At 51.2% G+C, this 230,686-nt stretch carries 211 protein-coding genes, 1 tRNA gene and 7 pseudogenes (2 of these 219 running past the window's edge); 121 read left to right on the top strand and 98 right to left on the bottom strand.

The features are described from left to right. Window positions 1-371, bottom strand: partial view of an efflux RND transporter periplasmic adaptor subunit gene (locus tag EP25_RS0113170; protein ID WP_031434319.1) — the beginning only. Its footprint begins 772 nt before the window's first position; the window shows 371 of its 1,143 coding nt (coding positions 1-371); its start codon is at window positions 369-371; its stop codon lies off the left edge, out of view. Window positions 372-510: 139 nt separating this feature from the next. Between EP25_RS0113170 and hemW the strand changes: the two genes are divergently transcribed. The 3 genes from hemW to EP25_RS0113155 all read left to right on the top strand — a co-directional run bounded on the left by hemW (window position 511) and on the right by EP25_RS0113155 (window position 4,491). Further along, complete coding sequence (hemW, locus tag EP25_RS0113165) at window positions 511-1,665, top strand: radical SAM family heme chaperone HemW (protein ID WP_031434318.1); 1,155 nt, start codon at window positions 511-513, stop codon at window positions 1,663-1,665. A gap of 100 nt (window positions 1,666-1,765) precedes the next feature. Further along, on the top strand, window positions 1,766-2,404 hold the full coding sequence (gene pyrE, locus EP25_RS0113160) for an orotate phosphoribosyltransferase (RefSeq protein WP_031434317.1): 639 nt from the start codon (window positions 1,766-1,768) through the stop codon (window positions 2,402-2,404). A gap of 122 nt (window positions 2,405-2,526) precedes the next feature. Beyond that, window positions 2,527-4,491, top strand: a complete 1,965-nt coding sequence (locus EP25_RS0113155) for a dynamin family protein (protein WP_051906672.1) — start codon at window positions 2,527-2,529, stop codon at window positions 4,489-4,491. Window positions 4,492-4,638: 147 nt separating this feature from the next. On the opposite strand, the gene trmB is transcribed toward EP25_RS0113155, so the two are convergent. The 3 genes from trmB to aroG are packed head-to-tail and all read right to left on the bottom strand — an operon-like array spanning window position 4,639 to window position 7,446. Then, entirely contained in the window at window positions 4,639-5,328 is a 690-nt protein-coding gene (trmB, locus tag EP25_RS0113150; protein ID WP_031434315.1) for a tRNA (guanosine(46)-N7)-methyltransferase TrmB, read from the bottom strand. 56 nt (window positions 5,329-5,384) lie between these two features. Continuing rightward, window positions 5,385-6,362 carry a sulfur carrier protein ThiS gene (gene thiS, locus EP25_RS0113145; RefSeq protein WP_031434314.1) on the bottom strand — a complete coding sequence of 326 codons (978 nt, stop codon included), beginning with the start codon at window positions 6,360-6,362 and terminating at the stop codon, window positions 5,385-5,387. Window positions 6,363-6,375: 13 nt separating this feature from the next. After that, window positions 6,376-7,446: a 3-deoxy-7-phosphoheptulonate synthase AroG gene (gene aroG / locus EP25_RS0113140; protein ID WP_031434313.1), complete on the bottom strand. Its 1,071-nt coding sequence runs from the start codon at window positions 7,444-7,446 to the stop codon at window positions 6,376-6,378. A 209-nt stretch (window positions 7,447-7,655) separates the two neighbouring features. Between aroG and EP25_RS0113135 the strand changes: the two genes are divergently transcribed. The 6 genes from EP25_RS0113135 to EP25_RS0113110 are packed head-to-tail and all read left to right on the top strand — an operon-like array spanning window position 7,656 to window position 12,526. Further along, the gene (locus EP25_RS0113135) at window positions 7,656-8,429 is read left to right on the top strand and encodes a DUF3450 domain-containing protein (RefSeq protein WP_051906670.1); all 774 of its coding nucleotides are present in this window, start codon (window positions 7,656-7,658) and stop codon (window positions 8,427-8,429) included. After that, complete coding sequence (locus tag EP25_RS0113130; protein ID WP_031434311.1) at window positions 8,426-9,751, top strand: MotA/TolQ/ExbB proton channel family protein; 1,326 nt, start codon at window positions 8,426-8,428, stop codon at window positions 9,749-9,751. The genes EP25_RS0113135 and EP25_RS0113130 overlap by 4 nt, the downstream gene beginning before the upstream one ends. Continuing rightward, window positions 9,751-10,275 carry a MotA/TolQ/ExbB proton channel family protein gene (locus EP25_RS0113125; protein WP_031434310.1) on the top strand — a complete coding sequence of 175 codons (525 nt, stop codon included), beginning with the start codon at window positions 9,751-9,753 and terminating at the stop codon, window positions 10,273-10,275. The genes EP25_RS0113130 and EP25_RS0113125 overlap by 1 nt, the downstream gene beginning before the upstream one ends. Before the next feature lie 12 nt (window positions 10,276-10,287). After that, on the top strand, window positions 10,288-10,701 hold the full coding sequence (locus EP25_RS0113120; protein WP_031434309.1) for an ExbD/TolR family protein: 414 nt from the start codon (window positions 10,288-10,290) through the stop codon (window positions 10,699-10,701). After that, window positions 10,701-11,330 (top strand): energy transducer TonB, encoded by a 630-nt coding sequence (locus EP25_RS0113115; protein ID WP_031434308.1) that lies wholly within the window; start codon window positions 10,701-10,703, stop codon window positions 11,328-11,330. Before EP25_RS0113120 ends, EP25_RS0113115 begins: the two co-directional genes overlap by 1 nt. Continuing rightward, window positions 11,327-12,526 (top strand): tetratricopeptide repeat protein, encoded by a 1,200-nt coding sequence (locus EP25_RS0113110; RefSeq protein ID WP_031434307.1) that lies wholly within the window; start codon window positions 11,327-11,329, stop codon window positions 12,524-12,526. The genes EP25_RS0113115 and EP25_RS0113110 overlap by 4 nt, the downstream gene beginning before the upstream one ends. A 125-nt stretch (window positions 12,527-12,651) precedes the next feature. Here EP25_RS0113110 and EP25_RS0113105 read toward each other — a convergent pair whose 3' ends face one another. Then, window positions 12,652-13,164: a hypothetical protein gene (locus EP25_RS0113105; RefSeq protein WP_031434306.1), complete on the bottom strand. Its 513-nt coding sequence runs from the start codon at window positions 13,162-13,164 to the stop codon at window positions 12,652-12,654. Between the two features lie 256 nt (window positions 13,165-13,420). On the opposite strand from EP25_RS0113105, the gene EP25_RS0113100 reads away from it, so the two are divergent. Then, window positions 13,421-14,026: a peroxiredoxin gene (locus tag EP25_RS0113100; protein WP_031434305.1), complete on the top strand. Its 606-nt coding sequence runs from the start codon at window positions 13,421-13,423 to the stop codon at window positions 14,024-14,026. A 75-nt stretch (window positions 14,027-14,101) separates the two neighbouring features. On the opposite strand, the gene EP25_RS0113095 is transcribed toward EP25_RS0113100, so the two are convergent. Beyond that, window positions 14,102-14,413, bottom strand: coding sequence for a hypothetical protein (locus EP25_RS0113095; RefSeq protein ID WP_031434304.1), 312 nt, complete (start codon window positions 14,411-14,413; stop codon window positions 14,102-14,104). Window positions 14,414-14,561: 148 nt separating this feature from the next. On the opposite strand from EP25_RS0113095, the gene EP25_RS0113090 reads away from it, so the two are divergent. Genes EP25_RS0113090 through EP25_RS0113080 form a run of 3 tightly spaced genes read left to right on the top strand, consistent with a single transcriptional unit; the run spans window position 14,562 to window position 18,078 of the window. Then, the gene (locus EP25_RS0113090; protein ID WP_031434303.1) at window positions 14,562-16,697 is read left to right on the top strand and encodes an AsmA family protein; all 2,136 of its coding nucleotides are present in this window, start codon (window positions 14,562-14,564) and stop codon (window positions 16,695-16,697) included. Between the two features lie 57 nt (window positions 16,698-16,754). Beyond that, on the top strand, window positions 16,755-17,822 hold the full coding sequence (gene mutY, locus EP25_RS0113085; protein WP_031434302.1) for an A/G-specific adenine glycosylase: 1,068 nt from the start codon (window positions 16,755-16,757) through the stop codon (window positions 17,820-17,822). Beyond that, window positions 17,806-18,078 (top strand): oxidative damage protection protein, encoded by a 273-nt coding sequence (locus EP25_RS0113080; protein ID WP_031434301.1) that lies wholly within the window; start codon window positions 17,806-17,808, stop codon window positions 18,076-18,078. Before mutY ends, EP25_RS0113080 begins: the two co-directional genes overlap by 17 nt. Window positions 18,079-18,139: 61 nt before the next feature. On the opposite strand, the gene rho is transcribed toward EP25_RS0113080, so the two are convergent. Together rho and trxA are read right to left on the bottom strand one after the other, a co-directional pair. After that, window positions 18,140-19,396 (bottom strand): transcription termination factor Rho, encoded by a 1,257-nt coding sequence (rho, locus tag EP25_RS0113075; RefSeq protein ID WP_031434300.1) that lies wholly within the window; start codon window positions 19,394-19,396, stop codon window positions 18,140-18,142. Window positions 19,397-19,576: 180 nt separating this feature from the next. After that, the gene (gene trxA / locus EP25_RS0113070) at window positions 19,577-19,903 is read right to left on the bottom strand and encodes a thioredoxin TrxA (protein WP_031434299.1); all 327 of its coding nucleotides are present in this window, start codon (window positions 19,901-19,903) and stop codon (window positions 19,577-19,579) included. Between the two features lie 99 nt (window positions 19,904-20,002). On the opposite strand from trxA, the gene rhlB reads away from it, so the two are divergent. Then, window positions 20,003-21,319, top strand: a complete 1,317-nt coding sequence (gene rhlB, locus EP25_RS0113065; RefSeq protein WP_031434298.1) for an ATP-dependent RNA helicase RhlB — start codon at window positions 20,003-20,005, stop codon at window positions 21,317-21,319. Here rhlB and yrfG read toward each other — a convergent pair. Next, window positions 21,267-21,923, bottom strand: a complete 657-nt coding sequence (yrfG, locus tag EP25_RS0113060; RefSeq protein WP_031434297.1) for a GMP/IMP nucleotidase — start codon at window positions 21,921-21,923, stop codon at window positions 21,267-21,269. The genes rhlB and yrfG overlap by 53 nt on opposite strands. A 95-nt stretch (window positions 21,924-22,018) precedes the next feature. Between yrfG and nudE the strand changes: the two genes are divergently transcribed. Together nudE and EP25_RS22550 are read left to right on the top strand one after the other, a co-directional pair. Next, entirely contained in the window at window positions 22,019-22,567 is a 549-nt protein-coding gene (nudE, locus tag EP25_RS0113055; RefSeq protein ID WP_031434296.1) for an ADP compounds hydrolase NudE, read from the top strand. After that, window positions 22,564-23,544, top strand: coding sequence for a hypothetical protein (locus EP25_RS22550; protein ID WP_160172732.1), 981 nt, complete (start codon window positions 22,564-22,566; stop codon window positions 23,542-23,544). Before nudE ends, EP25_RS22550 begins: the two co-directional genes overlap by 4 nt. 5 nt (window positions 23,545-23,549) lie before the next feature. Here the strand turns inward: EP25_RS22550 and bamE are convergent, their stop codons facing one another. Further along, window positions 23,550-23,891 (bottom strand): outer membrane protein assembly factor BamE domain-containing protein, encoded by a 342-nt coding sequence (bamE, locus tag EP25_RS0113045; RefSeq protein ID WP_031434294.1) that lies wholly within the window; start codon window positions 23,889-23,891, stop codon window positions 23,550-23,552. A 234-nt stretch (window positions 23,892-24,125) separates the two neighbouring features. Between bamE and hisB the strand changes: the two genes are divergently transcribed. The 6 genes from hisB to EP25_RS0113015 all read left to right on the top strand — a co-directional run bounded on the left by hisB (window position 24,126) and on the right by EP25_RS0113015 (window position 27,414). Continuing rightward, the gene (gene hisB, locus EP25_RS0113040; protein ID WP_031434293.1) at window positions 24,126-24,719 is read left to right on the top strand and encodes an imidazoleglycerol-phosphate dehydratase HisB; all 594 of its coding nucleotides are present in this window, start codon (window positions 24,126-24,128) and stop codon (window positions 24,717-24,719) included. Between the two features lie 26 nt (window positions 24,720-24,745). Next, window positions 24,746-25,387 carry an imidazole glycerol phosphate synthase subunit HisH gene (gene hisH / locus EP25_RS0113035; RefSeq protein ID WP_031434292.1) on the top strand — a complete coding sequence of 214 codons (642 nt, stop codon included), beginning with the start codon at window positions 24,746-24,748 and terminating at the stop codon, window positions 25,385-25,387. Between the two features lie 54 nt (window positions 25,388-25,441). Further along, window positions 25,442-26,176 (top strand): 1-(5-phosphoribosyl)-5-[(5-phosphoribosylamino)methylideneamino]imidazole-4-carboxamide isomerase, encoded by a 735-nt coding sequence (gene hisA, locus EP25_RS0113030; RefSeq protein ID WP_031434291.1) that lies wholly within the window; start codon window positions 25,442-25,444, stop codon window positions 26,174-26,176. Window positions 26,177-26,178: 2 nt separating this feature from the next. Then, window positions 26,179-26,952 (top strand): imidazole glycerol phosphate synthase subunit HisF, encoded by a 774-nt coding sequence (gene hisF, locus EP25_RS0113025; protein WP_031434290.1) that lies wholly within the window; start codon window positions 26,179-26,181, stop codon window positions 26,950-26,952. After that, window positions 26,949-27,338, top strand: coding sequence for a phosphoribosyl-AMP cyclohydrolase (hisI, locus tag EP25_RS0113020; protein WP_031434289.1), 390 nt, complete (start codon window positions 26,949-26,951; stop codon window positions 27,336-27,338). The genes hisF and hisI overlap by 4 nt, the downstream gene beginning before the upstream one ends. Continuing rightward, window positions 27,339-27,414 (top strand) — tRNA-Thr (locus EP25_RS0113015). A gap of 25 nt (window positions 27,415-27,439) precedes the next feature. On the opposite strand, the gene EP25_RS23485 is transcribed toward EP25_RS0113015, so the two are convergent. From EP25_RS23485 to EP25_RS0112980, 5 genes and pseudogenes are all read right to left on the bottom strand, one after another. Next, a complete protein-coding gene (locus tag EP25_RS23485; RefSeq protein ID WP_235185901.1) occupies window positions 27,440-27,607 on the bottom strand; it encodes a hypothetical protein in 168 nt (55 codons plus the stop codon). Then, window positions 27,582-28,625, bottom strand: coding sequence for a type IV toxin-antitoxin system AbiEi family antitoxin (locus tag EP25_RS21995; RefSeq protein ID WP_051906666.1), 1,044 nt, complete (start codon window positions 28,623-28,625; stop codon window positions 27,582-27,584). The genes EP25_RS23485 and EP25_RS21995 overlap by 26 nt, the downstream gene beginning before the upstream one ends. A gap of 172 nt (window positions 28,626-28,797) precedes the next feature. Further along, window positions 28,798-29,274 (bottom strand): annotated as a pseudogene (locus EP25_RS0113000) (transposase); the annotation flags it as partial. A 442-nt stretch (window positions 29,275-29,716) separates the two neighbouring features. Then, entirely contained in the window at window positions 29,717-30,814 is a 1,098-nt protein-coding gene (locus EP25_RS0112990; protein ID WP_036300033.1) for an IS91 family transposase, read from the bottom strand. Beyond that, window positions 30,811-31,718 (bottom strand): annotated as a pseudogene (locus tag EP25_RS0112980) (tyrosine-type recombinase/integrase). Before EP25_RS0112980 ends, EP25_RS0112990 begins: the two are co-directional and overlap by 4 nt. Window positions 31,719-32,058: 340 nt before the next feature. Here EP25_RS0112980 and EP25_RS0112975 point away from each other — a divergent pair. Both EP25_RS0112975 and EP25_RS0112970 read left to right on the top strand, forming a co-directional pair. After that, window positions 32,059-33,375 carry an ATP-grasp domain-containing protein gene (locus EP25_RS0112975; protein WP_031434286.1) on the top strand — a complete coding sequence of 439 codons (1,317 nt, stop codon included), beginning with the start codon at window positions 32,059-32,061 and terminating at the stop codon, window positions 33,373-33,375. Between the two features lie 2 nt (window positions 33,376-33,377). After that, a complete protein-coding gene (locus tag EP25_RS0112970; protein WP_031434285.1) occupies window positions 33,378-35,411 on the top strand; it encodes a CocE/NonD family hydrolase in 2,034 nt (677 codons plus the stop codon). A gap of 720 nt (window positions 35,412-36,131) precedes the next feature. Here EP25_RS0112970 and EP25_RS0112965 read toward each other — a convergent pair. Together EP25_RS0112965 and EP25_RS0112960 are read right to left on the bottom strand one after the other, a co-directional pair. Continuing rightward, window positions 36,132-37,298 (bottom strand): (R)-mandelonitrile lyase, encoded by a 1,167-nt coding sequence (locus EP25_RS0112965; RefSeq protein ID WP_084191036.1) that lies wholly within the window; start codon window positions 37,296-37,298, stop codon window positions 36,132-36,134. Window positions 37,299-37,357: 59 nt separating this feature from the next. Next, window positions 37,358-38,590: an iron-containing alcohol dehydrogenase gene (locus tag EP25_RS0112960; RefSeq protein WP_200875031.1), complete on the bottom strand. Its 1,233-nt coding sequence runs from the start codon at window positions 38,588-38,590 to the stop codon at window positions 37,358-37,360. 154 nt (window positions 38,591-38,744) lie between these two features. Between EP25_RS0112960 and EP25_RS0112955 the strand changes: the two genes are divergently transcribed. Then, window positions 38,745-39,683, top strand: a complete 939-nt coding sequence (locus EP25_RS0112955; RefSeq protein ID WP_036300562.1) for an AraC family transcriptional regulator — start codon at window positions 38,745-38,747, stop codon at window positions 39,681-39,683. A gap of 633 nt (window positions 39,684-40,316) precedes the next feature. On the opposite strand, the gene EP25_RS0112940 is transcribed toward EP25_RS0112955, so the two are convergent. Further along, window positions 40,317-41,375 (bottom strand): AI-2E family transporter, encoded by a 1,059-nt coding sequence (locus EP25_RS0112940; protein ID WP_031434281.1) that lies wholly within the window; start codon window positions 41,373-41,375, stop codon window positions 40,317-40,319. A 543-nt stretch (window positions 41,376-41,918) separates the two neighbouring features. Then, window positions 41,919-42,395 carry a hypothetical protein gene (locus EP25_RS0112935; RefSeq protein WP_031434280.1) on the bottom strand — a complete coding sequence of 159 codons (477 nt, stop codon included), beginning with the start codon at window positions 42,393-42,395 and terminating at the stop codon, window positions 41,919-41,921. A 171-nt stretch (window positions 42,396-42,566) separates the two neighbouring features. Between EP25_RS0112935 and EP25_RS0112930 the strand changes: the two genes are divergently transcribed. Beyond that, window positions 42,567-43,235: a glycine-rich domain-containing protein gene (locus tag EP25_RS0112930; protein ID WP_031434279.1), complete on the top strand. Its 669-nt coding sequence runs from the start codon at window positions 42,567-42,569 to the stop codon at window positions 43,233-43,235. Between the two features lie 1,013 nt (window positions 43,236-44,248). Here the strand turns inward: EP25_RS0112930 and EP25_RS0112925 are convergent. From EP25_RS0112925 to EP25_RS22545, 4 genes are read right to left on the bottom strand one after another with little or no spacing between them, the layout of a single operon-like run. Continuing rightward, window positions 44,249-46,618 carry a PilV family protein gene (locus EP25_RS0112925; RefSeq protein ID WP_031434278.1) on the bottom strand — a complete coding sequence of 790 codons (2,370 nt, stop codon included), beginning with the start codon at window positions 46,616-46,618 and terminating at the stop codon, window positions 44,249-44,251. A 24-nt stretch (window positions 46,619-46,642) separates the two neighbouring features. Continuing rightward, window positions 46,643-47,881 (bottom strand): hypothetical protein, encoded by a 1,239-nt coding sequence (locus EP25_RS21990; RefSeq protein WP_036300561.1) that lies wholly within the window; start codon window positions 47,879-47,881, stop codon window positions 46,643-46,645. A gap of 15 nt (window positions 47,882-47,896) precedes the next feature. After that, on the bottom strand, window positions 47,897-48,661 hold the full coding sequence (locus EP25_RS0112915; RefSeq protein WP_031434277.1) for a PilW family protein: 765 nt from the start codon (window positions 48,659-48,661) through the stop codon (window positions 47,897-47,899). A 19-nt stretch (window positions 48,662-48,680) separates the two neighbouring features. After that, on the bottom strand, window positions 48,681-49,202 hold the full coding sequence (locus tag EP25_RS22545) for a GspH/FimT family pseudopilin (protein ID WP_051906665.1): 522 nt from the start codon (window positions 49,200-49,202) through the stop codon (window positions 48,681-48,683). Between the two features lie 316 nt (window positions 49,203-49,518). Here EP25_RS22545 and EP25_RS0112905 point away from each other — a divergent pair, with 316 nt between their 5' ends. Continuing rightward, window positions 49,519-49,989, top strand: coding sequence for a type IV pilin protein (locus EP25_RS0112905; protein WP_036301256.1), 471 nt, complete (start codon window positions 49,519-49,521; stop codon window positions 49,987-49,989). 65 nt (window positions 49,990-50,054) lie between these two features. Here EP25_RS0112905 and EP25_RS0112900 read toward each other — a convergent pair whose 3' ends face one another. Together EP25_RS0112900 and folA are read right to left on the bottom strand one after the other, a co-directional pair. Then, window positions 50,055-51,749: a multicopper oxidase family protein gene (locus tag EP25_RS0112900; protein ID WP_031434274.1), complete on the bottom strand. Its 1,695-nt coding sequence runs from the start codon at window positions 51,747-51,749 to the stop codon at window positions 50,055-50,057. Window positions 51,750-51,879: 130 nt separating this feature from the next. Continuing rightward, window positions 51,880-52,404 (bottom strand): type 3 dihydrofolate reductase, encoded by a 525-nt coding sequence (gene folA, locus EP25_RS0112895; RefSeq protein ID WP_031434273.1) that lies wholly within the window; start codon window positions 52,402-52,404, stop codon window positions 51,880-51,882. Between the two features lie 49 nt (window positions 52,405-52,453). Here folA and EP25_RS21985 point away from each other — a divergent pair, with 49 nt between their 5' ends. Then, window positions 52,454-53,344 (top strand): asparaginase, encoded by an 891-nt coding sequence (locus tag EP25_RS21985; RefSeq protein ID WP_327036931.1) that lies wholly within the window; start codon window positions 52,454-52,456, stop codon window positions 53,342-53,344. 160 nt (window positions 53,345-53,504) lie between these two features. Here the strand turns inward: EP25_RS21985 and EP25_RS0112885 are convergent, their stop codons facing one another. The 3 genes from EP25_RS0112885 to EP25_RS0112875 all read right to left on the bottom strand — a co-directional run bounded on the left by EP25_RS0112885 (window position 53,505) and on the right by EP25_RS0112875 (window position 55,415). Next, complete coding sequence (locus EP25_RS0112885) at window positions 53,505-54,098, bottom strand: CDP-alcohol phosphatidyltransferase family protein (RefSeq protein ID WP_031434272.1); 594 nt, start codon at window positions 54,096-54,098, stop codon at window positions 53,505-53,507. Beyond that, the gene (locus EP25_RS0112880) at window positions 54,095-54,847 is read right to left on the bottom strand and encodes an endonuclease/exonuclease/phosphatase family protein (protein ID WP_031434271.1); all 753 of its coding nucleotides are present in this window, start codon (window positions 54,845-54,847) and stop codon (window positions 54,095-54,097) included. The genes EP25_RS0112885 and EP25_RS0112880 overlap by 4 nt, the downstream gene beginning before the upstream one ends. Window positions 54,848-54,911: 64 nt before the next feature. Then, window positions 54,912-55,415, bottom strand: coding sequence for a CDP-archaeol synthase (locus EP25_RS0112875; RefSeq protein WP_031434270.1), 504 nt, complete (start codon window positions 55,413-55,415; stop codon window positions 54,912-54,914). A gap of 201 nt (window positions 55,416-55,616) precedes the next feature. Between EP25_RS0112875 and EP25_RS0112870 the strand changes: the two genes are divergently transcribed. Next, window positions 55,617-56,048: a hypothetical protein gene (locus EP25_RS0112870; RefSeq protein ID WP_152555644.1), complete on the top strand. Its 432-nt coding sequence runs from the start codon at window positions 55,617-55,619 to the stop codon at window positions 56,046-56,048. Between the two features lie 116 nt (window positions 56,049-56,164). On the opposite strand, the gene EP25_RS0112865 is transcribed toward EP25_RS0112870, so the two are convergent. The 6 genes from EP25_RS0112865 to EP25_RS0112840 all read right to left on the bottom strand — a co-directional run bounded on the left by EP25_RS0112865 (window position 56,165) and on the right by EP25_RS0112840 (window position 63,159). Beyond that, the gene (locus EP25_RS0112865; protein WP_235185899.1) at window positions 56,165-57,910 is read right to left on the bottom strand and encodes a BatD family protein; all 1,746 of its coding nucleotides are present in this window, start codon (window positions 57,908-57,910) and stop codon (window positions 56,165-56,167) included. After that, complete coding sequence (locus EP25_RS0112860; RefSeq protein WP_031434267.1) at window positions 57,904-59,694, bottom strand: VWA domain-containing protein; 1,791 nt, start codon at window positions 59,692-59,694, stop codon at window positions 57,904-57,906. Before EP25_RS0112860 ends, EP25_RS0112865 begins: the two co-directional genes overlap by 7 nt. After that, a complete protein-coding gene (locus EP25_RS0112855; protein WP_031434266.1) occupies window positions 59,691-60,677 on the bottom strand; it encodes a vWA domain-containing protein in 987 nt (328 codons plus the stop codon). Before EP25_RS0112855 ends, EP25_RS0112860 begins: the two co-directional genes overlap by 4 nt. After that, the gene (locus EP25_RS0112850) at window positions 60,674-61,138 is read right to left on the bottom strand and encodes a DUF4381 domain-containing protein (RefSeq protein ID WP_031434265.1); all 465 of its coding nucleotides are present in this window, start codon (window positions 61,136-61,138) and stop codon (window positions 60,674-60,676) included. Before EP25_RS0112850 ends, EP25_RS0112855 begins: the two co-directional genes overlap by 4 nt. After that, window positions 61,138-62,052, bottom strand: a complete 915-nt coding sequence (locus EP25_RS0112845; RefSeq protein ID WP_152555731.1) for a DUF58 domain-containing protein — start codon at window positions 62,050-62,052, stop codon at window positions 61,138-61,140. Before EP25_RS0112845 ends, EP25_RS0112850 begins: the two co-directional genes overlap by 1 nt. Before the next feature lie 120 nt (window positions 62,053-62,172). Continuing rightward, window positions 62,173-63,159, bottom strand: coding sequence for an AAA family ATPase (locus EP25_RS0112840; RefSeq protein ID WP_031434263.1), 987 nt, complete (start codon window positions 63,157-63,159; stop codon window positions 62,173-62,175). Between the two features lie 520 nt (window positions 63,160-63,679). On the opposite strand from EP25_RS0112840, the gene ftsH reads away from it, so the two are divergent. From ftsH to tnpA (EP25_RS0112800), 8 genes and pseudogenes are all read left to right on the top strand, one after another. Continuing rightward, window positions 63,680-65,584, top strand: a complete 1,905-nt coding sequence (ftsH, locus tag EP25_RS0112835) for an ATP-dependent zinc metalloprotease FtsH (protein WP_031434262.1) — start codon at window positions 63,680-63,682, stop codon at window positions 65,582-65,584. A gap of 83 nt (window positions 65,585-65,667) precedes the next feature. Further along, window positions 65,668-68,883 (top strand): glycoside hydrolase family 15 protein, encoded by a 3,216-nt coding sequence (locus tag EP25_RS0112830; protein ID WP_031434261.1) that lies wholly within the window; start codon window positions 65,668-65,670, stop codon window positions 68,881-68,883. A gap of 162 nt (window positions 68,884-69,045) precedes the next feature. Further along, a complete protein-coding gene (locus EP25_RS0112825; protein ID WP_031434260.1) occupies window positions 69,046-70,482 on the top strand; it encodes a hypothetical protein in 1,437 nt (478 codons plus the stop codon). A gap of 6 nt (window positions 70,483-70,488) precedes the next feature. Further along, the gene (locus EP25_RS0112820) at window positions 70,489-71,304 is read left to right on the top strand and encodes a hypothetical protein (protein WP_031434259.1); all 816 of its coding nucleotides are present in this window, start codon (window positions 70,489-70,491) and stop codon (window positions 71,302-71,304) included. Between the two features lie 4 nt (window positions 71,305-71,308). Next, a complete protein-coding gene (locus tag EP25_RS0112815; protein ID WP_031434258.1) occupies window positions 71,309-72,781 on the top strand; it encodes a coiled-coil domain-containing protein in 1,473 nt (490 codons plus the stop codon). A 2-nt stretch (window positions 72,782-72,783) separates the two neighbouring features. Then, window positions 72,784-73,638: a hypothetical protein gene (locus EP25_RS0112810; RefSeq protein WP_031434257.1), complete on the top strand. Its 855-nt coding sequence runs from the start codon at window positions 72,784-72,786 to the stop codon at window positions 73,636-73,638. Window positions 73,639-73,641: 3 nt separating this feature from the next. Next, entirely contained in the window at window positions 73,642-73,854 is a 213-nt protein-coding gene (locus EP25_RS0112805) for a hypothetical protein (protein WP_031434256.1), read from the top strand. A gap of 205 nt (window positions 73,855-74,059) precedes the next feature. Next, window positions 74,060-74,491: pseudogene (gene tnpA / locus EP25_RS0112800) on the top strand (IS200/IS605 family transposase). A 216-nt stretch (window positions 74,492-74,707) separates the two neighbouring features. Here tnpA (EP25_RS0112800) and EP25_RS0112790 read toward each other — a convergent pair. Both EP25_RS0112790 and ribA read right to left on the bottom strand, forming a co-directional pair. Then, on the bottom strand, window positions 74,708-77,098 hold the full coding sequence (locus tag EP25_RS0112790; protein ID WP_031434255.1) for a Lon protease family protein: 2,391 nt from the start codon (window positions 77,096-77,098) through the stop codon (window positions 74,708-74,710). Beyond that, window positions 77,091-77,708, bottom strand: a complete 618-nt coding sequence (gene ribA / locus EP25_RS0112785; protein ID WP_084191035.1) for a GTP cyclohydrolase II — start codon at window positions 77,706-77,708, stop codon at window positions 77,091-77,093. Before ribA ends, EP25_RS0112790 begins: the two co-directional genes overlap by 8 nt. Window positions 77,709-77,863: 155 nt before the next feature. Here ribA and EP25_RS0112780 point away from each other — a divergent pair, with 155 nt between their 5' ends. The 3 genes from EP25_RS0112780 to EP25_RS0112770 all read left to right on the top strand — a co-directional run bounded on the left by EP25_RS0112780 (window position 77,864) and on the right by EP25_RS0112770 (window position 80,474). Continuing rightward, window positions 77,864-79,000: an HD-GYP domain-containing protein gene (locus EP25_RS0112780; RefSeq protein ID WP_031434253.1), complete on the top strand. Its 1,137-nt coding sequence runs from the start codon at window positions 77,864-77,866 to the stop codon at window positions 78,998-79,000. Window positions 79,001-79,146: 146 nt separating this feature from the next. Beyond that, window positions 79,147-79,977 (top strand): carboxylating nicotinate-nucleotide diphosphorylase, encoded by an 831-nt coding sequence (nadC, locus tag EP25_RS0112775; RefSeq protein ID WP_031434252.1) that lies wholly within the window; start codon window positions 79,147-79,149, stop codon window positions 79,975-79,977. A 2-nt stretch (window positions 79,978-79,979) separates the two neighbouring features. Further along, on the top strand, window positions 79,980-80,474 hold the full coding sequence (locus tag EP25_RS0112770; RefSeq protein WP_031434251.1) for a flavin reductase family protein: 495 nt from the start codon (window positions 79,980-79,982) through the stop codon (window positions 80,472-80,474). A gap of 310 nt (window positions 80,475-80,784) precedes the next feature. On the opposite strand, the gene EP25_RS0112765 is transcribed toward EP25_RS0112770, so the two are convergent. The 5 genes from EP25_RS0112765 to EP25_RS0112745 all read right to left on the bottom strand — a co-directional run bounded on the left by EP25_RS0112765 (window position 80,785) and on the right by EP25_RS0112745 (window position 84,304). Then, window positions 80,785-81,168, bottom strand: coding sequence for a hypothetical protein (locus tag EP25_RS0112765; protein WP_031434250.1), 384 nt, complete (start codon window positions 81,166-81,168; stop codon window positions 80,785-80,787). 158 nt (window positions 81,169-81,326) lie between these two features. Next, entirely contained in the window at window positions 81,327-81,518 is a 192-nt protein-coding gene (locus tag EP25_RS0112760; protein WP_031434249.1) for a CPXCG motif-containing cysteine-rich protein, read from the bottom strand. Beyond that, window positions 81,519-82,349 carry an SDR family oxidoreductase gene (locus EP25_RS0112755; protein ID WP_031434248.1) on the bottom strand — a complete coding sequence of 277 codons (831 nt, stop codon included), beginning with the start codon at window positions 82,347-82,349 and terminating at the stop codon, window positions 81,519-81,521. Beyond that, the gene (locus EP25_RS0112750; protein WP_031434247.1) at window positions 82,349-82,927 is read right to left on the bottom strand and encodes a DUF4124 domain-containing protein; all 579 of its coding nucleotides are present in this window, start codon (window positions 82,925-82,927) and stop codon (window positions 82,349-82,351) included. The genes EP25_RS0112755 and EP25_RS0112750 overlap by 1 nt, the downstream gene beginning before the upstream one ends. Window positions 82,928-82,957: 30 nt before the next feature. Then, window positions 82,958-84,304 (bottom strand): POT family MFS transporter, encoded by a 1,347-nt coding sequence (locus EP25_RS0112745; protein WP_031434246.1) that lies wholly within the window; start codon window positions 84,302-84,304, stop codon window positions 82,958-82,960. Window positions 84,305-84,581: 277 nt separating this feature from the next. On the opposite strand from EP25_RS0112745, the gene EP25_RS0112740 reads away from it, so the two are divergent. From EP25_RS0112740 to EP25_RS0112670, 15 genes and pseudogenes are all read left to right on the top strand, one after another. Beyond that, entirely contained in the window at window positions 84,582-84,953 is a 372-nt protein-coding gene (locus tag EP25_RS0112740; RefSeq protein ID WP_031434245.1) for an ATP synthase subunit I, read from the top strand. An 11-nt stretch (window positions 84,954-84,964) separates the two neighbouring features. Beyond that, complete coding sequence (gene atpB / locus EP25_RS0112735; RefSeq protein WP_031434244.1) at window positions 84,965-85,729, top strand: F0F1 ATP synthase subunit A; 765 nt, start codon at window positions 84,965-84,967, stop codon at window positions 85,727-85,729. A gap of 44 nt (window positions 85,730-85,773) precedes the next feature. Further along, window positions 85,774-86,058: a F0F1 ATP synthase subunit C gene (gene atpE / locus EP25_RS0112730; protein ID WP_031434243.1), complete on the top strand. Its 285-nt coding sequence runs from the start codon at window positions 85,774-85,776 to the stop codon at window positions 86,056-86,058. Between the two features lie 41 nt (window positions 86,059-86,099). Continuing rightward, window positions 86,100-86,573 carry a F0F1 ATP synthase subunit B gene (locus tag EP25_RS0112725; RefSeq protein WP_031434242.1) on the top strand — a complete coding sequence of 158 codons (474 nt, stop codon included), beginning with the start codon at window positions 86,100-86,102 and terminating at the stop codon, window positions 86,571-86,573. 3 nt (window positions 86,574-86,576) lie between these two features. Beyond that, window positions 86,577-87,107: a F0F1 ATP synthase subunit delta gene (locus EP25_RS0112720; RefSeq protein WP_031434241.1), complete on the top strand. Its 531-nt coding sequence runs from the start codon at window positions 86,577-86,579 to the stop codon at window positions 87,105-87,107. A 21-nt stretch (window positions 87,108-87,128) separates the two neighbouring features. Continuing rightward, a complete protein-coding gene (atpA, locus tag EP25_RS0112715) occupies window positions 87,129-88,670 on the top strand; it encodes a F0F1 ATP synthase subunit alpha (RefSeq protein ID WP_031434240.1) in 1,542 nt (513 codons plus the stop codon). Between the two features lie 11 nt (window positions 88,671-88,681). Then, on the top strand, window positions 88,682-89,545 hold the full coding sequence (gene atpG, locus EP25_RS0112710; protein ID WP_031434239.1) for a F0F1 ATP synthase subunit gamma: 864 nt from the start codon (window positions 88,682-88,684) through the stop codon (window positions 89,543-89,545). Window positions 89,546-89,586: 41 nt separating this feature from the next. Next, entirely contained in the window at window positions 89,587-90,969 is a 1,383-nt protein-coding gene (gene atpD, locus EP25_RS0112705; protein ID WP_031434238.1) for a F0F1 ATP synthase subunit beta, read from the top strand. A 19-nt stretch (window positions 90,970-90,988) separates the two neighbouring features. Further along, window positions 90,989-91,411, top strand: coding sequence for a F0F1 ATP synthase subunit epsilon (locus EP25_RS0112700; RefSeq protein ID WP_031434237.1), 423 nt, complete (start codon window positions 90,989-90,991; stop codon window positions 91,409-91,411). A gap of 188 nt (window positions 91,412-91,599) precedes the next feature. After that, complete coding sequence (gene glmU, locus EP25_RS0112695) at window positions 91,600-92,970, top strand: bifunctional UDP-N-acetylglucosamine diphosphorylase/glucosamine-1-phosphate N-acetyltransferase GlmU (protein ID WP_031434236.1); 1,371 nt, start codon at window positions 91,600-91,602, stop codon at window positions 92,968-92,970. Between the two features lies 1 nt (window position 92,971). Continuing rightward, a complete protein-coding gene (glmS, locus tag EP25_RS0112690; protein WP_031434235.1) occupies window positions 92,972-94,801 on the top strand; it encodes a glutamine--fructose-6-phosphate transaminase (isomerizing) in 1,830 nt (609 codons plus the stop codon). A 20-nt stretch (window positions 94,802-94,821) separates the two neighbouring features. Next, window positions 94,822-94,998 (top strand): hypothetical protein, encoded by a 177-nt coding sequence (locus tag EP25_RS23480; RefSeq protein WP_160172730.1) that lies wholly within the window; start codon window positions 94,822-94,824, stop codon window positions 94,996-94,998. 90 nt (window positions 94,999-95,088) lie between these two features. Next, entirely contained in the window at window positions 95,089-96,183 is a 1,095-nt protein-coding gene (locus EP25_RS0112680) for a DUF262 domain-containing protein (RefSeq protein WP_031434234.1), read from the top strand. Further along, a complete protein-coding gene (locus EP25_RS0112675) occupies window positions 96,180-96,863 on the top strand; it encodes an MAE_28990/MAE_18760 family HEPN-like nuclease (RefSeq protein ID WP_036300546.1) in 684 nt (227 codons plus the stop codon). The genes EP25_RS0112680 and EP25_RS0112675 overlap by 4 nt, the downstream gene beginning before the upstream one ends. A gap of 9 nt (window positions 96,864-96,872) precedes the next feature. Next, window positions 96,873-97,046 (top strand): annotated as a pseudogene (locus EP25_RS0112670) (REP-associated tyrosine transposase); the annotation flags it as partial. A gap of 102 nt (window positions 97,047-97,148) precedes the next feature. Here the strand turns inward: EP25_RS0112670 and pgi are convergent. Further along, window positions 97,149-98,783, bottom strand: a complete 1,635-nt coding sequence (gene pgi / locus EP25_RS0112665) for a glucose-6-phosphate isomerase (RefSeq protein ID WP_031434231.1) — start codon at window positions 98,781-98,783, stop codon at window positions 97,149-97,151. 544 nt (window positions 98,784-99,327) lie between these two features. Between pgi and EP25_RS0112660 the strand changes: the two genes are divergently transcribed. Together EP25_RS0112660 and EP25_RS0112655 are read left to right on the top strand one after the other, a co-directional pair. After that, window positions 99,328-100,485 (top strand): DUF2235 domain-containing protein, encoded by a 1,158-nt coding sequence (locus EP25_RS0112660; RefSeq protein ID WP_031434230.1) that lies wholly within the window; start codon window positions 99,328-99,330, stop codon window positions 100,483-100,485. Between the two features lie 445 nt (window positions 100,486-100,930). After that, window positions 100,931-101,443 (top strand): hypothetical protein, encoded by a 513-nt coding sequence (locus EP25_RS0112655; RefSeq protein WP_031434229.1) that lies wholly within the window; start codon window positions 100,931-100,933, stop codon window positions 101,441-101,443. A 142-nt stretch (window positions 101,444-101,585) separates the two neighbouring features. On the opposite strand, the gene EP25_RS0112650 is transcribed toward EP25_RS0112655, so the two are convergent. After that, window positions 101,586-102,515: a glycoside hydrolase domain-containing protein gene (locus tag EP25_RS0112650; protein ID WP_031434228.1), complete on the bottom strand. Its 930-nt coding sequence runs from the start codon at window positions 102,513-102,515 to the stop codon at window positions 101,586-101,588. A gap of 52 nt (window positions 102,516-102,567) precedes the next feature. On the opposite strand from EP25_RS0112650, the gene EP25_RS0112645 reads away from it, so the two are divergent. The 4 genes from EP25_RS0112645 to EP25_RS0112630 all read left to right on the top strand — a co-directional run bounded on the left by EP25_RS0112645 (window position 102,568) and on the right by EP25_RS0112630 (window position 106,581). Beyond that, window positions 102,568-103,077 carry a glycine zipper domain-containing protein gene (locus EP25_RS0112645; RefSeq protein ID WP_051906657.1) on the top strand — a complete coding sequence of 170 codons (510 nt, stop codon included), beginning with the start codon at window positions 102,568-102,570 and terminating at the stop codon, window positions 103,075-103,077. Window positions 103,078-103,287: 210 nt separating this feature from the next. After that, complete coding sequence (locus EP25_RS0112640; RefSeq protein ID WP_031434226.1) at window positions 103,288-103,479, top strand: hypothetical protein; 192 nt, start codon at window positions 103,288-103,290, stop codon at window positions 103,477-103,479. A gap of 483 nt (window positions 103,480-103,962) precedes the next feature. Beyond that, the gene (locus EP25_RS22540; RefSeq protein ID WP_084191034.1) at window positions 103,963-105,642 is read left to right on the top strand and encodes a serine/threonine protein kinase; all 1,680 of its coding nucleotides are present in this window, start codon (window positions 103,963-103,965) and stop codon (window positions 105,640-105,642) included. 30 nt (window positions 105,643-105,672) lie between these two features. Next, the gene (locus tag EP25_RS0112630) at window positions 105,673-106,581 is read left to right on the top strand and encodes a GGDEF domain-containing protein (RefSeq protein WP_031434224.1); all 909 of its coding nucleotides are present in this window, start codon (window positions 105,673-105,675) and stop codon (window positions 106,579-106,581) included. A gap of 46 nt (window positions 106,582-106,627) precedes the next feature. Here the strand turns inward: EP25_RS0112630 and EP25_RS0112625 are convergent, their stop codons facing one another. The 5 genes from EP25_RS0112625 to EP25_RS23620 all read right to left on the bottom strand — a co-directional run bounded on the left by EP25_RS0112625 (window position 106,628) and on the right by EP25_RS23620 (window position 111,366). Continuing rightward, window positions 106,628-107,827, bottom strand: a complete 1,200-nt coding sequence (locus EP25_RS0112625; RefSeq protein ID WP_051906654.1) for a hypothetical protein — start codon at window positions 107,825-107,827, stop codon at window positions 106,628-106,630. Next, the gene (locus tag EP25_RS0112620; RefSeq protein ID WP_031434222.1) at window positions 107,824-108,921 is read right to left on the bottom strand and encodes an SPFH domain-containing protein; all 1,098 of its coding nucleotides are present in this window, start codon (window positions 108,919-108,921) and stop codon (window positions 107,824-107,826) included. The genes EP25_RS0112625 and EP25_RS0112620 overlap by 4 nt, the downstream gene beginning before the upstream one ends. A 261-nt stretch (window positions 108,922-109,182) precedes the next feature. Next, window positions 109,183-110,346, bottom strand: coding sequence for a toxic anion resistance protein (locus EP25_RS0112615; RefSeq protein WP_031434221.1), 1,164 nt, complete (start codon window positions 110,344-110,346; stop codon window positions 109,183-109,185). A gap of 19 nt (window positions 110,347-110,365) precedes the next feature. Beyond that, on the bottom strand, window positions 110,366-111,223 hold the full coding sequence (locus EP25_RS0112610; RefSeq protein WP_031434220.1) for a 5-bromo-4-chloroindolyl phosphate hydrolysis family protein: 858 nt from the start codon (window positions 111,221-111,223) through the stop codon (window positions 110,366-110,368). Then, window positions 111,220-111,366: a hypothetical protein gene (locus EP25_RS23620; RefSeq protein WP_200875030.1), complete on the bottom strand. Its 147-nt coding sequence runs from the start codon at window positions 111,364-111,366 to the stop codon at window positions 111,220-111,222. The genes EP25_RS0112610 and EP25_RS23620 overlap by 4 nt, the downstream gene beginning before the upstream one ends. 289 nt (window positions 111,367-111,655) lie before the next feature. Between EP25_RS23620 and recC the strand changes: the two genes are divergently transcribed. The 3 genes from recC to recD are packed head-to-tail and all read left to right on the top strand — an operon-like array spanning window position 111,656 to window position 120,959. Further along, window positions 111,656-115,192 (top strand): exodeoxyribonuclease V subunit gamma, encoded by a 3,537-nt coding sequence (gene recC, locus EP25_RS0112600; RefSeq protein WP_031434219.1) that lies wholly within the window; start codon window positions 111,656-111,658, stop codon window positions 115,190-115,192. Continuing rightward, window positions 115,189-118,899: an exodeoxyribonuclease V subunit beta gene (recB, locus tag EP25_RS0112595; protein WP_031434218.1), complete on the top strand. Its 3,711-nt coding sequence runs from the start codon at window positions 115,189-115,191 to the stop codon at window positions 118,897-118,899. Before recC ends, recB begins: the two co-directional genes overlap by 4 nt. Further along, on the top strand, window positions 118,896-120,959 hold the full coding sequence (gene recD / locus EP25_RS0112590; protein WP_051906652.1) for an exodeoxyribonuclease V subunit alpha: 2,064 nt from the start codon (window positions 118,896-118,898) through the stop codon (window positions 120,957-120,959). The genes recB and recD overlap by 4 nt, the downstream gene beginning before the upstream one ends. 69 nt (window positions 120,960-121,028) lie before the next feature. Here the strand turns inward: recD and EP25_RS0112585 are convergent, their stop codons facing one another. From EP25_RS0112585 to EP25_RS0112575, 3 genes are all read right to left on the bottom strand, one after another. Further along, on the bottom strand, window positions 121,029-122,192 hold the full coding sequence (locus EP25_RS0112585) for an HDOD domain-containing protein (protein WP_235185897.1): 1,164 nt from the start codon (window positions 122,190-122,192) through the stop codon (window positions 121,029-121,031). Between the two features lie 212 nt (window positions 122,193-122,404). Then, on the bottom strand, window positions 122,405-123,184 hold the full coding sequence (gene speD / locus EP25_RS0112580; protein WP_031434215.1) for an adenosylmethionine decarboxylase: 780 nt from the start codon (window positions 123,182-123,184) through the stop codon (window positions 122,405-122,407). A gap of 5 nt (window positions 123,185-123,189) precedes the next feature. Further along, window positions 123,190-123,606, bottom strand: coding sequence for an OsmC family protein (locus tag EP25_RS0112575; RefSeq protein WP_031434214.1), 417 nt, complete (start codon window positions 123,604-123,606; stop codon window positions 123,190-123,192). 131 nt (window positions 123,607-123,737) lie between these two features. Between EP25_RS0112575 and crp the strand changes: the two genes are divergently transcribed. Next, window positions 123,738-124,391, top strand: a complete 654-nt coding sequence (gene crp, locus EP25_RS0112570) for a cAMP-activated global transcriptional regulator CRP (RefSeq protein WP_031434213.1) — start codon at window positions 123,738-123,740, stop codon at window positions 124,389-124,391. Between the two features lie 16 nt (window positions 124,392-124,407). Here crp and EP25_RS0112565 read toward each other — a convergent pair whose 3' ends face one another. Further along, window positions 124,408-125,340, bottom strand: coding sequence for a peptidoglycan DD-metalloendopeptidase family protein (locus EP25_RS0112565; RefSeq protein WP_031434212.1), 933 nt, complete (start codon window positions 125,338-125,340; stop codon window positions 124,408-124,410). Between the two features lie 117 nt (window positions 125,341-125,457). Between EP25_RS0112565 and EP25_RS0112560 the strand changes: the two genes are divergently transcribed. Next, window positions 125,458-125,946 (top strand): YchJ family protein, encoded by a 489-nt coding sequence (locus tag EP25_RS0112560; protein WP_031434211.1) that lies wholly within the window; start codon window positions 125,458-125,460, stop codon window positions 125,944-125,946. A 431-nt stretch (window positions 125,947-126,377) separates the two neighbouring features. On the opposite strand, the gene hemG is transcribed toward EP25_RS0112560, so the two are convergent. Continuing rightward, window positions 126,378-126,902 carry a menaquinone-dependent protoporphyrinogen IX dehydrogenase gene (gene hemG / locus EP25_RS0112555; RefSeq protein ID WP_031434210.1) on the bottom strand — a complete coding sequence of 175 codons (525 nt, stop codon included), beginning with the start codon at window positions 126,900-126,902 and terminating at the stop codon, window positions 126,378-126,380. A 299-nt stretch (window positions 126,903-127,201) separates the two neighbouring features. On the opposite strand from hemG, the gene EP25_RS24250 reads away from it, so the two are divergent. After that, entirely contained in the window at window positions 127,202-127,441 is a 240-nt protein-coding gene (locus tag EP25_RS24250; RefSeq protein ID WP_084191163.1) for an FHA domain-containing protein, read from the top strand. Window positions 127,442-127,564: 123 nt separating this feature from the next. On the opposite strand, the gene EP25_RS0112540 is transcribed toward EP25_RS24250, so the two are convergent. After that, on the bottom strand, window positions 127,565-127,786 hold the full coding sequence (locus EP25_RS0112540; RefSeq protein ID WP_031434208.1) for a hypothetical protein: 222 nt from the start codon (window positions 127,784-127,786) through the stop codon (window positions 127,565-127,567). Window positions 127,787-127,944: 158 nt separating this feature from the next. Between EP25_RS0112540 and EP25_RS0112535 the strand changes: the two genes are divergently transcribed. Continuing rightward, window positions 127,945-128,703 (top strand): PP2C family protein-serine/threonine phosphatase, encoded by a 759-nt coding sequence (locus EP25_RS0112535; protein WP_031434207.1) that lies wholly within the window; start codon window positions 127,945-127,947, stop codon window positions 128,701-128,703. A 103-nt stretch (window positions 128,704-128,806) separates the two neighbouring features. On the opposite strand, the gene EP25_RS0112530 is transcribed toward EP25_RS0112535, so the two are convergent. From EP25_RS0112530 to EP25_RS0112500, 7 genes are all read right to left on the bottom strand, one after another. Then, window positions 128,807-129,541: a DUF5765 domain-containing protein gene (locus EP25_RS0112530; RefSeq protein ID WP_031434206.1), complete on the bottom strand. Its 735-nt coding sequence runs from the start codon at window positions 129,539-129,541 to the stop codon at window positions 128,807-128,809. A gap of 48 nt (window positions 129,542-129,589) precedes the next feature. Next, entirely contained in the window at window positions 129,590-130,399 is an 810-nt protein-coding gene (locus EP25_RS0112525; RefSeq protein ID WP_031434205.1) for a class I SAM-dependent methyltransferase, read from the bottom strand. Further along, a complete protein-coding gene (locus tag EP25_RS0112520) occupies window positions 130,392-130,922 on the bottom strand; it encodes a disulfide bond formation protein B (protein ID WP_031434204.1) in 531 nt (176 codons plus the stop codon). The genes EP25_RS0112525 and EP25_RS0112520 overlap by 8 nt, the downstream gene beginning before the upstream one ends. Beyond that, complete coding sequence (locus EP25_RS0112515; RefSeq protein WP_031434203.1) at window positions 130,906-131,607, bottom strand: potassium channel family protein; 702 nt, start codon at window positions 131,605-131,607, stop codon at window positions 130,906-130,908. The genes EP25_RS0112520 and EP25_RS0112515 overlap by 17 nt, the downstream gene beginning before the upstream one ends. Further along, entirely contained in the window at window positions 131,604-133,208 is a 1,605-nt protein-coding gene (locus tag EP25_RS0112510) for a potassium channel protein (RefSeq protein WP_031434202.1), read from the bottom strand. Before EP25_RS0112510 ends, EP25_RS0112515 begins: the two co-directional genes overlap by 4 nt. Before the next feature lie 75 nt (window positions 133,209-133,283). Beyond that, on the bottom strand, window positions 133,284-134,024 hold the full coding sequence (locus EP25_RS0112505; protein WP_031434201.1) for an SDR family oxidoreductase: 741 nt from the start codon (window positions 134,022-134,024) through the stop codon (window positions 133,284-133,286). After that, window positions 134,012-135,004 (bottom strand): SPL family radical SAM protein, encoded by a 993-nt coding sequence (locus EP25_RS0112500; RefSeq protein ID WP_031434200.1) that lies wholly within the window; start codon window positions 135,002-135,004, stop codon window positions 134,012-134,014. The genes EP25_RS0112505 and EP25_RS0112500 overlap by 13 nt, the downstream gene beginning before the upstream one ends. Window positions 135,005-135,586: 582 nt before the next feature. On the opposite strand from EP25_RS0112500, the gene nhaD reads away from it, so the two are divergent. From nhaD to EP25_RS0112460, 8 genes are all read left to right on the top strand, one after another. After that, window positions 135,587-136,996 carry a sodium:proton antiporter NhaD gene (gene nhaD / locus EP25_RS0112495; protein WP_031434199.1) on the top strand — a complete coding sequence of 470 codons (1,410 nt, stop codon included), beginning with the start codon at window positions 135,587-135,589 and terminating at the stop codon, window positions 136,994-136,996. 675 nt (window positions 136,997-137,671) lie between these two features. Continuing rightward, window positions 137,672-137,947 carry a hypothetical protein gene (locus EP25_RS0112485; protein ID WP_031434198.1) on the top strand — a complete coding sequence of 92 codons (276 nt, stop codon included), beginning with the start codon at window positions 137,672-137,674 and terminating at the stop codon, window positions 137,945-137,947. A gap of 45 nt (window positions 137,948-137,992) precedes the next feature. Further along, window positions 137,993-138,865, top strand: coding sequence for a two-component system response regulator CreB (gene creB, locus EP25_RS0112480; protein ID WP_235185896.1), 873 nt, complete (start codon window positions 137,993-137,995; stop codon window positions 138,863-138,865). Beyond that, the gene (gene creC, locus EP25_RS0112475; protein WP_031434196.1) at window positions 138,862-140,295 is read left to right on the top strand and encodes a two-component system sensor histidine kinase CreC; all 1,434 of its coding nucleotides are present in this window, start codon (window positions 138,862-138,864) and stop codon (window positions 140,293-140,295) included. The genes creB and creC overlap by 4 nt, the downstream gene beginning before the upstream one ends. 111 nt (window positions 140,296-140,406) lie before the next feature. Then, window positions 140,407-141,852, top strand: a complete 1,446-nt coding sequence (locus EP25_RS21980; protein WP_051906648.1) for a VIT domain-containing protein — start codon at window positions 140,407-140,409, stop codon at window positions 141,850-141,852. After that, the gene (locus EP25_RS23615) at window positions 141,846-142,424 is read left to right on the top strand and encodes a hypothetical protein (protein ID WP_051906646.1); all 579 of its coding nucleotides are present in this window, start codon (window positions 141,846-141,848) and stop codon (window positions 142,422-142,424) included. The genes EP25_RS21980 and EP25_RS23615 overlap by 7 nt, the downstream gene beginning before the upstream one ends. Beyond that, window positions 142,421-143,209 carry an archaeosortase/exosortase family protein gene (locus tag EP25_RS0112465; protein ID WP_051906644.1) on the top strand — a complete coding sequence of 263 codons (789 nt, stop codon included), beginning with the start codon at window positions 142,421-142,423 and terminating at the stop codon, window positions 143,207-143,209. The genes EP25_RS23615 and EP25_RS0112465 overlap by 4 nt, the downstream gene beginning before the upstream one ends. Further along, entirely contained in the window at window positions 143,197-143,703 is a 507-nt protein-coding gene (locus EP25_RS0112460; protein ID WP_051906641.1) for a hypothetical protein, read from the top strand. The genes EP25_RS0112465 and EP25_RS0112460 overlap by 13 nt, the downstream gene beginning before the upstream one ends. Before the next feature lie 106 nt (window positions 143,704-143,809). Here the strand turns inward: EP25_RS0112460 and EP25_RS0112455 are convergent, their stop codons facing one another. Next, window positions 143,810-144,322: a MotA/TolQ/ExbB proton channel family protein gene (locus EP25_RS0112455; RefSeq protein WP_031434193.1), complete on the bottom strand. Its 513-nt coding sequence runs from the start codon at window positions 144,320-144,322 to the stop codon at window positions 143,810-143,812. Window positions 144,323-144,860: 538 nt separating this feature from the next. Between EP25_RS0112455 and EP25_RS0112450 the strand changes: the two genes are divergently transcribed. From EP25_RS0112450 to EP25_RS0112415, 8 genes are all read left to right on the top strand, one after another. Beyond that, window positions 144,861-146,987, top strand: coding sequence for a TonB-dependent receptor plug domain-containing protein (locus tag EP25_RS0112450; protein ID WP_051906639.1), 2,127 nt, complete (start codon window positions 144,861-144,863; stop codon window positions 146,985-146,987). 210 nt (window positions 146,988-147,197) lie between these two features. Then, window positions 147,198-147,980 carry a DUF3450 domain-containing protein gene (locus EP25_RS0112445; RefSeq protein ID WP_235185895.1) on the top strand — a complete coding sequence of 261 codons (783 nt, stop codon included), beginning with the start codon at window positions 147,198-147,200 and terminating at the stop codon, window positions 147,978-147,980. After that, a complete protein-coding gene (locus EP25_RS0112440; RefSeq protein ID WP_031434190.1) occupies window positions 147,977-149,326 on the top strand; it encodes a MotA/TolQ/ExbB proton channel family protein in 1,350 nt (449 codons plus the stop codon). Before EP25_RS0112445 ends, EP25_RS0112440 begins: the two co-directional genes overlap by 4 nt. Beyond that, a complete protein-coding gene (locus tag EP25_RS0112435) occupies window positions 149,326-149,829 on the top strand; it encodes a MotA/TolQ/ExbB proton channel family protein (protein ID WP_031434189.1) in 504 nt (167 codons plus the stop codon). The genes EP25_RS0112440 and EP25_RS0112435 overlap by 1 nt, the downstream gene beginning before the upstream one ends. Before the next feature lie 10 nt (window positions 149,830-149,839). Next, window positions 149,840-150,247: an ExbD/TolR family protein gene (locus EP25_RS0112430; protein WP_031434188.1), complete on the top strand. Its 408-nt coding sequence runs from the start codon at window positions 149,840-149,842 to the stop codon at window positions 150,245-150,247. Further along, on the top strand, window positions 150,244-150,960 hold the full coding sequence (locus EP25_RS0112425) for an energy transducer TonB (RefSeq protein ID WP_031434187.1): 717 nt from the start codon (window positions 150,244-150,246) through the stop codon (window positions 150,958-150,960). The genes EP25_RS0112430 and EP25_RS0112425 overlap by 4 nt, the downstream gene beginning before the upstream one ends. Continuing rightward, the gene (locus tag EP25_RS0112420) at window positions 150,960-152,201 is read left to right on the top strand and encodes a tetratricopeptide repeat protein (RefSeq protein ID WP_051906637.1); all 1,242 of its coding nucleotides are present in this window, start codon (window positions 150,960-150,962) and stop codon (window positions 152,199-152,201) included. The genes EP25_RS0112425 and EP25_RS0112420 overlap by 1 nt, the downstream gene beginning before the upstream one ends. 21 nt (window positions 152,202-152,222) lie before the next feature. Beyond that, window positions 152,223-152,741, top strand: coding sequence for an aspartate carbamoyltransferase (locus EP25_RS0112415; RefSeq protein WP_235185894.1), 519 nt, complete (start codon window positions 152,223-152,225; stop codon window positions 152,739-152,741). A gap of 12 nt (window positions 152,742-152,753) precedes the next feature. On the opposite strand, the gene EP25_RS0112410 is transcribed toward EP25_RS0112415, so the two are convergent. The 3 genes from EP25_RS0112410 to EP25_RS0112400 form a co-directional block, all read right to left on the bottom strand. Next, window positions 152,754-153,806 carry an urease accessory protein UreH domain-containing protein gene (locus EP25_RS0112410; protein WP_036300544.1) on the bottom strand — a complete coding sequence of 351 codons (1,053 nt, stop codon included), beginning with the start codon at window positions 153,804-153,806 and terminating at the stop codon, window positions 152,754-152,756. A gap of 16 nt (window positions 153,807-153,822) precedes the next feature. Next, a complete protein-coding gene (locus EP25_RS22980; protein WP_268745441.1) occupies window positions 153,823-154,218 on the bottom strand; it encodes a DUF2202 domain-containing protein in 396 nt (131 codons plus the stop codon). A gap of 194 nt (window positions 154,219-154,412) precedes the next feature. Beyond that, window positions 154,413-154,595 (bottom strand): hypothetical protein, encoded by a 183-nt coding sequence (locus tag EP25_RS0112400; protein WP_031434182.1) that lies wholly within the window; start codon window positions 154,593-154,595, stop codon window positions 154,413-154,415. A 158-nt stretch (window positions 154,596-154,753) separates the two neighbouring features. Between EP25_RS0112400 and EP25_RS0112395 the strand changes: the two genes are divergently transcribed. Then, entirely contained in the window at window positions 154,754-155,086 is a 333-nt protein-coding gene (locus EP25_RS0112395; RefSeq protein ID WP_031434181.1) for a sensor histidine kinase, read from the top strand. A gap of 103 nt (window positions 155,087-155,189) precedes the next feature. Next, entirely contained in the window at window positions 155,190-156,845 is a 1,656-nt protein-coding gene (locus tag EP25_RS0112390) for a multicopper oxidase family protein (RefSeq protein ID WP_031434180.1), read from the top strand. Window positions 156,846-157,247: 402 nt separating this feature from the next. Here EP25_RS0112390 and EP25_RS0112385 read toward each other — a convergent pair whose 3' ends face one another. The 4 genes and pseudogenes from EP25_RS0112385 to EP25_RS0112365 form a co-directional block, all read right to left on the bottom strand. Beyond that, the gene (locus EP25_RS0112385; RefSeq protein WP_031434179.1) at window positions 157,248-157,928 is read right to left on the bottom strand and encodes a Crp/Fnr family transcriptional regulator; all 681 of its coding nucleotides are present in this window, start codon (window positions 157,926-157,928) and stop codon (window positions 157,248-157,250) included. Between the two features lie 428 nt (window positions 157,929-158,356). Next, window positions 158,357-159,670 (bottom strand): IS1380 family transposase, encoded by a 1,314-nt coding sequence (locus EP25_RS0112380; protein WP_031432630.1) that lies wholly within the window; start codon window positions 159,668-159,670, stop codon window positions 158,357-158,359. A 227-nt stretch (window positions 159,671-159,897) separates the two neighbouring features. Then, window positions 159,898-160,329: pseudogene (tnpA, locus tag EP25_RS0112370) on the bottom strand (IS200/IS605 family transposase). Window positions 160,330-160,594: 265 nt separating this feature from the next. Then, window positions 160,595-161,929 (bottom strand): IS1380 family transposase, encoded by a 1,335-nt coding sequence (locus tag EP25_RS0112365; protein ID WP_031432119.1) that lies wholly within the window; start codon window positions 161,927-161,929, stop codon window positions 160,595-160,597. Between the two features lie 311 nt (window positions 161,930-162,240). On the opposite strand from EP25_RS0112365, the gene EP25_RS0112360 reads away from it, so the two are divergent. The 3 genes from EP25_RS0112360 to EP25_RS0112345 all read left to right on the top strand — a co-directional run bounded on the left by EP25_RS0112360 (window position 162,241) and on the right by EP25_RS0112345 (window position 165,951). Continuing rightward, on the top strand, window positions 162,241-163,272 hold the full coding sequence (locus EP25_RS0112360) for a GGDEF domain-containing protein (RefSeq protein ID WP_031434178.1): 1,032 nt from the start codon (window positions 162,241-162,243) through the stop codon (window positions 163,270-163,272). Between the two features lie 420 nt (window positions 163,273-163,692). Continuing rightward, window positions 163,693-164,592 (top strand): methyl-accepting chemotaxis protein, encoded by a 900-nt coding sequence (locus EP25_RS0112350; RefSeq protein WP_051906632.1) that lies wholly within the window; start codon window positions 163,693-163,695, stop codon window positions 164,590-164,592. Between the two features lie 909 nt (window positions 164,593-165,501). Next, window positions 165,502-165,951: an HMA2 domain-containing protein gene (locus EP25_RS0112345; RefSeq protein WP_031434176.1), complete on the top strand. Its 450-nt coding sequence runs from the start codon at window positions 165,502-165,504 to the stop codon at window positions 165,949-165,951. 116 nt (window positions 165,952-166,067) lie between these two features. On the opposite strand, the gene EP25_RS0112340 is transcribed toward EP25_RS0112345, so the two are convergent. The 3 genes from EP25_RS0112340 to EP25_RS0112330 form a co-directional block, all read right to left on the bottom strand. Beyond that, a complete protein-coding gene (locus EP25_RS0112340) occupies window positions 166,068-167,222 on the bottom strand; it encodes a serine aminopeptidase domain-containing protein (RefSeq protein ID WP_235185893.1) in 1,155 nt (384 codons plus the stop codon). Window positions 167,223-167,268: 46 nt separating this feature from the next. Next, window positions 167,269-167,988 (bottom strand): DUF434 domain-containing protein, encoded by a 720-nt coding sequence (locus tag EP25_RS0112335; protein WP_031434174.1) that lies wholly within the window; start codon window positions 167,986-167,988, stop codon window positions 167,269-167,271. 592 nt (window positions 167,989-168,580) lie between these two features. Continuing rightward, entirely contained in the window at window positions 168,581-169,780 is a 1,200-nt protein-coding gene (locus tag EP25_RS0112330) for an ABC transporter permease (RefSeq protein ID WP_031434173.1), read from the bottom strand. Between the two features lie 229 nt (window positions 169,781-170,009). Between EP25_RS0112330 and EP25_RS21975 the strand changes: the two are divergent. Then, window positions 170,010-171,295: pseudogene (locus EP25_RS21975) on the top strand (diguanylate cyclase). Between the two features lie 27 nt (window positions 171,296-171,322). Here EP25_RS21975 and EP25_RS0112320 read toward each other — a convergent pair. From EP25_RS0112320 to EP25_RS21970, 6 genes are all read right to left on the bottom strand, one after another. Continuing rightward, window positions 171,323-171,754, bottom strand: coding sequence for an RNA recognition motif domain-containing protein (locus tag EP25_RS0112320; protein WP_051906626.1), 432 nt, complete (start codon window positions 171,752-171,754; stop codon window positions 171,323-171,325). A gap of 75 nt (window positions 171,755-171,829) precedes the next feature. Continuing rightward, on the bottom strand, window positions 171,830-172,135 hold the full coding sequence (locus EP25_RS0112315; protein ID WP_031434171.1) for a DUF3240 family protein: 306 nt from the start codon (window positions 172,133-172,135) through the stop codon (window positions 171,830-171,832). Next, complete coding sequence (locus EP25_RS0112310) at window positions 172,132-175,200, bottom strand: efflux RND transporter permease subunit (protein WP_031434170.1); 3,069 nt, start codon at window positions 175,198-175,200, stop codon at window positions 172,132-172,134. Before EP25_RS0112310 ends, EP25_RS0112315 begins: the two co-directional genes overlap by 4 nt. Beyond that, window positions 175,200-176,291 (bottom strand): efflux RND transporter periplasmic adaptor subunit, encoded by a 1,092-nt coding sequence (locus EP25_RS0112305; RefSeq protein WP_031434169.1) that lies wholly within the window; start codon window positions 176,289-176,291, stop codon window positions 175,200-175,202. The genes EP25_RS0112310 and EP25_RS0112305 overlap by 1 nt, the downstream gene beginning before the upstream one ends. Further along, a complete protein-coding gene (locus EP25_RS0112300) occupies window positions 176,288-177,544 on the bottom strand; it encodes a TolC family protein (protein WP_031434168.1) in 1,257 nt (418 codons plus the stop codon). Before EP25_RS0112300 ends, EP25_RS0112305 begins: the two co-directional genes overlap by 4 nt. Window positions 177,545-177,791: 247 nt before the next feature. After that, on the bottom strand, window positions 177,792-178,202 hold the full coding sequence (locus tag EP25_RS21970) for a hypothetical protein (RefSeq protein WP_036300539.1): 411 nt from the start codon (window positions 178,200-178,202) through the stop codon (window positions 177,792-177,794). 115 nt (window positions 178,203-178,317) lie between these two features. Here EP25_RS21970 and EP25_RS0112290 point away from each other — a divergent pair, with 115 nt between their 5' ends. The 3 genes from EP25_RS0112290 (at window position 178,318) to EP25_RS0112275 (ending at window position 183,005) form a co-directional block, all read left to right on the top strand. Beyond that, window positions 178,318-179,283 (top strand): Tim44 domain-containing protein, encoded by a 966-nt coding sequence (locus tag EP25_RS0112290; RefSeq protein WP_031434166.1) that lies wholly within the window; start codon window positions 178,318-178,320, stop codon window positions 179,281-179,283. 251 nt (window positions 179,284-179,534) lie between these two features. Then, entirely contained in the window at window positions 179,535-180,152 is a 618-nt protein-coding gene (locus tag EP25_RS0112285; protein WP_031434165.1) for a class I SAM-dependent methyltransferase, read from the top strand. A 618-nt stretch (window positions 180,153-180,770) separates the two neighbouring features. Beyond that, window positions 180,771-183,005 carry a TonB-dependent receptor plug domain-containing protein gene (locus tag EP25_RS0112275; protein ID WP_036300532.1) on the top strand — a complete coding sequence of 745 codons (2,235 nt, stop codon included), beginning with the start codon at window positions 180,771-180,773 and terminating at the stop codon, window positions 183,003-183,005. 147 nt (window positions 183,006-183,152) lie between these two features. Here EP25_RS0112275 and EP25_RS0112270 read toward each other — a convergent pair whose 3' ends face one another. Genes EP25_RS0112270 through EP25_RS0112260 form a run of 3 tightly spaced genes read right to left on the bottom strand, consistent with a single transcriptional unit; the run spans window position 183,153 to window position 187,348 of the window. Continuing rightward, window positions 183,153-186,044 (bottom strand): cation-transporting P-type ATPase, encoded by a 2,892-nt coding sequence (locus EP25_RS0112270; RefSeq protein ID WP_084191030.1) that lies wholly within the window; start codon window positions 186,042-186,044, stop codon window positions 183,153-183,155. A gap of 38 nt (window positions 186,045-186,082) precedes the next feature. Beyond that, window positions 186,083-186,403 (bottom strand): chaperone modulator CbpM, encoded by a 321-nt coding sequence (locus EP25_RS0112265; RefSeq protein ID WP_031434162.1) that lies wholly within the window; start codon window positions 186,401-186,403, stop codon window positions 186,083-186,085. Continuing rightward, window positions 186,404-187,348: a DnaJ C-terminal domain-containing protein gene (locus EP25_RS0112260; RefSeq protein ID WP_031434161.1), complete on the bottom strand. Its 945-nt coding sequence runs from the start codon at window positions 187,346-187,348 to the stop codon at window positions 186,404-186,406. 531 nt (window positions 187,349-187,879) lie between these two features. On the opposite strand from EP25_RS0112260, the gene EP25_RS0112255 reads away from it, so the two are divergent. The 5 genes from EP25_RS0112255 to EP25_RS0112235 all read left to right on the top strand — a co-directional run bounded on the left by EP25_RS0112255 (window position 187,880) and on the right by EP25_RS0112235 (window position 192,497). After that, on the top strand, window positions 187,880-189,232 hold the full coding sequence (locus EP25_RS0112255) for a DegQ family serine endoprotease (protein WP_031434160.1): 1,353 nt from the start codon (window positions 187,880-187,882) through the stop codon (window positions 189,230-189,232). A gap of 74 nt (window positions 189,233-189,306) precedes the next feature. After that, the gene (locus tag EP25_RS0112250; protein WP_031434159.1) at window positions 189,307-190,275 is read left to right on the top strand and encodes a zinc metalloprotease HtpX; all 969 of its coding nucleotides are present in this window, start codon (window positions 189,307-189,309) and stop codon (window positions 190,273-190,275) included. 633 nt (window positions 190,276-190,908) lie between these two features. Continuing rightward, on the top strand, window positions 190,909-191,544 hold the full coding sequence (locus tag EP25_RS0112245; RefSeq protein ID WP_031434158.1) for a hypothetical protein: 636 nt from the start codon (window positions 190,909-190,911) through the stop codon (window positions 191,542-191,544). Between the two features lie 555 nt (window positions 191,545-192,099). Then, on the top strand, window positions 192,100-192,279 hold the full coding sequence (locus tag EP25_RS0112240; protein WP_031434157.1) for a heavy metal translocating P-type ATPase metal-binding domain-containing protein: 180 nt from the start codon (window positions 192,100-192,102) through the stop codon (window positions 192,277-192,279). 14 nt (window positions 192,280-192,293) lie between these two features. Further along, the gene (locus EP25_RS0112235; RefSeq protein WP_031434156.1) at window positions 192,294-192,497 is read left to right on the top strand and encodes a hypothetical protein; all 204 of its coding nucleotides are present in this window, start codon (window positions 192,294-192,296) and stop codon (window positions 192,495-192,497) included. A 37-nt stretch (window positions 192,498-192,534) separates the two neighbouring features. On the opposite strand, the gene EP25_RS0112230 is transcribed toward EP25_RS0112235, so the two are convergent. Then, window positions 192,535-193,104 carry a hypothetical protein gene (locus EP25_RS0112230; RefSeq protein ID WP_031434155.1) on the bottom strand — a complete coding sequence of 190 codons (570 nt, stop codon included), beginning with the start codon at window positions 193,102-193,104 and terminating at the stop codon, window positions 192,535-192,537. A 192-nt stretch (window positions 193,105-193,296) separates the two neighbouring features. On the opposite strand from EP25_RS0112230, the gene EP25_RS23265 reads away from it, so the two are divergent. The 3 genes from EP25_RS23265 to EP25_RS0112215 all read left to right on the top strand — a co-directional run bounded on the left by EP25_RS23265 (window position 193,297) and on the right by EP25_RS0112215 (window position 195,416). Further along, window positions 193,297-193,533 (top strand): hypothetical protein, encoded by a 237-nt coding sequence (locus EP25_RS23265; protein ID WP_152555641.1) that lies wholly within the window; start codon window positions 193,297-193,299, stop codon window positions 193,531-193,533. Window positions 193,534-193,596: 63 nt separating this feature from the next. Then, window positions 193,597-194,967, top strand: coding sequence for a nucleotide 5'-monophosphate nucleosidase PpnN (ppnN, locus tag EP25_RS0112220; RefSeq protein WP_031434154.1), 1,371 nt, complete (start codon window positions 193,597-193,599; stop codon window positions 194,965-194,967). Between the two features lie 17 nt (window positions 194,968-194,984). Continuing rightward, window positions 194,985-195,416: a DUF2784 domain-containing protein gene (locus EP25_RS0112215; protein WP_084191028.1), complete on the top strand. Its 432-nt coding sequence runs from the start codon at window positions 194,985-194,987 to the stop codon at window positions 195,414-195,416. Here the strand turns inward: EP25_RS0112215 and EP25_RS0112210 are convergent. The 3 genes from EP25_RS0112210 to EP25_RS0112200 form a co-directional block, all read right to left on the bottom strand. Then, window positions 195,357-195,572 (bottom strand): DUF2905 domain-containing protein, encoded by a 216-nt coding sequence (locus tag EP25_RS0112210; protein ID WP_031434152.1) that lies wholly within the window; start codon window positions 195,570-195,572, stop codon window positions 195,357-195,359. The genes EP25_RS0112215 and EP25_RS0112210 overlap by 60 nt on opposite strands. Window positions 195,573-195,620: 48 nt before the next feature. Then, window positions 195,621-196,250 (bottom strand): hypothetical protein, encoded by a 630-nt coding sequence (locus EP25_RS0112205; RefSeq protein WP_031434151.1) that lies wholly within the window; start codon window positions 196,248-196,250, stop codon window positions 195,621-195,623. A 658-nt stretch (window positions 196,251-196,908) separates the two neighbouring features. Further along, the gene (locus tag EP25_RS0112200) at window positions 196,909-198,237 is read right to left on the bottom strand and encodes a cytochrome-c peroxidase (RefSeq protein WP_051906624.1); all 1,329 of its coding nucleotides are present in this window, start codon (window positions 198,235-198,237) and stop codon (window positions 196,909-196,911) included. A gap of 181 nt (window positions 198,238-198,418) precedes the next feature. Between EP25_RS0112200 and EP25_RS0112190 the strand changes: the two genes are divergently transcribed. The 3 genes from EP25_RS0112190 to EP25_RS0112180 are packed head-to-tail and all read left to right on the top strand — an operon-like array spanning window position 198,419 to window position 201,086. Further along, the gene (locus EP25_RS0112190) at window positions 198,419-200,128 is read left to right on the top strand and encodes an FAD-dependent oxidoreductase (RefSeq protein ID WP_051906622.1); all 1,710 of its coding nucleotides are present in this window, start codon (window positions 198,419-198,421) and stop codon (window positions 200,126-200,128) included. Further along, window positions 200,128-200,481: a hypothetical protein gene (locus EP25_RS0112185; RefSeq protein ID WP_036300530.1), complete on the top strand. Its 354-nt coding sequence runs from the start codon at window positions 200,128-200,130 to the stop codon at window positions 200,479-200,481. Before EP25_RS0112190 ends, EP25_RS0112185 begins: the two co-directional genes overlap by 1 nt. Before the next feature lie 2 nt (window positions 200,482-200,483). Then, window positions 200,484-201,086 carry a cation diffusion facilitator family transporter gene (locus tag EP25_RS0112180; RefSeq protein ID WP_031434147.1) on the top strand — a complete coding sequence of 201 codons (603 nt, stop codon included), beginning with the start codon at window positions 200,484-200,486 and terminating at the stop codon, window positions 201,084-201,086. Here EP25_RS0112180 and EP25_RS0112175 read toward each other — a convergent pair. Then, on the bottom strand, window positions 201,073-201,261 hold the full coding sequence (locus tag EP25_RS0112175) for a hypothetical protein (RefSeq protein ID WP_031434146.1): 189 nt from the start codon (window positions 201,259-201,261) through the stop codon (window positions 201,073-201,075). The genes EP25_RS0112180 and EP25_RS0112175 overlap by 14 nt on opposite strands. 43 nt (window positions 201,262-201,304) lie before the next feature. Between EP25_RS0112175 and EP25_RS0112170 the strand changes: the two genes are divergently transcribed. Both EP25_RS0112170 and EP25_RS0112165 read left to right on the top strand, forming a co-directional pair. Further along, window positions 201,305-202,999, top strand: coding sequence for an ExeA family protein (locus EP25_RS0112170; RefSeq protein WP_031434145.1), 1,695 nt, complete (start codon window positions 201,305-201,307; stop codon window positions 202,997-202,999). Window position 203,000: 1 nt separating this feature from the next. Then, window positions 203,001-203,858 (top strand): general secretion pathway protein GspB, encoded by an 858-nt coding sequence (locus tag EP25_RS0112165; protein ID WP_031434144.1) that lies wholly within the window; start codon window positions 203,001-203,003, stop codon window positions 203,856-203,858. Window positions 203,859-203,996: 138 nt separating this feature from the next. Here the strand turns inward: EP25_RS0112165 and EP25_RS23475 are convergent, their stop codons facing one another. Further along, on the bottom strand, window positions 203,997-204,155 hold the full coding sequence (locus EP25_RS23475) for a hypothetical protein (protein WP_160172728.1): 159 nt from the start codon (window positions 204,153-204,155) through the stop codon (window positions 203,997-203,999). A gap of 150 nt (window positions 204,156-204,305) precedes the next feature. After that, window positions 204,306-205,391, bottom strand: coding sequence for an AmmeMemoRadiSam system radical SAM enzyme (gene amrS, locus EP25_RS0112150; RefSeq protein WP_031434143.1), 1,086 nt, complete (start codon window positions 205,389-205,391; stop codon window positions 204,306-204,308). A 76-nt stretch (window positions 205,392-205,467) separates the two neighbouring features. Here amrS and amrB point away from each other — a divergent pair, with 76 nt between their 5' ends. Then, window positions 205,468-206,247 carry an AmmeMemoRadiSam system protein B gene (gene amrB / locus EP25_RS0112145; protein ID WP_031434142.1) on the top strand — a complete coding sequence of 260 codons (780 nt, stop codon included), beginning with the start codon at window positions 205,468-205,470 and terminating at the stop codon, window positions 206,245-206,247. Then, window positions 206,234-206,791: an AmmeMemoRadiSam system protein A gene (amrA, locus tag EP25_RS0112140; RefSeq protein ID WP_031434141.1), complete on the top strand. Its 558-nt coding sequence runs from the start codon at window positions 206,234-206,236 to the stop codon at window positions 206,789-206,791. Before amrB ends, amrA begins: the two co-directional genes overlap by 14 nt. Window positions 206,792-206,826: 35 nt before the next feature. On the opposite strand, the gene EP25_RS0112135 is transcribed toward amrA, so the two are convergent. Then, a complete protein-coding gene (locus EP25_RS0112135; RefSeq protein WP_031434140.1) occupies window positions 206,827-207,456 on the bottom strand; it encodes a hypothetical protein in 630 nt (209 codons plus the stop codon). Between the two features lie 158 nt (window positions 207,457-207,614). Between EP25_RS0112135 and EP25_RS0112130 the strand changes: the two genes are divergently transcribed. From EP25_RS0112130 to EP25_RS23610, 8 genes are all read left to right on the top strand, one after another. Beyond that, entirely contained in the window at window positions 207,615-208,130 is a 516-nt protein-coding gene (locus EP25_RS0112130; protein ID WP_031434139.1) for a lipocalin family protein, read from the top strand. Then, window positions 208,127-208,591 carry an SRPBCC family protein gene (locus EP25_RS0112125; RefSeq protein WP_031434138.1) on the top strand — a complete coding sequence of 155 codons (465 nt, stop codon included), beginning with the start codon at window positions 208,127-208,129 and terminating at the stop codon, window positions 208,589-208,591. The genes EP25_RS0112130 and EP25_RS0112125 overlap by 4 nt, the downstream gene beginning before the upstream one ends. Next, window positions 208,584-209,048 carry a DUF1499 domain-containing protein gene (locus EP25_RS21965; protein ID WP_036300523.1) on the top strand — a complete coding sequence of 155 codons (465 nt, stop codon included), beginning with the start codon at window positions 208,584-208,586 and terminating at the stop codon, window positions 209,046-209,048. Before EP25_RS0112125 ends, EP25_RS21965 begins: the two co-directional genes overlap by 8 nt. 5 nt (window positions 209,049-209,053) lie before the next feature. Continuing rightward, window positions 209,054-210,001: a YbgA family protein gene (locus tag EP25_RS0112115; protein WP_031434136.1), complete on the top strand. Its 948-nt coding sequence runs from the start codon at window positions 209,054-209,056 to the stop codon at window positions 209,999-210,001. 117 nt (window positions 210,002-210,118) lie between these two features. Beyond that, on the top strand, window positions 210,119-210,577 hold the full coding sequence (locus EP25_RS0112110; RefSeq protein ID WP_235185892.1) for an ATP-dependent zinc protease family protein: 459 nt from the start codon (window positions 210,119-210,121) through the stop codon (window positions 210,575-210,577). 103 nt (window positions 210,578-210,680) lie between these two features. Next, window positions 210,681-211,610, top strand: coding sequence for a 30S ribosomal protein S6--L-glutamate ligase (rimK, locus tag EP25_RS0112105; RefSeq protein WP_031434134.1), 930 nt, complete (start codon window positions 210,681-210,683; stop codon window positions 211,608-211,610). A 4-nt stretch (window positions 211,611-211,614) separates the two neighbouring features. Further along, window positions 211,615-212,658 (top strand): succinylglutamate desuccinylase/aspartoacylase family protein, encoded by a 1,044-nt coding sequence (locus EP25_RS0112100; protein ID WP_031434133.1) that lies wholly within the window; start codon window positions 211,615-211,617, stop codon window positions 212,656-212,658. A 159-nt stretch (window positions 212,659-212,817) separates the two neighbouring features. Then, window positions 212,818-212,991: a hypothetical protein gene (locus tag EP25_RS23610; protein WP_200875027.1), complete on the top strand. Its 174-nt coding sequence runs from the start codon at window positions 212,818-212,820 to the stop codon at window positions 212,989-212,991. 92 nt (window positions 212,992-213,083) lie between these two features. Here EP25_RS23610 and EP25_RS0112090 read toward each other — a convergent pair whose 3' ends face one another. From EP25_RS0112090 to EP25_RS0112080, 3 genes are all read right to left on the bottom strand, one after another. Beyond that, window positions 213,084-213,428, bottom strand: coding sequence for a hypothetical protein (locus EP25_RS0112090; RefSeq protein ID WP_031434132.1), 345 nt, complete (start codon window positions 213,426-213,428; stop codon window positions 213,084-213,086). A gap of 111 nt (window positions 213,429-213,539) precedes the next feature. Further along, the gene (locus EP25_RS0112085; protein WP_036300512.1) at window positions 213,540-214,205 is read right to left on the bottom strand and encodes a Crp/Fnr family transcriptional regulator; all 666 of its coding nucleotides are present in this window, start codon (window positions 214,203-214,205) and stop codon (window positions 213,540-213,542) included. Between the two features lie 298 nt (window positions 214,206-214,503). Continuing rightward, window positions 214,504-214,944, bottom strand: a complete 441-nt coding sequence (locus EP25_RS0112080) for a nucleoside deaminase (protein WP_031434130.1) — start codon at window positions 214,942-214,944, stop codon at window positions 214,504-214,506. A gap of 241 nt (window positions 214,945-215,185) precedes the next feature. On the opposite strand from EP25_RS0112080, the gene EP25_RS0112070 reads away from it, so the two are divergent. Next, window positions 215,186-215,653 carry a (2Fe-2S)-binding protein gene (locus tag EP25_RS0112070; RefSeq protein ID WP_031434128.1) on the top strand — a complete coding sequence of 156 codons (468 nt, stop codon included), beginning with the start codon at window positions 215,186-215,188 and terminating at the stop codon, window positions 215,651-215,653. Beyond that, entirely contained in the window at window positions 215,650-218,007 is a 2,358-nt protein-coding gene (locus EP25_RS0112065) for a xanthine dehydrogenase family protein molybdopterin-binding subunit (protein WP_031434127.1), read from the top strand. The genes EP25_RS0112070 and EP25_RS0112065 overlap by 4 nt, the downstream gene beginning before the upstream one ends. A gap of 495 nt (window positions 218,008-218,502) precedes the next feature. Here the strand turns inward: EP25_RS0112065 and EP25_RS0112055 are convergent, their stop codons facing one another. Both EP25_RS0112055 and EP25_RS22520 read right to left on the bottom strand, forming a co-directional pair. Beyond that, a complete protein-coding gene (locus tag EP25_RS0112055; protein ID WP_031434125.1) occupies window positions 218,503-219,066 on the bottom strand; it encodes a YqaA family protein in 564 nt (187 codons plus the stop codon). Between the two features lie 181 nt (window positions 219,067-219,247). Next, window positions 219,248-221,752 carry an ATP-binding protein gene (locus EP25_RS22520; protein WP_051906620.1) on the bottom strand — a complete coding sequence of 835 codons (2,505 nt, stop codon included), beginning with the start codon at window positions 221,750-221,752 and terminating at the stop codon, window positions 219,248-219,250. Between the two features lie 225 nt (window positions 221,753-221,977). Here EP25_RS22520 and EP25_RS0112040 point away from each other — a divergent pair, with 225 nt between their 5' ends. Together EP25_RS0112040 and EP25_RS0112035 are read left to right on the top strand one after the other, a co-directional pair. Then, window positions 221,978-222,763 (top strand): class I SAM-dependent methyltransferase, encoded by a 786-nt coding sequence (locus EP25_RS0112040; RefSeq protein WP_031434123.1) that lies wholly within the window; start codon window positions 221,978-221,980, stop codon window positions 222,761-222,763. A gap of 55 nt (window positions 222,764-222,818) precedes the next feature. Next, window positions 222,819-224,096: pseudogene (locus tag EP25_RS0112035) on the top strand (glutamate-5-semialdehyde dehydrogenase); the annotation flags it as partial. A 61-nt stretch (window positions 224,097-224,157) separates the two neighbouring features. On the opposite strand, the gene EP25_RS0112030 reads toward EP25_RS0112035, so the two are convergent. Further along, window positions 224,158-225,342 carry an anthrax toxin-like adenylyl cyclase domain-containing protein gene (locus EP25_RS0112030; protein WP_160172726.1) on the bottom strand — a complete coding sequence of 395 codons (1,185 nt, stop codon included), beginning with the start codon at window positions 225,340-225,342 and terminating at the stop codon, window positions 224,158-224,160. A gap of 833 nt (window positions 225,343-226,175) precedes the next feature. Here EP25_RS0112030 and EP25_RS0112025 point away from each other — a divergent pair. Further along, window positions 226,176-226,799 carry a hypothetical protein gene (locus EP25_RS0112025; protein ID WP_031434120.1) on the top strand — a complete coding sequence of 208 codons (624 nt, stop codon included), beginning with the start codon at window positions 226,176-226,178 and terminating at the stop codon, window positions 226,797-226,799. 135 nt (window positions 226,800-226,934) lie between these two features. Here the strand turns inward: EP25_RS0112025 and EP25_RS0112020 are convergent, their stop codons facing one another. The 3 genes in view from EP25_RS0112020 to EP25_RS0112010 are tightly spaced (at most 5 nt apart) and all read right to left on the bottom strand, a layout consistent with a single transcriptional unit that may run on beyond the window. Beyond that, window positions 226,935-228,035, bottom strand: coding sequence for an ABC transporter permease (locus tag EP25_RS0112020; protein WP_031434119.1), 1,101 nt, complete (start codon window positions 228,033-228,035; stop codon window positions 226,935-226,937). A gap of 5 nt (window positions 228,036-228,040) precedes the next feature. Further along, on the bottom strand, window positions 228,041-229,162 hold the full coding sequence (locus EP25_RS0112015) for an ABC transporter permease (RefSeq protein ID WP_031434118.1): 1,122 nt from the start codon (window positions 229,160-229,162) through the stop codon (window positions 228,041-228,043). Then, window positions 229,159-230,686 carry the 3' portion of an ATP-binding cassette domain-containing protein gene (locus tag EP25_RS0112010; RefSeq protein WP_235185891.1) on the bottom strand. It continues 227 nt past the right edge of the window, so only the last 1,528 of its 1,755 coding nucleotides appear in the window; its start codon lies off the right edge, out of view; its stop codon occupies window positions 229,159-229,161. Before EP25_RS0112010 ends, EP25_RS0112015 begins: the two co-directional genes overlap by 4 nt.

Here is a 230,686-nt window from a genome sequence, read left to right as displayed (position 1 = left end):
TTTGCGCCGGCGGCCAACACACAGGCCTGGTTGGCATTGGCGCGAGCGCTTTTGATCTGCGCTTGTTGCAAATCAACCTGAGCCTTCAAATCCTGGTTCCAGACTTCCAGTAATAATTGATTCGGTTTGACCTTATCGCCTTCCCGGACGTGCAGTTTCGCAACCTGGCCGCCCGTTGCCGGGGCCAGATAAGTGCGGCGGCAGGCCTTGACGGTACCGACCCGAGTGTTGGCCACGGTTTCTTTTACCTCACCCGGCGCGACGCGATAGATCTTGACGGCCACCGCTTTGGGCTTATGCCAAAAGGCATAAGCTAGCAAGATCAGTAGCGCGGTAAATAACAGTAGCCAGAAACGTTTTCCGGATATCATTAACTTCTCGGTTTGTTCCCAAGCAAATGGGCGATACGTCCTGGATTTCGGTATTGAAATCCAGGACAACTCAGTTTTTATTCTGGCACTGTTTTCACAAACCGCCAAACAAAAGCAGGCTGATGATAGACTTTATATAATGAACAGATTATTAACCCAACCTTTGCCAACTCTGGGCTTATATATTCACATTCCCTGGTGTATCCAAAAATGCCCCTATTGTGATTTTAATTCCCATGCCATGAAAGAGCCGCTGCCGGAAACTGTTTATATAGACACCCTTTTAAACGATTTGCAGCGCGACATCGAAGAATGGGAGATAAATCGGCCGATCGAAACGATATTTATCGGCGGAGGGACGCCCAGTTTGTTTTCTGCCCAAGCCATGGAGCGATTGCTGAACGGCATACAAAAACAGGCGTTATTGGCGGAAAATTTGGAGATTACGCTGGAGGCGAATCCCGGTACCTTCGAAAGCGACAAATTTGCCGATTTTCGCCGGATCGGTATTAACCGCTTATCCATCGGTATACAGAGTTTCAATGACCGTCATTTGAAAACGCTGGGCCGGGTGCATAATTCTGCCGAGGCGATGCGCGCGGTCGAGATGGCTTTTCGATCCGGTTTCGACAATATCAATCTGGATTTAATGTTCGGTCTTCCTGGCCAGTCCTTGCACGAGGCGATCGAAGATGTTGAAACGGCCGTTAAGCTGTCGCCAGCACACATTTCCTATTATCAATTGACGCTGGAGCCGAACACCTGGTTTCATAAATTTCCGCCTAGCTTGCCGCAAGATGAAGATATTTATCGTTTCCAGCAAGCAGGTCAGCGATTATTGTCCGAACAGGGTTATCGACAATATGAAATATCGGCCTATGCGCAACAAGGAAAAATATGCCGGCACAATCAGAATTATTGGCGCTTCGGCGATTATTTGGGAATCGGTGCCGGTGCCCACGGTAAAATCAGCCTTGCCTTGCCGGATAACATTATTCGGACGATGAAAAGTAAAAGACCTGAACACTATCTGCAACAACAGGATTCGAAAAGCAGTGTCAAGATCGATATCGCACAATTGCCGTTGGAATTCGTCATGAATCACTTGCGTCTGAAAAGCGGATTTACCGCGAAACATTATCGGGCGGTCACCGGCTTGGGCATGGAGACATTGGAACCGGCGTTATCGGAATGTGTTAACGCCGGGTTGCTGATTTACGATAACGAAATTTACCGTTGCAGCGAACGTGGCTGGAATTTTCTCGATAGTATTCTGGAAAAATTCATCGCCTGAGTATAATTATTCCGCGTCTTTGCATCGCGGCTATTTATTAAACGATGCCAGCGATTGCCCAGGCACTCTTATATTAATTATCTACTGATTTGTTAATAACATGCTTGATTACCAGAAAGAATTCATTCAATACGCATTGGATTGCGGCGTCCTGAAATTCGGTCAGTTTCAACTGAAATCCGGCCGTACCAGTCCTTACTTTTTTAATACCGGCTTGTTCAATACGGGCGCTCAGTTGGATAAATTGGGTCAATTTTATTCCCAGGCCTTGGTGGAGTCGGGTCTGCCGGTCGACGTGCTCTATGGGCCCGCCTACAAAGGGATTCCATTGGTCAGTGCCACCGCTATCGCCTATTCAAGGATCAGGCAGGATATTCCATTTGCGTTCAACCGCAAGGAAGCCAAAGACCACGGCGAGGGAGGAGTCATTGTCGGATCGCCGCTGCAAGGGAAGGTTTTGATTCTGGATGACGTGATCACTGCTGGAACCTCGGTGCGCGAGTCGGTTGACATCATAAGGCGGAATGGGGCGGAACCGGCCGGCGTGTTGATTGCGCTGGATCGGCAGGAAAAAGGCCAAAATGAAAAATCGGCGGTTCAAGAAGTGAGCGATAATTATAATATACCGGTCCTGGCTATCATATCGTTGGCGGATATTATCGAATTTCTTGAACTGGACGACAATTCGGACCTGCAGTTGAAAATAATTCGTGAATATCGTCAACACTATGGCATATAAAAATCCACGCAACACTAACAGTTCTGGATATTTAGTCTACAATTATTGGACATAAAAACAGGCAATTTTGCTAACAAACCGAATAAATTTTACCCAGTACAGTCATCAGAAAAAGGCTTGCCATGAGGAATCTGGAATTTAAAGATCAACTGCATGAATATTCGCAATGGCGCGATCAATTGGTTCAAGCCATCGAAATGTACACAGAATGGCGCAGTCGCTATAAATACAGTGATCCTCATAGCACCGATACTCTGCTGAAAATAGTCAATGGCTTGCAATCCGATCGTGTGACATTAGCATTCGCGGCAGAATTCTCGCGCGGCAAGACCGAACTGATCAATTCGCTGTTCTTTGCCGAAACCGGTGTTAGATTACTGCCGTCCTCTCCCGGCAGGACGACGATGTCGCCTACCGAATTATTCTGGGACGAAGAAGGCGGCAGCTATATCCGTTTGCTCAATATCGAAAGTCGTTTAGAGGATCTTTCCTTAGTCGAATACAAACGCAATCCGGAACGCTGGACGCAGATCGATCTTAATTGCGATTCTCCCAGCCAAATGCAGGAAGCCTTCAAGGAATTGGTCGCGACCAAGAAAGTACCCAGGGAAACGGCCGACAAATTGGGGTTATGGAATGAACGGGAGGCAGCCGAGCAAGGAATCATTAATCCGGAGACTGTCGAGATTCCCTGTTGGCGACATGCCCTGATCAGCTTTCCTCATGATTTATTGAAACAAGGTTTGTGTATTCTCGATACACCGGGGCTAAATGCATTGGGAACCGAGCCCGAGTTGACCTTGAGCATGTTGCCGAGCGCCCAAGCCATTATTTTTGTCTTGGCTGCCGATACCGGCGTGACCAAAAGCGATCTTGAGATGTGGAAAAATCACGTTTGCGGTTCCAGAGGACATAGCAAGCAAGGTCTTGCCGTCGTGATGAATAAAATCGATTCGATGTGGGACGATCTCGCCGGTGAACAAGGATATGAAGAAGCGATCAAGAAACAGATCGAAACATCCGCCTCCATATTAGGCTTGGATAAAGAGGTTATTTTTCCGGTATCGGCCAAGCAAGCGTTATTGGCTAAGGTCAAATCCGACGAGGAACTGTTGACAAAAAGCCGTCTCGATAAATTGGAAAGTTATTTATCCGACGACATTCTTCAGCAACGGCGCCAATTGTTGATGGATGCCGTGGTCAAGGACATCGGTTTTCTGGTGAGCGAATCCTCTAATTTGATCAATACCAAGATCAGAAATGCCACCAAGCAATTGGAGGAATTCAAGCAAATCGATTTCGAAAACGAGGAAATGACCGGCAAGCTGATGGCCGAGACGCGTGATCGGCAAAATGCCTACATGGCCAATGTAGAAAACTTCCAGGCCAGTCGCAAGGTTTTTACGGTACAGGCGAAAATGTTGATCGATTCATTCGCCAAGGAAAGAATCGATGAAATCATCAAGGCCACCCGTCATGACATGAGTAAAAGCCTCACCACTTATGGCATGAAGCAGAACATTCGCAAGTTATTCGATGAGTTGCGCGACTTGTTGCAGGATTCGGTCGATATCACGAATGAAACCCGTCGTCTGGTCAAGGCCATCCATAAAAAATTCCAGGACGAATACGGATTCAAGGAAATAGAACCGCAATTGTTTTCCATCAAACAATACCAGTTCGAATTGGAGCAAATTTTCGAGGAGGGGGAATCCTTCCGCACCAGTGCTAAAACAACGATGACTGAACAAAGCATTGTCATCAATAAGCTTTACAGTACATTGATAGCCAAAGCCCGTTCGATTATGCAACAGGCGCATAAGGATGCCACCACCTGGAGTAATAGCGTGCTGACGCCATTAATGCATCAGATCAAGGATCATAAAAAACAGATTGAAAGCCGGTTGCAAATGCTGCGCAAGATCAGCGATTCAAAAGGCAGCGTGGCGGAAAATATCAGCCACCTCGAGGGTGAATTGGAACAGCTTCGTATGCAACGCAAGGAATTGATGACGATTATCAAAGCAATGCATTTCGAAGCATACAATACTCAGCTGGAAGAAGAGCCGTTGGAAGCCGTTTCCTGAAAAATTACCCCAAATATTAAATTAGCATTCAGTGTTTAACAATATTTCGTGCTGAATGCTTTTTATTTGTAAACGTTAACAACGAATTCGTCATACTTGGCTGTTACCGAAACGTAAAGGATATGCTTTTCAAGGCATGCCAGCCAATCAGATTTTCTTGAATATCAAATCCCAAACACCGTGCCCTAAACGCAATCCTCGGTGTTCAAACTTAGTTAACGGCCGGTAATCCGGGCGTGGACAAAAATCACCAGTCGGACTGGTATTCTTCAGGCCGTTATCGGTATTAAGAATGGACAGCATGTCTTTGGCGTAATCTTGCCAATCCGTCGCCGCGTGAAAATAGCCGCCCGGTTGTAGTTTTTTGTTTAATAACTCGACAAAGGCAGGGCGTACGATCCTGCGTTTATGATGTTTTCTTTTATGCCAAGGGTCTGGAAAAAATAAATGGACCCCAGCCAAATAGTGATCGGGGATTTTATGTTCCAGGATTTCGATCGCATCGTGATGATAAATTTTGACATTGCTTAATTGTTTTTGCTCGAGCAGCAACATCAAATGGCCGACGCCAGGACGATGTACTTCGATTCCCAAATAGTTAAAGTCGGGATTGTTTTCCGCCATCGCCGCCAAGCTTTCACCATTGCCGAAACCAATCTCGACGATTAACGGCGCTCGACGGGTGAAAACCTGGGAGAAATCATGATTCAAGGCTGGGTCCAGACAATATTTATCCCAATAATTGTCCAATGCCATTTGCTGGCCGACGGTGGTACGACCTTGACGACGAATATAACTACGGATGCGGGCGGGGTCGATTCGCTGCGGATTGATCATGTCAAGAAACTGGCTGAGAAGGCGGGTTGCCGAACGGCAACCCGGCCGATATTTACTTAAAGAAACAATCCATCGATAGGGGATGAAGCCGAAGCAAAGCGTTTTCTCGGCATGCGACCGGCCAAATAAGCTTCTCTGCCCGCTTCGATACCTTTTTTCATCGCCGATGCCATCAGTACCGGATTTTTTGCCGCGGCGATGGCGGTATTCATCAGGACGCCATCGCAGCCTAGTTCCATCGCGATCGCCGCATCGGAAGCGGTGCCGACGCCGGCATCGACCAGAATGGGCACATTGGCGTTTTCGACGATGGTCAATATATTATAGGGGTTGCGAATCCCCAATCCCGATCCGATTGGCGCCGCCAACGGCATGACGGCGACACAGCCGATTTCTTCCAGTCTTTTCGCGGCGATGGGATCGTCATTCGTGTAAACCATTACATCGAAACCCTCCTTGACCAACAACTCGGCGGCGACATAGGTTTCGGCGACATCGGGAAACAGGGTTTGTTGATCGGCCAGCACTTCCAGCTTGACCAATTTATGCCCGCCCAGCAGTTCCCGAGCCAATCGACAAGTCCTAACGGCATCTTCGGCGGTAAAACAACCGGCGGTATTGGGCAGGATGGTATATTTATCCGGAGAAACCACATCCAGCAGATTCGGCTCATCGGGATTTTGGCCGATATTGGTGCGGCGAATCGCTACAGTGACGATTTCGGCGCCACTGGCTTCGATCGCCAAACGGGTTTCTTCCAGGTCTTTGTATTTACCGGTACCGACCAATAATCTCGATTTATAACGATGGCCGGCAATGGTAAATGAATCATCCTGGCCCCCGCCGATCGCCTGGACGATTTCCAAACGGTCGTTGTCTTGCAAGGATTTGGCATTGTATTGATCGAAAGGTAGGATTTCCTTGTTCAACTCCACGGCGATACGTTTGCCGGTCAAACCCAGATCAGCCACGACATCGGCGACTGATGTTGATTCGGCGTATTCTTTGGTCTCCCCATTTACGGATATTTTCATAACTTAACTCTAACTATTTTTCTACAGTACGCCGCTGTTGCACGGCTTCGGCGAGATTGGTCAATAATTTCTCGGTATCGTTCCAGCCCAGGCAGCCGTCGGTAATACTTTGCCCGTAAACCAGTGGCTTGCCTTCGACGACATCCTGGCGGCCGGCCTTGAGATGGCTTTCGACCATCGCGCCGATAATGCGGCTGTCGCCTTGAGCGATTTGTTGACCGACGTCTTCGGCTACCACCAATTGCCGCTGAAATTGTTTCAGGCTGTTGGCATGGCTGAAATCGATCATGATATTGGGCCGTAAGCCGGCTTCTTGCAAACCTTCCGCGACTTGTTCGACGTGGATGGCATCGTAATTGGGGGCATTATTGCCTCCTCGTAAGATGATATGAGCATCTTCGTTACCTTTGGTCGAAAAAATCGCCGAACGCCCTTCCTTGGTGACCGATAGGAAGTGATGCGGGCTCATGGCCGCGCGGATCGCATCGATGGCAATTTTAAATGAGCCATCGGTGGCATTCTTAAAACCCACCGGGCAAGATAAACCGGATGACAGTTCGCGGTGAACCTGGCTTTCCGTGGTCCGGGCTCCGATAGCACCCCAGGCGATCAGATCGGAAACATATTGCGGTGTAATCAAATCCAGGTATTCAGTCGCCGCCGGCATGCCTATATTGTTGACATCCAACAACAATTGTCTGGCGATGCGCAAACCTTTATTGATATTGAAACTGGAATTTAGTTCCGGGTCGTTTATCAGGCCTTTCCAGCCGACAGTGGTGCGCGGTTTTTCAAAATAAACCCGCATGACAATCAGCAGATCGTCTTGTAGACGATCTTTGATTACTTTCAGACGTTGCGCGTATTCCAAGGCTGCCTTGGTGTCGTGAATCGAGCAGGGACCGATCACAACCAGCAAACGATCATCATCGCCAGTCAAGATGTTATGTATGGCCTGACGTGCTTCCAGCGTAGTTTGGGCCGCCTCGTCGGTCATCGGTATTTCATCGTGGACTTGTACCGGCGGAACGACTTCCTTTGTCTCGCTAATTCTTAAATCATCGGTTGTGTATTTACTTAACATGTTTTATTAGGTAAGCGAAATGGTTTGCTGAATCTATTCTAAACCGTTTATTTTAACTGTTTTAGTCGAGTTATGTTACTCAAATAAGCGCTTAAATTATTAAGCGGATATTAGCTGTGATAAAGTTCGCCTGATTTGTCAAAAACCATACCCCCGTTTAAGATTATGGGTTCGATTCGGATTTAATTTGCGTACATTTGGAATCATTTATGACTTTTTCAAACATGAAGTCTCTGTTGATCATGTCGGTGATCAGTGTGTTTGCTTCTTCTCCATTGCATTCAGAACCTCTTAGCCAGGCCATTAAAGTGGAGGCCGCCACAAATGAAGCGGCTATTCGGTCGCAAAAAAAAATCGATGCATTGAGCGAGAAGACTCGCCAGATGTTGGAGCAATACCGTTCAGCGATCCACCAGACCAAGAGTCTTCAAACCTATAACAAGCATTTAAAGGATTTGTTGAATTCACAGCAACAAGAAAAAGAATCCTTGCAGCAGCAATTGCAAGACATCGAAACGACACAGCGTGATATTGTTCCGTTGCTGCTCCGTATGCTTGATAGTTTGGATAAATTCATTCAATTGGATGTCCCTTTTTTAGCGGAAGAAAGACAACAACGGCTGGCTAATTTAAAAGCCATGGTGGTAAGGGCGGATGTGACCAATGCCGAAAAGTTTCGCCGCATTTTGGAAGCCTATCAAATCGAAAACGATTACGGTAAAACGATCGAGGCTTACCGCGGCGACCTGGAATTAAATGGCGTAAAAAGTTCGGTGGATTTTCTCCGCCTCGGTCGTATCGCATTGTATTACCAGCGTCTGGACGGTAGCGAGACCGGGTATTGGAATAAGGAAACGAAACAATGGCAAGTGTTGCCATCGGATTATCGCAACGCCATCCGTAATGGCTTGCGTATCGCCAGAAAAGAAGCGGCGCCGGATTTATTAACCCTTCCTATTCCTGCAGTGGAGGCGGGCCAATGAAAAAGTTTATTCTGATTTCTCTTTGTTTTATTGTTCAAACCGCGTTAGCCGAACATCTGGATTTGGACCAATTGTTGCGCGAAGTCAAAAAAAGCCAGGGTGTGGAAGCTAAAATCAACCGGGCCAGGGAGGCTGAATTTTTGGCGGAAAAAGTCAAGCAACAGCAATTATTGCAGGATGCTCAGTCGGCTTTGAGTAGACAACAGCAATTGAGTAAACAATTGAAAGCGAAGCTTGAGGCGAACGAACAACAATTGCTCGAATTGGAGGGCGAGCTGAAGAACCGTAGCGGTGAGCTGGGCGAACTGTTCGGCGTTGCCCGTCAGGCGGCCGGTGATTTAAAGGCGGATTTGACTAATTCGATCATATCCGCCCAATTTCCGGGACGCTTGCAACAACTCGATGAAATCGCTAACAGCAAGGCGTTGCCGACCATCGAGCAATTGGAAACTTTATGGTTTACTCTGCAGCAGGAAATGACCGAATCGGCCAAGGTGGTCAGTTTCGATAGTCAGATCCAGACCGCGTCGGGCGAACCGCGTGAAGCCAAGGTAATCCGTATCGGCACTTTCAATGCCTTGGCCGACGGCCATTATCTACGCTATTTATCGGAAACCGGCAAACTGTCCGAATTGGCGAGGCAGCCGGAAGATAAATATTTAAAGTTGGCGGAAAATTTGACGAACTCCAAGAAAGGGCCTGTCGCCGTCGGTATCGACCCGACTCGGGGCGTGATATTGAGTATGCTGATTCAAACGCCGAATACCGTGGAACGGATCGATCAAGGCGGTGTCATCGGTTATATCATTTTATTGTTGGGTGCTTTCGGCCTGGTTTATGCATTGGCCAGGTTGATTTATTTGACCGTGGTTGGACGTAAAATGCAGCAACAAATCAATTCCGATAAGGTCGCGACCGACAATCCATTGGGCCGGGTTATTGCGGCCGGCGAGAAATCGAGCAATGAAGATACCGAAACCTTGGAATTGTTGCTGGATGAAGCGATTACCCGAGAGGTGCCGGCTCTGGAAAAAGGGGTGTCGATGATCAAGTTACTGGCGGCTGTCGCGCCACTGTTGGGACTGCTGGGTACGGTGACCGGCATGATCGCAACCTTTCAATCGATCAGTTTGTTCGGAACGGGAGATCCGAAATTGATGGCCAGCGGCATATCTCAGGCTCTGGTCACCACCATGCTGGGGTTGTGCGTGGCTATCCCTTTATTGTTTCTGCACAGCCTGGTCGCCTCGCGCAGCCGCATGCTGGTACAGATTTTGGACGAACAAAGTGCGGGTATCGTCAGTCGACGCGCCGGAAAATAATGGAGTTTCTCAGCACGCAAATCAATGCTGTCGAGCAATTCCTGGCCGCGGGAGGTCCGGTCTTATCCTTTATATTGTTGGTTTCGATTTGCCTGTGGTGTTTGATCATCGAACGCCTGCTGTTTTTCCGCCTTTCTTATCCGGCGTTGCGTCGGGCCTGGTTGGAACAATGGCAACAGCGTGCCGACAAATGCTCCCTGCACGCTCGCCACATTCGTAGCGGTATTATTTCCGAAGCCAAAATCACGATGAACAAAACCGTGCCGATTATCAAAATGTTGGTCAATATCTGCCCATTGCTGGGTTTGCTCGGAACCGTCAACGGCATGATCCATGTGTTCGATGTGATGGCGGTGACCGGCAGCGGCAATGCAAGAGCCATGGCCGACGGAGTGTCCCAGGCCACCATACCGACGATGGCCGGCATGGTAATCGCCATCGCCGGTTTGTATTTCAGCAAACTCATCGAAGAACGCGTCAGTGATGAAACCCATCATTTGACCGACTTATTGCAAAATCATTAATTCAAGCTGCTTATGCGTCGTAGATCCAATCGCTCAAATACGGAACAAGGCTCCGATATCGATATGACACCGATGTTGGATATCGTGTTTATCATGTTGATATTTTTTATCGTAACCACTTCCTTTGTCAAAGAATCCGGTATCGACGTCAATCGGCCCACCGCTCAGACAGCGACACGCAAGGAACAAGGCAATATTATCGTGGGCATCAAGTCCAATGGCGAAATCTGGATCGATAAACGGGAAGTCGACATACGCGCGGTACGGGCCAATGTAGCCAGATTGCATGCCGAACAGCCGCTAGGTTCGGTAGTCATCGCCGCCGATCGCGACACCAAGGTGAAGGTACTGACCCAGGTGATGGACCAGATCCGTTTGGCCGGTATTACCAATGCCTCCATCGCTACCGTGAGTGATACGCAGTGATGCGCTTAGGTCTCGCGCTGTTAAGCGGTCTGTTGGTATCGCTGGCGTTATTCTGGTTGATGCAATTCATGATCAGCAATAATCAACAGAGTTTCAAAAAAAACGAAACTCTGCAGATGACCGAATTCGTCCGCTTGAAAAGAGAAACCAAGTTGAAAACGAGGGAACGAAAAATACCGGAAGAACCTAAGCCGGAGAAACAACCGCCCCCTCCCCCTAAGATGCAAATGGAACGGACGCAAACAATCCAGGAAGCATTGCCGGACATGGCTGTCCCGAATCTGGATATTCCCTTGCAGAGCAGCCGTTTTGCAGGTTCCGCGATCAGTGGTGTGCAAATGGGCAGAGGAAAAATCAGCACCAATGTCATTCCGTTGGTGCGCATTCCGCCGCGCTATCCGATGCGTGCGGCACGGCGCAGAATCGAAGGTTGGGTGAAAGTCGAATTTACTATTACCGAGGAAGGTACGGTCAAAGATGCCGTTGTCGTCGAAGCGCAACCGGCGGATGTTTTCGATCAAGCGGCATTACGTGCAATCGCTAAATGGAAATTCAAGCCCAAGGTGATCGATGGCGAAACTTTCGAGCAACGAGCCGTTCAGATATTGCAATTCAAATTGTCGAAATGAAGCGTTTTTTATCTCTCATAGTATTTTGTTGCATCGTCCAGATTGGTTATGCGGCAGATAACGATAAACCGGCTACCGTTTCTCCTTGGTTATATAAAAAACTGACCAAGACGGAAAAACTGATTGCCGAAAAGTCGTATCAAGCGGCCGAGAAAAATTTGTATTCCCTGCTCAAGAAAGTCGACCAGGGTGGCTACGAGCATGCCACGGTATTACGTTCGCTATCCTCGGTCCAGGCCTTGCAAGGCCATTACCGAAAAGCGGCAGAATTGCTGGAACAATGTCTGGCGCTAAAGGTATTGCCGGAACAACAGCAGCAACAAAGTATTTTGAACCTTGGCCAGCTCTATATGGCGACCGAACAATATCGGCGCGCCGTTGAGACACTGCAACCCTGGCTGGCTAAAAATCCGAAGCTGGATGCGGAACTGAGCGCCTTGTTGGCTAATGCTTATGCCCAGCTGAAAAAATATCGCCAGGCTTTACCGCATATCAAAAGGGCTATCGCGACGAGTAAAAAACCGGTAGAGTCTTGGTACCAGTTGGAACTGGCTCTGCATTATGAATTAAATGAGTATGCCGCGGCGGCAAAATTATTAAGACAGTTGATACAGCAATATCCCAATAAAAAAGAATATTGGGAGCAGTTGTCTTCCGTCTACCAACAACTAAAACAATTCAAAAAAGCCGTCACTATTCAGCACTTGGCTTATAAAAAAGGCTTGTTGAACAGTGAAAAGGAAATTTTGGCTTTGACCAATCTTTTTTTGTACACCGGTTCTCCCTATAGGGGAGCGAAGTTATTAAGCGATGCATTGGCCAATCGGCAGGTACGTGGTAATTCCCGCAATTGGGAAACCCTGGCCAATGCCTGGCAACAAGCTAGGGAGCTGGATAAGGCGATCGATGCGTTGGAAAAGGCGTCAAGTTTAAACGACAAGGGCGTTCTGTATCAGCAATTGGGACAGATCTATGTCGAACAGGAACACTGGGACAAAGCCGTGCAGGCCTTCAACAAGGCTATCGCCAAAGGTGGATTGAAGCATGCCGGCTCGGTTTACCTTTTGCTGGGGATGAGCCACTATGAGTTACATAATGTCAAACAGGCACGCTCAGCCTTCAACACGGCCAAAAAATACGGCAAGCAGAAAAAGGCCGCCTTGCAATGGCTGGACTATCTCGATAACGCCAGTTAAGAGTTGCTGCGTGATTTTTTTCGTTACTACACAGGTGTAGCGCTCTGCTAATTCAATGATTAACCTAGCTGTAGTTTCCAGATAAAAGGACTACACCCGTGTCGGTGTTTGTCGGATATTGGTAATCAAATCGCTGCATTCAAATCCGGGTCTTCATACAGCCGCTTTTTCTTCCATCCCGCAAATTTGCTGTCGTCGAAATAAATGTCGTTGTCGATGGCATGTTCGTAACAGCTGCGAAATAATCGGGCGGTTCTGAAAGCATGTAATTCGTCATCGGCGGTGACGGTTTCGACATTGCCAACCTGGAAGGTCTTATTGCGGGATTTACCGTCTTTGACCCAGAAAACCGTGTAGCACAGATAACTTTTGTCTTTCCGGTGATCGTATTTGATCGTTCTGGAAACGCCGGTCACGCCGGTTGTAGTCTTATTCTTAGGCGGTTTAAGAAAACGCGTCTTACTGCCTTTCAGCACCACCAACATCTGATCGCGCCAGGTGATGGCCGCTTGTAACGACTTGTTTCTGTTGCCCCACAGCTTATGGGAAAAATATCGGCTAGTTTCTTTGCCGCGTCGTACGATGCGCACTTGATATCCGAAGGCATCGGGTTCGGTGATATGTTTTACTTTTGCCATAATCTCTATAAACCTGCATCTAGTGACTACCGCAACGGATAGTATTGAAACACGAATGGAAACTTACTTTCCTTGTTATTTTTGTAGTTCTATGATTACAAATTATCTATAAAGAATCAAATAAAGCAAGAAGAAATGTTAGAATTAGTCCACTATTCCCCAGTAAATTGGTGTAGAATAGCTCGGATGCACAACTAGGTTGCATAAATTGTTTGTATAACCTTTTGTTTTGTAATTATTTTTTTGGAGAAAAACGATGAGCGTATTAGTAGGTAAACAAGCACCTGATTTTACTGTTCCTGCGGTCTTAGGTGACGGTCAAATTGTTGATTCTTTCAACTTTTCTGAGGCCACCCGAGGAAAATATGCGGTGGTTTTTTTCTATCCGTTGGACTTCACTTTCGTCTGCCCAAGTGAATTGATCGCGTTGGATCACCGCATCGATGAATTCAAAAGCCGTGGTGTAGAGGTGGTCGCGGTTTCCGTCGATTCGCACTTCACGCATAATGCATGGCGTAACACGCCGGTTAATGAAGGCGGTATTGGTCCGGTCCGTTATACGATGGCTGCCGACATCGCCCATTCCATCTGCAAAGATTACGATGTCGAGGCTGAAGGCCCTGCTGTAGCTTATCGCGGTGCTTTCCTGATCGATCAAAGCGGCATGGTTCGTCACCAAATCGTCAATGATCTGCCGCTAGGACGTAATATCGATGAATTGGTACGCATGGTGGATGCGCTGCAGTTCCATGAAGAGCATGGCGAGGTTTGTCCGGCTGGCTGGAACAAAGGTGATGCCGGTATGGATGCTAGCCCTGCAGGCGTTGCAAAATATCTGGGTGAAAATGCCGACAAATTGTAAGAATTTTACTGGCTCGGCTTGTTAAGCAAAAAGGCGCATTGTGCAAACGATGCGCCTTTTTTATTTTTTCAAAAATCAGTTTTCGCTATTTTCAGAGGACAGTTTCGCCGTTTCGCTAACGCCGCTAAGCAGCTTTTTTCTGATAAAAAAAACGGCGGTTACGGCGATCACTACCGGTATCTGGGTAACCAGAAATACGGTGACCGAACTCTTGGCGAACATTCCGGTTAATGATGCCAAAATCAATTTGTTAGCCAACCACCAGGAAATCCAGTAACCTACCAAGCCGATAATCGCCCATTTGACCGCTGGTTCCCCCACTTTTTTTCCGCTCAGATAAAACCAAACCAACACCAGAATTCCGGCAGCTTTAGCAAGAAGTAACATGCATATACCCTCGTTATGATTGAAAAAGCCCACATTGATTGATTTAGATTCCAATAAGGTTAGAATCTGTAGCAATATTCTGTGATAGACGAACAATCATATTCGATATCCTGACTCATTACATCTTTTTATCAATACGGAGATTGCCATGGGCAAACTGCTGAAAGTCCTGTTCACAGTCATTGCATCATTCATTTTGCTTATTATCGTGGCGGCCGTCGTTTTGCCGTTAGTCATCGATCCGAACGATTTCAAACCGCAAATTCAAACGGTCGTTAAAGACAATACCGGCCGTGAATTGAACATCGAGGGTAATTTGGACTTGTCCGTTTTTCCCTGGATCGGGGTATCGACCGGAAAACTATCGTTAAGTAATGCGCCGGGATTCGACGGCAAACCATTTGCGTTAATTGAAGCGAGTGATATCAAGGTCAAGTTATTACCTTTGTTGTCTAAGAAAGTGGAAGTCAGCCGTATCGTGTTAAAAGGTCTGGCTCTCAATTTGGCCAAAAACAAACAAGGCGTCAGCAACTGGGACGATTTGGTGTCGGCAAAAGACGGGAAAAGCGAAAAGGCTGAGCAGCCAGCCAAGGAAAAAGAAGCCGAAGCCGCGCCGAGCGATGCCTTGGCCGCGTTGGCGATCGGAGGACTATCGGTCGAAAACGCCAGCATTGTTTGGGATGATCAACAGGCCGCGAAGCATGTCGAAATCAAGGATTTCAATCTGGAAACCGACGAACTGGCTTTCGACGAGCCGATGACAATAGATCTGTCTTTGACGTTGATTAACAAAGAACCGCAATTGACCGAGAACATCGCTTTCATTACCGATCTCGTCATCAATGAAAAACTGAATAATATTAAACTCAATAACCTGAAGTTGGACAGTGAATCTAGCGGTAAAAGCATTCCTGGCGGCACATTGCAAGCCAATCTGCGCTCCGATGTGGCATTGGATCTGGCTGCACAGACTCTGGACGTGATGCAATTGAGACTGAGAAGTGGGGCTTTAACTGTCAATGCCGATATCAAAGGGACCAATATCAAAGACAAACCGGTTTTTTCCGGACCTGTCAGTATCAGCGAATTAAATTTGGCGGAATTTTTGCGGAAAATGGATATTGCGCTTCCCGCCATGCAGGATAGTAATGCCTTAAGTAGATTGAAAGTGGATTTCAATCTGCAGGCCACGAAAAATTCGGCAGCGATCCGTGAGTTGTTGGTCAAACTGGATGATAGCACCCTAAAAGGTTTCGTCGACATCAATAATTTTGCTTCATCGGCGCTCGCCTTCAATCTGAATCTGGATGCCATCGATGCCGACCGTTATCTGCCCTCGAAACAAGAGAAGCAAGCGGATAAATCCGCTAAGCCGGCGTCGACTCCGGCAGCAGCAGCGGCGGCAGGAGCCGCGTTATTACCGGTTGAAACCTTACGTGGCTTGAATGCCAACGGCGAACTGACAATTGGCCGTCTGAAAATCAACAATCTGAAAATGCAGGATATCAAGCTGAAATTGAATGCGGCGAACGGCTTACTCAAAACGCAACAGTCGATCAGTCAGTTTTATCAAGGGGGTTATTCGGGCCAAACCACCATCAATGTAAAGGGTAAACAACCTGCCATCGACTTGAACGAGAAGCTCAATAATGTTCAGGTCGAGCCATTGTTGCAGGATTTACAGCAAGGCGGAGACGTTAGAATGACCGGCGTGGTTAACGCTAATGCCAAGCTGCAGGCTTATGGCAACAGTACCGCGGCAATCAAGTCAACGTTGAATGGAAATATCGATTTTAAATTCAGTGATGGCGTCGTCAGAGGGTTTAACCTGCAGAAAATGATCGATAACACCAAGGCGCTGATCGAAGGCTCGCCGTTGCCGTCGGAAAACAAAAATGATCAAACGGTTTTTTCCGAGATCAGCGGTTCGGCGAACATCAACAATGGCTTGGTGAGAAACGACGATCTGCAAGCGCTTTCTTCTCGTTTGCGGGTTGACGGTAATGGCAGCGCCAATTTGGTCACCGAGCAATTGGATTATAAAATCAATGCCAAGCTGATCAAAAAAGCTACGCAGGATCAGCCGGAGAAAGTAAAAGCCATTCCGTTGATTCTGAAAATTGGCGGTAATTTCAGCAAGCCTTCATACACTCTTGATATTCCGGCCATGTTATTGGAAAAAAACAAGGACAAAATCGAAAAGAAAAAAGAGGAAGTGCTGCAAAAACTGGACGAGAAACTGGGTCCCGGTGTCGGCGACATGCTGAAGGGCTTTTTCAAATAAAACGCGGTTATTTTATGCGATTATTTGCCGGGGTTTTACCGACCCCGGCCTGATGCCATGACGCCGGAAATTTTTCAACAGCACATACTCGACTGGTTCGATCAACACGGACGCAAAGACCTGCCCTGGCAGCGAGATATCAATCCTTATCGGGTCTGGATATCGGAGATCATGCTGCAACAAACCCAGGTTGCCACGGTGATTCCTTATTTCAACCGCTTCATGGCACGTTTTCCGAATGTGGCGAGCCTGGCCGATGCGCCGATAGACGAGGTTTTGCAGTATTGGTCCGGGCTCGGATACTATGCCCGTGCCAGAAACCTGCATCGCGCCGCGCGGACGATAATCGAAAACGGCGGAAAGTTTCCGACAACCATCGAAACAGTGCAAGCCTTGCCCGGAATTGGTCGGTCCACCGCCGGTGCGATATTGAGCATCGCCTGCCGGCAAAGCCATCCGATCTTGGACGGTAACGTCAAGCGCGTCCTGGCGCGCTTTCATGGCGTTCATGGGTGGAGCGGCGACAGTAAAATCAACAAACGGCTTTGGGAGATCAGTGCCCGTTTAACGCCACTACAGCGCACGGCCGACTATACCCAGGCCATGATGGATATGGGGGCGACGCTATGTACCAGGACGAAACCCAAATGCGAGTGCTGTCCGCTGAATTCCGCCTGTTATGCTTGGCGCGAAGATAAGGTCGCTGAACTACCGTCGCCTAAACCCCGCAAAATAATACCGGTCAAGCAAAGTTTTTGGTTGTTGCTGCGAAACGAGAATAATCAAATCTTGCTGGAAAAAAGGCCGCCAGCGGGAATATGGGGTGGGCTGTGGAGCTTGCCGGAATTTGAAAATCTTGACGAACTACGGCGATGGTGTCAAGAACGCGGCTTTGCGACAGGGTCTATGCGTAAGTTGCCCGGCCAACGCCACACGTTTTCCCACTATCATCTCGACTATACCGCAGTGATCGCGAACTGTGAAAACCGCAATAATTGTGTGATGGAAGCAAGCGCCACAGTCTGGTATAAAACCAGTCAAATTGAATCATTAGGTTTACCTGCGCCGATTAAACGTTTATTGCAGGAACAATATATAGAGGAAAACGATGACGAGAATGGTTAAATGCGTGAAACTAGGAATCGAAGCGGAAGGACTGGAGCAACCGCCTTTTCCCGGTCCGAAAGGACAATATATTTTCGACCATGTGTCGAAGCAGGCCTGGAAGGAATGGCTGAGCATGCAGACGATGATCATTAACGAAAGGCGTCTGGCCAGTTTCGACCCAGCCTCAAAGAAAATTCTGGAAGAGGAGCGGGAAAAGTTTTTGTTTTCCGGTGGCTTTGAAATGCCTGAGGGCTACGTGCCGCAAAAAGACTGATAAATAAACGATGACTGAGGTTCAAGGGACATATTTTGACCCTTGAACCTTTGATCCAAATTTATCGTTTCATCGACTCGAAAAATTCTTCGTTGGTTTTAAAGTCTTTCAGTTTACCCAACAAAAATTCGGATGCCGCCATTTCGTCCATGGGTTGAAGAATCTTGCGCAGAATCCAGGTTTTTTGCAATTCGTCCGGATCGACCAGATATTCTTCGCGGCGCGTACCGGAACGGTTGATGTTGATGGCCGGATAGACGCGTTTTTCCGCGATCTTGCGTTCCAAATGCAATTCCATGTTACCGGTGCCTTTGAATTCCTCGTAAATAACTTCGTCCATGCGCGAACCGGTATCGACCAGCGCCGTCGCGATAATGGTCAAGCTGCCGCCCTCCTCGATATTTCTCGCCGCGCCGAAGAAACGTTTCGGTTTTTCCAGGGCATTGGCGTCGACACCACCCGATAAAAGTTTACCCGAGGATGGCACGACCATATTGTAGGCACGGGCCAAGCGGGTGATCGAGTCTAGCAGGATGACTACATCGTGTTTGTGTTCGACCAGGCGACGGGCTTTTTCGATGACCATTTCGGCGACTTGCACATGCCGGGTAGCCGGTTCGTCGAACGTACTGGAAACGACTTCGCCGCGAACACAGCGTTCCATTTCCGTGACCTCTTCCGGGCGTTCGTCGATCAACAGCACGATCAGGTAACATTCGGGATTGTTCTCCGCAATCGCATGAGCGATGTTCTGCATGATCATGGTTTTACCGGCCTTCGGCGGTGAAACGATCAGACCGCGTTGCCCCTTGCCGATAGGCGCGACTAAGTCGATGATGCGCCCGGTCAGGTCTTCGCTGGTACCGTTACCCTGTTCGAGTCGGAAGCGTTGATTGGGAAATAAAGGAGTCAGGTTGGAGAAAAGAATTTTGTGCTTGGCGTGTTCCGGAGCCTCGAAGTTGATGCTTTCGACCTTTAGCATCGCGAAGTAACGTTCGTTGTCCTTCGGTGGCCTTATTTTGCCGCTGATGGTGTCGCCGGTACGTAACCCGAATCGCCGGATCTGGCTGGGGGAAACATAAATATCGTCGGGACCGGCTAGATAAGAGCTTCCCGGCGTTCTCAAGAAACCGAAACCATCCTGCAGTATTTCCAGTACGCCGTCGCCAAAAATATCTTCGCCGCTTTTTGCCTGGCTTTTAAGAATGGCAAAAATTAATTCCTGCTTTCGGGCTCTGGCGATATTTTCTAGACCTAGGTCTTCGGCAATGGAAATGATTTCATTAATTGGTTTAAGTTTTAACTCGGTAAGATTCATATTGTAATGAGTGTTAAAGAAATGAATTACGGCAGAAAGCCGTAACCGTACAGAATGGTTAATTAATGAGAAAAATAAGGCGAATTTTGGGCGCGCCGATTAAGCACCCGAAGAGTATAACGCAATAGAGCGGGCCCGTCCAAAATAATTTGTCGGGCCCCAAAAAATTAACCTAGTCGATCAAATATTGCCGTCGATAAAATCGGTTAATTGCGATTTGGTCAATGCGCCAACTTTAGTAGCTTCCACTTCGCCATCCTTGAAAATCATCAAAGTCGGAATGCCGCGTACGCCATAATGCTGAGGTGCTTCCGGATTTTCGTCGATATTCAATTTTGCTACTGTCAGTTTACCCTCGTATTCAGCAGCAACCTCATCCAGTACAGGCGCAATCATTTTACAGGGCCCACACCATTCGGCCCAGTAGTCAACAAGCACTGGGACGCTTGACTTTAACACCTTTTCATTAAATTCCGCATCTGATACATGAAGGACTAAGTCACTCACGCTATTCTCCAATATTTTTCAAATTTAAGACTATAGGGGGGGCAATGATAATTTGTCAATCAATTTCAGAGAAATTAATTTTTACGTTATTCTATTGCCATGAAACAATCACATTTGACCGAAACACGCTTCAGTAATTTGGAGCTTTCCGACTCCATCATAAAAGGCTTAAAGGAAGCAAGCTTTATCAATTGTACGCCGATTCAGGACAGAGCTTTGCCTTTGCTGCTTAGGGATAAGGATATAGCCGGCCAGGCCCAGACCGGTACCGGTAAAACCGCTACTTTTCTACTGGCCACCTTTCAACGATTGATCAATGATGAAAGCGAGCAAATAAAAAACCCCCGTGCGTTGATTTTGGCTCCGACCCGTGAATTGGCGATCCAGATTCATAAAGACGCGATTCAATTGAGCTCTTATCTAAATCTGAAGTTCGCTTTAATATATGGGGGCACCGATTACAAAAAACAACTCGATAGGATAAAATCCAACGTCGATGTCATCATCGGCACGCCGGGCCGCATCATCGACTTTTATAAACAAAACGCCTTCACTCTGAACAACATACAGGTTATGGTGCTGGATGAGGCTGATCGTATGTTCGACCTGGGGTTCATCAAGGATATCCGTTATCTCTTAAGACGCATGCCGCCACCGGAAAAACGCCTGAATATGTTGTTTTCGGCGACCATGTCGTACAAGGTCACCGAGTTGGCTTACGAGCACATGAACAATCCGGTGGTGGTCAAGATAGAAACGGAAGAGGTGACCTCCAAGGCCATCAATCAAGTTGCATACTGTCCGGCCAATGAACAAAAAATTCCGTTGTTGCTGGGCCTGCTAAAGAAACATCATCCGCAACGCAGCATCGTCTTCGTCAACACCAAGCGGAGCGCCGAGGAGTTGAACAGTTATCTGCAAGCCAACGGCTATAAAACCGCTTTGTTGAGTGGCGACGTGCCTCAGGAAAAACGGCAACGTCTGCTTGCCGATTTTCAGGAAAGCAAGGTCACACTGATGATCGCGACCGATGTCGCCGCCCGCGGCCTGCATATCCCCGATGTTTCCCATGTCTTCAATTACGACCTGCCCCAGGATGTCGAGGATTATGTTCATCGGATCGGCAGAACCGCGCGTTTCGGAGCCAGCGGCGAAGCGATCAATTTTATTTGCGAGGAATACGCCTATTCGATGCCGGATATCGAGGACTACATCGGCGAAAAAATTCCGGTGCAAGCGATTTCCGACGAATTGCTGGCAGACGATATCAAGCAACCGGAAAGAAAGCCGCGACGCAAACCCTCGCCAGACAAGCGTAGCGCAAAACCCCGCCGCTATGAGCATGGCAAGGCGAAAAAATCCGCTAGCGAATCGGCATCAACTCCCGAAAATCCTCGATCGCCGGAAACTGCGTAATCGTTCGTTTTTCGGCTCGACTATCCGGTTTGCTGATCGAGATCAGATGGCCGATGCCGAATTCCTTGGCGGCATTCAATACCGCCAGACTATCGTCGACCAGCAAGGTGCGTTGTTTCTCGAACACATGCCGTTCCTGTAAAGTCCGCCAGAAGCCTTGTTGTTCCTTGGCCATGCCGAAATCATGCGAGCAGATGATTTGGTCGAAAAACACGTTCAGGCTGGTTTTATCCATTTTCAGCCGCAGGCTGTCGCGGTGGGCATTGGTCACCAATAAGAGTTGACGGGGCGAACTTTTCACCGCGTCGAGGAATTCCGTCACGTGAGGCAGAACGCTGATCAGGCCGGCGATTTCCAGCTTCAGACCGGCAATGTCGAGATCCAGCGTCTGGCTCCAATAATCCAGGCAATACCATTCCAATTTGCCTTCCAGGGCCTTGAAACGGGGCGCCAGCAGTTGTTTGGCTTCGGCTACGCTCAGACCGTTGTTTTCCGCGTATTTTTGCGGCACGAATTCATTCCAGAAATGGTTATCGAAATTCAAATCCAATAACGTGCCGTCCATGTCCAGCAGAACAGTATCGATTTTTTTCCAATTCAACATAAGAGTGAGTTATATTTTGGTTAACGGCGCGATCATAAACGATCGCCTGATATTTTATTTCATCCGCAGTAGTGGATTTGAATTCCAGTCTAAAGATGCAGCAAAAACCGAAAATAATTACCAAGGAGACGGTCGCCAAAAGTCGGCTGTTCCATATTGAAACACTGGAGCTTGAATTCAGCAATGGCGTTCAGCGCAACTACGAACGCCTGATTCGGGGACCCGGCTGCGGCGCGGTTTTGATTGTGCCGATGCTGGACAACGACACCGTGTTGCTGGTCAGGGAATACGCCGCCGGTCTTGATCGTTATGAATTAGGTTTGCCGAAAGGCAAAATTGATCCCGGCGAAGACCGCTTTGCCGCCGCTAATCGTGAATTGAAGGAAGAAGTGGGTTATGGCGCCAACCGTTTGCAGCACTTGATGAAGCTATCGTTGGCGCCTTCCTACATGGAGCACAGTATCGATGTGATTATCGCGATGGATTTATACCAGGAAAAACTGCCCGGCGACGAACCGGAGGAATTGCAGGTGGTGCCGTGGAACATTGCCGATATTCCCGGTTTGCTGGCTAGCGGCGAATGCAGCGAGGCCCGCTCTATCGCGGCACTATATTTGACGCGTGATTATCTTGGGAAACAATGATGAAGTCGATGGTTCGATGTTGGTGGGACAAATTCAGCAAATGGTTTTATGCCTCCAGTCTGGATCAAATCAATCAGCAAAGTTATATTCGCTTGTCGACCAGCTTTCAAAATATCGAAAAGAAGGGTCCGACCATACCTTATATCGAAGAACAGCTGGAAAAACTAAGAAACGATCCGGACTGGAATACCGTCAAATCGATCGAATTGTTGTTGATCCCGTTGCTTGGCGAATGCGATCTGGATATCGAATTACATTATCAATTACACAAAGCGAGCACCTTGCTAAACAGTCAGGAATATGATTTTTTTCGCCAGGAATTCGAAAGCATCAAGCAGGATGGTTCGGTTCACGAAAGAAAGCGCGCCTTATTGAGTAAATTGACCGCCAGTCTGCACAAATATTACGAGGACAGGCAGTTGCGCAGTTTATACGCCAATAAGGCGCGTCTGAAGATCGGTGTTTTTTTCAGTTTGGCGATCGTGTTCAGCGTATTTTTGTTGGCGATCGGTATCTTGCACCCGGATGGCATATACCAATACTTAGCCCGTTTTTTTTCCGCGACGCCTGCTACAGCCGATTCAGTACCGACGCAGTACGTCGACAAAATACACTTGCATTATGCCGTGACTGCGCTGATGGCTGGCTGTATGGGCGCCTGTTTCAGTATGTTGATCTCGTTGAAAAACCGGGTCGAGACAATTACCCTGCAGGAACTGGAAAACCAACACAGCTTGCATTTTATCTTAACCCGTATCATTACTGGCGTCGGCGCGGCCTTGGTTTGTTATTATTTTTTTAGGGCGGAATTGTTGAGTGGTTCCTTGTTCCCGGATTTCGGCAATGAACAGGAAATCAATCTAAACTCTGCAACCTTTTTTACCTTGATTATCTGGTGCTTCATCGCCGGTTTCTCGGAAAAATTGGTGCCGAGTATTTTGTCCAAGACAGAAGCGCAGATCGACAAGAAAAGATAACGGTTTTATTTTTCCACGACCGGAGCGCCTTCCTGATGCTTGGTGGTGTTGAAGACATAGGAGGCAACCACGCCATTGTTATCGAATCTCACGACCAGATCCTCGGTGCTGCCCTGGCTGAACAAACTGTATTGATAGTGGCCGTAAGTCCAGGTGCGTTGACCGTTTTCGATGCCGACTCGCCATGGGGCGCCGAACAGCGAACGTATTTGCTGTTGGGTGGTTTGGCCGATGTGGATCAGCGGCACTTGGGCGCTGGGAAATTCCCTACCGATCGAGGCGCATCCGGCCGATAGCATCAGCGATAGGCTCAGGGCAATGGCCAGCGGGGAAAGAGTAAACTTCATTGTAATTCTCCATAAAAAGCGCAATCGTGCGGTTAAATCTCATTTAAGTCAACTGCCTGCATTAAACTAAAAAGCCTTGCAATCTTATGGATGGTAGGTGGTAAGCGCTTGTTTGAATATACGATCCTTCGATAAAGCCGGACAATGGTTTAAACATCGATTAAAGTATGATTTCCCGTTTGTTTGTTATTAGGCATGTAGTAGAATTGCTGATTTGTATCCTAGAATTCAGGCATGAATCAACGTACGGCCCAAATCGAGCGTAATACGCTGGAGACTCAGATTAAAATCGAAATTAATTTGGACGGTGACGGTAGCGCTTCCTTCGCGACCGGCGTTCCTTTTTTGGATCACATGCTTGATCAAGTCGCTCGCCATGGCCTAATCGATATCAATATCGAAGCCAAGGGCGATTTGGAGATCGACGCCCACCATACCGTCGAGGATATCGGTATAACCCTGGGCCAGGCGTTTGCCAGAGCCTTGGGCGATAAGAAAGGGATTTTTCGTTATGGACATGCCTACGTGCCGCTGGACGAATCGCTTTCGCGGGTCGTGATCGATTTTTCCGGCCGTCCCGGTTTGTTTTATGATGTTAGCTATCCACGGGCGATGATCGGTTCCTTCGATGTGGATTTGTTCCGCGAATTTTTCCAGGGCTTCGTCAACCATGCCGGCGTGTCGCTGCATATCGACAACCTGAAGGGGGGGAATGCGCATCATATCGCCGAAACCATCTTTAAGGCTCTAGGCAGAGCGATAAGAATGGCGATCGCACCGGATCCAAGAATGGCCGGCATCATGCCGTCGACCAAGGGTACCTTATAATCTTAACCAACAATTAACACATCGATATGTCATCAGTTGCCGTTATTGATTACGGAATGGGTAATCTGCATTCGATTGCCAAGGCCTTGCAGCATGCCGACACATCAGTCAATGTACAAATAGTCTCCGATGCCGAGGCGATCCGCCGGGCAGACCGGGTCGTTTTTCCCGGCGTGGGTGCTATCCGCGATTGCATGCATGCCTTGAATAGCAGGGGGTTGTCCGAGGTCATTAAGGACGTTGCGAACAGCAAGCCGTTTCTAGGCATTTGTCTCGGCATGCAAGCATTGTTGACCGATAGCGAGGAAAACGGATTGACGGCATGTTTGGATATTTTTCCCGGCCATGTCGTGCATTTTGCCGAAGGCTTAACCGACAACGATGGTTCGTTGCTGAAAATTCCACACATGGGGTGGAATAAGGTGACACAAAAACCACATCCATTATGGAATAATATTCCCCAAGACAGCCGCTTTTACTTCGTTCACAGTTATTATGCCGTACCGGATAATGACCAAGACACCATCGCAACTAGCCAATATCCCGATGAATTCACCTGCGGGCTGGCAAAGGACAATATCTTCGCGGTGCAGTTTCATCCGGAAAAAAGCCAGACGGTCGGATTACTATTATTGAAAAATTTTTTAACCTGGGATGGTGCGTGTTAGCACTATTCCTTTGACCTGCCTTAATGTAAGTGTGTTAATTGTTGAGAAGTTGTTATGTTGCTAATACCTGCAATTGATTTGAAAGAGGGGAAATGTGTCCGTTTGCGTCAGGGCCGCATGGAGGATAATACTGTATTTTCTGATGACCCGGTGGCGGTTGCCGGCAAATGGGTAGAGGCAGGCGCGAAAAGAATCCATTTGGTCGATCTGGACGGCGCTTTTGCCGGCAAACCGAAAAACGCCGATGTAATCCATGCCATCGTTGAGGCGTTTCCGGATGTGCCGGTGCAAATCGGCGGCGGAATTCGTGATGAAGACACGATTCAAGGGTATCTCGATGCCGGCGTGGAATATGTCATCATCGGAACCAAGGCGGTCAGCGAACCGCATTTCGTCAGGGATGTGGCGTTGGAATTTCCTGGACATATCATCGTCGGCTTGGATGCCAAGGACGGTAAGGTGGCGATCGACGGCTGGTCGAAATTGTCCCGTCACGACGTTATCGATCTGGCGCAGAAATTCGAGGATTACGGCGTCGAAGCCATTATTTATACCGATATTTCCCGAGACGGCATGATGACTGGCGTCAATGTCGAAGCGACGGCCAAATTGGCCCGTGCCATCCGCATTCCGGTCATTGCCTCCGGCGGTATCACCAACATGGATGACATTCGCGCCTTGGGCGCGGTAGCCGACGACGGCATCATGGGGGCGATCACCGGCCGCGCCATTTATGAAGGCACGCTGGACTTCGCCGAAGCCGAAAAATTGGCCGAATCATACACATAATCATGAGCTTAGCTAAACGTATCATTCCTTGTCTGGATGTCGATAACGGCCGTGTCGTTAAAGGTGTTAAGTTTGTCGATATCCGCGACGCCGGCGACCCGGTCGAGGTCGCTCGGCGCTATGACCGGGAAGGCGCCGATGAAATTACTTTTCTCGATATCACTGCGACTCATGACGACCGGGACACCATAGAACATGTTGTCGAACAAGTCGCCAGCGAAGTCTTCATTCCATTGACCGTAGGCGGCGGCATCAGAACGCTGGATGATATCCGGCGCATGCTCAATGCCGGTGCCGACAAGGTCGGCATCAACAGTGCGGCGGTGCGCAATCCGGAATTCGTCAAAGAGGCGGCGCAAAAATTCGGTTCGCAGTGCATCGTCGTTGCGATCGACGCCAAAAAAGTCAGCGCCGAAGGCGAGCCGGACCATTGGGAAATCTTTACCCATGGTGGTCGCAAGCCGACCGGTATCGATGCGGTCGAATGGGCGAAAAAAATGGTCGATTACGGCGCCGGCGAAATCCTGCTGACCAGCATGGACCGCGACGGTACCCGTGAAGGTTTCGATCTGGCATTGACCAGAGCAATCAGCGAAGCGGTATCGGTGCCGGTAATCGCTTCCGGAGGTGTCGGCAATTTGGACCATCTGGCCGACGGTATCATCGAAGGCAAGGCCGATGCGGTGCTGGCCGCCAGCATCTTCCACTTCGCCGAATACAGTATCGAACAAGCTAAGAAACACATGCGCTCCAGAGGCATCGAGGTGAGATTATGAGCGGTTCCTGGCTGGATGAGGTCCGCTGGACCGGTGACGGCCTGGTACCGGTCATCGCCCAGCAGGCCGATAGCGGCCGGGTCATGATGTTCGCCTGGATGAATAGAGAATCCCTAAAGTTGACCGCTGAGGAAGGCTACGCTGTTTATTGGTCGCGTTCACGACACAAATTATGGCGCAAAGGCGAAGAATCCGGTCACCGGCAAAAAGTGCTGGACATACAATTAGACTGCGACGAAGACGTCATCCTGTTGAAAATTGAACAAGAAGGCGGCATCGCTTGTCATACCGGTCGGGAAAGCTGTTTCTATCGCAGTTTGATAGATGGGCAATGGCAACCGGTAGAACCGGTGCTGAAAGACCCGAAAGCGATCTACCACAAATAAGCCGATGTAGCTCAGTCGGTAGAGCAACTGATTCGTAATCAGTAGGTCGCGGGTTCGACTCCCGCCATTGGCTCCAGATTACAAGGTTTGCAGCGGTTTTGTCACAAGCCTTTTTTATTGGCCGTAGCTAAATCGTAGCCAATCGACTCATCGTCAACGGCCCGAATCGCGGAAAGACGGTCGACATAGTTATTTTGTTCAGCTATGTCGGCGATCAGCGCGTAAATTGAAACGATCGCTTCGCTAATTTTCCCGGAAATGTTCTGCAAGTTCTCGCTCATAAATGATTTGTGCTGTTTCGATGTTTCTCGGGTCGCCGGTCGCCATCAAGTCCGCATAGATAAGTATCGGATTGACGATATCCGTTCGATCAGATTCATGTTCGACATCCCAAAACGCTTTGAGGATTTCGATATCGCCGTTTTGGTCTCTGCGTAGTTTGTACCATCTTATTAGATCACGCGTTAGGTCACGGACCCGCTTTTCCCAGGCATAGATAGTAACCGTTTGCGGTTTTAAATAATTAGTCAGTCTATCTGCGGCCACTTCGCCGCCCCAATAGGCATACAGATTATGTAAAACCACTGTTTGCCACCAGTCCGGATCAGGTGCTCGGTATCGTCCTACTACAAGCTTGGGTCTGAGTTGTTCTGGGTAGGCAACCAGCCAACGTTCCAATAGTTTTTTCCGATTTTTCAAGCGGCGCCCGAGAGTCTTCATCTCAATAATATGTCCCAATCGGATTAAATCCCTGAATACCCAGCCGACTGTTCCCAGTGCAACACCCGCCGTTTGCGCAATATCTCGATAGGGCGCTTTGACTAGATCCGGGTGGCATAGAAGAGCAAAAACTACCTTCAAACCCATCGGGCTGAATGCACGATTCATTTTTGGACTAGTCGTTTGTTCTTCGACTGACTTATTGCCTTTGATATAGATATAAACAGGCAAGGCATTGATATAAGCATTGCCGACAGTGTCAAGAAACCAAATATCCATCGCCTTGAGTCGCTCAGCCATGACCGGGTTTATATAGTCGGCTATCAATATCCCTTTTTCAGTTGCCTCGATTAAGTGAACAAACTGATTGCGTATATTCGCTAAGATCGGAATAGTAACTCTTTTTTTACATTCGATAGCCAAAGGTATTTCTCTAGCGCCGGTATTCAAATTACCTGTTGCGTCCATGGTGTTATGGAAATAACGATCAACCTCAATGGTAAAGCCTGTCTGCTCCCTGAGGCTCTCCACTGCTTTGTCTATTAGTCCGACATCATTCGTTTTCACTCTAATATCTCTATTGCTATAATTAGTACTTGTTCATTATTTTAGCTTGTTCATTAAAAATGTACATAGGTAAAAAATGAACGAGATGTATTTTCGTAACTAGTAGTTAGGAGTACGATAAAAAAACTTACTTTGAAAACGTGAAATCGCCGTATCCCTTGATAGACGGGGGATACAGCGGATCGTCGGTGGCGTCTAAGTCCAGGATCAGGGATCGCGGAGCCGTCTCATACGAGGCGATGAATTGCGCCACCAGTTCCTCATGAACCCGCCACATCAACCCTCGATCCGCCCGCTGTTCGAACCGGCACAAAGTTGATGGACTACTTAATGTCCGGTCTTGCTCTACCGCCGTCTGTAAGGCCAGATCGTTTCTCAGCGTGCCGTGATCATTCAAATCCTCATAACCACAGGCCAACCCATAAACTCTTTGCCGTAGCAAGTCGACAGAGGGATGTTGGATTTTGGCCGGATCGCGAGAATCCGGAATGTGTTGGGCAATCCGTTCCGTTAATCGTAACCGTTGATCCACCGTTCTTAACAATAGCACGCCGCCATCGCTGGTGATTGCCCCACCGCTGAATTGAGCCGCTATTTTACGGCGTTTTAGGGGAGGAAATTCTATTTGAGCTGGAGTACAATTTGTCATGGGCTACTTGTTGGTTAAATTCAATCTAACCAACTGAATTTTATCAAATATCAACAAGCATGCCCGCCTCTCTCATGAAATATTCGGGTTAGGGGGAGTTTCCCTATCCGGCTCTGGTTAGAAAATGCCACAACGAATAAGGTTAGATTGTAATCGCGGAGCGAGCCACAATCTGAACCGTTTGTTGGACAAGCCCGGTATTCGGAGGGAGCGTTATATAAGAAAATAGCTTTTCGAAGGATTGGGGGATGTGTTGGCCCATTTCAAGCGTTGACGTCGATAAACGGGCTGAAATGGGCGTGATGCTGATCATCACACCCGGAATTTCGGATTTTAGCGGCATTTTGCCCTGAATTCAGACCGAACGAAAGCCTCGGTGCTAAAATGCCCGATGATCGGTTTGGGTCAGTGAGAAATGCCGCTTACATAACCGGTTTTGCCTCTACGCTTTGGTCGAATTCAATGCCATGACAGCCGAAGAACCGAGAATGCGCGTTTTGATAATCTGCAGGGTTCCACCACAACATGGGCATTGGAGTTTCGGGCGGGGCCTGAGCCAAGCGATAGCACGATTGGGATTGACGCCGAGCAAGACTTGCAGCAGACGAATCAGCCGTTTGCTGTTGGGGTGCAAAAAGCCGAAGTTGCGAGTCCGCCTAAAGCCTTTGGGCAGAACATGGCGGAGCATCAGCCACAGAAACTTCACGCCGGGTAGTGTTCGAGTCTGCCACTTTTTGGTTTTGCTGTCCTGGTAACGGAAGGTTACTTGGCCATCTCGGCAGGCAATAATGTCCTTTTCCTGGATAACGCCCTTATAGAGATAACGTCCCAGATAAACCAAGGCTTTATCGCCGCGTCCGACCGACTTGACGTCAACGACCCATTGTTGCGGATAGTAGTCAGGCAATGTCAAACCGGCCTGCGAGATCGCTTCAAGCAATTTGGCCCGAAACACTTTGGCCACTGCCTTGTGATTGAACAAATAGCCTTTCCGGCCCTTTTTACCCTGTTTGGTGCGCCACAGTCGTTTATCAGGATCGATGGCGGCCGCCGGCATCACCAAGTGTACATGCGGATGGTAATCCAATCGGCGGGAATGGGTATGCAACACAGCAATAGCACCGGCATTGCCCTGAAGCTGTTGATCGTTGCGGGTGAAGGTGTTGACGGTATCCCAACTACAGCGGATCAGCAGATCATACAACGTACGTTGCTGTTGCCAGGCCAACGGCCTGAGTTCTTTGGGCAAAGTAAACGTCAGCAAAAAATATTCGGCCGGCACCTGCTTCTGCAACTGCCTTTCCAGCCATTGTTGCGATTCGTGCGACTGGCAATGCGGGCAGCTGCGATGGCCGCAGGAATGCGGCACCAAGCGTTGCCGATCGCAATCATCGCATTGCGCCAACATCACAGGGCCTTGCGACGTGCGGCAGTGTTTCATCGCGGCCAGCGCCTGACGCTGACTGGGTGACAAGCGACCCTGGTAAGCGACCAGAAACTCGGCTTCGAAGGTTTGGATGATGGCGGAAAGCAAGATCATTTGACCGCCCCCCAGTCGATGTCGAAGCCATTCATTAAGGCATTAATCAACTGGCCGGTATTTTGATTCGTGCCGTCGGTCAGGTGAGTATAGCGGGCAGTGGTGAGGATACTGTGGTGACCGAGGATTTTCTGCACTTCCAGTAGATCGACGCCCGCTTCAATCAAATGTGTGGCATAGCTATGCCGCAGACAGTGCGGGGTAATCTTTTTTTTAAACCGCAGTCTTGCGCGACTTGGCGCAGAGCCTTTTGCACGCCACCGCGATCCAAAGGGCTCTGCGCGCGCTGCGCGCCCTTCAAACCGCCATGGCGATTGGGAAACAACATGACCGGATGCCGGTGAACTTGCCAGAAGCGGCGTAGCAAATCCAGGGTGGCAGCCGGCAACGGCACCAGTCTATCCTTATTGCCCTTGGCATCTCGGATATGCACGCGTTGGCGACCGGCATCGATATCCCCAACCTCAAGACGCAATCCCTCGCCGAGGCGCAAACCTAGACTGTAGAGCGTGAAAAAGAACACCCGGTAACTGAGAATACGCGTGGACTGGAAGATACACCGCGCCTCGTCGACAGTGACGATATCCGGCAAACGTTGCGCCTTCGGCGGCTTGACCAACTGCGGCGCGACCCAAGGCTTGCGCAGTACATGGGTGTAATAAAACTTGAGACCGTACAGGTCCAACTTGACCGCACTCCAAGAATGCGACTCCAGCAAATCGGTGAAATAATCGGTCAGTTGCTGTTCGGTCAACGCATTGATGTCTTCGTTGAAATACTGGCCGATACGTCGAATCGCACGGGCATAGGCCTCGATCGTCTTGGGCTGCAACCCTTTAAGTTTGAGGTGTTTCAGATGGCTTTGATAGTTTTGCTTGAAATGGGATTCGAATGATGTTGTCATTGTCGCGTAACCTCATGATTCGTCATGGAATAATCCCTCTTAAAAGAGGGCGTGAGATTACATTTTATAAATTACCGGCTACTGCCGCTTTTCTCCGCGTTAGCGGCTTCGTCCAACATACGAATTAGTCAGTCATTAACTTGGTGAAGTTGAAAACCATCGTAACTAAGCATATGAGACATATAATGTCTAACACGTCATGGCATAGGGTGGTTTGGACGAGCAGGTTACCCCTGGCGGGTATCATCAATATCAATAGTATCAGGAAGACAAATTGGCGCCAGAGTGGTTCCCGGTAAATAGAGGAGTTCTTTGAAGACTCCTGCGAGGTCAGTTGGTGATGGAAAAATTGCAAAAAAGAAATATCTTTGTGCTAGGTTACGACGAGCGACACGCCCCGGATCTATTACAGATATCCGATGCAGACCGGTTTGACTTCCACCCTCTGTTGCGATCTGACGAGGTCGTATATCAACACAATTACGTGATTGACAAAAAATTGGACAAGGCCAGGCGGATTTTGCGTTCGTTCAGCGGGTCTGTGGACGCCATTGTCTGTCACTGGGATTTTCCGGCCACCTCCATGACGGCGGTACTTTGCGAGGAATGGGGGCTTCCCTCTCCCTCCCTCCATGCTGTTCTCAAGTGCTCCCACAAATACTGGAGCCGAATTGAGCAACAAAAAATTGTGCCGGAAAACACACCGGCTTTTTGTGCCCTAAACCCGTTTGATGAAAGCGCGGTGGCCAGCGTCACGCTGGATTACCCTTTCTGGATAAAGCCGATCAAGGGCTACGGCTCGATGCTGGGCTTCCGTATTAACGGGCCCCGTGATCTGGAGCGGGCGTTAAAGATTGTTCGCCAAAAGATTCGGCGTATCGGCGATCCGTTCAATACCCTCCTCATGAGGGTCGATCTTCCTCCCGAAGTGGCAGGGATCGATGGTAACTGTATGATCGCCGAAGAATTGATCCACGGTCTCGAAATTGCGCCTGAAGGCAGCGTTCAGCGAGGACGGTTTCACGCACACGGCATGGTAGATATGGTGCGCGACCACAATCACAAGAGTTTCCTGCGCTATGAATACCCCTCGCAGGCTCCCCACGCTATTCAACAAAGGGCGCTCGAAGTGGCTGAGAAAGTGTTGCTGCAGATAGGTTTTGACAATGGCTGTTTCAACATGGAGTTTTTCTGGGATAAGGCAACCGATAAGTTGTGGATCATCGAAATCAATCCACGGATCTCCCAATCCCACTGCTATCAATTCGAAAAAGTTGATGGAATGTCGAACCACGAGATTGCCGTTCACGTAGCCCTTGGCGATCAGCCTCATTTTCAGCACGGAAAAGGTCCCTATAAGCACGCGGCAAAATTCCTGCGGCGGTATTACAGCCAGGAGGATGGCGTCGTGATCCGGGTGCCGCTCGATGAGGAACTGGACCAGTTGAAAACATTGCAGCCGGACACCGATGTACGGGTAAAAGTAAATAAGGGGCAGTATCTCTCTTCTCTGGTAGACCAAGACGCCTACAGCTACGTGCTGGCGGAAATTGAGGTGGCTGGACAAACCGACCATGAGATGTTGACAAAATACCACCAGGCGGAGGGGTTACTGTCCTTTGAGATTCGCGCGGTGGAAGGAAGCAGGAAAGAATAGCTATGCGACAGTGCGAACCTTCCGATCTACCCTATCGGGTTGATATTATCGAGAACCTTTGGATACCCTTGGCGGATGGTGGACGGCTGGCAGCCCGGCTATGGCTTCCGTCTGAAGCCGAGCAGAGCCCCGTGCCCGCCATCTTCGAATATATTCCCTATCGAAAACGAGATATGACCCGGGCCCGGGATGCCGTTAACCATCAATACCTGGCCGGCCACGGCTACGCCTGCATTCGTGTCGATCTGCGGGGCAGCGGCGATTCCGACGGTGTCATGCTGGACCAGTATCGGGAGCAGGAGCTTAGCGACGGTGTCGCGGTCATCGAATGGCTGGCCCGGCAACCCTGGTGTGACGGTAACGTTGGGATGATGGGTATCTCATGGGGTGGATTCAATGCACTGCAGATAGCCTCGCGTCGGCCCGAAGAGCTCAAAGCAATTGTGACGGCCTGCTCCACCGACGATCTCTATGCCGACAATATGCACTACATGGGCGGCTGTCTACTGACGGACAACCTCTCCGAATCCACTACCATGTTTTCCGTCAACAGTTGTCCTCCGGATCCGGAGATTGTCGGCGAGCGGTGGCGAGACATGTGGCTGGAACGGTTGGATGGCAGCGGCCTGTGGCTGGAGACCTGGCTTCGGCATCAGTCCAGGGATGGGTACTGGCGGCACGGCTCCGTGTGTGAGAATTACGGTGCCATCCGCTGCCCAGTGATGGCTGTGGGAGGTTGGGCGGATGGATATACCAACGCAATATTCCGCCTGCTGGAACACCTGGAGGTGCCGCGACAGGGACTGATCGGTCCTTGGGGTCACAAATATCCCCACCAGGGAATTCCCGGTCCGGCCATCGGTTTTTTGCAGGAGAGCCTGCGCTGGTTTGACCATTGGCTGAAAGGATGTGATAACGGCATCATGGCGGAGCCGATTCTGCGGGCCTGGATGCAGGATAGTGTACCGCCGACCTGCTATTATCACGAGCGGCCCGGACGTTGGGTCGGGGAGCAGGAGTGGCCTTCAGCACGCATAGAAACCCGCGAATTTCGGTTGGCTCCCTGGCGATTACTGCGGGAAGATGAGAGCCGACCGGCAGATGCCGGTGGAGAATTGTCAATTCAGTCACCCTTGAGCGTCGGTCTCTTTGCCGGCAAATGGTGTTCCTACACCGCCGCGCCGGACCTGCCCCACGATCAGCGGGAGGAAGACGGCGGTGCGTTGGTTTTTGAAAGCGGGACACTCACCGAGGATCTTGAGATTCTTGGCGCGCCGGAATTGGAACTACGGGTGTCCAGCAACAGGGCCGTTGCGATGGTGGCGGTGCGGCTTTGTGACGTCGCACCCGACGACAAGATCACCAGGGTCACCTATGGTCTGTTCAACCTCAACCACCACTGCGGAAGTGATCGGCCGCAGGCTCTGACCCCCGGCGAATTTATTCCGGTAACCGTACCGCTGAATCACATTGCCCAGGTTTTCCCCAAGGGGCACCGCCTCCGGGTGAGCGTTTCCACCTCCTATTGGGCCCTGGCATGGCCTTCACCGGAACCCGTGCGATTGACCATCAAGCCGGCGGATTCTGCTCTTCGACTGCCGGTTAGGCCGTGCAGCGAGATTGACGAGACAATTGCATTTGAGCAGCCGGAAGGGGGACGACCACTAGAAATGACCCACCTGGAGCCGCCAAATCATAACTGGTTGGTGCATCGCGACCTGGCCGACGATCGTTCGATACTCGAAGTCATTCAGGATCAGGGACGTATTTTCATCAGTGAAATCGATCTCGAGATCATCAATTCAACGCGTAATTGGTATACCTATCAGGACGATGACTTCACTTCACCGAAAGGCGAGACGAAAACAAAACGCGTTTTCCGTCGCGGCGACTGGCAGGTAGAGACAACTACCCATACGATATTGACCGCAGACGCCGACAATTTTTACATCTGGGCGGAGCTGGATGCCTGGGAGGGAGAAAAACGGGTTTTTTCCCGGAACTGGGACATCACAATTCCACGGTATTACCTGTGAGCCTTGCGCAACTGGCATTCAGAACGATGGATAGAAAAGCAAAAAGAGGCGATTGTTGGTAACAATGGAAAGTAAATCTCACTGGGACTGATCTCGTATTGCGTGTAATAACCTATTCCTGAAGATCGACGAATATTCGAAGTCAAATAGCATATATTTTTTGTGAAAACGCTACCACGTCTTACAATCAAGCATCTATAGCGGTAACTAATAGGCAACTCACGAATCAACTGCTGTCACTAGTGTTTACCAACGTGGCAGTCCCCAACTGGCAGAATTTGATCTGTCAAAATTGAAAGTGTAACCCCTATTTGATATTCGAAGATTTGCGTTCAATGTCGGCAGTGGTTCGATGAGCCGCCATTCAACACCTAGATTCAATGGCGAGTGAACCAACTAGTGCGGTGCGCTGGCATGGCAGATAGGTGATGAAAGTTCAGCCAATGCACTGTGAGAAGCTAAGATGTATACAAAGGCAAGGGTGTCCCTCCCAAGAAACTTGGTACTGCTTCCAAGGGGGTTGACGATAATGCCGAGCCAATGCGGGGTCTGAAGGAAACCGTAGCCAAATCGGCCACCTAAACGCAGTTGAACCTTTGATTAGGTGAAAACAAGAGGACGAGGCTCGCTCGCCCGTCGAAGTCCGTATTCTCACCGCAATCAGTTTATTCTTATGGAGTAAATTTTTCTGCTTGAATAGTGATAGCGTTATATATTGCATTATGGATTTTTACTTCGGTTGGATAGAACTGCCATGAGCGCCTGTTCGGCTCGACCTCCTTCCTGTTTCCCCACCGTCTCTTTCAGCACTGTCACCAGCGCCGTTAGCTCGTTCTGCGTGAGCCCAACGTTGGATGCGATTCCGACGTGTGCCTTGAGCTGAGAATCAACGCCATCGATGCTTGCCAGTGCAGAGAGCGTGGCAATTTCCCGGCTCTGATCATCCAGAATGCCGCGGGTGAACAGATCGCCAAATAGATGGCTTTGCAGAAGCCGATTGATGTCGGGCGCAAAATCGAATAGCGGTCCGGAAACCGGCCTGCCGACCAGCCGGGTTTGTACTTCCTTGCCCAATTCGGTGCTGCTCTTATCCGTGAGCAACGAACTTGCCGATTTGCCGGCCTCATCCTGAATGCCCTCGGCTTTTCGCTCGTCGAGGACTGTCATCAGCGTGGCAAGACCGTTCAACGCGCGAGGAAATCCGGCGTAAGCGTAGAGATGAATTTGAATTTCCTTGATTTCATTAACGCTCAGGCCGGCATTCAGTCCGGCTTTTATTGCCTTATTCAATCGCTCCAAGTCTCCGCTTGCGGTAAAGGCTGCAATCGGTACGATGCTCTGCTGCTTTGCAGTCAAAGCATCAACATTGATCGAGGACTTCTCCTTCGTTTGGCGACTCGCGTAATATTGCGCATCGCTAACCTTTTCCTTCCAGACCACATTTTGATCATCCAGGCTACCTGTGATCACCAGATGGGTCATCTGCTCGTCCGGCGTCGCACCGTGCCAGTGATCGATATTCGGCGGACACCAAACGGCATCGCCTACGTTGAATTCGATGACTTTGCCGTCTCGGGTTCCCGTAAGTGCGACGCCGGAGGTAACGACCATATGCTGCCCGGCCGGATGAAGATGCCATGCCGTTCTGGCGCCGGGCTGAAAGGTAACATAAGCGCCGGAATAGTGGGCTGTTTCATTGCCGGGAAATATTATGTCGACCCGAACCTCGCCGGTAAAATAGGCTTCCGGTCCTTTGAAAGACTTTTGCGAGCCGGCTTGATATAAGGTTTGGCCAGCAGGCTTCGCTTTGGCCGCCAATCCGAACTTGGTCACACAACCTGTCAAGGCAAGCATCATCGTGCTAAAAAAACGCTTTTTCGTTGGCATATCAAAAGCTCCTATCGATTACCGTTTAATCAGAACAGGGTTTTTCCCAAGGTAGTTCACTACGCCGCGGCACGCAACACCGAGACGATATCGGCTTCGGTCATTGGCGGAAGGGCCGGCAGTCGGCCGTTCTCATCATGAATAATCCGCAAGGTTTCCTTGGCATAGGTCTCGATCAACTGTGCATCGATGCCCATTTCGGATAGATGCGTCGGACAACCGATGGATTTTAGAAACGACTCGAAACGGTCTATTCCGGCGAGAGCGCACTCTATATCGTCCGGGCTGTTTGCAGAAAAGCCAAAAATGCGTTCGGCAAACTGAACAAACTTAGACGGGTTGATTTGCGCGGCAAATCGCATCCACGCCGGGTTGATGATTGCCAGGCCTGCGCCATGGGTAATGTCGTGATAGGCCGAGACGGTGTGTTCGATCATGTGAACCGGATACCCCGCACCGCCGCTACCGGAATTAATCCAGCCGTTCAATGCGACGGTCGCTGCCCATTGGATCTGCGCACGCGCATTCAGATCGTTGCCGTTAGCGATAGCTTTAGGGCCATATTCCATTGCGGTCAAAATGACGCCTTCCGCAAAACGGTCCTGAATTGGCGTATCGCCGACCCCATTGAAGTAGCTCTCGGTGATATGCGTCATCAGGTCGCAAACACCGTAGGCGGTTTGGTCTTTGGGAACACTCACCGTTAATTCGGGGTCGAGCAGCGCCACCTTCGGATAAAGGCAATTTGCCGAGACAAAGGATTTCTCCTTCGTCTCCTCATTGGAAATCACTGCGCTGCAGTTCATCTCGGAACCGGTGGCTGCCAGGGTCGGAACCGCGATCATCGGGAGCGCTTGGGTTGGAATATGCGGGGCCGCTTGACCGTGGAAAATCATATCCCATGGATCGCCGTCATATAACACGGCTGCCGCAATGACCTTGGCGGCGTCCATGGTGCTGCCACCGCCCAGCGCAACGACCAGGTCGCATTCGTTTGCGCGTGCGATTGCCGCGCCGCGTTTCACCGATGAGATTCTGGGATTCGGCTCCACGCCCTCACACTCAAATACCGAGATACCGGCATCTTTCAAGCTCTTGAGTGCCCTGTCGAACGTACCGATGCGTTTAACGCTGCCACCACCGGTCACCAGCAATGCGCGCTTGCCATATTGCCCAGCCATTTCGCCCAAGCGGGGCAGAGAGCCGGCACCAAAAACGAGACGGGTCGGATTTTGATATTCAAATTGCATGATTGGTTCTCCGCTTTCAATTAAATAGGATTCGCCATCCATTTAAGCAGTGAAACAAAAAACACGGTATCGCGTTTCTATTCTTTTCTTGCCTGATTCTATTTGCCTTGAGATATCGGCGTTGTCGAATCAAACATGGCGGTGCTAGACTCGTTAGCAGGCATCAATAGCGATAATGCAAAGACTAGGAAGTTCAATGGCTAGCGATAGTTCAAATACACAGAACGAAAAGACCAGTGGAATCAACAGTGGAGCGGCAAGAATGGCGGAAAGGATTGCGCGATGGACCGAAGGAAAAAACAGCCTCGATACCCCGATTCGTGGGCTCAGCCTGCATCGTTGGGATGCACCGACCGAGCCCACGAGTTACATGCTCGCTCCAAGCATTTGCCTGATTGGGCAAGGACGAAAACGTCTGTTTCTTGGCGAGGACGTCTATATCTACGATGCTCACAGGTTTCTCATTACCTCCGTCGACCTTCCGGTGGTCGCGCAAATTCTAGAGGCCAGTGGCGAAAAGCCTTACTTGGGATTAACGATGGAACTGGACCTTCGCATGATCGGCCAACTGATGCTGGACAATGACATGTCATCGCAGGCCCCAACAAAAGACCGTCTTGGAATAGCGATCAGTGAAGTCTCCGTCCCTCTGATTGATGCCTTTAATCGGCTGCTCGACCTTATCGAACAGCCGGACGACATCCCTGCTCTGGCACCACTCATTCAACAGGAAATCTTTTATCGCCTGCTAACGGGTGAGCAGGGGCCACGCTTGCGACAAATTTCCACCATTGGAAATCATGGCTATCAAATCGCCCGGGTAATCGATTGGCTTAAGGATAACTTCAGCAAGCCAGTAAAAGTCGAAGAGTTGGCAGGCAAAGCAGGATTGAGTGTTTCAGCCTTTCACAAACATTTTCGTTCCATGACAGCCATGAGTCCGCTTCAATTCCAAAAAAGAATGCGGTTGAATGAAGCGCGGCGGTTGATGTTGACGAGCCATCTCGAAGCTTCGCAAGCCGCATTCGAGGTTGGCTATGAGAGTCCCTCCCAGTTCAGTCGGGAGTACAATCGTTTATTCGGCGCTCCTCCGATACGAGACATAAAAACCTTGATTCAGGATTCAACTAAGTAAAGGTTCAACCAGGAATCTCCCGGCATTAGAGCAAGTACTAAAAGCCTGACCTGAAATCTAACGTATAGGAATAGGTCTATTTTGTATTCTACGCATTCAACATGGGTCAAAAAATGGGGGGATATATGGTCCGCCCAACTTTACCAACAGGTTCCAAAGAGATATTCGCACTATACAGAAATTGCTGGGCCACAACTAAAGGAAGCTAAAACCCTTTGATTTTGACCCAAGTAAAATCATTGGCGGCAATGAGCCAGTTTGCAGCCATTTATAAAGGTCTGTTCTGTGTCAGCAATTGGCCGAACTTGCTCAGTCAAAATTGAAGGAGTAAAACCGACACTAACAGGACGTTCACAAAATTTGTATGTATAACTATCAGAGAAGTCGCCCCGCCCATGAACAAGGCTCCCGCGACCGATTCTCCCGCTTCGGTTCTGTCCGCGAGTTGTTCGATCATATAGTGGTCCAGGTATTCGTCACCGCAATCACGAAGATGTATCCGGCAAAGACGACAAAACTCCGCATTAGAGACCAATGATCAGAATTAAAAATAGGTTTCGATTCTCTTGCTTACAAATCATCAGTGGATTTGCAATGACGACTTTGAGAATTAACGCCGTCATCGCTCTGTCATCACTGGCTTGAATAAAATTTATGGTACAAATCGACCATCGTCAAAAAAAGAATCGCAATGATCGGGCCATAGAAAATCCCGCCTAAGCCAAAAACCGTCATCCCACCGATAATGGTGAACAACACAAACAGCGAATTGATCTGAATTCTATTGCCAATAAAGATGGGTTTGAACCAGTTTTCCGTGACAAACGCCACCACAGAACAATAGATAAACAGCATGATGCTGGAAACAATCTGACCTTTACTGGCCAGATAGATACAGGCCGGAATATAGACTATCGAGATTCCCAACAACGGAATGAACGCCAATATAATCATGATAGTCGTCCATAACACCACTAGATTGATTCCGGCCAACCAAAAACCGATTCCTGCCAAAATACCTTGTATCAATCCGCCGACTCCATTACAAACGAGAGTTACGAAATTCATTTGATTGAATTTCTCGATAATCAATTCTTCCTGATCATCTGGCAGCGGAGAAAGCTTTAACATAAATTTTTTCAGCGGAATGCCCTCGGTCAATAATGCATAAATGACCAGGATCATGATCATGAAGTTGAATAAGAAATTGATGATATTTTCAACGATATTGTTTATCGTCACGATCACCAGAGCGGAAATATTTCTAACCTGGCTAACGATCTCATTAATTAAATTATCGAAATGTACCTCGACTTCGAGCATCGTGTTCAATTTTTGCAATGCTCTGGCAACATGGCCGTTGCCCATGAAAAAATCTTTTATCGACTCGCTGCTGAGAGGCAGAACCAAATCTTCATATAAGGTCACGGCTTCCTTAGAAAGCACGAAGGAAAGATAGATGGTCGGAAAAAAAACGACAACGATGATCAAAAAACAAATGACGATGGCGGCAAGCTGTCGCGTTAATTTTGTTTTATCTAGCAGTATCTTATAGAACGGATAGACACTACCCGTAATGATTGAAGCAAAGATGATGGCCGCTAAAAATGGCTGTATCATCATCCATAACAGATAAAGCAAAAACAGCAATACGACGGCGAAATATAAGCCTGATACATTGAACGCTCGCACAACTTTCCATCCTAATCATTCTAAGGATAATAGCTAAGGACTTTATATTATCAAGAGTGCGCGGAGAAATTGCACTGTTTAGATCACGGCAAAGGCCGAATTCAGAAACAAATCTGTATTGGTGGAATCGAATCAAATCTTTAAGGCAATAAAATTCGTTAAATATAATTTCCAATAATATCAGCAATCGTCAGGAAAGCACTGACAACTCCTATTATCGCGGTAATCCATGCTGGCCGTTTCCAGGCTGATTCTTTCATCTTTATCACTCAACTACTGCTGAGAGCATCGCATTAATAATTGAGTATAGAGAATGTTAACTGCTTCCTACTTTGATAATAAGAAACCTGTCACATCATTAGTGTATTCAATTGGAACCTTTCGAATACCAAACTTAGGTGTTTTAAAACTAATTAGAACACCACCCCAATCTCTTCCCGCCGTGATATTCCCTGGCAAGCCCATTGCTGATCAAACTCGCTGCCAGGCTTTCGCCATCGATAAACACATCCGCCAAGATGTGGAATACTTCCCAAAACGTTGTTAGACATTCTGATTCTCGTCAATTGTGCTAGATCGAATCAGGCCGTAAAGCGTGAGCAGTAGTGCTGTCACGATGGCCACGCTACAGAGTATAAGAAAACCTGTCACAATCGTGTTATCGGTGCCATTAGGAGGAGGGAATTTTTCGTTGATTGTCGGCATGAGCGGTGTCGAAGCACCAATAAAGGCGCCGATCAGTCCTGCCATTCCATTTGTCCAAGTGCCGATTTGTAAAGCCGTAAACCACCCCTTAAGCGAAATATGGTTTAGATGCAGCTCATTGAGCAAAAAACCGAATACGATCATCAGAATTCCATTGATGGTAAATTCGATATGCGCCATTACAATTCCGCGAAACCATAACACGGCATCAGGAGGAATGAACCCAATCAAGCAACCGACAGTGATTTGGCTAACTCCTAAAATTAAGGTCCAACGTCTGATGACTGACTTCAATCTGTTAAAATCGGTTGCCATAATGATGTTCCTCGTTTTTAGTGAGCCGGACTTTTTATTATCTTGGTCTGCTTTCCTTATACATTAAAGCAGCAAATCACTCTACTTTTGAATTGAGCTCTGTCGCCCGATGATTAATGGCTTATTCATTTGATCTATAGTTATAACCCATGTTTTCAATCGGAAAAGTTCATGAGCATCGTTGTTATAGGAGTGGTTGTCACATTATTGATATTTTTGGTGGTCGTCGTGCACCGGCGACGGATGCGGTACAGGGTCGACTTTATTCGCACCTATACTTTCCCGCCAGGTTTATATGACAAGTTGCAAAAGCGCCGGCCGGAATTGTCGCCGAAGGACTGTCAATTGGTTGGCCGAGCGTTACGGCAATTTTTCCTGGCCTATTTGAAGGGCGGTTGCCGATTTGTATCGATGCCCTCGCAAGTTGTCGACGACCTTTGGCATGAGCTAATTCTGTATACTCGCCACTATGATGCATTCTGCAAGAGAGCGTTCGGACGGTTTCTACACCACACGCCAGCCATAGTGCTAGGCAAAAACAGGCAAAACAACACCGGTTTGCGGCGTGTCTGGTGGCAAACTTGCCGAGAGGAAAATATAGACCCGCGCAAACCCAGCAGATTGCCGTTGTTATTCGACATCGACAAAAGACTCAATATCGCGGATGGTTTTGTTTACGTCCCGGATTGCCGGGCTGTCCGAAACGACAGCCAAGGTGCCACTCCCTATTGCGGTGGTGATTTTTCTAGTGGAGATTTCGGCGGTTCTCCCGACGGCTTTGGCGATTGGTCCGATGGTGATAGCGGTGGAGGCTGTGATGGAGGATGCGGTGGAGATTAATGGACTCTACCTCATACTCGTCTGATTTCCTTTAATTATTACAGTTTAATTTGTGATTATTTAATTGGTTAGTTGGTTCTATTTGTAATAATTTCAATGGCTTGAGAAATTCATTCGACTCTGCCATTGGCTCCATAAAATTCAATGGGTTACGATAAATCAAAGGTATTTATTTTCTGGGTTGCGCCAGGGTAATACAAGAAAGACTTTTGACCGAATAAAGTTTAGAAAGAATACCGTCCTGAAACCTTGTTGTTATCTTTTATGCGAACCGGATATGAAAGTTTTACGATCCTCACCTTCGGTTTGCTGATTAAATACGAATTTGAGCTTGCCTGAAGCCTTGGCCGAGGATCACAAGACGCGATACCGTACCTTACTGAAACAAGCCGAATTGGAATGCTCGGCACCGAAAGAAGAAACCCCTAGGCCCGGTCAAAAAAGTCCGGCGCAAGCGCACACAGCAAAGCGCATTACTTATCGGACGCCTGCATCTTTATGAACGGGGCGTATTGCGTTTCATGATTACCAATATTGTGCCTTATACCCATAACCAGGGGAAACGCTCTTAGCATGACTAAAGCTTATCAGAAGATATCCGGCTGCTTTCGGTCTCAAGACGGCGCAGATATCTTCTGTCGTCAGCATAGTTATTTGTCAACCTGCCGAAAAACAACGGGCCTTTATTACTCAGCTCCTTTCTTGCTGTTTGCGGTAAGCTACCGAGCTTAATACTGTAAAGCATTTCAGATTTTTTAGATTAACCTAAATTACACTGAATAGTAATGTTCTTTTTACGATGAAAGTCGCGAAGTGTACCTTAATCTCCTCGCCCTCTGGGAGAGGGCTGGGGAGAGGGAACGATCAGGCGTTTGACACTTTCATTGGCTGGGGTGGCGCCCAAGCGCCATGATCGTTAGGATTACCGTTTTGAAGCACCTTCCGTTCTATTTTCGAGTGAGTAGAACGAAAGGAGTCCCATTTATCGAGTTTGAAATGCATATTTAATATGTCTAATTACAATTTAAGTTAGAACGGGTAACAGATCCATCGATAACTAAGTCGCTACTAATGGTTCCAAGATTAATAGTCAACACGCCATCACCAGTAGAGCTAAATTGTCCGGAAGGAGTATTCGCGTAAATCGTGTATTGTTTGTTACTACATACCGGATATATGGTGATCTCAATGGTGACATTAGTGGCATCTGGAACAGTGCAGCTGTAACTTCCTGTGCTGTTGGATAATTTAGATAACGAGCCACCGCATACGCTGCCATTGAGATTTACGCTGATCGATTCCAAATTGTCCACCTGATTCGATATCGAAATGCTTCCGCTAATCGTCCGATTGACGACTGTATCGGTACATTCAGGCATCGTGATACTGGTTGTGACGGCATCCGCAGCGATCGTTGCGCTAGTAGCGCTAACCGATGTTGGAGTACCGCTACAGGTCGCCGTAGCCGTCAATGTTCCAGTCCAGTCGTTGGCCACCGTACATTCGGTTCCGACACAGGTGGCATCGGTACCGCTAACAGTAATGTTGGATAAAGTGCCGTTGCCAGTTTTTATGATCGCTGCTGTTATGGTTCTTTGGCCCTCGATTTGAGTGAATTTGAGTTCACATGCTGGTGAGTCCGGTGGAGTCATAAAACAACTGCTTGTTCCATTGCTGTCTGTGCCGGTGATTGTGACCGCATTGGCAGTTGTGCTGATCGTACAAGAATAACTGGAAATGGTGGCCGTACAATTAGCGCTGTTGGAACCATCATTGATAGTGATAACCGGAACACTGGCGGCATTGGTGACAGTTCCCGCAATCGTGTATTCGGTAGGTGTATCATTCGTGCAAAAGGTAATATCCGGCGTTAAGATAACGCTGTTTATCGTAGATCCAGTCAAATTGCGCTGAATATTTTTTGATGCCAAAGCCAAACCAACGATGCTTGCTGATTCCTGAATACATTCGTCATGGACCTGAACGGTAGTAGATTGGCCATTGATAATGACCATGTCATGACAGTTATAAGGTCGGTTGATACCTTCGTTGCTTTCGACCCCGTTGTTGACTCTGCGGGTGAAATAGTTCCTGGCTGTATCTAACGTATGTTGGTCGGCTTGCTGTTGCTGAATCTCGATTAATTCTTCTGCAAAGCATACATTCTTACTACTTTCCGGAATACCTAACAATCCCACTTTGCCACGCCAACCGCCAGGCCCAACTTCCTGATAGACTCCAGTTGGATAAGGCGGTGTTGGAGATGGGTTGGCAACCGGCGCCGGACATTGAGTCACTACTGTATTATCGCCGACACCTGCGTTGGAAAAGTTGATTCCATCCGTAGTTGCCGTGGTTCCTACAGGTCCATTGACGCAGTTTCCGCCCACATAGCAAATATAGGGAGCACTAGTGCTACTTTCTTCGGGGTTAAACACGCAATAACTGCCGCTTTCCGTCGCATTAAAGGTGAAAAGCTGCGTATTGGAGGCGTCCCTCAATTCCAGCAAAGTAACGTTAGCTCCATTTCCCGTGGTCGCCCTAGAATACACGACTCCCTTGATCGGTAAAATAATGCCGCCGTTAAAACGAATGCGGCGGGTGCAACTGCCGAAAGCATCTTCATTATCTTCGAATAATTCGATCGCTTCCTTGAAATCGGTGGTTGCCGGTTTATAGTGTACCCGACGGGTATACAACCCGTTTTCAAAGGGAATTAAGCTACTACATAAATAAACTATTGTTCCAGTTCCATCACCGTTGTCCTTGACGTATTGGCCCTCTTCGAGTCCGGGAAGGCTGTAAAGGCCATTGTCGCCGGCTACCGCATCCTCGGGAATGGGAACATCCGTTGCATCAATGATTTCATCGGAAGAGTTGGCGTTCGTGCTTGGGTCGTTGATATTTAATCCGCCCAGCCCGGAGGTAATAGCGGCTAGTGCGGCGGCGCCCAAATCTTCGTAGCTGATAACGCTTTGCACTACGACTCGTTCATTCGCACCGCCGGCGCCCCAGCTACAAGTAACGCTGATGCGCTTGCGCTCGGGGCCAACCTGATCGGCAGGATCGGTTGCTCCGGCGTCCGGTAAATCATCGACGGACCAGCTGCGGGTAAATACCTCATTGGTACCGGTGATTGTTTCATCTGCGGTCGAGCTGGCTATGGCATTATACCCCGCCTCACTTAACGCATCCCGGAGTTGCTCTATCCTGTTATCGCATAAAGTTTTTGCTTCCGAACGCGTCTTATTCAGACCGCTTTCGCTGGTTAAGCCGCTTTGTAAGGAAGCGACCGCCAATAAGCCGACCGCGATCACGACAGTAGTGATCAGCACTTCAATGAGGCCGATACCCCTATGACTTCTGTTACTCAATTTGTGCATCGCAAACACCTTTTATTTTATAAATCACCAATCCGTCCAGGAGCCGCTCACAACCGCCCCCGTTCCTTTAATAAAAGCAGGGTTGGGATCGCCCTCTTCGCCATAAGGTACGTAAACCAAGTTCAATGTTCCTGTTCCACTACTGTTACCGCTCTCACTAATCAAGGAACCCTTCATAATTGGGTTACCTGTAACAGTTAGCTCCCCCATCACATAGATGACGCCATGGACGGTACCCCCGGTCATTTTTAAGTCCCCATTAATGATCAATATCACCGGCTTATCGGGTGAACCAATGACATCGCCGGTACTAATGGTGGTATCTGTCGTGGATGGCGTGGCACTGTTATCGCCCACCCAGACGACCCCTGAGACGGCTGGAGTGACAGCATCAAGATCTACACCGACAGCGAATTTTTGGTCAACGCTATCAGCCAGATTCATGATTTTGGTCTTGGTGGTTGTAAAGAACATATCGAACAATTGATCGGGCGTTTTATTACCCAGCGTGGGATCATTGGTAATCACGTCGATGCCAACGCCAGAGTCTCTGTCCGATACCCGTTGGGTGTTGACTGTTTCGTCCTCATCGTCAAGCTCAGCCTTGGTATAATCAGTGCGTAGAGTATTGGATGGTCGTAAATAAGTACCGAATGAAGCACCGAGTATGCCGATACTGCCGCCCGACCAAACACTACTGTTAGTGTAGCGGTTGATAATTCTGGCATTACCGGCAACGCCGACCGATTGGCGGCTCACAAAGGGTTGCTTAGGGCCTTCGCCTCCGTCAAAAATATCGAAGGTTGTTAAGCACTGCGATATTGTCCTGGTGGCGACTCCATCATCGCTCCATCCCCGTGCAATGATCATCGCTTCGGTCATGTTCGTTGTAGCCATGCAACCGGGTGGTGGGCAATCGCATGCGTTTCCCGGATTATTGTCGTAATAAAATTGGGCTGTGGTTTGTTGTCCACCGGAATTGAGGGTGAGATTAAACCGCGAGCCAATAGTGAAATCGACGGCGTCATCGCCATCATGATCCAATCCATCCTCCATGAAATAGGCGATTCCATGGTTCATGGCCGCACTCGCCGCAGATGCAGCCTGACTGGTTCGGTAATTGTCGGATGTGATCTGGGTTTCCACCAAAACAGTTTTAGCCGTAAGCAGAATAACAAGGGTGATACAGATCAATAGCACCACTGAAGTTAATAAAGCAGCCGCACCATGTTGTTTGTTTAATCTTTTTTTGATTGACTTCATCGATATTCCTCTCTCTTACGGCTGGGTAAATATTCGTTCATTGCGAACTTGCACTGTACCGGTAAGAGTTTTTGTCACGGCCGCATCATTGTCCAGAGTGCCTGTTACACTAATATTGACAATCCGCTTTTCAACGACAGTATCTCCGGAGTTAATATTTCCGGCGGTGTTATCAGCAACGTCACAGGTCGTATTAAATGAGGTCGAGGGATCGGGAGAAAAGTTCATACACCGGGTCGTGGCATTCAGAGCGCCGAGCGGCAACATACTGAACTGAAGATTGGTTATATTCAATTCATCTCCTACGACAATCTCTTCCCAATCATCATTGCCAGCATCATTGCAATTGTCGTTTGTGACTCCTGATTTGCGAATGTCAATACTGTTGTTGCTTAGTCTGAAACCGTAATGCTCGTTATTATCAACCACTCCGTCGTCGTTTGCGTCATAACTGTAGAGTATGCAGTTTCCCGGGTCGGCAACTGTAGTAGGAGCTGCCAGGTTACGGATTTGAATGTCGGTTGTTGGATTGACAGTGAAGGGATTATTCCTGCTGTCTGCATTAATCACTGCATTTCCCCAATATCCGGCCCGTTTAATATCGTTCATCATTAGACTCAACACGGAATCCAGGTCATGATTCAGACGAGTGGATTGTAGGGTGTCATTACTGCTTTTGACGGTCATGATATAAAGGGTAATCGTCGTACCAATCACTAACAAACCCAACACTAGAGCGATCAAAATTTCAATTAGGGTTAAACCGGAGTTTTTGTTCATATAGAATCCTCGCCCTAAATTAACAACCTGGATAAGTAGGTAAGCCGGTAGTTCCGGCGGGTGTACATATTCTTACTCTGCCCACAGAGCTGAAAACCACCCTGGCCGTGTAGTTATCCGTGCTGAAGCTGACGCCATTCGCCCCAATTGTTCCGCGCCGGAAATCAAAACTGCTATTACCCGAAGCTGAAATCAGGTTGGTGGAATCGAAATCGTTACCAGAAACGCGTTTTATTTCACAAAAATCAGCCGCGCTCGCGTTCGTCTGCGTGCAATCACAAGCTGCTTTCGCCGTTAGGCCGTAGCACCATGCGCCAGCATTACCTGCTGTGCGAGTAATCAAAATATTCTGGCTGCGTTTGATTGCTTTGGTGCGAGCCAGTTGTAAATCCGATTTAAACGATTCCACCGCCTGTTTTAATCTGTTACGTTCGACAGTATTTTGATATGCCGGAATTGCGAACACGGCAACAATACTGATGATTGCAACTACAATGATTGCTTCCAGTAGCGTGAACCCAGCATTTTTTTGCTTATTCATAACAAATCATGATTTTCTCCAATGTTCCATTCATTATAGGCTATCGATTTTTATTTTTTGCTACGCTGTTGTCATTTTTTGATTGACGTAAAACTTTCATAATATCAATAGGTTTTATACTATGCTGATAGTAGTTAAACCATAAACCCCTGGCATAAAGTAAAAATGGTTTCGATAATTTATCTTAGATAAATGCCGACGATAAGGGATATGTCTATCGACCAGGGCATGTTGTAATTAAAGCGAATATGTCGATAACATCGGCTGATTTAGAAATGTTGTTAGTAATTAATAGTTAATGGCTCAAGGAATAACTATGCAGAAAAAAAATCAAGGTTTTACGTTGATTGAACTGATGATAGTCGTTGTTGTTCTGACTATTTTGGCCACGATAGCCTATCCTGCCTACCAGGACTATGTCATGAGGGCGAGACGGGCGGATGCCAAGGCAGGCTTATTGGCTTTGCAGCAAGCGCAAGAAAAATTCAGGGCAAATTGTATTGAATACGCGGATAATATTGTCGCCGACGATAATGATGGCGTTAATGATTCGGTGTGTGATACAGCGACCCCAACTTACACAGTGGAGCATAGCACTGCTTCTCCAGATAATAATTACGATTTGAGTATTTCTGGAGCTGACGGGGCTAACTATACTTTAACTGCCACCTATAAAGGCGTCCAGACGGGAGACACTAATTGTAAGACCCTGTCTATAGACCAGAATGGCAGCAAGACATCGACCGATAGCGATGATAATGCTTCAACAGGGTGCTGGGAGCGTTAACGTTTATTGCCTGGATACATACGGTCTATAATCACGTATCCAGGCCATTCTAATCTTGAATATAACTAACCGATATAAAACTGCCTCATCATCCCCAAATCCTCATGTTCCAGGTTATGGCAATGGAACAGGAACAAGCCTTTGTAGTCCTGAAACGGTTTGATGATTTCGATTTCCTCGCCGGGCATGATTAGCACGGTATCCTTCCAGCCGGAGTCGATGAAGCCGTCCTTGACGGTGGCGTATTCTTCCTTGCGCATGCCTTCCATTTTTCTCGAGATAATCTGATATTGCTGGCCGTGCAAGTGGATGGGATGGGCCATCGACCACATCATGCCCATGCCCCCGCCTTTCTTCATTTTTCCCTCCATAGCCATTGCTTCATGTTCGCCTTCGTTCATGCCATGGTCGTGAAAAATGCGGATTTTCTTGATCGAGTTCAGCGGTACTTTTTCAAAATCCATCACTTGATCCAAGGAAAAGGATTTGCCGTTCAGTTGCGGCGCCATCGGTTTCATCGAGATGGCGATCGGAATCGGTTTATCGGCATTATCGACATCCTTTTCGGTCAGGCGCTGAAAGGCGACCAATCTTTCCGGCAGTTTCGGCGAATCGCTGACTTTCTCGCTGATCTTAAAGGTGGCAATGGGAAATTTCTCGCCTTGGGCAAGCCGGCTAACCATCATGCCCATGCCTCCGCCCATCATGCCGCCTCTTTTACCGCCCATTCTACCCATACCCATAGAATTGTTGCTCTGGCCTTTGCGCATTCTTTCGGCCATCGGCGGCATCGCGCCGGAAAAAGGCAGGCTGTATAGCACCAGTTTGGAACCAACTTCACGACCACTGAAATCCAGCCATAAATCGACGCGTTCACCCGAACCCAGCATGATATACGGCCGGGTTTCAGGTTTTTCCAGTAGGCCGGCATCGGTGCCGATGACCGTTAAGGGCGTGCCGTCGTCCCAGCCCAATTTATAAATGCGCGAATTGGAACCATTTAGGGCCCGAAATCGATAAGCGCGCGATTTGACCGAAAATTCGACATCGGGTTTTCCGTTGACCAGGATGGTATCGCCCAAAAAACCCATCATGCGGCCATGCATGCCATGGACATAACGAAGTTGGTTTCTGGCATTAAATGTCCGATCTTGTATGACCAGCGGTAAATCGTATTCACCCGAAGGCAGGTCTAGTTTTTGTTCTTCTCCGTCGGTTACTGTGATCAATCCGGCCAAGCCCTTATAGACTTGTTCGGCAGTAAGTTCATGGGTATGGGAATGGTAAAAACTGGTGCCGGCCCGGTTCAAAACTTCATATTCATAGACGAAGCCCTCGCCGGAAGGAATCGAATACATCGGATGGCCGTCGCTTTTTTGCGGCACGTGCAAGCCGTGCCAATGGATGATGGAAGGTTCGGGGAGACGGTTATGAAAATAAACCCGAACTTTTTGTCCTTGTTGTAAATTTAAGATCGGGCCCAGGTAATTGCCTGGAAGTTGTTGCAGGGTATGTTTGGGGCCCTTGAGCAATCTGGCGTAATATTTTTGTACCCGAGTGGTCGGGCCGGTTTTTAGTATTTGTATATGGGCAAGACGGGAGGTAAATTCAATCTCCACATCCGGATTAAATCCGGGTGTCGGTGACGTTTTGATATATCCAGCCTGCGCCCATAATAGGTTGGGAAAAACAGAAGCCGCGACACCTAATACTGAGTGTTGCAGAAATTGGCGTCGGTTATAGTTATTGTAGTTAGCCATAATCCTTCCTCTATTATTAGAATTATCACTTTATTTTTATTATCAGCTTCTCGACGATACTCCTTTTTACTCGATCAAACAATAACATCGCGACCGCATAAAGTTGCAATGTTTTGCAAGTTGCCAACCTTCAACAGCCAACGTCTTTATAGGCATATTCCTCGCCAACATCGATTTTTTCCAGTTTGATGAAGCTGTAGGAAAAATCCACCGTCGGATCATCGGCGATATCTTCTCTGTCAATTTCACGCCAATCTTGTCTATCGAACTCGGGGAACAGTGTGTCGCCGGCAAATTCCTGGTTGATTTCGGTCAAATACAAATAGTCCGCGCGCGGTAACAAGGTTTTGTAAAGTTTGGCACCACCGATGACAAATATTTCTTCGGCATCGCCGCAACTGCTAAGAGCTTGGTTCAGATCGTTGAAAACCTCGCAGCCTTCCTGGCGATAAGCGGGATTGCGGCTGATGATGACATTGCGCCGGCCGGGCAATGGACGGCCGATCGATTCGAAGGTCTTTCTGCCCATTAAAATGGGAGACCCCATGGTGATTCGTTTGAATTTTTTTAAATCGGCCGATAGATGCCAGGGCATTTTATTGTCCACGCCGATGACTCGGTTGCTGGCCATCGCGACGATGAGTGATATTTTCATATTTTCGTTTATGATGCTTATATTTCGATTGCACATCATACCTAAAATAATGAAGAAGATTCTGCTTGTTTTTACCGGGGGAACCATCGGCTCCAGCAGCGACCAGGGTACGATTGACACATCAAATCAAGCGCGTTTCAAGCTTATTGAATCATTCGAACGGAGTTACATCGGAGTAGACACAGTCAGTTTCAAAATTTCGCAGCCGCTGCAGCTGTTGAGCGAAAATTTGCACCCTTCTGTATGGAACAGATTGATCGGTGCTATCGAGGCGGAAAACCCGGATCAGTACGACGGTGTCATTGTAACCCACGGAACCGATACATTGGCCTTCACGGCCGCGGCCTTGGGATTGTATTTCAATAGTCTGGAAATTCCGCTGCTGCTGGTTTCCAGCAATCATCCTTTAGGTCATCCCGATGCTAACGGATTGGACAATTTTATCTGTGCGGTGGAGTATATCGTCCAGCAACAGCCGAGGGGCGTGTGGGTTCCTTATAAAAATCCGGGACAGCACATGTGGGTTCACATTGCTACCAGATTGGCCTCTTCCTTACAGTTAAGCGGCGATTTCGTCAGTGTGCAATCGCGCCCTTTCATGCAATTCGAGCACGGCCGATTTACCCAATTACATGAAATAGAGCGAAGTAATTGCGTCAAAATAACATTGAATGCGAAGTTCTCCAGTTCGATAATATTGTTGCGCCCCTACCCTGGGTTGGATTATTCTCATATTAACCTAAACGGAGTCGCTGCGGTGCTGCACGATCTTTATCATTCCGGTACGGCCTGCTCATCCCGAGATTTCGGCAATCGATATAGTTTGCCGGAGTTTATCGACAAATGTCGCCAGCAGGGAAAAGCCGTTTATCTCGCGCCGGCGTTGGAGCATCCCGAGCTTTATCGGAGTACGCAAGAATTGTTGGCGCGGGGGCGATAATGCTCTGGAACATGTCTTTGGAATCGGTTTATGCGAAGTTATTGTTGGCTTATGGTAATTTCAGCGATTCCCATGCAATCGAAGATTTTTTACAAAGAGATATCGCCTTGGAGCATGTTTAGCATGTCCATTGTCGAGCAGTAAAACACAGAATGCGTCGTTAGTTTTTTGAGGTATATGCCAGTTGTCGTTTGACATGCCAAAAAGACTTAACGTTGGAACGTAAATCCGGCAGTATGCAACTGATGGCGATTTCCTCGCCGGCGGCCAATACACACAATACCGCCGCCAGGCGGAACGCCCAGGAGATATCGAACAATACCAGCAAGAAAAACGAACAACCCATGCACGCCACCGCCACTTTAACCAACCACGTATGGTAACTGGGAAAGGCGTGGAATTTGGCAATACCGACTATGGATGGCAACAAATAACTGATAATGACCATACTGGCGAACAGCAATTCGCGTTGCATCAATTCAGGCCATAATTGCCACGAACTCAACGCGATCGTGGTATAAATCAGCAAATCTCCCCAAGTATCGAGTAAGGCACCCAATTCGCTTTCCTGGTCAAGCATTCTGGCCGCCATTCCATCGAGCACATCGGTCAGAAAAGTGATCATCAAAAGCAATAAAAAACCCTGTTCATAACCATGCCATGCCAAACCCAGTAATATGGGCGCGCTGACGAAACGAAAGCTGGTCAATAAATTGGGTAGTGTTAGTAATTGTTTGAAGGCATAGGTTTTCATAGCGCAAAACCGGCCAGCAAGGGAATATGATCGGACAAGCGATTCCACGGTTCCTGAGTTAGACGATCACAGAATTGTAACTGCAAGCCGCGGAAATAAATTCTATCCATCTGCAACAGCGGCAGCCAGGTGGGGAACGTTCTGGCATAACGTTTATGCTGGGAACGATAGGCTTCTTTCAGTCCCAGATGCTGATAAAACCTTTTTTCAGCCTGACCGGTCCAGTCATTGAAATCGCCCGCAACGATCAGGGGTGCCTCATGCGGTACATGTTCATCGATGCGCTGACATAACAAACCGAATTGGCGCCTGCGCTCCATGCCAATCAGCCCCAAGTGAATGCATATCACGTGTAATTCTTGTGCAAGCTGAGGCAATTCAATAACTCCATGTAGCAAACTGCGGCTGGCCCAGGTGAATGGAGAAACATTGATATTTTCCCAGCTTGTTAAGGGATATTTACTGAGTATGGCGTTGCCGTGATGGCCAACGCTATAGACGGCATTCTTGGCGTAAGCGAAATGCGGCCAAACTTCTTCGGCAAGAAATTCCGAATGGGAGCATTCCGGCCAGTTACGATGTTTTTCTTCATGTTCTTTATGCTCTCCCTGCATTTCCTGAAAAAATAGAATATCCGCATCCGTTTGCACCAAGGCTTCCCGCATCTGGTGCAAGATAAAATGGCGATTACTGCAACTGAAGCCCTTGTGGATGTTATAGGTTAAAACACGTAATTGATTGTCCTGCATTTATTTTTCATAAACTGAGTAGTGATTCATTAAATGTAGCAGATTGCTACTTGGTGCGCCGCCCTTAATAGGGGCGGTTACGGATATGTAAGCGATAAAGCAGCGGTGAGAGAATGACCTCCAAAGTGAAAAAAAGTATGACGATTAGAATGATTTCCGTGATCGTCACTCCCAATTGTTCCCGTAAAAAAAACATGGGGAAAAGCGACTCAGGAATCGTATCAAGTAAACGAAAACGGCTACTTGCCTCATACCCAAGGCGGCGTTTGATAAAACTCGATAGCAAATCGCCCGACATGGCTAATATCCCGAATAGAGCTCCAAGTGAAATCGGCAATCCGAGTGAAGGCGCCAAGAGAGACGTTAACAAGATTGACGAAAAAAGACCGCGCCAGGTTTTGCTATGGCCTAATAATGGGCGTTTATCGATGAAACTGTGGCCTAAATCAATCGGCCAGGCAAACCGTGGACCGAATACATTCCGGAAAAATACCGGTGCACCATTAGCAATCGCAAGCAAAATTAAATGCCTGCCGATACTCTGCCAAAATGATGAAAAGAACTCCATGACTGATTATCTCGGCAATGTGGACGAATTATTACATGTTCAAAATTAGAATCTAAGAAAACTATATTTCCTAATTAACCAAATCTTTAAACCTAGGAGTCAGGTTTACTCATTAAATTAAACGATGTTCAGTAATGATTCAGCATGCTTCCGTTAATCTGTAGCCGACTTTGAAAATGCTGGTAACAGCAGGAGACAGAAATGAAAAGAATGCTTGTAATCATCAGTTTAATAGTTTTTCCATATGCAGCTCATGCCGATTGGGGATGGCAGCATGATAGAACTTTCCGAGTAAATCATTTTTGGAATAAAGTGGCAAAACGTTTGGATCGCCAATATTTTAGAATAGAAAAAGGAATTCAGATGGGTGATTTGACGCGGTGGGAGGCGAAAAAATTAAAACGCGAACATCGCCGCATCGACAAACGGATCGCCCGCCTGCGACAACAACGCTGGCTGAGTCATGGCGAAAGAAGAAAAATTATGGCGCACTTGGACAAAGCCAGCGGCCATATTCAAAAACTGAAAAATAATGATAGATATGCTCGGCATTTTCGTGGAGAACACGACCACTTTCGAAGAGACAAAGGACCTGTCGCCTGGTCTTCCAGACAAAGTTGGCCAAGATTTTAACCTCGAGACTTAAAGAAATGGGTGACGATCACGGCAAAACGATTATCGTCACCCATCATTTCCTATATGACGCTATGATGTTGACACGCTGACGTTGGTACCAAAGTGGCGTTGTGCTAAACCCGAAACAACGGTTCCAGTTCGTCCTCAACCGGTTGCTTAATCTGCTTACGCGCATTGTGCTCGGCGAAGGTCTGAAAGAGTCTTTTGCCATCCCATGCGCTGTTTTCCGCCGCATATAAATACTGGTTCAGACGCAGAATTTCGTCACGCAGGCGGGCTTCGCAAAACGGTGCGATGGCGCCCAGGCTGTTGGCGCTGAACTGGATTTTTCCCCATTGCAACAAAGCCTGTTTGGCGGCTTGCGGATCGTTTTTCCGGCAAGCCTCTTTAAGCGCTTTATTAATGTCTTTCAACAGGATTTGTTTGCGGTCGACAGGCGCTTCTTTCTCGGGAGTTTTGCGCAGATGCCGATACAACAAGAAAAGCAGCGTCAGCAGCCAGCCGCTGCCGAAAAAGATGGCCAGCCACATCCACAAGTCGTTGGCGGACGCCGATTGCGGAGAAAGTGCGACAGGTTGCGGCAGCGCGGCTTGCGGTGGCGCTGCCTGCGGGGGGGACGCAACGGCTGCGGTGCTCGCGATCGCGGTCAAAGTGACGGAAGGAATCCGGGCCGTTTCCATTTTTTGCGTCTTCGTGTTGAACCAGGGAATGTCGATGGCCGGTAATTGGTAAGTGCCGGGCCGGGAGGGAATAAAGGCGATTTTTTCCTCGCGGAAAGCAATCACCCCTTCGCTGGATTTCTTCTCCTTCAACGTAGGTTGATCGGGATAGCTTTTGACTTGGTCGATGTCCTTACCGCTCCACAGTTCCGGCAATTGCCCGACGGTCGAGCCTTTGGCCAGCAGCGTCAGTGTGCGGGTCAACGGTTCGCCGACCTTGACTTGCAAGTTATCGTTGGACCATTGCTGTTCCACATGGACCTGCTCGGCCGGCAGCCATATCCCCTTGGCGCTGATTGGCGCCGGCAGCACATTGAGGCTAACCGGCCTTGAGGTAATGCGCTTGGTTTTGGTAACTTGGGAACTGAAAAAACCGTTAAAGCGGGAGCTGGCATCGCTGACCACTTGCGCGGTCAATACCAAGGGCGGTATGGTCAATTGACCGCTTTGCTGCGGAAAGATGGCGTATTTACGCTCGGTCACGGCATAGGCGACGCCGTTGATGCGGGTGTTGTAATTGCTGTCTTCGGTCAGTTTTTCCACGACGGCATTATCCGCCTCCGGGTCGTTGAGGCTGGCCTGGGTGATTTGCACCCGGCGGTAAAAGCGCAAGGTGTAAATGACTTGTGCTTGCACATAAGGTTGTTCCGGCGTCGCTTCCACTTCGAGAAATAATTCGTCATTGCTGTTGTGGGCGGTATCGGCCTCGGTGACCGTAAGCGTCAGCGGTCGCGTGCTGTCGCTGCCGAAACGGATAACCGGCACCAATAGCCTGCCGGTGTGTTTAGCCATCACCGTCAAAGTCCATTGAACCGTTTTGCTGAAGCTGCCGTTGATCCAGGAAGATTGCGAGCTTTGCTGTTGATTAATGATGTCGAAGTCGTGTTCCAACGGCGAGAAATCGGGGTCGTCGTCGGGCGTCTCGCTGGCGGTGAAGGTCAATTGAAACGAATCATTGATGCTGACCGGGTTGCGGTCGACGGAAACGTCTATCTCGGCGGCTTGCGCTAGGGAGCCGCACAGCAGGGTCAATATGACGGCCGCGATAAACCTTAAGGCGCTTGTAACGCCAGTCTTTTTGTTAACAGGGAGTGCTTGACGAGTCATAAACGGCAGTGCCAACTCAGTGATGTTTACCATGACTGATCCTGTGATGATTGTTTGCGGCCGCGCTGGCCGTATTGATATCTGAATTTGCGTTTCAGCAGCCCGGAGGGATCGTCGGGAATGCGCTTCAGCCATTGTTCGCTGGCTTGTTCGCTTTCGTCCATCGGCGTTTGCGGCGCGGGCTGTTGTTGCTGTGCTTCCGCTTCGTCGGGTTGTTCGGCTTGCTGGTCCATTTGTTCCGCGCTTTGTGCTTCGGGGTTGGTATCCTGTTCATTTTGTTCGGACGATTCGGACGGTTGTCGCTCGGCGTTTGCGGAATCGCTTTGCTGTTCTTGCCCTTGATCTTGTTTTTGCTCGTCTTGTTGTTCGGAAGACTCACCTTGTTGGTCTTGTCGGTTTTGTTGCCGATCGGATTGCCGGCTGTCTTCGCCCGATTGCGGCTGGTTTTGCTGTTGCTGTTGTTGCAGCGCCTGTTCGACCAATTCCTTGTTGTATTTGGCGTCTTCGTTGTCAGGGTCGAGCTTTAAGGCCTGCCGATAGGCCTCCAGCGCCTGTTGCAGTTGGCCGGCCTTGGCCAGCGCGTTACCGCGGTTGTAATGGCCCTCGGCGGTGTCGACGGTTTGCAGGGTTTTCGCCGCTTGTTGGTATTGGCCGGCCTTGTATTGCGCGGCGGCCTTCCATTGCGGTGATTGAAACTGTTCGGCGGCCTGTTCGAATTTCTGCTGGTGGAAGGCCTGTTGCGCCTGTTGGTTTTGGGTTTGCCACAGATCGCGCCATTCCAGGGCATGACTGGGTTGCGAATAGGGCAACAGCAGGATCAAAACGATGCCCAGCAAGCCCTTGCGGAAACAAAGAGCCGCCAGCGGCAGCACCAACAGCAATAGCCAAGGGCCTTTTTCGTCCCATTGTTCCAGTTTCAGCGCGTTATCTTCCTTGTCCGACTCGGTAGTTGGACGATCGACGGCGGCGAGCAAGGCTTTCAGGTCGCTATCGTCATTACTGATGTTGCGATAGCTGCCGCCGCCCGCGGCGGCCAATTTTGCCAGGCGGCTGGCTTGTAATTTAGGCACGACGATATTGCCTTCGGCGTCCTTGACAAAGCCGCCCGTAGCGGCCTTGATCGGAGCGCCTTCCGCCGTGCCCACCCCCAACACCGATAACCGATAAGGGCCCAACAGCTCGGAGGCTTGCTCGATCGTGTTCTCGTCGACGCCATCGGTGATTAATAATATCTCCCCTTGGCGCAGACCGCCCTGCTTGAGCAGGTTTACCCCCAGGCGCAAGGCGGCCATCGTGTTGCTGCCACGGCTCGGCATGATATCGCTTCTTAGCGCATTCAACTGGTTGGCAATGGTCGCGTTATCCTCGGTCAGCGGCGTGACGGTGAAGGCGTCGCCGGCATAGACCAGTAACGCGGTTTGCCCGTCTTTACGTTGCTTCAGAATATCGGCGATTTTATAACGGGCCCGGATTAAACGGCTGGGACGGATGTCGGCGGCATTCATCGAGCGCGACAGGTCCAGAGCGATCACCAGTCCCGCGTCGTTGCGGAAGACCGGCGACGGCAGGCGCTCCCAGGTCGGGCCGGCCAAGGCGAAGATGCTTAACAGCGCGGCCGCAGCGGCGGCCGTCAACGGCCAGCGGCTTTGCCGCACCGCCTTGTCCTGCAAAATATAAGGCAGCAGGGCCTCATCGCAGACTTCGCCCCAGTTGCCGCGCTTGAGCCGGTTTCTCATTTCCAATGCGATCAGCGCAATGGCTGGCAGCAGGGCCAACAACCAATAGGGCCGGATAAAATGGAATTCCGCTAAATTCATGTCCACCTCGAACGACTGGCGGCAAGTATGGCTGCCAGCAACAAGGCCAATGCCAGGGGCCAGGGATACAATTCGCTGCGCGGCCGAAAATATTGTTTGTCTTTTTCCACCGGTTCCAACTCATCGAGCAAGTGATAGATTTTGTCCAATTCCTCGGTATTGCGAGCGCGAAAGTAACGGCCGCCGGTTTTTTGCGCGATGGCCTTCAGCGTGCGTTCGTCGAGATCGCGGGACGGGTTGATCCGGCGGGAACCGAAAAAACTGCGGACGATCATTTCGTCGGCGCCGATGCCGATCGTATAGATTTTCAGATGGTTTTCCGCCGCGAGCTCGGCCGCCTGCAGCGGCGAAACCTGGCCGGCGGTATTGGCCCCGTCGGTCAACAAGATCAGCACCCGGCTGTCGGCTTCCTTGTCTTGCAAATGTTTGACCGCCAAGCCGATGGCGTCGCCGATCGACGTGGCGGGCTCGTCGTCGGTGATGCCGATGAAGGCTTCGTTCAACAAGGTGGCGACGGTCTTGCGGTCGAAGGTCAGCGGGGTTTGCAAATAGGGGGTCGTGCCGAACAGAATCAGGCCGACCCGGTCGCCCGCGCGGCGTTTGATGAACTCGCCGGCGATTTGCTTGGTCGCGCTCAGGCGGTCGACCATGCGCTTGTCGATGACGAAGTCCTGCTCCTCCATGCTGCCGGACACGTCCACGGCCAGCATCAGGTCGCGGCCGCTGACGGCCTGCTCGATCGGTTCGCCCAGCCATTGCGGCCGGCTTGCCGCCAACACCAGCAAGCCCCAGGCGATCGCGGCCAACAGCAAGGGCCAGCGTCGTGCCGGCATAACGGTTCTGGTCTCGGCGTCGGCGAAATCTTCCAGAAAAGGCACTTTCAAGGCGGCCTGTTCCGCCGGAGCATGCGTCGGCAACAGCCAGCGGATCAACAACGGTAATGGTAAGGACAGCAACAGCCAGGGCCATTCGAAATGTATCATGGCTTTTGTCCTTTCAACCATTGTTCGCACAAACCGATCAAGGCCGGCATATCGATCGTTTCGGGCGCGGTTTGCCGAAAATGGGCATCGGCCAAGCAGCGTCCGGCGCCTTCGCTGAACGGCGAGCCCTTGACCGATCGGTCGAGGTAGCGCAGCCAAGCTGCTCCGGTCAGGCTGGCGCATTGATCTCTCGGTTCCAGGCTGATCGCCACCCGGCGTAGCAAGGTGGACAGTTGTTGCAGCTTTTCCAGATCGGTCGATTGTTTGTCCTGTTTGATAGCGATCAATAATTTTTTCGCGCTTTTTACGGCGGTGCGGCGGATGATTCGTTTATAAAGCCGCCATAACAAAAATAGCAGCAACGGTATGAGTAGCAATAACAGCCACCAGCCGATTGCCGGCGGCCACCAACTGACGGCTTCGGGGAGGTGGATGTCTCTGATCGGCAGGGATTGTTCCATTACCTGAATACCTCCAGCGGATCGTCGGCAGTACTGCAATTGAGCAAGGTCAGGCCCGGTTTTTGGCAGAGATGTTGTAAATGTTCTAATCGTTGCTGAAAACGTTGTTGATAACCGAGGATGCGCTGCTTGTCGCCGGTATCGATGACGATATCGCGCCGTTCGTCGGTAAAACGATAGCACCCCTTGGCCGGCAGATGGCTTTCCAGCGGGTCGTAGACGTGGATCAACGCGACCTCGCAATGTCGGGCCAGTTTCAGCAGATGGGTTTCGGACTTTTCGTCGAGTCCGCGAAAATCGCTGATGATGTAGACCAGACTGCCGGGGCGGGCATGCTGTAACAAGCGTGACAAGACCCGTTCCAACGTCATGTTGTCGCTGTTGACGGTAAAATTAGGGCTGACTAAGGCATTGAACAGCCTTAGCACGGCGTGTTTGCCGTTTTGCGGTTTCAGTTCCAGACATGAATGGTCGCCGAAAATCTGCCCGCCGATGCGGTCGCCGTGTTGCTGCGCGGCCCAGGCCAACAGGGCCGCCAGTTTGGCCGCCTGCACCGATTTGAACACGCCGCGGGTGGCGAAGGCCATGGCTCGCCGGTAATCCACCGAGATGAACACCGGCCGTTCCCGTTCCTCGCGGAATATTTTGGTATGCGGCATGTCGGTGCGGGCCGTGACCTTCCAGTCGATGCTGCGGATATCGTCGCCCGGCTGATACAAACGGGACTCGTCGAATTCCATGCCGCGGCCTTTGAAACGAGACAGATAACCGCCGCTTTGGCCGGAACGGATCTGGTCGTGGCGCAGATTTAGCGCGCTCGCTTTCTGCGCCAGAGCGACCAAGGTCTTCAGTTTGACCGAGACCAGCTCGCTGTTCGTTAGTTGATTATCTGTGGCTGCCTTCATGTGCTCCATTTGGTTGTTGTCGTCCACGCTTTGCTTAGTACGACCTACGCCGTATTAAGCTAAGCGCGGTTACAACTTATGATCTGTAGGTTGGACTAAGCGCTAGCGTGTCCCCAACATTAAATGTCTTTACGGTACGGCGACGCGGCCGATCAATTCCTGAATAAAGCGGTCCGTGGTGACGCCCTCCGCCTCGGCTTCGTAGGACAAGATCAAACGGTGCCGCAATATGTCGTAGGCCATGTCTTGGATGTCCTCCGGTCCGACGAAGTCGCGTTGTTGCAGCCAGGCCTTGGCGCGGGCGCAACGGTCCAGCGCAATGCTGGCGCGCGGGCTGGCGCCGTATTGCAGCCAGGACGCCAGGTCCTCCCCATAAGCTCCCGGATTGCGCGTGGCCAGTACCAGTTGCAGCAGATACTGTTCCAGGCTGTCGGCCATGTAAATGTCCAGGACTTCGCGGCGCGCGTTGAAAAGCGTTTGTTGGCTGACTTTATGGAATTCGTCCTGCTGCTTGACCAATTCCCCCCTGGCTTCCGTCCGCGCCAGGCGCAAGATGTCTTGTTCATGGTCGGCATGCGGGTAATCGATTTTGACATGCAATAAAAAGCGGTCCAATTGCGCTTCCGGCAACGGATAGGTGCCTTCCTGCTCGATCGGGTTCTGCGTCGCCATGACCATGAATAAATCCGGCAATGGATAGGTCGCGCCGCCGACGGTAATTTGTCGTTCCGCCATCGCTTCCAGCAGCGCGGCCTGGACCTTGGCCGGGGAACGGTTGATTTCGTCGGCCAGAATCAGATTATGAAATAATGGTCCTTTCTGGAATTCGAAGCTGCCTTGTTGGGGACGATAGATTTCTGTGCCGGTTAAGTCGGCGGGCAAGAGGTCGGGGGTGAACTGGACGCGGTGGAAATTTGCTTCGATGCCCTTACTTAAAACATTGATGGCGCGGGTTTTGGCCAGTCCCGGCGCGCCTTCCACCAGTATATGGCCGTCCGCCAGCAACGCGATCAGCATGCGTTCGACCAGAATCTCCTGACCGATGATCTGCCTGCCGATCATCGCCTTAAGTTGTTGCAGAGCGAGTTGGGTATTGCTTGGGTTGGTTTCAGCCATGATGCTCGGTTTCCTTTAAGTTTTGCACGGTTTTGTCGTCATACCGATGATTTTCCGTTTTTTAATCAGCCGGGAAACGGCTGGTATGACGAAAGGAAGGCTTTAAAGTTCCGTATTTTAAGCAATTGCCATGCAAATTTCATGGAAGATTTCAGATTCGGCAAGCGTTTGGTTTGCCATAAAACTATCTGGCCAAACGAGGAGGGTAGATATAAGCGCTAAATTAGTTCGTTTTTGGCGCCAAAACAGTGCGTTTTTGCCCTAATTGTATCGTATCTTTAAACATATGCTTATATTGCTGAAATTTCCCTTTTTATAATCAAGTTCTTACAAGTGCTTCTGCTTGTGGCATCAAAAATGCTGACAATAACTTGCCGCTGAAGGAATAGCGGCTTTATGAATCGAGTTATGCCTTGTCGGAACCGACTCGCGCAGATTTCTTGCATAAATTCCCTGCTTCAGCGCGCCAGGCATTGTGTCTGAATGGCGGACTGGAGCGGCTCCCAATTGGAGATCTGTCATGAAGAAAGCAGTATTGACGACCTTATTCTTCGGGTTATTGCTAGGTGCCGCGGTCGTGTTGTACGACCGGATCAGTTTTACGCCGGAATACGATGGCGAAATGGCCTATTCCTCATTCATCAAGAGGGTCAAGGCCGGTCAAATCGAGCGGGTGGAGATTACCGGCAGGCTTATCGAATTCCGTACCTCCGAGGGCGAGGAATTCGCCACTTATAACCCTGGCGATTCCCATTTAATCGATGATCTACTGGCGACCGGTGTGCAAATCAGAACCAAGGCGCCGGAAGAACATTCTTTGCTGATGGAGATTTTCATATCCTGGTTTCCGCTCTTGTTATTGGTCGTCATGTGGCTGATCTTCATGTTCAGAATGCAGAATAATGGCGGCGGTTCCGGCCTGAAAAAAAGCAAGGCCAGAATGTTCGCCGAAGACCAGGTCAAGGTAACGTTTGCCGACGTGGCCGGATGCGAAGAAGCCAAGGCAGATGTCGTCGAGTTGGTCGATTTCTTGAAGGCGCCGCAGAAATTTCAAAAAGTGGGCGGCAAGATTCCGCGTGGTGTGTTAATGGTGGGACCGCCCGGCACCGGCAAGACATTGCTGGCCCGCGCCATCGCCGGCGAGGCCAAGGTCAAATTCTTTTCCATTTCCGGCTCCGATTTCGTCGAAATGTTCGTCGGCGTGGGGGCTTCCAGGGTCAGGGACTTGTTCGCCCAGGCCAAACAACACGCGCCCTGTATCATTTTCATCGATGAAATCGACGCGGTCGGCCGGAAAAGAGGCAATGCCGGCATGGGCGGCGGCAACGAGGAACGCGAACAAACCTTGAACCAGCTGCTGGTGGAGATGGATGGGTTCGAGGACAACGAAGGGATTATCGTCATTGCCGCGACCAACCGCGCCGATGTGCTCGACGACGCCTTGCTGCGGCCCGGCCGTTTCGACCGTCAAGTCAATGTCGGCCTACCCGATGTGCGCGGCCGGGAACAAATTCTGACCGTTCATCTGCAAAAAGTGCCTACCGCCGACGATGTGAAAATCGGTTTAATCGCTCGCGGGACGCCGGGATTTTCCGGGGCGGAGCTGGCCAATTTGGTCAACGAGGCCGCCTTGCTGGCCGCGCGCGCCGATATGCAGGTGGTAACGATGACGCATCTGGAAAAAGCCAAGGACAAGATCCTGATGGGCGCGGAAAAGCATACGATGGTCATGTCCGAGGAGGACAAACGCCTGACCGCTTATCACGAGGCCGGCCATTGCATCGTCGGAAGGCTGATGCCCGACCACGATCCGGTGTATAAGGTCAGCATCATGCCCCGTGGCAGGGCCTTGGGCATCACGATGTTTTTGCCGGAAAACGATCAGTACAGCGCCAGCAAACGCAAGCTGGAAGGCCAGATCGCCAGCTTATTCGGTGGGCGCCTGGCCGAATTGTTGATCTTCGGCGACGACCGGGTCACGACCGGCGCTTCCAACGATATCGAGCGCGCGACCGAACTGGCCAGAAAAATGGTGACGCGCTGGGGACTTTCGGACAAGCTCGGTCCGCTGAGTTACGGCGAGGAAAGCGGACAGCCGTTATTCGGCTACCCCGGCGCGCAAGGCAGCACCGTCTCCAGTAACGTCGCCCAGATGATCGACGAAGAGATCCGTTCGATAATCGACCGCAATTATCAAAGGGCGGAGAAAATTCTCAAGGAGAATATCGCCATTTTACATCGCATGGCCGACGCCTTGATGAAATGGGAAACCATCGACCGCGAACAAATCGATGATTTGATGGCGGGGGGAAATGCGCGACCGCCCGCCGACTTCGAGGACGCTACGGACCGATTGGAGCCGCCGGCTCAAAGTCATGGCGACCGTATCGCCGGCCCGTTGCAACCGGATCGAAGTTATGCCTAACGGCTTTATTTCTTCCGCAAAGCGTATGCGGACATGGCCGGGACTACCGGGCGTGTTCGCGGCGCCGATAAATCAACACGATCATGATCCGCAAGCAACAACTGGATAGTTATTACCGGCAGGTGCGCGATATCATTCTGGACCGGCAGGACCCCGTCAGCGGTTTGCTGCCGGCCAGCACCGCGGTCAATGTCCACGGCAATTATACCGACGCCTGGGTCCGCGATAACGTTTACAGTATCCTGGCCGCCTGGGGATTGGCTTTGGCCTACCGGCGCATCGACGAAACCGATGGCCGAACCTATCAACTGGAGCAAAGCGTCGTTAAATTGATGCGCGGATTGCTGGTCGCGATGATGCGGCAAAAGGATAAGGTCGAACGCTTCAAATACAGCCAGAATCCGGCCGATGCCTTGCATGCCAAGTACGATACACAGACCGGCAATGTCGTGGTCGGCGATCATGAGTGGGGCCATCTCCAGCTCGACGCCACTTCGCTGTTTTTGCTAATGCTGGCGCAGATGACCGCATCCGGCTTGCGTATCATTTTTACGCTGGACGAAGTCAATTTCGTGCAGAATCTGGTGCACTACATCGCCCGCGCCTACCGCACGCCCGATTACGGCATTTGGGAACGCGGCAACAAGAGCAATCATGGCATCGCCGAATTGAACGCCAGTTCGGTCGGCATGGCCAAGGCCGCCTTGGAGGCGATGTCCGGTTTCAACCTGTTCGGGCCGAACGGCGGCCAGGCCTCGGTGATTCACGTGCTCAGCGATGAAATCGCCCGTTCCCGCATTACCCTGGAGTCGTTGTTGCCGCGCGAATCGATGTCGAAGGAAGTCGATGCGGCTGTGCTCGGTATTATCGGTTATCCGGCCTTCGCCGTCGAAAACAGCGAGTTATTACTGCAAACCGAGCGACAAGTCTGTGAAAAACTGCAGGGAAACTACGGTTGCAAACGCTTTTTGCGCGACGGCCACCAAACAGTCATCGAAGACATTCATCGGCTGTATTATGAAGCCCACGAATTAAAGCAATTCAAGCATATCGAATGCGAATGGCCGCTGTTCTTTTGTTATCTGTTGTTGAACAAGTTATTCAGGGGCGAAGCCGAACAGGCGTCGGCTTATCGGCACAAACTGGATAGCTTGCTGGTGGAACAAAACGGTCAACGCCTGCTGCCGGAACTGTACAGAGTGCCGCTCGAGAACATCGAGGCGGAACGCACCCAGCCCGGTAGCCAACCCCGCGTCGCCAACGAAAACGTGCCGTTGGTCTGGGCGCAAAGCCTTTATATGCTGGGCGCGCTGATACAGGACGGGTTATTGGAGATCGGCGATATTGATCCGTTGGGACGGCGGCAATGTATCGGCCGCAATCGCAGCCGTAAGATTCAGTTCACGTTATTGGCCCAGGATGCCTCGGTGCAGAACAAGTTGGATGAATTCGGCATCGTCGCGCAGACTTTCGATCAGATCAGCCCCATCCAGATCAGGGCATCGGGCGAATTGGCCGCCGCCTATACCCAAGTCGGCCGCAATCAACGACTTGGCCTGAGCGGACGGCCCAACAAGCAAATCCGCGCATTGGGCACGGCCTTGCTGTATAAGCTGGCCGACGAGCGGATCGTATTCCTGCCTCAATTCATGAACCAGCGCGGTTTTTATCTGGCGTTGGACAATCGCTTGCTGGTCGAACGCCTACGCCACGAATTGGCCTACATTTATCGGCATTGGGACCGGCCCGGTAGGCCGCTGGTGGTGATGGTGGTCAAGCGCAATATGCTGGATGACGATGGTTGCCAGGTCATGCTTGAATTCATGGCCGAATTGAAACAAAGCTCTGTCCTCGGCGTGCCGGTGCAATTGGGACGGCTGGCGGAATTCATTCCCACCGCCAGCCTTGAGCGGATCGATTATCTGCATGATTTCCGTTTTGCCGAAAACGATTGGCAGGACGGGGAAATAGGCGAATCGAACAGGCTGCCCTTCGATCCCCTGAAGACTAAACCGGTCGACCGGCAAACCCTGGCGCATTGGGAGAACCGTGAGGATTCGGAGCTGTCGGAACTGTTGCTACACGAATCCAATCTTTACGCTCACCTCGAAATTTTGACTCTTTTGCTGAGCCGGCATGGTTCAGATTATGCGATAAAGTCGGAGGAACAAGGGTCGGATATCGCATTGCGCGATTTACTGGAAGAAGTTTACGCTCGGGCCGGCAATATGCACTGCTGGGATGTGGTTCGCCGCAGCGCCGGCTTATTGGGTAAACACGATGTCGACCTGGAGCAGTCCGCCGCCGAAATTATTGTGCGGCAAAAACGCCTCAGCGTAGGCCGCGAATACAGCAACCGGGCGACCTTTTCCCGCCCGCCTAATACCGGCGAAATCCTGGATACTATCCGTAGCTGTAACGGCAACGATGCCGCCGTCCATATCATCATCCAGGAACTGATCGTCTATCTCGGCATCCTGATCAAGTCGCATCCCGAATTGTTCACCGATATGCATACGGTGCGCGTCGGGCACATCATGCAACTGATCACCGCCCGCCAACGGCGCAAATTGAGAGCTTCCACGGAAAAAGCCTTCGCGATACTGCTTACGCTGGCGCCGCATCAGTTGGCCAGACAGGTCAAGGAGACCCTGGCCGACTTTCAAAATTCGGAAACCGAATTGAAAGCGAGCGAATTACTGCGTTACGAAGGCCAATACAAACATCTCGGCTGCGCCCGTTTTTCCGAACAACTTAACCCGAAGGATAAAGGGTCGGCCGAGGATTGGCGCGAATGGCGCGAACAACGCGGCAGCGTCGGACGGGAACCGGCCGCATTTTTTGCCGCGGTTTGGGAAATTCTGCAGCATTGCAAGGGATTGATCATCGGCGACGGTTTGAACGGCAAGGGGCTGTTGCCTAGCGAAGATATCTTGGCGCAAATGACCGCCGGCGAGCAAAGTTTCGAGCTGCTGGTCAATCACCGCCTGAATAAAATTCAATCGCCGGATTACCGGCAAATGACGGTCGAAACCTTGCAGGCTCTCGCGCTAATTTTTCAGGACCATCCCGAGCTTTATATCGACGATATACTGATAACGGAGACGCTGATCAGCCACGCTATGCGCATTTGCTGGTCGCAACAACATTCCGAGCGTAGCGATCACTATCAACAAGACGATGCGTTATCTTGTCAGGCCTTCTATCAATTGCCCCCTCACGAAGTAGCGAACGGCATTATCGATGCGCTGAACTATTTGCTGAATAACGTTGAGCAAAAAGTGCCTAGCACTGACTAATTCCATCTTTTTTTTCGCGCCAATTTTCCAGCTGATTCCTTCTTCGGCTATATTTTAATCATTGACGTGCTCCGCTTGGCTCGAAGTCGGCAATAATTTCCTGACATTTCACATGTCAGTTTGTCTTCGAACTTATCGGTAACATGGCCCATCGCACTGAATATGGATAATTGGTTCTTGAGAATTTCACGCTTGCTTTCATCGCCCGGTTTGTCGTCGAATAATCTGACCAGCGCCTGCGTGGTCGCGCCTGACCGGCTGTACGATGAACTGGAGTTGGAGCATAAAGCCATGCAGGCCGGAAGCAAGGAATTGCCGGCGACGCAAGCGATCACGCCGGACGGCAACGAACGCGCAATCATGAATTATTTCGAGCAGCGCATGGCGGTGATCAATAAAATCGCCAACGATGGCTTGAGCCGCCGCAATACCTCGATCGCCGATACCCATTTGGAAGACGAACGCGCGGAGATCACCAACCAAACCAACCACATCAAGTTGGAAATAGAGAGCCTGATGAGCCGAGAGTTTCGCGAGTTGCAGACCTTGAGGCGGGAACGCGACGAGCTGGAAGACGAATTCCGCCAATTTCGCCGCGCCAACAAGCTGGACAGAATTCCTCATTATCCCGATTCGCAGTTATTGAATTTCGCCATCATCCTGCTTTTCTGGCTGGTCGAATCGGCCGGCAACGGTTATTTTTTCGCCGAGGGCTCGGAATTGGGCCTGCTCGGCGGCGTCGCCCAAGCCGTCATTATCGCCGCGATCAATATCGCCACGGCATTCTTCATCATTGGCACGATAGTTCGCTACAAGAATCATGTGTCCTGGTGGAAACGCCTGTGTACCTACATCGGTTTGTTGATTTACGGTGGGGCCGCCGTTGCCTTCAATCTGTTGGTGGCGCATTACCGCGACTTGTTCGCGGTCAATCCCGCCAGCGCCGGAAACCAGGCTTTACAACAATTCAAGGAAAATCCGCTGACGTTGGCCGATTTCAATTCCTGGATGCTGTTTTGCATGGGCCTGTTGTTTTCCGTGTTCGCGTTGATCGACGGTTATAAACGGGACGACCCTTATCCCGGATATGGCAAGTTGCACCGGCGGCTGCGGGAGTTATTCGATAACTACGAGGAACAGCGCGACGACGTGATCGAGCAAATCGAAACCATTCGCCGCGATTTTCTGGGCAGGTTGGAGCGCATGAAACAGGCCGTTGCGATGAAACATACCCGCCTGGTCCATTTGGTCGAGGAAAAGCAGGCCTTCATCGCCGAATACCAGCACGGCATCGCCAATTTCATCACCTGCGCCAATGCCTTGATCCACCGTTACCGGGATATCAATCGGGCCCACCGGCGGACCCCGCCGCCCGACTATTTTCAAAGCGATTGGGAGCCGAAGCGGACTTTCATCTTGCGTGGCGCCCACGACGACATCGAGTTGGTGAACGCGCAACAGGAGTTGTTCAGGAATTTCCCCGCTTATTGCCAGCATCGGGCCAACGAAATCGAGCAGCTTTATGTGCTCTTTTTTGACAAATTACGGCAAATGGATCCGAATTTCCGTCATACTCGAACTAAGCAGGCAGAAGAGTAAGTTATCATGGCACGGTATCGCAGTCGGCAACAACGGACACAACTGAAGAACCTGCTCGGCTGTTCGCTGATTATCGCGGTGCTGGCCGTGGTCGCGGCCCTGGGTTATTTTTGGTACGACCGCCAGAGCCGGCAGCAGGGTTTCGATGCCGCCACGCTATGTCCGATGCAGGGTAGCCCGGCCTATGTCGCGGTGGTATTCGACAAAACCGATGCCTATAATCTGGTGCAACAGCGCTTTCTCAAGCGTTATTTCGCCCACTTCAAGGCGCAGTTGCAGGCGGGTACCCATATCGCGCTCTATGTCATCGACGACCGCGAACGTGAGGTTATCGCCCCGGATTTCGAGGTCTGCGCGCCGCGTAGCAGCGAAGACGCCAACGCCTGGTACGAAAATCCGAAATTGATCCGCCAGCGTTGGCTGGAGCGCTTCGAACAGCCGCTGGATAGGGTCATTGCCGGCTTCATGCAACCCGGCAATGCCGACTATTCGCCGATCATGGAAATTTTACAGGTAGTGTCGCTCAGCGCCTTTCCTCCCGCTGCGAAATCGGCCAAGAAAAAAATCGTCATCGTTTCCGATATGTTGCAGCATACTCCCGAATGGTCGCATTATCGCGGCCAGATGGATTTCGCCAAACTCAGGGATACGCCCTATTTCCAGCGTATCAGAACCGACTTGCAAGGGGCCGAAGTGGAAATTCTGTATGTCCGCCGCGACGGTGCGGAAAAGCTGCAAAGCAAACGCCATGCTTATTTCTGGGCCGATTTTATCGATGCGATCGGCGGCAAAGTCACGTTGATCGAGAAAATCGACGGTTGAGACGATGTTAGGAAAACCGCCTTCAGCCGATCATCATGCCGGTTACGTGCTCGATATCCGCAAGATATTTCTCGCGGCGCTGGTACTCGGCGTCGTCGGCATCGTATTGCCGCAAAGCTTCGGCTATCACCAGCTGTCGGTCGCGATACCGCTCTTGTTGATGGCGCTTTACGCCGCTATCGGTTACCGGCGCGGCAAGGACAGCCCCTTTCTCGAACAATTCGCCGACAGCGTCTATTATCTCGGCTTTTTGTTCACGCTGATCGCACTGGTGGTCTCGCTCTACCATTACCGCGGCGACAGTCTGGGGTTGGATGCGATCATCGCCAACTTCAGCCTGGCCCTGACCACGACCATATTCGGCCTGGCGGTGCGCATTTATATCAATAATTTCCAGGTCGACCTACGCAGCGCCGAACGGCAAATGCTCGAAGGGGTCGAGCTGGCCGCCAACGATTTCGTACGCAAGGCGAAGACGTTGTCGATGCAGCTCGAACTGTCCCACGACGAAACCCAGCGCGCTATCCGTCGCGCGCTAGAGGATGCCGGGCAGAGTATGAGCCAGACTGCAGCGATGATTCGAGAACAGGCGGAACAAAGCGCCGAGGCTTTCCGGAAACAAAGCGAAACAGCCAATCGGTCGATGGAAGAGACGATCAAGGCGCTGCAGCAGAAACTGGAAAGCCTGGAATTGCCCGAGGATATTTTCGCCCGCCGCTTGGAGGCGCCGCTGACCGCGTTAAACGAGAAACTCGTCGAAACCCGCACGGTTGTAAGCGACCTGGCTCAGGAGCAAACGGTAATTAAGGCGGATTACCGGCAAATGACGTTGGAATTGGGCCATTTCAACAGCGCCTTGACCGCTTCGGGGCGTTCGCTGGAAGCTTTCAACGATAACATTGCCGCGCATAATTTAAGCAGCGAGGAGTTCGTGCAGCTGGTCGAGCGCTTCAAGCAGCTGGCGCAAGCGAGCGATGCCATCACCGCGGCTATCGGCGAGCAGGCCGAGCGTTCGTCCGCCGCCGCCGAGCGTTTCGAAACGTTATTGGCTTCGTTCGGACAACTGCCGGATGAAACCGAACGCATCGCGGCCAGGCTGAATCAGGCCAGCGACGAGGTGGTCGGGCTGTTCGCCCGCATCAGCGGTCAGACGGAGAACAGCGCCCGCATCAGCAGCGATCTGCAAACCATCGCCGAAGCGTTGAGCAAGACCCAGCTGACGATCAAGCAAATTTCCGATTTCGGCGTGCATGTCACGTCGGCATTCAAACGTCTGGAATCCTTTAATCAGGCCATCGAACAACACACGCGCAATCTCCAGGCGATGGGAAATTTGGCCGACACCGACATCGCATTGATCAAGACCCATCAGCAGGAAATGGCGGCCATTCTGGAACATTCGCGCACCGCCATGGCGATGATGAACCGGCATTTCGTCGACAGTATCGACTATTTGTCCAAGCGTCTGGAGGATTGACGATGTCATACGAAGGCAGGCGTTCCTTCCTGTTCGGCATGACCTTGAACGAATTGGCGTTCATGATGTTCTTCTTGTTGATGCTGCTCAGTACCGCCGCCTTGCATGACAAAAGCGTCGAATTGGAGCAGCAAAAGTCGAAAAGCAACGAACTCGAACGGCAAATCGAAAGAACCAGGCAAGACCTGGACGCTTCGTTCAAGCGTTTGCGTCTGCTAGAAGACATGGTCGGCCGCATAACGGGGTTGGGTCGCGATGCCAGTCGGGAACTGTTGGAACAGGCCTTTGCCAAATTGCAGGCGGCCGGCGACCTGGACCGGCTTGCGGCGGACAACACCCGCTTGCGGCAGGAATTGCAAGAACTGACGCAACTTAGGCGACAATTACAAGAGTTGCAACCGGACACGGCGCCCGAACAGACCTTGCAGGAACTGATCGAACAAAGCCGCAACGCCCAACGCGAACAGCAGGACCTGCGCGGCCAACTGCATTTTCTTCAGCAACAGTTAAAAGGCAACGGCCTGGATCACCCGCCCTGCTGGGCTGACCCCGACAATGGAGCGATCCAGTATCTTTACCGCATTACCATCCACGAACAAACCGTCACTGTAGAGGCGGCCTGGCCGGACAGCCGCGCCGCCGATGCCTCCAGATTGCCGGGCGCCGCTGAATTGGCCGGGCAGACTTTGTCCTTAGGGGCCTTTCAGGCAAAGGCCGCGCCTATTTTCCAATGGAGCAAAAGCCATGAATGCCGGCACTTCGTTCGTATCCACGACGATCCAAATACCAGCAAAAAAGCCTTCAAGACCACCCTACTGACGATCGAGTCGGTGTTCTACAAATACCTGGAGCATTAACCGATGTCCGCCAGTTCCCTGCAACGAGCGCTGCTGAGAAACAAATACCTGCTGGTCAAACGCGCTTTGCGGCTGACGGGACATCGAGTCAAGGAAATCGACTATGAGGGGCTTCAAGAATCCGTGACATTGGAAGCGATCGAGGCAAAATTGAAAGCGCCCACTGCAAATGGTGCTAATAGAAAAAGTTGGTTGAAACATTGGTTCAAGCGCTGAACTCTTTGAACCCGATGGCTTCTGCCTGATTGCAAAAAAATGCGGCCGCAGGGCCGCACTTAGAGAAGGATATATGAATTTGATCGCATGTGGCTGATCAGTGAATATAATCCTAGCTCTAGTCTTTAATTATCCATCATAAGGTTTAAACCACCGGCTTTAGCCGGTCAGCTTTAGCTGCGATAATTTGCCCAAGGAGGTGGCGATGGACTATAGATACGGCAGCCATACGGTTTACCAAATTGAGTATCATTTTGTTTGGGTTACGAAGTATCGTTATAAAGTGCTGAAGGATGAAATAGCCGAACGAGTGAGAGACTTGGTGCGGCAGACATGCGAAGCCTTTGAGATACGGATTATCAAAGGTGTCGTGAGCAAAGATCATGTGCACATTTTGGTGAGTGCGCCGCCGACTATGGCCCCAAGCGAAATCATGAGGCGAATCAAGGGACGAACTTCGAGCTATCTGTTCGAAGAGTTCCCGCACTTGAAAAAGCGATATTGGGGTCGACATTTTTGAGCCCGCGGTTATTTTTGCGCCACAGTGGGGCAAATGACTGATGAGATGATAAAGCAATATTTGGAGCATCACTTTGAACCTAATCCAAACGATAATTTCAAGATGGAGCCCGACTAAGACGCGTCGTTTAGTCGACGCGTATCCGGACTTTCAGTCCGTTATTGGAACCCACCCGCTTGAGCGGGTGGTTGTTTAGTTGTGGTATGCGACTAATTGTCGCGCGACCATTTGTCGCATTTTTTACAGATTGCAAGGTTTACAAGCATAAGAACACGCCGACACTGCAGATTGAACAGCGGCTAGCCTTCTCTATTGTCGCCTGTGATGGACTGGCTATCCCTCTTCATGCTCCTTGTCGGCTTCGTTAGCCATTTCCGAGATTTCCTTCAAGCGGGCGACCACTTTGGCGTTGATGCTTCCCTCGGGATAATTACCGTCCTGGTCCATTTTTCCGGCCGGCTGTTCCATCAGCAATTCCAGGGCCTGGTTGACAGTGGAAACGGCATAAATGTCGAATTTCCCTTCATTTACCGCATGGATGACTTCCTGTTTCAACATCAGGTTGCGTTGATTCGAGGCTGGAATGATGACGCCATGTTGACCGTCTAGGCCACGCGCCTGGCACAGACTGAAGAAGCCTTCGATCTTTTCGTTGACGCCGCCAATGGCCTGTACTTCGCCGTATTGGTTGATCGAACCGGTCAGGGCGAAGCTTTGTTTGACCGGAATCCGGGTCAACGCGGAAATCAGGCAGCAGAATTCGGCCAACGCGGCGCTATCGCCGTCAATGTAGCCGTAGGATTGCTCCAGCGCGATGCTGGCGGAGATTCCCAGGGGAAACTGTTGCGCGTAACTATGGCCGAGATAACCGGTCAGAATCAACACGCCCTTGGAATGGATCGATTGGCCCAGTTCGGCTTCGCGTTCTATATCGACGATACCGCGCGAGCCCGGATAGACGGTGGCGCTGATGCGCGCTGGCGCGCCGAAGCTGCTGCCGCCCACTTCCAGCACGGTCAGGCCGTTGACCTTGCCCATCGCTTCGCCTTCGGTGTCGATCAGTATCGTACCATCGAGAATTTCCTCGAGGATCTCCTCGGCAATGCGGCCGTTTCGGGCTTCCCTGGCGGCCAATGCCAATTCGATATGTTCCTTGTCGATTTGCTCGGTGCCGCTGCCGGCGCTGAGCAGATTGGCTTCGCCGATGATTTCCAGCGAATCGTTGATTCTGGCCGACAAGCGATTCTGGTTTTCGGCCAGGCGGCAACTGTGTTCTATGAGACGGACGATGGCGTCTTTGGTCAAGGGCTTGGCGCCCGAATCCCGGGCCTGCCGGCTCATTAGCACGGCGAATTGGGTGATGCTGTCGGGAGTGCGTTTGATGTGGTTATCGAAATCCGCCAACACTCTGAACATCTCGTTGAATTCGCTGTCGAGTTCTTCCAGCAAATAGTAAATATGGCGCGAGCCGACCAGAACCACCTTGACATTGAGCGGGATGACCTCCGGTTTCAAGGTCATCGTATTGATACCCAGTTCGGCGAAAGGCGATTCGATTTCGATCTTGCCGGCCTTCAAGGCCCGTTTCAATCCTTCCCAGACGAACGGATAGGTCAGCACCTTTTCGGCGTCGAGGATCAGGTAGCCGCCGTTGGCCCGGTGTAACGAGCCCGGGCAGATGCGGCGATAATTTGTGACCAACGTGCCCTGTTCGTTGACATATTCGATGCGGCCGAACAGATTCTGATAAATGGGGTGCGGTTCGTAAATGACCGGCGCCCCGCTTTCTTGCTTGCAATCGACCAGGATGTTGGGCAGGTATTGTTCGCTGAGAATCAGCCGCCTGGCGCTGTTATCGGGATGCTCCTGGGTGCGGGACGGCATCAGGAAATCGCTGATGGTGCCGCTCAGGTCTTTTTTCAATTCGGCTAAATAGGTGATGACATCATCGATGTTCTGGTATTTTTTAGTCAAATCGGCGAACAGCGGTTCGATTGCCAGGCTGATGGTATCCTTATCCAGCTGCCTGAGCTCCTCGACCATTTTACGGCGCCACTGCGGCAGTTCCAACAGTACATCGCCCAGATATTCCTCCAGTTCCTCGCTGTGCTTGTGGAATTGTTCCCGTTCGGCTTGCGGCAATAATGTGAATTGGTCTTCGTCCACCGCCTTGTTGTCGCGAATCGGCAGAAAGGTAATGGTTTCGCTGTCGCGGTACAGCGCCACGTTCATATCGCGGGCTTTTTCATCGACCAGATCGACCGCGCTGTTGTAGCGTTGGGTGAAGCGGCGCTCGATGGCGGTTTTTTTCTGTTGATAGGAGGGACTTTCGAAGGCCGCCGGGAAAGTGGCCAGCAGGTTACCGATCAGTTTTTCGATGTCCTTGCTGAAAGTATGGCCTTGTCCGGCGGGAAGCTCGATTGCCACCGGTTCACGGCCGTTTTCGAAATTTTCCACATAGGCGTAGGAGGATGGCGCTTCCTGGCGTTCGGCATGGCTGTGAAGATAATCGGTGATCAGCGACAGGCGGCCGGTACCGGGTTCGCCCATGACGTAGACATTGTAACCGGGAGATTCCATCGCCACGCCGAAACTGAGGGCGGATTTGGCCCGCGTCTGTCCCAGAATGGTGTGATCGCGGCGCGGAACTTCCGGGATTTGCAGGGAGTTTGAATCGATATCGAGTTTTAGGGCTGAGGCGGGTAGTTTTAGATCGTTATCCATCTTTATCTTTTTTATGCATGGAAAGCATGTGGCGCATTTTTTCAACCTTGGTTTTCAAATAACTGAGGTTGTCTTCGTGAACGCTGGTTTCAATCGGAATACGCTTGCTGACGGTGATGCCCAAGCGGGTCAATTCATCGATCTTCTGAGGGTTATTGGTAATCAGCGCAACCGATTTTACCTGTAGATGCTCCAGAATTAATGCGGCAATATCGTATTGCCGCTCATCGGCCAGATGACCCAAATGAATATTGGCGTCGACGGTGTCCAGCCCCTGATCCTGCAGGTTATAAGCCTGCAATTTTTTTAACAGTCCGATGCCGCGTCCTTCCTGACGCAGATAAATCAAAATACCGTAACCGGCCTGCTCGATCAGCTGCAAGGCCATTTCCAGTTGTTCACCGCAATCGCAGCGACGGGAACCCAGCACATCGCCGGTAAAACATTCGGAGTGTATTCTAACGGGGACATCTTCCTTACCGGCGACCTCGCTCTTAACGAAGGCGACATGTTCCTTGTCGTCGATACTGTTGCTGAAATAATGCAGGATGAATTCACCGTGCGCGGTAGGGATGCGGGTTTGCACCATATCTTCTATTGTTGCTTTCACTGCTGTAACTTAAAACTATAATTAACGCTATTTTACTATTGTTGATTGAAAATGTTCGATATTTATCCGATAACTCATGATCGATCGGCAGATGATGTAAACTAAACGCTTGTTCCAGGAAAAGTCGTCCTAAGAGGCAAATAGACGGTCTCGCTATGAAAAAAATTCAGTTGCAGGATAGTGATTTAAGTGTCGGCCAGCCTTTGCCTTGGCCGGTCTATGCCGAGGACGGCGAGCTTTTGTTGGAAAAAGGGCGAGCGATTACCGGCGAACGGCAGAAACGTATTTTATTGACGCGCGGTTTGTACCGCGAGGCCAGTCCCGAGGAAGCTCGCGAACTGGAAAAGCAGGAAAAATTTTCCCTGGCTTCGCCGTTCAATGTCCTGGATGCGATCAGGCAGAATGTCAATCGTATTCTCGACGACATGAATGCAGCCATCGACAGCGATTACCACCAACGCGTCATCAAGGTCGCCACGGTAATCCAAAAGCTGTGCCAGGAAAATGCCGATGCCGCCTTAGGTGCCATCATTTTCGATCAACTAGCGCTCTATTCGCATATACATCCGGTAATGTGCGCGCTACTGACCGAACTATTATTGCGACGGCAAAAAATCCCCAGCCAGGACCGCTTGCTCTATATTGCTGCGGCTTTGACCCAAAATATCGGCATGTTGGATTTACAGGACTTGTTGAACAAGCAATCCGCGCCGCTGACCAAACAACAACAAATTGCCATCCGCAAGCACCCCATCATCGGCCACGACATTCTGCAATGCTTGGGGATTACCGATAAGGAATGGTTGGATACGGTGCTGAGGCATCATGAACGCCCGGATGGGTCGGGTTATCCCTATAACCTTAAAGGGGAGGAAATCAGCCTCTTTGCGCGTACCTTGTCCTTAAGCGATATCTACAGCGCGATGGTGTTGCCGCGCGAATACCGCGACGGCTATTTTGTCAAAAAGGCATTACGCGATATTTTCATGCAGCGCGGCAGCGCCGTCGACACCGAGTTGGCCCAATTACTGATCAAGGAGATCGGCATTTATCCGCCTGGATCTTTTGTGCGATTGGCCAACGGCGATACTGCAATCGTCATAACCCGCGGCAGCAAACAAGCGAATGCGCCGATGGTGTTAAGCATTCTCTCGCCGCAGGGGGCGCCCTATAAGAATCCTCGGCGCATCGATACCTTGCAACAGGATTTGTACGGCATCGTCAAAGTGATTCCTCGCCCCGATAGGGTGCACCTGGATAGAAATCAGATTTGGGGATTGGGGAAGAAATAGCCTGACCATGTTATTTTCCTCCCCCGTCTCTTTGCATTTTCAAATTGATCATTGTCATCAATGGTATTGGCATTCACAAACAAACAGCAGGATTGTGCTTATAATGGCCATTTCAACAACTCAAATTCAGAATATTTTGTTTTCTTATGTCAGCTAACCCCACAGTCGAAGAAATAACCGCCTATCTGGCTGAAGACCTGGGCAGTGGCGATGTCACCGCCGCGTTGATTCCGGCTGCGACCCGTGCCAGCGCCACCGTGGTCACCCGCGAAGCCGCCGTGTTGTGTGGCAAAGCCTGGTTCGATGCGATATTTCACCGGCTCGCTGCCGATATCGTGATCGAATGGCAAGTCGACGAGGGCGACTACGTGGAAAAGGACAGTGTTTTGTGCCGGCTCCATGGTCCCGCCCGCGCCCTGTTAAGCGGCGAGCGGACCGCGTTGAATTTGCTGCAGACTTTATCGGCAACAGCGACGGTCGCCAAACGCTATGCCGATGCCGTGGCCGGTACCGGCTGTAAGGTGCTGGATACGCGAAAAACCCTGCCGGGTTTGCGAATGGCGCAAAAATACGCAGTTAGTTGCGGCGGTTGTCATAATCACCGTATCGGGTTGTATGACGCCGTGTTGATCAAGGAAAATCATATTATCGCCGCCGGCTCGATCGAACTTGCGATCAAGAATGCCAGGGCGATGACCGATTTGATGGTCGAAGTGGAAGTGGAAAACCAGGACGAATTCGAGCAGGCGCTTAGAGCGAGTCCCGACCGCATCATGCTGGATAATTTTTCTCTGCAGGATATGCGCGCCGCGGTCGCGACCAACGCCGGGAAGCTTGAGCTGGAGGCCTCCGGCAATATCGGACTCGATAACATACGGGAAATAGCGGAAACCGGCGTCGATTATATTTCCATCGGCGCGTTGACCAAAAATATCAAGGCGATCGATTTGTCGATGCGTATCAGCCTGGAGCGATGATCATGATTGAAAATGCCGAACAATTAGTCAAACAGATCACTCACGGCGTTTATGTTATCGGCGTCAGCGACGGCGAACGACAAAATGCCTTTACCGCCGCCTGGGTCATGCAGGTTTCATTCGACCCCTTATTGCTTTGCTTCAGTATCAATCCCGAGCATTATTCCTGGCAATTGTTGCAGCAAGGCGGTATCTGCAGCATCAATGTCTTGGGCAAACGGCAATATGCCGTCGCCGAGCATTTCGGCACATCCGGCTTGAAGGACAAAATGACCGGTTATTGTTGGCAAAAAGCGGTGAGCGGAGCGCCGATTCTGGCGGATAGCCTCGCTTATTTCGACTGCAAGGTCAGCCATTATGCCGAAGCCGGCGATCATCGGTTGGCGGTTTGCCAAGTGCTCGATGCAGGCTTGTTAAATCGGGGGAAACCGATGCTGTACAACGAGACCGGCGACATGGATGACAGCAGCGAGCTGTATGCCGAGGCGTCGGATTGAGTCTTTAAGGTTGGCGTTGCTTTTAGCTGTTTTACCCCGTTCTCTCGTTTGAGATGGGGGCTTGCATTCATGCCCGAATAGGTTATTAAGCAACAGGGGCTGGGCAATTAAGTTTGTGTTTCAGTAATCAAAAAGACGCCGAATAAGACATTTGCATGTCAAGCGATGGCCTTGTTATCACAGGCCGGTCGCGGATAGCTTGTAAAAAAAGGGATCGAGACAGGGGATAATAATGAAAGAAGGATGGAACAATGAAAGGGGGGATGGAAATAACAGGGCGTCTCTCCGACGCCCTGTGCAAGGCAGATATTTACAGCATGCCTCTCAAAGCTTCCAGACCTTTGATACCTTTGTCCAGATGAGCTGAAGCAGCTTCTAAATCGCCTTTTTTAGCAGCTCTACGTGCTTTTTTCAAATGACTGTTGGCGCGTTGACGGTTTCTGTCGACGACGTCATTGGCATTGATTTCTTTAGTCGCATCACTGGCTTTTTTGATCAGATCAGCTACTTCTTGTGCATCAGCGCCCGCACCGATAGCGGCTTTAGCAGCCTGGGCTTTTTCCACAGACATGTTGATCGCATTAAGAGGTGTGTAGCTGAGACGGCCTTCTTCGTATGCTACTGCAGAAGTCGAGAAAGCACCCATTGAAACAGCTAAAGAGAAAGCAACGATTGCGCTTTTTAAGATTTTCATGAAATTAGAACCTCATTGTTGTTTTTTGTAATAAGCACATAACTATCAACTTCATGCTCATTAGCTACATGCCAAAGCCGATTCTAACACAATTATTATGGAATGCCAGGTTCTTGTCTTGCCTCAATGATCTGTAGATCGCTGAATTCAAGCTGAATTTACTCGTCTTCCCGCCTGACAATCAGGCTGAAATTCTCGTCATGATTAATCACTAAATCGAAAAGAATCGGCGCGCAACAAACCTGACAATCTTCGTAATATTGTTGTTCTCCACTCGAGCTATCGATCAAAACCGTAATAAATTCACCGCAATAAGGACAACAAATTAGACGCTCCTGTAATTGCGGCATTTATTGTACCGAGCGTAACAGAAAATCTAGCCAGGATACCGGCAGCAGACGTTTTAAATAGCCGAACAAATACGTTGGAAAGGTCACATAGTAACGAATTTTCGGTTTCTTTGACTCCAGGGCATGAATAACCTTGTCGGCAACCGCTGCCGCCGGCAGGGTGAAGGGCGCCGCGGGTCCTTGCTTTTGCAGGCGGGCTTCCATCGCTTTATAGGTGTCTTTGTGAAAGCTGTTGTCCGGGTCGATATTCTTTTTATACATAGCAAAAGCGTTTTGCCGGAATTTACTTTCGATCGGGCCGGGTTCAATTAAGACGATATGAATGTTGCTGCCGTGCAACTCGATACGCAGGGTATCGGCTAGCCCTTCCAAGGCAAATTTGCTGGCATTGTAGGCGCCGCGATAGCGCATCGCAACGAAACCGAGTATCGAGCTGTTGTAGATGATGCGGCCGTGTCCTTGTTGGCGAAACAGCGGAATCAGCAGGTTGGTCAGCTCGTGAGTACCGAAAAAATTGGTTTCGAATTGTTCGCGCAATACCGCTCGGCTCAAGTCTTCGACTGCGCCGGGCTGGCCATAGGCGCCGTTATGAAACAACGCGTCGAGCTTGCCGCCGGATAGCTTGAGCAGTTCGTTTACGCCTTGGCGAATGCTGTCGGAGTCGGCCAGGTCCAATCGCAAGGTTTCAAAGCCTTCGTTGCGCAGGCGTTCCACATCGGTTTGTTTGCGGGCGGAACAGATAACTCGGTGGCCGCGTTGCTTGATGATTTGTGCCGTGACATAGCCAATACCGCTGGAGCAGCCGGTGATGAATAGGGTTTTGGGCGTCATTACTGTCTGGTTAGATCCGTTTCGTTATAAAAAAAACTTTTGCCGCTGCTGCATTCGATTTGGAAGACAAAATGTTCCATTGTGCTCTTGATATTCAACTCGTCTCCTTCCACCCGCGAGCATTGTCCGCTTGCCAAAGCTTTCTGCGCGGCCAGGCGGCGAAATTTTTCTATCTCGGGAAGGCGTTCTTCGAATTTTTTTACCAGCTCAGGCAACTTGTCGGGGTCATAGGGGGGGATTGCGAAGGCGGAATACTGGCGCGGGTTGTTCTTGATCAGTTTCTGGGTGAGTTCGCTTTCGGCAAGAGCGGCTTTCTTGCGTTGTTTAATTTGTTGTAGGCGTTGTTGCTCTTGCTGTTGCAAACGTAGCTTTTCCTCCTCGGCCAGTTCTTGTTGTTTGCGTTGTTGGTTCAAATCCACGGCGGAACCGGTTTTGACATTCATTTCGAACGCCTCATTCAAGTCTTCGCAGGGGCTTGATTGATAAGTGGTATTGCCGGATACATCGGTGCATTTATAGACGCCGGCAACACTGACGCTGGAAAAGAGCGCGGCAAGGATTAGTAGGGTTTTGTTCATTGCATTTCCCGCTATCGTATGTGAAGGCTGTTACTGTTGATCGGCCAATTCATCGTGTAAATACGTTCTTTCAGTGTAGTAGCGAATAACCCATAAGAAAAGGCAGGCTGTCAGCAACATCAGTATGGTAAAAAACCAAAAATAATCCGCGCCGGCCAGTTTGCTGCTGCCGTCAGCGTTTTGAATAAAAAAATTGACGGCGCTGGTAAACAGGTTGCCGACGGCAACGGATAGAAAATAAAAAGCCATAATGAAGGATTTCATCGTTCTCGGTGCCTGGGTATAGGAGAATTCCAGGCAAGTGATCGAGACCATGACTTCGGCTGCGGTAAGCAATAGGTAGGCCAGTAATTGCCAGCTAATATGCACCGAATAACCTTGGTCCAACCGGGTTTGTATCAGTGCCGCAATCGCAAAGGCGAGAACGGTGATGAATAAACCGATCGCCATTTTTTTCAATTCGGTCAGATTGATGATTTTGTTCAACAACGGGTAGAGCCAGTAGGAAAACAACGGCACCAGGAGCATGATTAACAATGGGTTGGCGGCCTGAATCTGTGACGGCAACAATTCCAGACCGAACATCATACGGTCCATTTTTTGTGCCTGTAAAACCCAGGATGAGCCGATTTGTTCGAACAAGGCCCAGAACATAGCGATGAAGAGATAAATCGAAGCCAATTTGCCTAGCGTTTGCAGGCCGGTTTTACTCAGGCTCTCTTGGACAAAGCTCATGCCGGCGGGCGGGATGTGGGCAAAGCGATAGCGTCCGCTCCAGAACACAATCGTCGCAAACAACATTAATATACCGGGCACTGCAAATGCGACAGAGGAGCCGTAATGTTCCAGCAGCCACGGTATCGTTAACATGGCGGCGAAAGCGCCTAGGTTGATCGAAAAATAAAACCAGCCGAAGACCTTGCTCAGCAAGTGGCTGTTGGATTGGCCGAATTGGTCGCCCAAATGCGAAGAAACGCAAGGTTTGATGCCGCCAGCGCCCAGTGCGATTAAACTTTGGCCTATCAGTAAGCCCAGGCGGGTGTCGTCGAGTGCTAATGTAAAATGGCCGACACAATAAAACAACGACAAATACAAGATTGTCCGGTATTTGCCAAGAAGCCCGTCGGCCAGTAATGCACCCAATAACGGCATGAAATAGACGGCCGAGACGAATAAGTGGAAATACCCTTGGGCTTCATTTTCCGTCATCAGGTCGGGATTGCCATCGGCGTCCATCAGATAGTGGGTCATGAAGATGACCAGAATTGCGCGCATGCCATAATAGCTGAAGCGCTCGGCGGCTTCGTTGACGACGATGAACGGCGTTCCGGTTGGCAATTCGCGGCTGGCAAGAGGCGCGGTTCTATAGCGAGGCATTAAGTGAGTGTTGTCTAAAACTGTGAAATGCAAATTTTATCATGGTTGAATTAAGTTCCTATGCCAATCGATTTTGGTATCGCAACGCGGCGGTTATTGACGGGAAGAGTTGGGTCGAGACTGTGGCGGTGTAAAAGTTTATGAAGAGCAAGAACGAAGAAAAATCCGTAATTATTTCGTGTATTCAATTGGTTTGTTTGCTTTTTATGATTGATTTCATTCTTGCTTTAAAATAGCTGGCTGGATATAATCGTTCCACTAATGTATGGGGTTTTGGATGACGGGTAGAAGTGCGTTTTCTACAGTCAAAAATATAATCTTGTTGCAAGTCCTGATTGCTATTTCGGTAGCGTCGGGATTTTTCGTGCTCGGCGGATGGAAAAATGCGTTGTCGCCATTTTTGGGGAGTGTCGTGGCACTGTTGCCGAATTGTTATGCCGCGTATCGCTTGTACTTGAGCAGGAATTGGAACGCGCAAAAAATCGTTCGATCCTTCTATGCTGGCGAGACGAGAAAAATCGTTTTAACGGCGGCATTGTTTGCACTCGTTTTTCAAATCCCTGAAGTGAATTTATTGACACTGTTGGTCGGTTATCTGGCGGTGTTGTCTGTCTTTTGGTTTGCCCTGATATTGTGGCGTGATTATTAATGTGAGGAAAAATGGCTAGCGAAGGTGGAGCAACCGGTTATATTGTTCATCACTTGACCCCGTTGACGGTGGGTGAAGGGTTCTGGACTCTGCATCTGGATACCTTGTTTTTTTCCGCGCTATTGGGCGGCCTGTTTATTTGGTTTTTTAAGTCGCAGGCTGACAAAGCTACGGCCGGGGTGCCGAATTTGACGCAGAATGTCGCCGAAATGCTGGTCGAATTCGTCGACGGTCAGGTTAAGGATACCTTTCACGGACGCAGTGAGTTGATCGCACCGCTAGGTTTGACGATTTTTTGCTGGGTGTTCTTGTGGAATTTCATGGATTTGATTCCGGTGGACTTGCTGCCATTGATCGCCAGTTTGATGGGGATGGAATATCTGCGTGTAGTGCCAAGTACCGACCTGAACGGCACCTTTGCGTTGTCGCTCAGCGTATTCTTCCTGATTATTTTCTATAGTTTCAAAGTAAAAGGTGTCTTCGGTTTTGCCAAGGAGTTGACGTGCACTCCTTTTGGGCCGTGGATGATGCCTTTCAACCTGTTATTAAAAGTGGTCGAAGAAATCGCCAAGCCCATTTCACTGGGGCTACGGCTTTTCGGTAACCTGTACGCGGGTGAATTGATCTTCATCCTGATCGCATTGCTGCCACCTTTAATACAACCATTGCTCAGTTTCCCGTGGGCAGTATTTCACATCCTGATCATCACGCTGCAGGCTTTTATATTCATGGTGCTGACCATCGTCTATATGAGCATGGCGCACGAAGATCACTAATTTCGAATTTTTCTTTTACTTTATTAATATAACTAGGAGATTTTATGGAAATCGCATCTTTAATCGCTGATGTTCAAGGCTTAACAGCTGTCGCTGTCGGTATTATTTTAGGCTTGGGTGCCGTCGGTACCGCGATCGGTTTCGGTCTGTTGGGCGGTAAATTTCTGGAAGGTGCGGCGCGTCAACCGGAATTGGTTCCCATGCTGCAGGTTAAAATGTTCATCGTTGCGGGTCTGTTGGACGCGGTAACCATGATCGGTGTTGGTATGGCATTGTTCTTCACTTTCGCGAATCCGTTCCTTGCTGCTGTACAGTCTGCCGCAGGCTGAGGTCTATACCCTATTAACAACAGCAACACGAGGAAAGCATCATGAGTATCAATGCTACTCTGATCGGGCAGATGATAACCTTTACGCTTCTGGTCTGGTTTACCATGAAGTATGTCTGGCCGCCAATCATGCAGGCACTGGAGGAGCGTAAAAACAAAATCGCCGAAGGACTTGCTGCTGCGGAGAAAGGTCAGGAAGAAATCAAGCTGGCCGAAAAGAAAGCTAAAAAAGTTCTGAAGGAAGCCAAAGATCAAGCAGCGGAAATCGTCAATCTGGCACAGAAACGCGCCAATGAATTGGTCGAGGAATCTAAAGCCAATGCGCAGAAAGAAGGCGAGCGCATGATTCAAGCCGCGAACGCGCAGATTGAGCAGGAAATGCAGCAAGCCAAAGAAAGCTTGCGCAAGGAAGTTTCCGCTTTAGCCTTGCGTGCGGCTGAACAGATTCTGCAACAAGAAGTCGACAAGGCCAAGCACAAAGACATTATCAATAAAGCCTCTGAACAATTAGGTTAAGCAATGAGTGAACTATCAACATTAGCAAGGCCATATGCGGAGGCGGCTTTTAAGCGAGCCAAGGAAGTCGGCGCTGCCGGCATTTGGTCCGATTCGTTGGCCTTTTTATCCGTAGCGATACAGGATAAAGAACTGGCTGCCATCATCGACAACCCAAGAGTCAGCAAGGATCAATTGACTCAGTTAATGGTGGATATCTGCGAAGGTCAAATCCACGACGAAGCCGTTAATTTTCTGAAAATTCTGATAGAAAACGACCGGTTGAAATTACTGCCTCAGATTGCCGAGCTCTATGAGCAATATAAAGCCGACGACGAGGGTTACGTCAATGTTGAAGTTTACAGCGCCTATTCCTTGACCAAAGAAGAGGAAAAAAAATACGTCGCGATGCTGGAAAAGCTGCTCAACAAGAAGGTGCATGCCACGGTAACGGTCGATAAATCACTGGTCGGCGGCATCCGTGCTAAAGCGGGCGACAAGGTGATCGACGGTTCAATCAGCGGCCAGCTTCAACAATTAGCGAAAAGGCTCTAAAAGCCAGAGTGGGAAAACAAAATGCAATTAAATCCATCTGAAATTAGTGATCTGATTAAAAAGAAGATCGAGTCGTTCGACGTAGAAGTCGAAGCTCGTACAGAAGGTACCGTAGTCAGCGTCACTGACGGTATCGTTAGGGTTCATGGTCTGTCTGAAGCAATGCAAGGTGAGATGCTGGAGTTTCCCGGCGGCTCCTACGGTATGGCGCTGAACCTGGAAAGAGATTCCGTCGGTGTGGTCATGCTGGGTGCTTATCAGCACATCACCGAAGGCGACACCGTTAAATGTACCGGTAAAATTTTGGAAGTGCCGGTTGGCGAAGCGCTGCTGGGTCGCGTCGTCGATGCGTTGGGTAACGCGATCGACGGTAAAGGCGCCATCGACAGCAACGAATCTTCACCGGTCGAAAAAATTGCGCCGGGCGTTATCGCCAGACAATCGGTTGATCAGCCGGTGCAAATCGGTCTGAAATCCATCGACTCGATGATTCCGGTCGGCCGCGGCCAGCGTGAGTTGATCATCGGCGACCGTCAAACCGGTAAAACCGCGATCGCCGTCGATGCGATCATCAATCAAAAAGGCACCGGCATTAAATGTATCTATGTCGCAATCGGCCAAAAACGTTCGTCGATCGCCAACGTAGTACGTAAACTGGAAGAACACGGCGCGATGGAACACACCATCGTCGTTTCGGCGTCCGCATCCGAATCCGCCGCATTGCAATTCATCGCCCCTTACACCGGTTGCGCGATGGGCGAATTCTTCCGCGACCGCGGTGAAGATGCGCTGATCATTTACGACGACTTGACCAAGCAAGCCTGGGCTTATCGTCAAATCTCCTTGTTGCTGCGCCGTCCGCCAGGTCGTGAAGCGTATCCGGGCGACGTTTTCTACATCCACTCGCGTTTGTTGGAACGCGCCGCGCGTATCAATGCCGAAGAAGTCGAAAAGCTGACCGACGGCAAAGTGAAAGGTAAAACCGGTTCATTGACCGCGTTGCCTATCATCGAAACGCAAGGCGGGGACGTATCGGCTTTCGTACCGACCAACGTTATTTCGATCACCGACGGTCAGATCTTCTTGGAAACCGATTTGTTCAACTCCGGTATCCGTCCTGCGGTCAACGCGGGTCTGTCGGTATCCCGGGTTGGCGGTGCTGCGCAGACCAAGATCATCAAGAAACTGGGCGGCGGTATTCGTCTGGACTTGGCTCAGTATCGTGAATTGGCGGCTTTCGCCCAGTTCGCGTCCGACTTGGATGAGAGCACGCGTAAACAAATCGAGCGCGGTCAACGCGTTACCGAGTTGATGAAGCAAAACCAATACAGCCCGATGTCGGTCGCTCAAATGGCCGTTTCCCTGTTTGCCGCCAACGAAGGTTTCCTCGACGATGTCGAAGTCGAAAAAGTGCGCGATTTCGAGGATGCGCTGCAATCATACATGAAAGCGCATGAAGCCGAATTGATGGCGAAAATCAACGAAAAAGGCGATTACAATGATGAAATTGCTCAAGGCTTGCGTTCGGCAATAGAGAATTTCATTAAAACAAGTAGCTGGTAAGGGTCTGAATAATGGCTGTCGGTAAAGAAATACGCACCCAGATTGCGAGTATCAAGAATACGCAAAAAATCACCCGCGCCATGGAAATGGTGGCGGCGAGCAAGATGCGTAAAACCAGAGATAAAATGGAGGCGACGCGCCCCTACTCGCAAAAAATCAGCCGGATCATCAAGCATTTGGCGCATGCGAACCCCGAATACAAGCATCCGTTTTTGATTCCGCGCGATGTCAAGCGGGTCGGTATCATCGTGATTACGTCAGACCGCGGTCTGTGCGGCGGCTTGAACTCGAATCTGTTTCGACGCGTGTTGAGCCAATTCAAGGATTGGGAAAGCGGTAATGTTGAAGTCGATGTCGCTGCGATCGGTAACAAAGGTGCCAGCTTTTTCAGCGGCATCAACGCCAATATCGTCGGGCAGATTACCAAACTGAGCGATACCCCGCATGTCAATGACGTCATCGGCGTGATCAAATTGATGCTGGATGCTTTTTACGAAGGCCGTATCGATGAGCTGCATGTTGCCTACAACGAGTTCGTCAACACCATGACGCAAAGACCGGGCATCGAGCAGTTGTTGCCGGTGTTGGAAAATGAATTGGAAGAAGACCTGTCCGGCCATTGGGATTATCTGTATGAGCCCGATGCCAAGGATGTGTTGGATAACCTGCTGTCGCGTTATATCGAATCCATTGTCTATCAAGGCGTCGTCGAGAACAATGCCTGCGAACAGGCGGCCCGGATGGTGGCGATGAAAAGCGCTTCCGATAACGCCGGCAATATCATCGACGAACTGCAACTGGTTTACAACAAAGCCAGACAGGCCGCGATTACGCAGGAAATTTCCGAAATCGTCGGTGGTGCCGCAGCCGTTTAGAACCGAAAGCGAATTTAAAAGAGTATTAAGAGGACGACATAATGAGTTTGGGTAAAATCGTTCAGATTATTGGCGCGGTTGTCGACGTGGAATTTCCACGCGAACAATTGCCGAAAGTCTATGACGCGTTAAAAGTGGAAAGCAGTGGCCTGGTTTTAGAGGTTCAACAACAATTGGGTGACGGCGTGGTACGTTCCATTGCGATGGGCTCCACCGACGGCTTGGCGCGTGGCGCCGAAGTCAGCAACTCCGGCGAAGCGATCAAGATTCCAGTGGGCCAGGAAACCCTGGGCCGCATCATGAACGTGCTGGGCGAAGCGATCGACGAGAAAGGTCCGATCGGCGAAAAAGAAAAATGGGTGATTCACCGCGAAGCGCCGTCTTATGACGAACAAGCGCCGGCCAACGAATTGCTGGAAACCGGCATCAAGGTTATCGACCTGGTTTGCCCGTTCGCGAAAGGCGGTAAAATCGGCCTGTTCGGCGGCGCCGGTGTCGGTAAGACCGTAAACATGATGGAGCTGATCCGTAACATCGCGATCGAGCACAGCGGTTATTCGGTATTCGCCGGCGTCGGCGAGCGTACGCGTGAGGGTAACGACTTCTACCATGAGATGACCGAATCGAACGTAATCGACAAGGTATCGCTGGTTTACGGGCAGATGAACGAGCCGCCCGGCAACAGACTGCGCGTTGCCTTGACCGGTCTGACCATGGCCGAATTCTTCCGTGAGGAAGGCCGCGACGTACTGTTCTTCGTCGACAACATCTATCGTTATACATTGGCGGGTACCGAAGTATCGGCATTGTTAGGCCGTATGCCTTCTGCGGTAGGTTATCAGCCTACATTGGCTGAAGAAATGGGTGTATTGCAGGAACGTATTACATCGACCAAAACCGGTTCGATCACATCGATCCAGGCCGTCTACGTACCTGCGGACGACTTGACCGACCCGTCTCCGGCGACAACTTTCGCTCACTTGGACGCGACCGTGGTATTGTCACGTCAAATCGCCGAGCTGGGTATTTACCCTGCGATCGACCCGCTGGATTCCACCAGCCGTCAGCTGGACCCGTTGGTGATCGGCCAGGAACACTACGACGTGGCTCGCCGCGTACAAGGTATCCTGCAACGTTATAAAGAACTGCGCGACATCATCGCGATTCTGGGTATGGACGAACTGTCCGAAGAAGACAAACTGACCGTTGCCCGGGCGCGTAAGATCCAACGTTTCTTGTCACAACCGTTCTTCGTGGCCGAGGTCTTCACCGGCGCGCCTGGCAAATACGTTTCCTTGAAAGACACCATCGCCGGCTTCAAAGGCATTATCAATGGCGATTATGATGATCTGCCGGAACAAGCGTTCTACATGGTGGGCACGATCGACGAAGCGATCGAAAAAGCCAAGGGAATGAAGAAGTAATTCATCATAGGTGACAGACATGACAATGACAGTACATGTAGATATCGTCAGTGCAGAAGCGGAGATCTATTCCGGATTGGCGGAAATGGTGTTTGCTCCGGCTGAACTCGGCGAAGTCGGTATTGCGCCGCGTCATGCTCCATTAATCTCTAAACTTAACCCTGGCGAAGTCAGGGTTAAGATCAACGACAAGGAAAGTCAGTCGTTCTATGTATCGGGCGGGCTCCTTGAGGTTCAGCCGCACGTGGTAACCGTTTTGGCGGATACCGCGATCAGAGCGAAAGATATTGATGAGGCAGCCGCTTTGGAAGCGAAAGCAAGAGCGGAAGAAGCGCTGAGCGATAAGTCCGGCAAGATCGATTACGCCAAGGCACAGGCCCAACTGGCCGAGGCGATCATGCAATTACGGACACTGGACAGACTCAGAAAAAGAGGATCATAGTACTTTCTTTTTATCGCCAGGAAAAGCCCGATAACGGTTACGTTGTCGGGCTTTTTTGTATATAAAGCCTGGCCGGCTATAATTGGAAAATAAGCAAGGCGCTCAACGCAAAGTTGCGCTTAAGTTGCTCTCCAAGCCGAATTTCTATACAAAACCAATCCAACATAGTTACTGATCAAGGACTTCAGATGACCATAAAAACCATAATCTTGGCCGCCGGTCAGGGAACCCGGATGCGTTCTTCCTTACCCAAGGTCTTACATGAAATAGCCGATAGACCGTTATTGCGACATGTTTACGACACCAGCCGGACGATAGCGAATAATTCGGTCTACATCATTTACGGGCACGGCGGCGAGAAAGTAAAGTCGACTCTGAGTGACTTGGATGCTACCTGGATCGAGCAAAAGGAACAGCTCGGCACCGGCCACGCCGTGCAGCAGGCCGTGCGATATATCGATGACGACGACACCGTACTGATTCTATACGGCGATGTGCCGTTGTTGAAAAGCCATACCATCGAAAACATCCTGAATAAAGTGACCGCTCAGACGATTTCGTTGCTGACCGTCATGCTGGACGATCCGACCGGCTATGGCCGCATCGTCAGGGACCAACACCATGCCGTGGTCAAAATCGTCGAACAAAAAGACGCCAGCGAATCCGAATTACTGATCGACGAGGGCAATACCGGTATTTTGGCGGCCAAGGGCGACAAACTAAAAAACTGGCTGTCGCGCTTGCAAAACAACAATGCCCAGAACGAATTTTATTTGACCGACATCATCGAAATGGCGGTGGCCGACGGTTTGACCATCCAAACCACTCATCCGGCCAGCCAAGACGAGGTATTGGGCGTCAATAACAAAGTCCAACTCGCGCACCTGGAAAGAGCCTATCAAGCGGAGCAAAGCCGGTTGTTGATGGAGCACGGTGTCACCTTGCGCGATCCCGCCAGAATCGACGTCCGAGGCGAATTCAAACAGCTGGGCCGGGATGTCGTCGTCGATGTCAACGTCGTATTCGAAGGCGACAACGAAATCGGCTCCAATGTCAGCATCGGCCCGAACTGTATCATCAAAAATGCGGTGATCAAGGACGACGTGGAAATACTGGCTAACAGCCTGATCGAGGATGCCGTGGTGGGTCAAGGCAGTCGCGTCGGTCCCTATGCTCGGCTTCGCCCGGAGGCCAAGTTGGCCGATCACGTTCATGTCGGCAACTTCGTCGAGATCAAGAAATCCACCGTCGCCAGCGGTAGCAAGATCAATCATTTAAGCTATATTGGGGATAGCGAGATCGGCAGCAAGGTCAATATCGGCGCCGGCACCATCACCTGTAATTACGATGGCGTCAATAAATTTAAGACCATCATCGGCGACGGCGCCTTCATAGGCTCTGACACGCAGTTGGTCGCGCCCGTTACCGTCGGCGCCAATGCGACCATCGGCGCCGGCTCGACCATCACGCGGGATGCGCCGGACGAACAATTGACCTTGAGCCGCGTCAAACAAATCAGTGTAAACGGTTGGAAAAGACCTGTGAAACAGGAGAAATAATATGTGCGGGATAGTCGGTGGAATCGCGCAACGGAATGTTGTGCCGATTTTGATGGAAGGATTACGCAGACTGGAATATCGTGGCTATGACTCGGCCGGCTTGGCGGTGGTCAACGGCGAGCAGGTTTTCAGAAAAAGGGCCCTGGGTAAAGTCAGCGTCCTACAGGAAATGATCGATCAGGACCCGGTCGGCGGTACGCTCGGCATAGCTCATACCCGTTGGGCCACCCACGGCAAACCCAGCACGGACAATGCACATCCGCATATTTCCAGGGACAGCGTGGCCGTCGTCCACAACGGCATCATCGAAAATCACGATCTGTTGAGAACTTCGCTGAAGGAAAACGGCTACCATTTCACATCGGAAACCGATACCGAAGTGATCGTGCACAAGATCCACGATCAGTTGCAAGAGTCCCCCGACTTGCTGACGGCGGTCAAGAAGACCGTTAAAACGCTGGAAGGCGCCTATGCCCTGGGTGTCGTCAGCAAGGATCAGCCCGATACGCTGGTCACCTGCCGCAAGGGCAGCCCCTTGGTCATCGGCGTCGGCATCGGCGAATATTTCATCGCCTCCGATGTCGCCGCCCTGCTTCCGGTCACCCAACGCTTCATCTTTCTGGAAGAAGGAGACATCGCCGAGCTCAAGGTCGACAGCCTGGTCATCTACGATAAAACCGACCACATCGTCGAACGGCCGATCAAGGAAAGCCAATTGACGGCGGATGCGGTCGAAAAAGGCCCCTATCGCCACTACATGTTGAAGGAAATCTACGAACAGCCCTGGGCCATCACGCAAACCTTGGAAGGCCGCTTCGTCGACAATCGTTTTCAGGACAACGCCTTCGGCCATAAAGCGGCCGAAGTATTCGACAGCATAAAATCCGTGCAGATTTTGGCCTGCGGCACCAGCTATCATGCCGGACTGGTGGCGAAATACTGGTTCGAAAAATTCGCCAGGGTGCCTTGCAATATCGATGTCGCCAGCGAATTCCGTTACCGTAATCCGGTCATTCAGCCCGATACGCTGGTCGTGACCATCTCCCAATCCGGCGAAACGGCCGATACCTTGGCCGCGCTGCTGGAAGCGAAAAAACTGGGCGTCAAATATGCGCTGACCATTTGTAACGCCCCGGAAAGCTCGCTGGTGAGGGAGTCCGACCTGGTGCTGATGACCCGCGCCGGCCCGGAAATCGGCGTCGCCTCGACCAAGGCCTTCACCACCCAGCTGGTTTCGTTGCTGATGCTGGTGATCGCGGTCGGTCGCCGTTTCCAGTTGACCGAGGAAATCGAGCAACATATCTCCTCGGAACTGTTCGCCCTGCCCGGCAACCTGGAAAAGGTACTGCAACTCGACCAGCAAATACAAAACCTGTCGGAACAGTTCGCCGAAAAACAAAATGCCTTGTTCCTCGGGCGCGGCACGCAATACCCGATCGCGATGGAAGGGGCGTTGAAACTGAAGGAAATTTCCTATATCCACGCCGAGGCCTATCCGGCCGGCGAACTGAAACACGGACCGTTGGCCTTGATCGACGCGGAAATGCCGGTCATCACCGTCGCGCCGAACAACAGCCTGCTGGAGAAACTCAAGTCCAACATGCAGGAAGTCAGCGCCCGAGGCGGCCAGCTGATCGTGTTCATGGACGAGTCGCTGGAAACCGAGCCAGCCGAAAACGTGCAAATCATCAAAGTACCCAAGGTCGCGAACGTCGTTTCCCCGATCATCTACACGATCCCGCTGCAATTGCTGAGCTACCATGTCGCGGTGCTGAAGGGGACGGATGTCGACCAGCCTCGGAATTTGGCCAAGTCGGTGACGGTGGAATAATTTTTGGAGATTGAACAGGGATGTTTATTATTTGCACCATTGCAAGACCTGACCATGTTTCCCCCTCGGATCACTTAATCGCCAATGGTGCGGAAGAAAAATTCGATCATGAGAAGAACAGCCTGCACATGAAATGTTTGGCTGAGGGCATAGAAGTGCTCAAGCAGCAGATCCAGGAAAAATGTGGGAGCGCTTAACAAGGTGCTCCAGTCAACGTCGAACTAGCTGCACGGCCTCGATGCGACTGAGCGCAACGTTAAGCCTATTATAAAATTTAGAGAAATATAATGAGTTTAGAGTCTGAAATAACAAAAGCTTCTCAAGATATCGTTAAAGATGGATACGAGATGTCAATCGGAGAGCTAATGAACTTGTATCGGGATGAGGAGCTGATTATTGATCCTGAGTTCCAGAGATACTTTCGGTGGGATTTGACTAGAAAATCTAGATTCATTGAGTCGCTTCTTTTGGGTATTCCTATACCGCCAATATTTGTATTTCAGAATGAAAGTGGTGTATGGGAGCTCATAGATGGCCTACAAAGGCTTTCTACTATATTCGAGTTTGTTGGAATACTAAAAGGCCCGGATGGCGATATTGTAACTCCCGAACCTCTTGAGGCTACAAAAATGCTCCCTTCATTAGTGGGTGTTAAATGGGTTTCAGGTGAGAATGGTCTTAGTAAGCCTCTGCAACTTCAAATCCGCCGATCACGTATTAGGGTTGAGATTTTAACCAAGGAAAGTGACTCACAAAGCAAGTATGAGTTATTTCAGCGGTTGAATACAGGTGGTGCATCATTGAATGCCCAAGAGGTGAGGAACTGCGTTATTGTTAAGGTTAATTCATCATTCTATAAATGGCTCAAAGAGACGGCTGAGATTAAACCTTTTCTCGACACCCTTTCAATTACTACAAATGCGGAACAACAACAAAAGAATATAGAGCTAGCGCTTAGATTCTTTGTTGTACGAAATATACCATACGAGGGACGACTGGATATAAATGAGTATCTAGATGAAGGTGCAATTTCCTTAGCTACTTCGAGAGAAATTGATTTAGAAAGGGAGCTAGATGTCTTCTTTAGGACTTTTTCCCTTATCGATACTTCACTAGGAGAGGATGCTTTCAGAAAATTTAATGGGAGAAAGTTTTCTGGCGGATTCCTGATTTCTGGGTTTGAAGCTCTTTCTCATGGAATTTCAATTAATCTAAAAGATATAGAAGGGCTTGGGAACGATAGATCAAGAGAATTCATTTTTGAAAGAACGAAAGAGTTGTGGAGTGATGAAACATTTAAGGAGTTTACAAAAGCAGGGGTTAGGGGTACTACTAGGCTTCAGAATCTTATCCCATTCTCTAAAGACTTTTTTAAGCCGTGAGTAAAATTAGGTCGGTATATCAGCTCCAAGAGCGATTGGATACGGATTTTAGTTGGAGAGTGGTAGAAGTATCATTTTTGAATAGCCTTCTGAGATCAGCTCCTGAAAGGAAGAAAAACTCAGTTATCCGCGCAAATATTCCAGTTTTGTACGCTCATTGGGAAGGCTTTGTTAAAATTGCGGCTAAATGCTACTTAGAGTTTGTATCCTGCCAGAACTTAAAATACGAAGAATTGCATGATTCCTTCGTAGCAATCGGGCTGTACAAAGAATTATCTCAATATGGCGTCAAAGTAGGAAAATTAGGAAATATCATGTCTGTCGACTTTATGAGAAATAAAATGAGTCAGACCGCCGTTTTTCCAAAAGAAGGTGTTATTAATACAAAATCCAATTTGAACTCAGAAGTATTGAAGGAAATATTGAGCTTGATAGGTATTAGCGAAACCCCTTACCTAACAAAGAGTAACTTTATTGATGAAAGTCTACTAGCTAGAAGAAACTCTATTGCACATGGAGAATATATTGACGTTACTCAAGATAGCTATAAAGAAATAAGTGATGAAGTGATAGGATTGATGAGAAGTTTCAAAAATGACATTGAAAATCACGCTTCCCTCGAGTTATTTAAGAGGACCGTAGGGCGGATAAGCGGAGCGCCATCCGCCAAATTGGCATAAACTTACGCTATGCCAAACTATCGACGCAATCGTGTTCCTGGCGGAACTTACTTCTTTACGGTCAATTTGCTCGAACGCAAACCCCGATTGCTGATTGATCATATCGACAAGTTACGACAAGCCGTGCGCGTTGGCCGGGAGAAACAACCTTTTCACATTGATGGCTGGGTGGTGCTGCCGGAATCAAAAGGAATCAAAAGGGTCGGTATCGATTGAAGTGTCATGGTAGCCACACAGGTCTGGCTAGGCGAAGCCGCTTGTGCCCTGTGGCTATAAGCCGACACATCAACGAATTTCCTTCAAATAATTGATCAGGCCGTTAGTCGAGCTGTCGTAGCTATGCACAGGCTGGTCGTTCTGCAATTCCGGAAAAATGGCGCCGGAGAGTTTTTTGCCCAGTTCGACGCCCATCTGATCGAATGAATTGATGTTCCAGATAGCGCCTTGCACGAAGACTTTGTGTTCATACAAGGCGATTAACGAGCCCAGCGTTTTCGGCGACAAGACCTTGAATAAGAACGAGTTGGTCGGGATGTTGCCGGGGAAGACCTTGGCATTTACCAGCGCCTCGTCGTATTCGTTGCCGGCCAGTTCCAGTTCTTCGCGCACTTGATCGGCGGTTTTGCCCTGCATCAGGGCTTGGGTTTGGCCCAAAAAGTTGGAGACCAGGATATTGCGGTGATCCGGCAGGAAATGGCAGCTGGTACCGGGGATCAGAAAGTCGCACGGTACCAGTTTGGTGCCTTGATGGATTAACTGATAGAAGGCATGCTGCCCGTTGGTGCCTGCTTGTCCCCAGACGATCGGCCCGGTTTGATAATCGACCGGATTGCCGTCGATATCGATGCTTTTGCCGTTGCTTTCCATGTCCATTTGTTGCATGAAGGCCGGAAAATACCTTAGATAATAGCCGTAAGGCAGAATGGCATGGGTTTCCGCATTGAAAAAGTTGTTATACCAGATGCCCAGCAGGGCCATGATCACGGGGATGTTTTGCTCGAAAGGCGTGTTTTTGAAGTATTCGTCCGCTTCGTGGGCGCCGATCAACAGTTGCTCGAAATTATCCATGCCGATATTAAGCGGAATGGATAAACCGATTGCCGACCACAGCGAATAACGGCCCCCGACCCAGTCCCAAAACTCGAAAATATTGTCCGGATTAATGCCGAATTCGACCGCCTTCTCGCAATTGGTGGAGATGGCGACAAAGTGTTTATCGACCGCTTGCGGCGCTTTCAGGGCGTCCACTAACCATGCACGGGCCGAAAACGCATTGGTCATGGTTTCCAGCGTCGTGAAGGTTTTCGAGGCGATCAAGAACAGTGTCGTTTCCGGGTTCAATTTGTTCAGGGTATTGATCAGCTCGGCCTGAGCGACATTGGATACGAAGTGCGATTGGATAGTGCCCTTGGCGTAAGGCTGCAAGGCCCTGACCGCCATTTTGGGCCCCAGGTCCGAGCCGCCGATACCGATGTTGACGACGTCGGTGATGACTTTACCGGTGTGGCCTCGCCACTCTCCCGAATGCACAGCATCGGAAAAAACGCGCATTTTGTTCAGCACGCGATGGATATCGGCATGAATATCCCGGCCATCCAACATAAAGGGCTGTTGGCCGGGGTTGCGCAACGCGGTATGTAAAACGGAGCGATTCTCGGTGCGGTTGATTTTGTCCCCGCTGAACATGGCGGCGATTTTGTCCGCCAGGTCTCTTTCTCTGGCCAACTTGAGCAACAAGGGCAGGGTTTTTTCGGTGATTCTGTTCTTGGAAAAATCGAACAGGATATCTTGGAATTTTAAGGAGAACTTATCGAAACGCTGCGGGTCTTGCGCAAACATGTCCCGCATGTGTAATACGGCAATTTCCCGATGATGTTCATGGAGTTCTTGCCAGGTTGCTGAATCGGTCAGGGAAGACAATGGAAAACTCCGTATTTTCTTGTAAGTAGGAAGTCTAAAGAAAAAAAGGCCGAAAAACAAATGGTAAAAGGGTCAAAAGATTGAGTTCGGGAAATTAATAAATGAAGAGGCTTGGTCGGGTCGGGGGTAACAAAAGCAAAAGGGTCGGTACCGATTGAAATGTCTTGGTACATTCGATCGAATTACCCTTCGTTCCATCCATCGCTACTTTTGAAACGAAAAATAACGGGTGCCTTACCATTGCCAGCCAAATAAATAAGCAATCAGGATAATATTCTCCACATTTCATCGAACCCAGTATATCCGCCACCGCGCCTTTGATGACCAACACCACAAGCAATTGAAAAGTTTGGAACTGCTTTATTACTCTCCCACAGGCTTTTTATGTGTGTGATTGCAAAGCACGATCCTCTTGCGAGCTCCTCAACCTGATTTTCCTCTATATGTTTTACAATTTACGACGTTCCTTTAATGGTATGAGAACCCAGTATGAAGTATGATTCAACACGGTATTTAATTTGTTAACTTCGGGAGCATACGGTTTATGCCCAAAAATATCGTCATCTGTTGCGATGGCACCGGTAATGAAATCAAAGACAATATTTCCAATGTGCTGAAGTTGTTTCGGATTGCCAAGAAGGATGCTGACCAGTGCGTCTTTTACGATCCGGGTGTCGGTACACTGAGTCGGAGCGATGCGTGGGAGCAGTTCCGCAATAAATTCAAAGGGGTGTTAGGGCTCGCTTCCGGCTATGGTTTGGATGACAACATTCTGGAGGCCTATAACTATCTGATCGATCATTACCAGGCAAACGACCGGATTTTCTTATTCGGCTTTAGCCGCGGCGCTTATACGGTTAGGGCGTTGGCCGGGATGTTGACGCTTATAGGCCTACTGCAGCCAAATCAAAGGAACCTGTGCGGCTATGCCCTGACGGCTTATAAGCAATCCAGCGAGCAGAACGACCTTTCAATCAGTTGGCGCTTTCAAAAAATCACGTCGGCCCGCCATGTGACGATTAGGTTTATGGGTGTTTGGGATACCGTTGCATCGGTATTGGTGCCGCGGCCGGACCGTTTTTTCATTCCGACTTTGCAAACCTTGCCTTACACGCGGAAGAATCCCAGCGTCGAGGTATTTAGACAGGCGATCGCGATAGACGAGCGTCGGCGCATGTTTCGTTTAAGTCCATGGCAGGAACCGCAAACCTTCGTCAAAGAACCGTTTAAGAAAGTTGACAACCCTCAGCAGGATATCAAACAAGTCTGGTTCGCGGGCGTGCATTCCGATATCGGTGGCGGCTATAAAGAAACGGAAAGCGGATTGTCCAAGTTTCCTTTGCGTTGGATAATAGACGAAGCGACCAATATCGATAACGGCTTGGAAATAAACAAAACTATGTATAACCACATCGTCAATGGCCGCAAAATAAGTGGTGGCGAATACGCTTATGTGAGTGCGGATGCGGCGGCGAAAATGCACGATTCGATGACGGCGGGATGGAAGCCTTTGGAATGGATTCCGAAATTGGCCAAATATAAAGAATGGCCGGCTCGGCCAGTTTATTTCGGATGCTATATGCCGAAATCGGAGCCTAGATTGATTCCGGAAAATGCCTTGATTCATGCGTCCGTGATCGAAAGGATGCAAAAAACTGGTTACCACCCCGTCAATTTGCCCGAAAATTATCAGGTGGTTTAGGGTAAATTCAGTGCGGCTTCGTGTAAAACGTCCGATTTGTGTTTGACCTTGCGACACGCCACCATAATCTTTTTTGCAAGGTTTGCGGATCAAATAGGCCGCATTCCCGCTATAATAGATGATCTTTTCGGTCTGCGAGTCATGGCGGTCGAGCGAGGCGTAGCCGCTTTATAATCCGGTAATTTCCGGCGCCGTTTGTCAGGTGCATACCCGCAGGGCGCAAACGCCATAGTAGCCAGATTTACTCGTTTCCCTCTATACAAATTCGATCGTCCTCTGCAAGCCTGTCAATCCGTTACGGCCAACTAAGTTGAACTGAATTGTTTTCGCGCTGAAAAAAAACGCGAAACGGCACAAATTCAGAGCCTAAATCGGCCGGCCCATTCTATAATAATCGGTTTTAACTACGCCTAGCCCCGCGCTTTTTATACGTGAAAGCCTGATCATGAAACTATTACTCGCCTACCTTTCCACTTGCTGGTTTAGAAAGAATCCCGCAGAATTGACGCCGCCTGTTTCCTTCATGTGGAAAAATGTGGCTTTTTATTTAATATCCGGCTTCATCGTGGAAGGCCTGATCGCCGATCCGGTCGAAGGACCCTTGGAAGTAATGGGACGTATCACCATGGCTTTTAGTTCGATAGCCGCGCTATTATTGTATGAAAAAAAATGGCCTTACTTCAGTCGTTTATACACATCCATTTTCGTCTGCGAAAACTTCATTATGACGTTGGCGGTTTGCGTCGAAGCGCTGTATTTTTGGATGGTGATGAATCACCATCCTTATTACGAGGAAATCTCCACAGGCCTGGGGATATTCTTAGTCGTTTGGTATGTGACCATCGTGGCCTATATCTTCCGCCGCTTTTTCAATCAATCGATTAGTGTCAGCCTGATCTTCGCTTTCAGCTACTTCGTCTTGACTTACGGTATGCCGATGATGCTAATGGACATGTGAAGACCTAAGAAAACATAATTCAAACCAAAAGCAAATCAAAGGGGACAGTTTCGAACCTATTCTCCTTTGGTCCTTCCATCGGCACTTTTAAACGTAGAATAATTGGGGCCGCCTTGTCCATATCTGATAGATACAATTTTGACTATACTCTCCACATTTCATCGAAGCCCTCCTGGGTGGCCAAATCCATGTCGACAAGCCGGCTCAAGTTTGAACAAGCCATTCCGTACTGCCAGAGAACGGTGTTCGAGAAACTTCCTTGAAAGGAATAGCCTTCAAAACTATCGGGAATTTCGTTACAACCAGAGCGATAACGCGGCATATTCGACCAAATATGAATCGGCGGGCGAGTCGGCGGAGCAGGCGCGGCTGTCGACTCCAATGAAGGCTGCCTAGAAGTATCCGAACGATGCCCTTCGCCTAACGTGAGGAAGCCCCTAGAGAGGAGGCGGTCTCTGCGCTCTTGCTCGCTTATAGTCTGCTCAATGGAAACATTCCAGGGATCTCGTCTAAAATGCCGTCTGGCAGTGGCTAAATCCGCACCAACCAAAATTCTGCCATAGATTCCCGGCGTATATTGGCGTCCCAGGCGACGCGATTTGTCGGGAACTTCGGTGCACCAGGCATCGATCCAGTCTGCATCGACAAACCAACCTTCGAGGTCAGCGTAAATTCTCGTTCCGTTAGGCGCATCCAAAGATGCCGCCAATTGGCATGCGTTTTCGGCGGACTGAGTACCGTTGTCGTAGCCCGTTAGCGCGTATCGGATCGTTCGCTCGCCGACTTTCCTCTTGCAGTCTATATCATGATGCTGGTCCCAGCAGGTGTCATTGTAAATAAGAACGATCCGGCATCCGTGACTATGGAGAAAGTTCTTTTCGTCCTGCGAAAGCATGTAGGTTGGACGTGACTGGGTGAGATATCGTCCCCAGAATTGCGGTGCTTCTTTTGCGTTGAATCTCTGCCGATTCCTGCTGAGAAATCTGCAGACGTACTCGTACAGGGATGCACCTCTTGTACCGTTTGCTGGAAGGTGCGCCGGGCTGGAACTATCTACTCCCCAAATTGGCATAATAGCTCTCCTCTTTAGTGGGAAACGCCCTATTAATGATCAATCGATTTTTTTGCAGCATAACATCACGCCAAAGCAAGCCAAACAATTTCATGCAGCGTCGAACATCCCAAATCCATTGATGGGATATTTGATAAGAATGACACACTTTTGTTTTATCTTTGCTGTTAATTTTAGGACGATTGTAAAGACAAAGGAGATTCTCCCTATGAATTTGTTGAAAATGACTTTTCTGCTTTTGATAACAGTTTTTACGGCGTCCACGTCGGCCGATAACCGGTCGGGCGACGCTGCCGTAGGCGGTGGTCTTGGCGGTGCGCTAGGAGGTTATATAGGTTCGGAAACCGGCGGCCAAGCGGGGGCCATCATTGGCAGCGCGGCTGGCGCAGCAATTGGTAGCGCGATTTCGACCAATACCGATACGCGTTTCCTGAATGGAGCTACGAGGTATAACGATAGAAGAGATTATAGCTATCGTGACGACCGCCATGATGACTATCGTCCTCGCTACAAACATCATAAAAAGTGCCCTCCTGGATTGGCCATGCAAAACAGATGTTGACGCAAATGTCATTTTGCCGCCCGGCTCAACCAAGAGTCAGTTAGGTTTTGCGATAAAGCATATTCCTAATCGGGCGACTTGATTTCAAGATCTATGTGTTTTGGTTTCCTGGATAATTCTGTTTTTTTTTGCCAGCCATAAATCAGTCTCGGCTCCTGCAGGCTTTTTAATCTTCGGGACAAAGCAAGCGACTGGACATTCCGATTTATCATGGATAAGCTACGCATTTTTGTGAATATACAGGAGCGACTTATGGATGCTTGTTATCGCAGCATGCCGAAATTTATCGGAGCGTTTTTCGATACGTTGTATCAACATCCAACTATTTTGTTCATTTCTATGGCCGGCGTGATGGCTTTGGCTGGGTCATGGTGGTACAAAGCGAATAAGAAAACAGAATAAGCACTCGCTACGAACTTTTGCCTATTTAATTTCTCCGATTACGTTGCTCTAGCTACAACTAGGGTCGTAAGGCGCAATAACCAACAGGGCATTGCGCCGTATCTCTTATACCGGTCTCCTTTTTCCGCCACATTTCACGGATTACGATATTTTAAGTGATCCAACACGTGGTCTTTGCTAAAAATCACAATCGACTGCCGGAGCGATTTACCGCACCTACCCCCCCCCCCACTCCTTGCACTTTCATAGTCCGGGGCGATGAAAACTTCTTCATGATCGTCCGATGTAAGCGGCAATCCCTCCCGTTATTGAATCGATCAACGACATTTCTTGAATAGACTACACTCAATTGACATACATGAAACGGATTAGCATTTTTAAGTTGTTTAAAACGTAAAGGAATAATAAGTGACTAGCGGACCGATAATCTATTTCGTAAACAAAGTTTAACTATTAATGAGTGCGTCGAAATTCCTTTGAATCATGTTAACTCTCGAATCTCTCTGTCCGAATTGTATGACGTCCTTTGAGGGCTCAGTGTCTTGTAAAACTTGTAGCGATCAAGTCTTTCCGTCATATGCATCGATCGCATTACCGGCGAAAACGGTTTTGAAAGATCGTTTTTGGGTCGGACGCGTGTTGGGTAGGCCCGGTGGGTTCGGAGTGACGTACTTGGTTTGGGATTCCCTTCTGGAAACTACGGCGGCAATCAAGGAATATCTACCACTTCATGCGGCTAGCCGTTCAAGCGGAGATAATACCGTACTATCCAATTCGGAGCAGGATAGTGAATTTTTTCAGCAAGGTTTACGCATTTTTTTGCAGGAAGCGAAGACATTGGCTCAGTTCTTCCATCCTAACATTGTTCGGATCAGAGATTATTTTACCGCGAACAATACGGCCTATTTGGTCATGGACTATCACCAAGGTATTCCGATTGATCAGTATGTCAAAAATAAAGGTGGTAAGCTGAGCGAAGATCACGCTCTGGAACTCATGCTACCGATATTGAACGGTCTGGAATGCGTTCATGGGAAAAATTTTTTACACAGGGATATCAAACCGCAGAATATTTATTTAACCGATGAAGGCGTCCCGATACTGCTCGACTTCGGCGCGGCACGCTACGCCATGGTGGAAAAATCGAGTACGTTGACTGTCATGTTGACGGCCGGATTTGCGCCTTTCGAGCAATATCATCAAAAGGGTAAACAAGGGCCATGGAGTGATATTTATGCTTGCGGCGCAACGCTCTACTATCTGGTGACAGGAAAGGTTCCTCCCGATGCGCTGGAACGGCAACATAGCGATATGCTTGTTCCGCCGATCGAACTCAATCCGGCGATCAGCGAATCTTTTAACATGGCCATAGTGAAGGCCATGTCGGTCGATTATATGGCGCGTCCCCGGAGTATAGGCGGCTTTAAACGTCTTTTGCTCGGCAATTCATTTCATCGTCTTTGTGCGACCGAGATTAACGAAAGTGTGAAAAACAAGGATTTCGAAAAGGTTTTGGCGTTCCCATCGAACAATGAGAAAAAAACAGCGAAGGAAAAGTCGACTCCCTCGGTGATTATTCGCTACGAAACGGAAAAAAAGGGCGGTGCGATCGGCCGCTTTGCTTTTTTGGCCCTGCTCTCGGTGACATTGTATCTTTATTGGAGCGGTCGAAAATTGCCTTACCAGGAGGGTGGCGCTATGATGGCGCAAACTAATGTATCTTCTGCTCTTCAGACGGAGGAAAGTACGATGAAGGAAGCGTTTGCTTCTGTGGGTGAATTGCCTAACGAAGCTCAACGAGAAGTCATCGACACAATTTCGCAGCCTGCAGCGGAGCCAAACATTGTCAACAATCGGCAAGCGCAAGTAATTAATCGTCAGCCAATAGTAAGGAGTGCCGATGCGTTCAGGCCCGCCGTTTTGCCTAAGCCGTCTGAACCGGCTTACGACGCCTGTCGACACCAATCGTTAAATGCCGGCTGTCAATTTAGTACGCCTTTCGGTATCGAGCGAGGGTCGTGTAGGTCGTTGGAATCTCGTCGGCTTGTTTGTGCGCCGCAAGGCGCGCCTCCTCCGCCAAATCGGCCGGACAGGCAAGCCATGCGCGGTTATCCAGAGCCCGTGCACCCGAGTTTCAGATTTCCGCACAAAGATTATCGTTAAGCAAAGAATCATATACTTAAAACCTTGCTTATGAATGACCAGGATCAAGATCCTCCTACGATTCCATCCACCACCCTGGAAACCTTTTCTTCCTTTAGTTGCCGCAAAGGGGGAATGCCGGAACCGTATTTGGAGATTCTCAATGGTGGCGACCAAGGCAAACGATTCAAGCTTACCAGACAGTGTACGATATTCGGACGAAGTCCCGAAGCGGATATCGTATTGTCCGATCCCAAAGTATCCCGTATTCACGGCGCTTTGATTATCCAGGCGGACGGAATTTTCCTAGAAGACTACAACTCGACCAATGGAACCTTCATCAATGACGACCGTGTCGAAAAATGTCGCCTGGATGCGATGTCGCGTATTTGGGTCGGCAATACCCAGATGAAGGTCGATTTCAAAAGAGACGAAGAAGCAATCCATGAAGAGACGCTCTATGCGGCCGCCCATACCGACTGTTTAACGCAGTTGGCGAACCGGCGGTCCTTCTTGCTCAGGGCCGAACAAGAACTGTCGTTATGCAAAAGAACGAACGCTCCTATCACCATTATCATGTCCGACGTCGATCATTTTAAACATAAAAACGACACTTACGGGCACCCTGCCGGCGACCATGTTCTGAAAGAGATCGCCAACATTTTAAGGGAAAACGTACGGCAAGAGGACATTGCCGCGCGTTATGGCGGTGAGGAATTTATCATTCTGTTACGCGGAACCGTCCCGGAACTTGCTTGCTCATGGGCGGAACGCCTGCGTAACACGGTCGAGTATCACCATTTCCGCTATAACGATTTTTTAATACCGACGACGGTATCCATGGGTGTGTGTTCTCGCCAGGGAAGGAACATAGAGGAGTTGCAGTTATTGATAAAATTGGCGGACGACGCGCTTTACGACGCTAAAAAAAATGGACGGAACCGGATAGAGGTGGCTTAGAGAAACGTCTTTTTGAATAAATCATTTAGCGATGATGATTGGGATGTCACCGTAAATAGTAAGGCGGAACCTCATCGTATGGGGCCTGGTATTGATATTGCGGTTGTCCGTTTTGCAAAGCGCCCGTTTTTTCCAGGTAATAGAAAATGCTTGCAGCCAGCAGCAGCGCCGCGAAGACGGCGCAGGCGATTTTCCAGACGCTGTAGGGACGCTCGCCCTGGACTTCGCCGGTGCGGCCGTTGACGACGTAACGGTAGGTTTTATTGCGGTAGCGAAAGGCGGCGGACCAAACCGGCAACAGGCAATGCTTGTAAGTCGTGTCGCTATGGCGGGTTTGGACCTGATGAATGCGTTGATGATCCCCGCCGATGTCGAAGGCGATATCGCGATAGATCACGCCATCCATGACCTGCCGGGCAACATCGAAGCCTTCGTCAAGGTCGACCTGATAAAACTCGCTGCGAAAGCCGCTCAAGTAATCCGGGTCATAAGGCACCAGGTTCTCCAGATCCCAGGGCTGCAACGCGTCCACAACCTTGCGCGGCAACGAATGGCTGGCGCCGACCAATACGTCGTCGAAAAAACGGCTGACATGGCCTCTCACCGGCGTCCAATGGATTCTAGGCACTCGTCTGATCTCGGTGACGACCCGGTTGTTGCGCACGACCTGAACCGGCTGGTCGACATAATAAATATCGCCGCGTTCGCCGCTGTAATTCGTTTCGGTTTGACTGTCGAAAGTCCAATATGGCAGATAGACGCCGGTCAATTTCGATTCGCCGCGCGCGTATTTCTTGACCGCGTTCGGGGCGAACCATAAACCGTTCAACCAATGCTGAAATTGCCGCCTGGCCTCGTTTTCATCGATACGGAATGGCAGCAGCGACTTCGGTTGAATGGGCTTGATTTGTGCCGTGGCCGAGACGATCGGCGTGCCGCAAAACGGACATTCGCCGGCGTGCTGGTTACTTTCGAACTGGAAAGCGGCGCCGCATTCGTCGCAATGAATCTGGGGTTTGGCGGCTTCGGCGCGCGGCTGAGCCAGTTCCTTCAACGCCTGTTGCAGATCGTATTCCTCGATCGTGCCGCCGCGTTCGGCGATGGGGTTGTCGAATCCGCAATACTCGCACAGCAGATGGGTGGTGCCGGGTTCGTATTTCAGCACCGCTCCGCATTGTCGGCATGGAAACCGGGCCAGGTTGTTTTCCGCCGATTTTTTGCTTTTGTTCAGCGATAGCCGGCTCATTGCTTAGGCAGCGGCGGAGGCGTCATCGCGAAGACTTCGCTCAACTCGGAGACTGCTCCGGCTGGGGTCCATTCCGTCAGCCCGGCATGCCACACCAGCGTGGCGCGGCCCACTTCGCCGCTTTTGATTTTTTGCGCCATGACGTCTTGTTGGAAAGGCCCCTGTCGTTGACCGTTGATCGCGACGTAATAGGCAATCGCATCAGGCAGCGGCGGCGGGCTATGCTGCTTCGTCTTGTCCGAAGTAAACGCTTGGCCCATTTGATTGGCCATGGCGAAACCCATGCCCATGCCGATGCCTTCGCCGGCCGTGCCCGAGGGATTGTCGGCCGCCTTTTCCATCGCTTCGGCCGCTTGGTATTGGGCGTAACGGCCCAAATCGCCGATAATCCCCATGCTGGTGCGCTTGTCCAGGGCCGCTTCGACTTGCGGCGGCAGCGAAATATTCTCGACCAGCAATTGCATCACTTCGAGGCCGTAGGCGGCAAATTCGGGAGCGATCTGCTGGGTGATGAAGTCGCCTAGCTCATCGTAATTGGCGGCCAGATCCAGAATCGGGATGCCCGATTCGCCGATAATGCTGGCGAAGCGCGAGACGATCAGATTGCGCAGTTGCTGGCTGATCTCGCCGGTTTGAAAGTGGCCGTCGGTGCCGACGATTTCCTTGATGAAGGTGACGGGGTCTTTAATCCGGATCGAATAGGTGCCGAAGGCCCTCAGGCGTAAGGGGCCGAATTCCCGGTCGCGCAGCATGACCGGGTTCTTGGTGCCCCACTTCAGGTCGGTGAAGCGGCGCATGTTGAAGAAATACACTTCCGCTTTGAACGGACTGGAAAACCCGTGCGGCCAGCTTTCCAGCGTGGTCAGCACCGGCATGTTGCGGGTTTCCAGTTGATACAAGCCGGGCTCGTAAAAGTCGGCCACGCGGCCTTCGCTGACCAACACCGCCGTTTGCGATTCGCGCACGGTCAGCATCGCGCCGTACTTGATTTCGTTGCCGTAGCGCTCGAAGCGATAGACCATCGTGTCGCTGGTATCGTCGGTCCATTCGATGACGTCGATGAATTCGCCGAATAATTTATCCCAAATGCCCACTGTCTGGTTCCCCCGTTCGTGACGCTAGTAAAGTAAATCTTAAATTTCCCATATTGAAATTAGATGGTCGCGATTATTTGCAAATGTAGGTCAGGGTGCGCGATAGCGTTCCCTGACAATAGCCTCCTCGTCTCCTCGATGTGTCACGTAGCCGCTAAAGCGGCAACATGACCTACAATTTGAGGTAGACATCCGTGCCAGTCACAACCGACGCCATCTTTGACCTAAACTGGTCATCGCCGCATTGACGATGTATTTATTCTAACCGCTGGCCTTGGCGTGCGCCGAGGCCAGCGTTTTGCGCAGTTCGGTTTCGCATTCCTGCAGTTGAACTATCGCTTCGCTGCGCATTTTTTTGCCCTGGTCGGCGATCTGCAAGCTTTCCTCTATTGTCGCGATCAGGGTCTCATTGGCCTTTTTGACCGTTTCGATATCGAACACGCCGCGTTCCAGTTGCTTGCGGGTTTCGGCATTGGCCTGCTTCAGGTTTTCCGCGTTGGCGGCCAAAAGTTCGTTGGTCAGGTCGGACGCGGCTTTGACCGTTTCCGCCGCCTGCGAGGAACGGTAGATGGTAACCGCCGTCGCCAGTTGCTGGCGCCACAACGGCACCGTATTGACAATGGTCGAATTGATTTTGTTGACCAGGCCCTTATCGTTTTCCTGCACCAGGCGAATGCCGGGCAGACTCTGCATCGAGACTTGCCGGGTCAAGCGCAGGTCATGAATGCGGCGTTCCAGGTCGTCGCGGGCGGCGCGCAGATCGCGCAAGTTTTGCGCTTCGAGCACGTCGGCACTGTTTTCGGCTTTTTGCGCCAGTTCAGGAATGACGGTGCCGTCCAGCTCGCGCAATTTCTTCTCGCCGGCGGCGATGTAATCCTCGAGCGTATGAAAATAATCCAAATTGGCCTGGTAGAGACGGTCCAGCGAGGTGATGTCTGTCAGCAGATTGGTCTTATGGCGCTCCAGCTTGTCGATGATCGCGTCGATTTGCTTGCGCACTTCCTCGTAGCGCTGCAGGAACTTGACGACCGGTTTGGCCTTGCCCAACACGCGGTCTAAAAACCCCTGCTTCTTGTTGGGGTCCAGTTCGTCGACGTCGAAACCGCGTATCGTCGCCACCATCTCGTTGAGGTCTTCGCCGGCGGGGCCGACATCCTTATTTTTGACGCCGTCCAGCATCCGGTCGGAGATCGTCGTCAATTGCTCCTGCGCCTTGCTGCCGAAGAAAATGATCGAATGGGTATCATGGATGTCGATTTCATCAAGCAGTTGTTTGATAATCAGTTGACGGTCTTGCGGCGCGGCGTCATAGGGAACGACTTCTGCCTTGACTCCCGGCACGACTTCGTTAAAAACCTCGCTGCCCGGCAAGTTCTCGGTTTCGGTGACCGCTGGCGTCGCCGTGGTGGACTGTTGTTCGCTCATGCTTGATTTCTCCTGCGCATCAACGGATGCCTTCACGTTTAAGTTGCGTATTCAACACTTCGATTTGTACGTCCAGATCGAACACATCGTCTTCCAGTAGTTTTTGTTGTTGTTCCATAAATACCGACTCGATCGTCACCAGTACGTTGCGAAAATTTTGTTCCAGTTCGCCGGCTTGATTGTGGCGATGGGTCCGCGCATATCCTTCGGTCACCTGTCTGGCGCCGTCGAGATAGACAGTGAGAAATTTACGGGCCCGGCGGATATCGCGGGGATCTGCGGCGATGTCGGCCAGAATGCCGTCGGCGATCGCACAAATGCGTTCGATGCGCTGGTTGAGTTCGGCGTTGCGAATTTGATCGTTGGCCTGTTCGATGCTGCGGATGATTCCGGCCGATTCTTCCAGGGTTTGCATGATTTCATCGCCGGAATAGCCATGGGCGCCGACGATCTGTTGTTTCCGCTTGGGATCGAAGCCGTAGCTCAGATACATGCCCAGCAGCGCGCCGCCGGCGAAAATGGCCGCCATCAGAGGAGTTTGGCCGACACCGAGCCAGGCGATCAGGGCGGTAGTCAACGCGGTAATGAGGGCCGCGATCAGCTTCAAGGGCGAACGCGGCGGCCGGGCGATCAGGCTGTTCTCGTAGTTTGCTTCTGCCTTGAGTCCTTGCCGCAAACACCAGGCGGCCAGCATGTAGCCGGCAAAGCCGCCGGCATTGATGACGACGGCCGTAACCTCTCCCTTAACCAAGCCGATGATCGTCGCCGGAATCAATGCCATCGGCAAAAAATACAACAACAAACCGCGCGGCGAATAGCGCTGCAAAGTCTCCTGGACGAAACGTTTGGGTTTCCGGTATCCGTATGATGGATTCATTGCCCTACTGTGTTGTCGTCGAAATTGGCGATTGCACGGGCTGTTGCTTCCGGTTCGGCTTTCACCATCGATTGACAGGTCGTCAGCCCCACCGTGGCAAGCAATAAAATGAACCCTAGCAATCTTCTAAATATCGTCGGCATCGTTACGTCCCTAGCGCATCGTTAACTTGGCTGCTTCGTGGCATTATCCGCCACGGCTGCAAAAACTGCAAAACCGATAAGACAAGCCTTTAAGGCCAAAATTCCCTTTGTGGATAATTGCGTTATGCCCGCGGGACTGCGGATTCTGGTACCTCGATTTCTTCTTCGGATAACGCCAATGCCGCCGCTTCCAGGTGATATGCAAAGACAGCCAACAATTCTTCTCGGTAGTGCTATAAAATGTACCGAATGATGCGTGCCGCCTACGATGTATGAAATTAAGGACTCTATGACTGACAATCCACTGCAACCAGGGTTCATGGTTATCCATAGCAACCGGCCCGAGTCGCTGCGCCAACTCGTGGTCGCCTGGATGAAGGCGCATCCCTTACGGCCGCTCGAGGATGAAATCATCCTGGTGCAAAGCAACGGGGTGGCGCAATGGCTCAAACAAGCGCTGGCGAGCGATGTAGCGGATAACGATTTCGAAGGGGGCTGCGGCATCGCGGCCGCGCTGAATATCACGCTGCCGTCCCGCTTCGTCTGGCAGACCTATCGGACCGTGCTCGGCAAGGAGCGGATACCGGAGTCCTCGCCCTTTGATAAAGGACAGCTGATATGGCGCTTGATGCGGCTGTTGCCGCGATTGACCGAAGCAGCGGGCTATGAACCCTTGCAACGCTTCTTGCGGCGGGACGACGATCTCAGAAAACGCTACCAATTGGCCGAACGGCTGGCCGACCTGTTCGACCAGTACCAGGTTTACCGGGCCGATTGGCTGGCGGCCTGGGCCCGGGGGCAAAATGTCATGCTCGATTATCATGGCAGCGCGGTCCCGTTGGCGCAAGAGCAAGCCTGGCAACCCATGCTATGGCGCGCCCTGCAGGAGGACGTGGGGACGGCCAGCGCCACCAGCCGCGCGCTGGTGCATCGGCGTTTTCTCGAGACGGCCGCCGAACTCGCCGTGGGCCCGGAAAAATTGCCCAGGCGTGTCATCGTCTTCGGCCTGTCTTCATTGCCCAGGCAATGGTTGGAAGTACTGCAGGCAATCGCCCGCTGGACCCAGGTGATCTTGTGCGTGAATAATCCCTGCGAATATTATTGGGCCAATATTATGACCGAGAAGGATTATTTTCGGGGCAGAGGGCGGCATCGGCTCAAACCGGACATGCCCGAACATCCGCGCGAGGAAGAACTGCATTTGCATGCCCATCCGCTGCTGGCAGGCTGGGGCAAGCAGGGCCGCGATTATATCGCCCTGCTGGACGAAATGGACGATCCGGGCCGGTACCGACAACTGTTCGACGACAACCGCCAGCGCATCGACCTGTTCGAAAGCCACGGCGACGCTTGTTTGCTCAACCAGCTGCAGGACGATATACGCGAACTACGCTCCGCTTCCGAGAGCCGCTCGCTATGGCAAGCAATCGATCCGGCCCATGACCAGTCCATTCGCTTTCATCGCTGCCATAGCCCGCAACGCGAAGTCGAGGTATTGCACGACCGGTTGCTGGCGGCATTCGATGCCGACCCGACCTTGAAGCCGCGCGAGATTATCGTGATGGTGCCGGAAATCAACCAATACGCGCCGCATATTCAGGCCGTCTTCGGCCAGATCGATCCGGCGGACGCGCGTTACATCCCCTACTCGATCGCCGACCTCGGCCAGCGCCAGCAGGCGCCGCTGGCATTCGCGCTGGAATGCCTGCTCGGCATCGGCGAGTCGCGGCTGGCGGTCAGCGAGGTATTGGATTTGTTGAACGTGCCGGCGCTGCGCCGACGCTTCGGTCTCGAAGAATCCGATTTGCCGTTGTTGCAACAATGGATCGTTCAAGCCAATATCCGCTGGGGACTGAACGCCGAACACCGGCGCAGCCTCGGTATCGATTTTGCCGGAGAAAACGAGCAAAACACCTGGCTGTTCGGCTTGAAGCGCATGTTGCTGGGATATGCGGTCGGCAGCGACCCGTCCGGCCGCGAGGCAAACGACTGGCACGACATCGAGCCTTACGGCGACGTCGCCGGCCTCGACGCCGCGCTGGTCGGACCGCTGGCGCAATTGTTGAACCGACTGGAAGCCTTGCTGCAAACCCACTCCAAACCGGCAACGCCGACCGAATGGACGGAACGGCTGCAACAACTGCTGCTGGATTTTTTCGAGGCCGGCGACAACGACGACAGCTATCTGCTGCTGCAATTGCAAACGTCGCTGGAACAATGGCTGGAGGCCTGTCGCGACGCCGAACTGACAGAGGCCTTGCCGTTATCCATAGTCCGCGATTTCTGGCTGTCCCAGATCGACCAGGGCGGGTTGTCGCAGCGCTTTTTCGCCGGCAGCTTGACTTTCGCCACCTTGATGCCGATGCGGGCGATTCCGTTCCGGCGCATTTACTTGCTGGGCATGAACGACGGCGACTACCCGCGCATACTTCCTTCGATGGACTTCGATTTGATGGCCAAGGACTACCGCCCCGGCGACCGCTCGCGCCGGGAAGACGATCGCTATTTATTCCTGGAAGCGCTGCTGTCGGCCCGCGAACACCTGCATATCAGCTGGGTCGGCCGCAGCATACACGACAACAGCGAACGCCCGCCGTCCGTGCTGGTCGGCCAATTGCGCGACCACATCGCCGCCTGCTGGTCGCTGACGGAAAGCGCGGCTGAAAAGTCCTTGCTTGCGGCGTTAACCGTCGAACATCCATTGCAACCGTTCAGCCAGGCCTATTTCGATCATTCGTCGCCGTTATTTACCTATGCCCGCGAATGGCGGTCGGCGGCCAGAGCGGAAATCGCCCCGATAGCGGAAACGAAGTTGCCACCTTCTATATTCGATGCGCCGGTTCAGTTGCCGCAATTGCTCGCTTTTATGAAAGACCCGGTCAGAACTTTCCTGCGGGAACGCCTGGGCGTGTTCTATGAATGCGACGATCTTGCCGCCGAAGACCAGGAGCCCTTTGCCATCGATGCGTTGAGCCAATGGTTGATGCAAGACGAATTAATCCGGGTCCGCCTGGACGCCAAGCAACGGAACGAGCCCGAAACCGCCGCAGTGCAACGGCAACTGGATCGACTGCGCCGTCAGGGCGTGCTGCCTATCGGGGGACAAAGTCAATTATGGCAAACCCAACTGGCTGAGCCTTTGGATCAACTGTTCGAACTGTACGACGAGACCTGCCGGACCTGGCCCGAGGCATCCGAAGACGAAGATATCCTTTTTACCCACGAGATCGAGGGGCAAGGCATCGAGCTGGAAGGGCGACTGACCCATATGTTTGCGAACGGGCAACGGCAACGCTGCCGCATCGAGATCAACAGCAGCAATTTGATCGACGAGCAAAAATATCGTCACGACAAATTGATTCCGGCCTGGGTGCAACACCTCGCCGGCCATTTGCATGGTCAGCCATTGACCACTTGCCTGATCGGCAAGAACGGCCGTGTCATTCTCAATCCATTGGAGCCGGCTCTGGCCAAACAACACTTTGTCGACTTGTTGCATGCCTATGTCGACGGTTTACGCTATCCGTTGCCGATAACGATAAAAACGGGATTCGGCTGGCTGGCGCAAAACGGCGAGCGTTTCAGCGGACCGCTCGATCAATGTCAAGCCGATAAGGCCGTCGCCGCCGCCCGGAACACTTACGAAGGCGGCTACTCGCCCGGCGAATTGGCTCGCAATCCTTATCTGCAACGCTGTTATCCGAGCTTCGAAGCGCTTTGGGCGCACGGCGAGTTTACGCTTTGGAGCGAGCGCCTGCTCAAACCGCTGTGGGACAACGTCGGGCAAAAAACCGGCAATTCGAAAGGCAAGGGAGTCAAGCCATGAGTTCAACCATTACTCCGTTACGGCCGCTCAGCTTCCCGCTGACCGGCAGCCATTTGATCGAAGCCAGCGCCGGCACCGGCAAGACCTTCACCATTGCGGCATTGTATGTGCGCCTGATCCTCGGCCATGGCGGCGGCAACGCATTCCGGCGGGGCCAGCCGTTGACACCGCCGGACGTTTTGGTCGTGACCTTCACCGATGCCGCCACCCAGGAACTGCGCGACCGGATACGCGCCCGCCTCACCGAAGCGGCCGCGTATTTTCTCGCCGATCCGGCTTCGGTCGAAGCGCAGGAACCCGGCCGGGATTTGCTGCACGATCTGCGGGCCGACTACGAGCCCGAGCAATGGCCGGCTTGCGCCCGAAAACTGCAGCTGGCCTCGGAATGGATGGACGAGGCGGCCGTATCGACGATTCATGGCTGGTGCAACCGGATGTTGCGGGAACACGCTTTCGACAGCCAGAGCCTGTTCACGCAAAACTTGGAAACCGACCAGTCCGAACTGTTTGCCGAAGTCGTGCGCGATTATTGGCGCAATCATTTCTATACGCTCGATGTCGAAGACCTGGTCGAGGTATTGAAATTCTGGGGGCATCCCGGCGCATTGGCAGCCGCCGTCAAGCCGTTGGCGGAACATGTCGACTTGCTGCCGTCCGGCGCGGAACCCAAAGAACACCTGCAAGCAAGCCGGGAAGATAAAGAAAACCAGTTAGCGGAGTTGAAGCAACCTTGGCCGCAGTGGACGCAGGAAATCAAAGCGCTATTGGACGATGCCAAAAAGGGCAAGCTGATCGACGGCCGCAAATTGCGTTCGGATTGGTATGAGTCGTGGCTGGATAGTATTCGTGACTGGGCGACGGATCAGGCTTCTGAAACCTTAACCCTGTCCGATTCGGCCTGGAAACGGTTGAGTCCGGAAGGGATCGCCGAGGCATGGAAAGGCGCCCCGCCGCCCGACCATCCGGCCTTTCATGCCATGGCTATCCTGCGGCAGGCCCTGGCCGAACTGCCCAGTCCCGAACAAGGCATTTTGTGCCATGCGGTACACTGGATTGCCAACGCCTTCGCCGCGGCGCAAAAACGGCGCGCGCAAATGGGCTTCGACGATTTGCTGACCGGATTGGACGACGCGTTGCATGGTGAATACGGCGACAAATTGGCGCAGACCCTACGCCGGCAATTTCCGGTGGCGCTGATCGACGAATTCCAGGATACCGATCCCGTGCAATACCGTATTTTCCAGCGCGTCTATCGGATCGCCGACAATCGCGACGATTGCGCGCTGATTCTGATCGGCGATCCGAAACAAGCCATCTACGCCTTCCGCGGCGCCGATATCCATACCTACCTGAAGGCGCGCGAGGCCGTGCAAGAGCGTTTGTACACGTTGAACACCAATTTTCGCTCGACCCAGGCCATGGTCGATGCCGCCAACCATTGCTTTCAATACAGCGAACGGCGCAGCGACGGCGCGTTTCTATTTCGCGACGGCGAACGCAATCCGGTGCCGTTTCTGCCCGTGCTGGCCAACGGTCGTCAGGACGATTTCGTAATGAACGAAGAAACGGTTCCGGCGCTGACGGCTGCGGTATTGAACGGAGACAAGCCCTTGAGTAAATCGGCCTATCTCGCGCAGATGGCGGAAATTTGCGCCAGCCGAATCGTCGCTTGGCTGAACCAGGGGCAACGGCACCGGGCCGGCTTTATGGAGAATAACGGCAATCTGACGCCGCTCAAACCGAACGACATCGCTATCTTGGTCAATAACGGCAACGAAGCCTCCCATATTCGGCACGCGCTGTCCCGGCGCGGCGTACGTTCGGTTTATCTGTCGGATCGGGAATCGGTCTATGCCGGCGCGCAGGCCATGGAGATATACCGTTGGCTGGCCGCCTGCGCCGAGCCCGACAACGACCCGTTGCTGCGGGCGGCCTTGTCGACCGCGTCGCTGGGGCTGTCGTTTGCCGAATTGGACGAACTGAATCACGACGAGGAAGCCTGGGAGAACCGGGTCGTTCAGTTCAAGCAGTACCGGGAAATCTGGCGGAGGCAGGGCGTGCTGCCGATGTTGCGTAATATCCTGTTCGATTTCGACTGTATCGACCGCCTGCTGCAACAGCCCGCCGATCATAACGGCATCAGCGGCGAACGCGTCCTGACCGATTTGCTGCACCTGGCCGAATTGCTGCAGCAAGCCAGCTACACGCTGGAAGGCGAACATGCCTTGATCCGCTTCCTGGCCGAACAACAAGCCGCGCCGGTCAGCGACAACGATGCGCAGAAAGTCAGATTGGAAAGCGATGCCGACCTGGTCAAGGTCGTGACCATCCATAAATCCAAGGGCTTGGAATACCCCATCGTGTTCCTTCCTTTCATCTGCGCCACCCGCAAGACCGATAAGAAAGACAGGCCTCTGAAATGGCACGGCGAAGACGGCGAGTTACAAATCGCTTTGCAAGACTCCGACGAAGTGCTGCGCTTGGCCGACAAAGACCGCCTCGGCGAAGACGTCCGCAAAGTCTATGTCGCGTTGACCCGCGCCCGCTACGCGACCTGGCTCGGCTTGGCCGCCCTCAACGAAACCGACGACAGCGCGATCGGGCATTTATTGGGCCTGGCCGGCATGCCGGCTTCGCAATGGTTGGATGCGGTCAAGGTTTTCGCCGGGCAACAGGCCTGCATCGCCGTCGAGTTCGACCCGAGCGCCGATGACGACAACTTTACACCGATCGCCGAACAAACCGTGGCCAGCGAAGCGCGTATGCCCAAACGGGCGGCCAGGGAAAATTGGCGCATCGGCAGTTATTCCGGTTTGCGCACCGAGACCCAAACTGCCGCCGGCACGCCGCTCGCCGCCATTGACGACACGCCGCAAGCGGCCAATCTGCAAGAAGCGCTGCAGGAAGTCCTGCCAACTCCATCCCCGTCGGCGGCCCCAGCGGGCCCCATGCACCGCTTCCCCAAAGGCGCCGAAGCCGGCACCTTTCTGCATGATTTAATGGAATGGGCTGCCGATCAGGGCTTTCGTGATATCTTGGAAGCCCCGGCCATCTTGGAGGATACGGTTCTACGCCGCAGCCGGAACCGCCAATGGGAGATTTGGGCATCTCCGTTAAGCCATTGGCTTCGGACCCTGCTGCAGGCCCCCTTGCCTCTGACGGCCGACAGCGATGACGCTTTCGGTCTTCCGCAGACCATCACGCTAAAGGATTTACCGAATTACCAGGCGGAAATGGAATTCTGGTTCGAAACCCGCGACGTCGATCTGGAACGATTGGACGCGGCGGTAACGTCGCTGACGTTGAACGGCCGTCCGCGCCCGAAACTGGCCGCCGACACGCTGAACGGCCTGTTGAAGGGTTTCATGGACCTGGTCTTCGAATACCAGGGCAAATATTATGTCGCCGACTATAAATCCAATTGGCTGGGCCACGATGATGCCAGTTACAGCCGGGAAAACATGGACGAAGCGATTCGCGGCCATCGCTACGACCTGCAATACGCCATCTATCTGTTCGCCCTGCATCGCCTGCTGCAATCCCGCCTGCCGGATTACGACTACGACCGGCATGTCGGCGGCGCCGTCTATTTGTTCCTGCGCGGCATCGAGTCCGACAGCCACGGCGTCCATTTCGAGCGCCCGCCCAAGGTTTTGGTGGAAAAACTGGAGCAACTTTTCCAAGGACGCGACGGGAGAATCGCATGAACAGCGCTATACTGAAAAAACACAACCATAATAGCTCAGCGATGATCGAGCTCTTAGAAAGCTGGGTCAGACGCGAGTGGCTGCGTCCCGTCGATCTGGCATTGACGCGGTTTCTGTGGGAAGAAAACCGCGATGCCGCCCCGGAGTTATTGCTGGCGACCGCCTTGATCAGCCACCAGCTCGGACGCGGCCATGTCTGCCTGGATCTAAGGGCGACCCTCGACGATCCGTATATGGCGCTATCTTTGCCGCCCGATTTATATCTCGAAGACGCGGAGGACGTCGGACTGCCATCCGATTTATTGTCCGGTCTGTCGTTGTCCGCCTGGGCCGAGAAGATCGGACATGATGACCTGGTCGGCGAGGGTCATGGCAACACGCCGTTGGTGTTCGACGGCGAACGCCTCTATCTGCGCCGTTATTGGCAGTACGAACGCGGCGTCGAATCGGCCATCGAACAGCGGCTGAAATCGAGCGCTCGAATCCGCGAAGAACTGAGTGAAGAAAAATTACGGCTTTATTTGTCCGAGTTGTTTCCCGCCGCAAATTCGGTCGAAACCGACTGGCAAAAGGTGGCTTGCGTCTTGGCAGCGACCAGCGCGTTCAGCGTCATTACCGGCGGTCCCGGCACCGGTAAAACCACCACCGTGGTCAAACTGCTGGTCTTGCTGCAGCGTATCGCATTGAACCGCGACCGTGCACGGCCCTTGCGCATTCGCCTGGCCGCCCCGACCGGCAAGGCGGCGGCTCGTTTAAAGGAATCGATTGCCGGCGCAATCGACCGATTGCCTGTTCCGCTGCTGGAAAAAAACGGCCTGCGCGATTCCATTCCCACCGAGGTCATCACGCTGCATCGCTTGCTCGGCAGCTATCCCAATAGCCGTAGATTCCGCCACGATGCGAGAAATCCGCTGGCGCTGGACGTGTTGGTGGTGGACGAGGCGTCGATGGTCGATCTGGAAATGATGGCGGCGCTGCTGTCGGCCCTGCCGGATCGGGCGCATTTGTTGCTGCTGGGAGACAAGGATCAACTGGCTTCCGTCGAAGCAGGCTCGGTCTTGGGCCAACTCTGCCGCCGGGCGAAGGATGGGCATTTCACGGAAAACACTGTCGGTTGGATAAAGAACGTCAGCGGCGAAACGGTCGCCCCCCATTTTATAGACGAGCAGGGGCTGCCCCTGGATCAACATATCGTCATGTTACGGAAAAGTTACCGTTTCACCTCGCACAGCGGCATCGGACAACTGGCCGCCGCGGTCAATGCCGGCGACGGTTCGCGAATCGACACGGTATGGGGACAGGGTTACGAGGACCTGGCCAAAAATGACCTCAGCACCATCGATGATCCCATTTTCGAACAAATCGTGCTTGGCAACTTGGTTGCCGATAGCGCCGAAGACTCTTCTAAAGGCTATGGCCACTATCTATCCAAAATCCAGCAACAAAAACCGGCTATAGACGCGTCCAAAGCGGAATTCGATGCCTGGGCCGGCAGCGTGCTCGCCGGTTACAGTCGGTTCCAGCTGTTGTGCGCCCTGAGAAAGGGGCCTTTTGGCGTCGAAGGGTTGAACCAGCGGGTCGTCGAGATTTTAAAAAACAAGGGATTGATTCGACCGTCCGCGCTTTGGTATGAAGGTCGGCCGGTCCTGGTCAGCAGAAACGATTACCGCCTCGGCCTGATGAATGGCGACATCGGCATAACGCTCGGTTATCCGCAGCGGGATAAGAAGACCGGCAAGGTCAATTGGGTATTGCGGGTGGCTTTCCCGCAAGGCGACGGTAACGACGGCATTCGCTGGATTCTGCCCAGCCGCCTGTTGTCGGTCGAAACCGTATTTGCGCTGACGGTGCACAAATCGCAAGGTTCCGAATTCGAACATTGCGCGTTGCTGCTCCCGCCGAAACGCAATCCGGTATTGACCCGTGAACTGGTCTATACCGGCATCACCCGGGCGAAAAAATGGTTTTCCCTGATCAGCGTGGGCAACGCCAAAAGCATCAAGGACGCCTCGGCCAGAATCGTATTACGGTCGGGCGGGTTGTTTAAAAATGGGTTCTGAACGAAGTTCAACGCTCTATTGAACCGTCAAGATACGATTTAATGACTGTCTGTACCTGCCGCCCCTAGTTCAAGGGCCAAAAAAACGCATCGCCTCGGCGACCTGCTGTTTGGCGTCTTGCAGTATCTTCAGCGATTTGTCGGGCGACAATTCGGCGTTTTTGAGATAGGCAAAACTGGGTAACGAGGTAATCGGCGGCAGTTTGCTACGGCCATTGCCCAATTGCGCATGATATTTCGCCAACAGCACGATATCGCTCAATTCCGCTTCTGTTTTGTCCTGTTCGACCATGAACCAAGTCTGGGTTTCTAACGGTATGTTTTTCATGTTGGCGGGGAAATCCCACTTGTTTAGGATCAACGCGCTCAATGCTCCAGTGACGAAAGGCAACGCCGCCTTGACTTCCGCGATCTCGTATTGGTCGTCCGGCTGATTGTCGGCAAATTTCAAAAAAGGAATGACGCCAATATTGGAAATCAAACCGGCCAACAAGGCTTCTTCCGGATCGCACGTTTTGGTCAGCTTAGCTAAGGTATAGCTGAGCGCGGAAATGCGGATGCTTAGTTTCCAATAATTCTGCGCCAATACATTCAGTTCGTTGCGTTGGTTTCTATAGAGGCTGCGCAAGCTGATGCTGGTGACGATGTTTTTCGTGCTGTGCAGGCCGATTCTATTGACCGCGTTTAGGCAGGTAGTGATAGGGTTGACGGTCCGGTAGATCGGGCTGTTGGCCACCTGCATTAATTTTGCCGAAATGGCTGCATCCAGCGTGACGATCTTGACGACATCGGCCACGCCTATATCTTTTTGCATCGCCTGCCTCAATTTCATCGCTACATCGGGCAAGGCCGGCATGACGATATTATCGGACGCGATGAATTTATTCAGCAGCCTGTTGTTCCGGTATTGTTCCGGCAAGTCCAATAAGCGTTGCGGAATGAGATTGTATTGTTGCCGGTATAAATCCATTGCCACCTTGGGCACCGCGATGACCACAGCATCTTTTTTACAAAACGCCGTGGCATTCCGGTATTCACCGCATGAAAGGGGGTGCATTGCTTCGAAAGTGCCGGCTTCGATGGTCAAGTTTTGTTTGCCGGCGGTCTCCAAATAAACCGCCCCCGATAATAAATAGAGAATCGACTCCGCCGCTTCGCCACGATTGAAAATGATTGACCCTGGACTATAGTCGAGAGACGAGATATTCAGCTCCAGCAATTGTTTTTCTTCCAACGCTCCTATCGGAACCAATTGTTTCAGATTTTCGACTGGCCCTCGATAGCGGTTTTTCGTAGGACTATCCTGCGGGTTTAATTGACCTTTCTCAAGGTGTTTGACAGGCTGGCGAAGGCTTAATTGGTTAATTAGCGATGCGAGGAAATTCATAAAATGCAGGCGCTCGGTTGTTTGCACGTCCTTGTGCAAGGTTTTGATTTATTATTTTTTTAACTGATACTTCTACCATAGAAAATCTCAGCCATTTCGGTCTGTAACTGTTCTTGAATTTTCAGTTTTTCATCGTCACTCAAGTTGCTTTCCTTTTCGAACAAATAATTTTCCAATTCGGTTTCCTTCAGCATCATCTTGGTGTGAAAGATATTCTCCTGATACACATTAACGTCGATCATCTGGTACAGTTCCTTGGTATCTTCGGCAATGTAGTTCTGGATCGAATTGATATCGTGGTCGATAAAATGCTTGTAGCCGGCCACATCGCGGGTAAACCCCCGTACGCGATAATCCATGATGACGATGTCCGATTCGAAGCTATGAATCAGATAATTCAAGGCTTTCAACGGTGAAATCTGTCCACAGGTGGATACGTCTATATCGGCGCGAAAAGTGCTGATACCGTTATCGGGATGGCTCTCCGGATACGTGTGCACGGTGATGTGGCTCTTGTCCAAATGGGCCAGCACCGTTTCGGGCAAAGGACCGGGCGACTCCGAATGCATTCCGGAAGGAATGACTTCATTTTCTGCGATCAGCATCGTAACGCTGGCGCCCTGAGGGTCGTAATCCTGATGAGCGATATTCAGTATATGAGCACCGATGATTTCCGCCACATCTTTCAATATTTGTGTCAGGCGCTTGGCATTGTAAGCTTCATCGATATACTTGATATAGGCTTGCTGCTGTTGTTCCGGCGCATAACAGACATCGTAAATATTGAAACTCAAAGATTTAGTCAGGTTATTGAAACCCAACAATTTTAATTTTTTCAAAACCTTCAGTCCTCAAACACTTCAAAACTATGGGTAATATCGACCGCTTTGCCAAGCATGATGGAAGCGGAACAATATTTTTCCGCGGATAATTTCACTGCCCGCTCCACGGCCGATTCCTTCAAATTTTTCCCGGTTACCTTGAAGTGCAAATGAATTTTACTGAATACGCTTGGGATCGTATCGACTCTTTCCGCCGATACTTCGGCGATACAATTGGTGATCTCGTGGCGGCCTTTTTGCAAAATTTCCACGACATCGAATGACGAGCAGCCGCCCACTCCCAGCAATAGCATTTCCATCGGACGAATGCCGATATTTCGGCCGCCGTGATCGGGCGGACCATCCAACACCACCGCATGTCCGCTACCCGTCTCACCGACGAACATGCGGCCATCGACCCATTTAATTTTTGTTTCCATCTAACATCTCTCTTACAAAATGAGAATTTTACACTGAGTTCACAGATTTTATTGATTTTTTCAAAAAAATCCTGCAATGTAATGACCGCTAACATAAAAAGAAATTCATCTAGGGACAAATAATAATTACAATGCCACTCATTACAGACAAAATGATTAATCGGGAAGCGCTCGAGCAATTCCTGCGGCTTTGTCATACGCGAACGTATCCAGCTAAAGTCACCATCATCCGTCCCGGCGATGTCGGTGATAAATTGCTTTTCATCGTGGATGGCTCGGTCAGCGTCAGTGTCGAAGATGAAGACGGACGGGAACTAATTCTGGCGTATCTCAACAAAAACGAATTCATTGGCGAGATCGGTGTGTTCAAAGGACCCGAAATCAGAACCGTCACGGTGAGAACGCGTACTCGTTGTCAATTGGCGGAAATTTCCTATGAACGTTTCAACCAAAGTCTGAAAAGAGAGTTACGTGATTATGCGCCCGAAATTCTCAGTATGTTGGGCGAACAGATTTCCTCGCGCCTGTTGATCACCAGCCGTAAATATCGCGATCTGGCGTTCATGGATGTCGAAGGCCGCATTGCCCGAACTTTGCTCGACCTGGCAAGAGAACCCGATGCGATCACCCATCCGGACGGCATGCAGATTCATATTACCCGGCAGGAAATTGGCCGCATCGTCGGTTGTTCGAGAGAAATGGCCGGACGGGTTTTGAAAGAGTTGGAGGACAAAGGCCTTATCACGGCCCACGGTAAAACCATCGTCGTATTCGGGACCCGGTAACGGGTCTCGAAAATGCTTAACGACTGAGCTCGGTTGTTAACCCTGATAGCCACATCCCCGCTCGCGGTTCGGAGGGCGCGCCATTATCGTTGGCAAACTTAAACGGCACCGAGCTCAGTTGCATCCCCCGATTGACCTGAACCGCAAAATGCAGATGCGGACCGGTGGAAAATCCGGTATTGCCGGAATAACCGATCAATTGCCCCGCTTCGACCCGCATGCCCGGATAAACCTGGGCTTTTTCCAGGGCCAAATGGGCATAGACCGCCATCGACCCATCCACATGAAGTATACGAATACTGTTGGCCCGGCTTTTATAGGCCCTTTCCGTCCCGTTCTTGAAATAATCGTTTTCAACATCCATGACCACGCCGGCGCGAGCGGCATGAACCGGCGTATCGATAGGCATATCGATATCCACCGCATAATGGTTCTGCTCGTCATGGTGGCTGAAATCCCCGCCAAAGGCCTGCGTGATCCGGAAACGTTTACCGGGTTCAACCGGCGGTAAATAGACCGTATCGGCGCGATGTTTGGCGGCAGGATCGCCAAGGGTATAACGATATTGCAAGGTAAAGCGCCAGGATTCGAACCGACTGGCGCCGGTAACGCTGAACAACGTGTCCGAGGCGCCAGGTTCGACGACGAAACGGTGGGGCAGCTCAGGTTCGGCCCTGGCATTCTGGCGTTCGGTAAAACTGATTTCGACTTCGATTGGGCCATAATAGGTATTGCGAATCGTAAACTCCGGCTTGTCCCTCGTCCCGCTTTTCTCCAGCCAGACATGCCGTTTCGGTTCCGATTTCAACTGTCTGCTTTCGTATTCCTGGCCCTCTCCCGGCTTTTGGTCGGTGTAATGCCAATGGCCATTTTCGTCCTGATATTTATAAAGTTTCTTGGCCGATACAGGCATTGTCAACGACAACAAAATAAAGAATATGTATTTCATCTCGAACTACCTGAGGGATATATCCTAATGGAGCCACTTTCCTAACTGTAGCAGATAGCAAACCGTTAAGGTAAACTTGCTGGCCCTGGATTATTTCGACGAATCAATTAGAGAAAGATGCCTGATAGTAGTTTATGTCTTTGCGGATCACTGCTCGAAAGCGACCGCTGTTGCGCGCTGTTCCATTCCGGAGCCAAATCGGCGGCGACCGCCGAACAGCTGATGCGTTCCCGCTTTACTGCCTATGCTCAACATAACGAAGCGTATTTGCTGGCGACCTGGGACAGTAACAAACGGCCGGACACTATTGATTTTTCCAAGGAGGATAACGTCGAATGGACACGCCTGGAAATCGTCGGCAAGAAAAAAGGCGGTGAAAAAGACAGCAAGGGAATCGTCGAATTCAAAGCCTACTATCTGATGGACGGCGAAGAATACGCGATGCACGAAATCAGCCGCTTCGTCAAAAAAGAGGGGAAATGGCTCTATCTGGACGGCATGGTCAAATCGGTCGGCAAAGTCAGTCAACAAGTCAATCAAGGCAAAAACGCCCCCTGTCCTTGCGGCAGCGGCAAAAAATTCAAACGCTGCTGCGGCAAAGCATAGCGCTCTAAGGACTCGGTTGCTGATAAATCCCCTATACTGGCTCCCACGCTCCAGCGTGGGAGCACGCTGGAGCCGCTCTGCGGTACGGGACGCAGAGCGGCCTTCAGATGCGTATCCACGTCGGAGTATGGATACGATTACATTGGCTCCGGGAAGTTATTTTTACCAACCCTGATCGGTCGATTGCGGATGGATGCCATAGCCGCACGGGCCGGCTTCGTAACAAAACGATAAGGCCACGCTACCCTCGGCTTACGCGTCTTTATGAACATCCAGTCCGATGTATTTGCTAAACTTCTTCATGGCCTACCCCTCAATGTCGGCTCTGGGCAGATGGGGTTATGAAAACCCCAAGCTTAACCGCGATGCTTGAGGTGCGCTAGGTCAATACATGATGTCTAAGAGCGAAAATATTGGCGAAAGAGCTCCCGTTACATCTCGCTTATCACTTTTGCGAACGTCTCGACCCGCTTCCAATCGGTGAATTCGACCGCCGCGTTGGGATCCGTGGGCCCCTTGGTCAGCCACATAATCAATCGTATCACCAGCCGGTCCAGCGGCCGATAGCGGGGATAATCGATCTTGCCGGCAAATACCGCTAAATTTCTAGGCTGCCAGGCGATCTGCTTGAGGAATTTACGCAGATAGGGGTTCGTTTCCGGTTGGTTCTTGGCCGCTTTGCGCGCCACGGCATTGACCGAGAAAAAAGCGTTCGGCTTGTCATCCAACAGTTTGCGATTTTTTTCGATGAAGCGATAAACCTGCTTGGCATGCTTGCCATAACGAATACTCGCGCCGAGCACTATTTTGTCGAACTGGGCGAGATTTGCAGGCGTGCTGTCGATGGCATGCAAACTCACCCGATGTCCGTTGCCTTCGATCACTTGTTTGAGCCGCCGGCAGATTTCCCGGGTATGTCCGTCGGTCGTCGAGTATAGGATCAATATATTTGCCATCGTTTTTCCTTTTGTCGTTATTGTTAGCCATTCAATTCGGTACTGGCGTCACATTCATGGGGCGTCAAGCCGGATTCCAAGTAGACCGGGATAGCCGCTATTTTTAGATACGGTGAATAACATCAAAAAAATCTATTTTATTTTAACGTAATCTAAATTCCGTTTTGATTCGAATCTTCTTACTAGAGATTGCATCCTATGAGTTTCCTAAATGTTTATTTCAATGACGAACTCAGATCCAAACATGAACTGACTCCGCTCATTACCCGCATCGGCCGCAATAATGACAACGATATTGTATCGATAACGTAGGCGTATCAGGGAATCATGCCGAAATTATCAAAAACGGGGACAACTACACCATTTACGATTTAAATAGCACGAATAGCGTTTATGTAAATGTCGAACGGGTTTCGGACAAGGCACTCAAACTCGGGGATGAAATCGGGATTTTCAAACATAAATTGAAATTCATTGACGCCGATTTACCCGCTTCATTCGAAAAAGCGGCCACTAAATCCCGGATTGAAATTTGGTAATGCTTCGAAATCGGCTACCGTTGAAGTCGACATATCGAAACTGGATGATTTGTTAAAAGAAAACAAGGAAAAAACGCTTTTCTTGAAGTGGCAAACGGCTCTTTGGCCGGTCGCAGGATTAGTTTAACCGAATTTCGTTTCAGTTTCGTAAAATTGCCAGATTGCGATTTCCAAATCAGGGGTTGGTTTGCGCCGAAAACCGCCGCCAGAATCGTCCGGCAAAGCGACGGCAATTATCTCGTTCCCGAAAAACGAGGCAAAACCAAGCTTAACTGCAAAGCGATTAAATTTAGAAGCAAAATCACGGAAGGCAGTTTCATTGAAATCCGCGGTACAACCTTTCATTTTAGTCACCGTGCATAACTAAAAGGAAATGATTCGCCATTCCCTAGATTATTAGCGCTGAAATAACAAACCAATGCTCCCAAGCGTTTGTTTGGGAAAGTCAAATCGATCTTTAATTAGGGATTCTGTCAACACATAACAATAAAGAGAAGTCATCGATGCCCTGGAAATTTGGACAAGCACTGAATATAGGAAAAAGGAATGAGCAACAGGACCGTATAGGTATCTTCCATAATGGCAACAATAAACATTTACTGGTTGTTGCCGACGGCATGGGCGGAATACCGGATGGTGATAAGGCCGCGCAAATCGTCGTCGATACTGCTGAAATAAGCTTCAAACAAAACAAATCAAACGACCCGGAATCTTTGCTTGAAGAGATATGCCTGCAATCCCATGAAGAAATTAATCGACTGAAAACCAATGGCGATGTGACGCCCGGAACAACCTGCGTGTTGCTCTATATAAAGGGGCGACAAGCGTATTGGGCGCATGTCGGAGATTCGCGCTTGTATCATTACCGACAAGACCGTTTGATCAATCAAACATTGGACCATTCATTATTACAAATCATGATCGCTCAAGGCTTGATTGAAGGGAATAGCAAGGAGGCTAATTTTATTCAAAATAAACTCGTTAAGCGCCTCGGAGGCCTCAAGGAGCCGGAACCCGACCTTCATGCGTGCACGTTGGAAAAAGGGGATCTATTTTTGCTATGCAGCGATGGCTTTTGGCAATCCGTCGAAACCGATAGCGTACCGGAGATACTTCGACAGCATCCTCTCGATCAGGACGGTCCCGAATGGCTCGTCGACATCGCGTTACGGAATGGCGGCCAGAATTGCGACAATATTGGCGTTACCTTGGCGCAATGGGAACAGGATAAATCGATTCTTTCCCAGTTCTGGCCTTTTTAATTCGGCAGGAGAGCGAGATTACACGGGAGCAAACCTGCATTGAATAACGAAGTGGAGGCATCGAGCTTTGATGCTTATCCGGTTCTCCGCTCGAGTATTCCATTCATTCGTTGCTTTTATACGCTAACTCACCTGCTTCCTCTTGCGGCCGGGCCGTGAAAATTTTCTTGAACTGCGGCATGAAGCTGGCTGTGATCGGAATGGAATAAAAACAATACATCGCTGCCGCCTCGCCGGTACTGACGCCGAATAGCCATTGCGGCATGAACAGGGTCAGCATGGCCATGACGAAATGGTAGGAGGCCATTTCCCAATTGTCTTTCCAGAGAAACCCGCTGAACGCGAGACCGAACAGAGAACCCCAGGTGACCAGCAATCCGAAGGCGCTGGGTATGTTGTAACCGATGTGATATTTACCCATGAACAAACAAGCCACCATGTCGCCGATGAAATTGGGCTCGATGCCGAACAACTGCCAGCTGGTCGGCAGGAAATTGAACACGAGGAACGATCCGCTCAGGCCAACGCCGATCATGAAGGCTTTCTTCAGGGCCATTTTATCGGACGAGTAGGTCGCCAATGCCGGCATGATGGCCAATGCCTGCAGACTGATATGATAGGTCGATATTTCACTGAGGAATAAATTGGTTCCGTAGCCGCATTGATCGGCCACCGGATAGGCGAAATACTGGATGAACTCCATCAGGGAAAAATGAAAAATCGCATAGGCGCGGGCTACCCGCACCCACAGCGGTTCGCTTTTATCCAGATAAGTGACGCCCGAGGCGGCGAGTCCGGCCAACCCTAGGCCGAGAGACATGTTAGCGCTGAAACACATAATTGATCCGAAAACGATGAAAAAGGAATCAGTATAACAGGCTTACGCTTATTCCTCGGGTTTGCCGAATTTAAGCGTCATCCGGTCGCTTTCGCCGATGGCCAGATACTCGTCCCGGTTGTTTTTTCCTTCCCGCAACGACGGCGGCAGCGACCAGACCCCTTTCGGGTGTTTCCCGGTATCCTTCGGGTTGGCATTGATTTCGCTCTTGTCCAACAGTTTGAAACCGGCCTTCTCCGCCAGGCCGATCACATAATCTTCCCGCACATAACCTGATTGGGCCTGCGGATCCTGTTTGATATAGGTCGGATTGCGGTGTTCGACCACGCCCAATATGCCGCCGGGCTTCAAGGCCTTGAACATCGCCTTGAACACCGTTTCCGCCTGGCCGGTGCGCATCCAATTGTGCACGTTACGGAAAGTCAGCACGCGATCGGCGCTGCCGGCCGGGGCGATCTCGACTTGTTTTGGCGGTTGCAGCACCGTGAGCCGGAGTTTGCCGTACGCATCGGGATCGGCGGCGATCTTGCCCTTGAATGCTTTCACACTTTTTTGGAAATAGGGCACGGTCGAAGCGGGTGAGAAGTGCGCCGCATACAACAAGCCTTTGTCCCTCAAGTACGGCGCCAGGATTTCCGTGTACCAGCCGGCGCCGGGCCAGATTTCGACCACGGTCATGTCTTCCTGCACGTCGAAAAACGCCAGCGTTTCCTCGGGGTGGCGATAACGGTCGCGGGCCTGGTTTTCGGCGCTACGCTGTTCGCCGGAAATAATGCTATGCAGCGAATTGGCGGCTCGCAAAGGTCCGGCGGATAAACACAGTAAAGCGGCGCAGAATGACACTATCTTTTTATTCATCGTCGAGCCCCCGGGCAATCAAGGTGTTATTGTTCCAGTATTGCAGTATGCTGATCGTGGCCAGCATCAAAAAGGCCACCAGAGTCCAACCGGGGATGCTCAGGCCCAGAAAGGTCCACAGCACATCGGCGCATTCGCCGGTGCCGTTCAGCATTAGCTTGATGGTTTCCGATAGCGGAAAGTGTTCGAAGACATAATCCAGTCCGGGGCCGCATTCCGGAACCTCGTCCGGCGGCAGGTTCTGCAACCAGACGTGGCGGGTCGAAATCCCCGCGCCGGTCAAGGCGACGAGCGCGCCAAGAATCGCGTAAATTTTGCGCCCCAAGGCGCGAGGGTTGTGAATCGAGGCGGCCAAAAACACGATGCCGGTCGCGAAAATCGCGATGCGTTGCGAAATGCAGAGCGGACAGGGTTCCAATTGCTTGACCAATTGAAAATAGGCTCCTACCAGCAACATGGAGAAACAACTGAAAAAACCGATAAAAAACCAGGTGCGCGGATTTAATTTAATTTTCTCTAACATGGGCAACTTCTTTTTTGAAAGCTCTGATATCCCGTGAAGGGCCTAATATGACAAGTATGTCACCGGCGTCCAGCAGATGATCCTGTTCACTGATCGCAAAATGTAGATCTTCACCCAGTTCCTTGTCAACGATACCAATTAGAACCAAATTATGCTTTTCATTCAATTTTAATTGGCTGCTGTAAGTGTTTTCCAATACGCTGTTTTCCGGAATCACGACTTCGGCGACATGCAAATCATGCCGGCCGAACACCGTTTGGTCAATGATATTGGTGATATCCGGCTTTTTGATCAGCTCATGAATCTTGCGCCCGCAAATCTGATAAGGATCGATGACTTTGTTCGCGCCGGCCGCGATCAGTTTCTCCGAAGCATCCGGGTCTTCGACGATGGCGATGATGTTCAGCTTCTGATCGATGGCCCGTGCGGAAAGGGTCAGGAATACGTTTTCCGAATCATCCGGCAAAAAGCAGAAGATGGTATCGATGGTCTTGCCCAAGCCAATGGACTTCAACTCGTCATCATTGCGAAAATCCAGAACGGTCGCGCTATAACCGTTTTCTGTCGCCTGTGAAACGCGTTCCTCGGTCTGGTCGACGATGACAACATTGTGGTTCTCGGTATCCAGGCGCTTCATCGCCTCCACCGACAACCGGTTATAACCGAACACGACGATATTCCTCATATTTTTTGTCCGCTCAATAGGCCGCTTTGCTCGATCTGGTCGCGAAAATGGCTTATGCTGTATTCCCTTCCCAACACCATCAAAATGTCATGCGGCCGCAAGATGAAATGCGCCTCCGGGTTGAAATAAAAATGCTGCTGCTTAAGCGGATAAATATTCTTATGTTTTAGATGGATCGGGTTGGTGCTGATCACTCCGATCAGCGTCAGTTTGTAACGGGTCAAATCGATATCTCCGACCTGGGCCTTGTCGAGCATGGAACCTTCGACGACGATGATGGTTTCCATCTGAATATGTTTCTGTTCCTGCAAAATCCCCGAAATTACCTCAAAGGCGACCGGTTGGCCGATGTATTGGGCGGCCAGCAAACCGGCGATCTCGAACGGCTCGATCACGTTGTCGGCGCCGGCCTGATACAACTTATTGACATTGTCGTGGCGGTTGGCGCGGGAAATGATCTGAATGGACGGGTTCAAATAACGACCGCTCAGCGTGACATAAACATTGGTGACGTCGTTGCCGGTGACGCACAGCACGGCCGTCGCGCCGCGATTGATCCCGGCCCTGATCAGCACATCGTTCTTGGTGACATCGCCGTGGCTGACCAAAAAGCCCAATTGCTTGGCGGCATTGATCTTGGTCTCGTTGCGATCGATGACGATGAATTTTTGTTTGTCGTTCGCCAATTGCCGGGCGATCTCCTGGCCCACCCGGCCGAAGCCGCAAATGATGATGAATTTCTTATAGCGTTCGAGCTCGGCATAGGTCCGGTTTTCTCTTAGCTTGGGCATTCTTTCGCTAAACGCCGCGACGAAGATGGAGGTAAAAAACGCCAAGACTCCCAACCCCGTCAGGATCAACATGACCGCTACCAGACGACCGCCGACGGTCTGCGGGGTAATATCGCCGTAACCGACGGTGGACAGCGTGACGATCGACCAGTACAGCGCATCGGCCAAGTCGTCGACCTGGCCGCCTGCGGCATCGTGTTCGAACAGATAAATACCGACACTGGATATAAATAATAGAAAGCCGATGAATATCATCAGCGTAATCAGTTCGAAGCGTTTGTTCGCCAGGACTTCGCCAAACACCTTGATACTGTTGGAATAGCGGAACAACTTGAAGAGGCGGAAAATCAGAAATATCCGCAAGATTCGCAACGGCCGGTAACTGGGCAGTATCGCCAGCAAGTCGATAATGGCGAAGGGCGATAACATATATTCCAGCTTTTTCGCCAGTATTTGCTTTACGGCACCGTATAAATTGAAGCGGACTTTGAGAAACTGGGCTCTTTCGTACTGTTCGATAATGATGCGATGGGAATCCGAATACAACCAAAGCCTGAGCAGATATTCCGTGATGAATATCGCCACGACGAAATGTTCCAGATATTCTCCGAACCGCCCGATTTCGTGCTCGACGTGGTAAACCAATACGAACACGCTCAGCATGACCAGGCAGATCATGAAAATGTCGAAATGCTTGCGCAGCTGACTGTCCGGGCTTTCCATCAATTCATAAAGAAAGCGCTTATAACGGCCGTAGCGGTTGGACCCATTCAAATAATAAGCGCAATACACAATGAATCTGGAAAGCATGGAAGCACGTAATCGGTCAGCTAATATTAATGCTCAATTATAGGGCCAACCCCAATGTTTGTATGCCATTGGTCTTTAATCCTTGTTCTTGTCGGCTCCGTTTTTACCCTTAAACCTGACCACCTTATTGACCGGGTTCAGATTGATTTCCTCCACCACCATGTGTTCGCCGGCCTGCAAAACATAGGAGACGGCATCCGCGACATCGTCGGCCTGGAGGAACTGGCCTGACTCTTCCCCCGGCCTAAAGGACAGTTTGTCGAAAAAAGGCGTTTGCACCATGCCCGGGTTGATCAGCGTTACCCTGACACAACTGGTGCCGCATTCGTCGCGCAAGGCCTGGGTAAAACCGCGCAGGGCGAATTTGCTGGCGCAGTAAATACTCCCTTGGCGGCGGCCTAGCAAGGCGGCCTCCGAGCCGATGTAAACCAGGTTGCAACGCGGCAGGTGTTTCAGTTTCGGCAGCAAGGCCCTGGTCAACATGGCCTGGGCGGTGAAATTGACCATCATCAGTTCTTCGATCTGGCGGTAGGAAAACTGTTCCAACGAGCCGAACTGACCGTAGCCGGCGCAAAAAACCACCGTATCCAGTTCTGGAAAATCTTGCTGAAGTTGCCGCGCCAGCGGCGCAATGGTTTCCGGCTTGGCCAGATCCAACGCATAACAACCAAAACGAGGATGCCGTTTAACAAAAGAACCGCAATCGCGGGCCGTGCCGATCACATGGTGTCCTTCGGCCAACAGTCTTCTGGCAACCGCCTGGCCGATGCCGGAACTGGCGCCGGTGACCAAAACGGTTCGCGTTATAGCGTGCATGGAAAAAATTTCTCCGTCGGAATATACCGCAACAACATCTCCGTGCAGCGTTGCGTCATTTCCTGCTCTAAATCCTGGCGATAGGAGGTCATTCCCTGTTGGGTTTGTAACGGACTGGCAAACAATTTTTCCTCTGGATAAAGCTTGTGGATCTTCTTGAAATAGCTCTCCGGCAAGCGAAATACCCCCAGACTGACCGAATGCAAGGCTTCCGGCTTCAGCATCGCGAACACCTGCTCGAATAATTCCTGAAATTGTTTAAGGTAGCCATGCTGATAGATCAACGGATCGAAGCGCAATCCCAGCGACCAGCCTTTTTCCTGCAATTTACGCATGGCTTCCAGTCGGCTGTGGATGGGAGGAGCCTTCAATTCGACCTTCTCGGCGATCTGTTCCGGCGCCAGACTGAAGGCAACCACACAGCGGGGGAAAGACGGCCTGCTCAACAGACTTCTGACCTGGGTGCTCTTGGTGCGTAACTCCAGCCAGGCATTGGGCAGGCTTTCGAACATCGGCAAAAAATGCTCGGCGAATCCGGTGACCGGTTCAAAGGCCAGACTGTCACAATCGTAGCCGGAGAAAAAATGCACCGCCTCATCCCCGTGTTCCTTGCTAATGCGGCGGATATCGGCTTGATAATCCTCGTAATTGACGAACAACACATAATTTGCCGACTGATACATGCCTTGGAGAAAACAATAGCGGCAGTCGTACAGGCAATTCAGCATGTGGGAGAAATAATAATTATGCCGGGCGCCGATGCCGTAACCGGCCGGCGCCGGCAAGGCGAAATGGCGGAATTTCCGCGCCAGAATCAACGCCGGGCGCTGTTTTTGCAGGCGGAAATTCTGCGCCTTCGGATTAAAGACCTCGCCATAGCGCTCGCAGCTGATTTTTCGGGCCCGCGGAAAACGCCGGCAAATCCGTTCGACCCGGGGATGGTCGCGAATGCCCCGCTCTATGTAAATGCTTTCTATCATGTCGATGCGCCGTTCGCCGGCAAACTATTTTGCCGCCACTAATCAATGAACAAACTCGGATTCTACCGAAGGCAAGGGGAGGAGTGAACCTGTCCGCCGTGCATCTGAAGGCGCCGAAACCCATTCGATGATTTTTAACGCTCGAATCAAGGCAGCTCAAAAACACCTAGGCACGCAATTGCAAAGCCTTTTCCGACCACTCAAAAACTCATAGAGCCGGCGGTGTTGCGGGATTTATGACCGACTACAGTACTGCAACGGTGTTCGCCGGCGCGTACCTCGAAAACAAATTGTGCGAAAAATGCGCCTTTAAAACCGTCCTGACAGGTTTTTGCAAGGTTCGGTCGTTACAATGAGACAGATTCAGGAGTTGGCCAAGATAAACTCCCGTTATGGGCGGGCCGGTTTGTGTCGCAACCTAGATATCCGTGGTTTCCCCGGTTGCCTTTCAGCGGCACGGAACCGGTGTTTTTTAATCCTGCTTTTCACCATATCCGCATGATTTCACATGCAACACGAACTAAAGAACGAGAAGTTGCATGATCGTTCCGCTTAACATTTTAACCCAATAAACACGAAACTATGCTGACAATAATCTCGAAACTGCCCGTGCTGATTTTATTCTTGCTGTTTCCCATCACGGTGCTGGGTGTGGAGGACGGCTCCGAGCGGCTGGATCTAACCCGCCATCTTTCCGGTTATATGGCGCTTGGCATTTTTTCGATCGCCTATATTCTGGTTTTTTATGAGGAAAAATTGCATCTGCACAAGTCCAAACCGGTAATGGTCGCCGCAGGGATCATCTGGACCTTGATTGCATTTATTTACGTCGATGCCGGCCTAAGCAATGTCGCCAACCAGGCGGTGAAACATTACTTTATGGAATACGCGGAATTATTTTTTTTCCTGATGGTGGCAATGACTTACATCAGCGCCATGATAGAGCGCGGAGTTTTCGAGGCGCTGCGTTATAAATTAGTTGCAAAAAATCTCAGTTTCCGACAAATTTTTTGGCTGACGGGAGTCATCACTTTTTTTATCTCTCCCGTGGCGGATAATTTGACCGCTGCGTTGATCATGTGCACCGTGGTGTTGACGGTCGGCGCCTCGAAACCGGAATTCACCGCGATCTCCTGCGTCAACATCGTCGTTGCCGCCAATGCGGGCGGCGCCTTCAGCCCCTTTGGCGATATCACGACGCTGATGGTTTGGCAAAAAGACATTTTGGAGTTCGCAACCTTCTTCAAATTGTTCGTCCCTGCGGTGTTGAATTTTGCGGTACCGGCCGCCTTAATGCATTTTTGTTTGCCAAAGGATCAACCGCTGCCGCCGGACGATGAAGACACGTCGGTCATTAAACACGGAGGCATCGTTATCATCCTGTTGTTCCTTGCAACAATCGCGACGTCGATCTTATTCCATCAATACCTGCACCTGCCCGCCGCATTAGGCATGTTAATGGGCTTAGGTTATCTGAAGATGTTCGGTTATTACCTGCGCATGAAATTCAGGCAAGAAAAATCCTCGTTCGACATGATCCCGGGCTCGGAACCGACCGGCAGCGCTTTCGACGTTTTCAGCCATATCGCCAAATCGGAATGGGATACGCTGTTCTTCTTCTACGGAGTGATCATGTCGGTCGGCGGCCTAGGCTTCATGGGTTATTTGAGTAACGCCTCCGAATTCATGTACGGCCAGCTGGGGGCGACGACGGCTAATATCCTGGTCGGTATCTTATCGGCCATCGTCGATAACATTCCCATCATGTTTGCCGTCTTGACCATGTCCCCGAACATGTCTGAAACGCAATGGCTGCTGGTCACGTTGACGACCGGGGTCGGTGGCAGTCTACTGTCGATAGGCTCGGCAGCCGGCGTGGCGCTGATGGGGCAGGCAAGAGGCGTTTATTCATTTTTGGTCCATTTGAAATGGGCTCCCGCCATCGCGTTGGGCTACTTCGTCAGCATTTATGCACACTTATTAATGAATTGACGGTTTGCGGTTTCATTCTTGCCTTTTCCGCCTCACGCATGGCTTCACGGCGGCCCACGACGAATTTAACCCAGCTTTGCCAATGTCGTGCCATAAAATTATTTTTTCATTGTTTATCAATATATTATAGTTTTCAATGCCAAGGCTGGGTTAACGTGCGCATTTCTTTTTCGGATTAGCGAGTCTGTCCTCCGAAAAGCATCGAATAGCTGCTGAATTTCCCGCTAGCCGGACGGGAAAAAGCCGATGCTACCGGCCTCTTTCCTTCGACAATTGTAGTAATGGCCCCAGGCCGTTCTTGTAAAACGCTTCCCGCAATCCCGATTAAACGCCATTGCCTTGGATTTGAATTCTCCTTCGAACTGAGGATTGGGACGATAACCCGATAGCATTCTGCAACGGGAAGCATTATTTTCTTGACTTAATAATAAGAATCATTATCATTTGTATCCGATAGTTCTCTCGCTATCTCTGGCGCCCCTGCGAGTCCTCCAGGTACTAAACGCATGCGCCATATTATGTTTCGTCATCGGTCGGCATGCAGAAACGCAGCGAAATCATTGGACACGCCAGGCCTTCATAAGAATCAGCCAGGCGTCGTCTTTCTGCCATTGAACCTGCCGGATTTTGCTGCGTTGCCGACCGATGACCTTTTTTGTTTTGTTAGGAGATGCTATGAATTCCGCTGAAATCAACCCCAGGAACGTACTGGAAATATCTCAATTGCACGCAGCCACCTGTCTCCTGATGACCCGCTTCATCAACGGTTACCATTGCCCGAAACTGGCCCATGTCATCGTCCACCAGCTGCAAAAACTGCTCGCCCACCCCGCGACGCAGGAAAACGAAGACAGCCGCGAGATGTATCGGCAATTGCTGGAACATTGGCAAAAGGTATCCAGTTCATTGGTGGAGGAAAAACAAACTCGGCAATCGCGGATGCTTCATTGAGGAAACGCTGAATCCATCCGTTCAAGATTAATCAACAACCAAATGATGTTACCAACACACTATACAGCCGAAGGTTACCAAACCGATTGCTGCCTCGTCTCATTGACGTTTGTTTATTTGCTGTCTATAAATGCCAATAAACGGATTTTTCCTACCGAGCTGGATAATGCCAGCTTTAAGCAAAAACAGTGTTATTCTGCATTAATCGTATCGCCCGTTTCACCGACCGACATGGCCACCATTCTCATAGTCGACGACGAACCGTCGATCGTCGATAACATCACCTTTGCGCTGGAAACGGAAGGCTTTTCGGTCGTTTCCGCTTCTACCGGTAACGAAGCCATAGCCGAATTGGCCGATAGACAATTCGACTTGTTGATCCTCGACATCGGCTTGCCCGACATGAACGGATTCGACCTGGCCCGGCAAATCCGCGCCTCGTCGGTTATTCCGCTGATTTTCCTGACCGCGCGCAGCGACGAGATAGACCGGGTCGTCGGCCTGGAACTGGGCGGCGACGATTACGTCACCAAGCCGTTCAGCCCGCGCGAATTGAGCGCCCGGGTCAAGGCCGTGTTGCGTCGAACCACACAACACAGTAGCCTCAACTCCGCCGCTAAAGATCTACCGGCGTTCACCATTGACCAGGAAAAATTACGCATTAGCTATCGCGACACGCCGCTGGAGCTGTCGCGCACCGAATACCGTCTGCTGAAAGTGTTGCTGCAAGCGCCGGGCCGTGTATTCAGCCGGGAACAATTGTTGGACATCGCTTGGGAACACGGCGGCATCAGTCTGGAGCGCACCGTCGACACGCATATCAAGATGCTCCGTCAGAAACTGAAGGCCGTTTATCCCGACGACGATCCGATCGTGACCCACCGGGGCATCGGTTATTCGCTGCGGGACGACCGATGAGCATCCGCCGGCGCATCATCCTGGGGATCGTGCTGCTGCTCGGCGCCGGGTTTTATGTTCCGATCTCGTTCGTCGTCGACGATATCGAACTGCGCTACCGCGAATCGACCGAAGAGCCCTTGGTTGATGCCGCCAGGGTGCTAGCGTCGCTGGCCGCCGCCTCGGCCGATCACGACAAGCTCGACATCGATCTGTTCCGCGCCGGTTTCGCTCAGGTTCGCACGCAAGTGTTTTCCGCACAGATCTTTGGTCTGATCAAAAACAAGGTCGATTGGCATGTCTACATCACCGACCGAACCGGCATCGTCGTTTTCGATTCCGATAACGGTCGCGACGAAGGCCGGGATTATTCGCAATGGCGCGATGTCCACCGTACTTTGCGCGGCGATTACGGTGCGCGAACGTCGCCGATGGAAAACGACAGCGACAGAAAAATGCTCTACATCGCCGCCCCGGTCCTGCGCGACGGGAATCTGATCGGCGTGCTGTCGGTCGGCAAGCCGACTTACAGCGCCGACCAGTTCACCCAGGCCGCGCAGAATAAATTCATTCTCGGCAGCACATTGGTGTGTCTGACGTTGATCGCCATCGGTCTGCTGTTGAGCGTCTGGGTAACCCGGCCGATACTTTGCCTGACCGACTATGCACGGGCGATCCGCGACGGCCGGAGGGTCAATCGGCCGGCACTGGGTTCCAGCGAAATGGAGGAGCTGGGCATCGCCTTCGAACAGATGCGCGACGCGCTGGCAGGGAAGCGTTACGTGGAAAATTACGTGCAAACTCTGACGCATGAGATCAAAAGTCCGCTGTCAGCCATCAGCGGTGCGGTCGAGTTGCTGGGAGAAGAACTCAGTCCGGCGCAGACACAGACCTTCCTGCGCAATATCCGCCAGGAAAGCGGTCGCATCGGCCGTATCGTCGACAATCTGTTGCTGTTGTCCTCGCTGGAGTCGCGCAAATACATCGATACGCAGAAACCTATCGTCGTACAAAACCTGCTCGACGAACTGGAAAAAACCGTAATGCCGTTGTTAACGGTCAAACGCCTGGACCTGGAAATTTTGGGTAATCGCAACTGTATGCTGCAAGGCGAACCGAATCTGATCCGCATGGCGCTGCTGAACGTCGTGCAGAACGCCATCGATTTTAGCCCGGAAAACGGCACCATTACACTTCGGGCCGAGCGCCTGGACGACGGCGTTCGCTTCGCCGTGCTCGACCGGGGACCCGGCATCCCCGACTATGCGTTCGGACGCGTTTTCGAACGTTTTTATTCGCTGAAACGACCCGGCGACGGCCGCAAGAGCTCCGGGCTGGGCCTCAGTCTGGTTAGGGAAATTACCGCTTTGCATCAAGGTGACATCAGGTTGGAAAACCGCCCCGAGGGCGGCGTATCGGCCAGTCTGTTTTTCCCTGCGTCACGCGCTTAAGTTCTTCACAAAGATTTCACGGCGATTTCACCAACCCTTCAACGTCAATTCATTCCCGTTTTTTATCCTATCGACACGGCAAATCGCCGTTCACCGGAGGAGGAAACGAACATGACGATGACATGCTACCACGCACTGCGCCTGCTGGCGCTGCTGCCGCTATTGCTGTTGCTGGGCAACGCGGAGGCGAACGAATCGAACACAAACAAAACCCTGTCGCCGTATTTCCAAGTCGCCGGCGATGACGAAGCTCTGCCTTTGCAGGAAACCAGGGCGCAGGTTGATATTGCCGGCGTCATCGCCTCGGTCAATATCCGTCAGGTCTACCAAAACAGCGGCAACGATCCCATCGAGGCCGTGTATGTGTTTCCCGGATCGACCCGCGCCGCGGTGTACGCGATGACCATGACCATCGGCGAGCGTAGGGTCACGGCCAAGATCAAGGAGCGGCAGGCGGCCAAGGCCGCCTACCAACAGGCGAAGAAAGCCGGCAAAAGGGCGTCGCTGCTCGAACAACAACGCCCCAACGTCTTCCAGATGAAGGTCGCCAACATCATGCCGGGCGACCGGGTCGTCGTTGAGCTGGCCTATAGCGAATTGATCGTGCCGGAACAGGGCGTCTACGAGTTCGTCTACCCGGCCGTGGTCGGACCGCGCTATTCCGAGTTACCGGTTTACGGCGCTTCAGACAGCGACCAATGGATAGCCAACCCCTACCTGCATCAGGGTGAAAAAGCGCCTTACGCTTTCGGCGTCGAGGTGTCGTTGGCGGCCGGCTTGCCGATACAGTCGATCATGTCGCCTTCCCATGACGTGACCGTCGCTTACGACGACCATGGCGCGGCCAAAATCGGCCTTAAATCGGCAGGCGCCGATAACGGCAACCGCGACTATGTATTGCGTTATCGATTGCGCGGCGAGGAAATCGAAACCGGCCTGTTGCTGCACCGGGGCGAAACGGAGAACTTTTTCCTGCTGCTGGCGCAGCCGCCCGAGCGGGTAGTCAACGCCGCGATACCGCCGCGCGAATATATCTTCGTGGTCGACGTTTCCGGGTCGATGCACGGCTTTCCGCTGGACATCGGCAAGAAGCTGATGGTCGAACTGCTGAGCCGGTTGCGTCCTACGGACGGCTTCAATATCCTGTTTTTTTCCGGCGGTTCCTCGCTGCTGGCCGAAAGGCCTTTGCCAGCGACCGAAAACAATATCGAAAAAGCCATCGAGATGATGGAAAGCCAGCGCGGAGGCGGCGGCACCCGCCTGCTGCCGGCGTTGCAACGGGCCATGCGACAACCGGCCGCAAGCGGCGTTTCCCGCAGTTTCGTGGTCGTGACCGACGGTTACATCGCGGTCGAAACCGACGTGTTCGATTACGTCAAACGCAACCTGAACAACGCCAATTTTTTCGCCTTCGGCATCGGTTCCGGCGTCAACCGCTTCTTGATCGAAGGCCTGGCCCGAAAAGCGGGCGCGGCGAACCCTTCGTCGTCACGTCGCCGAACGAAGCGCTGCCGACCGCGCAACGTTTCCGCGACTATATCCAAACTCCGGTGTTGACCGATATCGACGTCGATTTCGACGGTTTCGAGGTCTATGACGTGGAACCGCTGCATATTCCCGACCTGTTCGCGGAAAAACCGCTAGCGGTCTTCGGCAAGTGGCGCGGGCAGGCCGAAGGCAAGATCCTTATCGCCGGCCGGTACGGCGATAAGGATTATTTCCGATCGCTTAACGTCGCCGATTCAGATCCGGGCGCTAACAACGAGGCGCTGCGCTATTTGTGGGCCAGGCAACGCATCGCGGAATTGGGCGATTACGAAAAACTGCGGCCCGATTCCGAACGCAAGGCGGCAATCACCACGCTGGGCTTGACTTACAATCTGTTGACCGCTTACACCTCATTCATCGCCGTCGACGAAATCGTCGCCAACCCGAACGGAAGTAACCGCACGGTTAAGCAGCCCTTGCCGTTGCCGCAAGGCGTCAGCGACCTGGCCGTTAGCGGTATCGTTCCTACCACTCCGGAACCGGAAATCGTTAGTTTGATAGCCGTGCTGGCGCTTTTGAGCTTGATCTCCTGGATGAAAAACTCGGGCCGAGGTTGGTTGATGTGGAGGATTCGAAAATGATCACCGCACAACGTTTCATCTGCTGGCAATTGCTCGCCTACTGGCCGGTCTGGCGCTGGTACGGGCAACGCCTGCTGGACCGTTCCGACGAACCCTGGGGCATCCTGGCCCTCGCCACCGTGCTGATCATCGTGGCGAAAAAAGGCCTTAGCCATGTTCCCAGCCGAAAGACGTTGGTCGTCGCCACATTATTGGCGTTGCTCTATGCCTTCGGCTACGCCTATCTGCCGCCACTGCTAAGGGCCGCGATCGCGGCCCTGGCCTTGGCTGTGACGCTATCCGGCTTCGGTTACGCTCGCACCGTGCAAGCCGGCGTCGCAGGGTTGCTGTTGTTGTCGCTCCCTTTGATCGCTTCGCTGCAGTTTTACGGCGGTTTTCCGATCCGTACCGTCACCGCGTTCGTTTCATCGATGTTGCTTAATCTGGCCGGTTACGAGGTAAGGCCGCAGGGTACGTTGTTGTACTGGCTAGGCGAAACGATCGCGGTCGATGCGCCTTGCGCCGGCATCAAGATGCTCTGGACCGCGCTGTATCTGAATTTCATGCTGGCGGCCTGGCGCGGCATGAGTTTCGTTAAGACCTGGCTGGGTACCAGCTTCACCATGTTTAGCGTGTTCATCGGTAATATCCTGCGAGCGACGCTGCTGTTTTTCACCGAAAGCGGCCTCGTCGCCGCCCCCGAAATCGCTCATTCCTTGCTCGGCGTTCTGGTGTTCGCTGTGGTCGCCCTGGCGGTATTAGGCTTTCATCGGCGTAATCTAAGGACATCGACATGCGTAGCCTGATCATCGTAGTCATCCATTGTGCCATCGCTATGCTTCCTTTCGTTGCACGGCATGGCGCAACAATTGAACCGGCCATACCCTTTCCGGGCTGGCCTGTCGAGTTGGCAGGCAGACCTTTGAACCCTCTACCGTTGACGGCGCAGGAACGAGGTTTCAGCCAAGGCTTTCCCGGTAAAATCGGCCGTTTCAGCGACGGCGGCCGAGAAATCATCATTCGCTATGTCGAACGGCCGACCCGGCGTCTGCACCCATCGGCCGATTGCCTGCGCGGTTCCGGCTATCGGGTATCGACGCAACCGCTCAGACGCGACGGCGACGGCAGACTGTGGGGCTGTGTATTGGCCGCGCGCGACGGCGAACGTTACCGGGTTTGCGAACGCATCCACGATGAAACCGGCAATGGCTGGTACGACGTTTCCTCCTGGTTCTGGTCGGTGGTGTTACAGGGACGCGATGGCCCGTGGTGGGCGGTCACGCTGGCCGAAAAAGTGTAAATATTACATGAACGAGTCAGTCAAGCGCGCTGTAGGAGCGCCGCCCCGGCGCGACTAGGGAATCAATCATTTGTAAACCTCGATCAAGAAATAGAATCGGTAAAGGCTAATGTTGTTTCAACAGATGCGCCAAATGCTGAAATCTGTCGTGGATGGACTTTTCGATCAGCTTATGGAAATACAAACCGGAAATTGCGACCATCATACCGGCCATGGTCGATATGGTCGCCTGGGAGATGCCCGCCGCCATCGAACGGGCATTGCTGCTTCCGGTTACGGCCATGACATCGAACACCTGAATCATGCCGGTCACGGTCCCGAGCAATCCGAGCATCGGGCAAATCGCAATCAACATCTTGATGACGGCCATATACTGTTCCATGCTGATTTTCGCTTCCGACAGAATGCCGCGCCGAATATGGAATGCAACCCTTGGACTGCAATGGTTACGCTGTCGCCATTGCTCCAACCAATGGCACTGTAAGTCCGGATAGACGATTTTAAAGTAGATCAACCGTTCCGAAATCAACCCCCAAAGGCACACCGACGCACACAGGATCAGCCATAAAACATCGCCGCCGGCGGACAGAAGATCCTCTATCGAATCCAATATAGCCATTATCACACGACCTTAAACATTTTTTATTAACCGAATGGCTCATGATAACGCAACGGGACGCAAAACATCAGCGCAATCATAGAGCAAGCAACGCTATCCGGCTTCTTGTGGTCATTCTGCAGTGGCATCTATTGCGGTTAAGTTTAAACGACATCAACTAAATAATCGTTCATTGGTGTCGGCAATAAAACAATGTTTGTGTCGTATCGCTTATATTTAATGCGTCATTTAACATAGTTTAATGGTCGCCTTAAAAATATATAAGTTTGAGTATATTAGTCAGTTATTTACAAATGCTTAATATTTCAAGTGGTTAGGAATTATTATTATTTCGGCACTAATGCGATGCTCTTGCAGATAAAATTTGGCCAAAATTTTGCTTAATTATTTCAAAAGGATGGAGCCTATTTTTTTTGTTCTACATTAAAAATATATTTCTCATCTCGCTGTTCTAAACTGATGAATATACAGGCTGCTATTGCCGCGGCCTAGCTAGGCTCTATACTAGTTTTTTCTTTATTAGCGAGGGTATTGCATTATGAAAAGCAAAAATTATATTGTGCCGCCGCTGTTGCTGGTTCCCTTGACGTTACTGGCACCCTCGGCGGTTTGCGCGGAAGAACCCATCGAGCTGGAAAGTATGGAAATCGAGGGCGAAATCATCCGTCCCAACATGACCGGCGTCCTGCCCGAACAAGGCGGCCTCAATGATGCGGCGCGTTTATTAAAAAGTGTACCGGGCGGTAACGTCAATGGTCTTGGGCCCTTATCGGGGATCGCCCAATATCGTGGCCTATATGGCGACCGGGTCAATGTCGATTTCAAGGGCATGAACTACAAGCCTGCTTGTACCAACTCGATGGACGCGCCATTGAGCCATGTGCCGGCTGCGATGACCAGCCTGCTTAAGATTTACCGCGGCATCGCCCCGGTCAGCAGCGGCATCGAAACCATTGGCGGCGCCATCGTGCAGGAAACCAAGCGCCCCGCGTTTACCGAAGCGGGCGAACTGGTTGACTGGACCGGAAAGTTTTCCTCCGGCTTCAACAGCAACAACGACGGCTGGTACGGGGCCTTGTATAGCGGCCTGGCGACCGAACATCATCGGTTCCATGCCTACGGCAGCAAGGAATTCGGCCAGGATTACGAATATCCGGGCGGCGCCAACGTGCCGACCGAACACGACCGCGAGGCGGCCGAACTGGGTTATGGTTTTCGTTACAAAGAGCATATCGTCGATATGGATTTCAACTACAATCATACCCGCCCCACCGGCACCCCGGCACTGCCTATGGACATCACCGTATCCGAAGGGGGAATTTTCACCACCAGCTATCAGGGCAAAGTCTTCGACGATATCGGCATCAAGGCCAGCTACAACTACCAGGATATCCGCCATACGATGGATAACTATACGTTGCGGCAGCCTCCCAAGACCGGCAAACGCATCTCGACCAATTATTCCGACGGTTTCGGCTACAAACTGGCGATCGATTTTCCGCTGCTGTCCGGCATCATGCTGGTCGGCGCCGACGGCGACAACGCCAACCATGACGCCCTGGTCACGAACCCCGATCAAGCTGCGTTTTTTGTCAACAATTTCAATGGCGCGCAGCGCGACCGTTACGGCTTCTTCGCCGAATGGACCGTTTCTCCGCTCGAGGATTTTGAAGTGGAGTTGGGCGCCCGGGTAAACCATATCGAAATGGATACTGGCGTGGTAAGCACCAGTATGACGACCTCGGCCCCTTCACCGGCTATGCAAGCTAACTGGTCTAAGTTGGTCAATGACTTCAACAGCGCGAACCGCTCCAAGACCGACTTCAATTACGATCTGACCGCCGTCCTTCGTTACGACGTGACCGAGGAATTGCAAGTCGAAGTCGGCTTTGCCCGCAAGACCCGCTCGCCCAGTTACCAGGAACGTTATTTATGGGCACCGTTCGAAGCGACCGGAGGCTTGGCGGACGGCTATCTCTATATCGGCGACATCAACCTGCAGCCGGAAAAATCCTACCAGGGCGAGTTGGGCTTTACCTGGCGCAGCGGCTCGTTTTATTTCTCGCCGCGGGCCTTTTACCGGTACATAGACGACTACATTCAGGGACTACCCACGAGCAATGCAACTGCCGCCGCTATTGCAACCGCCCTTTACAAAAACAGTAATAGGGCGGGGCTCCCCTTATTGCAATTCACCAATATCGACGCCATTCTTTACGGCACCGACTTGGAAGCCGGCTTCCGCGTCATGGAAAACTGGCGCGTCGACGGCATACTCAGTTATGTCAACGGCGACCGCGCCGATCAAAAGGACAATCTATATCGGATCGCGCCGCTCAACGGCCAGCTATCGTTGTTCTACGATACGGCCAAATGGTCGGTCGGCTCCGAAATCGTCGGCTACTGGCGCCAGGGTGAAGTTTCGAAATTCAATAATGAACCGAAAACGGCCGGTTATGTGCTGTGGAACATTCGCGGCCAGGCCGAACTTTATAAAGGATTGCAATTCGGGGTGGGCGTCGAGAATCTGCTCGATAAGGAATACCGGGTGCATCTGAACGGCCTGAACCGTTCGCTCAACAATGTGGACAACGGCACGGACATCGGACAACGCTTACCGGGCATCGGCCGCAACGTCTACGTGACGTTAAACTACGAATGGTAAAATAAGGCGACACAGCCCCATTCTGGTAGATGAATGGGGCTGTGTCCACGCCCTCTCTCCGAACTTGCTTCAATGCCTCCTTTTTTTGCGCTGGATAATGCCCAACCCACGCAACGACCTGCTGCACGATGCCGAAGATGTTGGATCAGATCAGGCGTAAGTTGCGATTATAATACAATAATTACAAAGTAATTTTTCGAAGGTAAACTTGTGAACACTTTTCGATCAATCCCTATGGCGCGCGGCTTGCTTTTCGTAAGCGGCCTGTTGCTTGCCAATTTGACTCAAGCCGATAACCCGCTGAACGATTCCTTGAAACAACAGCTTTCGTCGCAACGGCAAGGCATTCAGGCGCAACAACGCATCGACAAGCTGGACGACCAAACCCAGGCGATGTTGGAGGAATTTCGCGGCGGCAGCATTCGACTCGACGATCTGACCGCATACAATGCGCAAATGGAGCGCCTGATCGACGACCAACAGGGAGAAATCGGGCAAAAAGAGACCCAAATGCGCGATATCGTTGTGATGCAGCAGCAAATCGCACCATTCTTACAAAAAATGATCGATGTGTTGGAAGAGTTCGTCGACTTGGATGTGCCGTTTCTGCCGGATGAACGTCGGCAACGCATCGAGCAATTAACACAATTAATGCATCGCTCCGATGTTACCGTCGCGGAAAAATATCGCCGAATCATGGAAGCTTACCGCATCGAAGCGGAGTACGGCCATAATATCGAAGCCTATCAGGGCATGTTGAACGATGCGGCGGACCCTAGATCCGTCGAATTTTTACGCCTGGGCCGAACCGGGCTTTATTATCTGACCCTGAAAGGCGATGAGGCCGGATATTGGGATCAACAAAACAAACAATGGATCAAATTGGATGCCTCAATGCGCGAGTCATTGGAAAAAGCCATCCGCATCGCCAAAAAACAATCCCCGCCGGATTTGATCACCCTGCCGGTTAAATCGCCGGAGGACGCCTCATGAAATTTTTATTAAAGGTTTTATTGCTACTGTTGGTCGCGTTTGGTTTCGCCGTTCAAGCCGATAGCCTGGACGACCTGCTGAAGCGAGTTCACCGCGAGGCACGACAAGACCACCGCTACGACCAGGAACGCGAACGTCGTTTCATCCAGGAACGCGACCAACAACAAGCAAGACTGAACAAATTACGCGCCCAGTTGAAACGGGCCGATCAATTGGCCGACAGTTTGCGGGCGACTTTCCAGGAAAACGAAGCAAAGCTGGCCGCATTGGATGAACAAATCACCGCGCAAGCTGGCGAATTGAACAATTTGTTCGCCGTCGTGCAACAAAATGCCGCCGAAATCGGCTCGCTGCTGGACAGGTCGATGGTTTCGGCGCAATACCCCGAGCGCGGAGCGTTTCTGCAACAATTGATTCAGCGTGAAAACGCGGTATCGATGCAGACGTTGAAGCAGCTCTGGCTGGTGCTGTTGGACGAAATGCACGAGAACGGGAAAGTCGTACGCTTCTCCGGACCGGTCATCACGTTGGACGGCGAAGAGCAGGCCAAGACCGTTACCCGCGTCGGCGTCTTCGATGCCACGGCGGACGGCCGTTTTTTACGTTATTTGCCGGAAAACCGCGAACTGGTGGAACTGGCCAGGCAACCTGCACACCGTTATCAAGCCTTGGCCAAGGAACTGGAACAGGCCCATGAAGGCTGGCGGCCGATGCCTGTCGACCCTTCCAAAGGGGCGATTCTGGCGTTATTGGTACAATCTCCCGATTTCAGCGAACGGCTGCAACAAAGCGGTGTGATCGGTTATCTGATCCTGGCGATAGGTGCCGTGGGTTTGTTGATCGTCATCTGGCGCGGTTTGATACTGGCCCGTGACGGCCTGCGAATCAAAGGCCAACTGCAGTTGGAAACGTATCGCGAAAACAATCCGCTCGGACGCTTGCTGGCGATGGCGGCAAACGCCCGGTTCCGCAATAGCGAAGCCATGGCGGTGCGGCTGGACGAAACCGTCAGCCAGGAAAGTAGCCGCCTGTTTTTCGGCTTGACCTCGTTGACCGTATTCGCCGCCGTGACACCGTTGCTGGGCCTGCTCGGCACCGTGATCGGCATGATCGAAACATTTCAATCCATTTCGCTGTTCGGTACCGGCGACCCGAAATTGATGGCCGGAGGCATTTCCTACGCGCTGGTCACGACACAACTGGGGCTGGCGGTCGCGATTCCCTTATTACTGTTGCAGAGCTTTTTGCACGCCCAGGCCAATCGCATTGTCGAGATTCTCGACCAGCAAAGCGCGCGCCTGTTCGAACGTTACGACCAACGGCTGAATGCACCGGCGAGCGACTGATGGAGAAGGTGCTGGCATTTTTCGAGCAGGGCGGCGGGTTGCTTTGGGTCATTCTGTTCGTCTCGGTGCTGATGTGGACGTTGATTTTGGAACGCTACTGGTTTTTGTTGTTTCAATTACCGCGTTTGCATGCGCAATTATTGAGCTCCTGGCGAAACCGGGGCCAAACCAGTCAGTTCACGGAGCAACGTCTTAAGGAAGGCTTGCGCTCCATTTTTATTGCGCAGGCCTTGCATAATCTGAAGATCATCGATATTTTGACGCAAGTGCTGCCGTTGCTGGGCCTGCTCGGCACCGTCTCGGGCATGATCAAGGTGTTCGAAGTCATCAATGTGTTTGGCGCCGGCAACGCCAGAGGCATGGCCGCCGGCATCTCGGAAGCTTTGATCACGACCATGGCCGGGCTGGTGACGGCATTGTCCGGTTTGTTTTTCGCCGCCAATCTGCAATCCAGGGTACAACGCGCCCGCGATCGCTTCTTGAACCAATTGACAGACTCATGAGATAACACCGATGCATCGTACCCATACCCGACCTCCCGGCGTAGGCGCCGGATTGAACGTGACGCCGTTGATCGACATGGTGTTCATCCTGTTGATTTTTTTTGCCGTCAATTCCTCATTCGTTAAGGAAACCGGCGTCGAAGTCGACCGGCCGACCGCACAAAGCGCGGAACGCCAGGACCAGGCCGGAATTTTGATTGCGGTTACCAAGGACGGCGAAGTGTGGATCGAACAGCAACGTATCGATATCAGGGCCGTGCGTGGCCATGTCGAACGTCTTCATGCCGAATCGCCGGAGGCTTCGGCCTTGATCATGGCCGATAAGCACGCGGAAACCGGGATAGTCATGCAGGTGTTGGATCAGGCCCGCTTGGCCGGTATCGATCAAGTCGCGGTGGCGGCGACCGAGGAACTATGAAGTTTGCATTAACCTTTACCGGCGCCTGCCTGATCAATATCATGCTGTTCATCGGGATGATGCAGATGATTACGGCCGATCAGAAAAAAACCTGGATCAGAACCACCAGCGGCGATTTTTTCGATTTTATCCGTCATACCGCGAAAGCCGAGGCCATTCCGCGCAGGCCGGCAAAAACCCCACCCAAACCGGAACCCGAACCGGAAGACACCTCCGCATTATTGACGCCCACGCCGAACCAGTCGGCAGAGGTCGCCGAAATGCGGGCACTGCCCTTGCCCGTGGCCGCGTTGAAGGTCGATATTCCCTTGAGCGGCGGCATTAATGTCGGCACAGGACCAGCATTGCCACGGGTCGTCGCCGGCGGCCAGAGCAAAACCGGCGCATTGGGCAGCGCCACGGGGGCGCATTACGGCATTTCCCGGCCCAAGTTTTTGCTGGCCGATCAATTGACCGCCATTGTCAAAACGCAACCTCACTATCCGCAGGCATTGAGATTTCGTCGAATCGAGGGCGAAGTCTGGGTCGAATTCACCGTCAAGCCCGACGGTTCGGTCACCGATGCCGAGGTGATCAAGAGTTCTCCGCAAGGTTCGTTCGATAGAACCTCGTTGCGGGCGGTTCGCCGTTGGCGCTTCCAGCCTCACCGGAATGAACAGGGGCAAGCGGTCGCGGTAAGGGTTCGGCAACATTTTATCTTTAAATTACACTGATGAACCGATTGTCTTCAACGAGAATCTTACTTTGCTTCGGCTTACTGCTATTTAATCCCTATCCTGCCTGGAGCGAAGAAGAGCATGCCGTCGGCCGCGAAACGTTTAAGGTGCTGGAACAATCGAATGCCTGGCTGAAGGAAGGCAAGGCCAAGCAAGCCGCACACAAGTTGCAGACATTGCAAACGACGGTAAAAGACAACGCTTACGAGTCCGCCGTGGTGCAACAATATCTGGCATATGCCTACAGCGAGAGCGGTAATCTCTGGGCCGCTCGTAAAGCCGTTAAAGACGCATTGGCATCGAAGCTATTGTCGGCAGAAGCCGTACACGGCCTCCATTATCTTGCCGGACAAGTCGCCTTGCGCCTGGAAAACTACCGGGAAAGCGCGTTTTATCTGCAGCAATGGCTGACACAAGAAAAAAAGGCCGACCCGGAAATCTATTACATGGCCGGCTATGCCGCTTATCAAGCAAAACTGCCTTCGGCCGCTAAACTCGTCGAGCAAGCCTTTGCCCTAAAAAAATCTCCTCCCGAAGAATGGCGCCGTTTATTGCTGTCGCTTTACGTCGAGCGTAAGCAATACGGCAAAGCCGAAGCTCTAGTGAAAAAATTGCTTTCCGCCTCTCCGCAAAAACGGGAATGGTGGCGCTATTTGGGCGGACTCTATGCCGAACAAGGCCGGCATGATCAGGCCTTGGCCACCATGATGCTGGCTTTTTACCATGGCAACGTACGCAACAAGGACATCCTGCAATTGGTTCGCTTCAATGCTCATCAAGGTTATCCGGTCAAAGCGGCCCGCCTGCTGGAAGAAGAACTTCGACAACAACGGCTGCCGCGTTCCTACGGAAATTTAAAATTACTGTTCAATTGCTGGCAGCTCGCCCGGGAATGGGATAAGAGCCGCGAAGTCCTGGCCGAAGCGGCCAAGCTGTCCGCCGATGGCGAGGATTTTGCTTTACTGGGGCGCTTGCAGATGCAGCGGGGTCATTGGTCCAAGGCAAAGCGTTCTTTGCAACAAAGCCTGCGCAAAGGCGGACTTAAACATAAACAATACACCCGCCTGTACTTGGGCATTGCCGCCTACAAGGCTCGGGATACGGCCTTGGCAAGACAGTCGCTGCAGGCGCTGGTGGCAGACTCATCCCTTGGAAGGCAAGCCGATTATTGGCTGAAGCGACTGGATCGGGAAAAAAATTCGGGTAAAATTCGATCTCAAAATACCCCAAAAGGATGATTCCGGAGGCTTATGTACCCATTGAAACGAAATATAACTGTAATCGCCATGTTATCAGGCGTTCTTTGCGGTGAATTAAACGCGGCCGAACCGGCTTCCGACAGCAGGCTCGACGAAGTGGCCCGCCGCGGCCGCCAAGTCATGCCGTTCTCGCTGGAACGGACACTGCACATTTTTTCCAAGACGCAACAGGGTGGTTTACAGCAGGTGATTGCCAAAGATCCGGCCGATGACACTCAAATCAAACTGATCCGTGAACATCTCGGCAACATTGCCAAAGAATTCAAGCAAGGCGATTTCGCCGACCCAGCCAGAATTCATGGCGACAACATGCCGGGACTGGCCGTGCTGCGCAATGCCGAACCCGGCGCCATCGACATTGATTACCGGGAACTGGAAAACGGGGCCGAAATCGAGTATCGAACAACAAAACCGGCCCTGATCGACGCCATCCATCGATGGTTCGATGCCCAGCTCAGCGACCATGCCCGCCATGCGACCGATCATCACCCCCATCATCAAATGCATCAGGGACGGTAATATTCATGAATATCAGCGCTTGTCCCCAGTTTCATGGAGGGCTTGTTCAATCTGTGTCCGCAGCGAGCCGAAATCGAAGCCGGACTGGGTCATTTTCAGGCCGCGATTGGCCATCATCACACCCATGATAATGACCAAGAGGCCGGACACTCTGACCAGTTCGTGAATCGTATGCCGGGACAGGAAATTGGCGAAAAAGCCGAAACCGAGTAACGGCACCAAGGTCCCTAGGCCGAAAAAAAACAATAAGCTGGCACCCTCCTGCGGACTGCCGGTTCCGGCCGCCATGATATACATGGCTTGTAGCGGACCGCAGCCCAGTAAAAGGCCGGATAAAACGCCGATGACCAGCGGGCTGCGCTGGGTTTTGATGCTACCATTTACCCCACGGTTGAAGCTTCTCGGCAAACGCAAGGTAAAGTGCCGCAAGCTAGGTATCAGATCCAACATTTTCAGGCCGTACAGCAATAGAAATACGCTCGCCGCCAATGCCGCCACACCCCGCATGTACGGAGTAATGGTCATGGCCGCGCCAAGCAAACCGAATGCCGCGCCGATGGTGGAATAGGAAGCAGTCTTACCGAAACCGTAGGCCAGGTGGGACAACAGGGCGCCGACCGCTGACCGGGATTGATCGGCATAACCGACGACGAAACTGCCGCACATGCCGATGCAATGAAAGCCGGTCAAAAAGCCGATGGCGAACAGCATGGCGTTACTCATTCCGGCGTTGATTTGCTGCAGTAATCCGGGCATCAGGCTCTTGCCCCAAAACACCACGCTTCCCACCAATAACAGCAAAGCGAGAAAAAACATGATTCTCAGCAAGCGGCCGGTTTTTGGGGTTATTTTATCGGCAACGTCATAGCCTTTGGCAATAATGGCCTGACGAATACCCGCCTCGCGAATGAAATCGTCATCGAAATCGATATCGGCCGTTGCAAGCTCGTAACTTACCTTAATCCGCTCGACGCCCGGTAAGGCCGTTACCGCCTCCTCGATCGCCTGCTCGCAACCGGTGCAGTGCATTCCCAGTATGTCCAGATGTAGCTTTTTTAACGCCATGGCGACTCCTCAAAAATCAAAAAAACCCACCGTCCGCAAAGAAGGCAGGGTTGGCTGGCCTATCGATGGGTTTCAAAAAACCGATAATGGCCTCGAATAGATCCCGATCGATATATTGCGGCTGGTAATCCTCGCCTTCCTGTTGCAGGAAGCCAACGAAGGCGCGTAAATGATTTTTCGAGCCTTTCGACAGATTGGCATAGGTGGTTTGCAACGCCAAATTATCGGTTGCGGCAATCGCTTCTCGCAAATCCACGATGTCCAAATCTTCAATGGTCGCGCCGACCCATAAGGCGTCGATGTAGGACTGAGAACCCTGCGCAACCAGATCGTCGAACAGATTCTGCGGTGTGTCATTAGAAAAGTTGCCAATGCCGGGTATAACAGAGGCTTCAAGACTATACTCATCAATTTTTCTTCCTCGTCCACCGATAATAACGCCTGCTGATTATGGTTTCCACCCTTTCACGCTCCGCCTTTTGCGGCGACGGAAAGCGGCGCCAGTGTTCAACAATACCGACCCTACTTTGCTCGTTAAATTCATACAAAATACCTCATAGTTTGCTTTTGAATATTTTCCGCTTGGAAAACCGGGCCTTTAAAACGTTATAGCTCAACCGGAGTGGCGCCATAGGCCGGAGTAGTTTGCCGAATGCGGTTTTGATTGATTTCCCGCCGTTGCCCCATGCTTTGTTCGCCTGCACTTATGTCTAGACCACCTCCCGCTTGCACCTGCGAAACGGTGAAGACCAATAAAATGACAATGAAACTCAACAATAATTTTTTCATGACATCCTTGGCAGCGGCCTAAGGTTTCGCTCAATTGCCGCAGAATCCACCGTGGATCTGTAAAGGTTTAGGCATCGTCCGCAGCCGCCGGAGAAACCCAAGTCCCCGGGCGCTTGCGGTTAGAATGTTATTCGACTTGCCTGGCGAAACTGGCCCTAGTGGCACTACGACCTTGCCTGGACAATTTGATCAATAATGGCTTACGCTACAGCAATGGCAGCCAAATCGATGTCGTTTGCCGTCTATTTCAGCAAACCCTTTACCTGGGGGTGCGCGACCGTGGACCCGGCATTCCTTCCCTGGTGCGCGCGATGCCGTGTTTCGGCCGTTTTATCGGATCGAACTCGCGTAATCGAGCGACCGGCGGCAGTGGCTTCGGTTTGGCCATTACCCGGCAACTGGTCGAGACGCAAGGCTGGCAAGTGGCGCTCAAGACTCGGAGAGGCGGGGTGAGCGCCTGGTTACAGATCCGATTGCATGATCATTCTTGAAGGCCCGCCTTGACCGACAGAAGCAATTGCAATCGATTGAACCAAGTATTATTATCATTCTCTAATTAACTAATATATAACTATAAGCCCAAGAGGTGCGATCATGAGCAGCAAAATCAATCCCAATCGCCGTAAATTCCTGCAATACAGCGCCATGACCGCAGCCGCGGCAACCACTTCTTTTCCTTCATTCCTGCATGCCATGGGAGGCGCTGGCAAATACGCCAAGCCATCGGCCGATTTTCACCCGGATGTGGAAATTGAGTTACAAATGGAAAGCACCAAAATTCCGATTTTCGACGGTCCCAAAACGCGAATCTGGAAAGTCCACGGCAAAGTCCTTAAAGGTTCGCCGGATAGCGTGACCAACGATCCCGACACCTATTTGGCACCAACCCTTCATTTGCATAAGGGCCAGAAAATCAGGATTTACCTGAAAAACAATCTGCCCGCCGAATCCATCTTGCACTGGCACGGCTTGCACGTCCCCGCCGACATGGACGGCAATCCGATGTTCGCTATCCATCACGGCGAAACCTTCGTCTATGAATTCGAGATCCTCAACCGTGCCGGGACCTACTGGTACCACGCCCATACCCACGGTGTAACCGCCAAGCAGGTTTACTCCGGCCTGGCCGGCCTGTTTATCGTCAGCGACCCGGAAGAACAGGCCCTGGATCTGCCCAAAGGGCCATATGATTTGCCTATCGTCATCCAGGACCGCAGCTTCTTCAAAAATAACCAGCTTTATTACAGCACGCAAATGATGCACCGCATGCATGGTTTTCTCGGCGACCGGCTCTTCATCAACGGCCGCCCCGATTTCAAACTATCGGTGGAAACCCGCTCCTATCGGCTGCGTTTGCTGAACGGTTCCAACTCGCGTATCTATAAACTGGCCTGGGACGATGGCACGCCGATCACCGTGATCGGCACCGACGGCGGGCTGTTGGAGCAGCCGACAACCGTTCCTTATGTCATGTTGGCACCGGGACAACGGCGCGAGCTTTGGGTGGACTTCAGCGGCAAGAGCGTCGGCACAGAATTGACCATGCGCAGCCTTCCTTTTGCCGCGACGATGATGCACGGCATGATGGGCGGCGGTATGGGCATGGGTGGCGGCCGCGGCGGCATGATGGGTAGGCACCATGGCGGTATGGGAGACGGCATGATGGGCGGCATGGGTAGGGGTATGATGGGGGGTGGCGCTCTGCCATCGGGCGGCGACTATCCGGTGTTGACCGTCAAGGTAACCAAGCAAGCCGACAGCAATAGCCCGCTTCCGACTCGGTTATCGTCCATCTCCAAGTTACGTCTGGAAGACGCCGTCAACAGCGATAACCCTCGGAGTATCGTGTTGTCCATGCGCCACATGTCGGCCCTGTTGAACGGTCGTTCCTACAAAATGAACGATATCCGCCCCGACGAAGTGATTCCGGTAAATACCCTGCAGTTGATGACCTTCGATAACGGTTTCCGCGGCGGCCATCATGGCATGGCCATGCCGCATCCGATGCATTTGCACGGGGAACAGTTTCAAATCGTCAAGCGCGAGCATCGTTCAAATTTTCGCAACAGCCAGGCGACGGTCGAACAAGGTCTGGTCGACCAAGGCTGGCAGGATACCGTTTTGGTGATGCCGGGCGAGCGGGTCACCTTCCTGAAGCCGTTCAATCATTTCAAAGGTATGTTCATGTATCACTGCCATAATCTGGAACATGAGGACCTAGGTATGATGCGCGACTTCCTCGTTAAATAATTCTTCTTACTGTGTGTAAAGTATCCGCGGGGCGTTTCCCGTCAGACTTCTAAGGTACAGCGTTCACCCAACATCTACATGAACGAAGACTATGAATGATTGCAAAGAGACTATCGTATCCAGACGCTGGGTGAATGCCTCGCTGTAGCCTATACAACACTATCGGAAAGCAGGGTTTGCTCGATTAGGTTGAATGGTGGGAGCCGGATAAAGCGACAGGTTTGCGTCCGATTCTACGACCGACTGAGGGGGAGAAGCTCCCTTGGTCGACTCGCCAGGGGCTTGGTAACAAACTATTTGCAATTACGTAGTAGCCGCGTGGGGCGAGATGACCCAGAAAAGCAGCGCACGTAGGACGTCATTTTGTCGAAAGAAGCCCGTCTTACTCGACCAAAAAATTTATCAATCCTCACTAAGCTCTAGTTGAAGATTTCTATAGTCAAGAACAAATATCGTTCTTCGTTGGACTGAGATAAGATTTTTGTTGCTAAGTTGTTTTAGTATTCGAGAGAGTGTTTCCGGTTTCACCGATAATCTTGAAGCCAATAATAACTTTGGCGTATCCAAGTAAAAGCTATACTGATTGTCCTTAAGGAAATCCGGAGCGTTTTGTAGAAGAAATTGAATCACCCTCACACTTGCATTATGTAAGGTCAATCTATCGATTTCTTCAATAGCGCTGTGTAAGCGCTTACTCAATCCTCCAAGCAGTCTAATGCACAGCTCATTGGATTCTCGAAGCAATCCGGAAAACTGTTTCATCTCGATTTGCAACAGTTGACTGTTCAAAACCGCTTTGGCACTAACTGGATAGCGGTTGCTGGAAAAAAACATGACCGCTTCGGCAAAAGTCTGTCCCGCTTGAATAATCTCTATTACTTTTTCTTCTCCATTTGGAGAAGTCCGATAAAGCTGAATCTGTCCGCTGGCGAGGAAATAAAAATATCTAGCCCTCTCTTCAAAATAAAATAACTGGTTATTCTCATTTAACTCAATTGCTTGAATACCTGACAGAATTTGATTGAACTGTTTGTCATCCAGAATTGAAAATAGGTAATGCTTACGTAAGTTTTGTAATGTCATGATGCCGACTTGATTTAAGTCAAGGACGCATTAGATGAAAAGCCCTAGAATCAGATCAATTTGCGCTTTATTCAGACGTTAGTGGACAACGACTTTAGTTTACACGCTGCATGATTAATCGAGAGCCTGGTATCTTTCATCAGGTCGATCAGCTCCTCAGATAGATCAGTAAATCGAAAAACGTTGTATAAGCTTACCCTTTCCAATTATACAAAGAATTGACAAATATCAATATTATGACATGCTAACCCGGATATTTCATCAGTCCCTTGAAACCCTATCGAAACCCTCGTTTGTTTTAAAACATGCGATCGTAAGGAGAAATTGAGCGGTCAAAAAGGGAATTAAGCATTGATTTCCGTTTTTCAGGCGCAACTTCCCCTTACCCCATTGTTTATCAGCGTGCCGGGCACAGCACTTTGTTTGTACTAATCAGGGCACAGGCGCTGACAAACGGATTTAAACAAGGATTGAAACGGATACTGACTGCTGAACAGCAGTCGAATACGACGGGTGTTACGAATGATGACGGCACCGATTTTAAACAATTTCAGGCGAATGGTGGCGCAAGTGGCTGTCGCTAGTTCGGTATTTTTGAGGGCGATTCGGCGAATCGCATGGATCAACGTATAGGCCAGTGTCGATAACAGCAAACGAAACTGATTCGGCCACCACAGGCTGCAACTGGTGCGGTCGGCAAACAGATCCAATTGTTGTTCTTTAATCCGGTTTTCCATGTCGCCTCGCGCACAGTAAACGGTTTCATAGAGTGTTTGTGCATCGCCGTCCAGATTGGTTACGACATAGCGGGGATTACTCCCTTGGCTCATGTGTTCGGCCTTAAGAATGACACGGCGTCGGCGTTTCCAGGTGCCGGCTTTATAGTGGAAATCGGTAAAGAGACGCTGTTTCTGCTGTTCGCTTTGGAACTGTTGCCGGGCTTGTTCAATCCAGGGTTGGCTTAAGCGCGTTAAGCGTTTATTTTTGGCCAACCCGACAATATAGTGAACGCGATGCCGCTCGCACCAACTCAGCATCTTATGGCGACAAAAACCGCCATCGCCGCGAAACGTGATGTCAACGTCCGGCCAAGCCTGACGCAAGCGCCGAACCAGCAAAGCCAGAATCGCCCAGCTGTGCTTGGCGCCATCAATATTGCTGGGACGTAGATAACTGACCAAGCAGTGATGGCCGCAAAAGACATACAACGGCAGGAAACAATAGTGCCGATAGTAGCCATGAAAAAAACGTCCGTCCTGTTCGCCATGAACCGGATCGTCGGTGGCGTCGAAATCCAGGATCAACGATTTCGGCGGTGTCTCATACGAAGCGATAAACTGTGCCAGCAACTCCTCATGAACTCGCCACATCAAGGCGCGATCCGCCTGCTGCTCAAACCGGCACAAGGTGGATCGGCTGCCCAATGTCTGATCCTTTTCCACCGCCGTCTGAAAGGCGATATCATTTCTGAGCGTGTCATGATCATTCAAATCCTCATACCCACACGCCAAGCCATAAACCCGTTGACGGAGCAGGTTGATCACAGAGTGTTGCACGCGGTCAGGGGCTCTGGCGTCAGGAATCTGCGCCGCTATCCGTTCGGTTAACCCTAACTGCTGGTCAACCGCTCGTAACAACAGCACACCGCCATCACTGGTGATCGCTCCACCACTGAATTGGGCGTCTATTTTACGGCGTTTTAAGGGAGGAAATTCTATTTGAGCTGGAGTACAATTTGTCATGGGCAAGTTGTTGGTTAAATTCAATCTAAGTAACTGAATTTTATCAAATATCAACAAACTTGCCCGCCTCTATCATGAAATATTCGGGCTAAAGCGTAACTGGTCTTCAGTTGTTCCTGAATCAGTGACTTCAATTATTGGTTGGGAACTAAACAACCACCCGCTCAAGCGGGTGGGTTCCAATAACGGACTGAAAGTCCGGATACGCGTCGACTAAACGACGCGTCTTAGTCGGGCTCCATCTTGAAATTATCGTTTGGATTAGGTTCAAAGTGATGCTCCAAATATTGCTTTATCATCTCATCAGTCATTTGCCCCACTGTGGCGCAAAAATAACCGCGGGCTCAAAAATGTCGACCCCAATATCGCTTTTTCAAGTGCGGGAACTCTTCGAACAGATAGCTCGAAGTTCGTCCCTTGATTCGCCTCATGATTTCGCTTGGGGCCATAGTCGGCGGCGCACTCACCAAAATGTGCACATGATCTTTGCTCACGACACCTTTGATAATCCGTATCTCAAAGGCTTCGCATGTCTGCCGCACCAAGTCTCTCACTCGTTCGGCTATTTCATCCTTCAGCACTTTATAACGATACTTCGTAACCCAAACAAAATGATACTCAATTTGGTAAACCGTATGGCTGCCGTATCTATAGTCCATCGCCACCTCCTTGGGCAAATTATCGCAGCTAAAGCTGACCGGCTAAAGCCGGTGGTTTAAACCTTATGATGGATAATTAATTCTTGAGTTTTCCAAAATTCGGAGATTTTATAACGCTATCAATAAAGTCGAGTTTAACTGAGGATTATTGAAACTTTTTTTCGTAGGTTTTGAGAAAATAATAGGGGTATGGCGTTTTTTGGGCAAAGAGAGATTAAACGCGGTGTTGCCACGCTGATGGTTTGAAGCTGAAAACGTTGAAGGGTTAACCGGCGGCGAGTTTTGTGTAGGTCGATTCAAACGCGATAAAGCCGGGGCAAGCGTTGGAAAAGCGCAGTTTTAACCGGCGACCGGTACGGATCAAACGGGCGGCCAGATACATGAGTTCTTGAATGACGGTTCTGATGCGGCGTCGTTTGGCCGGATGCCGAATGGGGCTTTGTTGCCCCAGTAAGCCGATCAGGCCGATCCAGCGCAAGATATTGTAGCTGTAGGCGCTCAGGGTCATGATGACATCGTTGGTGGCGAATTTGCCCGAAGGCAAGCGTTCGATGTCCAGATCCGTTTTAAACTCGCTGTGAAATTGCTCGGCGGTGGCATGATCACGATACAGTTGAACGATCAATGTGTCGTCATATTCGGTAGAAGCTAGGCTTGTCCACCAGCCTTCCATCTCGATCTCAGGGAACAGCAGGAGTTGTCCCTTAGCCGTTGTTGTTCGTTCGGTGATTTGCATGACGCGACGACAGGAATAGGTTTGGCCGTTTCGGGTGTGTTCCTCCGTGACACTAAATAAGGCCACCCGTTTGCCTTCACGTGGTGTGTCCCATTGTCCGTGTTGCTCGGCGTAGGCTAGCCAAGCATCGGCATTCTGTTTACGGGGATTCCATTTGATGATGAACTCGGCTTGCTCGTCTTCCTGTAAGACAATTCGGTTGTCGAGAGCGTCATGCCCGCTATCCAGGCGAACAAGTAACGGCAAGGGTGTCAGACGCTTGGCTGCAGTCAGTCCGCGCTCCAAGGAATAGAGGAATTCGTATTGGCAATGTTGCTTGCCTTCGCGCAGTTCGTTGCCAAGACACCAGCCTTCTTGGCCCAAATAAAGCGCGATGGGGGCATAGCCGTCGAATCCTTTATAGGTTCGGGAGACGCCTTCCTTGCGCGTTTTTTCGTTGTTCATCGGATAAACATCGATATCCAGCGCCACATGACCAGTGGCTAACGGCGTTACCGGGACTTGCGCGTGGGCCAGAAAATCGATGTTGCTCTGATAAACGAGCGGCAATAGTGCCTCGGCGTGTTCGTCCAACCGTTGTCTAAGGCGAGCGCTGGAGGGGACTTGTTGAATCGACAGCGCGGTTTTGAAATAGTCGTCGTCGCGGTAATTCTCAATCGCTTCGAAATCGCTCTTGCCCAGGCAAAGCGACCCGATCATGCTTTTGATAATATCGGCATGAGCGATACCGTGGCGCAATGGAATACCCTTATCCAGCACTTGATTGAGTTGGCCATACTGATTCAAACATAAGCCCACTAAGGCTAATCCGGAATGGCTGGTATAAAATTCAGTTTCTGACTGCTCCAGGATAAATCGTTTCATGATTCACTGAGTGGGTGAATGAAGAAATAACGACATTATCCCAGATTAAGCTTGTTAAATCATTAGGATAGAAGAGATTATCACTTCTTAAGTCACGGATTCAGGTTGTTTATTACAGAATACTGGACAGATTATTTCATTAATCAGAAATATAAATCATGCATAACCTTATATCGCCATTTTGAAAAATAGAGCTCGGGAAAATTCGTAAGATACAAAAAAAATTAGTTAATATCGTTTCGGAGTGAAGGAACGGTTTGAATGTTGGCATTAAACACCTGCTAAATTACATTTAATAACTTCAAAGAATTATGCATACCAACCCCTATATCGACGATGATGTTGCAAAGACGTATGAATTTTTTCGATTGACAACCGCTTTATTAGCCAAATACAGAATCGCTCCATCGCCGGTCAATTACCGCCTCGGTTATGATCATGTCGCAGGGAAAAATGAAGAACTGAAATCCGCGCTAAATGAATTAATTGGTCAACCTGACTCCCTGTCTAGTGAGCGGCTTTGGGAGTTATATCAGCGATTCTTTAATCAGGATCAGAATGCACTCGAGAAAATTCGTCTGGAACTGCGACACATCGTTATGAGCGTTCAAAACGCCTTTGAACAGTCGGGAGGAAATATATCCGACTATGCCCAAACACTTAGTCGTTTTGCCGAAATTTTAGATCCTGCCACTCCGATAGATAGTATTTCTTCGGAGGTTCAAAAAGTTTATGAAGAAACGCGTTCCATGGAACAAATGCAGCGCCGGCTTGAAAATAATATGTCGCATCTTTTAACCGAAGTTGATTTATTGCGAAAGGAATTAGAGCAGGTCAAGGTAGAGTCATTGACTGATTCCTTAACAGGAATTTCCAATCGTAAGGCCTTCGATACAACCCTGGAACACACAGTCATTGCTGCACGGGAGCAGGATATAACATTTTGTATCCTGGTGATCGATATCGATCATTTCAAAAAATTCAACGACACCTACGGCCATCTTGTCGGAGACAAAGTGCTACGTTTCGTCGCATCCACGCTGAAACGCTGCCTGAAAGGTAAAGATACAGTTGCTCGATTTGGAGGAGAGGAGTTTACAGTGATCTTACCGCAGACAAAGCTAAACGATGCCGTCACCATCGCCGAACAGGTCCGCCATGCGGTCTCGTCAGGATCACTGAAAGACCTTAAGAGTGGGAAACGTTATGGCAGTATTACTGTTTCAATTGGGATTGCACAATTCCATAAAAACGAATTAGCTAACGATTTGCTTCAACGAGCTGACGAAGCGCTATATTTGGCTAAGGATCGGGGAAGAAATCGGGTCGAGAAAGCAGTTTGATGAATGAGACTGCTGGACTAGCACCAACCGACAACTCAAACGTTCCTGGTATTCTGTAGTCACTACCTTTGAATCAAATAAATGCTCAGACAGATATCGCATTACGCCCTTGTCATATTGGTTGTGTTTTTTGCCGTTGTTTCAGACGCTTTGTTCTCGCTGTTATCCCAGGGAGAGTCACCAATTTTTCGTTCAATGATCCTACAGGATTATACTCTTACTCGCATTTATTGCTTTGCTATATCGTTTTCTGGTTAAAAAACCTATCGAGGAAATGGAAAAATCAATCGTCTCTTTGATTTCCGACGATGACAAGATTATCATCTGACACAACGAATCAATAGGGCAATCAAACGCCTCCAAATCGCATGTGACGAAGGGGTTACCGCCATTTCCGCTTCTGCTGCACGGCTCGCTCCCATGTCGAAAGAACTAGCCGACAATTATTCATCTCAGATACAAAAAGCGGAGCTTCAAAAACTATACAGCCGAACGGTTTCAAATGCGTTAAGTCAAATGCGCGATTCGGGGTCAATCGTATACCAGCAAGTCGACGCAACCAATCAAGCCATTACCAATGCGCAATGGAAAGTTAAATCCTGCCAGACCGTTTTTCAGGATACCGCTTCCAGCATGGACCAACTTGCTCATCAAATCGATCAAGTCTCGGAACGAGTTTCACGCTTATCCTCGCGCAGTGCGGATATCGGACAGATTATCGATGTGATTAAAGAAATCGCCGTTCAAACAAACCTATTGGCTTTGAATGCCGCTATCGAAGCTGCACGAGCGGGCGAAAAAGGACGAGGCTTTGCTGTTGTCGCCGATGAGGTCCGTAATCTCGCCGAGCGTACTCAGCGCTCTACGCTCGAAGTACAAGAGGCTATTGAAGCGATTCAACAAGAGACTGTGCTTGTTGTCGATACCATGAAAGAAGAGCGTAATTTAGCCGATCAAACCCAACAATTGGCAACCGCATCAGGACAGGAACTATCCGGTATCGAGCACATGGTAGCGGAAATTCTAGGTAATGCCTGCGAGATATTAAACGCCATGGAACAGCAGAAGGAAACAGCCATGGAGTCCCAAAATGCCGTTGATGCATTAGTCAATCTTGATTCAAACGCTTTAGCGGAGCATCAAACTCCATCGGTCAAAGCAGAGGATTTAACAAAACTGGGCGAAGTAATACGCGGCAAGCTCAACAAATTTATTGTTTCACGTGACGTTTGGAACGAAAGTCTGAGGAAGGATAATCGATCCGCGGAAAAATCAACGTCTGCCGATCAACTGAATTCAGGTAATATCGAATTATTTTAGGTGGATATCAGCTGAACAAAGACAATATTATCTCTATCAGCAGACTGATTAACTGTCTGCTATGTAAGAATTAGTTGTCACTGGCCAAGCTAAGCCGAATGCCATCTACGGGGCGTTAATGACGATAGATTGTCATTAAATTAAAAATTGTTAGATTATTTTTGAAAATCCCATCTTTATTGATCCGCCATCGCAAAGGGAAATCAACATCATCTCTTGGCAGTTCGATGACGCAGTATATATGGTTCGGCAAAACAACCCAGCCATGAGTTTTAACTGGATGACTTTGTTTAACCAAACGAATATTTTCTCGTAGCAAATCAATGTGGCCAATTAGAAGGTCATTATCTCTCGGTTCCAACAAATTAACGGAAAGTAAGTTACTCCCAAAGATACATCGGTAGTTGGGTATTAGGCGAGTATGGTATGAAATTATCTTAGGTGCAATACGGCTTCGCCGATTGGATCGCTACAAATTACGCCTTTTAGACCAATGATTACTCACATAACACGCTATGGCTCACATGCGGCAAGCTTGGAGCGCAATGACTAGTTTGATGCCAAAGTGTAGACGCTGTAAGGAAAATATCTTACTAATCGTCACGCTCTATTTGGCGTATAGTTATTTCCCGCATATCGCGCGGCCTCGACATCTATCTTCTGAATTCGCACAAAGAAAGGTGGAGACAAAACAAAAGGTTTCCCGATGCGGTGTCACGTCATTTATGGGAGTGGGACGGAGTCAGCATCGAGTCTACGACGATGTGGCGGAGTGGCGCGGACGGACTCCATTTCAGCTTTCGCGAATAATCGTGGCGCGTTTGGCTCTCTTAAAATTGTCAGCACTGTTGTGTAATGTAAAAATAAAGTAATATACTTAAATTAAAAACCGCACAAACATTAAGATAAATGAGCAAAATAATTTCATCGATACCGGGACGTATAAGAGTTCGTGATAAAAACTTGCGTGATCATGATAGGCTCGGCCAGCTGAAAAAAGAGTTATCGAACATCGCAGCTATTTTCGAATTACATGAAAATGTCCGTACAGGAAGCCTTTTGATTCGTTTCGACAGGAATGCCATTGAACTTGCGGCTATCGAATCAAGCATCGATTCCGCAGTCGATGCAGTCATCGGGATGTTACCAAAACCGTACACTCCGTTGAGTAAAAAGAATTTCAACCGCGTTAATAAATTAATCATGTTATCGAGTTTTGGTACATCGATTGCCGCACTTGCAATTCCGAACCTAAGTCTCCGGAGATTTTGGCATCAATCGACCGGCTGGTTATTTGTCGCAAACCTGGGGGCGCATTTGTACATTTATCGTAAATCGTTGAAGCGATTGTTTCCATAGGAGATTTAGAAAAGTTTTTCAGTCTTCGTCCCGCATTACGATGATAAATCTGCATTGACGCTTATTTGGCATACGATGGACTGCGATTAAATTAAAAAATTATCTGATCGCCATAACTATTGCGTTGCCTTACGCAGCTCAATCCAGGAGCGGATCTTATTCATAATCCGGTTTCGTAAGGGTGGCTTGGAGAACAACTGTTCGTGATGGTTCTCGCCCGCTAATGCCATGACTTCGTTATCGCGGTGATTTTCTTCGGTTAGGGCAACGAAGTCGCGATCGCCCCAGGCCGGGGTGATCGGGTCAAGTTCGGAATAAATCAACAGATATGGCGTATCAAAATTTGCCATCCCACGCCTGAAGGTAATGATTTCCTTTTCCACCGCCAACACATAACGCAGTACCGAACGGCGTATGATCAGCGGATCGGCCCTGTGCCGCCGTCGCTCTTCCTCCCAATCGCTCAGATAATTAACCACCCAACCCGGCGTCGTCGGCGAAAACAGCTCGCGCATACCCGGCAGCGACAATAACTCGATGACGCCGTCCTGAAGCGGCACGGTAATCGCCGCCAGCAGTTGGTTGAACAATAGCAGCGGCAATGCTTCATCGTGGGGATGCAGGAAATGTTCGTGGGTATGAAAGGTAAATGCAACGAAGGGATTTTGCAGCCAGCCGCGCCAGCCGGGAATCTGGGTCACCGAGAATGCCGGGCCGGTGAAGACGATGCCGCCGATTCTGTCTCGTAGCGCTTTGTTGTCGGTTTCCAGCAACCACGTGGCGGCGACCAAGGAACCGAGGCTGTGCGACAGAATGAATAGCGGTAGCGCTTTCCCGGCTTTGCTATGATGGCCGCACCGGCCCGATAGATAGGTCAACGCGCGCTCCAGATCATCCCGCATCGGCTGCAAAGTGCGCAATTGGGCCTGTTGTAAAAAAGCATTGGCAATATCCTGGCCGTCCTCGCCATTTCGGATGTTTTCGTCGGCCCGAGCAATAACGGAATTGCTCAGGCCGTGGGCGCTTAAATCGAGGCCTGCGACGACAGCATTATTGGCGAAATAACGAGCGATATCGCCATACCGGCCGATGTATTCATTCATGCCGTGGACGATCAGGATGCATGCTTGCGCGGCTCCGTCTTCTTGCGGTTGCAGGATTTGCAAATGCCTTTTTTCGCCGTTTGCGGAAACCGCAATCTCAACCGCTTGACCCCACAACGGATAAGGAGCATCGAGAATTTGCGAACGGGCGCAGCCACTGATCAACATAATTAACAGCAAATAAAACAATAGTCTTTGAACGCGACATGACATGTCAGGAAAAGTCGATCAGCCAGGCGTCGTGAAAGTGATGTTCGATCAGATAAGCGGGCAGATTGGTCCAATGTTGCACGCTGTCGAGAATGGCCGAATCGGATGTGATCGCGATAGCCTTACTAGCCGCGATGACCATATCCGGGTTGTCGGGCAACTCCGCCCGCCAGTTCCAACCGTTCTCTTCGGCGATCGTTCTGACCGACTGTGCCAATCGCGCACTGTTGGAGATCGGTCTATCGAACAACCACTGGACCGAGGACGGATGGAATAACGCCAGCGTTCGCCCGATTAACTCAATCACGGAACGGGTTTCTCCGACCTGATGATAGGTGCCGTGCACACTGGCCAGGTCACGAATGCAGCCGTCGCGGCAGCGCAGCAATACCGCGCCGGCCATCGCCGCTTCCAAGGTGATGATCAAATTGAATCCGTCGACCATGAGGGGGCGGCCTTCGCTTCGCTGCAGTTCGAGCCGTTTTGCCTCGCGTGCCCGCATTTCTCCCTCGGAACAAGCCGCCCGGCCGATGGCCAGCCGCTGCCGTTTGTTTAACTGATGATGATCGCCGACCAACTTGATCGTCGAATGCCTGGCATAACCTCGGTCAAACAACCAGCATAGTTCATAAACTGCGGCCTTTAATTGCCGCAGTTGAGGATCGTTAAATAACCTCTCGTCATCGGGATGGGCGTTACGATGGCGTTGTGCCAGTGGATTCATTATCTCAATCTTTATTTGAAAAAGACATTATGTCCGTATTGCCGCCGTTATGTCATCGCGGTTGTAAAGTTTTATACCGTTTGTTCTTCAAATTTCGGCATTTATCCAAGGCGTTACAAGGGAGTTTAGCAGGGGTTTCGACACCAAGGATGCCTCCAGCACCTAAATTAACGAAGATGATGGGCATAGCCAATAGTCTATGGAATTTAGGTGCTGGGTGAACGGCGTCCTCTTATAGACGCCCCTGTGCCGAAATTTCATAAAACATGAGTATATTGCAGTATCGCGAAGAAGCCGAGCGGGAAAACATCGGTTGCTAACGATTAAACTTTACCAGCAAGCGAACCCGATGCGAGAACGGAGGAGCCACAGGTGCTGTGGATAACTCTGTGGATTAACGGTATTTCGGGCCCGGAAAGCGGTAAATTCACAATCGTTTTGCTTGATAGATCTACACACATAAAACAAACTAATATATATAGATCAATTATTTATAGAATAGTGTAGACTTTCCTTGAAGCATTAGCTGTGCACAATAAGTCAAAAAGCCTGTGCTGTGTGTAATTAGTAGCGAAGCAATATCAAAACGGCATTATTCAGTTCGCAGTGCTTCCAATGGTTCCAAACCAGCGGCCTTCATCGCCGGCATGACTCCGGTGATCATGCCGATTAGTATAGACACACAAAAAGCCGCGGCAATATAGGTCCAGGCCAGTTCAACAGGCAATTGCGGCACGGCCCAATTGATCAACTGGGCCGTGCCGATGCCGACGGCAATGCCGATGATTCCACCGACCAGGCTCAACATCAACGCCTCGGCCAGGAAAATCTGAAAAATACTGATTTGAGTGGCGCCTATCGCACGCAACAGGCCAATTTCGGATACCCGTTCGGAAACGGCGATCGTCATGATGGTCAAGATGCCGACCGAACCGACGAGCAAAGAAATCCCGCCTAATCCGGCTACCGCCAACGTCAAAATGTTCAGAATCGAATCCATGGCTTCCAGCATCTGATTTTGCGTGATGATGGTGAAATCCTCCCGGCCGTGGCGGGCAATCAGCAGCCGCCGAACGGCATCTTCGACGTTTTCTGCCGCTATATCGCTACGATATAACACATCGATTTCCATCAGACTTTCCCGGTCGAACATCTCCAATGCTTTTCCGGTCGGAATATAAATCGTATCGTCCATATCGAAGCCGACCATCTGGCCTTTCGATTCCATCACGCCGATGACCCGGTAACGGTCGGCGCCGATACGAATGCGTTGTCCCAACGGATTGTCGGAGGCGAACAATTCATCGCGCAGCTTACTGCCCAATACCGCAAAAGCCCTGGGATTGCTACTTTCACCGCTGGGTAGAAACCGTCCCTGTTGTACCTTGATTTTCCAGACTTCCGGTACCGCCGGGCCGACGCCGAATACATTGGCGCGGCGTTGTTTCTCTCCGGCCTCTATTCTGGCATTTCCTTGGACCAGTGGCACTGCGGCAATCACTTGCTCCAGTTTTTCCAGGCTGACGGCATCGGCTAGCGTGAGCGGTCTGACCGTGCTGATCGTCGCGCCGGAGAGCCCCATCGTCGTCGTTTTGCCGGGAAATACCGCTAACAGGTTGGTCCCGAACTGGGTAAATTCGGCCAGAATATACTGATGCACGCCACGGCCGATCGAGGTCAAAATGACCACCGCGGCAATCCCGATCACTAAACCCAGTGCTGTTAATATCGAACGTAACTTATGACAGATAATGGTGCGATAGGATAAGGTGGCGAGATCGATAAGATTCATTATCGGTTCCTGGGAGTTACGGTTATCGAGCCGGCAGTCGACAGCAAATTGCTTTTTTAAACAATGATATACTACTCTATGATTAAGAGTCATTGAATAAAGGCTAGGCGGCTCATTAGCTCATCATCTTTTCTAATGAAGCGAGGCCATCATATGCATTAATAGTTGCGTTCAATTATTCTTTTTTCGCCAAGATCTTCATTTAAGGCTCCGCTATGGCGTTAACATCATGAGAAAAAAAATCAATGTTCTCATCGTCGATCATTCACGATTGTTTCGTACGATATTGAGCGATGTTCTCCAACGCCACGGCTACACCAGTTTTTTCTGTTCTAGCGGCGCCGAAGCATTATCGCAATTACGAATTCAGCAATACGATCTGGTTTGCGCTCCTTATCATCTCAGCGACATGAGCGGGAAAAACTTATGTCAACAGGTGCGCGCCATCCGTCATTGTCAAGAGACCCGAATCATTCTGTTTACCGCGGAAGAAAACGAAAATCTGTTAAAACAGGCCCTGTTGGCGGGGGCCACGGATATATACAGCAAGCAACAATTCGCCCAGTTCGAAGTTTATTTGCAGCGGCTTGCCGAAGATTTATTCAATAATGTTATCGGTCAAGTGTTGCTGATCGAGGACTCTCCCAGCCAATTATTGTGGCTGGAAAGATTACTGAAGGAACGGGGACTGGAAGTCGATGCTTATTCCAATGCCGAGCGGGCGTTAGCGGCATTTGAGGAAAACACTTATGACTTGGTCGTCACCGATATTGTGCTGGAAGGCTCAATGTCTGGCTTGACATTGGTCCGAGAGATTCGGAGAAATCCGACGGACAAAGGCCTCACGCCTGTTTTCGCGATCTCGGCTTACGATGACATATCGCGCCGTATCGAGCTTTATCATATCGGAGTCAACGACTATATGACCAAGCCGGTTATCGCCGAGGAATTCGTTTACCGCACCGCCAATCTGATTCGCAACCAGCGCATCGTCAACGAACTAAACGCCGAACGGCAACATCTACAGGAAATCGCTCTGCTGGATCCGGTCACCGGTCTGTATAATCGCAATGCCTTCGACAAACTCGCTCCCAAGGAATTGGCGACGGCGTTTCGTAATCAATGCCCGCTCAGCCTGGCCATCCTGGACATCGATTATTTTAAGAAAATTAACGATACTCATGGCCACGATATCGGCGACAGGGTGCTGGCCGATGTCGGATTTTGGCTGCGGAATATTTTGCGGAAAGGCGATTTGGTTTTTCGTTGGGGGGTGAGGAGTTCGTCATCATCATGTTGAACTGCGCCCCCGAACAGGCCGTCAACATCATGGAAAAACAGCGCGAACGCTTCAACAAAATGAAGTTTGCCGATTTAGCGTTGACTGCCAGCATTGGCGTGAGCGGTATCGTGGATTATCGCGAAGGTAAGTCGCTACAACAGCTTTTCAAACAGGCCGATGGAGCGGTTTACGCCGCGAAGGCCTCCGGCAGGGACCGAATTCGTTTGAATTGATCCGTTATTCTCTTCATTTGGTCCGCTCTAGTCTCCCTGTTTTCTGTGAAATCCTTCCCGGCCGATGAACATGGCCGATACGTCCTCTATCTCCTCAAGCTGCGCGCCGCGCCGGCGGTCGGTTTCGCGCCGATCTCGATTCACAATATCGGCTTTCTTGTTGTTCAAACGCCGGTCATTATGCCAGTCCCGTTGTCTATATTCCCTGACGGCAATATGTTTGCCCATGAATTTTTTACAGTTCAGTTTTTTAATGACTCTTTCCGCTACCTCATCCGGCTCGATGTTGACCAGACCGTGATATTCCAGTTTATTCAAGACGACATCCTTGAACACCAAAATCTCGATGCGTTTGATATGGCCTTTTTTCTTGAACAAGCCGCCTTTTACGGACGGTTCGATGAATTCCCGAATATTATGGCGTTTGGTTTGGGCCGGTATACCCCCGCAAAAAAACAATCATAGCTGACCTATTACAAAAAATGCCCCGGTTGCGTCCTGACACAACCGGGGCACGAGAACCAAATAACGACCTTAAATCAGACCGTTTTCGATCACAGGCATGACCCAGTAATGAATACCGGCGCCGGAAAAATCCGCTTTCAGTTTTTCAAGTAAAGCAGATAAATCGTTTTTATCAATATACATCTGGAAACGAATTTTGCGTTGCCGGCCGGTCACTTGTTCGGCCAGGGAAAGGCCTTCGTTGCGATGATCGTGAGCGGAGACAGGCAGGCTGCTGAATCCGTGCTCCGACTCAAAGGTCAACAAGCAATCGACGACCGCTTCTTCCAGGCTGGGTGGGACGTTTAAAGTGATTAAAAATTCATGATGGTTCACACTCTTTCCTCCTTGGGTTGCCCGAACAAACGATAGAGTATCGGTAATAGGATCAGGGTCAGGAAAGTCGACGATACCAGGCCGCCGATCACGACGATTGCCAGAGGGCGTTGAATTTCCGAACCCGGGCCGGTCGCAAACAGCAACGGAATCAGGCCGAAGGCGGTGGTGCAGGCGGTCATTAACACCGGCCGCAAGCGCCTGCCGGAACCGACCAATACCACTTCACCCAGATCCATGCCGCCAGCGAACAACTGGTTGAAATAATTAACCAATACGACACCGTTCAACACCGCGATACCCAACAGCGTGATGAAACCCACCGAAGCCGGCACCGACAGATACTCGCCGGAAATCCACAGGGCGAACACGCCGCCGATCATCGCCAACGGAATATTGGATAACACCAGCGTAGCTTGCCTGACCGAGCCGAAGGTGGAAAACAACAACAGGAAGATCAATCCCAACGATACCGGTATCACGAGCGACAAGCGCGCGGCCGCGCGTTGCTGGTTTTCGAACTGACCGCCGAATTCGACATAATAGCCGGTCGGCAACTCTACCCGTTCGGCCACGGCCTGGCGTGCCTCGTCGACGAAACCGACCAGGTCGCGGTCCACCACATTACTGCGGATCACGACGAAACGCTGGCCCCGTTCTCGTTGTATCGATACCAGCCCTTCGACGTGCTTGATTCTGGCCACTTCGGTAATCGGGATATGGCCGCCATTGGGCAGGGCGATCTGCAGATTCTCGAAAGTGGCGGTATTGCTGTCGCCACGCACGATCAGCGGCGTTCTAATGACTCCTTCCTGTACAATGCCGACCCGCAATCCCTCGATCTGCGAGCGTAACAGGGTTTGGATATCGTCGCTGGTCAAGCCCCAACGTCCGGCTGCGGATTTGTCGATTTCCAACTGCAGGAATTGCATGCCTTCGTTCTCGCGGGTGAATACGTCGCTGGAACCTTCTATGCTTTTTAATACCGTGACGATTTCCTGCGCCTTTTGATTCAATACATTCAAATCGGTGCCGAACAGCTTGACCGCGACATCGCCCCGGGTACCGGTCAACATTTCCGACACCCGCATCTCGATCGGCTGGGTGAAGCCGAAGGCGATGCCAGGCGTCTGCGCCATCGATCGCCGGATCTCGTCGATCAATTGCTCCTTGATCTCGATCTTCTCGCGCCACTGATCCTTCGGCTTCAAGACCATGAAGGTATCGGTATCGTTCAGACTCATCGGGTCCAAACCGAGTTCATCGGTGCCGACCCGCGAGACGACATTGACCACTTCGGGAATGTTTTTCAGGATGTTTTTTTGTACCTGGACATCCAGCGCCACCGACTCCTTCAGGGTAATCGACGGCAGTTTTTCCAACTGCACGATGATATCGCCTTCATCCATGCTCGGCATGAACGTGCTGCCGATTTGAGTAAAAACCAGTACCGTGACCACTAACATCGCGCCCGCCGCCGCGAAGACCTTTTTGCTGTTATTAAGGCACCAAGCCAAAAACGGCTGATAGATCTTCTGCAATTGCCGTGGCAGCCAGGGTTCTTCGTCGGAAACCTGTTTCAACAGGAACGACGCCAGAACCGGGATCACGGTCAACGACAGCAATAGCGAACCGGACAGGGCGAACACGATGGTCAACGCCACCGGCGTGAACAGCTTGCCTTCCAGGCCCTGCAAAGTCAGCAACGGCAAAAACACGATTACGATGATCGTCGTGCCTGATACGACCGGCAAGGCCACTTCCCGTGTCGCCCGGTAGATACTGTGCAGATGCGGCAGGCGTTTGGATTTTTCCTTGTCGGCGAACAACGTGGCGACATTTTCCACCACCACGACGGCGCCGTCCACCAACATGCCGATGGCGATGGCGAGGCCGCCCAGGCTCATTAAGTTGGCCGACATGCCGGTGTAATGCATCAGGATAAAGGTGAATAGCGCCGCCAACGGCAAGGCCAGGGCCACCGTCAAGGCGGCGCGCAGATTGCCGAGAAACAGGATCAACGTCACGACAACCAGCAAGATGGCTTGAATCAGCGCGTCGGAGACGGTGCTGACCGCTTTTTCAACCAACGTGCCGCGATTGTAGAACACGTTGACTTTGACGCCTTCCGGAAAACCCGTACTCAACTCTTCCAATTTGGCCTCGATATCTTGCACGGTCTGTCGGGCATTGGCGCCGCGCAGGCTCAATACCAAGCCGGTCACGGCCTCGCCCTTACCGTCTTTGCTGACCGCACCGTAGCGGGTCAAGGCGCCGATGCGGACATCCGCAATATCGGCCACGGTAATCGGCACGCCCTGGTGTTCGGCGACGACGATGGAACCGACATCATGCTCGGTCTTGATACGGCCCTCGGCCCTGACGATCAGGGTTTCCTCGCCTTCGGTCAAACGGCCGGCGCCGTCGTTGCGGTTATTGTTTTGTAATGCTGTGACCAGCTGCGTGATGCCGATGCCGCGTGCCGCCATTCGGGTGTTGTCGGGCACGACCTCGAAACTGCGCACCAAACCGCCCAGAGAATTGACATCGGCCACGCCCGGTACTGTTCTTAGGGCGGGGCGGATCACCCAGTCCAGCAAGGTGCGACGTTCCATCAAATCGAGGTCGCCGCCTTCGATAGCGAACATGAACATTTCGCCCAACGGCGTCGTCATCGGCGCGATGCCTCCCTCGATGCCGTCCGGCAAGTTGCCCCAGATCGTATTCAGGCGTTCCGCGACCTGCTGGCGGGCCCAGTAAATGTCGGTGCCTTCCTCGAAATCGATGGTGATATCTGTGATCGCATATTTGGCTAGCGAGCGCAGCATGGTTTGTTTGGGTATCCCGAGCAATTCGTATTCCAACGGCGTCGTGATCTGCGCCTCCACTTCCTCCGGGGTCATGCCGTTGGCCTTGACGATGATTTTCACCTGGGTTGGAGAGACCTCCGGGAAGGCGTCGATCGGAATTTTCTGGAAGGCCAGATAACCGCCGCCGATCAGCAGCAATATAAACAAAAGGATTAAAATGCGTTGGCCCAGCGCGAAACGAATCAGAGCACTCATCATTCGCCCTCGCCCAGACCCAACCAATTCGCTTTCAAGGCCACTGCACCGCGCACAGCGATTTTCTCATCGCCTTTGAAAGGTCCCCGGATCACCGAGTCGCCGCCCTGTTTGCCGATTACCGTCACCGGGGTCACGGCAAATCCCTCGGCATTACGAACAAAGATATAGGATTCGGCCTCGTTTTGCGCGATCGCCACATTTGGCACTCTATAAGCCGGTTCACCACTGGTTTGAATGATTTGGGTATTGACGGTCTGTCCGGCGCGGATTTCGTTTTGATCGTTGTCGATCACGGCGCGCCCCAATACCGTCTGGTTATCCGGGGTGACGCTCTGTCCCAACATGCTGATTCTGGCCTTGACCTCGCTGTTTTCCACCCGCACCAGATCACCCACTTTAATCAGTCCCAAGCGTTCTTGAGGGATGTTGATTTCCAACCATAACTTTTCCAGATTAGCGATACGATACATCGGTGCCAAAACATCCAGCCGTTCTCCGGCGACCACCATGCGTTCCAATACCACGCCCTTGATCGGCGAGCGCACTTTCAGTTGACTGCTGAGGCGGCGCGTTTTATGCAATTGCTTGATATCCGCCTGCGACATGCCGGCGATTTCAAGCAATTGTTTCGCTTCGTTGAATTCGGATACCTTGCTGTTATATAGGCTGCTGGTCTCCTGCCAGCGACGATCGGATATGACGCCCTCCTGCAACAGTTTTTTATCGCGCTGGTAGGTCAGCCAGGCCAGATGTTCGTCGTTGCTCGCTTTTAGATATTGGCGTTGCAGGGCAAGCAGTTCGGGACTGCTGATATAGGCCAGAATTTGATCTTTTTCTACGCGGTCTCCGACCGCGGCCTCCAAACGGCTGATCAAACCGACCTGCGAAGTGCTAACGATGAATTCCTGACTGGGCGGCACCACCACCTTGGCCGGCGCATAGAGCAAGGGTATCTGTTCGACGGCTTGCAGATGGCCCAGTTTGACGCCCAGATTGTAAAACTGCACTTGGGAAATATGGATTTGCTCGGTTTCGGCGTGAACCGACATGCTGACGATAAACAGCAGGGTGTATAAAAAAATTCTCATGGTAGGACTCCGACCGCCTGATTATAAAAGGCGATATTGCGTTGTTGCTGGACTTGGTGCTCTTTGGCATGGCGGATAGCGTTGTTGGTCATCGCCTGGATTTTCAATAAATCCATCAGATTGATTTCACCGGCAGCGAAGCTGAGCTGGGTCATTTTCAGATGCTTTTCGGCGATATCCTTCATTTCGTCGGCGATGGCTAATTCCGCCTCATCCACTTCCAAGTTATGCCGGGCCTCATGCAGGTTTTTTTCCAATTGGCGATAGAGATGTTCCCGTTCGGCCAAGATCTGGTTCAACTCCACATTGACTTGGGCAATCTGAGGATCGAGAAAAGAGCGGCCGCCGAAGGGAATTGATATACCGGCGCCAGCGCTTTGCAGGGAACGTTCGCCACGTTGTCCCCGTTCGTTCTGCATGCCCAATTGAAACACGGGCTGACCCGAGCCCTGGCTTTTGGTCCATTCGACTTCCGCCCTTTTGCGCTCGATCCGCGCGGTCACCGCCTGGAGAAAAGGATGTTGCTCGCCGATGTCGGTTTCTGCACTTAACTGCTCTCTGAAATTTTCCGGTATCCTGGTGATGCCGGTCAGACTTGCGTAGGCTTTCCGTGCGTGCATGACTCTTGCCTCGGCCTGGGTCAGCAGCGATTTTTTTTGTAAGTAATCCGACTTGGCCAACAGATAATCGGAACGGGGCAAATCGCCCAATTCGACTCGCTGTTGAATCTTCTGCAACAATTTTTCGGCAATTTCCAGGATTTGCTTATCTTGCTGGTAGCGAATTTTTTCCAACGCCAAATCCCATAACGCCGCCCTCACCAAACCAGCGACTTGCAAGGTCAAGGCGGAGGAATGCTTGTCCGCCGATAATTGCGCCTGTTCCGCCAAGCGTTGGCCGACAGAGCGTTGATTCCAGTTCCATAATGGTACATTCAATTGCGCGGAGATCTGTTTGTAGCCGATGTTGTCCGCCACGACATCGTCGAGATATTGCACCGATAGGCTGGAAGCGCCAGCCACCAAACTGTCGCCACGTTGTTTCAAAGCATCGGCTTCTTGCTGCAGGGCCGGATTTAACAAGTGGTCCGGGTATTTTGTCACGGTTTGTTCGATTAACTGTGGTAGCGTCAATTGGCTATCGACACTGATCGGGTCAACGTGTTCGACTACATAGTCTGGTTCGGCGTAACTCATTGCGGTCGATAAACACATGACCGGTAGCCAGTATTTGACAAGGCGAGAGCCTTTCATAATAAAACTCCGATTGAGATTAAATCACTCATAGTCAAAATAGGGTTTGAAAACGGTCGCTAATGCCCGCTAAGCAAGTACTCAACCCGAGATTGATTTAATGAAGCGATGCTTAACGGTACAGCAGCACAAGAAGATTTATTGCCAACATTTCCTCCCGATAGCCTTGGAGGTCAATGCGAAGAATCAGCAGGGGCGAACGCAAGGAACGCCAATGCTACTCATGCGGGAAGAAAGTCGGATTTTGCTAGATAAAAATATAGTAGGAAAAAGGCGGCGCGCGGGTAGCGTGCGAATGGCGCGGGGGGGAAGGAAGAATTAGATCGATATGGGGGGAAAAATTCAGCAACGTCGCATCCTGTGCGACCGTATAGGCTAATAGCGGGTGCGGCAGCGCCCCAATATAAGAAGGTTCTATCGAGACCGTCGGCTTCTGCTTAATGGCGGAACTGACGGAGACTATGTAATTGTCAGTATGGTAGGGTTTATCGCAGGAACTAAAAGAGCTCTGCGTCGCTCCAACCGACCATGATTCCAGTCCTGGGACATGCACTCCCAAACCGGTTGTATCCCTACCGGAATGGGCATGTACCAGTGGAGCGGCGAGTTGCAGCAACACCAATAGCAATATCGTTATTTTTTGCAATGCCGGAATCATGGTTAAAATTGCTAAGCGAAGTGTATTTAAATATCCTACGCGAAAAAAATATTCACGCAAGAATATAAGAGATATCTGATTTATTCAACTTTTTCCTATAAAACGACAGAGTGTTATGAACAAAATTTTCAGTCTTGTAGCCACTTTGATGATTGCCTTGACGTTATCAATCGGCGGCATCTCGGACGCGGAAGCAAAGAGACTCGGTGGAGGTAGATCATTCGGCAGCAAATCCATTTACAGTTCCCCTTACCGCCGGTCTACGTCCAGCCAGCCTAGCCGTTCCGCCAGTCAACAGCAGGCTTACCAGAAAAATCAGGCAGCCAGACAGAGAATGTCGCAACGCGGGGGCCTGATGGGCATGCTCGGCGCCCTCGCCCTGGGCGGTCTGCTGGGTTCGCTGTTTTTCGGTGGCGCCTTTGAAGGCTTCAATTTCATGGATATTTTGGTCTTTGCCGGCATCGCCTATTTGCTGTACCGTTTGTTCGCCGCCAAGGCCGGCCAAAACAGACCAGCCCCCGCTTACGGCCGCGAGCAAAACAATGATTATCAAGAGCCGATGCATTACCGTGATAGCGAACAATCATTCGGCGGTCAAAATCACGCCGGATTCGATACCGACCTGCTGTTCGGCAAGGGCCAAAAAAACGCTTCGCCATCGCAACCTAAATCGCAGCAGGACGCCGACTTTAATCAAACCTCCGTTCCGGTCGGTTTCGATGAGAAGGAATTTCTCAAAGGCGCCGAAAATGCTTTTCGAATGTTGCAAAAGGCCTGGGACAACCGCGATCTTGCCGAAATCCGAGGGTTGACCACCGACAAGGTATTCGCCGAAATTCAGGAGCAATTACGCGCATCCAGCGAAGATAATCAAACCGATGTATTGAAACTGCAAGCGGACTTATTGGATATTCGCGAGGTTGGCCCGGAACTGGAGGCCGTGGTGTTGTTCGATTCGATCATGCGCGAAAACCCTGACGCCCAGGCGGAACAAGTGCGCGAAGTTTGGCATTTTGTCAAGCCCAGGGATAGTCTCCAGCCTAAATGGTATTTGGACGGTATCCAACAATTGGAAGATTAAACTGCCAGTCAGAAAGCTCGGTCGGATGGCGTAAAACGCTATCCGGCCGAGCGATTATACTCAACGTTTGTGAAATTTCGGCACAGGGGTGTCTATCAGAGGACGCCGTAAATCCATCCGTGGAGGCTTTACGACAGCATCCTTGCTGTCGAAACCTCTGCTAAACTCCCCTGTACCGCCTTGGATAAATGCCGAAATTTGAAGTGCGAAGGGTATAATATTTTACCTTTTCATTTTCCGGACAGATTCTCATGGCGACCGACAGCGAGAAAACCCGACGACGCTACGACCGCATTGCTCCTTTTTTCGATGGCTTGGAAGGGGTTTTGGAAGGCCTATTTTTTAGCCGCTGGCGAAAAAATCTGTGGTCTCAGGCGCGGGGCCCCGATATTCTCGAAGTCGGCGTGGGCACCGGGAAGAATTTCCCCCTGTATCCCGAAAACGTCCGTATCACCGCGATCGATTTCAGCCCAAAAATGCTGGAACAGGCCAGAAAAAAACGTGATCGTCGCAGCATCGAGGTCGATCTTGAACAAATGGACGTTGAATCCTTGTGTTATGCCGACAACAGTTTCGACACCGTCATCGCCACCTTTGTTTTTTGTTCCGTCCCCAAACCGAAAAAAGGACTGCAGGAGCTCTACCGGGTCTGCAAACCGGGCGGCCAGGTGTTGCTCTTAGAACATGTCTTGAGTTCGAACAAAATCATGGCGGCACTGATGAAATTGATGAAACCGCTGGTGCAATCGCTGTTCGGCGCTGACATCACCCGGCAAACGGTGAAAAACGTACAAGCCTGCCCATTCCAAAAAGTGCAGCAGCTTCCAGGCAGCAGCGACATGATCAAGCTGATCCGGGCGGTGAAATAAATTAACAGAAAGTCCCTTAAGCTTCCTGCCTTGCAATCGCTGTCCAACTTTCTCGCTAGTCTAATCCGATGACTTTTGTTGGTTACAGCTTGCAAGTTATCGCCTGAAGCTTCTGTAATAAATCAACTACAGCAGCGGTCACCCTAACCAGCCGTTTTTCCGTTCAAACTGGTTCAATTCATTTATTCTTCCATGCACGCTCGGGTGGAAGGTGCTTTCCGAAAAAATTTTTCTCATCTATGGCGTCATAAATTCCACCATTGATAGTAAGTAATAGGTAAATCGACAAAAATAAATCTATGCGTAAGAGAGTCCAATTGCCGTTGTTGCGAAAAAATTGATTGTAGGATTTTTCCTACACAAGAAGCATGACTCAGTATGAAAAAGCAACAAAAAATGAGGCAAACGACACACTTTACTATGGTAAATAACATAGTTTAATTAATTTAACCAATGTTGCAATCTCGCAAGCTTTTGTTGCTATATAACAAATTTTATTTTGGAACAGTTCCTGCGACTTTAATCGACTTGGATAAGCATCTAAGCATTTTAATGTTTTTTTGAGGGGAATATATGAAGCTAATTTTTACCGGTGTTTTCGCACCACAGAGTTACTCTATGGAAAAAAGGGGTAATCGCTATTGTCGATTGATCACAACATTGCCGCTTTGTCTAGCTGCTTCTACGGCGGCCGCAGAAAACGTCGACAATGCAAGTGATCAAGACAAGGATGTTTTGACGCTGGAAAAGATGGTGATTTCCAAGGAAAGCGAGTTCATGAAGTCGATCAACACGCTCGATATGGATGCCGCCGAGATTGCCAGAATGCGTTCATCCGTCAGCGATACGGCAAAATTATTGGAAAAAATCCCCGGCGTGAGTTTATACGGTGCGGGCGGCGTGTCCAGCATTCCCGCCATTCATGGTTTGGCCGACGACCGCGTGAAGGTTCATGTCAACGGCATGGACATCACCTCCGCTTGCGCCAACCATATGAATCCTCCTTTGTCTTATATCGATCGCAGTAATGTCGGCAGGATTACCGTGATGGCCGGCATTACCCCGGTGAGCATGGGCGGCGACAGCATCGGCGGCAGCATCGTCGTCGACTCCGCCGATCCCGTTTTCGCCGCGCCGGGAGAAGACATTTTGCTGGACGGCAATCTGTCGGCGTTCTATCGTAGCAATGGCGACGCGTTCGGCGGCAGCATCGCTGCGGGCATTGCTAATGAGAATGTACGTTTCGATTACACCGCTTCGCACACCGAAAGCATGAATTACAACGATGCCAACGGCGATTTGGTCAAGTCGACGGCTTATCAAAATCAAAATCATGCGGCGGCCTTGTCTTTTCAGTGGGACCGGCAACTGGTCGTTATCAGGGGCGGACAACAGCGCATTCCGTATCAGGGTTTTCCCAACCAGCGCATGGATTTGACGCAAAACGAAAGCACTTTCGGCAACATCCTGCATAAAGGCACCTTCGACTGGGGTAAAACGGAAGCGAATTTCTATTACGAAACGACCGAGCACAGCATGGATATCGAGAGCGATAAGCAGCCCGCTCCCAATGGCAGAATCATCAAAATGCCGATGGAAACCCGAGGCCGAAACTTGGGCTATAAGTTGATGGCGGAAATCCCGTTCAGTAACGATGAACATTTGTTTCGCTTCGGTAATGAATTCCACAGTAACCGGATTAGAGATTATTGGCCGGCTTCTCCAACGCCTACACCCATGATGACTCCTAACACCTTTATCAACGTCAACAATGGCGAACGCGACAGGGTCGGTTTCTTTGGCGAATGGGAAGGCAATTGGACTTCTGAGATCAGTACGCTTTTGGGATTGCGTTATGATCACACGAATGTCAATGCTGGGGATGTGCAAGGATACAATACTATGGCAATGATGTATCAAAATGATGCCGACGCCTTCAATGCGCGCGATCATGAACGCAATTTCGACACTTTCGATGTGACGGCTTTGATTCAATATGCGCCAAACGACATGGCTCAGTTCGAGTTTGGTTATGCGCGAAAAAACAGGGCACCAGGCATCTATGAACTGTATCCATGGAGCACCAACCCGATGGCGATGGGCATGAACGGTTCGTTCGGCGACGGCAACGGCTATGTCGGCAATCTGGATCTCGACCCAGAAACCGCGCATACCGTCAGTTTAACCGCCCATTTCCGTGATCCGAAAGAAAACGCCTGGGAATTCAAGGCCACGCCTTATTTCACCTATGTCAACGACTTCATCGATGTGGATCGTTGTGGAGCCGCGGGCACGACATGTACGACGAGTTTTGCAAACAACCTGACCAGTAATAACACTTTTGTTTACTTGCAATACCAAAACCATGACGCCCGCTTATGGGGGATCGACGCCTCCGGCAGCGCGAAGCTTTACAGCGACAAATCGTTAGGCCAGTTCTCCGCCAGCACTGTCATGAGCTATGTGCGCGGCGAGCGCATGGATGGCGGCAATCTCTATCACATGATGCCGTTCAACATGAACCTGACCTTGCATCATGAGTTGCAAAGCTGGAAAAGCGCGCTGGAAATGCAATTTGTCGATGCCCAGGACGACGTACAGCAGATCCGTAACGAAATCGAAACATCGTCCTATATCCTGTTGAATGCCCGCACCAGCTATACCTGGAATAAAGTCCGCCTGGATGTCGGCCTGGATAATGTATTGGACAAGCAATATTATCATCCATTGGCGGGCGCCTACCTCGGCGACCAATACGGTATGAACCCAACCGGGAACAACATGGTGCCTTGGGGTAGGAACATTGCCGGCATGGGTCGCTCGGTCTATGTCGGCCTCAGTATCGATTATTAAAGGAATGCGAGGATATTCGGCTTAGGAAATCGCATTTCCTAGGCTGGACGCCGAAAAATCCAGGGAAGGATTCCATTCGACTGGTTCACAGGGGAAACGCTCAACGCGTAGCCCGGATGCAGCAAAGCGGAATCCGAGACAATTTCCCTACTTAGCGCCACCATTACGCCGCTGAATGTTGCCGGCATGGTTCGCTTTCACAAACCTGATCAACATTTTCTCGATCTCCACCAGCGGCAATACCGAAAAGGCAACCGCGACTATCCACTGCCATTCACGCGCGCTGATCGCGATGGTGCCGAACAAATGTTGCATTGGTGACAGATAGGTAAAGGCCAGTTGGAACAAGATCAACACCACGACCGCCAGCAGCACGAAACGATTGCCGGTCATGCCTTCAATGTTGAGGATGGAATTCTCGATTTTGCGCGAATTGAACAAATAGAAAATCTCGAACATCACCAAGGTATTGATCGCGACGGTACGCGCGTGTTCGATCGTCTCGCCGTGCCGCTCTTCCCATAGAAACAAGCCGAAGGTGCCGCACACCATGATCACCGAGACAAAGACGATGCGCCAAACCAGCAGTTTAGTCAGCAGCGGTTCCGTGGGACTGCGCGGCGGCCGCCGCATGATACCGGTTTCGCTGGGCTCGAAACCCAGGGTTAACGCCAGCGTGACGGTCGTGATCATGTTGACCCATAGGATTTGTACCGGCGTGATCGGCAGTTTTTCCCCGATCATGACCGCGGCGATGATGACGAAGGCCTCGCCCAAACTGGTCGGCAGGATGAACAGGATCGATTTTTTCAGGTTGTCGTAAACGGTCCTGCCTTCGACCACGGCCTGCGCCAACGAGGCGAAATTATCGTCAGTCAACACCATCTCCGCCGCTTCCTTGGCCACTTCGGTGCCTTTCTTGCCCATCGCGGTGCCGACATCGGCCCGCTTTAACGCCGGCGCGTCGTTTACCCCGTCGCCGGTCATCGCGACGATTTCGCCGTTGGCCTGCAAGGCTGTGACCAGGCGTAATTTGTGTTCCGGGCTGGAACGGGCGAAGACATTGATGTCGACCACCGCGCGTTGCAACTCGGAATCGGATAACGCCTCGATTTGATGCCCGCTTAACACGCCGCCGTCGGTGTCCAGGCCCAGTTGCGCGCTGATCGCTTCTGCGGTATCGGCATGGTCGCCGGTGATCATCTTGACCTCGATGCCGGCCGCCAGACATTGCTGCACGGCGGCGACCGCTTCTTCGCGCGGCGGATCGATCATGCCGACGACACCGAGCAGGGTCAAGCCGGTTTCCAGGTCGGCGAAGTTGAGATTGCGCATTTGGTCGCTGTCGGCCTTCATCGCGATCGCCAACAATCGTTGCCCGCGTTTCGCCATGGCTTGCATCCGTTGCTGCCAATGATGGCGGTCGAGCAAGGTGTCTTCGCCATTGCGGCGCTGTTTCGTACACATCTCCAACACCCGTTCCGGCGCACCCTTGATATAGGTAAAACCGTGTCCGGCATGGTCGTGGTGCAGGGTCGCCATGAACCGGTGTTCCGATTCGAATGGGATCACATCGGTGCGCGGCCATTTTTCCTGCTCCAGGCTGATTTCCAGGCCCGATTTCAATGCCAGCGTCAACAACGCGCCTTCGGTGGGGTCGCCGTGCAAGACCCAGGTACCGTTTGCTTCCCCGAGCGCGGCGTCGTTACACAGCAAGGCGGCCCGCGCCAGCTCCCGCAGCACTGGATATTGCTCGGCATCGATATCCTGTCGCTGCAATTGAAAACCGCCGTGCGGGTTGTAGCCGACACCGGTCACCGCAAACAGCTGCTCGGCGGTGAGCACCGAACCGACCGTCATTTCGTTGCAGGTCAGCGTACCGGTTTTATCGGAACAAATCACCGTCACCGAACCCAGGGTTTCGACCGCCGGCAAGCGGCGGATGATGGCATGGCGCCTGGCCATGCGCTGCACTCCGATCGCCAGCGTAATCGTCATGATAGCCGGCAGTCCTTCCGGAATGGCCGCGACCGCGAGTCCCACCGCCGCCATGAACATATCGGTCGGCGGATATCCGCGATAAAAATAGCCAAATGCAAAAGTGGCAGCAGCCAGTAACACGATGGCCCCTGTAAGCCATCGGCCGAAATGCGCCAGTTGCTTCAACAAGGGCGTGGTGAGTGATTCGACCTTGGCGACCAGCGTGCTGATCAAGCCGATTTCCGTGGCCACGCCGGTCGCCACCACGACGCCGGTGGCCTGGCCGCTGGCCACCAACGTGCCGGAATAAGCCATGCTCAGCCGATCGCCGAGCTCCGCCTGCTGTTCGACGGCGCCCGCCTGTTTTTCCGCCGGCAGCGATTCGCCGGTCAACACCGCTTCCTGGACGCGGAAGTTACGGCATTTCAACAGGCGCAGATCGGCCGGGACTTTATCGCCGGACTGCAATGTGACGATATCGCCGGGGACCAAGCGTTCGGCAGCGATGGTGTTCTGCGTGCCATCACGGATCACCGCCGCCTGCGGCGACAGCATGTTGCGGATTGCCCGCAAGGCATTCTCGGCCTTGCCTTCCTGGATAAAACCGATCAGGCCGTTAATCAACACGACACCGACGATTACCGCGCTGTCCAAAGTATGGTCCAATGACAAGGTGATGGCCGCGGTCACCAACAAAACATAGATCAGCAGGTTGTGAAACTGGCCGATGAAACGCAACCAGGCGCTACGCGGCTTGATTTCCGGTAAGCGGTTGAGGCCGTATTGCCGCTGCCGTTCACCAGCCTCCGCTGCCGACAGGCCTTGCAAAGAAGAACCTAATTCGGACAGAACCTGCTCGGCAGCCATGCTATGCCACGGGGTTTTTTTTGGCGGTTGGCGCCGATTCGGCCGGCGGCCCTGGCGCCTCTGTAGCCAGTGCCAGGTGAGCAGGGCGGAGACGATCCCCAGCAAGATCGACGTCGACAATAGCAGCCATGGCCAAACCTGGGGCTGTGAACAAAAGCGGTAAGCGGCGAGAAAGCCGGATTTCAAGTTCATGTCTCGTGTTGTTAGCCGGTTGTAAAATTAATCGTGACTCAGTTGTGTCGACTTTCCAAGGCCGCCAAGCGTCCGCGCAGGTTTTCTATCTCTTCCAATAGTTCCAGTGCCAGCGCCGTGCCGGCCAAGTTGATTCCCAAATCCCGTTGCAAACGCTGCACGGCCAGTACCCGTTTCAGGTTATCGCCACTGAATCGCCACTCGGTAACATCCTTGCCCTTAGGTTCCAAGATGCCTTCGTCGACCAGGGCAATGATCCATTCGGCATGGACGGAACAAGCCCGGCTCAAATCACCGAGGGTGAATTCGGTTTCTTCCTCCAGCACGACGCCTTCCAGAATATATGTTTTATCGGTCATTTAAACCCCCATGCCTGCGCGTGGATTGAATCTTAATTTTTCCTGCATCTCGCGATAGAGCGCCCGCGCTTGCTCATTGTTGGCCGGCGGCAAAGATACCTGGAGGATGAAATACAGATCTCCCGGCGGTTTTCCCGGAATACCGCGTCCCTTCAGGCGCAGTTTCTTGCCTGACAAGGAGCCTGGCGGAATCTTCAAATCCACCGTTCCGCCCGGTGTCGGCGCCTTGACCGTCGCGCCCAAAGCCAGCTCCCACGGCGCCAACGGCAAGTCGCACAGGATATCCTTGCCGTCGACTCGATAAAATCGATGCGGGTTGAATTCGACCTGTAAATACAAATCACCGGGCTTGCCTTGGCCGCTACCGGCACCTCCTTGGCCAGCCAAACGAATATGTTGCCCCTGGTGAATGCCCTTGGGAATATGCACATTCAATGTTCGGCTTTTGACTTGCGGGCGGCCTTGGCTATCCAATACGGTATTACGCAGGTTGATATTGCGGGTGGCCCCATGATAGGCGTCGTCCAGGTCGATCGAAATTTTGGCGAAGGTGTCCTGGCCACGGGCATGGAATGTCCGCTGCTCAAATTCTCGCCCAAAAATCCCGCCGCCGAACAAGGATTCGAAAAAGTCGCTGAAACCGCGGGTATCGGCGCCGGTAAAACCACCGCTATGAAACTCGAACCCCTTATTCCAATCAGGCGGCGGCCGAAACTCTTGGCCGGCCTTCCAGTTGGCGCCAAGGCGATCATAGGCGGCGCGTTTTTCCGGGTCCTTCAACACCTCGTAGGCTTCGCCAACCTCCTTAAAGCGTGCTTCGGCGTCCGGCTCTTTGCTGACATCGGGATGATATTTGCGCGCCAGTTTGCGATAGGCCCGTTTGATTTCATCCTTGCTGGCATCACGGCTAACCCCCATGATTTTGTAATAGTCTTTAAATTCCATTATGGAAACCCTAATTTATTCTCGTCATTAGTGATATTTCGGTACAGGTGTGCCCGTCAGAGGATACCGTAAATCCGTCCGTGGAGGCTTTGCGGCGGCATCCCTGCTGTCGAAACCTCTGCTGAACACCCCCTGTACCGCCGTTGATAAGTGCCGAAATTTGAAGTCAGGTAAGTATATTAACTGGTCGATCATGAGTTTAAATCAATATGGCTTGCCGTGCATCGATTGCAATTTCCGGTAATCGCCGCCCTATCATTCTCTGGAGGAACCAATCATCTTATATCAGCACTAACTGAAATAGTGCGCTAAAGGTTTTTTAAGTAGAGAGACTTTGGAAATAAGATTTTTTTGTCAATCATATAATTACCGCTATCCGATTGCTGTTTTTTGTTAAGCTATTAAGGAGGACAACAATTAACTCTCTGATTCTTTAATACAAAAATAAACTCCCCCTGCATGGAAACGTAACGACAACAGGCGGGAAATAAAAAACAATACCGATTTCTTCATTGATTAGCAGAGGTTGTTATGACATTAAACTTTCGCAGTGTTTTACTCAGCATTCTTTTTTGCGCCGCTATTTCGGCCCAGGCCGCCTTGCCGGCTTTCGATAGCGGAGGCCGGCCGGTGCCGTCGATCGCCCCGATGCTGAAGCGTGTTAATCCGGCGGTCGTCAACATTTCCACCTTTTCCACCCGTGAAGTTTACAATCCATTGTTGAACGATCCGTTTTTCCGTCATTTCTTTCAAATTCCCGAGCAGCCCCGTTATCAACCCAAAAGGCAGCAACATAGCGCCGGTTCCGGCGTTATTGTCGATAAGGAAAAAGGCTTGGTGATTACCAACTTCCATGTTGTCAACAATGCCGATGAGGTCTTTGTGTCGCTGATCGATGGCCGTGATTTCAAGGCCAAGGTCATCGGCGAGGATAAAGAATTGGATATTGCGATATTGCAAATCAAGGGCTCGAACCTGACCGAAGTACAACTGGGCGATTCCAACCGCCTGGAAGTCGGCGATTTCGTCGTCGCCATCGGCAACCCGTTTGGTTTGGGGCAAACGGTGACGACCGGTGTCGTCAGCGCCCTGGGCCGTTCCGGTCTTGGTATCGAAGGCTATGAAAATTTCATTCAAACCGATGCCTCGATCAACCCCGGTAACTCGGGCGGTGCCTTGGTCAATCTTAATGGTGAGCTAATTGGCATTAATACCGCTATTATCGCTCCCTCCGGCGGCAACATCGGCATTGGTTTCGCCATTCCGATCGATATGGTGAAAGCGAGCATGGTACAAATTGTCGAACACGGTGAAGTCAGACGAGGCATGATCGGAGTCACCATTCAGGACATAAACTCGGAATTGCGCAAGGCTTTTGATTTGAAACATGGTCAACAAGGGGTATTGGTCACCGGAGTAATCGGCGATTCGGCGGCGGAAAAAGCCGGTTTGAAAGCCGGCGACGTGATCGTCAGCGTCGACGGCAAGGCCACCCGCTCCACCGGCCAATTGCGCAGTTCCATCGCAGTTCGGGAAATCGGTGAAACACTGGCTTTGAATGTGATTCGTGACGGCAAGGAACGAGAATTCACGGTCAAGATTGAAAAACCCAAAGTTTCTACGGCGACGATCAGTCAAAGCAAAATGCTGCAAGGCGTGAAACTGGAGAACAATCCTAAAGGCGATGGGGTCGTCATCGTTGCGGTTGCGCCCAATTCGATCGCCGCCTATAGTGGATTGCGTCCCGGCGATGTGATCATGGAAGCCAACCGTATGCGGGTCTACGACCTGGACAGCCTGGGCAAGGCCTTGAATCGCTCCAAGGATGAGCTGTTATTGCAAATCAACCGTAACGGTAGGTATTTCTATCTGGTGATCCGTTAAAGTCTGCTCCAAACAACGAAACGCCCTGGTTGCGGGGCGTTTCTTCTCCAACCCAAGAAAGAAGGTAGGCACCGATGGCGCTCGATATCGACAGCTGGAACCAACATGCATTGACTAACCGCCTGCAAACGCTGTTGTTGCTCTCGGTGATGGGCGGGTTGATGCTGTTACTGGGATACTTATTGTGGGAGTTGGAAGGCATTATGATACTCGCCATAACGGGCGCCTTATTGTTGCTGATCAATCCCCGTTTCGCGCCTCAATTGATCATGCGTCTGTATGGCGCCTACCCCTTGTCCGCTCACCATGCGCCGCTGATCCATGCCGCGGTTCGCGAACTGAGCCACCGGGCCGAATTAAAGGCAATTCCTTCGCTTTATTATATCCCCAGCAGCATGCTGAATGCCTTCTCGGTCGGCCGCCCCAGTGATGCCAGTATCGCTTTAAGCGACGCGTTATTACGCGCATTGGACGCGGAAGAGTTAATCGGCGTGCTGGCGCATGAGATCAGTCATATCCGCAACAACGACATGGGGGTTATGGGGTTGGCCGATATGTTTAGCCGCATGACCAGCCTGATGTCGCTGTTTGGCCAGGTTTTATTGTTATTGAATTTACCGCTCATTTTGCTCACCGAAACCAATATCAACTGGTTCGCCATACTGTTGTTGATTTTATCCCCGCATTTATGCGCCTTGGCGCAACTCGGTCTGTCTCGCACCCGCGAATACGACGCCGATCTGAATGCCGTGCGCCTGACCGGATATCCCGAGGGGCTGGCGAGGGCTCTGGTTAAAATCGAGCGTGCCCAGGGGGGATGGCTGGAGAGGATTTTCTTCCCCGGCCGTAAAGTCCCCGAGCCTTCTTTACTAAGGACGCATCCGCCCACCGAGGAAAGAGTTCGGCGCATCATGGAACTGAAGATTCCTGAAAATATTTTGCCGCTGCATTTACTACTCGATAGTGAAAGTCTTGCCAAGCTGCTGAATTTGCGACAAGTGATGCGCCGTCCCAGGTGGCATATCAACGGCCTGTGGCATTGACCTGATGCAATATTGCTCAGTCGCATTCCCGGAAATGTTCGCTTTTAGCGACAATTTGTCGCGCGACACTATGTCACATTTTCAATAAGGAAATAGCATTCTAAACTATGCCCAACTCGAACGTGCTCCAACCTCCTAGAGCACGGAGTTATATATCCTTCTTTATTCATGCGGCCGCAGCGCCGCATTTTTTTTGCCCGTTGATAATTCCGAACAGAAATATTGGGAACATTCGACCGGCAATACTCGCCTTGCCGCAATAACAATTTTTTAATTGAGAAACGCCTTATTCTTGGCATTGCCCTCCCTTCTGTCGGCCTTTTTCTATCCATCGGCTGAAAGCATGTTATTTGACTTACTCAGTTAGGGCAAATAACACACTTTTTTCGGAAAAAAGGCTTTTTAAGCCGCTTGATATCTCCATTTCTTAAGCAAAACGTATCTACATTGCAATTAGTTTGCCAAAATCGGCGGCATATTGCCGCGCGACACTATGCCACATTTTCAAAGCTAAGCCTTGTTACTAGACTCTTACCCAACTCTTGTATGCGCTCTCCTCCTCGGAGAACTTGAGTTTATCTATCCTTCCTATTGCGGCCCTTCGGGCCGCTTTTTTTGTTGAGAGGTGCCTCCATGGAAAGAATTTATCAGCTAAGCGATTCAGCTCTACTCGACCATAAAGAATTACATAAACGAACAGCCTTCCACGAAGCCGGCCATGCGGCGGCCATTTACTTCGGCAATAGACAAAAAGATCTTCCTCCTGTGTTTTTCGAAATTCAAATTAGAATGCCGGAAAATAACAATGGCCAATTTTTTGCCAAAGTCATCGACGGACACCTTATTCAAAATATGCCTGTCGCCATTGTCGACAGCCTGTCCGATCTATCCCATGCCGATAAGCATAGTTATCAATGCGCCTACGAAGCCGATATCATGAATTTACTGGTCGGGCCGCTGGCCGAAGCAAAATATGTCGCCGAACGCGATGACGAAGTGTTCAATACTAATCTGATCGACCTCAAGGCTCTGCATAATTATGGTGGCGGTTCCGATGTCGATAAGGCTAATAGCTATTTGAATCTGTTCATCGCTTCAAAACCACAACGCGATAAAAAAATGCAAGAACTATTGCGGTTGGCATATCGGTTTACCGCCCATCCTAGGCATTGGCGCGCCATTTCGGCGCTGGCGGACTTGATTCTTGAAAACGATCAGGAAAAAATCAGTTGTGAAGATGTCATGGTCCTGTTTAACCGCATATCCTAAACCACGGCGCTACCGCGGTAACAAAATTCAGTCAAAGCGGGATTGAAATAGCCTGAAATCTTGCTCATGACATCAATGTTGCCTGGAATGATGCAATGCCCTATAGTCACCGCACTTTAAATTTCGGCACCTTAATACCTTCGCTTTCTGGGAGAAGGCTGGATGAGGGCATCATAAGAACCGAAATTTGAAGTGCGAACAGTATAATGAACTTGTCAAACATGGAGATATTTAACGATTAACCGGCTCATATCTAATCTCTGTAAAAATTCCAACATAAATGTCGATTTGTTTTTTTATCGGTAACGGTTAGAATGGTTTAAGCTTTGCGCTTAAGCTATTACTTAATCACATAACAGTGCCCGTACGTTCTCGGCCGCTTTTTATATTTTATTGCGATTTTCTTACGAAGAGATGAGTAGTAAAAGGGGCATTGTATAGTCATCGCACTCAAAATTCGGCACCTCAATAGTTTTGGCCCGCCGGGGTGAAGCATGATAAGGGTATCGCTAGAACCGATTTTTGGAGTGAGAACGGTATATGAAACGAAGAACGATGAAAGATCAAGCTCCCAAAACCTGCGCCTTATGCAGTTTGCCTGTCGAGCTGGACGCATTTACCGAACAGACCTGCGATAATCAATTATTGTATTTTTGTTGCGAGGGCTGTAAGAATATCTACAGGCTGCTGTATTCCGAGCAGTTAATCGACGCAGAAAAAACCGATAAACAATAATATAGGAAATTACAATGTCGTCACATGCAAACCATGCCGCACATAACGCTATTAAATCCGGCAAAATGGCCGCCAGCGCCGGAATCGGAACCCGCATTCTGCATACTGCCGCCAAACACCCTATTTTGTTGTTCGGCCTCGGTGTGATTGCCGGCGCCTATTTGTATAAAGCAAGACAACAAGTCAATGATGCGGAATCCTGTTGTGCCGATGATTAGCACCCTCTATCCTTGGTGAGTGGAGTCTTTCCATTCATTACATAGTTGCCAACAACGAGGACACCAGCTCGAAATAGCCATCGAGTAGATTCGCTAACAGATCCATTGCGCCAGACTCCAATGTTTGCCAAGGATGATCCAGTAAGAGTGCGATAATCTCGGCGGTTTTGTCTTGCAACTCTTCCACCATCTCCTTCGACAGATTGCCGACCGCGGTCAAATTCTCGGTCATCGTTTGAATTGCTTCGGTCGTTATCTGTTGCGGGTTTTCCACCATATAATTGATGTTGTCGCGAGTTCTGCCGACCCAATCGGTCGTCATGCTCGCTATTTCTTGATAATTTGCTTCGACCTGCGGAATAATATTTTCGAAAAAACCGGCATATAATTCCGTACCATAAATCACCGCTTGATCATACCAACGCGTCAATGTATCCAGCGGCGCAGCATAAAATTCCCTACCCAGCACTGCAGCCTCATGATGAAGTTGAATCAAATTCTCGCGAATCGTCCCGGGTAAACCCACTAAATCTTTTCGAAATTGATTGAGCAGTTGTTGTGTCGGGATATACATCTTATTTTCCAAATCCAGAAATTCGAATGCCATGTGCCACTCCTTTAAGCTACAACAAGAAATCAAAAAAGAATGCGGCCAACAGGCCGCATCAGAGGAAGGATTAACAACTCAAGTCCCTAAAAGGTCGCATACAAGAGTTGGCGTAAGTTTAACGACAGCAAAAATAAACAGGAATGTGGCATATTGCCGCGCGGCAATATGCCGCCAAAATTGGCACAATAAGTGATTGATATTTATATTTGCCCAAATAAAACAGCGGTTAAATTGCGATTATTTGACTGTCATAAAAAAGTTTTGCGCTATTTGCCGCATCCGCATGGGGCAATTAACACAATTTCACAATATCTGGCCGGATGTGGTGTATATTTTCCCGGCATGCATTTATTTTTTTCATTTCGCAAGCTATCGGCATCGGCAGTCATTGCCTGGAGCAATGGCGGCTTCAACAGTCTGTCATGAAAAATGTGTAATATAGACTGTTAATGTTGCAGTAATATAAACAGAAAACTGGATTTTATTAGCATGAAAGAAAGCACTGTAGACGCTAGACTCTCGCCGGAAGGGCATCTGGCCATTTTATCGAAGGCCGAGGTGAACAAATTATTGGATACCAGTCAGGGCGGTTTATACCAATTGCTGCACAATTGTTCGCTGGCGGTACTCAATTGCGGTAATTACATGGATGATGGCAAGGAACTGCTGGAACGCTACCGTTCCTTTTCGATAAAAGTCATTCAGGAGGAGCGCGGTATCAAACTTGAAGTTACCGGCGCTCCGGCCAGTGCTTTCGTCGACGGCCAGATGATCAAAGGGATCAAGGAGCATCTTTTCGCGGTGCTACGTGACATCGTCTATGTCAGCGACGAAATTAACGATAACCCAAAATTCGACCTGCACAGTTCGGAAGGCGTCACCAACGCGGTATTCCATATCTTGCGAAATGCCAACATCATCCAGCCCCGCACCGAACCTAAAATGGTCGTCTGCTGGGGCGGGCATTCCATTTCCCGCGAAGAGTACGATTACACTAAAGAGGTCGGTTATCAGCTTGGTTTACGCGGCCTCAATATTTGTACCGGTTGCGGGCCCGGTGCGATGAAAGGGCCGATGAAAGGCGCCACTATCGGCCATGCCAAACAACGGATCAATAACGGCCATTATGTCGGTATTTCCGAGCCCGGCATCATCGCGGCCGAATCCCCCAATCCGATCGTTAACGATCTCGTGATCATGCCGGATATCGAAAAACGCCTGGAAGCCTTCGTACGTTCGGGGCACGGCATCGTCGTCTTTCCCGGCGGGGCAGGAACGGCGGAGGAAATTCTTTACTTGCTGGGCATTTTGCTGCATCCGGAAAACGCTGAAATTCCGTTTCCACTCGTGTTCACCGGGCCAAAATCGGCTGAGGACTATTTCAAACAAATTAATCAATTTATCGGCAATACGTTGGGGTTCGAAGCGCAGCAGCGTTACAAGATTATCGTCGATGATCCGGCGCGGGTCGCCAGGGAAATGAAAGCCGGTATCCATCAGGTGCGGGAGTTTCGCAAACATAAGGGGGATGCCTATTATTTCAACTGGTCGTTGAAAATCAGCCAAGATTTCCAACAACCTTTCTTACCGACCCATGAAAACATGGCCAATCTGAAACTGCATAAAAATCAGCACCGGCATCAGCTGGCGGCCGATTTGCGCCGCGTTTTTTCCGGCATTGTCGCCGGAAATGTCAAAGACGAGGGGATTCGTGCGGTGGAAAAATTCGGCCATTTCGAGATCAGCGGAGATGCCGAAATAATGGAGCCGGTCGATGAGTTATTAAAAGCCTTTGTCGAGCAACAACGCATGAAACTGCCGGGCAAAACCTATGTCCCTTGCTACAAAATAGTCACGTAAACAATGATCGGCAGAGCATGGCTAACAGAGTAATAGCCGATATACTTGCCATTATTCACTTCGGCTTTATTGTTTTTGTCGTGCTAGGCGGCTTGTTACTGTTTAAATACCGATGGGTCGCCCTGCTGCATTTACCGGCCGTGTTATGGGGCGCATTGCTTGAGTTGAAAGGCTGGTATTGCCCATTAACGGATTGGGAAAATCATTTCAGGCAGGCTGCCGACCAATCAGGATATAGCGGCGGATTCATCGAGCATTATCTGATACCGCTTATTTATCCGCCCGCCTTGACTGAAAATATTCAGATTTTTTTAGGAGTCGCGGTGATTGTGATCAATGTATTCATTTACGCTCATGTGATTCGATCGCTTTCGCGAAAAAATGGCCATTCATTTTCTAAAAAAAAGATTGACCAACAGCGTCAGCAACAGGCTGATCACGATCATTGACGTAATCGGAATAAATACCGTACTGTGTTCGTTTTTGATATGGATATCGCCCGGCAGCTTTCCGAACCAATTGACCAACCAGGGTGCAAATTTTACCGCGAGGCCAGCCGCAACTATCGAACTGCCAACAATTATTAATAATTTTCCGAAATCCATGCCGCTTCCCCTGATAATTAGTATCCAGAGAAAGCATAAAGGGCTTTATCAAGCGATGCAACGGTCGAATACAGAGCTCACATCTTCGCAAGTTATCTTAGTCTGACCGCAATCCAAAATGTACTGAGCTAAATTCAAAATACATTTCCAGTTTTCACGATTGTCGACAAAGCGATAGGCTTCCTTTAACAGCTCTGTCATTTTTTGTTCTTGTTGCGTTGAATTGGAGATGAAAGCCTTAAGATGATCGTACGCTCTCTCGACATCTGAGTAACCACCATAATTGTGCAAGGCTTTAGGATTGATCAGATTCAGTTTGAAAATTTCGTCATCCCTGATCGACACATATTTGGCTTCCGCCAATGGGCCAACCAGTAAATTGATGACATCGGCTTCATAGGCGCATTGATAACTGTGCAGATCGGGATGGGATAAGTCCTCTAAGATTGATGAAGGTAAGTCGTTTAGCAACAAGCCGTCAATGACTTTCGCTGAAAAATGTTGCTTGGCGGTATTGGGTTTATTGATCTGAATTTCAAAGTAAACCGGTGGCAATTGTTTTTGTTTGTTTAGAAGGTAGATGGCTGCGGCATGTCCCGCTTCATGAAATGCTGTTTGTTTATCGAGTTCCTGATGGCTGAGTGGTCTATGTGTTTCTGCATAATAATGTCTGTGCATGGCGGTTTGTCTCTCTGTAAAAGAGCGGCCATGCGGCCGCACGAGTAAGGAATACGCACTCTGTTTTCACAAGGCCTTCGAAAATCAGAAGCGTAATTGATTCTAGTAAATAAGTTAAGCGTTTTAAATGCGGCATATGGTCGCGCAACAATGGGTCCAATTGTTCAACAAGGGTAACTTTTCAATTAATATTGTTTGTTATGTAAGAAACTTATAAAGAGGTCTATAGCATCAGTCAATTCCTTGAAAATGAATCTGTGAATCAGCTCAATTTTTTCTGGAATAGCACGCCTTGCTCCCTTCAAACCTCGGCTGTGCGAGGAGGTCGCCCGGCACCGAATTTTGATTTCCGATGAGTATCAGTATTTTCTTGCCAAAATAAGGTAGAAGGGTCAAGTAACTTATCAGATGCTTGCGGTAGAAATGTGAGCGACAAGGCGGATTTTTACCCTGACCGCCAAGCAAGGCAGGAAGGTAGAAAATGCGAAAGCAATTTTCTACCTTGCAAAATCCGCATTTCCACCATCCTCGCTCTCCACCTGTTTCGCTACTGCCGCATTGCTACAATATAAGGTCAAATGAACTGAAACCCAGAAATTCAAAGTATTCTCGAATATGTTGGGCTTCGCTGTCCCTCAATCCAACTTACCGGACTCAATCAAGGGAATGACGGAAACGGCGTTGCAGCGTAAGGCGATGGCGTGCCGACCGGGACGTTTGGATCGTTGCCCCATTCTGGATAACCGTCGGTCAGCGTTTGTAGAAAAGCCACCAGGGCGGCTTCCTCCTCCGCGCTGAGCCCCAGATTGCCCAGTTCCTCGTCGTTGACGTTCCGGGGGATCTCGGGTTCCTGCCATCCGGCGTTTGCTACGTCGCGAGTATTGTAAAAATGCACGATGGATTCCAGTGTCGGGAAAAAGCCGTTATGGGCATAAGGCGGCGTGATGGCGATATTTCTCAGGCTCATGACCTTGTGCTTGCCGATCTCGTTGCCTTCCGGATCGCGCTCGGCGATGTCCTCCCGTCCGCCCAAACCCAAATCGGGTTCCGGGTTACCGAAAATGTTGTCGTTGCGCGGAACGCCGATATTGTCATAGGTAAAATCGGTGAATAAAGGCGGAAACTCGCTGCCATCCGGAGCGATGGTCGTTTCGCTGACATGGCAGGCCGAACACAGGGCTTTGCCTTCGAATAATTGCAAACCTTTAGTCTCCTGCTCGTTCAACGTGGTTTGACCGATCAGGTAAAAATCGAATTTGGATGTGAAGCGATTGAAAAAACGGCTTTTTTCGAAGGCGGCGATGGCTTGCGCGATTTTATTGTAGATTTCGTTGACGCCGGGGGGCGTTAATTCGAACGGTCGAAATTCGTTGCCATGGCGGTTCCTTCTCTTTCCGTGGGAAAATATCGCCTCCGAGTCTCTAACGGAATAGGTTGGAATCTGTGCTAAATCCAAACCGTAAATTTTCCTGAACGCTTGTACATAGCGCGGCTTTTCCTGTAGCCGGCCGACGACGGCCCAGGCATTCGGCATGGCCATTTCCCGCGGATTCATAAAAGGTTGCTTGGCTTGGTCGGCCAGCGTTGCCGCACGGCCGTTCCAAAATTGACCGCCGATATAGAGACCTTCATTTCCGTCCCAATGGAAGAAAGGACTGAATGCCGCATAGCCGACGCTGGGCGCGTTCAGGACGCCGTGTTGGCCTGCCACGGAACCGGCGGATACCGGCGAACCCGTTAATACGTTTTGCGGATCGACAAAACCGGGCGAAGGCAGATTGATTCCTAACTTGCCCGAGTTAACTTTTTTCAAGCTATGGCAGGTGGCACAGGATTGATTCCTGTTTAATGACAAGTCCTGATCGCTAAAAAGTTGCTTGCCGAGTTTTTCCTCGGCCGTCAGTTGCAACTCGGCATTCGCCTGCCACGGTAGAAAAAGGGCTGAGGCGAAGCCGGCGACGATGAATCTAACTTTGCTTGCTGGCATGACTAAAATTCCAAAAATGAAAATCGTTATCAATTATAAACGATAACGATTCGTATTTGTAAATAAAATTACCGAGAATGTCTTTGCCTTTGTCCTGCAAACTTCGGCAAAATACGCATTAATCAACCTCGCCCTGGCACTAGCCGGCATCGACAGCCTTGCAATCTAGCGGAGTTAAATCATGCAACAAAGCAGAAAACGTATCCTGATCATCGGTGGCGTCGCCGGCGGCGCATCCTGCGCGGCCAGGCTCAGGCGCTTGTGCGAGCATTGCGAGATCGTCTTGATCGACAAAGGCGAACACGTTTCCTTCGCCAATTGCGGTTTGCCCTATTTTGTCGGCGATGTGATCAAGGAAGAGCAAAAACTGTTGGTGGCGACTCCCGACTTGTTTCAAAACCGCTTCAATATCGAAGTCTTGGTTCAACACGAAGTCACCGCGATCGATCGGCAGGCGAAAACGGTCAGCGTGACCAACCTGCAGGACGGCAGCGAGACGGAAATGCATTATGACGCCCTCGTGCTATCCACCGGCGCCAAGGCGATCAGACCGCCGCTGGAAGGCATCGATCTGCCCGGCATTTATGTCCTCAGAACGATTCCGGACAGTCACAAATTGAAGGCCGCGGCGAAAAACGCCAAGCGCGCGGTCATCATCGGCGGCGGCTTCATCGGTTTGGAAATGGCGGAAAATCTCGCCGCCTTGAATTTGCAGGTAACCCTCATCGAGATGGCGAAACAGGTTATGCCGCCGCTCGATCCGGAAATGGCCGCCTATGTCAAAAGTTGTTTGGAGGAAAACAATATCGCCTTGAGACTCGGTTGCGCGGTGGAGTCCTTTCAACAAATGGATAACGGTTTGGTGGTGCATTATGCCGGCGGCCAGGTCGAAACCGACATTGTATTGCTGGCGATCGGCGTGACGCCTGCCTCCGAATTGGCCCAGCAAGCGGGGCTGGAAGTCGGTGCCCGGGGCGGCATCAAGGTCAACAAGACGATGCAAACCAGCGACCCCAGCATTTGGGCGGTCGGCGACGTGGTCGAAGTGGAGGATTTCGTCAGCAAACTGAAGGTAACGGTGCCGCTGGCCGGACCGGCCAACCGTCAAGGCCGGATTGCAGCCGGTGCGATCCTGGAAACCTTTAACCCTGCCTTGTGCCGTAAGTTGAGCTTTCGAGGCGTCCAGGGCACCGCCGTTTGCCAGGTATTTGGCCTGACGATCGCCCTGACAGGAACCAGCGAGAAAGCCCTGCAACGGTCCGGCATCACCAATTATCAAACGATTTATCTGCATCCGGGGCACCATGTCAGTTATTATCCGGGGGCCCAGCCTATTCACCTGAAACTGATTTATCGCCGTACCGACGGAAGAGTCCTGGGTGTGCAGGCGGTCGGCAAGGCGGGCGTGACGCGGCGGGTCGACGTGATCGCCATGGCCATACAAATGGGCGCGACCGTTTTCGACTTGGAAGAAAGCGAGTTATGTTACGCGCCGCAATTCGGCGGCGCCAAGGATCCGGTCAACATGGCCGGCATGATCGCGGCCAATAACTTGCGCCATGATTTGGAGCTGGCCGATTGGCACCAATTGCACGATACTAGCCACGTACTGCTCGATGTTAGGTCCGAGGGCGAATTCGCCGGCGGCCATATCGACAATGCCGTCAATATCCCGTTGGAACAATTACGCAAACGCATCGACGAATTGAGTTCCGAAGAGGAAATTTGGCTCGTTTGCGGCGTTGGCCAGCGGGCCTATTATGCGGTGCGCTTGCTAATGCAAAGAGGCTTTAAGGTCAAAGTGCTATCGGGCGGCATGCAAACCTATCGGTCTTTCGTCAACGCCGGGCTGATCGATTCTCAGACGATAACACCTGCAGGAGGTCAATAATGGGCTGTTGCGACGATCCCACCGAACCGGTCAAAATCAATCGCGGCGATTTGGTTCAGATACAGGAGCAATACGGTAATCTGCAACGCGAATTGTTTACCGGCGACCCGGAAAAAGTGATCCTAAAGGAATTGCATAACGCCAATACCTATCTGCGCGAACTGGCGGCCTTACGGGCTCATTTCGACTCGGTACGGCTGCAGGCGATCGGCATGCTGGAAAAGGACAGTAAGGGGGTGCTGGAAAGGGTTGCCGAGGCAGAGCGGGACAACGAGATTGGCCAAGCGGCCAAATTACGGCTGGAGCAAATCGCCAGCGACAAGGGATTATTCGGAAATTTGTTTAAAGGTTAGGTATGAGCGAATGCGAATGTAGTGTGGATTGCAGTAACCGGGAGCAGTACAAGGTATTGTGGTGGTTGCTGGCGATCAATGCGGTGATGTTCGGCGTCGAGCTGGCCGCCGGTTTGCTCAGCGATTCCACGGCCTTGATGGCGGATTCGTTGGATATGCTGGCCGATGCCTCGGTTTACGCCATTAGTCTTTACGCGGTGGGCAAGGCGGCCCGCCACAAAGCCGGCGTCGCCTTCGCCAGCGGCGTGATCGAAGTCATGCTGGGACTGGCGGCCGGCTTCGAGGTCCTGCAGAAGTTGCTGCACGGCAGCGAACCGCAATCGCTATTCATGATCGGGGTAGGTTCTTTGGCGCTGCTGGCCAACACGATCTGCGTGTTGTTGATCGCCCGCTTCCGCGATGGCGACGTGCATATGCGGGCCAGCTATATTTTTTCCAAGAACGATGTCATCGCCAACCTCGGCGTCGTGCTCAGCGGTGCCCTGGTGGCCTGGACCGGCTCGAACATTCCCGACCTGGTGATCGGTTTCGTCATCGCCATGGTGGTGATCAAGGGCGGGATTCATATTCTGCGGGAATCCCGCGCCGCATTCAAGGATTGCTGAAGCCGCTCATGTCCTCGGTTGTCGCTTGCTCGGCTTGCCGCTGCTGGTGCAAATAGGAGCCGCCGACGATAAATGCCATGACACACACATAAATGATAGAAGCGATGCGCTTGGCTTTCTTCGTGCCGGGATCCTGAAAATCCTGCAGTGGTTGGTACTTGTTTTTGTGCTGCATTTCCAATACCTTGATGACGCTTAATTTGTGAAGAATTATACCCTTGTATCAACAATTTTTTAACTTTACCGAAGCGCCTTTTAGCATCGCGCCGGACCCGCATTTCGTTTATATGAGCTCCCGCCATCAGGAGGGCCTGGCGCATTTACTCTACGGCATCACTCAGGGCGGCGGCTTTGTCGCGTTGACCGGCGAAGTGGGCACCGGCAAAACGACGCTGTGCCAGTGCTTGCTGCAACAACTGCCGCAACAAGTAGACTTGGCGCTAGTATTGAACCCGAAACTCAACGCGATCGAACTGCTGGCGACGATTTGCGACGAATTGTCGATCGACTACAACAAATACCGACAAACACTGAAGCACTTGGTGGATGCGCTCAATCATCACCTGCTGGAAGCCCATGCCAAGGGCCGGCGCACGGTGCTGATGATCGACGAAGCGCAAAATCTCAGTTTTCCGGTACTCGAACAGATCCGCTTGTTGACCAACCTGGAAACCAGTAAACAGAAACTGCTGCAAATCATTTTAGTGGGGCAGCCGGAACTTCAGGAGTTGCTGGCGTCGCCGCAGTTGCGCCAGCTGAATCAACGCATTACTGCGCGATATCATTTATTGCCGTTGAACAGAGCCGAAACCGGTCTTTACATCAAACACCGGCTGGCCGTCAGCCATGGCGATCGGGCCATTTTCAAGCCGTCGGCCATCAAGGCCATCCATCGTTTGTCGGGAGGCATCCCCCGCCTGGTCAACCTGATCTGCGACCGGGCTTTGCTGGGCGCTTATGTCCATAACAGCCGGCGCGTTTCAACCGCCATCGTCAACCGGGCTGCTCGGGAAATCGACAGTCTGTTACTCGTCAAACAACAGCAAAGAAGGCGGATGCTGTTGTTAGCGACCTTGTTGTTGAGTGCTACGGCAGGGGCTTATTATCATTGGCCAGCGCCTTTCGCCTCTCTTTCCGAGATAGCCCCGCCGGCGAAGTCACTTTCGATTCAAGCATCGGCAAAGCCGGAGAACACAGCAACGCTGGCCGCAAGCCCAGTTCCTGCGGAAACGAATGAAACGGAGGATGATGCGGCATTGCCGACCGAGGAAGAAAAAATCGAAACCAAGGCTGCCGAACGACCGGCGGCTAACCTGCTCCAGTATTTGCAACAAACGGAACTTACCTTAGCGCAGGCCTTTACCGATTTGTTGTCAATCTGGGGGTTGCCGCCGGCAACGACGCAACAATGCGAGCAATTGCCGGTCAATTGCCTGGCCGACCAGGCGACTTGGCGCGAGCTGATAGGCTTGAATCGTCCGGTAATCTTGGAATTTGCCGTCGATTCCGAACAAAAACGCCATTTATTACTGGTGGGCATGGACAATGGCCGTCCCGTTTTTCGTCATCAAGGCCGCGACATCAGCTTTTCGCTGCACGAAGTGTTGAACCTGTGGCAAGGTTATTATTTACTGCTGTGGCAATCACCGCCAAGCGGCGTCGATTTGATTTATCCGGGCCAACAGTCCGCCGCCGTGCTATGGCTGCGAGAACAGCTCGATGCGTTATTACCCGCTGCCGAAACAACCCGAGGGGCGGCCGATTACTTCGATTCGTCCTTGCAGAAACGGGTCGTAGCTTTCCAGCAGAGCAGGCAATTGCAGGCCGACGGCATCGTCGGTCCCCGCACGATGATTCACTTGCAAAACCTATCGGCCGATCAATACGGCCCCCGATTACGAATAAGCGATTGACATGTCTTATATACTGAACGCCTTGCGAAAATCCGAACGGGAAAGGCAGAAAAACCAGGAGCAAAACCTGACGACGCACTTGCAGGATGACAATCCCGGCAAAAGCGCTGTCCATGCCTATTGGTTGATTCTACTGATCGTCTTGAATGCGGCGTTATTCGCCTATGTTCTGATCAGATACGACGGCGGCGAAACATCGCTTACTGTTCCGGCGCCGGCAAAAAAACAGCCCGCCTTGATTACCACTACAAAACTACCCGAGCCGAGTGCAGAGCAGACTTTGCCGGGAAAAAGCGCGGAACCACTCGCCGTAGTCCAAGCCGCGCCTGCAGCGGAAACGATTGCCGGCTTAATCGAAAACAAAAAACCACAGGTCACCGACGCAACGCCGACAAAAGCGCAAAATAAAACCGGAGTTAAACAAATGCCGGCTGCGGAACAGGCCGTCTCGCCGGACAGCCAAGTCGTACGGGTAGAGCGCGATGAAACCGATCATTTAATCGGCAAAGTCGTCGAGGCGTCTCTCAAGCATGAGGCAAAGCCATCTGTTGCTCCAGAAAACGCTTCTGAATCAGGTAAGCCCATAGTCGAAAGCGAAATCAACGACAAAAGCGGAAAAGCCGAGAATGATACTCCCTGGCTGGAGGAACTGCCTTCGTCGTTCCGTCGTAATGTGCCTGCAATCGATATTAATGTGTATGTCTATTCCGAACAGGCCGAAAACCGTTTCATCATGGTATCCATGCACAAATATCTAACCGGGCAAGAGATCAGTGCCGGCATGCTACTGAAGGACATTCAACAGGACGGCATCGTGGTCGAATACCGGGGCAGGCAGTTCAAAATCGGGCGGAAATGACGCCTCAGGACATCCGGTCGAGAGCCGCCAAAATGAAATTGACTCCCGCCAGGATAATGAACAAGGGGATGGCAATGATCAAACTGATGACCCAGATGACGGCATCATTGCTTTGTTTTTTCATGTTATTGACTCGAATTACGCCACCATGGCCCGTTCGTATTCATCCAGGCCGGTGCGGTGGATATTTGCCGACTGATTATCTTCCGTCGATGCAGTGAGAAAATCGATAGCCGCAGGGCTTAACTCGGTGTCGGCGCCTAATAATTCATTGTCTACAGTTAATTGAGTTTCCATAGTGATTTACTTTTACTAATCTGTAAGCTCTTAGCAGTTAAGACTGCCCCATTTTTGTAAAAGTTCATTATCGAAACTCAATGTTAAAGTTCGATGACAAAGCGCAAACAATATGCGCCATGCAATGGCGGCCATGGAATTTCGCGTCCATCAGGACATGACGATGCTGCGCCTTTTCGCGCCCCAATTTCCCGGTTTGGCTTCGAACACGCCGGCGCAACGCGTGCCGCATTTAGCGCAACAGCCGTCTTCAGTTAAATTCCACTGGGACAGTTCGTACCAATCGCGGCCGATCAATAGTTCGCCGCAATGGTGGCAATAAGTACTGTCTGCCGCCTTGTTATGCACATTCCCGACATAGGCATAGCGGACACCATTTTTTAACGCAATATCGCGCGCCATCAGCAATGAGCTAATCGGCGTGTGCGGTTTGTCGCGCATTTTCCAGTCGGGATGAAACGCGGAAAAATGCATCGGCACATCCGGACCCAGCTGCTCGACCACCCATTGCGTCATTTCCTCCAGCTCCTGCTCGGAATCGTTTTCGCCGGGAATGATCAGCGTGGTCAATTCCAACCAGACATCGGTCTCGTGCTTGATGTACTGCAGCGTTTCCAATACCGGCTGCAGATGGGAGCCGGTGATCTTGTGATAAAAATCTTCGGTAAAGGCTTTCAAATCGATGTTGGCGGCATCCATGACCTTATAAAACTCGGCGCGAGGTTCGGCGCAGACATAACCGGCCGAAACGGATACCGATTTGATGCCCAGTTCCCGGCAGGCCAGGGCCGTGTCGATCGCATATTCATGAAAAATAACCGGGTCGTTGTAGGTATAAGCGACGCTCTTGCAGCCCGACTCGGCCGCGGCCTTGGCGATCGCCTCCGGGCTTGCCCGGCTCATCAGCGAATCCATTTCCCGCGATTTGCTGATGTCCCAATTCTGGCAAAACTTGCAGGCGAGGTTGCAGCCGGCCGTGCCGAAAGAAAAAACGGCCGTTCCCGGATAAAAATGATTGAGCGGTTTCTTCTCGATGGGGTCTATACAAAAACCACTGGAACGACCGTAGCTGGTCATGACGATTTGCTGATGCAGGTTTTGCCTGACAAAACACAGCCCGCGCTGGCCGTCGTGCAGTTTGCAAAAACGCGGACACAAATCGCATTGAATCCGGCCGTCTTCCAGGGTATGCCAATAGTCCGTTGTGACAGTGCTGTCGTCGATTAATTTACGCATGGTCATCACTTGTATTTTTCACTAAACGGCCTATAACTTTACTACAGATTAGATAAGTGAGGAGAAGATGTCCCACATTATTCGTCAACCCGCCGTCGCCGGCAGTTTCTATCCTGCCGATCCCAAACAACTATCGGCCATGATCAGCCGATTTCTCGATGAGGTAAAACCCGTAACGAAAGCCCCCAAGGCCATCATCGTCCCGCATGCCGGTTACATTTATTCCGGACCGATCGCCGCCTCGGCCTATGCCCGTTTGAAAGGGGCGGCCTACCAAATCAACCGGGTCGTGTTGATCGGGCCGTCACACCGGGTCGGTTTCAGCGGGCTGGCGATCAGCCATGCCGGCAGCTTCGCGACGCCCTTGGGTAATATCGAACTCGATCAAGAAAACCGGGGAAAAATACTTGATCTGCCTTTTGTCGGTTACCTGGATCAAGCCCATGAACTGGAGCATAGCCTGGAAGTGCAACTCCCCTTTCTCCAGCAAATATTAGGTTCGTTTCGCCTGCTGCCGATAGTGGCCGGCGATGCCTCGGCCGAACAGGTGTGCCAGGTCCTGGAAAAAGTCTGGGATGGCCCTGAAACCCTGATCGTGATCAGCTCCGACTTGAGCCATTACCATAGTTACGCGGAAGCTCAAAAATTGGATAAAAAAACGACCGACTATATCCAGGCGCTGCAATATGAAAAGTTGGATTACGATTCTGCTTGCGGCAGAGTAGGGGTTGGTGGTTTGCTGGCTTATGCCAGAAAACACCATTTGCAAGTCAAAAACGTGGACTTGAGGAATTCCGGCGATACGGCCGGCGATAAATTCCGCGTTGTCGGATACGGCGCGTATGTCATTGACTAAAGACAATCAACAAATCTTACTGCAACTGGCCCGACAATCGATCGAAAACGGTTTTAAAACCGGTCATCCGCTCAGTGTCGATTTGCGAGATTATCCACTGGAGCTGTGCAAACAGCGGGCGACTTTCGTGACGTTGGAAAAAAATCACAACCTGCGCGGCTGCATCGGTATGCTGGAGGCGGTTTTTCCATTGGCCGAGGATGTGGCGGAAAATGCCTTTTCCGCCGCATTCAAGGACCCGCGCTTCCCGCCGGTACAAAAAAGCGAAATAGACGACCTCGAAATTCATATTTCGATCCTGAGCGAGCCGGAGCCGATAAGCTTTAGCTCCGAGGAAGACTTGTTGGCCCAAATTCGGCCCAATGTCGACGGGCTGATTCTGGAGGAAGGCCATCGCCGCGGTACTTTTTTGCCATCGGTTTGGGAAATGCTGCCGGACAAAAAACAATTCTTGCGTCATTTGAAAAATAAAGCCGGCTTGCCGGCCGACTATTGGTCGGATACGGTCAAGGTCTACCGCTATACCACCGAGATGTTCGGTTGAGAAAAAGGGTTGGACGCACGCCGGCATATTGCTTTTTATAGCGGCTCATTCGTTTTCTCAGCAGACTTCGGCGCGACGTTTATCAAGGCCCCTTGCTCTTGCTCCGAGCCGCCGATAATCGCCTGATGCCGTTGCAGCAATATTTGTCCGACACGGGCAAAATACGTTCTCGCATTCGCTCCGCCATGTTCGAGGAATTGATAACCCGTGCGCTCCAATTCTGCCGCGGCAATACGGTTGGCCTGCCACTTGCGCTGAAAATCGCCGCTGGTCGAAATCGTCATCAGCAACGCGGCAACAACCGAAAGGGTCGCAGCGACATCTTTTTTGAGCGCCTCGTTGCGAATAAAGGACTCCAGCTTGAGCACTAACGCCGCCAATGCGCTCAGCGCGGCGGCGGTAAAGGTGAATCCCCAATAAATCCCGCTCCAACGCACGGCGTTCGCCCGAGTTTCGCGATAGTTTTGCCAAATTACCCGGGCTACCAAGGATTCGTCCGAGTCGTTGTTCTGCAGCAGGGGGTGTAACGCCTGTTCAAGCGCTTCGCCGCGCGACCAATTACCAGTGCCTTGCTGATAGCACCAAACAGCAACTCCAGTAGCGGCGACGAGAAAGAAGGCAATTATCCAGCGCCTGTGGGGCCAAGATTGAGTGAGCTGTGACATGGGGTTACCTCGGCAAAAAACGAGAAACTTTGCCCGCAATTCGGATACGGAAGTAGCGCTCAGTATAACCAAAAAACCATTGTATTGAAGGGATAAACAGTTGCTTTTTCTTGAGTCGCTGATAACCTCCAATTATCCACAAATATAGGAACGACACGATGCGCTACGCCTTCCTTCTATTGTTGATTTTCTTGCCCGGCTGCACCGGCATTCCCGACGGCGTCGAAGCCGTCGACGGCTTTAATGTATCTCGCTATCTCGGCAAATGGTATGAAATCGCCCGCCTGGATCATCCTTTCGAGCGTAACCTGACCGCGGTCACGGCTGAATACAGCCTGCGCCAAGACGGCGGCATCACTGTTGTGAACAGCGGCTACGACCCAGTCAAGCAAAAACGGGTGTCGGTCGAAGGAAAGGCATACTTGATCGAAACTCCCGAGCAAGGGCGCTTAAAAGTTTCTTTTTTCGGCCCTTTCTACGCCAGTTACAATATTATTGCCCTGGACAAGCAGGATTACCGATATGCCATGGTGACCGGCCCCAATTTGGATTATTTGTGGATTTTATCGCGCACCCCGCAATTGGATGAAGCCGTTTTGGCCGGCCTGAAAACACAGGCAAGGCAACTGGGCTTCGCGGTCGATGAATTGATTTACGTCTCCCATACACCATGAGGGTACACCATCTCTATCGCCGTCAAGCATTGGCCATGACCCGGCAACAGGCTTGGGACTATTTTTCCTCTCCTTACTTTCTGAACGATATCACGCCGAATTTTTTTCACGTTCGTATCGACTCGAAGGTTCCCGAGAAAATATATGCCGGTTTATTGATTTGTTACCGCATGAAAGCCCTATTCGCCCTGCCGATGAATTGGGTCTCCGACATCAGCCATTGCGACGAACCCCGTCGTTTCGTTTACCGGCAGTTAGTCGGTCCTTTTAAATTTTGGAGCCATGAAGTCTGTATAAGTGATAGCGAAAATGGTATCGTGCTGGAAGATATCGTTTATTACGCCATGCCTTTCGGCTGGCTTGGCGAGTTATTCCACAAGTTGCTCATCGGCGATCGCTTGCAGCGAATTTTCACGCACCGGGCGCGCTGTCTACAGAATAAATGGGGGTATCATGAATAACGTACCGCGTTTTGGTTTGATCATGGCTGGGTTGTTACTTTTTTCCTTCATGGCTATCATCAGGCTTTCCCACTCCGCGCCAAAATTGGGGCTGAGCAACGGTAAACTGCTGCCCTGCCCTAAATCTCCCAATTGCGTCTGTAGCGAGAACGAACCGGCGTTGGCCTTGCGCCTGGAAGGATATCCGCCCGAGCAGGCCTGGCAGTTACTGCAGAATATCGTCGCCGCGCAAGGCGGTGAGATTACCGCAAAAAACGAAACCTATCTGCATGCCAAATTTTATTCCAAATGGATGCGTTTCATCGACGATTTCGAGGCGCGGCTGGATCGTGAGGCCGGCCTGATTCAATTGCGTTCCGCCGCCCGCACCGGCTATTACGATTTCAATGTCAACCGCAAGCGGGTCGAGACCATCAGGAAAAAAATGAATGTCTATTTGCGTTCCCAGTCAGGTTGAAGAAAATGGCCAGCAATAAAATTCCAGTCGGCATCAGCAGTTGTTTGCTCGGTGACGAAGTTCGTTATGACGGGGGGCATAAGCGCCACAGTTATATCGAACAAACCCTGGGGCAGTATTTTGAATTTCACCGCTTTTGTCCCGAGGTCGCCAGCGGCATGGGCATCCCCCGTCCGGCGGTGCAATTGCGAGAAACCGAGCAGGGCATCCGCTGCGTCGGCGTCAAGGACCGCAATCTGGACGTGACCGATCAATTGCAGGACTGTTGTCGCCGACAAGACGCCTGGCTGGCCACATTGTCCGGTTACATATTAAAAAAGGATTCGCCCAGTTGCGGCATGGAAAGAGTTCGGGTCTATCGAAAAGATTATCCCCAACGTAACGGTACCGGCCTGTTCGTCCAGCATATAAAATCGCATTTTCCGTTGCTTCCACTGGAAGAGGAAGGCCGTCTGGGCGATCCCGGCCTGCGGGAAAATTTCATCCAGCGGGTATTCGTCTATCAGCGCTGGCGGCAATTGAACGAAAAAAATCCGACGCCTAACGATTTGATGATTTTCCATAGCCGGCACAAGCTGATCGCGATGAGCCATAATCAAAACCAGGCCAGGGAATTGGGGCGCATCGCCGCCTCCGCCGATTCCAATAACATCGCGGACGTCGCCGATCGCTATATCAGCGGCTTGATGCAATGTCTGCACGAAGTCGCGACCCGTGGCAACCATGTCAATGTGCTGCAGCATATTCAAGGGTATTTGAAGAAAAAACTCGATAGCGAGGACAAAAAGGAACTATCCGAGACCATCGAAAAATACCGCCAGGGTGTATTGCCTTTGATTGTACCGATTACATTACTGCGCCATCACTTTCGTAGGCAACCCGACTCCTTCATCGAACGCTCTTATTACCTGTCGCCCCACCCCGAGGAATTGGCGTTATTGAACGATATTTAACCCGAACCTCTTTTTTTCCTTCATTGCCCGGATCGGCGAAAATTAGGTTTTTCGCCATCCGGTTTTTCATTCGATTCAATGTCGATATAATTGTTTTTTAAAAATCGGATGAAATCAATGTCAACTCAACTCCCTGTGCTTGGCTGGCGAGAATGGCTCGCGTTGCCGGAATTAAATCTGCCGCCAATCAAGGTAAAAATCGATACCGGTGCCCGCACCTCCGCATTGCATGCTTTTTTTGTCGATCCTTTCAGACGCGGTAAGCAGCAATGGGTTCGTTTTGGGATTCACCCGCATCCTCACGACAGCGAACTGGCCATTGAATGCGAGGCCATGGTGAAAGATCGCCGGGTCATTACCGATTCAGGCGGCCATAAACAGCGCCGCTATGTCATCGAAACAGCGATGATCATTGGTCCAGAAATGTTTTCGGCGGAGCTAACGCTAACCAACCGTGATACCATGAAGTTTCGTATGCTGTTGGGTCGAACGGCGATGAACGGCCGCTTTATTGTCAACCCGGCTAAATCGTATGTTCAAGGAGAACCGGCCGTCGCCGATCAACAAGATTATTAATAGCAAACTTAATCCGTTGCAAGGCAATTAATTTGCTTTCTAGCGTCCCGGAAACAATATTCAAAGGCCGGGAGCAAACACGATTATTTCAGGAAAAAACGTTATGAAAATTGCAATTTTATCCCGCAACCCAAAGCTGTATTCGACTTCCCGGTTAGTGGAAGCGGCGGAAAAACGGGGACATGAAGTCAGGGTGCTGGATGTGTTGCGCTGTTATATGAACATCACCTCGTTGAACCCGACCATTCATTATCGCGGAGAGGAATTAAGCGGTTTCGATGCCGTCATTCCCAGGATCGGGGCGTCGGTAACATTTTACGGTACGGCGGTATTGCGGCAATTCGAGATGATGAACGTATTTCCGTTGAACGAATCGGTCGCCATTACTCGCTCCCGCGACAAGTTGCGATCCACCCAGTTGTTGGCGCGCAAAGGCATCGGGCTGCCAGTTACCGGTTTCGCCAACAATCCGGACGATATCGAAGACCTGATATCGGAAGTCGGCGGTGCGCCACTGGTCATCAAACTGTTGGAAGGCACGCAGGGGATCGGCGTGGTGCTGGCCGAAACGCATAAGGCGGCGGAGAGCGTCATTCAGGCTTTCATGGGATTGAATGCCAACATCATGGTACAGGAGTTCATTAAGGAAGCCGGCGGCAGCGATATCCGCTGTTTCGTCGTAGACGGCAAGGTCGTGGCCGCGATGAAACGGCAAGGCGCCGAAGGCGAATTCCGCTCCAACCTGCACCGCGGCGGCACGGCGTCTTTAGTCAGACTGACTCCGGAAGAACGCTCCACTGCGGTGAGGGCGGCTAATATCATGGGATTGAACGTGTGCGGCGTCGATATGTTGCGCTCCAATCACGGTCCGGTGGTCATGGAAGTCAACTCCTCTCCCGGTTTGAAAGGCATAGAGGATGCCAGCGGCAAGGACATCGCGGAACTGATCATCAAATTCATCGAGAAAAAAATTACCGCCCTGAATACCGGATCGCAACAGCATTCCCGGACCCGGACCCGCGGCAAGGGCTGATGACATGCCGGGCGAACTGGTTATTAATCAGCAAACAATCAAGGCCGGCAACAGGGTAATCATCGATTTGCCGCTCCCCCCTTTGTATGGGTTGACGCCGATGACCATGCCGGTACATGTCATCCGCGGAAGAAAGACTGGCCCACGCTTGTTTGTCAGCGCCGCCATCCACGGCGATGAACTGAACGGCGTGGAAATCGTACGCCGGCTATTGAAACAACCGGCACTGAAACGTTTGCGCGGCACCTTGATCGCCATTCCGATGGTCAATGTCTACGGGGTCGTTCATCATTCCCGCTATTTACCCGATCGCCGCGATTTGAATCGATCCTTTCCCGGTTCGGCCAAGGGCTCCCTGGCGGCACGGCTGGCCGACCTGTTCATGCATGAAATTGTCGCGCAATGCAGCCACGGCATAGACTTGCATACCGGGGCCATACACCGCAGCAATTTGCCGCAAATTCGCGCCAACCTGGACGATGCGGAAACGCTGGCCTTGGCGCAGGCCTTCAATGTACCTGTATTGCTCAATGCCAATCTGCGCGACGGGTCGCTGCGGGAATCGGCCGCCGAGCAAGGCATTCCGATGCTGCTTTATGAAGGCGGGGAAGCGTTGCGTTTCGATGAAGTCTGCATCCGCGCCGGCCTGCGGGGTATTCTCCATGTCATGGGGCATCTGGGTATGATCGCGGCGAGGAGAAAACAGCGCAAAGCCATCAAGGAACCGTATGTCGCTAAATCCAGTAACTGGGTCAGGGCGCCGGCGAGCGGTATCTTTCGCACTATCAAGCCCTTAGGCGGACACGTTGACGCGCAAGAAATACTGGGGATGATCAGCGACCCGACCAGCAATACCGAAACCGAAGTCATCTCGCCGCATACCGGGCTGATCATCGGCCGTACCGAGATCCCCCTAGTTTATGAGGGCGAGGCGCTTTATCACATTGCCAGATTCGAGGACCATGAAGGCATCGCAGAGCAGGTGGAAACCTTTCAGGACAACATCCTGCCCACCAACGGCAACGAAGAAGAAGCTGTCATCACTTAAATTCGGCTCTTACCTTTGGCCAGGATAAATTTTCACGATAGTGACTTTGTCACTGACTCTTGCATCGCCTCAACCTAATATTGCAATCCAGCCCTTCCACCGAGCCGATTCGTTGTGGCAGAGCTGGGTCGATTTAATTAGATTATTGAGGTGAACAAGATGTTAGATTTCATGCTGAGTATTTTTTCCGGTATTTTTCAAATGAACATGCGCGACCATCACGATATTCCTTTCGCCTTGCCGCTGGTCATGGCCGCGCTGACAGGCTTTATCGTCGGATTTGCTATCTTGCACTTTATCGGCAACGACAAAAAGACGGATGAGGGAAACTAACCCCGTCTCTTGATTTCGTTTGCCCAAGGCAAGTGGAAGCGAAGTGTTTCCAGCTTGCCTGATGCCCTTTGAGAAGGTGACGTAAGGAAGCGTCAACGCATCTTATCCCAATGCTTAACCAGTAACAGTACGATGATGACAGGAATAACGGCCGCGGATAATTCCCAATACCCCATGGCCGCCAGGACCAGTTGATTGCACACCAGCAGCGCGGCGTACAAAAAAGCCGCCCACCGTTTCAGCATCCACAAACCGGCGATGCAAACTAGACTGAGTATTATCGCGCCAGAAAAATACAGCGGATAGATAGCGCCGATATGGCGGGAAACGGGAGAAAATACCAGATTGAGCATTTGGATGGCGTTGATCAAGCCAATAACGCAAATCGCCGTGATAGTCAACGGTTTCGCGGGATTCCAGCGGGCTTGTTCGTTCATGGTATTCTCCTGTTTGCAGACAATAACTCGATTTTTCCCTAAATATTGCCGACAGGCAAGGGTGGGTTTATGCTGATTTATCCGCCATAGTCGCGACCTTATGCATCAGGGTTACGGCTGTTTGGCCAAGCGACTCAATGCCGGCCTGTCGACGATCTCCACCGTTCCCCTACCCAGTTTGACCCAGCCGTAACTTTCGAAGCGCTTCAAATGGCGGGAAACCTCCTCGCGTGCCGACCCTAACTCCGCCGCTAATTCCTGATGCGTTTTTTGCACGATTTCGCTTCCGGCAGCGAGCAATGTATCGGCCAGACGCTGCTCGATCCCGGCAAACAGCACGGTCTCCATTCGACCGATGACATTGGACAAGCGTGCGGAAAAATTACGGAACACGAATTCGCGGAAAAAAGCGGAATGATCCAGGCAACGATGAAATGCCTGGGCGGAAATGACAAACGCCTTCACCGGGCCTTCGCTAACGCCTTCGGCCGGATAATTGTCTTCGCCCAACAGGCAGGAAGTCGTCAACACGCAGGAATCGCCGGGTCGAACATAGTACAATACGATTTCCCGGCCGTTTTCGGCGAGCAATTGCGCCTTGACCGCTCCCTCCAATAACAGCAGATAATTGCTGCAATGTTTTCCGGGATAAAACAGCTTTTCGCCATCCGGAATATCGACCAGCATGGCCGATTCCATCAAGCTTTTAACGCTCTTATCCGGGCAAGCGGCGAACTGGGGAAAATAGGTTTGCCAGAGGTGGTAATTTTTCAGCATATGGGCACTTCTTCAAGATTAGGCATGGTAAGCATGCGATATCTTCCGAATCATACCACCCGCGCTGGAATTATTCGGCAGAAAATTCCTCCACCCTATGCTATGAAGGACATCGATGCATTAGCCGCCACTTAATGCACCGGTTCGTTAAAGTCATCAGGGGTACCAACAGTGAGCTTACGCCCCTGGCTGTTTATATCGTGTTAGATATAAGCATGTTATGGCTTGAAAGACTGAATAGACACTTGCATTTATCGAAGGACTTCCCTGAGCGATTCCGAATAGACGGCATTTATGATTACGCTCCGATATCTTCGTTCCATAACTCGGAAGACGCCTCGATAAAGCGCTTCATCAGGTCGATGCAGGAAGGCTCTTGCAGCACCTCGACGGCGACCCCATTCGATCTAAGGAGATCCTCTTCGCCCTTAAAAGTTTGATTTTCGCCGATGACCACTTTGGGAATCCCGTATAGCAGGATGGCGCCGGTGCACATGGAACAGGGAGATAGCGTGGTGTATAAGGTGCATTCCCGATAGACGCTTGCAGGTTGCCGGCCGGCGTTTTCCAGCGCGTCCATTTCCCCGTGCAGAACGACGCTACCTTTTTGCACGCGCCGATTATGGCCGCGACCGATAATCTTCCCCTGGTGGACAAGAACTGAGCCGATCGGGATACCTCCCTCTCGTAAACCCGTTTCCGCTTCCTCGATAGCTGCCTTCATGAATTGATCCGTCATCGTACATTCCCCCCCCCTGAAGTGTGATGGTCGAGCTCAGCTTAGCCTATCTAGGGTCAATTGGAAAAGCCGTGCTCCAAAAAGAAGGGTTAATTGCTGCGATTAATAGCTTCGTTTGTGAAGCCCTGAGCAATGAAAAGTCGGCTTTACTGTCCGAGCTTCCTCGTTATAGTATTGGCTTATCACCTTTAATAGCGATCGTGGACGGCGTCCACCACCCCCATCACCCGAGGAGGAACCGATGACCACTCTCACCATTAACGGCTCGCGCCGCCAGATCGATTTGCCGTCGGATACCCCTTTGCTCTGGGTTTTGCGCGATACGCTGGGCCTGACCGGCACCAAATTCGGTTGCGGCATATCGATGTGCGGGGCTTGTACCGTGCATGCCGACGGGGAACCCGTCCGGTCCTGCGTGACGCCGATCTCCGCCGTCGCCGGCAAGCAAATCGTCACGATAGAAGCGATAGGGCAGGATGAAACCGGTCGTCAAGTACAGGAAGCCTGGCTTAGCGTCAACGTGCCGCAGTGCGGTTATTGCCAGCCCGGCCAGATCATGTCGGCGACCGCTTTGCTCAAACAAAATCCGTCGCCCAGCGATGCCGACATCGACAAGGCCATGAGCGGCAATTTGTGCCGATGCGGGACTTACCCGCGTATCCGCGCCGCAATCAAACAGGTCGCCGGGGCTCAGGAGGTCGAATCATGAAAAAAACGGAAACTTACACCGGTTTGCCGCTCGATGCCGTGGAGTCGGATGAGTCTTTCAGCATCGTCAACGTCAGCCGCCGCAGTTTTTTAAAAGACCTGGCGCTCTCCGGTTTCGTCTTGGCAGCCGGTTTCCCGACCCTGCTTCGCGCCGACGAAACCAAGCCACCTGCCGAGGCCAAAAAATATGGCGCCGATGCGATGCCGCACGGCTGGGTCGACGATCCGCTGGTCTTCGTCGCCATCGATGAATACAACGGCGTCACGATTATGTGTCATCGTTCGGAAATGGGGCAAGGGATACGCACCAGTCTGCCGATGGTCGTGGCCGACGAACTCGACGCCAACTGGTGGCATGTCAAGGTCGAACAAGCGCCCGGAGACGAGGAGAAATACGGCAACCAGGACACCGACGGCTCGCGCAGCATGCGGCACTTTTTCATGCCGATGCGGCGGGTCGGCGCGGCCGCCCGGCAAATGCTGGAAACGGCGGCCGCCTCGCAATGGCAGGTGCCCGTGCAGGAAGTCAAAGCCGAATTGCACCACATCGTGCATCCCGCGACCGGCAGAAGCTTGAGCTACGGCGATCTCGCCGCCGCGGCGGCGAAGTTGCCGGTGCCGGCCCGCGAAACGCTGAAACTGAAAAAACCGGAGGAATTTCGTTATATCGGCAAGGGCAACTTGGGACTCTACGACGGTCGGGATATGGTGTCCGGTCGCGGCCAATACGGCATCGATACCCGTTTCGACAACATGCTGTATGCGGTGGTAGAACGTCCGTCGGTGTTGGGCGGAAAAGTGCTGCGTTACGATGCCGGGGAGGCACTGAAAGTGCCGGGCGTCGTAAAAGTCGTCGAGCTCCCCAGTAGTCCGTTGCCGGCAGACTACCACCCTTTGGGCGGCGTTGCGGTCATTGCCCGCAATACCTGGGCGGCGATTCAAGGGCGCAAGAAACTGAAAATCGAATGGGACAACGGTCCGCATGGGAGTTACGATTCCAAAGCTTACAAGGCCGAGCTCGAGACGGCCGCCCGCCGGCCCGGCAAGGTCGTGCGCGATAATGGCGCTGTCGATACGGCGTTGCAGAAGGCGGAGAAGCGCATCGTGGCCGAATATTATATACCGCATCTGGCGCAGGCGCCGATGGAGCCGCCGGCCGCGACGGCGCGCATCGATAAGGGGCATTGCCAGGTTTGGGCTTGTACCCAGGCGCCGCAGTTAGCCAGGGAACGCGTCGCCAAATGGTTGAAACTGCCCGAGAAAAACGTGACCCTAAACGTCACGTTGCTAGGCGGAGGCTTCGGGCGCAAGTCCATGCCGGATTACGTCATCGAGGCGGCACTGTTGTCCAAGGCCATGAATGGCAGGGCGGTCAAGGTGGCCTGGACGCGCGAGGACGACTTACGTCATTCCTACTTCCATACCGTCTCGGTGGAGCACCTGGAAGCCGGGCTGGATGCACAGGGAAAAACGACAGCGTGGCTGCATAGGACCGTCGCACCCAGCATTTCCGCAACTTTTGCGGCCGGTAGCAAGCATCAAATGCCGGCGGAATTGGGTATGGGCGTGATCAACGTGCCGTTTGCGATTCCCAATCTGCGTATCGAAAATCCGGAAGCCGAAGCTCATACCCGTATCGGCTGGTTTCGCTCGGTTTCCAATATCCCGCGTGCCTTCGCGATACAGTCTTTCGTCGCCGAATTGGCGGCCGCGGCCGGCCGCGACCACAAAGACTATTTACTGGAGTTGATCGGTCCGCCTCGGCGTATCGATCCGCGCAGCCTGAACGACAGTTGGAATCAGGGCGAATCGCCGGAGATTTATCCGGTCGATACCGGCCGCTTGCGCCGGGTAGTCGAAACGGTGACGGCCGAAGCCGGCTGGGGGCGCAGCCTGCCGCAAGGACAAGGCTTGGGCCTGGCGGCGCATTACAGCTTCGTGACCTATGTCGCGGTGGTGGTGCATGCGGCGGTGGACGAACAAGGCATCCTGACGGTTCCGCGCGTCGACATCGCCGTCGATTGCGGTCCGCAAGTCAATCCGGAACGCATCCGTTCGCAACTGGAAGGCGCCTGCATCATGGGGATGACGTTGGCGCTGCATGGCGAAATCACCTTCAAGGACGGCGCGGTGATACAGGACAATTTCCATACCTATCCATTAGTCAGGCTCGACGAAGCACCGCGCGACATCCGCGTTCATCTCTTGCCAACAGAGGATTTCGATGCGCCTCTCGGCGGTATTGGCGAGCCGGGCGTGCCGCCGACCGCGCCGGCATTATGCAACGCGATTTTCGCCGCCACCGGCCAGCGTATTAGAACGCTGCCGATCGGGGAGCAATTGAGAAAGGATTAGGCGGTTGAGCAATGGCCGGTGCCGATGTAGCAGTTTCGGCGTAGCCGCCGATTTTATATTTTATTGTTTGCTGAATTGGAAGTATTCTTAATGTCGGCTGGCTTTGCTTGACTCCTAATCCCTATTTAAAGCAAATGTTATGAGGACAACTCAAGATTTTTTTTCGGTTCAGTAAGATGCTATTAATGCTGGTTACCAAGCTTTTTTGAGTCCTGGCCCTGATTTTATTGTTGTATTCATCAACGTTTCATTTTATCGAAAGCGGAAGCGTGCTTTCCGTAAAAGAAGCGTTTTTATCTTTTTTGTTTTATGCGGTGTTGACCTCGGTATTTTTTATCCAAACCGTTTGGCTGAAAAATACCAATTACATGGGTGTTATAGGCTCTGTCAATATGCGGCTGGCATGATGGAAATAAACGATTATTGTGAATGATGTTCGGAAAGTTATGGATGGGGCTGTGAATTCCGCTTCAGTCTGGAGGAATGGCTACCGGATCAAACGAACATGTGCCCGGTCGATTCGATTAAGATGTAATAAACGATGATGCGTGGAATCCGGAATAACACCGAAGCCGCCAGCACTTTAGTCCAATGCAGCCCCATGGCGCCGGCAGTCCAGCAGGTGACCGAATAAGGCAGTGGTGTGGTGGCGCCGATGACGACGGCCCAGAATCCGTATTTGTTCACGAAACCGCGTTGCTCTTTGCCGATTTTTCCATAGAGACGTTGAATAAAATGGAACCGGCCTAGCCAGCGGCCAATGCTCCAACCCAGTATGCCGGCAACGACGGATACCACGCCCAGAATGAAAACATAATATAGCCAGCGTTCGGCAAGCGAACTCTTGGCTATCACGACCAGCAGAATATCCGGCAAAAAAGGTGTGACGAATGTGTCGGTTACCAGCAATATCAGGCAGAGACCGGCAAAGCCGATGCGGTCTACCACCCAGTTCGTCATCATGGTCATTTCATGCTCGAACCAAAAACTCAACACGGCCATCATGACGACGATAATCAGTATGCCGGTCAATGTCTTGAGCACATTCTCCCTGATCATGCGTCAGTTATAGAAGTCATGGTTAAGGGTATGGGACGCTCCCTTTCTATTGTTTGCAAAATGTTTGATTTGCTTGAATCAGGTCAAACGAAGAATTATGACTTCTCATCTCGAGGAAGTCGAGAAGGTTCAGGATATCGATTTTTTGGTGGGTGACAATGAAATTCAATCGAATAAAGTGTTAATTTTCGGCTGAAGGCTGAGGGGACTGGGCGATTGACTGAATGATATTTCTCAAATCCTGTTCATTGATCGGTTTGGTCAGGTAATCGTCGAAGCCTGCGGCAAATGCTTTCTTGATAGTATTTTTATCGGCATAAGCACTGATAGCGACCGTTTTTAGATGGGCGATGTTCTTATCAGATTGAATGGCTTTAATGAGAGAGAAGCCATTCATTACTGGCATATTGAGGTCAATGAGGGCTAAGTGGAAATGATCACGCCTTAAATGCAGCAGGGCTTCCTCGCCATTCAGGGCCGAAGTCACCTTACAATTCATCGATTCGAGCATATTCATGATCAACAATTGGTTGATATCGTTATCTTCGACGACCAGTATGCTGATCGAGGGAGCGTTTGTCGCTGTCGGTTTGGCAGCGAGGAGGGCTTGTTCGTTAGCCGTACGGGGTAAGGGTAATTCGACGATAAATTCCGTACCTTGGTTGGTTTCACTATGAATGTCGATATGACCTTTCATCAACTCTACCAGCCTTGCGGTGATGCTCAAGCCTAAGCCAATCCCTTCATGGCTAAATTCGTTGTCGTTGATTTGGGTAAATGGTTGAAAGATATCCCGTTGCTTATCCGCCGGGATGCCCCGGCCGGTATCGGCAACAGATAATTTAAGTATGGCGTCGGCGTAACTCGCGGTCACCGTCACGCCACCGGAATCGGTGAATTTTAGGGCGTTGTCGATCAGATTAATAAGAATTTGGCGTATGCGTTTCTCATCGCCAAACAAAGGAGGATCCAGGTTGTCGATATTCAATCGAAAATACAGTTTTTTTTGATTGAAGCGGAGTGCATAGAGTTTCTGGATATTCCATAGCAATTGCTTGAGATCGAAATGTTGCGGAGAGATGACAATTTTGCCGGCCTCGATCCTGGAAAAATCCAACATATCATCGATCAGTTGCAGCAATTGGTTGCCGCAGTTATTGATGATATCCAGTTTGTTCCGCTGTTCTTCGTTAAGGAGAGGATCTATCTTTAACAATTCGGAAAAGCCCAGGACTCCATTGAGCGGTGCTCTGAGTTCATGGCTGACATTTGATAAAAACTGGTCTTTGGCGTGATTGGCGTTTTCCGCCATTTCCTTGGCATGTGACAGCTCTGCGGTTCGATCTTTGACGATAGCCTCAATGCGGTTATAGCGACCGGTCATCATTAAAATCCCGAGGCTTAACAGGCTGGTAAACAAAAAGCCAGCGGTCAGTACCCACCAGATAGCCCAATGTACCGATGAGTTGCTCAACGAAGGTTGTTGATAAAAATGGAAAATCCAATTATCGCCGTCCGTTGGGAAAATGAATAATGGGATGGTTTTAGCAAAAGAATATTCCTGGTTAACCAGGTTTGTAAAAAGGGTTTTATTTGAAGCCGCGCTTGTGATTTTCAGCGTGATCGGAGTGTCGGCGACTTGATTTACGATGTTTTCGATCAATTCTTCGAGGGATAATTGGTAATTAACAATCCCCGAAAATTGCTTTTTCTCGTCGAACAACGGGGCGGACAAAATAATATGGTTTTGTTCGATGTAACAGTAAATATTGTAATCGGAGGTATGTTCAAACTGAGACGGGTTTTGGACCTTCTTTAACCAAAGCGCATATTCTGGCGATAGATTATTCGTCTGAGGCTGGGTGATCCATTCGATCGATTTAACGCCCGTTAATGTGGAAGTATGATTGCGAAGGTAGCGCCTCAGTTCTTCGTCTTGCGGTCTGTAAGAATAAATATCGCGAATGGCCTTTGCTAGCTGCAGATGGGTTTCGATCTGTTGTTCCAGTGTGCGCGCAAAAAGCGTGACGGTGCTGGCGAAATGCTGTTGCTGCATTTTTTTTTCTTGCTGCAGTACATAGTAAAAAAATAGGACGATAAAGGAGAATGTGATGGCAAGCGGGATGATTAAAGAATAGCGGCGTTTATGCCAAATCGGCTTGTGTTTTTGCAGCAAAGCCAGCGTCATCGGGGTGAAAGTCATGATGCCGATGAGATCGCCAACCCACCAGCAAAACCAATTAATCGTAGCTTCATCCAGTGAAACATAGCCTTGCAGTGCAATGGTTGAGACGCCTATGCTGGCGGAAACAAGACATCCGACAGGTGCGCAGCAAAGCAAGGAGACGAGAATGTCGCGCTCTTTGAGCCAGTCGTTCGGGAAGCCGACATACCGCCGGATCAAGTCACTTCCAATCCAGGTTCCGGCCATGGCTCCCAGACCGATCGTGGCGTAAGTCGGCATACTTTGCCAGGAAAAACCGAAGGTAAAAGCATTGACCAGGGTGTTGCCGATAAACGTAGCGGGTAACACGCGCTTGCCGTAGATTAACGTTACGGCCAAGGCGATGCCGGCGGGCGGCCAAATAGAGCCCACCTTGCTGAAGGGCACTATTAATTGCAGACATAATGCGCCTAATAGGAAGTAAACGGCAGCGATGGCCGCATTCAAAGCGATCGTTTTCATGAAAATAGGGTGCTTCGGATCGATGACAAGAAGAAATTTCTTCTCTAAAAATTCTTGAATTATAGTGAGTTTTTCACCTAAAACGACAATAACAACTCAATCGCAAGGGAGTGTCGAGGCGTAGACCTGAGATTGTTCCATGGCAAACAACAATGAGCCGTTTTTATCCGAAGTCGTTATTGTGTATAGTTCATCTCGACTGGATCAGACTATTTATCTCTTGCAATGAATAAAGAAAAAATCCCCGTTGAACGCTTCCATTGGAATACACCGGCTTATGCCGATGCCTTCGAAACCTTGTTAAAGTGCTCACAAGAGCGGCTGCCCGTTTACGGTAAGCTGGAGGCCATATTTTCCAATTATCCGGGCGACTCGAAAGCGATAGATTGGGGCGCCGGCAGCGGTGATTTGACTTCCTTACTATTGCAGCATTTCAAGCATGTCTATGCCGTTGAGCCAAACCCGACAATGTGCGATTTGATATCGGCCCGCTGTCCCGGCGCGACGGTGTTTAGGTCGTCATTGATCGACCTGATTCCGGAAGAAAGGTTCGATATCGGAATCATTAGCCATGTTCTTTACCATATTCCTGATTATAAATGGGGGACTTACATCATGCATGCCGCCCGTTTTTTAAGCGAGCAAGGCACTTTAATCGTCACCCTGAAAAATTCCGACTCCGATTGTAACAAGATGCTGGAGCATTTCGGCGCGGCGAGCTTTGATTTGTATGCCAGCCTCGAGACGACGATACGACGCCATAAGGCTTTTGATTTCACTTTTTCCAGGGTGCCGGGAGGCATCGAAACCCAATCGTTCGAAGATACGCTGGCGATCGCCCGTTTCATGTTCTGCGATCGCGATTCCGATGCCTTCTCTACCGAACCGACGGAAGCGGATTTCAGGGCTTATGTTCGAGACCATTTCTGGGATGAAATAACAGCCAGCGGCGGATGGCCCTATGACGTCGTGTTTTGCCTGATCAAACGGAATCCATTATTCGGCTCATGAGAATGCCGGAAGCTTATTTGTGCGGACCTTCATTAGCTGCTAACCTGCATCCTCCGCAAAAATCGATCCCAGAAAAAAGATGAATTCCACTACCGTTCAAGACATCGCCAGACAAAGCCGCCTTGCGGCGCGCAGACTTTCATCGACCAGCGAAGCGCAGCGTAATCTTGCGTTGGCGAAAATGGCGGAGTCGCTCGCATCGGCCAAGCAGCGGATTCTGGAAGTGAATGCCGAGGAGGTCGAAAAGGCGCGCCAGGATGGATTGTCCTCGGCGATGGTCAAGCGTTTGACCATCGATGACCAGGTTTTTCAATACATGCTCTCCAGGCTGAAAAAAGTGGTTTTGCGCCCCGACCCGCTGAATCGTGTGCTGGAAGGCCATACCAACCCGAACGGATTGCAGGTTCTTAAAAAATCGGTGCCGATTGGCGTCATCGGCATCATTTACGAGTCGCGTCCCAATGTCACCACCGATGCGGCCGGCGTCTGCATCAAAAGCGGTAACGCCGTCATTTTGCGAGGCGGGTCGGAAGCCTTGCAAACCAACATCATGCTGGCTGATGCGATGAGGGAAGGCGCTGTCGCCGCGGGCTTGCCGCATGACGCGATACAGATCATCCGCAGGCCGGGGCATGAAGCCGTAGGCGAACTGCTGAAGATGGACGATTTTATCGACGTTCTGATTCCGCGCGGTGGTAAGGACCTGATCAAACGCATCGCCGAGGGCACCCGTATTCCCGTCATCAAGCATTACGACGGCATCTGCCATCTCTATATCGCGGAAGATGCGGACCCGAACCACGCGGTCGAGCTGGCAATCAACTCGAAATGCCAAAGCGTTCAGGTTTGTAACGCGCTGGAAACATTGTTGGTCGATGTGGCGTGCGCCGAACAACTATTACCCTTGTTGCGATCGGCCTACGCCGCCAACCATATCGAACTGCGCGGCTGCGAACAGACGCAAAGGTTCTTGCCGGGGATCGCTCCGGCGACGGAGGAGGACTGGCGTACTGAATATCTGGCGCCGATCCTGTCACTCAAGATTGTTAATGGAATAGACGAGGCGATCGACCATATCAACACCTACGGTTCGGGGCATACCGACGGCATCGTCACGCAAAACCTGAATTCGGCACAGCAATTCGAACAACGAGTCGATTCTGCCTCGGTATTGATCAACGCCTCGACGAGATTGTCGGGCGGCGGCGATTACGGTTTGGGCTCGGTCGTCGGCATTAGCACCGACAAACTCCACGCCCGCGGCCCGGTCGGGCCGGACGAGCTGACGACCTACAAGTGGGTCGCCTATGGTAATGGTCATTTGCGCAATTAAAACTTCATAACAGGAAGGCTTCGCAGCTGGTAGTACACGTCGCCATATTCGGGAAAGCATTTCATGCGTTATACCAGTCCGGTACGATGATCCTTACGCCGTCCGCCGGAACATAACCGGCATAGGAGGCGCCAAGGCGATTCGGTTTTTGCGCCGTGGGTTCTTGCGCCCAGGCGTTAGAGAGTGTCACCTTAATCCCCGCTTCATCGCAATAACTGATGAACACTTTAAAATCGAAAATGGACTCGATGCCGACATAATTACCCGCCGGTGTGAATGCCATCACAGGCAAGTCGACATCGTCGAGAAAAGGTCTGGCGGCCTCGTCGCTGTGCCATAACACCTGTTGTTTGGCTATGATAGAATTGACGAGCTGGCATATCAGGTAAATGCGCGGTGTGATATTACCGAGCTTGGTGCCCTGGCCACCTTCGGTAAAATGCCGTTCCAGATTTTCGACATTGTCCCGTTCGGCTTGAGTGACAGAACCCTTTACTGTGCCGAGGGGGCGATGATCGAGGCCGTAAGCGCTGGCGTCATAACTTCCGACAAACGGCCAAATGGCGAATAAATCATAGTCGCCAGTGATGGCATTCAAATACGTCTCGCCACGGTAGGAACGATGTCCTGGCGGATTGGTCATCGCCAGCATGGGTTCGTACGATGCACCATACTTGGGATGATAATGAACCACGGCACCGCCTTTTTCTTGCATCCACCTATTATGCAGCTCGGTCTGATCGAAGTAGACGCCGAATAAACCAGGATTGTTGGGTTCCGGTATCAAACTGTATTTGAATGAGATTCCTGAAGGATGAGTGGCGGTTCCGTCCAAGCGATCGCCTTTCCTGACCGGGTTGATGTAGCCGTGAGTCATCAACCAGTCGATTCGACGTTGCGAAATTTTGAGGGGCGTAACGGATGCTTTCCATCCCTGTCCTTCGTTGTCGAGCACCAAGGCTTCGCGATGCTTGGCGCGGTTGAAGCCGGCCTTGCCCATACCGTATTTATTTAACCGCGGATCTCGCATGACGAAACCGGCCATGGGGCCCCAGTCGCAGGATTTGCCGTGAATACGGTAGCCTTTAGTGTCGTAGCCTTCTTCCAGCAAACCGTGGCAGGTGGGCCCGGTCGCCCTGACGATAATGATACATTGCTGTTGGCGCGCGACAGTCAAAAATGCCTGCATGTGGGGCCTAGGCATTCCGATCGTAAATTCCAGAAAGTTTGCATCGTTGATGTTCATAATATGCCTCGGCAGTTTTTGCAGTTGTAACACATCTTCCATCAGCTAACGAATTATTTTACGCCCGATGCCATCGAGCCGATTTCTCGGGTATTTTGAACGTGCGACCGTTCGCTTTATGTGGTTGCCCCATGCAAAGCTAAGTGTCGGTCGTCCCCCTTAAAATCGCTGAACTCGCAAGCGCACTGGTTTAATAAAGCCGATGGCGAAACAGCCTAAATCAAAGGGGGCAGAATAAATAGATATGGTGATCAGCTCGTGGCATGAGGTGAGGTACGAACCACTCGTTCTAAAACCATCTGCAAGGCGGTCGGTAAACTTCCTCGGCTTCACCGACTACGAGAGCCAACTTCGTCAGCTTGTGCTTCACCGCCTGGCGCAATCCTAGCCACCAATTCAAAATAATCCTGGCGATACTAGGCAATGCAATCAAGGATCAATAAATTAACCGTACCGGCAGCTAACGAATTGCCTATTGCCACAGACGCTTATAACGTGGTTGTCAGCTTCTGGCCGGGACTTGCCAATTCAGCGTTTATAAATTGCGTGTGAGCGTTAGATTTTCACCTTTATCTCTGAGCTTTTTAGTAAAATCAATATCTCGCAATTAACAAAAACGATTGAAATATACAACATTAGTTTTTCATGAAATTTGAGACAACGATTTCCAAATCGCTATCACCGTATTTCCAATAATTAAGAACCTTTGCGTGTCGACAAACTGACCCGATCGCGAGTCGTATTGTCTCGCGGCCAGGCCGGTTACATATTAAAATCGGTACTGACATTAGCAACGGCGATAACCCATTATTCAGTTTGATTGATAGCAACCGATGAGCAAAACCGAAATTTCGTCCGCGTTCGATAGGAAAGAAATGGAAGCTTCCTGGCTGGTGCATGCCTGCGCGCTGGCCAACGGCAGTGTCGCTTTCGGTTTGGCCAACAGTTTGGCCGGCGATACCGTTTTGATCACGGGAGTATCGCTTTACATGATTTACCGCTTGGGCAAACTCTATGGGGTTGCCGATGTCAACGGCAAACAAATAGTCACGCAAATCGTGACTCATTATGCCGCCCCGCTGATCGGCGCAAAACTGTTGTTCTGGGTGCCGGGCATAGGAAACTGGGCCAATGCGTTAAGCATGTCGCTGCTGACGGAAATTATCGGTTGGACCTGTATTCTGCTTTTCAAAAAAGGGGAAAATCCCGACGATCTGAGCGCTGCGGACTGGGAAAGTCTGATTCGCTCGGCCAGGCGACAGGCTAAGCAGCATCAAGTCGCCAACAAGGCGCTGCTCAAAGCAATGACGGTGTCGGAACGAACACGTTTTACCAAATTAAATAAACAGCTTGCCGATGACACACTTTCCAGAGAGGCTCATGAGCGGATTTTTCAGCAGTTGATCGACCTTTATATTCGAGTGTCGTCTCGTGTAGAACTCGATGGACTCGAATAAGGTCTATTTTTCATCGATATGCGACGAGCCGCAAACCGAGCCGGTTAGCCGCCCGGAAATCGCCGAATCCAGGCGTCGATACTGCCGGTGTAAATTCCTCGCGCATTGGGGAAACTCTGTAATGTAGCCGTTCGCTTAATAAAGCCGATGGCGAAACAGCCAGGCGGCGAAGCTCAGCGTGACGAGACCGATGACCGCCAGGGGCCAGTATTGCGACCACAGCATGTCGATGGGGAGTCCCTCGAACAGTATGCCGCGAACGATGATCAGGAAATAGCGTAACGGGTTGATTAGCGTCAACGTTTGCACAGACGGCGGCATGTTGGCGATCGGCGTGGCGAAACCGGACAATATCACCGCCGGAACGATGAACAGAAAAGCGCCGAGCAGACCTTGTTGTTGCGTCACGGCCAGCGACGATATCATCAAGCCGACGCCGATGACCGCGAATACGAACAGGATCACGCCCAAATATAAGGCCGCCAGGCTGCCGTTCATGGGCAGCTTGAACCAATAGACGGCGACGGCGATAATCAACGACGCTTCGGCGACGCCTATGATCAGACCGGGAAGCGCCTTGCCCACGAGGATCTGGAAAGGCGTCAACGGCGTTACCAACAACTGATCGAACGTGCCTTGTTCCCGTTCGCGGGCGATCGACAACGCGGTGACGATCATGGTTACCACCAGCGTCAACAGACCGATAATCCCGCTGACGATGAACCACGGGCTTTGCAGGTTGGGATTGAACCAGGCCCTGACCTCCAGCCGCGCCGGCGGCAGCGGTGTGCGATGCTGTCGTGCCCAGTCCAGGTTGAAGTCGGCCAAGATGCTTTGCATATAATTCAGCGCGATAAGCGCGGTATTGGAATCGCGACCGTCTATCAGAATTTGCGTCTTGGCCTGGCGGCCGGTCGACAGATTGCGGCTGAAATGCGGACCGATACGCACAACCGCCAGAACTCTTTTCTCATCCAGTGCCGGTCTGATCTGGGTTTGGTCGGTCAGGGTCAGGACCAGGTCGAAGGCCGGCGATGCGCTGAAGCGTTTGAGTAAATTCCTGGAAGCGATGCCGGGGTCCTCGTTGTAGACGGCGATCGGCACGCTGTTAAGATCGAAGGTGGCGCCGTAGCCGAATACGAAAACCTGGAACAGCGGCGGCACGATCAACACGAAACGGCTTTTCTTGTCTTTTATCAGGGCCAGAAACTCCTTGATCAGCAGGGCGAAGATCATCGTCGTCACTCCAGGCGCCGCGGGGCTTTTTTAGCGGCCAGACCTAGAAAAAACGCTGCCATCAATAGTAGCGCCAGCGCATTGGGCAGGATAACGGCCCATACATCTCCGGCCAGGAACACGGTTTGCAGGATCGCGACGAAATAACGGGCGGCAATCAAATGAGTGATGCCCTGCACGACGAGCGGCATGCTGTCGATATCGAAAATGAAGCCAGACAAAATAAAGGCCGGCAGGAAGGTGGCGACGATGGCGACCTGGCCGGCCACGAACTGGTTTTTGGCGGTGATCGAAATCAGTAGCCCCATGCCTAGGGCGGCCAACAAAAACAACGTACCGGTCGCCGGCAAGAGCCAAAAAGAGCCGCGCAGGGGCACCTCGAATAAAAAGACCGCCATGGCGATCGATAGCAGCATGCCGCCCATGCCGAGCAGATAATAGGGGATCAATTTGCCTAGCAGCACTTCGGCCAGCGTGGCCGGCGTGGCGATCATTGCCTCCATGGTGCCGCGTTCCCATTCGCGGGCGACGACTAATGCGGTCAACAGCGCGCCGATCAGGGTCATGATGACGGCGATCAGGCCCGGAACCAGAAAATGCTTGCTGACGACGGCGCTGTTGTACCAAATCCGCTGTTCGGCCACGACCGGCAAGGACAAGGAAATGCCGCGCAGCGCCGCCTGATGCGTCAGCCACTGGCTCCACGCCCCCTGCACATAGCCGGAAACCAGGCGGGCGGTGTTGGCGTCCACGCCGTCGACGATCACCTGGATGGCGGGGGAATTTTGTTTGAACAATTCGCGACTGAAATCCTCGCGCAGGCGGATGATGACCCGGATTTTCCGTTGTTGCATGGCGCGGATCGCCGCCGGCATGTCGGCGTAGTGGTGCGGTATGAAATATTCGGAGCCTTCGAAGGCGGCGCTGAAACCGATTGTTTCCGGGGTGCTTTTGGCAATGACCCAGCCGATGGGTACGTGCTTGGCGTCCAGCGATACGCCGTAACCGAACAGGAGCAGCAAAAAGACCGGCATAACGAAGGCGATCGCCAAGCTGCTGGGGTCGCGGCGGATTTGCAGGAATTCTTTGATGATCAGGGCTTTCAGCCGTCTCTGTCTGGCGTTCATCCGCTGCGCGCCTCGACCAGTTGAATAAAGGCGTCTTCCATGGTCGGATCGGGGCGCAGCGACGAGCCGGCCCGGGATTTAATCTCGGCCGGCGTACCGCTGATCAGAATATCGCCTTCGACCATAATGAGCAGGCGGTCGCAATATTCGGCTTCCTCCATGAAATGCGTCGTCACCAACACCGTCACGCCTGCGGCGGCCAGACTTTCGGTGCGTTCCCAGAATTCGCGCCTTGCCAACGGATCGACGCCCGAGGTCGGTTCGTCGAGAAACAGGACTTCGGGCTCGTGCATCAAGGCGCAGGCCATTGCCAGCCGTTGTTTAAAACCCAGCGGCAAGTCGGCGCTGATGCTGTCCCGGTCCGGTTCGAGTTCGAATTGTCGTAGTGCCCAGGCGATGCGCTTTTTGCGCCGCTCACTACGCAGGCCATAGACGCTGCTGAAAAAATCCAGATTCTGTTGCACGCTGAGATTGCCGTAGAGCGAGAATTTCTGCGACATATAGCCGATGCGGGCGCGCGCTTTCGCCGCTGCCGTGCGCAAATCGACGCCGGCCACCCGCAAACGGCCGCTGCTGGCCGGCAATAAGCCGCACAGCATCCGGAAAGTTGTGGTTTTGCCGGCGCCGTTGGCGCCCAGCAAACCGAAAATCTCGCCGCGTCTGACACTGAAATCAAGCTTTTTGACCGCTTGAAAATCGCCGAACCAGCGGTCGACCTGTTCCACCCGGATGACTTCATCCGCATTAGAGTCTTGCGCGGCCGGTGCCGTAGAGGTTTGCGGCGTTAAGGCGGCCGTGTTCCGGCGGCCTTTCAGCAATGCGATGAAGGCGTCTTCCAGCCGTGGTTCGGTAGGGGCGAGGTCTACCAGTGATTCGCCGTCCGTCAGGGCCGGCGGCAGTGTGATAGTTGTCGTGCCGCTAATGACCCGGACATTTCTTCCGTGGATGACCGCATCGATGATCCCCGCTTGCCCGGTGAGGCATTTCTTCAATTCGCGGTTGCCGAGCTTGGGGTGGCTGAGCAAAAAACAACGCCCTTGCATACTGTTCCTGAAAAAATCGGGGCCGTTGAAATCCAAAACTTCGCCCTGGTCCAGTAACAGAACGGCGTCGCAGCGTTCGGCCTCGTCCATGTAGGCGGTGCTCAGCAAGACGGTCATGCCGGCCGTTTTAACCTGATGGGCGACGATGCTCCAGAGCTCCCTTCTCGAAACCGGATCGACGCCGACGCTCGGTTCATCCAACAGCAGCAGCCGGGGTTGGCTGAGTAATGTGCAGGCCAGGCCCAGTTTTTGTTTCATGCCGCCCGACAAACGCCCCGCCAGGCGCGAGACGAACGGTTGCAACCCGGCCATTCGCAGCAGGTCTTTCAGACGTTCGTGCTTAGCCTTTGCAGGGATGCCGTGTAAATCGGCGTAAAGATCCAGGTTTTCGCCGACGCTGAGGTCTTCGTAGAGCCCAAAATGCTGCGGCATATAGCCGATAAGTCGATGAATGTCGTCTACCCTGTCCTTGCTGTCGAAG

The organism is Methylomarinum vadi, from assembly GCF_000733935.1.
In the GTDB taxonomy this organism is placed as follows: domain Bacteria; phylum Pseudomonadota; class Gammaproteobacteria; order Methylococcales; family Methylomonadaceae; genus Methylomarinum; species Methylomarinum vadi.
Note: the sequence above shows the minus strand (reverse complement) of the source record. Positions and strands in the feature narration are given on the sequence as shown.

What these genes read in the sequence shown, in the direction of transcription:
- hemW (WP_031434318.1), top strand. Translation starts at nt 511, where the DNA reads ATGAACAGATTATTAACCCAACCTTTGCCAACTCTGGGCTTATATATT.
- pyrE (WP_031434317.1), top strand. Translation starts at nt 1,766, where the DNA reads ATGCTTGATTACCAGAAAGAATTCATTCAATACGCATTGGATTGCGGC.
- EP25_RS0113155 (WP_051906672.1), top strand. Translation starts at nt 2,527, where the DNA reads ATGAGGAATCTGGAATTTAAAGATCAACTGCATGAATATTCGCAATGG.
- trmB (WP_031434315.1), bottom strand. Translation starts at nt 5,328, where the DNA reads ATGATCAATCCGCAGCGAATCGACCCCGCCCGCATCCGTAGTTATATT.
- thiS (WP_031434314.1), bottom strand. Translation starts at nt 6,362, where the DNA reads ATGAAAATATCCGTAAATGGGGAGACCAAAGAATACGCCGAATCAACA.
- aroG (WP_031434313.1), bottom strand. Translation starts at nt 7,446, where the DNA reads ATGTTAAGTAAATACACAACCGATGATTTAAGAATTAGCGAGACAAAG.
- EP25_RS0113135 (WP_051906670.1), top strand. Translation starts at nt 7,656, where the DNA reads ATGACTTTTTCAAACATGAAGTCTCTGTTGATCATGTCGGTGATCAGT.
- EP25_RS0113130 (WP_031434311.1), top strand. Translation starts at nt 8,426, where the DNA reads ATGAAAAAGTTTATTCTGATTTCTCTTTGTTTTATTGTTCAAACCGCG.
- EP25_RS0113125 (WP_031434310.1), top strand. Translation starts at nt 9,751, where the DNA reads ATGGAGTTTCTCAGCACGCAAATCAATGCTGTCGAGCAATTCCTGGCC.
- EP25_RS0113120 (WP_031434309.1), top strand. Translation starts at nt 10,288, where the DNA reads ATGCGTCGTAGATCCAATCGCTCAAATACGGAACAAGGCTCCGATATC.
- EP25_RS0113115 (WP_031434308.1), top strand. Translation starts at nt 10,701, where the DNA reads ATGCGCTTAGGTCTCGCGCTGTTAAGCGGTCTGTTGGTATCGCTGGCG.
- EP25_RS0113110 (WP_031434307.1), top strand. Translation starts at nt 11,327, where the DNA reads ATGAAGCGTTTTTTATCTCTCATAGTATTTTGTTGCATCGTCCAGATT.
- EP25_RS0113105 (WP_031434306.1), bottom strand. Translation starts at nt 13,164, where the DNA reads ATGGCAAAAGTAAAACATATCACCGAACCCGATGCCTTCGGATATCAA.
- EP25_RS0113100 (WP_031434305.1), top strand. Translation starts at nt 13,421, where the DNA reads ATGAGCGTATTAGTAGGTAAACAAGCACCTGATTTTACTGTTCCTGCG.
- EP25_RS0113095 (WP_031434304.1), bottom strand. Translation starts at nt 14,413, where the DNA reads ATGTTACTTCTTGCTAAAGCTGCCGGAATTCTGGTGTTGGTTTGGTTT.
- EP25_RS0113090 (WP_031434303.1), top strand. Translation starts at nt 14,562, where the DNA reads ATGGGCAAACTGCTGAAAGTCCTGTTCACAGTCATTGCATCATTCATT.
- mutY (WP_031434302.1), top strand. Translation starts at nt 16,755, where the DNA reads ATGACGCCGGAAATTTTTCAACAGCACATACTCGACTGGTTCGATCAA.
- EP25_RS0113080 (WP_031434301.1), top strand. Translation starts at nt 17,806, where the DNA reads ATGACGAGAATGGTTAAATGCGTGAAACTAGGAATCGAAGCGGAAGGA.
- rho (WP_031434300.1), bottom strand. Translation starts at nt 19,396, where the DNA reads ATGAATCTTACCGAGTTAAAACTTAAACCAATTAATGAAATCATTTCC.
- rhlB (WP_031434298.1), top strand. Translation starts at nt 20,003, where the DNA reads ATGAAACAATCACATTTGACCGAAACACGCTTCAGTAATTTGGAGCTT.
- yrfG (WP_031434297.1), bottom strand. Translation starts at nt 21,923, where the DNA reads ATGTTGAATTGGAAAAAAATCGATACTGTTCTGCTGGACATGGACGGC.
- nudE (WP_031434296.1), top strand. Translation starts at nt 22,019, where the DNA reads ATGCAGCAAAAACCGAAAATAATTACCAAGGAGACGGTCGCCAAAAGT.
- EP25_RS22550 (WP_160172732.1), top strand. Translation starts at nt 22,564, where the DNA reads ATGATGAAGTCGATGGTTCGATGTTGGTGGGACAAATTCAGCAAATGG.
- bamE (WP_031434294.1), bottom strand. Translation starts at nt 23,891, where the DNA reads ATGAAGTTTACTCTTTCCCCGCTGGCCATTGCCCTGAGCCTATCGCTG.
- hisB (WP_031434293.1), top strand. Translation starts at nt 24,126, where the DNA reads ATGAATCAACGTACGGCCCAAATCGAGCGTAATACGCTGGAGACTCAG.
- hisH (WP_031434292.1), top strand. Translation starts at nt 24,746, where the DNA reads ATGTCATCAGTTGCCGTTATTGATTACGGAATGGGTAATCTGCATTCG.
- hisA (WP_031434291.1), top strand. Translation starts at nt 25,442, where the DNA reads ATGTTGCTAATACCTGCAATTGATTTGAAAGAGGGGAAATGTGTCCGT.
- hisF (WP_031434290.1), top strand. Translation starts at nt 26,179, where the DNA reads ATGAGCTTAGCTAAACGTATCATTCCTTGTCTGGATGTCGATAACGGC.
- hisI (WP_031434289.1), top strand. Translation starts at nt 26,949, where the DNA reads ATGAGCGGTTCCTGGCTGGATGAGGTCCGCTGGACCGGTGACGGCCTG.
- EP25_RS0112990 (WP_036300033.1), bottom strand. Translation starts at nt 30,814, where the DNA reads ATGATCTTGCTTTCCGCCATCATCCAAACCTTCGAAGCCGAGTTTCTG.
- EP25_RS0112975 (WP_031434286.1), top strand. Translation starts at nt 32,059, where the DNA reads ATGGAAAAATTGCAAAAAAGAAATATCTTTGTGCTAGGTTACGACGAG.
- EP25_RS0112970 (WP_031434285.1), top strand. Translation starts at nt 33,378, where the DNA reads ATGCGACAGTGCGAACCTTCCGATCTACCCTATCGGGTTGATATTATC.
- EP25_RS0112965 (WP_084191036.1), bottom strand. Translation starts at nt 37,298, where the DNA reads ATGCCAACGAAAAAGCGTTTTTTTAGCACGATGATGCTTGCCTTGACA.
- EP25_RS0112960 (WP_200875031.1), bottom strand. Translation starts at nt 38,590, where the DNA reads ATGGATGGCGAATCCTATTTAATTGAAAGCGGAGAACCAATCATGCAA.
- EP25_RS0112955 (WP_036300562.1), top strand. Translation starts at nt 38,745, where the DNA reads ATGGCTAGCGATAGTTCAAATACACAGAACGAAAAGACCAGTGGAATC.
- EP25_RS0112935 (WP_031434280.1), bottom strand. Translation starts at nt 42,395, where the DNA reads ATGGCAACCGATTTTAACAGATTGAAGTCAGTCATCAGACGTTGGACC.
- EP25_RS0112930 (WP_031434279.1), top strand. Translation starts at nt 42,567, where the DNA reads ATGAGCATCGTTGTTATAGGAGTGGTTGTCACATTATTGATATTTTTG.
- EP25_RS0112925 (WP_031434278.1), bottom strand. Translation starts at nt 46,618, where the DNA reads ATGCACAAATTGAGTAACAGAAGTCATAGGGGTATCGGCCTCATTGAA.
- EP25_RS21990 (WP_036300561.1), bottom strand. Translation starts at nt 47,881, where the DNA reads ATGAAGTCAATCAAAAAAAGATTAAACAAACAACATGGTGCGGCTGCT.
- EP25_RS0112915 (WP_031434277.1), bottom strand. Translation starts at nt 48,661, where the DNA reads ATGAACAAAAACTCCGGTTTAACCCTAATTGAAATTTTGATCGCTCTA.
- EP25_RS22545 (WP_051906665.1), bottom strand. Translation starts at nt 49,202, where the DNA reads ATGAATAAGCAAAAAAATGCTGGGTTCACGCTACTGGAAGCAATCATT.
- EP25_RS0112905 (WP_036301256.1), top strand. Translation starts at nt 49,519, where the DNA reads ATGCAGAAAAAAAATCAAGGTTTTACGTTGATTGAACTGATGATAGTC.
- EP25_RS0112900 (WP_031434274.1), bottom strand. Translation starts at nt 51,749, where the DNA reads ATGGCTAACTACAATAACTATAACCGACGCCAATTTCTGCAACACTCA.
- folA (WP_031434273.1), bottom strand. Translation starts at nt 52,404, where the DNA reads ATGAAAATATCACTCATCGTCGCGATGGCCAGCAACCGAGTCATCGGC.
- EP25_RS21985 (WP_327036931.1), top strand. Translation starts at nt 52,454, where the DNA reads ATGAAGAAGATTCTGCTTGTTTTTACCGGGGGAACCATCGGCTCCAGC.
- EP25_RS0112885 (WP_031434272.1), bottom strand. Translation starts at nt 54,098, where the DNA reads ATGAAAACCTATGCCTTCAAACAATTACTAACACTACCCAATTTATTG.
- EP25_RS0112880 (WP_031434271.1), bottom strand. Translation starts at nt 54,847, where the DNA reads ATGCAGGACAATCAATTACGTGTTTTAACCTATAACATCCACAAGGGC.
- EP25_RS0112875 (WP_031434270.1), bottom strand. Translation starts at nt 55,415, where the DNA reads ATGGAGTTCTTTTCATCATTTTGGCAGAGTATCGGCAGGCATTTAATT.
- EP25_RS0112870 (WP_152555644.1), top strand. Translation starts at nt 55,617, where the DNA reads ATGAAAAGAATGCTTGTAATCATCAGTTTAATAGTTTTTCCATATGCA.
- EP25_RS0112865 (WP_235185899.1), bottom strand. Translation starts at nt 57,910, where the DNA reads ATGGTAAACATCACTGAGTTGGCACTGCCGTTTATGACTCGTCAAGCA.
- EP25_RS0112860 (WP_031434267.1), bottom strand. Translation starts at nt 59,694, where the DNA reads ATGAATTTAGCGGAATTCCATTTTATCCGGCCCTATTGGTTGTTGGCC.
- EP25_RS0112855 (WP_031434266.1), bottom strand. Translation starts at nt 60,677, where the DNA reads ATGATACATTTCGAATGGCCCTGGCTGTTGCTGTCCTTACCATTACCG.
- EP25_RS0112850 (WP_031434265.1), bottom strand. Translation starts at nt 61,138, where the DNA reads ATGGAACAATCCCTGCCGATCAGAGACATCCACCTCCCCGAAGCCGTC.
- EP25_RS0112845 (WP_152555731.1), bottom strand. Translation starts at nt 62,052, where the DNA reads ATGGAGCACATGAAGGCAGCCACAGATAATCAACTAACGAACAGCGAG.
- EP25_RS0112840 (WP_031434263.1), bottom strand. Translation starts at nt 63,159, where the DNA reads ATGGCTGAAACCAACCCAAGCAATACCCAACTCGCTCTGCAACAACTT.
- ftsH (WP_031434262.1), top strand. Translation starts at nt 63,680, where the DNA reads ATGAAGAAAGCAGTATTGACGACCTTATTCTTCGGGTTATTGCTAGGT.
- EP25_RS0112830 (WP_031434261.1), top strand. Translation starts at nt 65,668, where the DNA reads ATGATCCGCAAGCAACAACTGGATAGTTATTACCGGCAGGTGCGCGAT.
- EP25_RS0112825 (WP_031434260.1), top strand. Translation starts at nt 69,046, where the DNA reads ATGGATAATTGGTTCTTGAGAATTTCACGCTTGCTTTCATCGCCCGGT.
- EP25_RS0112820 (WP_031434259.1), top strand. Translation starts at nt 70,489, where the DNA reads ATGGCACGGTATCGCAGTCGGCAACAACGGACACAACTGAAGAACCTG.
- EP25_RS0112815 (WP_031434258.1), top strand. Translation starts at nt 71,309, where the DNA reads ATGTTAGGAAAACCGCCTTCAGCCGATCATCATGCCGGTTACGTGCTC.
- EP25_RS0112810 (WP_031434257.1), top strand. Translation starts at nt 72,784, where the DNA reads ATGTCATACGAAGGCAGGCGTTCCTTCCTGTTCGGCATGACCTTGAAC.
- EP25_RS0112805 (WP_031434256.1), top strand. Translation starts at nt 73,642, where the DNA reads ATGTCCGCCAGTTCCCTGCAACGAGCGCTGCTGAGAAACAAATACCTG.
- EP25_RS0112790 (WP_031434255.1), bottom strand. Translation starts at nt 77,098, where the DNA reads ATGGATAACGATCTAAAACTACCCGCCTCAGCCCTAAAACTCGATATC.
- EP25_RS0112780 (WP_031434253.1), top strand. Translation starts at nt 77,864, where the DNA reads ATGAAAAAAATTCAGTTGCAGGATAGTGATTTAAGTGTCGGCCAGCCT.
- nadC (WP_031434252.1), top strand. Translation starts at nt 79,147, where the DNA reads ATGTCAGCTAACCCCACAGTCGAAGAAATAACCGCCTATCTGGCTGAA.
- EP25_RS0112770 (WP_031434251.1), top strand. Translation starts at nt 79,980, where the DNA reads ATGATTGAAAATGCCGAACAATTAGTCAAACAGATCACTCACGGCGTT.
- EP25_RS0112765 (WP_031434250.1), bottom strand. Translation starts at nt 81,168, where the DNA reads ATGAAAATCTTAAAAAGCGCAATCGTTGCTTTCTCTTTAGCTGTTTCA.
- EP25_RS0112760 (WP_031434249.1), bottom strand. Translation starts at nt 81,518, where the DNA reads ATGCCGCAATTACAGGAGCGTCTAATTTGTTGTCCTTATTGCGGTGAA.
- EP25_RS0112755 (WP_031434248.1), bottom strand. Translation starts at nt 82,349, where the DNA reads ATGACGCCCAAAACCCTATTCATCACCGGCTGCTCCAGCGGTATTGGC.
- EP25_RS0112750 (WP_031434247.1), bottom strand. Translation starts at nt 82,927, where the DNA reads ATGAACAAAACCCTACTAATCCTTGCCGCGCTCTTTTCCAGCGTCAGT.
- EP25_RS0112745 (WP_031434246.1), bottom strand. Translation starts at nt 84,304, where the DNA reads ATGCCTCGCTATAGAACCGCGCCTCTTGCCAGCCGCGAATTGCCAACC.
- EP25_RS0112740 (WP_031434245.1), top strand. Translation starts at nt 84,582, where the DNA reads ATGACGGGTAGAAGTGCGTTTTCTACAGTCAAAAATATAATCTTGTTG.
- atpB (WP_031434244.1), top strand. Translation starts at nt 84,965, where the DNA reads ATGGCTAGCGAAGGTGGAGCAACCGGTTATATTGTTCATCACTTGACC.
- atpE (WP_031434243.1), top strand. Translation starts at nt 85,774, where the DNA reads ATGGAAATCGCATCTTTAATCGCTGATGTTCAAGGCTTAACAGCTGTC.
- EP25_RS0112725 (WP_031434242.1), top strand. Translation starts at nt 86,100, where the DNA reads ATGAGTATCAATGCTACTCTGATCGGGCAGATGATAACCTTTACGCTT.
- EP25_RS0112720 (WP_031434241.1), top strand. Translation starts at nt 86,577, where the DNA reads ATGAGTGAACTATCAACATTAGCAAGGCCATATGCGGAGGCGGCTTTT.
- atpA (WP_031434240.1), top strand. Translation starts at nt 87,129, where the DNA reads ATGCAATTAAATCCATCTGAAATTAGTGATCTGATTAAAAAGAAGATC.
- atpG (WP_031434239.1), top strand. Translation starts at nt 88,682, where the DNA reads ATGGCTGTCGGTAAAGAAATACGCACCCAGATTGCGAGTATCAAGAAT.
- atpD (WP_031434238.1), top strand. Translation starts at nt 89,587, where the DNA reads ATGAGTTTGGGTAAAATCGTTCAGATTATTGGCGCGGTTGTCGACGTG.
- EP25_RS0112700 (WP_031434237.1), top strand. Translation starts at nt 90,989, where the DNA reads ATGACAATGACAGTACATGTAGATATCGTCAGTGCAGAAGCGGAGATC.
- glmU (WP_031434236.1), top strand. Translation starts at nt 91,600, where the DNA reads ATGACCATAAAAACCATAATCTTGGCCGCCGGTCAGGGAACCCGGATG.
- glmS (WP_031434235.1), top strand. Translation starts at nt 92,972, where the DNA reads ATGTGCGGGATAGTCGGTGGAATCGCGCAACGGAATGTTGTGCCGATT.
- EP25_RS23480 (WP_160172730.1), top strand. Translation starts at nt 94,822, where the DNA reads ATGTTTATTATTTGCACCATTGCAAGACCTGACCATGTTTCCCCCTCG.
- EP25_RS0112680 (WP_031434234.1), top strand. Translation starts at nt 95,089, where the DNA reads ATGAGTTTAGAGTCTGAAATAACAAAAGCTTCTCAAGATATCGTTAAA.
- EP25_RS0112660 (WP_031434230.1), top strand. Translation starts at nt 99,328, where the DNA reads ATGCCCAAAAATATCGTCATCTGTTGCGATGGCACCGGTAATGAAATC.
- EP25_RS0112655 (WP_031434229.1), top strand. Translation starts at nt 100,931, where the DNA reads ATGAAACTATTACTCGCCTACCTTTCCACTTGCTGGTTTAGAAAGAAT.
- EP25_RS0112650 (WP_031434228.1), bottom strand. Translation starts at nt 102,515, where the DNA reads ATGCCAATTTGGGGAGTAGATAGTTCCAGCCCGGCGCACCTTCCAGCA.
- EP25_RS0112640 (WP_031434226.1), top strand. Translation starts at nt 103,288, where the DNA reads ATGGATAAGCTACGCATTTTTGTGAATATACAGGAGCGACTTATGGAT.
- EP25_RS22540 (WP_084191034.1), top strand. Translation starts at nt 103,963, where the DNA reads ATGTTAACTCTCGAATCTCTCTGTCCGAATTGTATGACGTCCTTTGAG.
- EP25_RS0112630 (WP_031434224.1), top strand. Translation starts at nt 105,673, where the DNA reads ATGAATGACCAGGATCAAGATCCTCCTACGATTCCATCCACCACCCTG.
- EP25_RS0112625 (WP_051906654.1), bottom strand. Translation starts at nt 107,827, where the DNA reads ATGAGCCGGCTATCGCTGAACAAAAGCAAAAAATCGGCGGAAAACAAC.
- EP25_RS0112615 (WP_031434221.1), bottom strand. Translation starts at nt 110,346, where the DNA reads ATGAGCGAACAACAGTCCACCACGGCGACGCCAGCGGTCACCGAAACC.
- EP25_RS0112610 (WP_031434220.1), bottom strand. Translation starts at nt 111,223, where the DNA reads ATGAATCCATCATACGGATACCGGAAACCCAAACGTTTCGTCCAGGAG.
- EP25_RS23620 (WP_200875030.1), bottom strand. Translation starts at nt 111,366, where the DNA reads ATGCCGACGATATTTAGAAGATTGCTAGGGTTCATTTTATTGCTTGCC.
- recC (WP_031434219.1), top strand. Translation starts at nt 111,656, where the DNA reads ATGACTGACAATCCACTGCAACCAGGGTTCATGGTTATCCATAGCAAC.
- recB (WP_031434218.1), top strand. Translation starts at nt 115,189, where the DNA reads ATGAGTTCAACCATTACTCCGTTACGGCCGCTCAGCTTCCCGCTGACC.
- recD (WP_051906652.1), top strand. Translation starts at nt 118,896, where the DNA reads ATGAACAGCGCTATACTGAAAAAACACAACCATAATAGCTCAGCGATG.
- EP25_RS0112575 (WP_031434214.1), bottom strand. Translation starts at nt 123,606, where the DNA reads ATGGAAACAAAAATTAAATGGGTCGATGGCCGCATGTTCGTCGGTGAG.
- crp (WP_031434213.1), top strand. Translation starts at nt 123,738, where the DNA reads ATGCCACTCATTACAGACAAAATGATTAATCGGGAAGCGCTCGAGCAA.
- EP25_RS0112565 (WP_031434212.1), bottom strand. Translation starts at nt 125,340, where the DNA reads ATGAAATACATATTCTTTATTTTGTTGTCGTTGACAATGCCTGTATCG.
- EP25_RS0112560 (WP_031434211.1), top strand. Translation starts at nt 125,458, where the DNA reads ATGCCTGATAGTAGTTTATGTCTTTGCGGATCACTGCTCGAAAGCGAC.
- hemG (WP_031434210.1), bottom strand. Translation starts at nt 126,902, where the DNA reads ATGGCAAATATATTGATCCTATACTCGACGACCGACGGACATACCCGG.
- EP25_RS0112540 (WP_031434208.1), bottom strand. Translation starts at nt 127,786, where the DNA reads ATGAAAGGTTGTACCGCGGATTTCAATGAAACTGCCTTCCGTGATTTT.
- EP25_RS0112535 (WP_031434207.1), top strand. Translation starts at nt 127,945, where the DNA reads ATGCCCTGGAAATTTGGACAAGCACTGAATATAGGAAAAAGGAATGAG.
- EP25_RS0112530 (WP_031434206.1), bottom strand. Translation starts at nt 129,541, where the DNA reads ATGTGTTTCAGCGCTAACATGTCTCTCGGCCTAGGGTTGGCCGGACTC.
- EP25_RS0112525 (WP_031434205.1), bottom strand. Translation starts at nt 130,399, where the DNA reads ATGAATAAAAAGATAGTGTCATTCTGCGCCGCTTTACTGTGTTTATCC.
- EP25_RS0112520 (WP_031434204.1), bottom strand. Translation starts at nt 130,922, where the DNA reads ATGTTAGAGAAAATTAAATTAAATCCGCGCACCTGGTTTTTTATCGGT.
- EP25_RS0112515 (WP_031434203.1), bottom strand. Translation starts at nt 131,607, where the DNA reads ATGAGGAATATCGTCGTGTTCGGTTATAACCGGTTGTCGGTGGAGGCG.
- EP25_RS0112510 (WP_031434202.1), bottom strand. Translation starts at nt 133,208, where the DNA reads ATGCTTTCCAGATTCATTGTGTATTGCGCTTATTATTTGAATGGGTCC.
- EP25_RS0112505 (WP_031434201.1), bottom strand. Translation starts at nt 134,024, where the DNA reads ATGCACGCTATAACGCGAACCGTTTTGGTCACCGGCGCCAGTTCCGGC.
- EP25_RS0112500 (WP_031434200.1), bottom strand. Translation starts at nt 135,004, where the DNA reads ATGATAGAAAGCATTTACATAGAGCGGGGCATTCGCGACCATCCCCGG.
- nhaD (WP_031434199.1), top strand. Translation starts at nt 135,587, where the DNA reads ATGCTGACAATAATCTCGAAACTGCCCGTGCTGATTTTATTCTTGCTG.
- EP25_RS0112485 (WP_031434198.1), top strand. Translation starts at nt 137,672, where the DNA reads ATGAATTCCGCTGAAATCAACCCCAGGAACGTACTGGAAATATCTCAA.
- creB (WP_235185896.1), top strand. Translation starts at nt 137,993, where the DNA reads ATGTTACCAACACACTATACAGCCGAAGGTTACCAAACCGATTGCTGC.
- creC (WP_031434196.1), top strand. Translation starts at nt 138,862, where the DNA reads ATGAGCATCCGCCGGCGCATCATCCTGGGGATCGTGCTGCTGCTCGGC.
- EP25_RS21980 (WP_051906648.1), top strand. Translation starts at nt 140,407, where the DNA reads ATGACGATGACATGCTACCACGCACTGCGCCTGCTGGCGCTGCTGCCG.
- EP25_RS0112465 (WP_051906644.1), top strand. Translation starts at nt 142,421, where the DNA reads ATGATCACCGCACAACGTTTCATCTGCTGGCAATTGCTCGCCTACTGG.
- EP25_RS0112460 (WP_051906641.1), top strand. Translation starts at nt 143,197, where the DNA reads ATGCGTAGCCTGATCATCGTAGTCATCCATTGTGCCATCGCTATGCTT.
- EP25_RS0112455 (WP_031434193.1), bottom strand. Translation starts at nt 144,322, where the DNA reads ATGGCTATATTGGATTCGATAGAGGATCTTCTGTCCGCCGGCGGCGAT.
- EP25_RS0112450 (WP_051906639.1), top strand. Translation starts at nt 144,861, where the DNA reads ATGAAAAGCAAAAATTATATTGTGCCGCCGCTGTTGCTGGTTCCCTTG.
- EP25_RS0112440 (WP_031434190.1), top strand. Translation starts at nt 147,977, where the DNA reads ATGAAATTTTTATTAAAGGTTTTATTGCTACTGTTGGTCGCGTTTGGT.
- EP25_RS0112435 (WP_031434189.1), top strand. Translation starts at nt 149,326, where the DNA reads ATGGAGAAGGTGCTGGCATTTTTCGAGCAGGGCGGCGGGTTGCTTTGG.
- EP25_RS0112430 (WP_031434188.1), top strand. Translation starts at nt 149,840, where the DNA reads ATGCATCGTACCCATACCCGACCTCCCGGCGTAGGCGCCGGATTGAAC.
- EP25_RS0112425 (WP_031434187.1), top strand. Translation starts at nt 150,244, where the DNA reads ATGAAGTTTGCATTAACCTTTACCGGCGCCTGCCTGATCAATATCATG.
- EP25_RS0112420 (WP_051906637.1), top strand. Translation starts at nt 150,960, where the DNA reads ATGAACCGATTGTCTTCAACGAGAATCTTACTTTGCTTCGGCTTACTG.
- EP25_RS0112410 (WP_036300544.1), bottom strand. Translation starts at nt 153,806, where the DNA reads ATGGCGTTAAAAAAGCTACATCTGGACATACTGGGAATGCACTGCACC.
- EP25_RS0112400 (WP_031434182.1), bottom strand. Translation starts at nt 154,595, where the DNA reads ATGAAAAAATTATTGTTGAGTTTCATTGTCATTTTATTGGTCTTCACC.
- EP25_RS0112390 (WP_031434180.1), top strand. Translation starts at nt 155,190, where the DNA reads ATGAGCAGCAAAATCAATCCCAATCGCCGTAAATTCCTGCAATACAGC.
- EP25_RS0112385 (WP_031434179.1), bottom strand. Translation starts at nt 157,928, where the DNA reads ATGACATTACAAAACTTACGTAAGCATTACCTATTTTCAATTCTGGAT.
- EP25_RS0112380 (WP_031432630.1), bottom strand. Translation starts at nt 159,670, where the DNA reads ATGACAAATTGTACTCCAGCTCAAATAGAATTTCCTCCCTTAAAACGC.
- EP25_RS0112365 (WP_031432119.1), bottom strand. Translation starts at nt 161,929, where the DNA reads ATGAAACGATTTATCCTGGAGCAGTCAGAAACTGAATTTTATACCAGC.
- EP25_RS0112360 (WP_031434178.1), top strand. Translation starts at nt 162,241, where the DNA reads ATGCATACCAACCCCTATATCGACGATGATGTTGCAAAGACGTATGAA.
- EP25_RS0112350 (WP_051906632.1), top strand. Translation starts at nt 163,693, where the DNA reads ATGTCGAAAGAACTAGCCGACAATTATTCATCTCAGATACAAAAAGCG.
- EP25_RS0112345 (WP_031434176.1), top strand. Translation starts at nt 165,502, where the DNA reads ATGAGCAAAATAATTTCATCGATACCGGGACGTATAAGAGTTCGTGAT.
- EP25_RS0112340 (WP_235185893.1), bottom strand. Translation starts at nt 167,222, where the DNA reads ATGTTGATCAGTGGCTGCGCCCGTTCGCAAATTCTCGATGCTCCTTAT.
- EP25_RS0112335 (WP_031434174.1), bottom strand. Translation starts at nt 167,988, where the DNA reads ATGAATCCACTGGCACAACGCCATCGTAACGCCCATCCCGATGACGAG.
- EP25_RS0112330 (WP_031434173.1), bottom strand. Translation starts at nt 169,780, where the DNA reads ATGAATCTTATCGATCTCGCCACCTTATCCTATCGCACCATTATCTGT.
- EP25_RS0112310 (WP_031434170.1), bottom strand. Translation starts at nt 175,200, where the DNA reads ATGAGTGCTCTGATTCGTTTCGCGCTGGGCCAACGCATTTTAATCCTT.
- EP25_RS0112305 (WP_031434169.1), bottom strand. Translation starts at nt 176,291, where the DNA reads ATGAGAATTTTTTTATACACCCTGCTGTTTATCGTCAGCATGTCGGTT.
- EP25_RS0112300 (WP_031434168.1), bottom strand. Translation starts at nt 177,544, where the DNA reads ATGAAAGGCTCTCGCCTTGTCAAATACTGGCTACCGGTCATGTGTTTA.
- EP25_RS21970 (WP_036300539.1), bottom strand. Translation starts at nt 178,202, where the DNA reads ATGATTCCGGCATTGCAAAAAATAACGATATTGCTATTGGTGTTGCTG.
- EP25_RS0112290 (WP_031434166.1), top strand. Translation starts at nt 178,318, where the DNA reads ATGAACAAAATTTTCAGTCTTGTAGCCACTTTGATGATTGCCTTGACG.
- EP25_RS0112285 (WP_031434165.1), top strand. Translation starts at nt 179,535, where the DNA reads ATGGCGACCGACAGCGAGAAAACCCGACGACGCTACGACCGCATTGCT.
- EP25_RS0112275 (WP_036300532.1), top strand. Translation starts at nt 180,771, where the DNA reads ATGGAAAAAAGGGGTAATCGCTATTGTCGATTGATCACAACATTGCCG.
- EP25_RS0112270 (WP_084191030.1), bottom strand. Translation starts at nt 186,044, where the DNA reads ATGAACTTGAAATCCGGCTTTCTCGCCGCTTACCGCTTTTGTTCACAG.
- EP25_RS0112265 (WP_031434162.1), bottom strand. Translation starts at nt 186,403, where the DNA reads ATGACCGATAAAACATATATTCTGGAAGGCGTCGTGCTGGAGGAAGAA.
- EP25_RS0112260 (WP_031434161.1), bottom strand. Translation starts at nt 187,348, where the DNA reads ATGGAATTTAAAGACTATTACAAAATCATGGGGGTTAGCCGTGATGCC.
- EP25_RS0112255 (WP_031434160.1), top strand. Translation starts at nt 187,880, where the DNA reads ATGACATTAAACTTTCGCAGTGTTTTACTCAGCATTCTTTTTTGCGCC.
- EP25_RS0112250 (WP_031434159.1), top strand. Translation starts at nt 189,307, where the DNA reads ATGGCGCTCGATATCGACAGCTGGAACCAACATGCATTGACTAACCGC.
- EP25_RS0112245 (WP_031434158.1), top strand. Translation starts at nt 190,909, where the DNA reads ATGGAAAGAATTTATCAGCTAAGCGATTCAGCTCTACTCGACCATAAA.
- EP25_RS0112240 (WP_031434157.1), top strand. Translation starts at nt 192,100, where the DNA reads ATGAAAGATCAAGCTCCCAAAACCTGCGCCTTATGCAGTTTGCCTGTC.
- EP25_RS0112235 (WP_031434156.1), top strand. Translation starts at nt 192,294, where the DNA reads ATGTCGTCACATGCAAACCATGCCGCACATAACGCTATTAAATCCGGC.
- EP25_RS0112230 (WP_031434155.1), bottom strand. Translation starts at nt 193,104, where the DNA reads ATGGCATTCGAATTTCTGGATTTGGAAAATAAGATGTATATCCCGACA.
- ppnN (WP_031434154.1), top strand. Translation starts at nt 193,597, where the DNA reads ATGAAAGAAAGCACTGTAGACGCTAGACTCTCGCCGGAAGGGCATCTG.
- EP25_RS0112215 (WP_084191028.1), top strand. Translation starts at nt 194,985, where the DNA reads ATGGCTAACAGAGTAATAGCCGATATACTTGCCATTATTCACTTCGGC.
- EP25_RS0112210 (WP_031434152.1), bottom strand. Translation starts at nt 195,572, where the DNA reads ATGGATTTCGGAAAATTATTAATAATTGTTGGCAGTTCGATAGTTGCG.
- EP25_RS0112205 (WP_031434151.1), bottom strand. Translation starts at nt 196,250, where the DNA reads ATGCACAGACATTATTATGCAGAAACACATAGACCACTCAGCCATCAG.
- EP25_RS0112200 (WP_051906624.1), bottom strand. Translation starts at nt 198,237, where the DNA reads ATGCCAGCAAGCAAAGTTAGATTCATCGTCGCCGGCTTCGCCTCAGCC.
- EP25_RS0112190 (WP_051906622.1), top strand. Translation starts at nt 198,419, where the DNA reads ATGCAACAAAGCAGAAAACGTATCCTGATCATCGGTGGCGTCGCCGGC.
- EP25_RS0112185 (WP_036300530.1), top strand. Translation starts at nt 200,128, where the DNA reads ATGGGCTGTTGCGACGATCCCACCGAACCGGTCAAAATCAATCGCGGC.
- EP25_RS0112180 (WP_031434147.1), top strand. Translation starts at nt 200,484, where the DNA reads ATGAGCGAATGCGAATGTAGTGTGGATTGCAGTAACCGGGAGCAGTAC.
- EP25_RS0112175 (WP_031434146.1), bottom strand. Translation starts at nt 201,261, where the DNA reads ATGCAGCACAAAAACAAGTACCAACCACTGCAGGATTTTCAGGATCCC.
- EP25_RS0112165 (WP_031434144.1), top strand. Translation starts at nt 203,001, where the DNA reads ATGTCTTATATACTGAACGCCTTGCGAAAATCCGAACGGGAAAGGCAG.
- EP25_RS23475 (WP_160172728.1), bottom strand. Translation starts at nt 204,155, where the DNA reads ATGGAAACTCAATTAACTGTAGACAATGAATTATTAGGCGCCGACACC.
- amrS (WP_031434143.1), bottom strand. Translation starts at nt 205,391, where the DNA reads ATGCGTAAATTAATCGACGACAGCACTGTCACAACGGACTATTGGCAT.
- amrA (WP_031434141.1), top strand. Translation starts at nt 206,234, where the DNA reads ATGTCATTGACTAAAGACAATCAACAAATCTTACTGCAACTGGCCCGA.
- EP25_RS0112135 (WP_031434140.1), bottom strand. Translation starts at nt 207,456, where the DNA reads ATGTCACAGCTCACTCAATCTTGGCCCCACAGGCGCTGGATAATTGCC.
- EP25_RS0112130 (WP_031434139.1), top strand. Translation starts at nt 207,615, where the DNA reads ATGCGCTACGCCTTCCTTCTATTGTTGATTTTCTTGCCCGGCTGCACC.
- EP25_RS0112125 (WP_031434138.1), top strand. Translation starts at nt 208,127, where the DNA reads ATGAGGGTACACCATCTCTATCGCCGTCAAGCATTGGCCATGACCCGG.
- EP25_RS21965 (WP_036300523.1), top strand. Translation starts at nt 208,584, where the DNA reads ATGAATAACGTACCGCGTTTTGGTTTGATCATGGCTGGGTTGTTACTT.
- EP25_RS0112115 (WP_031434136.1), top strand. Translation starts at nt 209,054, where the DNA reads ATGGCCAGCAATAAAATTCCAGTCGGCATCAGCAGTTGTTTGCTCGGT.
- EP25_RS0112110 (WP_235185892.1), top strand. Translation starts at nt 210,119, where the DNA reads ATGTCAACTCAACTCCCTGTGCTTGGCTGGCGAGAATGGCTCGCGTTG.
- rimK (WP_031434134.1), top strand. Translation starts at nt 210,681, where the DNA reads ATGAAAATTGCAATTTTATCCCGCAACCCAAAGCTGTATTCGACTTCC.
- EP25_RS0112100 (WP_031434133.1), top strand. Translation starts at nt 211,615, where the DNA reads ATGCCGGGCGAACTGGTTATTAATCAGCAAACAATCAAGGCCGGCAAC.
- EP25_RS23610 (WP_200875027.1), top strand. Translation starts at nt 212,818, where the DNA reads ATGTTAGATTTCATGCTGAGTATTTTTTCCGGTATTTTTCAAATGAAC.
- EP25_RS0112090 (WP_031434132.1), bottom strand. Translation starts at nt 213,428, where the DNA reads ATGAACGAACAAGCCCGCTGGAATCCCGCGAAACCGTTGACTATCACG.
- EP25_RS0112085 (WP_036300512.1), bottom strand. Translation starts at nt 214,205, where the DNA reads ATGCTGAAAAATTACCACCTCTGGCAAACCTATTTTCCCCAGTTCGCC.
- EP25_RS0112080 (WP_031434130.1), bottom strand. Translation starts at nt 214,944, where the DNA reads ATGACGGATCAATTCATGAAGGCAGCTATCGAGGAAGCGGAAACGGGT.
- EP25_RS0112070 (WP_031434128.1), top strand. Translation starts at nt 215,186, where the DNA reads ATGACCACTCTCACCATTAACGGCTCGCGCCGCCAGATCGATTTGCCG.
- EP25_RS0112065 (WP_031434127.1), top strand. Translation starts at nt 215,650, where the DNA reads ATGAAAAAAACGGAAACTTACACCGGTTTGCCGCTCGATGCCGTGGAG.
- EP25_RS0112055 (WP_031434125.1), bottom strand. Translation starts at nt 219,066, where the DNA reads ATGATCAGGGAGAATGTGCTCAAGACATTGACCGGCATACTGATTATC.
- EP25_RS22520 (WP_051906620.1), bottom strand. Translation starts at nt 221,752, where the DNA reads ATGAAAACGATCGCTTTGAATGCGGCCATCGCTGCCGTTTACTTCCTA.
- EP25_RS0112040 (WP_031434123.1), top strand. Translation starts at nt 221,978, where the DNA reads ATGAATAAAGAAAAAATCCCCGTTGAACGCTTCCATTGGAATACACCG.
- EP25_RS0112030 (WP_160172726.1), bottom strand. Translation starts at nt 225,342, where the DNA reads ATGAACATCAACGATGCAAACTTTCTGGAATTTACGATCGGAATGCCT.
- EP25_RS0112025 (WP_031434120.1), top strand. Translation starts at nt 226,176, where the DNA reads ATGAGCAAAACCGAAATTTCGTCCGCGTTCGATAGGAAAGAAATGGAA.
- EP25_RS0112020 (WP_031434119.1), bottom strand. Translation starts at nt 228,035, where the DNA reads ATGATCTTCGCCCTGCTGATCAAGGAGTTTCTGGCCCTGATAAAAGAC.
- EP25_RS0112015 (WP_031434118.1), bottom strand. Translation starts at nt 229,162, where the DNA reads ATGAACGCCAGACAGAGACGGCTGAAAGCCCTGATCATCAAAGAATTC.